This is a genomic window from Corynebacterium ulcerans (assembly GCF_900187135.1).
GTDB lineage: Bacteria > Actinomycetota > Actinomycetes > Mycobacteriales > Mycobacteriaceae > Corynebacterium > Corynebacterium ulcerans.
The window spans coordinates 461,370-692,055 of sequence record NZ_LT906443.1 but is presented as its reverse complement, the minus strand read 5'-3'; the positions used below and the strand labels follow the sequence as shown (position 1 = coordinate 692,055).

The 230,686-nt window shown below is 52.0% G+C and carries 203 protein-coding genes, 1 pseudogene and 1 riboswitch (1 of these 205 running past the window's edge); of the genes and pseudogenes, 151 read left to right on the top strand and 53 right to left on the bottom strand.

The window, feature by feature from the left end; all coding sequences use genetic code 11:
- Positions 1–16: 16 nt before the first annotated feature.
- Positions 17–2,041, bottom strand: coding sequence for a 2-oxoglutarate dehydrogenase, E2 component, dihydrolipoamide succinyltransferase (gene sucB / locus CKV68_RS03065; protein ID WP_095075570.1), 2,025 nt, complete (start codon positions 2,039–2,041; stop codon positions 17–19).
- Between the two features lie 127 nt (positions 2,042–2,168).
- On the opposite strand from sucB, the gene CKV68_RS03060 reads away from it, so the two are divergent.
- Complete coding sequence (locus CKV68_RS03060; RefSeq protein WP_095076218.1) at positions 2,169–2,564, top strand: oxidoreductase; 396 nt, start codon at positions 2,169–2,171, stop codon at positions 2,562–2,564.
- Positions 2,565–2,675: 111 nt separating this feature from the next.
- Here CKV68_RS03060 and CKV68_RS03055 read toward each other — a convergent pair whose 3' ends face one another.
- Positions 2,676–4,193 carry a leucyl aminopeptidase gene (locus CKV68_RS03055; RefSeq protein ID WP_095075569.1) on the bottom strand — a complete coding sequence of 506 codons (1,518 nt, stop codon included), beginning with the start codon at positions 4,191–4,193 and terminating at the stop codon, positions 2,676–2,678.
- Positions 4,194–4,301: 108 nt separating this feature from the next.
- Here CKV68_RS03055 and CKV68_RS03050 point away from each other — a divergent pair, with 108 nt between their 5' ends.
- Positions 4,302–5,402 (top strand): branched-chain amino acid aminotransferase, encoded by a 1,101-nt coding sequence (locus tag CKV68_RS03050; RefSeq protein WP_029974323.1) that lies wholly within the window; start codon positions 4,302–4,304, stop codon positions 5,400–5,402.
- A gap of 114 nt (positions 5,403–5,516) precedes the next feature.
- Here CKV68_RS03050 and CKV68_RS03045 read toward each other — a convergent pair whose 3' ends face one another.
- From CKV68_RS03045 to CKV68_RS03030, 4 genes are all read right to left on the bottom strand, one after another.
- A complete protein-coding gene (locus CKV68_RS03045) occupies positions 5,517–6,338 on the bottom strand; it encodes an adenosylcobinamide-GDP ribazoletransferase (protein ID WP_095075568.1) in 822 nt (273 codons plus the stop codon).
- Positions 6,339–6,434: 96 nt separating this feature from the next.
- Positions 6,435–7,499 (bottom strand): nicotinate-nucleotide--dimethylbenzimidazole phosphoribosyltransferase, encoded by a 1,065-nt coding sequence (cobT, locus tag CKV68_RS03040; RefSeq protein WP_014526029.1) that lies wholly within the window; start codon positions 7,497–7,499, stop codon positions 6,435–6,437.
- Positions 7,500–7,546: 47 nt separating this feature from the next.
- A complete protein-coding gene (locus tag CKV68_RS03035) occupies positions 7,547–8,101 on the bottom strand; it encodes a bifunctional adenosylcobinamide kinase/adenosylcobinamide-phosphate guanylyltransferase (RefSeq protein ID WP_014526028.1) in 555 nt (184 codons plus the stop codon).
- 4 nt (positions 8,102–8,105) lie between these two features.
- Entirely contained in the window at positions 8,106–8,837 is a 732-nt protein-coding gene (locus CKV68_RS03030) for a DUF3043 domain-containing protein (protein WP_038618935.1), read from the bottom strand.
- 469 nt (positions 8,838–9,306) lie between these two features.
- Here CKV68_RS03030 and CKV68_RS03025 point away from each other — a divergent pair, with 469 nt between their 5' ends.
- On the top strand, positions 9,307–9,654 hold the full coding sequence (locus CKV68_RS03025) for a HesB/IscA family protein (protein WP_013911900.1): 348 nt from the start codon (positions 9,307–9,309) through the stop codon (positions 9,652–9,654).
- Between the two features lie 233 nt (positions 9,655–9,887).
- On the opposite strand, the gene asnB is transcribed toward CKV68_RS03025, so the two are convergent.
- Positions 9,888–11,810 (bottom strand): asparagine synthase (glutamine-hydrolyzing), encoded by a 1,923-nt coding sequence (gene asnB, locus CKV68_RS03020; RefSeq protein ID WP_013911899.1) that lies wholly within the window; start codon positions 11,808–11,810, stop codon positions 9,888–9,890.
- 513 nt (positions 11,811–12,323) lie between these two features.
- Here asnB and ctaC point away from each other — a divergent pair.
- The 14 genes from ctaC (at position 12,324) to CKV68_RS02945 (ending at position 28,199) form a co-directional block, all read left to right on the top strand.
- Complete coding sequence (gene ctaC, locus CKV68_RS03015) at positions 12,324–13,409, top strand: aa3-type cytochrome oxidase subunit II (RefSeq protein ID WP_095075567.1); 1,086 nt, start codon at positions 12,324–12,326, stop codon at positions 13,407–13,409.
- A gap of 21 nt (positions 13,410–13,430) precedes the next feature.
- Entirely contained in the window at positions 13,431–13,862 is a 432-nt protein-coding gene (gene ctaF / locus CKV68_RS03010; RefSeq protein WP_013911897.1) for an aa3-type cytochrome oxidase subunit IV, read from the top strand.
- Between the two features lie 567 nt (positions 13,863–14,429).
- Positions 14,430–15,047 (top strand): aa3-type cytochrome oxidase subunit III, encoded by a 618-nt coding sequence (ctaE, locus tag CKV68_RS03005; protein ID WP_023636001.1) that lies wholly within the window; start codon positions 14,430–14,432, stop codon positions 15,045–15,047.
- Between the two features lie 88 nt (positions 15,048–15,135).
- On the top strand, positions 15,136–16,032 hold the full coding sequence (gene qcrC / locus CKV68_RS03000) for a cytochrome bc1 complex diheme cytochrome c subunit (protein ID WP_013911895.1): 897 nt from the start codon (positions 15,136–15,138) through the stop codon (positions 16,030–16,032).
- A complete protein-coding gene (qcrA, locus tag CKV68_RS02995) occupies positions 16,029–17,249 on the top strand; it encodes a cytochrome bc1 complex Rieske iron-sulfur subunit (protein WP_013911894.1) in 1,221 nt (406 codons plus the stop codon). Before qcrC ends, qcrA begins: the two co-directional genes overlap by 4 nt.
- On the top strand, positions 17,246–18,868 hold the full coding sequence (gene qcrB, locus CKV68_RS02990) for a cytochrome bc1 complex cytochrome b subunit (RefSeq protein WP_013911893.1): 1,623 nt from the start codon (positions 17,246–17,248) through the stop codon (positions 18,866–18,868). The genes qcrA and qcrB overlap by 4 nt, the downstream gene beginning before the upstream one ends.
- A gap of 762 nt (positions 18,869–19,630) precedes the next feature.
- Entirely contained in the window at positions 19,631–20,260 is a 630-nt protein-coding gene (locus CKV68_RS02980; protein ID WP_013911892.1) for a C40 family peptidase, read from the top strand.
- Between the two features lie 170 nt (positions 20,261–20,430).
- Positions 20,431–21,435 carry a C40 family peptidase gene (locus tag CKV68_RS02975; protein WP_049781502.1) on the top strand — a complete coding sequence of 335 codons (1,005 nt, stop codon included), beginning with the start codon at positions 20,431–20,433 and terminating at the stop codon, positions 21,433–21,435.
- An 82-nt stretch (positions 21,436–21,517) separates the two neighbouring features.
- Entirely contained in the window at positions 21,518–22,648 is a 1,131-nt protein-coding gene (locus tag CKV68_RS02970) for a glycosyltransferase family 4 protein (RefSeq protein WP_029974315.1), read from the top strand.
- A 123-nt stretch (positions 22,649–22,771) separates the two neighbouring features.
- On the top strand, positions 22,772–23,725 hold the full coding sequence (locus CKV68_RS02965; RefSeq protein ID WP_013911889.1) for an ROK family protein: 954 nt from the start codon (positions 22,772–22,774) through the stop codon (positions 23,723–23,725).
- 34 nt (positions 23,726–23,759) lie between these two features.
- Positions 23,760–24,488 (top strand): lysophospholipid acyltransferase family protein, encoded by a 729-nt coding sequence (locus tag CKV68_RS02960; protein ID WP_013911888.1) that lies wholly within the window; start codon positions 23,760–23,762, stop codon positions 24,486–24,488.
- A 228-nt stretch (positions 24,489–24,716) separates the two neighbouring features.
- Complete coding sequence (locus CKV68_RS02955; protein ID WP_095075565.1) at positions 24,717–26,039, top strand: acyltransferase family protein; 1,323 nt, start codon at positions 24,717–24,719, stop codon at positions 26,037–26,039.
- A gap of 141 nt (positions 26,040–26,180) precedes the next feature.
- Positions 26,181–26,684, top strand: a complete 504-nt coding sequence (locus CKV68_RS02950) for a polyadenylate-specific 3'-exoribonuclease AS (RefSeq protein WP_014526021.1) — start codon at positions 26,181–26,183, stop codon at positions 26,682–26,684.
- A gap of 126 nt (positions 26,685–26,810) precedes the next feature.
- On the top strand, positions 26,811–28,199 hold the full coding sequence (locus CKV68_RS02945) for a class II 3-deoxy-7-phosphoheptulonate synthase (protein WP_095075564.1): 1,389 nt from the start codon (positions 26,811–26,813) through the stop codon (positions 28,197–28,199).
- 109 nt (positions 28,200–28,308) lie between these two features.
- Here CKV68_RS02945 and pknB read toward each other — a convergent pair whose 3' ends face one another.
- Positions 28,309–30,588 (bottom strand): Stk1 family PASTA domain-containing Ser/Thr kinase, encoded by a 2,280-nt coding sequence (pknB, locus tag CKV68_RS02940; protein ID WP_167376957.1) that lies wholly within the window; start codon positions 30,586–30,588, stop codon positions 28,309–28,311.
- A gap of 90 nt (positions 30,589–30,678) precedes the next feature.
- On the opposite strand from pknB, the gene CKV68_RS02935 reads away from it, so the two are divergent.
- Entirely contained in the window at positions 30,679–31,047 is a 369-nt protein-coding gene (locus tag CKV68_RS02935) for an Rv2175c family DNA-binding protein (protein ID WP_032802843.1), read from the top strand.
- On the opposite strand, the gene CKV68_RS02930 is transcribed toward CKV68_RS02935, so the two are convergent.
- Complete coding sequence (locus CKV68_RS02930; RefSeq protein ID WP_014836608.1) at positions 31,044–32,519, bottom strand: alpha-(1->6)-mannopyranosyltransferase A; 1,476 nt, start codon at positions 32,517–32,519, stop codon at positions 31,044–31,046. The genes CKV68_RS02935 and CKV68_RS02930 overlap by 4 nt on opposite strands.
- 15 nt (positions 32,520–32,534) lie before the next feature.
- A complete protein-coding gene (locus tag CKV68_RS02925; protein WP_095075563.1) occupies positions 32,535–33,713 on the bottom strand; it encodes a polyprenyl synthetase family protein in 1,179 nt (392 codons plus the stop codon).
- A gap of 171 nt (positions 33,714–33,884) precedes the next feature.
- On the opposite strand from CKV68_RS02925, the gene CKV68_RS02920 reads away from it, so the two are divergent.
- On the top strand, positions 33,885–34,868 hold the full coding sequence (locus tag CKV68_RS02920; RefSeq protein ID WP_014526016.1) for a methylenetetrahydrofolate reductase: 984 nt from the start codon (positions 33,885–33,887) through the stop codon (positions 34,866–34,868).
- Here the strand turns inward: CKV68_RS02920 and CKV68_RS02915 are convergent.
- On the bottom strand, positions 34,865–35,473 hold the full coding sequence (locus CKV68_RS02915) for a GNAT family N-acetyltransferase (RefSeq protein WP_013911879.1): 609 nt from the start codon (positions 35,471–35,473) through the stop codon (positions 34,865–34,867). The two genes, CKV68_RS02920 and CKV68_RS02915, sit on opposite strands and share 4 nt — an antisense overlap.
- A gap of 190 nt (positions 35,474–35,663) precedes the next feature.
- On the opposite strand from CKV68_RS02915, the gene CKV68_RS02910 reads away from it, so the two are divergent.
- The 22 genes from CKV68_RS02910 (at position 35,664) to CKV68_RS02805 (ending at position 62,461) form a co-directional block, all read left to right on the top strand.
- Positions 35,664–36,086 (top strand): SAV_6107 family HEPN domain-containing protein, encoded by a 423-nt coding sequence (locus CKV68_RS02910; protein WP_023635988.1) that lies wholly within the window; start codon positions 35,664–35,666, stop codon positions 36,084–36,086.
- Positions 36,087–36,222: 136 nt separating this feature from the next.
- The gene (locus CKV68_RS02905) at positions 36,223–36,618 is read left to right on the top strand and encodes a DUF3040 domain-containing protein (RefSeq protein ID WP_014526015.1); all 396 of its coding nucleotides are present in this window, start codon (positions 36,223–36,225) and stop codon (positions 36,616–36,618) included.
- Positions 36,619–37,134: 516 nt separating this feature from the next.
- Entirely contained in the window at positions 37,135–37,566 is a 432-nt protein-coding gene (gene mraZ / locus CKV68_RS02900) for a division/cell wall cluster transcriptional repressor MraZ (protein WP_013911875.1), read from the top strand.
- Positions 37,567–37,749: 183 nt separating this feature from the next.
- On the top strand, positions 37,750–38,790 hold the full coding sequence (gene rsmH, locus CKV68_RS02895; RefSeq protein ID WP_029974306.1) for a 16S rRNA (cytosine(1402)-N(4))-methyltransferase RsmH: 1,041 nt from the start codon (positions 37,750–37,752) through the stop codon (positions 38,788–38,790).
- A gap of 15 nt (positions 38,791–38,805) precedes the next feature.
- Positions 38,806–39,513 carry a cell division protein FtsL gene (ftsL, locus tag CKV68_RS02890; RefSeq protein WP_014526013.1) on the top strand — a complete coding sequence of 236 codons (708 nt, stop codon included), beginning with the start codon at positions 38,806–38,808 and terminating at the stop codon, positions 39,511–39,513.
- A 33-nt stretch (positions 39,514–39,546) separates the two neighbouring features.
- Positions 39,547–41,574, top strand: a complete 2,028-nt coding sequence (locus tag CKV68_RS02885; protein ID WP_029974304.1) for a peptidoglycan D,D-transpeptidase FtsI family protein — start codon at positions 39,547–39,549, stop codon at positions 41,572–41,574.
- 90 nt (positions 41,575–41,664) lie between these two features.
- A complete protein-coding gene (locus tag CKV68_RS02880; RefSeq protein ID WP_095075562.1) occupies positions 41,665–43,176 on the top strand; it encodes a UDP-N-acetylmuramoyl-L-alanyl-D-glutamate--2,6-diaminopimelate ligase in 1,512 nt (503 codons plus the stop codon).
- A gap of 83 nt (positions 43,177–43,259) precedes the next feature.
- Complete coding sequence (locus CKV68_RS02875; protein WP_095075561.1) at positions 43,260–44,810, top strand: UDP-N-acetylmuramoyl-tripeptide--D-alanyl-D-alanine ligase; 1,551 nt, start codon at positions 43,260–43,262, stop codon at positions 44,808–44,810.
- Between the two features lie 3 nt (positions 44,811–44,813).
- Complete coding sequence (mraY, locus tag CKV68_RS02870; RefSeq protein WP_013911869.1) at positions 44,814–45,914, top strand: phospho-N-acetylmuramoyl-pentapeptide-transferase; 1,101 nt, start codon at positions 44,814–44,816, stop codon at positions 45,912–45,914.
- Between the two features lie 3 nt (positions 45,915–45,917).
- Positions 45,918–47,303 (top strand): UDP-N-acetylmuramoyl-L-alanine--D-glutamate ligase, encoded by a 1,386-nt coding sequence (gene murD, locus CKV68_RS02865; RefSeq protein ID WP_095075560.1) that lies wholly within the window; start codon positions 45,918–45,920, stop codon positions 47,301–47,303.
- A gap of 52 nt (positions 47,304–47,355) precedes the next feature.
- The gene (locus CKV68_RS02860) at positions 47,356–48,990 is read left to right on the top strand and encodes an FtsW/RodA/SpoVE family cell cycle protein (RefSeq protein ID WP_013911867.1); all 1,635 of its coding nucleotides are present in this window, start codon (positions 47,356–47,358) and stop codon (positions 48,988–48,990) included.
- On the top strand, positions 48,990–50,075 hold the full coding sequence (murG, locus tag CKV68_RS02855) for an undecaprenyldiphospho-muramoylpentapeptide beta-N-acetylglucosaminyltransferase (RefSeq protein WP_095075559.1): 1,086 nt from the start codon (positions 48,990–48,992) through the stop codon (positions 50,073–50,075). Before CKV68_RS02860 ends, murG begins: the two co-directional genes overlap by 1 nt.
- Positions 50,076–50,199: 124 nt before the next feature.
- On the top strand, positions 50,200–51,657 hold the full coding sequence (gene murC, locus CKV68_RS02850; RefSeq protein ID WP_095075558.1) for a UDP-N-acetylmuramate--L-alanine ligase: 1,458 nt from the start codon (positions 50,200–50,202) through the stop codon (positions 51,655–51,657).
- 15 nt (positions 51,658–51,672) lie between these two features.
- Entirely contained in the window at positions 51,673–52,329 is a 657-nt protein-coding gene (locus tag CKV68_RS02845) for a cell division protein FtsQ/DivIB (RefSeq protein ID WP_095075557.1), read from the top strand.
- Positions 52,330–52,645: 316 nt separating this feature from the next.
- The gene (ftsZ, locus tag CKV68_RS02840; protein WP_014836593.1) at positions 52,646–53,875 is read left to right on the top strand and encodes a cell division protein FtsZ; all 1,230 of its coding nucleotides are present in this window, start codon (positions 52,646–52,648) and stop codon (positions 53,873–53,875) included.
- 2 nt (positions 53,876–53,877) lie between these two features.
- Complete coding sequence (gene pgeF / locus CKV68_RS02835; RefSeq protein WP_095075556.1) at positions 53,878–54,597, top strand: peptidoglycan editing factor PgeF; 720 nt, start codon at positions 53,878–53,880, stop codon at positions 54,595–54,597.
- Positions 54,598–54,773: 176 nt separating this feature from the next.
- Positions 54,774–55,223: a cell division protein SepF gene (locus CKV68_RS02830; RefSeq protein WP_014526004.1), complete on the top strand. Its 450-nt coding sequence runs from the start codon at positions 54,774–54,776 to the stop codon at positions 55,221–55,223.
- 261 nt (positions 55,224–55,484) lie between these two features.
- Complete coding sequence (locus CKV68_RS02825) at positions 55,485–55,781, top strand: YggT family protein (protein ID WP_038622075.1); 297 nt, start codon at positions 55,485–55,487, stop codon at positions 55,779–55,781.
- Positions 55,782–56,089: 308 nt separating this feature from the next.
- Positions 56,090–57,106, top strand: a complete 1,017-nt coding sequence (locus tag CKV68_RS02820; protein ID WP_013911858.1) for a DivIVA domain-containing protein — start codon at positions 56,090–56,092, stop codon at positions 57,104–57,106.
- Between the two features lie 99 nt (positions 57,107–57,205).
- Positions 57,206–57,394 (top strand): hypothetical protein, encoded by a 189-nt coding sequence (locus tag CKV68_RS02815; RefSeq protein WP_013911857.1) that lies wholly within the window; start codon positions 57,206–57,208, stop codon positions 57,392–57,394.
- Between the two features lie 375 nt (positions 57,395–57,769).
- Positions 57,770–60,931, top strand: a complete 3,162-nt coding sequence (gene ileS, locus CKV68_RS02810; protein ID WP_095075555.1) for an isoleucine--tRNA ligase — start codon at positions 57,770–57,772, stop codon at positions 60,929–60,931.
- A gap of 135 nt (positions 60,932–61,066) precedes the next feature.
- Complete coding sequence (locus CKV68_RS02805; protein ID WP_029974289.1) at positions 61,067–62,461, top strand: DNA polymerase IV; 1,395 nt, start codon at positions 61,067–61,069, stop codon at positions 62,459–62,461.
- On the opposite strand, the gene CKV68_RS02800 is transcribed toward CKV68_RS02805, so the two are convergent.
- Entirely contained in the window at positions 62,458–63,399 is a 942-nt protein-coding gene (locus tag CKV68_RS02800; protein WP_014836588.1) for an asparaginase, read from the bottom strand. The two genes, CKV68_RS02805 and CKV68_RS02800, sit on opposite strands and share 4 nt — an antisense overlap.
- A gap of 388 nt (positions 63,400–63,787) precedes the next feature.
- Between CKV68_RS02800 and CKV68_RS02795 the strand changes: the two genes are divergently transcribed.
- Complete coding sequence (locus CKV68_RS02795) at positions 63,788–64,390, top strand: WKL family lipoprotein (protein ID WP_013911853.1); 603 nt, start codon at positions 63,788–63,790, stop codon at positions 64,388–64,390.
- Positions 64,391–64,482: 92 nt separating this feature from the next.
- Here CKV68_RS02795 and CKV68_RS02790 read toward each other — a convergent pair whose 3' ends face one another.
- Entirely contained in the window at positions 64,483–65,481 is a 999-nt protein-coding gene (locus CKV68_RS02790; RefSeq protein ID WP_095075554.1) for a hypothetical protein, read from the bottom strand.
- A 137-nt stretch (positions 65,482–65,618) separates the two neighbouring features.
- On the opposite strand from CKV68_RS02790, the gene lspA reads away from it, so the two are divergent.
- The 3 genes from lspA to CKV68_RS02775 all read left to right on the top strand — a co-directional run bounded on the left by lspA (position 65,619) and on the right by CKV68_RS02775 (position 67,638).
- The gene (gene lspA / locus CKV68_RS02785; protein WP_014526000.1) at positions 65,619–66,110 is read left to right on the top strand and encodes a signal peptidase II; all 492 of its coding nucleotides are present in this window, start codon (positions 65,619–65,621) and stop codon (positions 66,108–66,110) included.
- Entirely contained in the window at positions 66,103–67,026 is a 924-nt protein-coding gene (locus CKV68_RS02780; protein WP_013911850.1) for an RluA family pseudouridine synthase, read from the top strand. Before lspA ends, CKV68_RS02780 begins: the two co-directional genes overlap by 8 nt.
- A 72-nt stretch (positions 67,027–67,098) precedes the next feature.
- Complete coding sequence (locus tag CKV68_RS02775) at positions 67,099–67,638, top strand: hypothetical protein (RefSeq protein ID WP_095075552.1); 540 nt, start codon at positions 67,099–67,101, stop codon at positions 67,636–67,638.
- On the opposite strand, the gene rarD is transcribed toward CKV68_RS02775, so the two are convergent.
- On the bottom strand, positions 67,635–68,519 hold the full coding sequence (gene rarD / locus CKV68_RS02770) for an EamA family transporter RarD (RefSeq protein WP_095075551.1): 885 nt from the start codon (positions 68,517–68,519) through the stop codon (positions 67,635–67,637). The genes CKV68_RS02775 and rarD overlap by 4 nt on opposite strands.
- 194 nt (positions 68,520–68,713) lie before the next feature.
- On the opposite strand from rarD, the gene dnaE reads away from it, so the two are divergent.
- From dnaE to CKV68_RS02745, 5 genes are all read left to right on the top strand, one after another.
- Positions 68,714–72,274 (top strand): DNA polymerase III subunit alpha, encoded by a 3,561-nt coding sequence (gene dnaE, locus CKV68_RS02765; protein WP_013911847.1) that lies wholly within the window; start codon positions 68,714–68,716, stop codon positions 72,272–72,274.
- 104 nt (positions 72,275–72,378) lie between these two features.
- Entirely contained in the window at positions 72,379–73,683 is a 1,305-nt protein-coding gene (ilvA, locus tag CKV68_RS02760) for a threonine ammonia-lyase IlvA (protein ID WP_014836581.1), read from the top strand.
- A 60-nt stretch (positions 73,684–73,743) separates the two neighbouring features.
- Positions 73,744–74,379 (top strand): YigZ family protein, encoded by a 636-nt coding sequence (locus tag CKV68_RS02755; protein ID WP_014836580.1) that lies wholly within the window; start codon positions 73,744–73,746, stop codon positions 74,377–74,379.
- A gap of 37 nt (positions 74,380–74,416) precedes the next feature.
- Complete coding sequence (locus CKV68_RS02750; RefSeq protein WP_013911844.1) at positions 74,417–74,650, top strand: hypothetical protein; 234 nt, start codon at positions 74,417–74,419, stop codon at positions 74,648–74,650.
- Between the two features lie 43 nt (positions 74,651–74,693).
- Entirely contained in the window at positions 74,694–75,068 is a 375-nt protein-coding gene (locus tag CKV68_RS02745; RefSeq protein WP_013911843.1) for an RNA-binding S4 domain-containing protein, read from the top strand.
- Positions 75,069–75,134: 66 nt separating this feature from the next.
- On the opposite strand, the gene CKV68_RS11410 is transcribed toward CKV68_RS02745, so the two are convergent.
- The 6 genes from CKV68_RS11410 to CKV68_RS02720 all read right to left on the bottom strand — a co-directional run bounded on the left by CKV68_RS11410 (position 75,135) and on the right by CKV68_RS02720 (position 81,820).
- On the bottom strand, positions 75,135–75,260 hold the full coding sequence (locus CKV68_RS11410) for a hypothetical protein (protein WP_014836579.1): 126 nt from the start codon (positions 75,258–75,260) through the stop codon (positions 75,135–75,137).
- An 85-nt stretch (positions 75,261–75,345) separates the two neighbouring features.
- On the bottom strand, positions 75,346–76,389 hold the full coding sequence (locus CKV68_RS02740; RefSeq protein ID WP_095075550.1) for a GTP pyrophosphokinase: 1,044 nt from the start codon (positions 76,387–76,389) through the stop codon (positions 75,346–75,348).
- Positions 76,390–76,532: 143 nt separating this feature from the next.
- A complete protein-coding gene (locus CKV68_RS02735; RefSeq protein WP_095075549.1) occupies positions 76,533–77,168 on the bottom strand; it encodes a glycogen debranching protein in 636 nt (211 codons plus the stop codon).
- A gap of 147 nt (positions 77,169–77,315) precedes the next feature.
- Entirely contained in the window at positions 77,316–78,674 is a 1,359-nt protein-coding gene (locus CKV68_RS02730; RefSeq protein WP_038622051.1) for a 3'-5' exonuclease, read from the bottom strand.
- A gap of 304 nt (positions 78,675–78,978) precedes the next feature.
- On the bottom strand, positions 78,979–81,192 hold the full coding sequence (gene glgX, locus CKV68_RS02725; protein WP_014525992.1) for a glycogen debranching protein GlgX: 2,214 nt from the start codon (positions 81,190–81,192) through the stop codon (positions 78,979–78,981).
- 10 nt (positions 81,193–81,202) lie between these two features.
- Positions 81,203–81,820 carry a TetR family transcriptional regulator gene (locus tag CKV68_RS02720; RefSeq protein WP_013911838.1) on the bottom strand — a complete coding sequence of 206 codons (618 nt, stop codon included), beginning with the start codon at positions 81,818–81,820 and terminating at the stop codon, positions 81,203–81,205.
- 386 nt (positions 81,821–82,206) lie between these two features.
- Here CKV68_RS02720 and CKV68_RS02715 point away from each other — a divergent pair, with 386 nt between their 5' ends.
- Both CKV68_RS02715 and CKV68_RS02710 read left to right on the top strand, forming a co-directional pair.
- Positions 82,207–82,866: an Rv0361 family membrane protein gene (locus CKV68_RS02715; RefSeq protein ID WP_013911837.1), complete on the top strand. Its 660-nt coding sequence runs from the start codon at positions 82,207–82,209 to the stop codon at positions 82,864–82,866.
- Positions 82,867–82,977: 111 nt separating this feature from the next.
- Entirely contained in the window at positions 82,978–83,658 is a 681-nt protein-coding gene (locus CKV68_RS02710) for a hypothetical protein (protein WP_038622046.1), read from the top strand.
- A gap of 15 nt (positions 83,659–83,673) precedes the next feature.
- On the opposite strand, the gene CKV68_RS02705 is transcribed toward CKV68_RS02710, so the two are convergent.
- A complete protein-coding gene (locus CKV68_RS02705) occupies positions 83,674–84,678 on the bottom strand; it encodes a YbjN domain-containing protein (protein ID WP_013911835.1) in 1,005 nt (334 codons plus the stop codon).
- 388 nt (positions 84,679–85,066) lie between these two features.
- Between CKV68_RS02705 and hisD the strand changes: the two genes are divergently transcribed.
- The 14 genes from hisD (at position 85,067) to pyk (ending at position 98,097) form a co-directional block, all read left to right on the top strand.
- Positions 85,067–86,386 carry a histidinol dehydrogenase gene (gene hisD / locus CKV68_RS02700; protein WP_013911834.1) on the top strand — a complete coding sequence of 440 codons (1,320 nt, stop codon included), beginning with the start codon at positions 85,067–85,069 and terminating at the stop codon, positions 86,384–86,386.
- Between the two features lie 77 nt (positions 86,387–86,463).
- Positions 86,464–87,579, top strand: a complete 1,116-nt coding sequence (locus tag CKV68_RS02695) for a histidinol-phosphate transaminase (RefSeq protein WP_038622041.1) — start codon at positions 86,464–86,466, stop codon at positions 87,577–87,579.
- Between the two features lie 125 nt (positions 87,580–87,704).
- Positions 87,705–88,313, top strand: a complete 609-nt coding sequence (hisB, locus tag CKV68_RS02690; RefSeq protein WP_013911832.1) for an imidazoleglycerol-phosphate dehydratase HisB — start codon at positions 87,705–87,707, stop codon at positions 88,311–88,313.
- A gap of 17 nt (positions 88,314–88,330) precedes the next feature.
- Positions 88,331–88,519, top strand: coding sequence for a hypothetical protein (locus tag CKV68_RS02685; protein ID WP_048517520.1), 189 nt, complete (start codon positions 88,331–88,333; stop codon positions 88,517–88,519).
- A 311-nt stretch (positions 88,520–88,830) separates the two neighbouring features.
- The gene (locus CKV68_RS02680) at positions 88,831–90,135 is read left to right on the top strand and encodes an MFS transporter (protein ID WP_038622756.1); all 1,305 of its coding nucleotides are present in this window, start codon (positions 88,831–88,833) and stop codon (positions 90,133–90,135) included.
- Positions 90,136–90,156: 21 nt separating this feature from the next.
- Entirely contained in the window at positions 90,157–90,789 is a 633-nt protein-coding gene (gene hisH / locus CKV68_RS02675; protein ID WP_014525987.1) for an imidazole glycerol phosphate synthase subunit HisH, read from the top strand.
- Positions 90,790–90,906: 117 nt separating this feature from the next.
- The gene (priA, locus tag CKV68_RS02670) at positions 90,907–91,635 is read left to right on the top strand and encodes a bifunctional 1-(5-phosphoribosyl)-5-((5-phosphoribosylamino)methylideneamino)imidazole-4-carboxamide isomerase/phosphoribosylanthranilate isomerase PriA (RefSeq protein ID WP_013911828.1); all 729 of its coding nucleotides are present in this window, start codon (positions 90,907–90,909) and stop codon (positions 91,633–91,635) included.
- Positions 91,632–92,414 carry an inositol monophosphatase family protein gene (locus CKV68_RS02665; protein ID WP_038622039.1) on the top strand — a complete coding sequence of 261 codons (783 nt, stop codon included), beginning with the start codon at positions 91,632–91,634 and terminating at the stop codon, positions 92,412–92,414. Before priA ends, CKV68_RS02665 begins: the two co-directional genes overlap by 4 nt.
- A gap of 135 nt (positions 92,415–92,549) precedes the next feature.
- Entirely contained in the window at positions 92,550–93,344 is a 795-nt protein-coding gene (hisF, locus tag CKV68_RS02660) for an imidazole glycerol phosphate synthase subunit HisF (RefSeq protein ID WP_014525985.1), read from the top strand.
- Between the two features lie 79 nt (positions 93,345–93,423).
- Entirely contained in the window at positions 93,424–93,780 is a 357-nt protein-coding gene (hisI, locus tag CKV68_RS02655; RefSeq protein ID WP_013911825.1) for a phosphoribosyl-AMP cyclohydrolase, read from the top strand.
- 60 nt (positions 93,781–93,840) lie between these two features.
- Complete coding sequence (locus tag CKV68_RS02650; RefSeq protein WP_013911824.1) at positions 93,841–94,482, top strand: TIGR02234 family membrane protein; 642 nt, start codon at positions 93,841–93,843, stop codon at positions 94,480–94,482.
- 135 nt (positions 94,483–94,617) lie between these two features.
- Entirely contained in the window at positions 94,618–95,427 is an 810-nt protein-coding gene (gene trpC / locus CKV68_RS02645) for an indole-3-glycerol phosphate synthase TrpC (RefSeq protein WP_014525983.1), read from the top strand.
- A 156-nt stretch (positions 95,428–95,583) separates the two neighbouring features.
- Entirely contained in the window at positions 95,584–96,435 is an 852-nt protein-coding gene (gene lgt, locus CKV68_RS02640) for a prolipoprotein diacylglyceryl transferase (RefSeq protein ID WP_216606821.1), read from the top strand.
- A gap of 243 nt (positions 96,436–96,678) precedes the next feature.
- Positions 96,679–98,097: a pyruvate kinase gene (gene pyk, locus CKV68_RS02635; RefSeq protein WP_013911821.1), complete on the top strand. Its 1,419-nt coding sequence runs from the start codon at positions 96,679–96,681 to the stop codon at positions 98,095–98,097.
- 70 nt (positions 98,098–98,167) lie between these two features.
- Here pyk and CKV68_RS02630 read toward each other — a convergent pair whose 3' ends face one another.
- Both CKV68_RS02630 and CKV68_RS02625 read right to left on the bottom strand, forming a co-directional pair.
- Positions 98,168–98,743: a DM13 domain-containing protein gene (locus tag CKV68_RS02630; protein ID WP_013911820.1), complete on the bottom strand. Its 576-nt coding sequence runs from the start codon at positions 98,741–98,743 to the stop codon at positions 98,168–98,170.
- A gap of 234 nt (positions 98,744–98,977) precedes the next feature.
- Complete coding sequence (locus CKV68_RS02625; protein WP_095075548.1) at positions 98,978–101,386, bottom strand: glycogen/starch/alpha-glucan phosphorylase; 2,409 nt, start codon at positions 101,384–101,386, stop codon at positions 98,978–98,980.
- A 395-nt stretch (positions 101,387–101,781) separates the two neighbouring features.
- Between CKV68_RS02625 and CKV68_RS11475 the strand changes: the two genes are divergently transcribed.
- Positions 101,782–102,222 carry a DCC1-like thiol-disulfide oxidoreductase family protein gene (locus CKV68_RS11475; protein WP_095075547.1) on the top strand — a complete coding sequence of 147 codons (441 nt, stop codon included), beginning with the start codon at positions 101,782–101,784 and terminating at the stop codon, positions 102,220–102,222.
- On the opposite strand, the gene CKV68_RS02615 is transcribed toward CKV68_RS11475, so the two are convergent.
- Both CKV68_RS02615 and CKV68_RS02610 read right to left on the bottom strand, forming a co-directional pair.
- The gene (locus tag CKV68_RS02615; RefSeq protein ID WP_095075546.1) at positions 102,216–103,478 is read right to left on the bottom strand and encodes an amidohydrolase; all 1,263 of its coding nucleotides are present in this window, start codon (positions 103,476–103,478) and stop codon (positions 102,216–102,218) included. The two genes, CKV68_RS11475 and CKV68_RS02615, sit on opposite strands and share 7 nt — an antisense overlap.
- Positions 103,479–103,592: 114 nt before the next feature.
- Positions 103,593–104,930: a DUF4921 family protein gene (locus tag CKV68_RS02610; RefSeq protein WP_095075545.1), complete on the bottom strand. Its 1,338-nt coding sequence runs from the start codon at positions 104,928–104,930 to the stop codon at positions 103,593–103,595.
- A 31-nt stretch (positions 104,931–104,961) separates the two neighbouring features.
- On the opposite strand from CKV68_RS02610, the gene CKV68_RS02605 reads away from it, so the two are divergent.
- Complete coding sequence (locus CKV68_RS02605; protein WP_014525977.1) at positions 104,962–105,393, top strand: hypothetical protein; 432 nt, start codon at positions 104,962–104,964, stop codon at positions 105,391–105,393.
- On the opposite strand, the gene CKV68_RS02600 is transcribed toward CKV68_RS02605, so the two are convergent.
- Complete coding sequence (locus CKV68_RS02600) at positions 105,363–106,562, bottom strand: glycerate kinase (RefSeq protein ID WP_014525976.1); 1,200 nt, start codon at positions 106,560–106,562, stop codon at positions 105,363–105,365. The genes CKV68_RS02605 and CKV68_RS02600 overlap by 31 nt on opposite strands.
- Before the next feature lie 506 nt (positions 106,563–107,068).
- Between CKV68_RS02600 and gdhA the strand changes: the two genes are divergently transcribed.
- Together gdhA and ald are read left to right on the top strand one after the other, a co-directional pair.
- Entirely contained in the window at positions 107,069–108,415 is a 1,347-nt protein-coding gene (gene gdhA, locus CKV68_RS02595; protein WP_013911813.1) for an NADP-specific glutamate dehydrogenase, read from the top strand.
- Positions 108,416–108,637: 222 nt separating this feature from the next.
- Positions 108,638–109,750 carry an alanine dehydrogenase gene (gene ald, locus CKV68_RS02590; RefSeq protein WP_014525975.1) on the top strand — a complete coding sequence of 371 codons (1,113 nt, stop codon included), beginning with the start codon at positions 108,638–108,640 and terminating at the stop codon, positions 109,748–109,750.
- Between the two features lie 46 nt (positions 109,751–109,796).
- On the opposite strand, the gene CKV68_RS02585 is transcribed toward ald, so the two are convergent.
- Positions 109,797–110,363, bottom strand: coding sequence for a dihydrofolate reductase family protein (locus tag CKV68_RS02585; protein ID WP_014525974.1), 567 nt, complete (start codon positions 110,361–110,363; stop codon positions 109,797–109,799).
- A gap of 394 nt (positions 110,364–110,757) precedes the next feature.
- Between CKV68_RS02585 and CKV68_RS02580 the strand changes: the two genes are divergently transcribed.
- The 13 genes from CKV68_RS02580 to rpsP all read left to right on the top strand — a co-directional run bounded on the left by CKV68_RS02580 (position 110,758) and on the right by rpsP (position 130,552).
- Positions 110,758–111,492: a DivIVA domain-containing protein gene (locus CKV68_RS02580; RefSeq protein WP_013911810.1), complete on the top strand. Its 735-nt coding sequence runs from the start codon at positions 110,758–110,760 to the stop codon at positions 111,490–111,492.
- 59 nt (positions 111,493–111,551) lie between these two features.
- Positions 111,552–112,082 (top strand): YceD family protein, encoded by a 531-nt coding sequence (locus CKV68_RS02575; RefSeq protein WP_032802840.1) that lies wholly within the window; start codon positions 111,552–111,554, stop codon positions 112,080–112,082.
- Positions 112,079–112,828, top strand: coding sequence for a ribonuclease III (rnc, locus tag CKV68_RS02570; protein ID WP_014525972.1), 750 nt, complete (start codon positions 112,079–112,081; stop codon positions 112,826–112,828). Before CKV68_RS02575 ends, rnc begins: the two co-directional genes overlap by 4 nt.
- A 23-nt stretch (positions 112,829–112,851) precedes the next feature.
- Positions 112,852–113,709, top strand: a complete 858-nt coding sequence (gene mutM / locus CKV68_RS02565) for a bifunctional DNA-formamidopyrimidine glycosylase/DNA-(apurinic or apyrimidinic site) lyase (RefSeq protein WP_029974269.1) — start codon at positions 112,852–112,854, stop codon at positions 113,707–113,709.
- 271 nt (positions 113,710–113,980) lie between these two features.
- Positions 113,981–115,447 carry an alanine/glycine:cation symporter family protein gene (locus CKV68_RS02560; RefSeq protein WP_013911806.1) on the top strand — a complete coding sequence of 489 codons (1,467 nt, stop codon included), beginning with the start codon at positions 113,981–113,983 and terminating at the stop codon, positions 115,445–115,447.
- A gap of 170 nt (positions 115,448–115,617) precedes the next feature.
- Positions 115,618–115,935: an acylphosphatase gene (locus tag CKV68_RS02555; RefSeq protein ID WP_014525970.1), complete on the top strand. Its 318-nt coding sequence runs from the start codon at positions 115,618–115,620 to the stop codon at positions 115,933–115,935.
- 63 nt (positions 115,936–115,998) lie between these two features.
- On the top strand, positions 115,999–119,481 hold the full coding sequence (gene smc / locus CKV68_RS02550) for a chromosome segregation protein SMC (RefSeq protein WP_095075544.1): 3,483 nt from the start codon (positions 115,999–116,001) through the stop codon (positions 119,479–119,481).
- 217 nt (positions 119,482–119,698) lie between these two features.
- Positions 119,699–123,298 carry a hypothetical protein gene (locus CKV68_RS02545; RefSeq protein WP_029974263.1) on the top strand — a complete coding sequence of 1,200 codons (3,600 nt, stop codon included), beginning with the start codon at positions 119,699–119,701 and terminating at the stop codon, positions 123,296–123,298.
- A 166-nt stretch (positions 123,299–123,464) separates the two neighbouring features.
- Complete coding sequence (ftsY, locus tag CKV68_RS02540) at positions 123,465–125,123, top strand: signal recognition particle-docking protein FtsY (RefSeq protein ID WP_095075543.1); 1,659 nt, start codon at positions 123,465–123,467, stop codon at positions 125,121–125,123.
- A gap of 359 nt (positions 125,124–125,482) precedes the next feature.
- A complete protein-coding gene (locus tag CKV68_RS02535) occupies positions 125,483–125,821 on the top strand; it encodes a P-II family nitrogen regulator (protein WP_013911801.1) in 339 nt (112 codons plus the stop codon).
- A 72-nt stretch (positions 125,822–125,893) separates the two neighbouring features.
- A complete protein-coding gene (locus CKV68_RS02530) occupies positions 125,894–128,131 on the top strand; it encodes a [protein-PII] uridylyltransferase (RefSeq protein WP_080745483.1) in 2,238 nt (745 codons plus the stop codon).
- Between the two features lie 93 nt (positions 128,132–128,224).
- Positions 128,225–129,841 (top strand): signal recognition particle protein, encoded by a 1,617-nt coding sequence (gene ffh, locus CKV68_RS02525; protein ID WP_095075542.1) that lies wholly within the window; start codon positions 128,225–128,227, stop codon positions 129,839–129,841.
- 237 nt (positions 129,842–130,078) lie between these two features.
- On the top strand, positions 130,079–130,552 hold the full coding sequence (rpsP, locus tag CKV68_RS02520) for a 30S ribosomal protein S16 (protein WP_095075541.1): 474 nt from the start codon (positions 130,079–130,081) through the stop codon (positions 130,550–130,552).
- Between the two features lie 80 nt (positions 130,553–130,632).
- On the opposite strand, the gene CKV68_RS02515 is transcribed toward rpsP, so the two are convergent.
- Positions 130,633–131,031 carry a cupin domain-containing protein gene (locus tag CKV68_RS02515; protein WP_095075540.1) on the bottom strand — a complete coding sequence of 133 codons (399 nt, stop codon included), beginning with the start codon at positions 131,029–131,031 and terminating at the stop codon, positions 130,633–130,635.
- 187 nt (positions 131,032–131,218) lie between these two features.
- On the opposite strand from CKV68_RS02515, the gene rimM reads away from it, so the two are divergent.
- The 9 genes from rimM to CKV68_RS02470 all read left to right on the top strand — a co-directional run bounded on the left by rimM (position 131,219) and on the right by CKV68_RS02470 (position 140,071).
- Complete coding sequence (gene rimM / locus CKV68_RS02510; protein ID WP_029975728.1) at positions 131,219–131,722, top strand: ribosome maturation factor RimM; 504 nt, start codon at positions 131,219–131,221, stop codon at positions 131,720–131,722.
- A complete protein-coding gene (gene trmD, locus CKV68_RS02505) occupies positions 131,722–132,591 on the top strand; it encodes a tRNA (guanosine(37)-N1)-methyltransferase TrmD (protein WP_013911795.1) in 870 nt (289 codons plus the stop codon). The genes rimM and trmD overlap by 1 nt, the downstream gene beginning before the upstream one ends.
- 52 nt (positions 132,592–132,643) lie before the next feature.
- A complete protein-coding gene (locus tag CKV68_RS02500; RefSeq protein ID WP_095075539.1) occupies positions 132,644–133,021 on the top strand; it encodes a hypothetical protein in 378 nt (125 codons plus the stop codon).
- A gap of 83 nt (positions 133,022–133,104) precedes the next feature.
- Complete coding sequence (locus CKV68_RS02495) at positions 133,105–135,111, top strand: fructose-specific PTS transporter subunit EIIC (RefSeq protein WP_095075538.1); 2,007 nt, start codon at positions 133,105–133,107, stop codon at positions 135,109–135,111.
- Between the two features lie 62 nt (positions 135,112–135,173).
- Entirely contained in the window at positions 135,174–137,477 is a 2,304-nt protein-coding gene (locus tag CKV68_RS02490; protein ID WP_095075537.1) for a Tex family protein, read from the top strand.
- A 187-nt stretch (positions 137,478–137,664) separates the two neighbouring features.
- Positions 137,665–138,006, top strand: a complete 342-nt coding sequence (rplS, locus tag CKV68_RS02485) for a 50S ribosomal protein L19 (protein WP_013242177.1) — start codon at positions 137,665–137,667, stop codon at positions 138,004–138,006.
- A gap of 216 nt (positions 138,007–138,222) precedes the next feature.
- Positions 138,223–139,029: a signal peptidase I gene (lepB, locus tag CKV68_RS02480; protein ID WP_095075536.1), complete on the top strand. Its 807-nt coding sequence runs from the start codon at positions 138,223–138,225 to the stop codon at positions 139,027–139,029.
- 48 nt (positions 139,030–139,077) lie between these two features.
- On the top strand, positions 139,078–139,761 hold the full coding sequence (locus CKV68_RS02475) for a ribonuclease HII (protein WP_230847244.1): 684 nt from the start codon (positions 139,078–139,080) through the stop codon (positions 139,759–139,761).
- 4 nt (positions 139,762–139,765) lie between these two features.
- The gene (locus tag CKV68_RS02470) at positions 139,766–140,071 is read left to right on the top strand and encodes a DUF2469 domain-containing protein (RefSeq protein ID WP_013242174.1); all 306 of its coding nucleotides are present in this window, start codon (positions 139,766–139,768) and stop codon (positions 140,069–140,071) included.
- Positions 140,072–140,103: 32 nt separating this feature from the next.
- On the opposite strand, the pseudogene thiD reads toward CKV68_RS02470, so the two are convergent.
- The 7 genes and pseudogenes from thiD to thiC form a co-directional block, all read right to left on the bottom strand.
- A pseudogene (thiD, locus tag CKV68_RS02465) lies at positions 140,104–140,919 on the bottom strand (bifunctional hydroxymethylpyrimidine kinase/phosphomethylpyrimidine kinase); the annotation flags it as partial.
- Positions 140,920–140,921: 2 nt separating this feature from the next.
- Positions 140,922–142,064: a ThiF family adenylyltransferase gene (locus CKV68_RS02460; RefSeq protein ID WP_095075535.1), complete on the bottom strand. Its 1,143-nt coding sequence runs from the start codon at positions 142,062–142,064 to the stop codon at positions 140,922–140,924.
- Positions 142,065–142,853: a thiazole synthase gene (locus tag CKV68_RS02455; protein ID WP_054249552.1), complete on the bottom strand. Its 789-nt coding sequence runs from the start codon at positions 142,851–142,853 to the stop codon at positions 142,065–142,067.
- Positions 142,854–143,057, bottom strand: a complete 204-nt coding sequence (gene thiS, locus CKV68_RS02450; protein WP_013911786.1) for a sulfur carrier protein ThiS — start codon at positions 143,055–143,057, stop codon at positions 142,854–142,856. It abuts the gene before it with no gap.
- A 13-nt stretch (positions 143,058–143,070) separates the two neighbouring features.
- Positions 143,071–144,249, bottom strand: coding sequence for a glycine oxidase ThiO (thiO, locus tag CKV68_RS02445; RefSeq protein WP_095075534.1), 1,179 nt, complete (start codon positions 144,247–144,249; stop codon positions 143,071–143,073).
- Complete coding sequence (locus CKV68_RS02440) at positions 144,222–144,920, bottom strand: thiamine phosphate synthase (protein ID WP_014836545.1); 699 nt, start codon at positions 144,918–144,920, stop codon at positions 144,222–144,224. Before CKV68_RS02440 ends, thiO begins: the two co-directional genes overlap by 28 nt.
- The gene (gene thiC / locus CKV68_RS02435; protein WP_014525951.1) at positions 144,920–146,629 is read right to left on the bottom strand and encodes a phosphomethylpyrimidine synthase ThiC; all 1,710 of its coding nucleotides are present in this window, start codon (positions 146,627–146,629) and stop codon (positions 144,920–144,922) included. Before thiC ends, CKV68_RS02440 begins: the two co-directional genes overlap by 1 nt.
- Positions 146,626–146,740, bottom strand: a riboswitch (TPP riboswitch). (Overlaps the previous gene by 4 nt.)
- 361 nt (positions 146,741–147,101) lie before the next feature.
- Here thiC and CKV68_RS02430 point away from each other — a divergent pair.
- The 4 genes from CKV68_RS02430 to CKV68_RS02415 all read left to right on the top strand — a co-directional run bounded on the left by CKV68_RS02430 (position 147,102) and on the right by CKV68_RS02415 (position 151,405).
- Entirely contained in the window at positions 147,102–147,503 is a 402-nt protein-coding gene (locus CKV68_RS02430; protein WP_095075533.1) for a YraN family protein, read from the top strand.
- The gene (locus tag CKV68_RS02425; protein ID WP_095075532.1) at positions 147,490–149,040 is read left to right on the top strand and encodes a YifB family Mg chelatase-like AAA ATPase; all 1,551 of its coding nucleotides are present in this window, start codon (positions 147,490–147,492) and stop codon (positions 149,038–149,040) included. The genes CKV68_RS02430 and CKV68_RS02425 overlap by 14 nt, the downstream gene beginning before the upstream one ends.
- Positions 149,037–150,197 (top strand): DNA-processing protein DprA, encoded by a 1,161-nt coding sequence (dprA, locus tag CKV68_RS02420; protein WP_095075531.1) that lies wholly within the window; start codon positions 149,037–149,039, stop codon positions 150,195–150,197. The genes CKV68_RS02425 and dprA overlap by 4 nt, the downstream gene beginning before the upstream one ends.
- 326 nt (positions 150,198–150,523) lie before the next feature.
- Positions 150,524–151,405 (top strand): tyrosine recombinase XerC, encoded by an 882-nt coding sequence (locus CKV68_RS02415; RefSeq protein WP_095075530.1) that lies wholly within the window; start codon positions 150,524–150,526, stop codon positions 151,403–151,405.
- A 7-nt stretch (positions 151,406–151,412) separates the two neighbouring features.
- Here CKV68_RS02415 and CKV68_RS02410 read toward each other — a convergent pair whose 3' ends face one another.
- The gene (locus tag CKV68_RS02410) at positions 151,413–151,943 is read right to left on the bottom strand and encodes a M23 family metallopeptidase (RefSeq protein ID WP_095075529.1); all 531 of its coding nucleotides are present in this window, start codon (positions 151,941–151,943) and stop codon (positions 151,413–151,415) included.
- 370 nt (positions 151,944–152,313) lie between these two features.
- Here CKV68_RS02410 and rpsB point away from each other — a divergent pair, with 370 nt between their 5' ends.
- The 5 genes from rpsB to CKV68_RS02385 all read left to right on the top strand — a co-directional run bounded on the left by rpsB (position 152,314) and on the right by CKV68_RS02385 (position 157,151).
- Entirely contained in the window at positions 152,314–153,144 is an 831-nt protein-coding gene (gene rpsB, locus CKV68_RS02405; RefSeq protein WP_013242169.1) for a 30S ribosomal protein S2, read from the top strand.
- A 293-nt stretch (positions 153,145–153,437) separates the two neighbouring features.
- Entirely contained in the window at positions 153,438–154,265 is an 828-nt protein-coding gene (gene tsf, locus CKV68_RS02400) for a translation elongation factor Ts (RefSeq protein ID WP_013242168.1), read from the top strand.
- A gap of 404 nt (positions 154,266–154,669) precedes the next feature.
- On the top strand, positions 154,670–155,401 hold the full coding sequence (gene pyrH, locus CKV68_RS02395) for a UMP kinase (RefSeq protein WP_013911776.1): 732 nt from the start codon (positions 154,670–154,672) through the stop codon (positions 155,399–155,401).
- 130 nt (positions 155,402–155,531) lie between these two features.
- A complete protein-coding gene (gene frr, locus CKV68_RS02390) occupies positions 155,532–156,089 on the top strand; it encodes a ribosome recycling factor (protein WP_013242166.1) in 558 nt (185 codons plus the stop codon).
- Positions 156,090–156,272: 183 nt separating this feature from the next.
- The gene (locus CKV68_RS02385) at positions 156,273–157,151 is read left to right on the top strand and encodes a phosphatidate cytidylyltransferase (RefSeq protein ID WP_013911775.1); all 879 of its coding nucleotides are present in this window, start codon (positions 156,273–156,275) and stop codon (positions 157,149–157,151) included.
- 66 nt (positions 157,152–157,217) lie between these two features.
- Here the strand turns inward: CKV68_RS02385 and CKV68_RS02380 are convergent, their stop codons facing one another.
- Positions 157,218–157,646 (bottom strand): LapA family protein, encoded by a 429-nt coding sequence (locus tag CKV68_RS02380; RefSeq protein WP_013911774.1) that lies wholly within the window; start codon positions 157,644–157,646, stop codon positions 157,218–157,220.
- A gap of 280 nt (positions 157,647–157,926) precedes the next feature.
- Between CKV68_RS02380 and rlmN the strand changes: the two genes are divergently transcribed.
- Positions 157,927–158,979, top strand: coding sequence for a dual-specificity RNA methyltransferase RlmN (gene rlmN, locus CKV68_RS02375; RefSeq protein ID WP_032803003.1), 1,053 nt, complete (start codon positions 157,927–157,929; stop codon positions 158,977–158,979).
- A gap of 111 nt (positions 158,980–159,090) precedes the next feature.
- Here rlmN and CKV68_RS02370 read toward each other — a convergent pair whose 3' ends face one another.
- Complete coding sequence (locus CKV68_RS02370) at positions 159,091–159,516, bottom strand: DUF2631 domain-containing protein (RefSeq protein WP_013911772.1); 426 nt, start codon at positions 159,514–159,516, stop codon at positions 159,091–159,093.
- Positions 159,517–160,073: 557 nt separating this feature from the next.
- Here CKV68_RS02370 and dxr point away from each other — a divergent pair.
- The 6 genes from dxr (at position 160,074) to CKV68_RS02335 (ending at position 168,328) form a co-directional block, all read left to right on the top strand.
- The gene (gene dxr, locus CKV68_RS02360) at positions 160,074–161,240 is read left to right on the top strand and encodes a 1-deoxy-D-xylulose-5-phosphate reductoisomerase (protein WP_013911771.1); all 1,167 of its coding nucleotides are present in this window, start codon (positions 160,074–160,076) and stop codon (positions 161,238–161,240) included.
- Positions 161,241–161,294: 54 nt separating this feature from the next.
- Positions 161,295–162,509 carry a M50 family metallopeptidase gene (locus CKV68_RS02355; protein WP_095075526.1) on the top strand — a complete coding sequence of 405 codons (1,215 nt, stop codon included), beginning with the start codon at positions 161,295–161,297 and terminating at the stop codon, positions 162,507–162,509.
- 165 nt (positions 162,510–162,674) lie between these two features.
- Entirely contained in the window at positions 162,675–163,850 is a 1,176-nt protein-coding gene (gene ispG, locus CKV68_RS02350; RefSeq protein WP_013911769.1) for a flavodoxin-dependent (E)-4-hydroxy-3-methylbut-2-enyl-diphosphate synthase, read from the top strand.
- A 155-nt stretch (positions 163,851–164,005) separates the two neighbouring features.
- On the top strand, positions 164,006–165,847 hold the full coding sequence (locus tag CKV68_RS02345; protein WP_095075525.1) for a penicillin-binding transpeptidase domain-containing protein: 1,842 nt from the start codon (positions 164,006–164,008) through the stop codon (positions 165,845–165,847).
- 70 nt (positions 165,848–165,917) lie between these two features.
- Positions 165,918–166,811: a type I methionyl aminopeptidase gene (map, locus tag CKV68_RS02340; RefSeq protein ID WP_014525942.1), complete on the top strand. Its 894-nt coding sequence runs from the start codon at positions 165,918–165,920 to the stop codon at positions 166,809–166,811.
- Positions 166,812–166,873: 62 nt separating this feature from the next.
- On the top strand, positions 166,874–168,328 hold the full coding sequence (locus tag CKV68_RS02335; protein ID WP_095075524.1) for a cobyric acid synthase: 1,455 nt from the start codon (positions 166,874–166,876) through the stop codon (positions 168,326–168,328).
- An 8-nt stretch (positions 168,329–168,336) separates the two neighbouring features.
- On the opposite strand, the gene CKV68_RS02330 is transcribed toward CKV68_RS02335, so the two are convergent.
- The 3 genes from CKV68_RS02330 to CKV68_RS02320 form a co-directional block, all read right to left on the bottom strand.
- Positions 168,337–169,272, bottom strand: coding sequence for a hypothetical protein (locus tag CKV68_RS02330; RefSeq protein WP_095075523.1), 936 nt, complete (start codon positions 169,270–169,272; stop codon positions 168,337–168,339).
- A gap of 280 nt (positions 169,273–169,552) precedes the next feature.
- Positions 169,553–170,944, bottom strand: coding sequence for a mycothione reductase (gene mtr / locus CKV68_RS02325; protein ID WP_013911764.1), 1,392 nt, complete (start codon positions 170,942–170,944; stop codon positions 169,553–169,555).
- A gap of 325 nt (positions 170,945–171,269) precedes the next feature.
- Positions 171,270–172,262 (bottom strand): alpha/beta hydrolase, encoded by a 993-nt coding sequence (locus CKV68_RS02320; protein WP_029975473.1) that lies wholly within the window; start codon positions 172,260–172,262, stop codon positions 171,270–171,272.
- Positions 172,263–172,947: 685 nt separating this feature from the next.
- Here CKV68_RS02320 and mqo point away from each other — a divergent pair.
- From mqo to CKV68_RS02285, 7 genes are all read left to right on the top strand, one after another.
- Complete coding sequence (gene mqo / locus CKV68_RS02315) at positions 172,948–174,447, top strand: malate dehydrogenase (quinone) (RefSeq protein ID WP_014525938.1); 1,500 nt, start codon at positions 172,948–172,950, stop codon at positions 174,445–174,447.
- 113 nt (positions 174,448–174,560) lie between these two features.
- Positions 174,561–175,655, top strand: a complete 1,095-nt coding sequence (locus tag CKV68_RS02310) for an ATP-binding protein (RefSeq protein WP_095075522.1) — start codon at positions 174,561–174,563, stop codon at positions 175,653–175,655.
- Complete coding sequence (locus tag CKV68_RS02305) at positions 175,648–176,412, top strand: vWA domain-containing protein (protein WP_095075521.1); 765 nt, start codon at positions 175,648–175,650, stop codon at positions 176,410–176,412. Before CKV68_RS02310 ends, CKV68_RS02305 begins: the two co-directional genes overlap by 8 nt.
- Positions 176,413–176,508: 96 nt before the next feature.
- Entirely contained in the window at positions 176,509–177,129 is a 621-nt protein-coding gene (gene cobO, locus CKV68_RS02300; protein ID WP_013911758.1) for a cob(I)yrinic acid a,c-diamide adenosyltransferase, read from the top strand.
- A complete protein-coding gene (locus tag CKV68_RS02295) occupies positions 177,123–178,493 on the top strand; it encodes a cobyrinate a,c-diamide synthase (RefSeq protein ID WP_095075520.1) in 1,371 nt (456 codons plus the stop codon). The genes cobO and CKV68_RS02295 overlap by 7 nt, the downstream gene beginning before the upstream one ends.
- Positions 178,483–179,046: a methylated-DNA--[protein]-cysteine S-methyltransferase gene (locus tag CKV68_RS02290; protein ID WP_014836526.1), complete on the top strand. Its 564-nt coding sequence runs from the start codon at positions 178,483–178,485 to the stop codon at positions 179,044–179,046. The genes CKV68_RS02295 and CKV68_RS02290 overlap by 11 nt, the downstream gene beginning before the upstream one ends.
- 40 nt (positions 179,047–179,086) lie before the next feature.
- Entirely contained in the window at positions 179,087–180,202 is a 1,116-nt protein-coding gene (locus tag CKV68_RS02285) for a GTP-binding protein (RefSeq protein ID WP_095075519.1), read from the top strand.
- Between the two features lie 27 nt (positions 180,203–180,229).
- Here CKV68_RS02285 and CKV68_RS02280 read toward each other — a convergent pair whose 3' ends face one another.
- The gene (locus tag CKV68_RS02280; RefSeq protein WP_041479382.1) at positions 180,230–181,606 is read right to left on the bottom strand and encodes a protein adenylyltransferase SelO family protein; all 1,377 of its coding nucleotides are present in this window, start codon (positions 181,604–181,606) and stop codon (positions 180,230–180,232) included.
- Between the two features lie 94 nt (positions 181,607–181,700).
- Between CKV68_RS02280 and cobA the strand changes: the two genes are divergently transcribed.
- Positions 181,701–182,468 carry a uroporphyrinogen-III C-methyltransferase gene (gene cobA, locus CKV68_RS02275; RefSeq protein ID WP_014836523.1) on the top strand — a complete coding sequence of 256 codons (768 nt, stop codon included), beginning with the start codon at positions 181,701–181,703 and terminating at the stop codon, positions 182,466–182,468.
- Between the two features lie 68 nt (positions 182,469–182,536).
- Here the strand turns inward: cobA and yaaA are convergent, their stop codons facing one another.
- Positions 182,537–183,274 (bottom strand): peroxide stress protein YaaA, encoded by a 738-nt coding sequence (yaaA, locus tag CKV68_RS02270; protein WP_095076217.1) that lies wholly within the window; start codon positions 183,272–183,274, stop codon positions 182,537–182,539.
- A 32-nt stretch (positions 183,275–183,306) separates the two neighbouring features.
- Here yaaA and CKV68_RS02265 point away from each other — a divergent pair, with 32 nt between their 5' ends.
- The gene (locus tag CKV68_RS02265) at positions 183,307–185,064 is read left to right on the top strand and encodes a proline--tRNA ligase (protein WP_095075518.1); all 1,758 of its coding nucleotides are present in this window, start codon (positions 183,307–183,309) and stop codon (positions 185,062–185,064) included.
- 94 nt (positions 185,065–185,158) lie between these two features.
- On the opposite strand, the gene CKV68_RS02260 is transcribed toward CKV68_RS02265, so the two are convergent.
- Positions 185,159–186,073, bottom strand: coding sequence for a DUF4439 domain-containing protein (locus CKV68_RS02260; protein WP_029975480.1), 915 nt, complete (start codon positions 186,071–186,073; stop codon positions 185,159–185,161).
- Positions 186,074–186,131: 58 nt separating this feature from the next.
- On the opposite strand from CKV68_RS02260, the gene rimP reads away from it, so the two are divergent.
- From rimP to CKV68_RS02215, 9 genes are all read left to right on the top strand, one after another.
- Positions 186,132–186,686: a ribosome maturation factor RimP gene (rimP, locus tag CKV68_RS02255; protein WP_013911749.1), complete on the top strand. Its 555-nt coding sequence runs from the start codon at positions 186,132–186,134 to the stop codon at positions 186,684–186,686.
- A complete protein-coding gene (nusA, locus tag CKV68_RS02250; RefSeq protein WP_013911748.1) occupies positions 186,683–187,681 on the top strand; it encodes a transcription termination factor NusA in 999 nt (332 codons plus the stop codon). Before rimP ends, nusA begins: the two co-directional genes overlap by 4 nt.
- 275 nt (positions 187,682–187,956) lie before the next feature.
- Positions 187,957–188,331 (top strand): YlxR family protein, encoded by a 375-nt coding sequence (locus CKV68_RS02245; RefSeq protein WP_013911747.1) that lies wholly within the window; start codon positions 187,957–187,959, stop codon positions 188,329–188,331.
- 105 nt (positions 188,332–188,436) lie between these two features.
- Positions 188,437–191,376: a translation initiation factor IF-2 gene (gene infB, locus CKV68_RS02240; RefSeq protein WP_095075517.1), complete on the top strand. Its 2,940-nt coding sequence runs from the start codon at positions 188,437–188,439 to the stop codon at positions 191,374–191,376.
- Between the two features lie 229 nt (positions 191,377–191,605).
- Positions 191,606–192,043 carry a 30S ribosome-binding factor RbfA gene (gene rbfA / locus CKV68_RS02235; RefSeq protein WP_013911745.1) on the top strand — a complete coding sequence of 146 codons (438 nt, stop codon included), beginning with the start codon at positions 191,606–191,608 and terminating at the stop codon, positions 192,041–192,043.
- Complete coding sequence (locus CKV68_RS02230; RefSeq protein WP_095075516.1) at positions 192,036–193,028, top strand: DHH family phosphoesterase; 993 nt, start codon at positions 192,036–192,038, stop codon at positions 193,026–193,028. Before rbfA ends, CKV68_RS02230 begins: the two co-directional genes overlap by 8 nt.
- 94 nt (positions 193,029–193,122) lie before the next feature.
- Complete coding sequence (locus tag CKV68_RS02225) at positions 193,123–194,475, top strand: MATE family efflux transporter (protein WP_095075515.1); 1,353 nt, start codon at positions 193,123–193,125, stop codon at positions 194,473–194,475.
- Positions 194,476–194,545: 70 nt separating this feature from the next.
- Positions 194,546–195,421, top strand: coding sequence for a metallophosphoesterase family protein (locus CKV68_RS02220; protein ID WP_013911742.1), 876 nt, complete (start codon positions 194,546–194,548; stop codon positions 195,419–195,421).
- Positions 195,418–196,089 (top strand): 4'-phosphopantetheinyl transferase family protein, encoded by a 672-nt coding sequence (locus CKV68_RS02215; RefSeq protein WP_013911741.1) that lies wholly within the window; start codon positions 195,418–195,420, stop codon positions 196,087–196,089. The genes CKV68_RS02220 and CKV68_RS02215 overlap by 4 nt, the downstream gene beginning before the upstream one ends.
- A 24-nt stretch (positions 196,090–196,113) precedes the next feature.
- On the opposite strand, the gene truB is transcribed toward CKV68_RS02215, so the two are convergent.
- Positions 196,114–197,025 carry a tRNA pseudouridine(55) synthase TruB gene (gene truB, locus CKV68_RS02210; RefSeq protein ID WP_095075514.1) on the bottom strand — a complete coding sequence of 304 codons (912 nt, stop codon included), beginning with the start codon at positions 197,023–197,025 and terminating at the stop codon, positions 196,114–196,116.
- Positions 197,026–197,037: 12 nt separating this feature from the next.
- Here truB and CKV68_RS02205 point away from each other — a divergent pair, with 12 nt between their 5' ends.
- The 11 genes from CKV68_RS02205 (at position 197,038) to CKV68_RS02150 (ending at position 212,074) form a co-directional block, all read left to right on the top strand.
- Positions 197,038–198,036, top strand: coding sequence for a bifunctional riboflavin kinase/FAD synthetase (locus tag CKV68_RS02205; RefSeq protein WP_029975249.1), 999 nt, complete (start codon positions 197,038–197,040; stop codon positions 198,034–198,036).
- 17 nt (positions 198,037–198,053) lie between these two features.
- Entirely contained in the window at positions 198,054–199,019 is a 966-nt protein-coding gene (locus CKV68_RS02200) for a nucleoside hydrolase (RefSeq protein ID WP_014836515.1), read from the top strand.
- A 198-nt stretch (positions 199,020–199,217) separates the two neighbouring features.
- Positions 199,218–199,487: a 30S ribosomal protein S15 gene (rpsO, locus tag CKV68_RS02195; protein ID WP_013242127.1), complete on the top strand. Its 270-nt coding sequence runs from the start codon at positions 199,218–199,220 to the stop codon at positions 199,485–199,487.
- A gap of 139 nt (positions 199,488–199,626) precedes the next feature.
- The gene (locus CKV68_RS02190; protein ID WP_095075513.1) at positions 199,627–201,930 is read left to right on the top strand and encodes a polyribonucleotide nucleotidyltransferase; all 2,304 of its coding nucleotides are present in this window, start codon (positions 199,627–199,629) and stop codon (positions 201,928–201,930) included.
- A gap of 249 nt (positions 201,931–202,179) precedes the next feature.
- Positions 202,180–202,929, top strand: coding sequence for a 4-hydroxy-tetrahydrodipicolinate reductase (gene dapB, locus CKV68_RS02185; RefSeq protein WP_014525922.1), 750 nt, complete (start codon positions 202,180–202,182; stop codon positions 202,927–202,929).
- A complete protein-coding gene (thyX, locus tag CKV68_RS02180; RefSeq protein ID WP_095075512.1) occupies positions 202,929–203,687 on the top strand; it encodes an FAD-dependent thymidylate synthase in 759 nt (252 codons plus the stop codon). The genes dapB and thyX overlap by 1 nt, the downstream gene beginning before the upstream one ends.
- 133 nt (positions 203,688–203,820) lie before the next feature.
- Positions 203,821–204,726, top strand: coding sequence for a 4-hydroxy-tetrahydrodipicolinate synthase (gene dapA / locus CKV68_RS02175; protein WP_013911734.1), 906 nt, complete (start codon positions 203,821–203,823; stop codon positions 204,724–204,726).
- A 2-nt stretch (positions 204,727–204,728) separates the two neighbouring features.
- The gene (locus tag CKV68_RS02170) at positions 204,729–206,780 is read left to right on the top strand and encodes a ribonuclease J (protein WP_095075511.1); all 2,052 of its coding nucleotides are present in this window, start codon (positions 204,729–204,731) and stop codon (positions 206,778–206,780) included.
- 72 nt (positions 206,781–206,852) lie between these two features.
- Positions 206,853–207,515 carry a TIGR03085 family metal-binding protein gene (locus tag CKV68_RS02165; protein ID WP_095075510.1) on the top strand — a complete coding sequence of 221 codons (663 nt, stop codon included), beginning with the start codon at positions 206,853–206,855 and terminating at the stop codon, positions 207,513–207,515.
- Positions 207,516–207,590: 75 nt separating this feature from the next.
- A complete protein-coding gene (locus CKV68_RS02160) occupies positions 207,591–210,755 on the top strand; it encodes a DNA translocase FtsK (protein WP_095075509.1) in 3,165 nt (1,054 codons plus the stop codon).
- A gap of 299 nt (positions 210,756–211,054) precedes the next feature.
- Positions 211,055–212,074, top strand: coding sequence for a TerC family protein (locus CKV68_RS02150; protein WP_029975255.1), 1,020 nt, complete (start codon positions 211,055–211,057; stop codon positions 212,072–212,074).
- Positions 212,075–212,197: 123 nt separating this feature from the next.
- On the opposite strand, the gene CKV68_RS02145 is transcribed toward CKV68_RS02150, so the two are convergent.
- Positions 212,198–212,491, bottom strand: coding sequence for a YciI family protein (locus tag CKV68_RS02145; protein WP_095075508.1), 294 nt, complete (start codon positions 212,489–212,491; stop codon positions 212,198–212,200).
- Positions 212,492–212,602: 111 nt separating this feature from the next.
- Between CKV68_RS02145 and pgsA the strand changes: the two genes are divergently transcribed.
- The 4 genes from pgsA to CKV68_RS02125 all read left to right on the top strand — a co-directional run bounded on the left by pgsA (position 212,603) and on the right by CKV68_RS02125 (position 215,107).
- Positions 212,603–213,196 (top strand): CDP-diacylglycerol--glycerol-3-phosphate 3-phosphatidyltransferase, encoded by a 594-nt coding sequence (gene pgsA / locus CKV68_RS02140; RefSeq protein WP_038618746.1) that lies wholly within the window; start codon positions 212,603–212,605, stop codon positions 213,194–213,196.
- Positions 213,186–213,701 carry a CinA family protein gene (locus tag CKV68_RS02135; protein WP_029975257.1) on the top strand — a complete coding sequence of 172 codons (516 nt, stop codon included), beginning with the start codon at positions 213,186–213,188 and terminating at the stop codon, positions 213,699–213,701. Before pgsA ends, CKV68_RS02135 begins: the two co-directional genes overlap by 11 nt.
- Before the next feature lie 115 nt (positions 213,702–213,816).
- Positions 213,817–214,149 carry a helix-turn-helix domain-containing protein gene (locus CKV68_RS02130; RefSeq protein WP_013911726.1) on the top strand — a complete coding sequence of 111 codons (333 nt, stop codon included), beginning with the start codon at positions 213,817–213,819 and terminating at the stop codon, positions 214,147–214,149.
- Positions 214,150–214,270: 121 nt separating this feature from the next.
- Positions 214,271–215,107, top strand: coding sequence for a PspA/IM30 family protein (locus CKV68_RS02125; RefSeq protein WP_013911725.1), 837 nt, complete (start codon positions 214,271–214,273; stop codon positions 215,105–215,107).
- Between the two features lie 78 nt (positions 215,108–215,185).
- Here CKV68_RS02125 and CKV68_RS02120 read toward each other — a convergent pair whose 3' ends face one another.
- The 3 genes from CKV68_RS02120 to CKV68_RS02110 are packed head-to-tail and all read right to left on the bottom strand — an operon-like array spanning position 215,186 to position 217,093.
- On the bottom strand, positions 215,186–215,800 hold the full coding sequence (locus CKV68_RS02120; protein ID WP_095075507.1) for an energy-coupling factor transporter transmembrane component T family protein: 615 nt from the start codon (positions 215,798–215,800) through the stop codon (positions 215,186–215,188).
- Positions 215,797–216,489: an energy-coupling factor ABC transporter ATP-binding protein gene (locus CKV68_RS02115; RefSeq protein WP_095075506.1), complete on the bottom strand. Its 693-nt coding sequence runs from the start codon at positions 216,487–216,489 to the stop codon at positions 215,797–215,799. The genes CKV68_RS02120 and CKV68_RS02115 overlap by 4 nt, the downstream gene beginning before the upstream one ends.
- Positions 216,490–216,493: 4 nt before the next feature.
- Entirely contained in the window at positions 216,494–217,093 is a 600-nt protein-coding gene (locus CKV68_RS02110) for a biotin transporter BioY (protein WP_014525915.1), read from the bottom strand.
- Between the two features lie 77 nt (positions 217,094–217,170).
- On the opposite strand from CKV68_RS02110, the gene CKV68_RS02105 reads away from it, so the two are divergent.
- The 5 genes from CKV68_RS02105 to CKV68_RS02085 all read left to right on the top strand — a co-directional run bounded on the left by CKV68_RS02105 (position 217,171) and on the right by CKV68_RS02085 (position 221,728).
- Positions 217,171–217,383: a DUF3046 domain-containing protein gene (locus tag CKV68_RS02105; RefSeq protein WP_080742789.1), complete on the top strand. Its 213-nt coding sequence runs from the start codon at positions 217,171–217,173 to the stop codon at positions 217,381–217,383.
- A gap of 254 nt (positions 217,384–217,637) precedes the next feature.
- Positions 217,638–218,747, top strand: coding sequence for a recombinase RecA (gene recA / locus CKV68_RS02100; RefSeq protein ID WP_013911720.1), 1,110 nt, complete (start codon positions 217,638–217,640; stop codon positions 218,745–218,747).
- Complete coding sequence (recX, locus tag CKV68_RS02095) at positions 218,740–219,345, top strand: recombination regulator RecX (protein ID WP_014836504.1); 606 nt, start codon at positions 218,740–218,742, stop codon at positions 219,343–219,345. The genes recA and recX overlap by 8 nt, the downstream gene beginning before the upstream one ends.
- A gap of 104 nt (positions 219,346–219,449) precedes the next feature.
- On the top strand, positions 219,450–220,988 hold the full coding sequence (gene miaB / locus CKV68_RS02090; protein ID WP_095076215.1) for a tRNA (N6-isopentenyl adenosine(37)-C2)-methylthiotransferase MiaB: 1,539 nt from the start codon (positions 219,450–219,452) through the stop codon (positions 220,986–220,988).
- A 68-nt stretch (positions 220,989–221,056) separates the two neighbouring features.
- Positions 221,057–221,728 (top strand): Rv2732c family membrane protein, encoded by a 672-nt coding sequence (locus tag CKV68_RS02085; protein WP_095075505.1) that lies wholly within the window; start codon positions 221,057–221,059, stop codon positions 221,726–221,728.
- On the opposite strand, the gene CKV68_RS02080 is transcribed toward CKV68_RS02085, so the two are convergent.
- Both CKV68_RS02080 and CKV68_RS02075 read right to left on the bottom strand, forming a co-directional pair.
- Positions 221,725–222,879, bottom strand: a complete 1,155-nt coding sequence (locus CKV68_RS02080; RefSeq protein WP_095075504.1) for a GNAT family N-acetyltransferase — start codon at positions 222,877–222,879, stop codon at positions 221,725–221,727. The two genes, CKV68_RS02085 and CKV68_RS02080, sit on opposite strands and share 4 nt — an antisense overlap.
- 10 nt (positions 222,880–222,889) lie before the next feature.
- Positions 222,890–224,242, bottom strand: a complete 1,353-nt coding sequence (locus CKV68_RS02075) for a DUF349 domain-containing protein (protein WP_095075503.1) — start codon at positions 224,240–224,242, stop codon at positions 222,890–222,892.
- A 269-nt stretch (positions 224,243–224,511) separates the two neighbouring features.
- Between CKV68_RS02075 and CKV68_RS02070 the strand changes: the two genes are divergently transcribed.
- Genes CKV68_RS02070 through dapF form a run of 3 tightly spaced genes read left to right on the top strand, consistent with a single transcriptional unit; the run spans position 224,512 to position 227,083 of the window.
- On the top strand, positions 224,512–225,231 hold the full coding sequence (locus CKV68_RS02070) for a hypothetical protein (RefSeq protein WP_095075502.1): 720 nt from the start codon (positions 224,512–224,514) through the stop codon (positions 225,229–225,231).
- A gap of 26 nt (positions 225,232–225,257) precedes the next feature.
- The gene (gene miaA, locus CKV68_RS02065) at positions 225,258–226,193 is read left to right on the top strand and encodes a tRNA (adenosine(37)-N6)-dimethylallyltransferase MiaA (RefSeq protein WP_095076214.1); all 936 of its coding nucleotides are present in this window, start codon (positions 225,258–225,260) and stop codon (positions 226,191–226,193) included.
- Positions 226,194–226,219: 26 nt separating this feature from the next.
- A complete protein-coding gene (gene dapF, locus CKV68_RS02060; protein ID WP_197697116.1) occupies positions 226,220–227,083 on the top strand; it encodes a diaminopimelate epimerase in 864 nt (287 codons plus the stop codon).
- A 63-nt stretch (positions 227,084–227,146) separates the two neighbouring features.
- Here the strand turns inward: dapF and CKV68_RS02055 are convergent, their stop codons facing one another.
- Positions 227,147–227,671 carry a hypothetical protein gene (locus tag CKV68_RS02055; protein WP_013911711.1) on the bottom strand — a complete coding sequence of 175 codons (525 nt, stop codon included), beginning with the start codon at positions 227,669–227,671 and terminating at the stop codon, positions 227,147–227,149.
- A gap of 95 nt (positions 227,672–227,766) precedes the next feature.
- Complete coding sequence (locus CKV68_RS02050) at positions 227,767–228,522, bottom strand: hypothetical protein (RefSeq protein WP_013911710.1); 756 nt, start codon at positions 228,520–228,522, stop codon at positions 227,767–227,769.
- 253 nt (positions 228,523–228,775) lie between these two features.
- Between CKV68_RS02050 and hflX the strand changes: the two genes are divergently transcribed.
- Both hflX and CKV68_RS02040 read left to right on the top strand, forming a co-directional pair.
- Positions 228,776–230,398 carry a GTPase HflX gene (gene hflX, locus CKV68_RS02045; RefSeq protein ID WP_029975263.1) on the top strand — a complete coding sequence of 541 codons (1,623 nt, stop codon included), beginning with the start codon at positions 228,776–228,778 and terminating at the stop codon, positions 230,396–230,398.
- A gap of 80 nt (positions 230,399–230,478) precedes the next feature.
- A protein-coding gene (locus CKV68_RS02040) for a uracil-xanthine permease family protein (RefSeq protein WP_014525907.1) crosses the window boundary here: on the top strand, positions 230,479–230,686 show its 5' end (the start). 1,079 nt of this gene lie beyond the right edge of the window; the window shows 208 of its 1,287 coding nt (coding positions 1–208); it begins with the start codon at positions 230,479–230,481; the stop codon falls past the right edge of the window.

The following is a 230,686-nucleotide window of genomic DNA, read 5'->3' as shown; positions in this document are numbered from 1 at the left end:
GCTCTAGAGATTTATCCTAGAGGTTGAGGTCGTCCTGGAACTTAGCCTTTTCCAAACGATCCTTAATCGTTGCGGTGAAGCGACCTGCGTCAGCACCGTCTACGATCTGGTGGTCATAGGAGAACGGGATGTAGCACATCTGGCGAATCGCGATGGCGTCCGAACCGTTTTCAGTGATCACTACGGGGCGCTTCTGGATTGCAGCAGTACCCAAGATACCGACCTGTGGCGGAACCAAGATTGGTGTATCTGCCAGAGCACCTTCGGAGCCAATGTTGGTTACGGTGAAGGTTGCGCCGGAGAGATCATTTGGCTTCAGCTTGTTGTTACGAGCACGATCAGCCAGATCAGCAATAGCCTGGGCGATTTCTGGCAGCGTAAGCTCCTGAGCCTTGTGAATCACAGGAGTAAGCAGGCCACGCTCTGTGTCCACTGCGATCGCCACATTGACGTCAGAGTGGTAGGTGATTTCCTTGGTTGCAGCGTTGTAAGACGCGTTTACGTTCGGGTGTAGGACCAGAGCCTCGACCACGGCCTTAACAAAGAACGGCAGATAGGTCAGGTTAGCGCCATACTTTTCGATGAATGCCGGCTTATTTTCCTTGCGCAGCGTTGCAACGTTGGTCATATCGACCTCTTGAAGGTGCGTGAGCTGTGCAGAAATCTGCAGTGCCTCAACCATCTTCTTGGCCGTAATCTCACGGATGCGGTTGACCTTCTTGGTGGTGCCGATGAGCTCCGCCTTTGCAGGGTCAACGCTCTTGGTTGACCAGTTAGCGCGAGGATCCTTAGCCGCGGCAGCAGGAGCTGCTGCTGCAACTGGCTCAGATCCTTGGCCGGCTGCGGCAAGGACGTCCTGCTTACGGATGCGACCGCCAACACCAGTTCCTTCGATCTTATTGAGATCAACGCCATGCTTGTTGGCAAGCTTACGAACCAATGGGGTCACGTAAGGAACATTCTGGTTATTAACTGGCTTTGCAGCTTCCTTAGCAGGTGCTTCCTCAGCCTTGGGAGCTTCCTTGGCAGGTTCTTCTGCCTTGGGTGCTTCTTCCTTTGGCTCTTCCTTGGCAGGTTCTGCCTTGGCTTCTGGTTCGGAGCCTGGTTCGCCGATGCGGACGATAACTTCGCCGACATCAACGGTGTCGTCTTCGTTGAAGAGGATTTCTAGGATGGTGCCTGCCACTGGGGAAGGGACCTCGGTGTCAACCTTGTCGGTGGAAACCTCGAGCAATGGCTCGTCAACGTCGACGGTGTCGCCGACAGACTTGAGCCACTGGGTGATTGTTCCCTCAGTGACGGATTCGCCGAGTTCTGGCATGACCACGTCGGTGGAGGAGCCGGAGCCCTTGGGAGCTTCCTTGGATTCAGTTGTGGTTTCTTCTTCGGCTTGTGCCTCTGCCTTCGGCTCTTCCTTCTTCTCAGCGGAATCACTTGCTGCAGGAGCCTCGCCTTCCTCACCGATGATGGCGATAACCTCGCCGACATCAACGGTGTCGTCTTCGTCGAAGCGAACCTCCAACAGAACGCCCGCAACTGGGGAAGGAACCTCGGTGTCAACCTTGTCAGTGGAAACCTCGAGCAACGGCTCGTCAACGTCGACGGTGTCGCCGACAGACTTGAGCCACTGGGTGATTGTTCCCTCAGTGACGGATTCGCCGAGTTCTGGCATGACCACGTCGGTGGAGGAGCCGGAGCCCTTGGGAGCTTCCTTGGATTCAGTTGTGGTTTCTTCTTCGGCTTGTGCCTCTGCCTTCGGCTCTTCCTTCTTCTCAGCGGAATCACTTGCTGCAGGAGCCTCGCCTTCCTCACCGATGATGGCGATAACCTCGCCGACATCAACGGTGTCGTCTTCGTCGAAGCGAACCTCCAACAGAACGCCCGCAACTGGGGAAGGAACCTCGGTGTCAACCTTGTCAGTGGAAACCTCGAGCAACGGCTCGTCAACGTCGACGGTGTCGCCGACAGACTTGAGCCACTGAGTAATTGTTCCCTCAGTGACGGATTCGCCCAGCTCAGGCATTTCAACGGAGTGCGCCATAATGTTTAGACTCCTCGAAAGTCGTGTAGATCAAAAAGCTAATACCTAACGAGCGTACCGCCTAACCCAAACAGATGTGATGTTAAGGGGGAATTCTCTGTAGATTTTGCCCCTACAATTAACTTCTGTGTTCAATTTTTTCGGACGAAAGACCCCCAGATCTAACATCAAACCGCCTCGAGGACCGGGCGATACTGTTCGCGAAAAAGATTTGCTCTACCTTAAACAGTGGAGCGAGTCGCGCGCAGTGGTTGAGGGTTTCGTTGAGCCTGAAACCATCGTCAACGAGATGTCGATAGTGCTTGTGGATATCACGGGCGATTTCACTCGACGTAGGATTGGTGGCCCTAAAGGTATCGACGTCGTAGCAAAAGAATTAGGAATTCCCGTCTATGACGTAGAAGAGACCGGATATCCGCAAAGAATGCGGGAAAAAATCGAGCGTGACAGGATTTTACGTAAACGCGAAGAACAACGCCTCAGACGCGCACAGTTTGAAAAAGACAACGACACCAAGGCTTAGCCGTTTATAGCGTGTCGACGCCCCCTCTTGAGCCCAAGAATCCACTGTTCAAAGGAAGAAAAAACCGCTGACGGCCAGGCGACTGCCTCGACCATCAGCGGAATATGTGAGCTACTTTTCCTCGGAAATCTCTGTCAGAGCCGCTAGGAAGGTGCGCACTGGTACACCTGTTGCACGCTTGGGGGTATAGCCATACACCCCTGCGCTGTTGTATGCCGGGCCGGCAATGTCTACGTGGGCCCAGTCGATACCTTCTGCAACAAAATGACTGAGGTACCATCCGGCGGCTAGCATGCCGCCAGAGCGTGACTTGGTGATGTTGCGAATATCTGCAACGGGGGACTTAATTGCTTCGCCGAGTTCTTCTGGAAGTGGCATCGCCCAGGCCTGCTCGCCGACGGAACGACCGATTTCTGCGATGCGGTCACGGAAAGCATCAGAGCCCATGACACCAGCCGTGCGGTCGCCAAGAGCCACCAGTTGTGCGCCGGTGAGCGTCGCAGTATCGATCAGGTAGTCGGGTTTGTCCTCGCATGCCCTCGCGATGGCATCGGAAAGCACAAGACGGCCCTCTGCATCGGTGTTGAGTATCTCCGAGGTAATTCCGCCGTAATGGGTGATAACGTCGCCTGGTCGGTAAGCATCCCCGCTGGGCATATTTTCTGCGAGTGGGATCGTCGCTGTGATCTTCACCTTGAGGTCTAGGCGGGCTGCGCCGATGACGGTTGCCACGACTGCAGCGGAACCGCCCATGTCGGAGATCATGTCATCCATGCCAGCACCAGGCTTGAGCGAAATTCCACCGGTGTCAAAGGTGATTCCCTTTCCCACCAGCGCAACGCTCTTCTTGGCTTTCTTGGGATTCCAGGTGAGTCGTACAAGGCGCGGTTTGCGTGCGGAACCGTTGCCGACTGCAAGGATGCCTCCGAAGCCTAATTTTTCGAGTTTCTTTTCATCGAGGATCTCCACGTCGATGCCGTGGCCTTCTGCTTCCTTCTTGATGATCTCAGCGTAGGACTCGGGGTAGAGGTGAGAGGACGGTGCGTTGACCAAATCACGGGCGAACATAACGGATTCTGCTGTGATCTGCGCGGCCTGGAATTCTGTCTTGGCGGTTTTCTTATCACCCAGTGACAAGAAGGTAACCTTGCCTACCGGTTTCTTGGCGGCGACAGCTTCTGCGGACTCAGAACGGATGCCCTTGTAGTCATAAGCACCCAGCGCAAAACCTTCCACGGCTGCACGCAGGCCAAAAGCCCCGAGAGTCGTTGCTACGGAGTCCACTCCGACCAAGGAACGAGCTGCGGTGCCAGCGGCACGGCGCAGAGCCTCGTCATCGAGCTTGTCGTTGTCTCCAAGCCCGACACCGACGATGAAGTCCACTTCAATACCCTCGATAGAAGGGACGCGATGGACTTCTCCAGCCTTTCCGGTTGCACCAACAGCGCTAAAGAGCTCCCAGATTGCTACTTCTAAATCATCATCAAAAAGCCCGGTCGCAGCAAACTCCAGTCCATCCTCGCCGGCGAAGAGTGCAACTACAAGGGCAGTTGTGTCGTCGGGAAGCTTCTTGGCGAGCGCAAGTTCTGTCGCAGAGCCACGAGATGCAAGTGAAAACTGAGTGCTCAAAGTTTAGTACCTCCAAAAGTTGGTAACGAGGCCTTTAAGACCGCGTGGAAAACGTTATTTATCAGACTATCCAATTGAGCAGATCAATGTGGGGTGTACCTTTGGGTCATGACGTCTCTCAACTTCAGCATCCATAAAACCGAATCTCCGACTTCCGCCGAAGAACTTGCGGATATCCTTGCTAATCCAGGTTTTGGTAAGCACTTCACCGATCACATGGTGACCATTGATTGGGACGCCGATCAGGGGTGGCATGACGCACAGGTCGTTCCTTATGCGCCGCTTACTCTCGATCCTGCCACTAGCGTCTTGCATTACGGTCAGGCGATTTTTGAGGGCATCAAAGCGTACCGTCATGCCGATGGCACGATTAAGACCTTCAGGCCGGAGGCTAACGCTGTTCGATTCCAGCGTTCTGCAGAGCGCATGGCTATGCCAGAACTCCCCACGGAGGTGTTTGTTGAGTCGCTGCGTCAGCTCGTAGACATTGATCAGAACTGGGTACCAGCAGCCGGAGGCGAGGAAGCGTTGTACCTGCGCCCGTTTATGATCGCTACCGAGGCGACGCTCGGGGTGCATCCTTCTAGCTCGTATCGCTACGTGGTGATTGCTTCACCTGCTGGCGCGTATTTTTCGGGAGGCATTAAACCGGTATCGGTGTGGCTCTCCGAGGACTATGTTCGTGCGTGTCCCGGGGGCACGGGCGCTGCAAAGTTCGCGGGCAACTATGCGGCATCCTTGGTGGCCCAAGCTCAGGCTGCAGATAAAGGTTGTGACCAAGTGGTGTGGCTGGATGCTCACGAACATCGTTATATCGAGGAGATGGGCGGTATGAACCTCTTCTTTGTTATGGGTGAGGAATCCGCGCCCCACATCGTTACCCCCCAGCTCTCTGGCTCTCTTTTGCCGGGAATCACACGTGATTCCCTCCTACAGATCGCTCGTGACCTGGGATACACCACAGAAGAGCGTCTTATCTCTACGGAAGAATGGCAGGAAACGGCCACAAACGGCTCCATGCGAGAGGCTTTTGCTTGCGGCACTGCTGCGGTGATCACTCCCGTGGGCTTTGTTAAGTCAAACCATGGTGACTTTGAAGTCAACCATAATGTCGCTGGTGATATCACCATGAAGCTACGTGACATACTCACAGGCATTCAGCGTGGCACGGTGGACGACCCCCATGAGTGGATGCGCACCCTGATATAAATCGATGGACGCATAAGCCATAAGCCATAAGCCACGGTAGAGAAAAGCGTTGGCTTATGGCTTACGTATTTCCGTTAAAGAAAGCTGGGGATGCAAGAGGTCTCATGAAGGTACTTAGACGACGCATGTCCCGATAGCTAAGAGAACTGCTGACGCAGCTGTACAAGAGTGCATAATAAAGCCGGTGGTGTCTCCGTTCATCCCCTCAAAACGCCGACTGCAATGTCTGATCTCTAGCACAGCAATACCGATGCTGAGTAGGAGGGCGATGATGACAATTATGGCTATAGCGGGGGTTCCTACAAGCAGCGGGATGGACACGGAAGCCGTAAAAATAATGCTGAACCATACCGCTATCGTGGCGGTAGTAACTGTGCCGATCATCATGGCACCAAAACCAGTTGGTTGCATCGGCTTTAGAGAGGAATGCGCGCCAAAGATTGCGCATAGCCTGCCGATCATCGGTGCAAAGAAAATCATCCACCAATAATTTTGTTCGATGAGGGTGTCAAAGCTTGCGATCTGAAGCATGAGTGAGATAAAAGCAGCGCCCATCCCGATAAGCCCGGTGGTTGGGTCCGCAATAATTTCCCTAGCTCTCTCAGGAGGTGCGTAGCTACCCAAGGCATCGGCCACGTCTGCAAGTCCATCAAGGTGCATGAACCGGGTGAAAAGTTCCCAGAAGCAAACAATCACAACTGCGATCAAAAAAGGCGTGATGTGGAAGTAAACGCCCAGTCCCGCCAACACAGTGCCAAGCGTCCCGAGCAAAATACCGATGAGGGGGACTGAGGCCAACACCCGTCCACCGGTGACACGATCAAAGGCTGTGGCTCCCCGAACTGGCAGAATGGTGAGCCAGCTTAAGGCAGTGAGTGGGCCCTCGATAATCGCAGGACGATGTTCGCCTTCCACAAATCCGACTTTGCCCGACATCGTGAGAAACCAACTTTCTATGCGAGGGGGTGCACACTGAATACTTAGGCTGGCAGGAACCAATGACCACAGGCTTCAAGGGCCTTGAGCCGTGTACTAACCCATACGGTTGGTGGGAACAGCGTCTGCCCCGGAGACCCCAGCGCTGTCAAAATTAGCCATGTCATTCATAATGTCTGCGCTGATGCGAAGCAGCGGGAAAGCCGCAGCGGCTCCGGAACCTTCTCCTAGTCGCAGGCCCAAGGTCAGGAGTGGTTCAAGCCCTAAATAGTTAAGGGCAAAGCGATGCGCCGGCTCGGCCGAGAGATGTCCCGCTTGCATCCATCTTCTGGCACCGGGGGCAAGCTGTTCCGCAAGCATAGCTGCGGCGGTGACCACGACGCCGTCGAGAAGCACGGGTGTACGGCGTACAGCAGCCTGCGCGATGAAGGCACCCATAGCTACCAGCTCAGGCGAAGTAACTTTTTGCATCATGAGCAGCGGGGTATAGCGTAAGTCTCGGGCACGGAACATCGCATCGCGTACGGCCGAGACTTTTCTCTTCCAACCTTCATCATCAACGCCTGAGCCTCGGCCGGTGACTACCACGGGTTCTTGATTAGCTAATAGCCCGATGATCACGGCGGAAGGCGTGGTATTTCCAATGCCGAGGTCTCCTGCCATAAGAACGTCTGCGCCGGAATCGACTTCCTGATCCGCGATGCGCTTTCCTATCTCAATGGCGCGTATCAGCTGCTCTTGTGTCATCGCGTCCTCCCGGTCAATAGACCCGCAAGAACGTGACACCCTTTCATCGCCCCAAACATCGTGGTTTAAAGAAATATCGGCAACGCGTATGCCGATGCCAGAAGAATGCGCCACTGCGTTGATTCCGGCACCGCCATTGCGAATATTCTCCGCCATTTGGATTGACACTTCGATGGGGTAGGGGGAGACATTATTAGTGGCGACACCGTGGTCGCCAGCAAAGACCACTAAACGGGGGCGTACGATTTTTTTAGGAGGAACCTGCCCCTGGCAGGAGCTGAGCCATACTCCAAGATCTTCCAAGCGTGATAGCGAACCAGTTGGCTTAGTAAGCGTGAGCTGAAAAGCTCGTGCTTGATCCGCTATCTCGGAACTTGGGGCATCGATCTTGGGAAAGAAATCGGATGGCTGCATGTTGTTGCACTCCCATGTGTGTGGCTATCGCGATGTAGTACGTAACGTCAAAGAACGCTTTTTAACTGTAACGGTTGTCCGGCTATAACAAGGAACACTCGATCGCAGACATCCGCAATCATGTGATTAAGCGTCCCTATCTCATCACGGAATAACCTGGCTGAATGGTGCTCGGGGATAATCCCCATTCCCACCTCAGGAGTGACAAGAACCACGTCACGGTCAGTGGGGAAGACCCGGAGTAAATCTGCGAGACGCATTGATTCCAAAGAAGTGCTACCAGCAGGGGAATCCCAGGCGTTTTTAGTATCAATGAGGTGCGTAAGCCATGTGCCGAGGTCGTCGACAAGCAAAGAATGCTCTGTGTGCTGCCGCAGATATGCGGGGGAGAGAACCTCGCATAGGTCCGCGCGATCCTCTGTGACCCAGTACTCTGGGCGCCGCTGTATATGTTGAGAAATGCGGCGTTGGAAGTCCGCATCAAAGTTGTCATCACCATAGGGGCGAGCCGTTGCTACATAACGGCAAGAGCCCGCCCCCACAAGTGACTCCGCAAAAGCAGACTTGCCGGAACGGGCTCCTCCCAAAACCAAAGTACGCACAGAACTACGCCACCGTGTCACCGATGTTGACTTGTGGCTTTGGTGTGCGCCAGCGTCGCGGCTGAGTTACACGACCGTATGCATAAGCGCCGATAGCAAATCCTGATTCAGAGGTATCGGGGAAGCGCTCGCGTACCGCACGGGCTGTTTTTCTACCGAGCACGATAGCCTCGATGGCAAAGGCAGCGATGAAGATGAGTGCTACAAAGGACATCGCACTAGCGAATTCCGGCACCCATCGTCCGATAAAGAGAATGACAAGAAGAATTAGAGCAAGCGGCATAACAAAGTTGCCGATGTAGCGCTTGGAGTCTACGAGATCGCGGACATAGCGACGCTCTTCGCCGCGATCGCGCTGTAGGAGATAGCGCTCATCGCCACGGTCCATGGCAGCTTGAGCTTCTCGACGTCGCTGCTTGCCTTCTTCTGCGCGTTCGCGTTTATAGGCCTTCCATTCCTCCTTGGACATGGAAGCTTTGAGCTCTTTACGCTTTTTACGCGACTCTCCGTAACTTTCACGTGCGCCAAAGCGAGCCTCGAAGGTTCCTGGGTGAGACTGGGCCTGTTTGCGAGAAGGCGTCGCGTGGCCTTTTTTAGGTGTATAAGCCTTGGAACGATTCGCAGTACTACTGAGATCTGAATTATGAGAAGTCGAAGAGGCTGCTGTAGCTGCCGGTGCGGAAGTGTCAGTACTGGCAGAATCTTGAGAGGAGTCTTTGTTCCAAGGTAATTTCACGGTTACTAGGCTACAAGGTATCGCCATAAAAGTGGAACACAGAAGCGGCCATTGTGTGTAGGGCATCCATGAAGAGTTAAAAACCCCAGGTTTAGTGGTTATATCAGTGGCGATAGCAGTCCGCGCATTACCCAGAGAACGAATGCGGAGAGACCTTGACTTTATGAGGTTTAACGCTTGGGAATAAAGCATGAGGATGCTTGGTTCTTTTATAGGAGTCAGTCGGGTCGGGAAATAAACTCCATGCGGGCTTGACAGACTCAACCGCTCACAATAGAGGGTATAGTTGTCGGCTATAGCTTCTTGTAGAAGACGACATCCGCGGCTATGTACGTAAGGGAACCTGTTGTGGGTTCTGTTAGGGCTGCACAGTGCTTGCCGCATGGTGCGGATACTGTACGCATCTACACGAACACGAAAGAATGACACCGAGTAACCGCAGCGGCGGAGAACTCGAAAAGGAGACATGATGACTGCACCTACAACCTCCAACACCGGCGTTATCCTCAGCACAGCTGCAGCTGCCAAGGCCAAAGCGCTACTTGAGCAAGAGGGACGTACCGATTTGTCTCTGCGTATTGCAGTTCAACCTGGTGGCTGTGCAGGTCTGCGCTATCAGCTGTACTTCGATGATCGGGACCTAGACGGCGATAAGGTCGATGTTGTAGACGGCGTTCGCCTTGTCGTAGACAAGATGTCGGTCCCATATCTTGCCGGAGCAACCATTGATTTTGCCGACACCATTGAGTCGCAGGGCTTTACCATTGACAACCCCAACGCAGGCGGCTCCTGCGCTTGTGGAGACTCATTCAACTGATTTTTGGCATAATACCCCTTTTAGTGGGAGAAAAAGCCGACTATAAGAAATCCGTCAGCTCGTGGTGTGTTCACGATCTGACGGATTTCTTGCTTTGCTGGACGTATGTATTCGCATTCCACCGGGGCTAGGAAAGTGGAAAAGTCCAGGTAGAAATAAAAAATGGGCGGTGGGATTAGATGAACTACCGTCTAATCCCACCGCGGCGCGAGGGGCGCCCCACCATTCTACCGCTAGAGGTAGACCGGATAATCCTTTTTCTCGATTCCGGGATCGATTCGGTTCTCTATAAAGATTCCATGCCACACCATGAAGGCAAGCACAGTCCATAGCCTACGAGAATGATCGCTGGTTCCTGCACGATGCTCATTGAGCATGTCTAAGACGGCTTTCTTGTCAAAGATATGATCTGTGAGAGACTCCGTAATGGTGTCTTGAGCCCAGCCGAATAGTTCATCCCCGGCTAGCCAATGGCGCATAGGGACGGGGAAACCGAGCTTCTTACGGTGCAAGACATGTGGCGGGACGATCTGTTCCATTGCCTTGCGTAGTGCGTATTTAGTGGTGCCCTGCGTGACTTTCAAACTATGGGGGATAGTTTCAGCTACGGCAAACACTTCTTTATCCAAGAACGGGACTCGGAGTTCAAGGGAATGCGCCATATTGATTTTGTCGGCTTTAACCAAAATATCGCCGCGCATCCAGGTAAATAGATCAAGGTGCTGCATGCGAGCGACCGGATCCATGTGCTGGGACTGGGCGTAGATCGGGGCTGTTACTTCACGATGGTCCCATTCTTTCTTAGCCCAAGGTAGAACGCGCTGCATCTGCTCAAAGTTAAAGGAGCGGGCGTTGCCGTAGTAGCGTTCTTCCATCGGCATGGAACCACGTTCCAACAAGGACTTGCCGCGCATTCCCTCTGGGAAGACTTTTGCTAGTTGCCCTAACCCTCGACGCAGCGGAGTTGGGATTTTCTCAAAGGGGGCGAGAGACAATGGCTCTTTGTAAATCGTGTAGCCACCGAAAAGCTCGTCCGCTCCTTCGCCGGAGAGTACAACTTTGACGTGCTTCCTTGCTTCTTGAGCTACAAAGAAGAGCGGGACGAGGGAAGGATCTGCCACCGGGTCGTCCAAGTACCACATGATTTGTGGGATAGCGTTGGCGTATTCCTCTGGGGACACAATTTTGACAATGTGCTCCACGCCGATTGCGGCGGCAGATTCTGCGGCAACATCAACCTCTGAGTAGCCTTCTCGCTCAAAACCAGTGGTGAAGGTTAACAAATCAGGGTTATGGCGTTTTGCCAGCGTAGCTATCGCAGTGGAATCGATACCGCCGGAGAGGAAGGATCCGACGGTGACGTCGGCACGCATATGCTTTTCGACGCTGTCCTCTAACGCGCGAGCAATACGGTCAAAAAGATCCTGCTCTTTGCCCTTAGGAACTTCTTGGGCAGGGAATTGAGGACGGAAATAGCGAGTTTGTTTGAGCTTACCGCCGGGGACAAGTTCCCCGTAGCAACCCGATTCGAGTCGGCGGATATTCGCGTGAAGGCTCTCTGGCTCTGGTACGTACTGCAGGTCAACGTAGTGTTCGATAGCTCGCTGATCAAGGCTGAGATCTAGACCCAGGTCCTCGGCAGCCTCCAAAATACATTTCTTCTCTGAAGAGAAGATAGTGCCGGCGTCTGTGGTCGCGTAATACAGCGGCTTGATGCCGAATTGATCGCGGGCGAGGAAGAGCTTTTCTTCCTGGGAATCCCAAATGGCAAAGCCAAACATGCCGCGCAGGTGCTGAACGACGTCCGCACCCCAGTGGTGATAGCCGACGACGATGGTCTCGCCATCACCTGAAGTATTGAAGGTATAGCCGAGTTCTTGCAGCTCTGCTCTGAGCTCCACATAGTTGTAAATTTCGCCGTTAAACGTCATCGCATAACGATCGGCCTGGTCTTGTGGTCCCCATTGAAGTGGCTGATGGGAGTGCTCGAGGTCAATGATAGAAAGGCGATTGAACCCAAAGACGGCTTGCTCGTCATGCCACGTTCCGGCCTCGTCTGGCCCCCTGTGACGCATACACGGTAGCGATTTTTCGATGGCAGGGACATGCCTTTGGGCATCCCGTGTGCTCGTAAGCATGCCAAGAAGTCCGCACATAGTTCGCCGCTCCTCCTTATATATGAACAAAGTACTTAGCTGTCTAAGGGTACCCCGTTGGGGTTGTAGAAGGTATTGCGACTATCAGCTCTATGGAATGTGAGCGAAAACGCTCCTAATTCCCGGGGACGGGGACTAGGAGGCGTTCCGAATTTCTCTTATTTTTACGTGCTGGGGCTTAATGGAAAGTGGTTTTTTGGGGCACTAACGTGCTGTTTTCTTGGGGAGGGTATCCATAAGGTTGATTGTCGGTTTAGTTCCTGTGATTTGGGGCACTATATTCCGGCGTGATCTGTGCTACTGGGGTGGATTTTCCTAGGAAACCCGAAGGTTTGTGGAGAAAATACAGTGAGAAGAAGGGGGAGAGCGTACCGTGACATTCAGGAAAACAAAGAGGGGTGGACTATCCTGCACTAATAGGCGTGGGTTTTGGGCTGTCCTCAATCGGTATCTGATGTGTTACGGATGGTCTAAGACTCCAAGGAAATAAGTGCGACAGGAAGGCAAACGCGCGTGGAACAGCAGCAAAAGCGTGGCATTGGGCACAAAGCATTGCTTGGTGGCGCCATCGGCTTTGGTGGCCTTACCCTTGCGGGATGTGACGTAGATGCACCAGGCGGTGTTTTGGGTAAAGCTCTAGCCTTTGGTTGGCCAGAAGGCGTTACACCCGAAGCTACTTCGATGTATAACTTCTGGGTCTGGGTCTGGGTGGCTGCCTGGATCATCGGCTTCATCATGTGGGGTCTCTTTATCTATGGCATGTTTGCATGGAGTGCTAAGCGTGCAAAGAAAGCTGGTAAAGATGAGTTCCCTCGTCAGACGCAGTACAACATTCCGCTAGAACTAGTGCTCACGATTATCCCAATCGTGATCGTCATGGGTCTCTTCTTCTTCACCGTCCAGACCCAGGACAAGGTAACCGCGATGGATAAAGATCCTAAGGTCACCGTGGACGTTACTGCTTATCAGTGGAACTGGAAGTTTGGTTACTCAGATATCGCTGCTGAGCTTTCGCCCACTGGTGCTGAATACAAGGGTGTCGACGAAGCGCGCCAGGCTGCAGCCGAGGCAAGTAAAGTAGATCCTAACGGCAAGAACCCGATCAACGGAATGTCTAAGACTGATACGTCTTACCTTCACTTCAACAAGATTGAGACTCTGGGTACTTCTGAAGAGATCCCAGTTTTGGTTCTCCCAAGTGACACTGCAATTCAGTTTGACTTGGCTTCCGCTGACGTCTCTCACGCATTCTGGGTTCCAGAGTTCTTGTTCAAGCGAGACGTGTACAACCACCCCGAGCAGAACAAGCAGCAGCGTCGTTTCCAGATCGAAAAGATCGAAAAGACCGGTGCATTCGTAGGCCGTTGTGCGGAGATGTGTGGCACCTACCACGCAATGATGAACTTTGAGATTCGCGTAGTAACTCCAGAGAAGTTCAAGCAGTACATCTCGTTCCGTAATAGCAATCCACAGGCTACAAACTCTGATGCTCTCAAGAGCATTGGGGAGGAGCCCTACGCAACCACCACGCACCCGTTCAACTCTGAGCGCGCTACGCGTGATGGCGATAACTTTGATAAGACCAGCCCCGCTGCGTAGGAACAAGGAGAAGTAGAGAACATGAAAGCTACATCCAAGATCATGTATTCGATGGCAACCTTCCTTGCCGTCATGTCGGTGATCTATGTTTTTGCCACAATGTACGTTAGGGATTCTGGCAGCCACCCTGGTTTTGAATGGGCTGGTGGAGTGTCGCTGATTCTGGCGACGCTGCTCACTCTGATGTTGGGTGGGTACCTGCACTTTACTGAAAATCGCATCGACATTCTTCCCGAGGACTGGGAAGAAGCTGAAGTTGCGGATGCTGCTGGAACTCTCGGATTTTTTAGCCCTAGCTCCATCTGGCCTGCTGCTATGAGTGGTGCTGTTGCTGTTCTTGGCTTTGGCGTTATCTTCCTTCACTACTGGCTTATCGCAGTTGGTGCGGCATTGCTTATCTACACCACAACCATGCTGAACCTTCAGTACGGAATGCCAAAAGAGAAGCACTAACTTATGTAGCTACCTTCCACTCTGATCTCTGTCAGAGATGCACCTTTTCCTTAGATAAACCCGATTTCTACCGGTTGTTATGACGGTAGGAAGCGGGTTTATTTTTGTCTATCTGGATAGAGGTTGCTTAAAGAGGCTGTCGATGGTCGGAAAAGTTCCCATGCGGTTAAAAATAATTTTTGGGGGGCAAAAAGGGTTAAGCCGTCTAGTATTGCAGGTAAAAGCGCAGGTAGTCGGGGGTCATACTAAAGTTGCAACACCGGCAAATGCTCTCCTTTTGAGATGTGAAATATATCTCAGGTAAATGAAGAGGGAAATAAAACTGAAGAAAGCTGTAAAGAGGCTTGGGGGAGGCGGATGTGGGGAAAAATGAGCAACCGTCACGTTGCTACTGTGATGACCTGCGGAAACTTGGCGTCGTATGGAAAGGGGGTTTAGTTCCCGTTATTGCTAAGAAAAACTGTGGGGTGGGAAACAGAAAAATATTGCTATCTACAAGAAATGAGAGACTAAAAAAGGCGGGGGCAGAATGTGACTTGATCGGAAGAAACGACCATACTAATTACCGTGACGAGCGCAATAGGAAACAAAGATATGGCAGCACCGCAGCGTGTTGCGGCACTGAACCGGCCAAATATGGTCAGTGTCGGCACGATTGTGTTCCTGTCCCAGGAATTAATGTTCTTCGCCGGTTTGTTCGCGATGTACTTCACCTCGCGCGCAAATGGAATTGGTAATGGCTCTTGGAAAGAAGGGGCTGGACACCTCAATGTGCCGTACGCATTGGTGATCACCGCTATTTTGGTGTCTTCCTCTGTGACAGCTCAGTTTGGTGTGTTTGCAGCGGAACGCGGAGATGTTTTTGGTCTTCGTCGTTGGTTCTCTCTGACCATTGTGCTGGGAGCAATCTTCTTGCTCGGGCAGAGCTATGAGTATTACCACTTGATCGAGCATGGAATGACAATCCCGAGCAGTGTGTACGGTTCTGCGTTCTACATCACCACGGGCTTCCACGCAGCACACGTGCTTGCGGGTGTTTTGGCTTTTGTGGTTGTGTTGCTTCGCATTTCTAAGTCGAAGTTCACACCTGCACAGGCGACTGCTGCGATGGTGGTGTCCTATTACTGGCACTTCGTTGACGTGGTCTGGATCGGCCTGTTCATCACGATCTACTTCATTCAATAGGCAGTCTTGGTTCATATGACCACTCAACCCGGTTATGTGAATTGAGATAGCCCCTCACTTTCCATATTCGAGAACATTAAGGGAAATGATGGATACCACCCAGAACAAGACTGAAGCGGTAGAAGTACCCTCAGCTTCAGTCTCCAAGGCCAAGAAAGTTCGAGCTCGCCGCAAGGTGCGCCGGACTGCTGTTGGTGCTTTAGCACTAGCTGTTGGCCTTACCGGTACCGGACTTTTGGTTAATGCTGTGACACCTGATGCCCAGGTAGCCACAGCGCGCCAAGACGAGCAAGCAATGATTCAGGAAGGCAAGGACCTTTATGACGTTGCTTGTATTACCTGTCATGGTGCAAACCTCCAAGGTGTGAAAGATCGGGGTCCTTCGCTGATTGGCGTTGGCTCCGGTGCAACTTACTTCCAGGTTCATTCTGGACGTATGCCGATGCTGCGCAATGAGGCACAAGCCATGCGTAAAGCTCCACGCTACTCTGAGGCACAAACCCTAGCGCTGGCCGCATACGTTGAGGCTAATGGCGGCGGCCCTGGCATCGTCTATAACGAGGACGGCTCTGTCGCACTAGATACTCTTCGTGGTGCTAACTACAACGGAAAGATCGATCCAGCCGATGTCGCTCGCGGCTCGGATCTCTTCCGTTTGAATTGCGCTTCTTGCCATAACTTCACAGGGCGCGGTGGCGCGCTTTCTAGTGGTAAATACGCACCTGTTCTAGACCCTGCAAACGAGCAGGAAATCTACCAGGCAATGCTTACTGGTCCTCAGAACATGCCTAAGTTCTCGGATCGCCAGCTCTCCGCTGACGAGAAGAAAGACATTATTGCTTACATCAAGTCGGCTAAAGAAACACCTAGCCCTGGCGGTTGGAATTTGGGTGGCCTAGGACCAGTCTCTGAAGGCATGTTGATGTGGCTCGTTGGAATCGTGGTCTTGGTGGCCGCTGCTCTGTGGATTGGATCTCGCTCATGAGCAATAGCAATGAAAAGAAATACACAACGCAAGAACTAGAAGCGATGTCTAACGACGAACTAGCCCGTTTGGGTACAGAACTCGACGGCGTGACTGTTGCTTATCGTAAAGAGCGTTTTCCCGTTGAGGGTGATCCGGCGTCCAAGCGTGCTTCTATAAAGGTTGGCGTTTGGTTCGGTATCGGCATCGTTTCAGCCTTGGCATACTTGGCTATTTACTTGTTCTGGCCATGGCATTATAAAGGTCTCGGCGATGACGGATTGTGGACCTACACGCTGTACACGCCACTGCTTGGTTTGACCGCAGGTCTTGCCATTTTGGCATTGGGTTTCGGCGTGATCATCTACATCAAGAACATCATTCCTGCAGAGATCTCTGTGCAGCGCCGTCACGATGGCCCTTCGGAAGAAGTGGATCGTCGTACGATCACCGCGCTGCTGAATGATTCTTGGGAAACCTCCACCTTGGGTCGTCGTAAAGTTCTGAAGTCGATGCTCGGTGTCGGTGGACTCCTCACTGGTTTGGTTATCGTCGCTCCACTCGGCGGCATGGTGAAGAACCCGTGGAAGAAGGGCGAGCTAGGTATTCAGGGAGACGGAACCCTGTGGACCTCCGGTTGGACGTTGCATGAGAAAGGCGTGAAGCTTTACTTAGGACGCGACACCGGAACGACTGCTGAGAAGCACAGCACTTCCGTTGGCACGCATTACACAACGCACGGTGTTAGCCGCCTTGTTCGTATGCGCCCAGAAGATTTATCTGCTGCTGCAATGGAAACCGTTTTCCCGCTCCCAGAAGAGCTGGTTAACGATGGCGATAAATACAGCGCAGATGCTGACGTGTACACGGAGCAGATGCACTCGATTCACGGCCCTCGAAATGCAGTCATGCTTATTCGTCTCCGTGCTTCTGATGCTCAAAAAGTTATTGAGCGTGAAGGACAAGAAGAGTTCCACTACGGCGATTATTACGCCTACTCCAAGATCTGCACGCACATCGGTTGCCCAACGTCCCTCTATGAGGCTCAGACAAACCGCATCCTTTGCCCGTGCCACCAGTCGCAGTTCGATGCATTGCATTACGGTAAGCCAGTCTTTGGTCCTGCCGCCCGTGCTTTGCCGCAGCTGCCGATCACCGTTGACGAAGAGGGTTACCTCATTGCCGCAGGCAACTTTGTTGAACCTGTCGGCCCGGCATTCTGGGAGCGTCGTTCATGAGCAACAAACTAGCTGACATCGGCAATAATATTGACTCTCGATACACAGCTGCTGCTGGTATTCGTCGTCAGATTAATAAGGTATTCCCGACGCATTGGTCCTTCATGCTCGGCGAGATCGCTCTCTACAGCTTCGTTATTTTGTTGCTGACTGGCGTATACCTGACACTTTTCTTTGATCCTTCCATTACCAAGGTTATCTACGAAGGCGCGTACCTGCCTTTGAATGGCGTGGAAATGTCTCGTGCTTACGAGACTGCGTTGAACCTTTCCTTCGAGGTGCGTGGTGGTCTGTTTATTCGTCAGATGCACCACTGGGCTGCGCTAACCTTCATGGTCTCCATGACAGTGCACATGCTCCGTATCTTCTTCACTGGTGCGTTCCGTCGTCCTCGTGAAGCTAACTGGATCATCGGTTGCGTGCTTTTGTTCCTGGGCATGGCTGAAGGCTTCATGGGTTATTCCCTTCCTGATGATCTGCTTTCGGGCGTTGGTCTACGCATCATGTCTGCCATCATCCTGGCACTTCCGATCATCGGTACCTGGTTGCACTGGTTGATCTTCGGTGGAGACTTCCCATCTGATTTGATGCTTGATCGCTTCTATATTGCACACGTGCTCATCATCCCGGGCATCATCCTTGGCTTGATTGCAGCTCACCTTGCTTTGGTGTGGTACCAAAAGCACACCCAGTTCCCAGGTGCAGGCCGTACAGAAAATAACGTTGTCGGCGTTCGTATCCTCCCTGTCTTTATCCTGGAGACCACGTCCTTTGGTCTGATCACCTTCGGTTTCTTGGCACTCTTGGCTGGTCTGACCTCCATCAACGCTATTTGGAACCTGGGTCCCTATAACCCGTCACAGGTTTCAGCTGGATCGCAGCCTGATATTTACATGCTGTGGACTGACGGTGCTGCGCGTGTGATGCCTGCTTGGGAACTCTACTTTGGTAATTACACGATCCCTGGTGCTTTCTGGGTTGCTCTTCTCTGTGGTGTTCTTGTCGCGCTACTTGTGGCTTACCCGTTCATTGAGAAGAAGATCACTGGTGACGATGCTCATCACAACTTGCTGCAGCGCCCCCGCGATGTTCCAGTCCGTACGTCTCTTGGCGTGATGGCAATCGTCTTCTACTTCCTCCTAACACTCTCTGGCGGTAACGACCTGTTTGCGTATCACTTCCAGGTTTCTTTGAACGCCATGACATGGGTTGGTCGTATCGGCTTGATTGTCTTGCCTCCGCTGGCTTACTTCATCACATACAGAATCTGTCTCGGTTTGCAGCGTTCTGACCGTGAGGTTCTGGAACACGGTATTGAAACCGGCGTTATTAAGGTCATGCCTAACGGTGCCTTTGTTGAGGTACACCAGCCGCTTGGCCCGGTAGACGAGCATGGACACCCAATACCACTTCCATACGCTGGTGCAGCTGTTCCTAAGCAACTCAACCAGCTTGGTTTTGGTGGAAGTCCTGGCCGTGGTTCGTTCTTCACTCCAGACTCGGAGTCTATCGCGGCTAAATACGATGAAATTGAGCATGAGAATCATCGTGAAGAAGTTGAAATGTATGAGAATCTGCAGAAGCAGAATCGCATCAAAGATGGGGTAGAAAAAGACTAGCCCTAAAACGTTCTCGAATACGACAGTGGCCTTCCTGTTAATCAGGAAGGCCACTGTCGTCTTTGTGCGGGGACTCCTTATATATAAGGAGCAGACACAAAACAGACGCGGACAGGGGAGGGCTGCGGGAAACCTAGTCGGAGAACCATAGTGCACATGATGGAGTCTGTGTTTTAACGCCGCATTATTACGAGTTGTTAGATATTGGTGTGGTTTGAGTGGCTCCAGTGGTCCTCGATACCTTGTAGATGCTGTTACTTTTGAGGTTTTAGTTACGTAAGTGACGCTTTTTATGGAGCAAAAAGGGTGCAATGCTGCGTTTTTTCCGACAGAAAAAGCGACATTGTGGGGTCCGGGTAGGGGAAAAATTACAGAATGTGATCGGGATCATACCTATTTATATTTCGGCAATTGTGGCGAAAATGTGTTGAGCTTCGGGGGCTTGTTCACTTCCAAAGGAAGTTCTTATTAGTGCAGTTCGTCGGGGGGATTTTCGCTATTTAATGCTCACGATGACGTCTGACGGGGGTGGACTTATCTAAAATTAAGAAAAAGGGCCTTTTGTTAAGTAACGGTTTTATAACGTGTGGATTTTTGTTGATGGGTGGACATCGAGTGTTGCCGTTTCGTAACCTAATCGAGACATTTGAGTTGGTCCCGTGTGATGGGGCTGCACGTACTTGAAGATAGGGTCGCTTGCTTTCTTTGAAAAAGGAAGGCAGTCACTATGTGGCAGACCGATATGGATTTGGAGTTTCTTTCGTGGCTAAGCACCGTCGCAGCAATCAGAACACCGCACGTAATGCAGCAGCAGCTTCTGCTGTAGTGGTGGGCGCCACCGCAACTCTTACCGGACAGGCACATGCCGCTGAGGTTGTAGTTCCTAACACAGGAATCAAGTTTGAAGTTCAGGGAATTGAGAATGTACCTGGCATCGCAAACATTCCGGGCAGTGATCAGTGGATCCCTTCCCTGCAGGGGCAGGGCGGGAATGCTAACTACTCTGCATTGGTAAACGTTCCTACCGTCAGTTCTTCTCCGGCCACTTCTTCCGGCCAGGCTGTAGTTGACGCAGCACGCTCCAAGATTGGTTCTCCTTACGTATGGGGTGCTGCAGGTCCTAGCGCCTTTGACTGCTCGGGTTTGACCTCATGGGCATATGCGCAGATCGGTAAGTCTATCCCGCGCACTTCTTACGCTCAGGCTGCAGGCGGAACAAAGGTAGCTCGACAGGATCTTCAGCCTGGCGACATTATTGCTTTCTACTCTGGCGCTTCCCATGTTGGAATTTATACAGGTAACGGCACTGTTATTCACGCACTGACTGAAGGTACCCCTCTTTCTGAGTCACCTATCGACTACATGCCTTATTACAACGCAGTCCGGTATTAATTTGCTTGGCGATTGATAGTGAAGGTTCGGCATTAAATGCCGAACCTTCACTATTTTTCACTTTGCTTACGGTTATGCAGCGCAATGCTTGTTTTTTGCTGTGTGGGCTATATAGTTATTGTGTTCATCTAGCTAGATATTTGGGGAAAACAGTGAAAAAAACGCGCCGAATGCTTTTCGTTGCTCCTTTGCTGGTTATGGTTTCTATGGGCGGGGCTTTGGCACCTGCTGTTTCGGCGGATGACGTTGAATCACTCATCAGCTCGATGGAGGCTATTTCCCAAGATGCGAACGCTAAGAATGAGGCAGTGAAACAGCTGGAGCTTGATTTAACTGCAGGAGAAGAATCTTTGCGGAATCTTCAGTCTGACGTTGATCGTGCAACCCAGGAGGCGGATGAAGCGAAGTCTCAAGAAGATATTTATCGTAGTGAGATTAATCGTTTAGCAGCTTCAAAATATCGTGGTGCGGTTATTGACCCGTTGACTAACGCTGTCTCTGCAGAAAATCCCCAAAATGCTATTGACCGTGCTGCGTACATGTCGGTTCTCACTAGGAATGCGCAGGCGGCTTTAAGTCAGTTGTCTAAGGCAACGGAAAATTCAGCAGTCAAGCGAGGCTCTGTCACGCGAGCCATTGCTGAAGCGAAGTTTAGGCAGGCCGAGCTAGAAAGACAGCACGGGGTTTTGCTCAAAGAACAAGAAGAGCTCAAGACAAAGACGGAAGACTTGCGTAAGCAAGTGGAAAGTCTAAGCCGTGAAGATAGGCTGCGATGGGAAGCTAAAAATGGTCCCGTGGACTACTCTCTCGACGGAGTCGTCGGCTCCAATCCCGAGGGCATGGGAGCTTTGCAAGCAGCTATGACCAAGCTCGGCTCTCCTTATGGCTGGGGTGCGGTAGGACCATCGCAATTTGATTGCTCTGGATTGGTGTACTGGTCTTATCAGCAACAAGGTAAGTCGCTTCCGCGAACCTCCCAGGCGCAAATGGCTGGTGGAACTCCCGTTTCTCGTAGTGAGCTACAACCGGGAGACGTCGTTGGGTATTATCCGGGCGCCACTCACGTGGGAATCTACGCAGGAAACGGCATGCTCGTGCATGCGTCGGATTATGGCATTCCAGTTCAGGTTGTTCCTGTTGACTCCATGCCTTTTTATGGCGCTCGCCGTTACTAATATTGAACTGCACGTCTGATGGCAGAGCATGCCCGACGATCAATGATCGTTGGGCTCTCGCTATTCATGGGAGAATCAGAGTATGACCCGGATGCTCTTAGTTACTAATGATTTTCCGCCGACTCTTGGCGGCATCCAGTCGTATATCCGTGACTATTTGGATGAGCTGTTGCCACAAGATGTAGTCGTTTTTGCTTCTACGCAGGATGACGCTGCGGCTGCAGCCTATGATGAGTCTCTTCCTTATACGGTTTACCGCTGGCCTCACAAGATCATGCTTCCTACTCCTGCTACAGCTCGCCGAATGGCGGAAATCATAGAAAAGGAGCGGATAGACACCGTATGGTTTGGCGCGGCCGCCCCATTAGGCCTCCTTGGCAAAAGAGCTAAGAAAGCCGGGGCTCACCGGGTTATTGCTTCGACTCATGGGCATGAAGTGGGTTGGGCAATGTTGCCGATAGCACGTCAGTTATTAAGGCGGATTGGCCGATCCAGTGATGTAGTCACTTATATCTCCGAATTCACGCTTAGCCGTATCCGTGGGGCCTTTGGGCCTGGTGTTGAGTTTGCTCACCTTCCCTCTGGTGTAGATGTAGAGCGTTTTCACCCGGTGGAAAGTGACGTGAGAAGAAGTATCCGTGAGGAATTGGGATGGGATAAAGAGGAATTTGTTATCGCCTGTATTTCTCGGCTAGTCCCTAGGAAAGGGCAGGATCGGCTCATTGAGGCTCTTTCGGAAATAGATCAAGGAGATAAGCCAGTTCGATTAGTACTTGTAGGCGGGGGACCGTACGAAACTAAGTTGGTGGAACTAGCGGAAAAGCATGGGGTAGCAGACCGCGTTGCTTTTATGGGAAGGGTCTCTGAGGATCGTATGGTGGAGATTCTTCAGGCTTGTGATCTTTTTGCGATGCCATGCCGGACCAGGGGGCGAGGGCTCGATGTTGAGGGATTAGGAATTGTTTTCCTAGAGGCGCAAGCGTGTGGTGTTCCAGTTATCGCGGGGGACTCAGGTGGGGCACCGGAAACGATTGTTCCCGGAGGCGGTCTAGTTGTGGATGGGAACAATGTAGTGGCGGTGGCACGTGCAGTGAACTCTCTTATAGCGATGGGCGGACAGCGTCGACAAGCTATGGCAGACAGAGGGCGACAGCATGTGAAAGAACAATGGAGTTGGGAGATTATGGGACAGAGGCTGCGCGCATTGCTATAAGCGTAAATGTGATATTGGGTTGGTGGCTCGCTATACTTTGCTAGTTATGCTTTGTGCGGTTTCGTAGTGTGCTGCCGCATATAGCGCGTGTTTTCCAAAAGTCGAGGGCAATTGAGGCGAGATATGTCTGAAAGATCCGACGCAGTCACCGTGGGCTTTGATATTGGTGGAACTAACATGCGGGCGGCGGCGGTGACTTCGGATGGGCAGATTATTGACTCTATGTCGGTTCCTACGCCATCGACTCCTGAATTGCTCGAATCCGGAATCATCGAGCTGGTAGACGCTCTGAGACAGAAGCATGAGATTTCCGCAGTAGGGTTGGCGGTAGCTGGTTTTTTGGATCCTGATTGTGAAGTTGTTCGTTTTGCTCCGCATCTCCCGTGGAGAGATCGAGCTGTTCGCGCAGAGCTTTCAGAATCCCTAGGATTACCGGTTCGTCTCGAGCACGATGCAAATTCGGCAGCATGGGGAGAATATCGGTTTGGTGCCGCTCAGGGGGCAGATAACTGGGTTCTCTTTGCGGTAGGTACCGGAATTGGTGCAACTCTCATGCATCAAGGAGAGATTTATCGTGGAGCGTTTGGCACAGCGCCAGAATTTGGTCATCTCACTGTAGTCCCAGGGGGACGGGTATGCTCCTGCGGCAAACGTGGATGTCTAGAGCGGTATTGTTCAGGAACGGCTTTGGAAACTACTGCCCGTGAGATGATTGCAGCGGGTAAAGCAACCGATTCCGTGCTTATCGACGCTCTAGCTAACGGTTCCTTAAGCGGTAAACGCATTATGGCTGCAGCTGGTGATGGTGATCAGCTTGCTTGCGCCGTTGTAGAAGATTTCGCCCAATGGATGGGACGAGCTCTGTCCATAGTGGCAGATGTCCTTGATCCCGGACTTATCGTGATCGGTGGGGGAGTATCCACTGCAAGCGCACTCTACCTCGATACTGCTGTGGAGACGATGAGTACATCGATGGTGGGGGCAGGGTACCGCCCCCTTCCCAAAGTTTCGTGTGCGGAGCTAGGTGGAGATGCGGGTATGATCGGGGTATCTGATTTGGCTCGCCAATTGGTCTGATCGCCCTCGCTCTCTGATATTCAAGGAATCCCTTATGCACAACAAGTGGTACTGGACTCTCAAGCATATTCTGCTGGGTCCTCTCCTACGCCTGTATAACCGACCTGAGGTTGAAGGAGTAGACAAGATCCCATCATCGGGGGCGGCGATTTTAGCCTCGAGTCATCAGTCGGTCATGGATTCTTTTTATTTTCCTTTGGTGTGCCGCCGACAGATTACTTTTCCTGCAAAGAGCGAGTATTTTACTACTCCAGGATGCGTTGGGCGACTGCAAAAGTGGTTTTTTACTTCCGTAGGCCAGGTTCCTATTGATAGGAACTCTCCGACCGCTGCTGTAGAACTTATTAGTACTGCTCGCGAAATCTTGGGCCGAGGGGACGTATTTGGGATTTATCCCGAAGGTACGCGCTCGCCCGATGGACGGGTCTATAAGGGGCGGACAGGAATGGCCCGGATTGCGTTTACCACTAATGATCCAGTGATTCCCGTTGCCATGATCGGAAGCCGGGAAGCTAATCCGATCGGGTCATGGATACCGCGCCCGTATAAAGTTCGGATGAAAATAGGCGATCCGATTATCCCTTCTGAATTTGCCGCTAAGCGGGGACTGGATCCAGAATCGCATGAGGCCTACCGCGCACTCACGGATTATGTCATGCATGAGCTTTCGCGATTGAGCGGCCAACCGTATGTGGATATGTATGCAACAGACGTAAAGAAGTCTCTCGAAGAGGGCAAAGGGTATCCCGCAGGTGCGGAGTAAATTTGGTTGCCCTTAGTTTTCGTAGCTCTGGTGATCAACTAGGCTTATGGTCATTTCGCATGGCTATGTGCCTATATCCAGAGTTCGAGTATTCCGCAATAGTGAAATGGGCTCGTTGATAAGCAAAGCATAGGGCGGTCAATTCAAAGACAGTGCAGCCGGTTTTCCGGCGCTTTGCTTTGTATAGCAAGACAAACGAGTAAGGCAATAGCCTGCAGAGGGAGCATAATGGATCGGCGAGTAGTAAAGCCGCGTGTTTTTCGCTTTCCCTCTAGCGTTAGCTTCCTGAGAAAAAAGAAGATGCAGGAAGAAACCCGCAAGAATTTTACTCACAGAATGCGAGATACCCGATGCGAGCGTCCGGCATATAGTACTGGTGGTGCTGGCTTCTTAGCAGAAAAAACACACGAAGCAACAGGACCCCATCTTCCTGCACAGCTGCCTGTTCCTCCTGAGCCTCGGACGGCTGCAGCAACAACGCCATCCACCCCTCAGGGGAAACCGCGCATGGCGTGGCCTGATTTAGCTAAAGGGCTATCGATCATTGGAGTAGTTCTTCTCCACATTTGTTTGGCGGTTCCTGATGGTATGTACACGACCGCGGCTCACATAAATGAACTCATTGCCCCGCTTCGGATGCCGTTATTTTTTCTGGTGAGTGGTTTCTTTTCCGTCAAAGTATTTCGTTTTAACTTTGCAGAGTTATTTGTACATCGCCTGTGGTTCCTTTTAGTTCCCTACGTGCTATGGACTCCATTGGAGTTATTTGCCAAGAGGATAGAATTTTTTGTTTTTTGGGATGAGCCGCTTCCAGACCAAGATTTTTACGTGGAAGCTCTATGGACTTCTGAAAACATGTATTGGTTCTTGCATTCTCTGTTTTTCTTTACCATTGCGTTGTGGAGCACAAAGTTTCTGCATCCGTGGTTACGGTGGTCTATTCCGTTGGCCATTATTTTGGGAGCGCCCATAGCTCCAGAAACTCCCATGACAGAAAAAGTCGTGGCGTATCTTCCGTGCTTCTTGCTAGGTGCCTACGCTCGACCGCTCATCGAACGTTATGCAGAGAATGCCCTTAAACCTATAGAGCTTGCAGTGGCTTGCGGGACGTTGCTGCTCAGCCGTGAAATATCGCGTTTTTCGGTGTCGGAGGTCTGGGAACTCTCCCTGCTTACGCTTACGCATTTATTGTATTTACCTGCCGCCATAGCATCTGCGGTCTTGCTCTCTAAGATTTCGTTATTAAGTGAAGGCCTACAGTGGATTGGCCGTCATACCTTGGTTATTTATTTGAGCCATCCCATTGTTTTGACGCTACTTTTTGGTTATTTCTTCCGATATCGTGAGGAAGGAATTGAATTGTATAGCGACACGCTCTTGGGATCTTCTGGGGTGTGGATTTTGCTGTGTATTGGTTTTACGATTGCCGGAGCCGCAGCGATGGAGCTTTTGTCGCATGTTCCGCTCATTGGGCGTTCAATTGCTCCCCATGGCTTGGTTCCCCGTCGGGTGGTCGTCGAAAAGCAAGCACCTGTATCTGCTAACTCTTAAGTTAGGGGGCGATGCATGTCCGTTGCGTGACGGTTTATTACTGTGGTGATTAATTGACAGATAATGTGTGCTGGGTTTTTTCTATACCTTTGACGCGCACGACAAGAAACCGTTGATTTTATCGTAGTGAGGCAAGGTCGGATGAGGTATTTTTATGACACCGAGTTCATTGAAGACGGCCGCAGTATCGAACTTGTCTCGATCGGCATTGTCGCTGAGGACGGGCGAGAGTACTACGCAGTGTCCACTGATGCTGACCACTCTAAAGCTGGGAAATGGGTTCGGGAGAATGTGTTAAACAAACTGCCAAATCCGTCGAGCGAGTTATGGAAAACTAACGCACAGATCCGTGAGGAGATTGTAGAGTTTCTTTTATCCGCAGACTCTCATCCGGAACTGTGGGCGTGGGTAGGAGCATACGATCACGTGGTACTTGCCCAGCTCTGGGGTGACATGACGGGGCTACCGCGAAAGATCCCCCGTTTTACTCATGAGCTTAAACAATATTGGGAATTTGCCGGGCAGCCTGTATTGCCTAAAGCGCCCGACGGAAATCATGACGCTCTCGTCGACGCACGGCATAACCTGCAGAAATTCAAGGTGTGTGCGATGCGTTTGCCGATCGATAAAAAGAATCGAGCATAAAACGTCCTGTTTTGGGCTTGTTTTCCGGTCTCGGTGAGGCACTATTTCTGCATAAAATGTTCAAGGGTAGAATTTTATGTTCCTCCGACGCACTGGTTTTTGTGGTGACGTGCTAAACATAAGAGTGTGAGTTGGACAGTAGACATTCCCAAAGACGTTTTGCCAGACCTTCCACCGTTGCCGGATGGATTGCAGCAGCGATTTGAAGACGTTATCGCTCGTGATGCAAAGCAGCAGCCAATTTGGGACACGAAAACCGCCGAGAATGTTCGCAAGATCCTCGAGTCGGTGCCTCCTATCGTGGTTGCCCCGGAGGTTCGTGAGCTAAAAAAGTTGCTTGCCGACGTTGCCAATGGCAAGGCCTTTTTACTCCAAGGCGGGGACTGTGCTGAGACTTTTGAGTCCAACACGGAGCCTCATATTCGTGCCAACATTAAGACACTTCTGCAGATGGCAGTGGTGCTTACTTACGGCGCTTCCACTCCGGTCATCAAGATGGCTCGTATCGCAGGACAATACGCTAAACCCCGTTCCTCTAACCTCGATGAAAACGGCTTGCCCAACTACCGTGGGGACATCGTGAACGGTGTGGAAGCGACCGAGGAAGCCCGCAAGCATGATCCCGCACGCATGATCCGTGCATATGCTAACTCCTCTGCTGCCATGAATTTAGTTCGTGCATTAACGTCATCGGGCACCGCTGATTTGCATCGATTGACAGGCTGGAATAGGCAGTTTGTTGCCAGTTCTCCTGCTGGAGCACGCTATGAGGCGCTGGCTCAGGAAATCGAGCGAGGATTGCGGTTTATGAACGCCTGTGGCGTTACTGACAACACGTTGCATTCTGCAGATATTTTTTGTTCCCACGAGGCTCTGGTCGTGGACTACGAGCGGGCTCTGTTGCGCTTGGCAAAAAATGAGGACGGAGAAACAGAGCTCTATGATCTGTCTGCGCATCAGCTCTGGATTGGCGAGCGCACACGGGGAATCGAAGATTTCCACGTTAACTTCGCAGCAATGATCGCCAACCCTATAGGCATCAAGATCGGTCCTACTTGTACTCCCGAAGAAGCCGTAGCGTATGCAGACAAGCTAGATCCGAATTTTGAAGCGGGCCGTCTCACCATGGTTGCCCGCATGGGTCATGATAAAGTTCGTTCTGTCTTGCCAGGCATTGTCCGAGCTGTCGAGGACTCCGGACACAAAGTGATTTGGCAGTCGGACCCGATGCACGGGAACACCTTTACTTCTTCCAATAGCTATAAGACTCGCCACTTTGACAAGGTGATTGATGAGGTTCAGGGCTTTTTTGAAGTCCATCGTGCGTTAGGTACACACCCAGGTGGCATTCACATTGAACTTACTGGTGAAAATGTCACTGAATGCCTTGGCGGAGCAGAAGATATCACGGATGTGGATCTTCCGGGACGGTACGAGTCTGCTTGTGATCCACGCCTTAACACTCAGCAATCGCTGGAGCTGTCCTTCCTAGTCGCTGAGATGTTGCGAAACTAGGTGAGTGCTTTTATGCACGTGCCACGCCTACACAGCTGATAGGTATAGGCAACGCCTCGTATTCTTGGTTAGCAAACGAGCCCAAGAATACGAGGCGTTGTGTTCTCTGTTAAGAACCTATTGTTCGTAGTCTGATCTCAGCCCCGGGAGTCTCTCGTCCTCCTGTGGGGGATTGCCAGTAGACGCGAGATGACGGCTTTTTAGCTCCAGTGCCCTTGACCGTAAATCCGGCCTCTTCAAGAATCTTCTTGGCTTCGGAATACTTTTTGCCCACGACGGAAGGAACATTGACCTCACCGGCGAGTACTAGGTCTACGCTGGTACGCGCGGGATCAATGAGGCTTCCGGAAGGCGGCATGATGGAGGTAATTTCGTCCGCAGAGTTGCCGGATTCTGCATCCGATCGGGTGACACTGTTTACTCTGATTCCGGCAGCAGCGAGCTCGCTGGTGGCCTCTTGCTTAGATTTCCCGCGCACGTCAGGGATTTCCACAGCCGTGGAGATCCGGAGGGTGACAGTGGTGCCACGAGGCAGAGTAGTGCCGGCTTCCGGTAGCGTACCGATGGCATCTCCGCCGCGTATCTCTGAGTTAAACTCCTCGGTGATATTCACTTTGAGGCCAAGCTTTTCCAGCTGCTCACGTGCTGATTCCTCAGACATTTCCGCGACATGAGGAACATTGACCGGGGCGGGGCCTCGGGATAGCGCAACGGCTACTTCTGAACCCACGCGGACTGTCGTTCCTGGTTCTGGTTTTAAAGAAACAACTTTCCCTTCAGGAACGTCATCAGAATATTCTGGCGGTGCCTCTGAATAAGATAAGGAGCGCTCCTCTAAAAGCGCACGGACTTCCGCAGTATCGTGGCTGCTGGGGATAGAAGGTACGGTGGGCTTTCCTTGGGAAACTAAGAGAGTAATCTCGTTGCCTTTTACCGCTCTATGACCGACCTCAGGGATGGCTCCCGCGACCAAATCGGCTGGAATATCATCGCTATAGACGGGGGAGGTGGTTGTGCTAAAACCCGCATCCTGCGCCAGCGCAGTTGCTTCTATTTGGCTCATTCCGAGTACCTGAGGAACTTCTCCGTATCGTCCAGAGCCAAACCACCAACCACCGATTGCCACGGATGCCGTCACAACGAGAACAAGGACAAGCCAAATAATAAAACTTGTCTTTGACCTGTTAGTTATTGGACGTTCTACTGGAGGCTCTTCTACTGGTCCTGGAGGAATAGTTTCAGGAGCTGCAGGAGCGGCTGCAGCATAGGGATCGGGCGCAATGCTGGGAGCAGGGGGTGTAGCGTCGATTAATCCTTCGTGGGGAAAGATCTGAGTTTCTGTAGCTGACTCTGTTGCAGGGAAGACGGATGTCTCATGTGTAGTCGAATACTGCGAGTGGGGGAATAGTCCGTGCCCCGGAGCATCGTCGATAAGCTCGGTTGCATCCCTAGGAATATCTGTGGTGAGCAGATCGGTAGCACTGAGTGCGCCGTTGATGTTTTCGGAGGCACGGTGGGCTGCCGCATTAGCGGGAACGGGAACTTTGAAAGCCGGAAGTTGGAGTTCGGCTGCAACGTCGTCTAATGCCGTGAGAAATTCGTCAGCATCGGTAAAACGATCGTGAGGGCTTAACGTGGTTGCTGAGGCCACGAGGGCGTCGAAAAGCGGGGGAATGCCGTCAATAACATCGCTTGGCGCGGGGACAGTACGGTCGAGACGTGAGTAGGCATGGGCGATTTGTGTATCGCCGCTAAAAGGCGTGGTGCCGGTGAGCAACTCATAAAGCAGAATGCCAGCCGAATATACGTCGCTGGCGGGGCCAATATCATCACCAGACACTTGTTCAGGGGATAAGTAGGAGACTGTACCAATAATATTGGCAGAGGTCGCTTGGCTTGCCGACGCAGCACGCACAAGCCCAAAGTCCGCAAGCTTTACCTGATGGTCGCTATTGATAAGGACGTTGTCGGGCTTTATATCCCGGTGCACCATTCCTGCGTTATGCGCAACGGACAAACCCGTAAGCACAGAGTGCATAACGGCTGCCGCTGCGTGAGGAGGCATGGGGCCGCGTTCTGCAAGCAGCTCACGCAGTGTGCCCCCTGTTATTAACTCCATGATCAGAAAGACTTGATCGCCGTCGGAGGAGAAATCGTATACTCCCACTAAACATGGGTGGGAAAGCTGCGCCATAGAACGTGCTTCGCGCTGGAAGCGTTGGCGAAATATAGGATCGTCGATATACCGAGCGTCCATTACTTTTGCAGCAACATGGCGCTCTAAACGCAGATCTAAACAGCGATAAACTGTGGACATACCACCGCGCGCGATGGGGGCCTCAATACGGTACCGGTTCTCCAGAACATCGCCTACTATCAACTCTGCCATGATAAACAGTATGGACGACTTGTACCTGCCTTTGCTAACTCGCCGCACTATTTATCGCGCAGTTCTAGCAGACAAGCTAGATTAACAAGGGTGAGTAACAACAACGTGTCACGTAGCGCCTTGCCAGACAATGAGCCCCTTCTTACTGTCCCCGATTATGCGGAGCGTTTGGGACTTCCTGTAACCAGAGTTTTTGATCTTCTCGGTGAGCATAAACTCATCTGTGTTTATGACGATGGTGTGCGCAAGATCCCCGAAGCTTTCCTCTCTGTGAAAGGAACCACCAATAAGTTTGTTCCTGGGGTCATTGCGTTGCTTTCCGACGGTGGCTTTACCGACGAGGAGATCTTCCAGTACCTCTTCACCGAGGATGATACTTTGCCAGGACGGCCTGTCGACGCCCTCCACGGACACCTTGCCCGCGAAGTCATGCGTCGCGCACAAGCAGCGGCATTTTAGACGCCCGTAGTACTCAGGGCGTTGTCGTTGACGGAGGCCTCAAAAATTGAGCGGGTCATCCACCAGCCTGCGATCACCGTGGCTACCATCCACACCGGATTGTAAAGCTGGTGGTTTCCGCTTCCTGTGAATGCCATCGCTACGACGATAGAACCTCCCACGGTTATTTTCTTTAACCACAGCGGTGGCGTGAATGTACCGATGAGGGAAAGTACACTCGCGTAGTACCAAGGGAGGGTCACAGCGTTGAAAAAGAACGCGACCGCATATGCAGCGGCTGTGCCACGGATGGCATCGCGGTAGCTTTTTCGGAACACCCACCAGCAGATCACAAGCCCTAGCGCCATGAGAACCATGGAGACTACGCGTAGCACACCCACGACAGCGTTGAAGGGGAACGGGTCAATCCACAAGCTTCCCACGCTAGAAATTATGGTGGCTATGAGGGAAGGAAAAGCGAGTGGGTTAATAACTTTGGTGTTGCCGCTCAGTGCTGCAATCCAGCCCCAGGAAGCCCCTGAAGCCCAGGTTACTGCAGCTAAGACAGCGAGAGTCTCGATAGCGCCGACGATTCCCGCTGCGAGGAAAACACGTGTTTTTGTTTTCCATGAACCCGGAACATGCGCAACCGCTATCCATACAACGAAGGGGAGCGCGAGAGCCGCAGTAGCTTTCAACGACATAGCGACTGCGATGATTGCAATAGCGTAGAGGTAATGTGCTACCGATTTACGCAGTGCTAGCACTAAGCCGATGCTGACTAGGCCCACCATGATTGACTCATTGTGCATGCCTCCGATGAGATGAAAAACCATCACTGGGTTAGCCACGCCCAACCATTGCGCCATTGCAGGATTACTGCCCAGGGCGAGGGCTATTTTAGGAATAGCCCACATGATCCCCATAAAACCGAGGATGGACAGTGCTTTAAAACAAAAAATCCCGTAAGCAATGTGGTTTCCGCATAGTCGCACTATGCCTTCACTAATCCATAAATGGAGTGGACCATACGGAGTGGTGGTGTTTCGCCAATCGTGCGAGACTTCGTACAGAATAGGGCTGGGATTGGCGGATGCACCTTGGGTGTAAGCATCGAAACCGTCGCGAAGCAGCGTGCCTTGCATCAAATAGGAATAGATGTCCCGAGACATGATGGGGGCGGCGAGCGCAAGGGGGATAATCCACAAAGTCAGCGTTCGGGTTACATCCTGAACGGTCGCATGGCCCGCGACGACTCGTCGTCCGAGTAAGAACCATGCTACGACAAATAACGCAGAGCCGATCCACAGCGTGATATTAGAAAAGCCAGCCCCATGGCCATAAGACAAAAATTCCAGGTTAAGGATATCTAACAACCCGCCGCGGTTTCGGATGGCGCCGCCACCAAAAGAACCTAGAGTGATTAAAATCGTGGCTATCAAGCCTGTTCGGACCGGGGAAAGCGAATAGAGCTTTGTTAACACAAGAGTCATCGTTGTCACGCAGAATTACATTGAGCGGGCTGTGGCTTTATTGGCCAAAGATACGAGTATGTTGCGTGCATCGTCGCTGATATCTGCGGTGCAAAGGTGAGAAATTCCCCGTTCTGCGAGTTCATCAATGCGTTTTTCCACGCCGGCTTCTGCGCCAGTTTGACGAATAGTATCGGCTAAACGCGCAATATCGTGTGGCTCGGTAACCGTTCCCACGCCTTTCCGAATGGATTCCACGGCATCTGCGTTATCCGCGGCGTGAGCAAGCTCAAGGGCTTTGGCAACTAGAACAGTGCGCTTGCCCTCGCGCAGGTCGTCACCTGCTGGTTTCCCCGTGACTGCGGGGTTACCAAATACACCGAGTAGGTCGTCGCGAAGCTGGTATGCCACGCCGATGTCTCTTCCGTAATCACGAAGCGCACGTACGATTTTTTCATCGGCACCGGCTATAGCAGCACCGATGTGCAACGGACGCTCAATTGTGTAGGCCGCAGTTTTAAAGCGATTGACGTTTTCTGCAAGTTCGATGCTTTCGCTTCCCGCAGACTCTAGGAAGACATCAAGGAGCTGACCGCCGATAACTTCTGTGCGCATACCACGCCAGGCATTAGAAGTCCGGGCGATAGCTGCATCGCTTAGTCCAGAAGTCCTAAACATATCGTCTGCCCAGGCAAAGGCAAGATCACCAAGCAAGATCGCAATCGACTCGCCGAAGTGCGCAGAGTCGCCATTCCAAGAGTTATCTCTATGACGAGCCTCCGCAGTTCGGTGAACAGTTGGTTGTCCTCGACGAGAATCGGAGGCGTCGATGATGTCATCGTGGATTAAAGCGCAGGCCTGGATGAGCTCGAGAGAGCTAATCGACGCTAATACGGCTTCCGGATCTTCCGCACCTTCGAGTCCGTTGCCGGCTAAAAAACCAGCCCATGCATAGCTAGGGCGAATCCGCTTGCCGCCGCCTAAGACAAAATCTTCCAGATAAGTCACTGCGCGAGATACCGGCTCACCAATGACGGAGATTTTGCGGGAGCGTCCTTGGAAAAATTCGCGCAGTTTTTGTTCCACAGCCGGTTCGATTTCGGAGAAAGCTAAGGAACGTGCATCGAATTGAGGGGGCGTAGTGGAACGAGACACTGTAGCGGGATCCTTTTCTCTTACAGGAGATGCGGTGTGCGCGTCTCGGGAGTGGTGCATATCGCTCAAGCCTATATCTAAGTGGCGCGTTTGCTGGAGTGCCACTGGAAAAGTCCAGAACAGGGGATATCCGAACGTACCCCTCACCTTGTACACAAAGAGTGAATAAAACAGGTCGATGCACCCTCGAAACGCGAAGATTTTGTTTCTCACCCTTTAAGATACCGAGTCATGTCTGCTTCGCATATCCCCGCTGCCTATCAGCGTTCCATCACTGAGGTACTTAAGATGCCTAGTCCTGGCCGGGTCCCATTTTCTGTGGAGTTTATGCCACCCAGGGATGCAGCGGCGGAACAAAGACTATGGAAAGCGGCCGAAGCGTTCCATGATTTAGGAACGGCTTTTGTCTCCGTAACCTACGGAGCCGGTGGGTCGAGTAGAGAACGCACGATGCGCGTAGCTCATAAGTTATCCAAACATCCACTGACAACGCTCGTTCACTTAACCCTAGTGGAGCACACAGAAGCCGAGTTAGTAGAGATCCTGGATGATTATGCTGCGCATGGTCTGTCCAACCTTCTTGCCCTTAGGGGTGATCCTCCCGGAACTAACCCCATGGCGGAGTGGGTTGCCACTCCCGGAGGGTTGGAATATGCCAGTGAACTTATCGAACTCACCAAGAAAAACCCGAAAACATCACATTTTCACGTGGGCATTGCGAGTTTCCCAGAAGGGCACTATCGAGCACCGACGTTGGAAGCTGATACAGAGTTCACGTTGCAGAAATTGCGCGCCGGGGCTGAGTTTTCCATCACTCAGATGTTCTTTGACATCGACCATTTTCTTCGGCTCCGCGATCGCTTAGCCAAAGCGGACCCTGAGCATGGTTGTAAACCTATTATTCCTGGCCTTATGCCTATAACAAGTATTCGGTCTGTGCGGCGACAGATGGAGCTAGCCGGAGCTTCTTTACCGCGGGAACTGGAAAAACAGCTTTTCGACGCTGCCAAGGGGGATGAAAAGTCCCATAAAGAAGACATACGTAAAGTCGGGATCGACGTGACAACTCAGATAGCGGAGAAACTTATTGCTGAGGGCGTGCCTGACATTCACTTTATGACGATGAACTATGTGCGGGCTACTCAAGAAGTTCTCCATAACTTAGGCATGGCCCCTGCTTGGGGAACCGATCATGGGCATGACGCAGTGCGTTAACTGATGTCGAGCACTGCGCGATCTTTGTCGAGCTCTGCCTGGAGGATGGCAAAAGCTCTGGAGTCGCCTTGAAAATAAAAGTCGCGTAGTAAGTCGTAGAAACCGTGGCGTCGATAAAGCGAAAAAGCGGCGTTTGACTCGTTGGGTACTTCCGGCGTGGAGAGCAAAACTGTTGTTGACTGCACGTTGTTGAGTAGTGACGAGAGTAACTTATGGCCGATGCCCTGGCCTTGCGCCGTGGGGGAAACGTGGATCTCAGCGAGCTCAAAATAGTGCTCGGGCATGGAAGCATTCATTCCTAAGGATGTCGCTTTGGCATTTCTAAGCCCTCGGCGAATTTGTCGATTCCACCAGTGTTCGCGTCTACCCAGAAATCCATACGCGACTCCGGCTATGCCATCGCCATACGTATAGGAATGACTCTCATCTGATTCGACTGCGCACACGGCAGTGAATCCGGATTCCATCACGGCTCGTCTCCATACGGAGATTCTGGAATGGCGGAGAGTCGGGCTATATCCCATTGCATCGATATAAAGATCGACAAAGTCGGGGCAGTGGAATGCAAAAGCTGTACTCGAAAGACTCTGGATGGAAATGGACACAATGCTATGGAATCACTTTTTTGATGTAAAAGTGAGGAGTTTTCGGGAAAAGTCGGCAAACGCACTCTAGTTTCAATCGAACACCAGTGCTATAATATGAGATGGGTGTTAGGTACGGTGGATAGTATTTTCCCAGTTTGAACGTAAAGGACTATGGCCTGCGGATATTGGTGGGAAAGGGGAAGAGATCATGTCGAATGTTGTATCGGCTACTACGCGTTTTGTGCAGCGTGCAGGGGGAGCTCAGCGACTGCTTGACGGGGCATATATTCACCTGGCGCAGGCCGGTGAGCTATCCCATCGGGGCGACATGTGCTCTGCGTTGGAATATGCATATCGTGCAGCGTTGAGGGCTGCGGGGGCGCGAGTTGCTATGTCTCCGATAGCCGCCCGCAAACGTAAACCAACGAGCGCAATTGAGCAATTGCGCTTGGTGGGGAAGGCGGAAAACGTGTGGGCGGACAAGATCGCTAGTTATTCACGATTACGTTCCCGGATCTCTACGGGTTTGGAAACGGAAGTTTCGGCACAAACTGTCCGGGGGCTTATATCTATCGTTTCAGATTTTCTGCATGACATCGAGTGTGTTCAGGGTGACTCTATGGCGGCTTGACCTGCTCTTTTTTGATATCTTCCTGTGTGGTTTTGAATTAGCTGGGAAAAACCTAATCTAGAGGGAACTTTCCTACTAGTGTTGGCGTTAGCATAAGTAGCCAGTTAAAAAGCAAAACGTCCCTTGGGAGGTCGAAGTGTCACTTTCAGAGCAGGAGCAGCGTGCGCTGCGAGAGATTGAACGCTCTTTATTGGCGGAAGACCCCAAGTTTGGCGCTTCTGTAAGGGATGCGGGCTTGGTGCCTTCCGGCGGAATGGTCACTCTTCGGGGAATCGCGATCATTGTTATTGGATTGGTAATGCTCATTGGGGGTGTTGCGCTGAGTCAACAGACACTATTGTTCGTACTTCTTGCTATTGCTGGCTTTATTGTGATGCTTGGCGGTGCGATATGGATGCTTCGTGCCCCTTCTGGTGTGAAGACCTCGTCTTTCGGCGCAACGCGCTCCTCAGGGAAGTCGAATCGCAGCTCACGTTCCGACGGAATTGGTAATCGAATGGAAGAAAACTTCCGCCGTCGATTTGAACAATAGTTTTTAAAGAAAGTCGGTCACCCGAGGGTGGCCGACTTTTTTGTGTTTATGGCTCATGATTTGTGGTTTACGCGTCGATTCCAGAGTTCCCCACTTTCCCCCACCTTTGTGGATATCGCTGTCACTGCTCATGGGAATGTCATGAAGGGTCTGAGCGGCTGGCGGCGCTGACGTGTCTTCTGGGGTTGGGTGAAATGTTAGTATTTTGCCTTGTCGTGGTGATTATTCGGTGGTTTCTCTCATGCGCCCCTTCTTTCTTGATAATGCCTTGTGATTGGTGAAAAGGGGGAAACTGGTGTGATTATTGGGTGTTTTGTGAAAAATTCTCCACTTCTATATCCGCTGGTAGAAGTTGATATTTTCACGTTTTCCGAGGTGAAAATATAGTGACGCCTGTTATTGGTGGGGGAAAGTGGGGTAAGGTGGTGTGCAGTGAAGGGGTAGCGGTTGTTCTGCTACCTCGGAACTGGCAAAGACGTTGAGGCTTGCGTTATCGGGAAGGCAGGTGCCTAGCCAATGTTTCTTGGCACCTATACGCCGAAACTTGACGACAAAGGCCGTCTGACGCTTCCTGCAAAATTTCGAGATGAGCTTGCTGGTGGCCTGATGGTTACCAAAGGGCAGGATCATTCGCTATCGGTCTATCCGCGTGAAGAGTTTGCAGCTCGTGCGCGTAAGGCCGCCGCGATTTCTAGGACAAATCCTGAGGCGCGTGCGTTTATTCGAAATCTAGCTGCGAGTGCTGATGAACAACGTCCGGATGGGCAAGGTCGCATTACCCTCTCAGCTGCGCATAGGGACTATGCAGGGCTTACAAAGCAATGCGTAGTAATCGGCTCCGTGGATTTCTTGGAGATTTGGGATGCCGAGGCGTGGGAGGCGTACCAGTCGGAAACTGAAGCCGCATTCTCCTCTGCCGAGGGCGACTTCTTAGGTGGTCTGTTATAGGACAGATAACTACATATCGTATGGCGTGCGGAGTGTACGTACGAACTCTGCTCGAAGTGAAACTCTGGTGTACTTCCCCGATATCAGAGTGGGTTCTTCGTGCAGGGCTCTGTGTACACCCCGCTTTTAATTAACGTGCCGCTGAAGGGCGACGCATAGTTCTACTGAAAGGGGGACTTCATAGTGACCAGTGGTAGAGATTCTGCGTGGAACTACGATATTCGTGATAATCACGGGCACGTCCCTGTGCTCAGAGAACGCATGGCGGAGTTGATCGCTGCTCCGGTGACCGCGATGGGAACATCTGCAGTCATCGTTGACGGGACTCTTGGCGCTGGCGGGCATTCCGCCTTTTTCCTGGAAACCTTCCCGGAAGCCTGCGTTATTGGGCTGGACCGTGATCTTCATTCGCTGGCTAATGCGCGGGAAAGACTATCGGTGTATGGCGATCGTTTTCTGGGGATACATACCCGCTTTGACCATTTCCTTCCCAAACTGCAGCAGAACGCGGAAGAAGGCAATGAGATTGCACAGAAAGCAATACACCACGGTATCAGCGGAGCACTGTTTGATCTTGGCGTTTCCTCAATGCAACTTGACCAAGCAGAGCGTGGATTTGCATATCGAGTAGATGCGCCGCTTGATATGCGGATGGATGATTCCAAGGGGATCACTGCGGCGGACGTTCTCAACACATATTCGCATGGTGATTTAGCCAGAATCTTAAAAATCTACGGCGAGGAGCGCTTTGCCGGAAAGATCGCGAGCGCAGTGGTAAAAGAACGCGAAAAAGCGCCTTTTACTCACTCTGGACGGCTAGTAGAACTGCTTTACGCTACTATCCCCGCTGCTACTCGACGAACCGGCGGGCATCCAGCCAAAAGAACATTCCAAGCTCTGCGTATTGAAGTCAACAAGGAGCTGGAATCAATAGAGAATGTTCTTCCCGTGATAACAGGGCACCTGGCTAAAGGTGGCCGAGCGGTCTTCATGTCCTATCAGTCTTTGGAGGACAAGATCGTTAAACGCTACTTCGTGGATATTAGTACTTCTAAATCTCCGCCAGGACTTCCTGTGGATCTCCCCGGGATGGAAGCGGGATTCAAAGTAGTGACGCGAGGCGCAGAAAAGGCAAACGAACAAGAAATCGCAGAGAATCCTCGAGCCGCATCGGTCAGAGTCCGAGCGATTGAGGCACTTAAAGAACCAACCACAGCCAATTAGCACCTGGAGCAATAGATGACGATGACGGAAGGCACACGCCGAGAGTCAAGCTACCGGTCCCGCGACTTAAGCTCCGGAACCGCTACTGCGTTGCTAGATTCTCCAAGCAGGACTGCACGCCCCAGCTATCATGCGCCGTCAAGGTCTCGGCGCCGGTTCCAACATGCGCCAGGTTCTCAGCAGGTTATCTCTTATCGGGGACGACGCGTTGAGCGCCCCAAAGTAGATAAAGGGCGAGTGCGTTTTGTTGCCGGCATTTTGTTGCTGATGATCGCAGGAGTTGCTGTGACGCTAGTCTTGTCAGGCTTGTCCACCAAGCAGACCTTCGCTATCCAGCAGTTACAGAGCCAAGAAACTACCCTGAAGAATCAGATTGAGACCCTCAACCGGGATGTAGAAAACGCGTCTTCTTCTGCAGAGATCGCGCGCAAAGCTAGCGCCATGGGACTTGTAGTCCCTGATGCTGCAGGAGTTCTTGCGCATGATGACCATGGGAATCCAGTGGTTCAGCGGGAAGCTAATGATGCAACGCACCCTCTCGTGGACATCAACGGTGACAAGATTTCTCCTTCTGCTTCAAGCGATCCTGCCAAAACGAATGAAGTAGCAGGTAGCCTTAATGCTGTTCCACAATCCGGTCCCGCAGTGAGCGCTAATACGGGTACGAATACTGGTGCCAATGGCTCTACGGTTGCTCCTTATGCAGCAACCGCAGGTCGGTAGAGGAAGCTTCACCAGGTTAGGTGGCAATAGCGAGTGAATCGATCTAATTCGGATAATTTCCCGAGGAGACAAGAATGGGCTTCTCGGGATACTTCGCGTCGCCGCAACGATAGTTTTAGGTATCGGCGTGAACAAGATCTCGGTCTTAAAAGGACCGTTAACACAAATGCGGTCACCGTGGATAGGGATAAGCAGTTACTTTTCCGACTTCGCGGAGTGATGGCGCTTGCCATTATCATGATCGTTCTCTTGGTTGCGCGTTTAGCGTGGGTGCAACTGGTGTGGGGCCCAGAGCTTTCACATCGAGCAGAAGCGCAGCGTTCTCGTACGTATATAGACAGTGCGCGGCGTGGCGAAATCTTAGACCGCGCGGGCAACCGTATCGCTTATACGATGCAGGCTCGTTCTTTGACTGCTTCTCCTAAATTATTGCGAAAAGAATTGCGCTATACGGCACAGCTTAAACTGCAAAATAGTGGTGAGTATTCCAAGCTCGACAGCAGTGCTAGAGAGAAGCGTATCGACGAAGTCGTGGATGACATTCTGAACGATTATGCCGATCAGATTCCCACCATTATCAGTGACGCGAGCGCTACGACGTCGGAAGTAAAATCCGATCAGATTCTAAAGAAGCTGAAGGCTGATACTAATTACGAGGTTCTCGTGCGCAACGTGGACCCCGATATCGCCGAGGAGATCTCTCAGAATTTCCATGGCATCGCCGCAGATATGCAGCAGATTAGGCAATACCCCAACGGGGCTGTTGCAGAGAATGTGGTGGGAAAGATCAGCCAAGATGGTCAAGGGCAGTTTGGGTTTGAGGCAGCTAATGATTCTCTGCTCTCTGGCATTGATGGACAAAAAACGCTTGATGTTTCTGCTAACGGTCAGATCATCCCAGGTACAACTCGCGATGAGGTTCCAGCTACGGACGGGGCTTCCGTTACGTTGACGCTAGACCTGAACTTGCAAGCCTATGTGCAGCAACAGCTGGAACAAGCTGTAGCTAACTCGGGTGCTAAATCTGCTTCTGCAGTGGTCTTGGATTCTGAAACCGGCAAGATCATGTCGATGGCTAACTCCGGGACAATAAATCCAAATGGAGATATTGAAAAGCAGCTCAAAAACGGAAAAGTCTTTGACAATACTGCGGTGTCTGCTCCTTTTGAGCCGGGTTCAGTTGCCAAGATCATCACTGCTGCCGGCGTGATAGAGGACGGAAAGACCACACCTGACGAGGTGCTTCAAGTTCCTGGAAGTATCAAGATGTCTGGCGTGACGGTCAAAGACGCCTGGGACCACGGAACAGTTGGATATACCACCACAGGAGTGTTTGGAAAATCATCCAACGTAGGCACCTTGATGCTGGCGCAGCGGCTTGGCGAAGAACGTTTTAACGATCTCCTTCATAAGTTTGGTGTGGGGCATACGACGGGCGTGGAGCTGCCTTCAGAATCCGCTGGGCTTTTGCCAGATATTTCGCAGTGGTCCGGTGGAACCTTTGCCAACCTTCCCATCGGCCAAGGCATGTCCTTGACTCTGCTGCAGATGGCAGGAATCTACCAAGCAATGGCAAATAAAGGCGAGCGCATTGAGCCGCGAATCGTGGAAAAAGTCGTTGATTCTACGGGAGCTGAAATAGCTCAGCCGGAGCCGAACAAGACGCGAGTGGTGTCAGCGGATACCGCGCGAACGGTCGTGGACATGTTTAGGTCTGTTATCCAGAAAGATCCCACAGGCGTCCAATCGGGTACCGGAGTTGGCGCAGGCGTGGAAGGTTATCAAATATCGGGTAAGACCGGCACCGCGCAGCAAGTTGATCCCAATACTGGTGCATACTCAAACTCCAATTATTGGATTACGTTTGCGGGCATAGCCCCGGCGGATAATCCTCGCTATGTGATCGCGTTGATGCTTGATAAGCCATTGCGTGGTGTTCACGGCGAGGGTGGGCAGTCGGCGGCTCCTTTGTTCCACGATATTGCGTCGTGGTTGCTTGATCGCGATAACGTCCCTCTGTCACGACCAATGGAAGGCCAATTAGTTCTACAGGCTCATTAGTTTTGTGAATATTCGGCTAAAGCAGGGATTCATGAAAGACTTATCGTTTGTCGTTAAATGCGTTAGTGATCTTGGTAGGGAAGGAAGCGTATGAGCGGAAAAGAGCGTGCCTTGGTAACGCTGGGTTCTCTGGCAGCGTTAACAGGTGGTGAACTCCACGGTGACAAGGACATCGTCATTGAGGACATCAGTCTTGATTCCCAGGAGCTTCCTCAAGGAGGGCTCTTTGCTGCGCTTCCGGGGACCCGCAGCCACGGCGCTGTGTATGCTCAAGGAACTCAAGCAGCTGCGATTTTGACGGATGCTGCTGGTGCGGCGATTTTGCACGAGAGCGGTGATACCCGCCCGCGTCTGTTAGTCGAGAACGTCCGGGACATTCTTGGTGCAGTCAGCGCTGAGATCTACGGGCATCCTTCAGAGTCACTACAGGTCATTGGGATTACTGGCACCAGTGGTAAAACTACAACGAGCTATATGCTTGAAGCTGGTCTGATTAATGCTGGAAAATCAGTTGGGCTCATCGGCACTACCGGGACTCGGATCAATGGGGTGAAGATCCCGACAAAACTCACCACTCCTGAAGCCCCGATGCTACAAAAGCTATTTGCTCAGATGCTTGACCAGGGCGTAACCCATGTGGTGATGGAGGTATCCAGCCACGCTTTGTCCCTGGGGCGGGTATCGGCTACGCATTTCGCTGCAGCTGGTTTTACCAACCTCTCCCAAGATCATCTGGACTTCCATCCGACGATGGAAGAATACTTTGAGGCGAAAGCAGTGCTGTTTGATCCAGCCTCTGCCGTACATACAAATAAGGCAGTTGTGTGTATAGATGACCCATGGGGTCTGCAGATGCTAGAACGAAGTGGCGCGGATGCCCTATCAGTGTCTACGAGTGCGGAAAAACAAGCAGATTTTGCTGTCTCGGAACTTACTGTGGACGCCGCTGGTGGTCAGCGTTTTGTGGTGACACATAAGGATCGGAATATTGACGTTGATCTGCCTATTCCAGGGGCCTTTAACGTAGCTAATGCAGCACTTGCAGTAGGTTTGGCCAGCAGCATAGGTATCGACCTTGATCGCTTTGTTGCAGGGCTCACTGCGGTAAGTGTTCCTGGGCGTATGGAGCGGGTTAATCGAGGCCAAGATTTCTTGGCGATCGTAGATTATGCGCACAAACCTGCGGCAGTGGCTGCGGTATTGGACGCGGTTCGTCGTCAAGCAGCTGGGCGCGTGGCCATAGTAGTGGGCGCTGGTGGCGATCGAGACAAAGGTAAGCGCTCAATCATGGGGGAGGAATCCGCGCGCAGAGCTGATTTAGTGATCGTTACTGACGATAATCCGCGTTCGGAAGATCCTGCGCTGATTCGGGAAGCCGTTCTGCGTGGTGCTCGTGAAGCCGCGACGACTGCGGAAATCCGTGAGATCGGGGATCGTCGAGAAGCTATAAAGCAAGCTGTGGCGTGGGCAAGGCCCACTGATGCCGTCATTATCGCGGGCAAAGGCCACGAGGTAGGACAGCTCATCCAGGGAATAAATCATCACTTTGATGACCGAGAAGAGCTGGCCGCCGCGCTCGAAGAGATACGAAATAATAGCTAGCGTGCGAACTCACACTGCTGACGGTCTAACCTGTGGCAGGCGTGAATCAGAGAGCTGAAGTATATGGGATTGAAGGGAAAACAATGATTGAGTTGTCTTTGGGGACAATCGCCGAGGTCGTCGGCGGGAGTCTTACCTCGGGCACCGATCCGACGACGCTGGTGACAGGATCTGTTGAGTTCGATTCGCGCAAAGTTACTACGGGTGGGCTGTTTGTTGCGATCAATGGGGCGCGTGTCGACGGCCACGATTACGCCGCTAAAGCGGTCACGGATGGCGCCGTGGGCTGCCTTTTATCTCGTCCAGTTATGGACGGGGGGCAACCTGTTCCTGGCATTATTGTCCCGCCAATCCCGGAACACGAGCGGAAGCGCGATAGCTATGCCACAGAAAACGATGCCGATGGGTCAGTGGCAGCGGTATTACGGGCTTTAAGTCTGATAGCTCGCCACGTTATAGACGTTCTTACCAAGGAAGGCCTCGTAGTAGTCGGGGTGACGGGTTCTGCAGGCAAAACGTCCACTAAAGATATGATGGCGACGATCTTCTCTGCGGTGGGAAGCACCGTTGCCCCTCCGGGATCATTTAACAATGAAATCGGGCATCCTTACACTGCACTGAAGTGCGATACAGAGACCCGATTCCTTATCTCGGAAATGTCGGCGCGGGGGATAGGCCATATCGCGCATCTAGCTGCAATTGCGCCTCCCAAGATTGGCGTGGAACTCAACGTGGGCACCGCGCATGTTGGGGAGTTCGGTTCTCAATCTGTTATCGCTCAAGCGAAGAGCGAGCTGGTCGAGGCGTTACCAGAAAGCGGTAAGGCTGTTCTTAATGCAGACGATCCGCTGGTTATACGCATGGCGTCGCAAACGAGCGCGCATGTGATCTCTTATTCTGCAGTGACCACAGAAGCCACCGTGCATGCAACGGATATCAGCTTTGATCACAACGCATGTGCAAGCTTTACAATGCATATTCACGATGAGAAGGCGCACCACGTTTCTCTCCGAGTAGCAGGGGAACATCAGGTATCTAATGCACTTGCTGCTGCAGCAGCAGCACATGCTGCGGGGATCGATTCTGAAACGATTGCGTGTTCTTTGAACAAACATGTGGGCGTTTCCGCGCATAGAATGTCGATCATTTCTTGCCCCAGAAATATCACGGTGATTGATGACGCCTATAACGCGAACAATGAATCTATGCGTGCCGGATTATCCGCGCTCGTACACACTGCTCGGTCCCGAGGAAGTAATGGTTGGGCAGTGCTTGGACCAATGGGTGAGCTTGGACAAGAATCACAAACAGTCCATGCAACACTTGGCGCTGAGCTTAAAAACATAGGCGTACATGGGATTATCGCAGTAGGGGAGAATCCTGACAGTCGCGCCTTAGCCGTTGCGGCGGAGAAGACGGGTATAACTACTCTGGTTGTTCGCACTAACCCAGAAGCCGCGCGTATGCTTGCTCCTTTGTTGCATACGGATGACGTGGTGCTAGTTAAAGCTTCCAATGCCTTTGCCCTTTGGGAGGTAGCAGATGAGCTGGCAGATGTGTTATCCGAACAAAAGCTAATAAAGAAACCCCACGTGAACGACCAACATGAAGAACGAAATACAGCAGGTGAATAGCAAGTGACTCAAATTCTTATCTCCGGAGCCATTGGATTGTTGGTCTCCATCTTTGTCACACCCGTGTTGATTCGTCGTTTTAGTGCGGAAGGACTGGGGCAGGAAATCCGTGAGGATGGCCCGAAATCTCATTTGCGTAAACGCGGCACACCGACAATGGGTGGTATCGCTATCTTGGTGGGAATCACAGTTGCTTACTTAGTGACTGCGATTTACGGAGAAATCAGTGGGCAAGGTGGTTTCACGGTTTCTGGGGCTCTGGTGCTCGGTTTGACTCTAGCGCTCGGAGGACTTGGGTTCGCAGATGACTTTATTAAGCTGTATAAAGGGCGAAATTTAGGCTTGAACAAAACCGCCAAGCTCGTGGGTCAGTTGGCTATAGCCCTTATTTTTGGCGGTCTGATTTTGAGGTTCCCGGATGAAAACGGCCTTACCCCAGGATCCACGCATTTAAGTTTCTTACGTGATCTCGACACCGTGGATCTGGCCGTTGGCCCTACTGTTGTGGGAATCGCGATCTTCTTGATCTTCATTTACATCCTGATTTCCGCCTGGTCGAATGCTGTGAACCTCACTGATGGACTCGACGGCTTAGCAGCCGGTTCGACGGCTATTGTGATGGGAACGTACACCCTGATTACTTTCTGGCAGTTCCGCAATGCGTGCACTGCTGGTGCAGAACCTGGGTGCTATGACGTACGAGATCCTTTGGACTTGGCTATTTTGGCAGCCGCAGGTTTGGGTGCATGCTTGGGCTTCCTGTGGTGGAATGCTGCGCCGGCAAAGATCTTTATGGGAGACACCGGATCCTTAGCGCTCGGCGGCCTTGTCGCTGGTTTGTCAGTAGCTTCTCGTACCGAGCTTCTTATGGTGATCGTTGGCGCTCTGTTTGTTCTTGAGGCCGCATCGGTTGTTATCCAGGTAGTTGGGTTCCGGACTAAAGGAATCAGAATTTTCCGTATGGCGCCGTTCCATCATCACTTTGAAAATGGTGGGTGGGCTGAGACTACTGTTGTGATTCGTTTTTGGCTCATCGCCGCTCTTGCCGCTTTGATTGGCGCATCGGTGTTCTACGGTGAGTGGCTCTCGTTGGTGGGAGTCTAAGAAATGAAGAGACTTCCTCAAGAACTTCAGGGGCGGGTTCTCGTTGCTGGTGCTGGTGTATCGGGACTGGGAATCGCAGCCCTGCTAAAGAGTCTGGATGTGGATGTGGTTGTTACCGACTCGCGTCCAGAAGCTCTGGAAAACATCCACATGCAGACCGGTGCTGAGGTTTGTATAGACGCAAATATACAGGTTGAAGACTTTACGTCTGTGATCACCTCGCCTGGTTGGAAGCCAGACACGCCCTTATTGGTGCGCGCTCAATACCTAGGGATTGAGGTCTTAGGTGATGTGGAACTGGCATATCGCCTTGACCGCGCAGAAGTGTTTGGGAAACCACGCCAATGGCTTGTAGTAACCGGAACAAACGGGAAAACTACTACCACTGCAATGCTAGAAGCAATCATGAAACGCGCCGGCGTCAAGGCACACGCGGTGGGCAACATAGGGGTTTCAGTAGCAGAAGCGCTGAGCAGTGCTGAGCGTATCGACGTTTTCGTGGCTGAGCTTTCCAGCTTTCAGTTGCATTGGTCGGAGCAACTTATTCCTGATGTGGGGATCTTGTTAAACCTTGCAGACGACCACATTGACTGGCACGGGAGCTTTGACAGTTATGCTGCTGCCAAAGCGAAGGTTCTGCGTGCCCCCATCGCTATTGCTGGAGTGGATAACGAACACGTAGCACGGCTTCTGAGTACTACGCAGACGCAAAAACTAATCGAGTTCACTGCAGCTGATCCATGCGCAGGCCAGCTGGGAGTGCGCAATAAGATGATTGTGGATTGCGCTTTTGCAGATTCACTTGAGCTTGTATCCGCTGAAGGTATTGAGCCGCCCGGACCAGCGGGGGTTTATGATGCTCTTGCTGCTGCGGCAGCGGCCCGAGCTATGGGAGTTTCTGCAGACACGATTGCGGCAGCACTCGCGGACTTCCACGTAGCGGGGCATCGCGGTCAGGTTGTGGGGAATGCGCGCGGCATTGTGGCCATTGATAATTCAAAGGCCACAAATCCTCATGCAGCAGGCACCGCACTGGCCGGACACGAGTCGATCGTCTGGGTTGCTGGAGGGCAGCTCAAGGGGGCAGAGATACGAGACCTTGTTCTTGAGCATTCCCCACGACTGAAAGCGGTAGCCTTGCTTGGCATCGATGCTCCAATTATCGCAGAAACAGTGCGAGAGCTTGCTCCACATGCCGCTATTATGGTGACGGAGAATCAGGAACCCCGTGAGGCGATGAATGATGTTGTTGCATGGTCCGTGGCACACGCCGCACCAGGCGATGCGATCATCCTTGCTCCTGCGGCGGCAAGCCTGGATATGTATAGCGGAATGGGACAACGCGGAGATATCTTTGCTGAGGCCATAGCGCGAGAACTTCACGATTAATCACTAAGGTGAGTTCCATAACCATCACGACAACCAGCGGCTAAGGGCAGTAATGACAAGCACCACAGCACCACAACGAAACACTGGATCTCCGCTTCGGATGATCGGTGATCGGATTAGCGCGCTGTTCCAGCGGCCGCTTGCCAACTACTACATTATTTTGTCGATAGTCGGGTTGCTCGTCCTTTCTGGAGTCTTGATGGTAGTCGCCAGCTCGATGACGTGGTCTTTGGTGGAAGGCAGCGGCGTCTGGGGTTCTGCTCTCAAGCAGATGGTGATGGTCGTGATTGGCCTGGCCAGCATGTGGTTGATGCTGTGGTTGCCCCCAGGCGTGGTGCGAAGATTTTCCACTTTAGCCATGGCCTTTACGGTTGTCCTCTTAGTCGTGGTTCTTATACCTGGATTTGGTACAGGACGAGAAGAAGTGGGTTCACAATCGTGGATTGTTCTGGGGCCGTTGCGGCTGCAGCCCTCAGAGGTCGCTCGTGTCATGATCGCGGTGTGGGGAGCGCACTTTTTTTCTCGCCCGAAATTTAAACCGACGGGTCAATGGAACGACTACATCGTTTACTCACTGTTCTCAGGAGTGGTCGCCGTTCTCATCGCGGCCGAAGGTGATTTGGGAATGACGGTTACCTTTTCTTCTGTGGTGATCGCGATGCTGTTTTTCGCGGGCGTTAAAAAGACCTACATGTTGACCGCGGCAGCAGTTATTGTTCTTGGTGCATTGGGCATGGTGGTCGGAACAAGTTTCCGCAATGACCGTTTCACTGTCTATTTTGATGCACTGCTAGGACACTTTGAAGACACCGCTGATAAGGCCTACCAGTCCTATCAAGGCTTCCTTTCGCTTTCCGACGGTTCCCTCACCGGCGTAGGAATCGGGCAGTCGCGTGCCAAATGGTTCTACTTACCAGAAGCGCGTAATGACTTTGTTTTTGCCATTCTCGGAGAAGAATGGGGTTTTGTTGGCGGAACAATTACCATCGTGCTCTTTGCCTTCCTACTCTTCTTTGGGATGCGCACGGCTGCAAAAAACTCCAATCGCTTCCTAGCGCTTGCCGCCGCGACGCTGGCGACAGGTGTATCTGCACAGGCCTTTGTCAACATTGGATACGTGATTGGCTTGCTCCCCGTGACCGGCATCCAGCTACCGATGATCTCCGCTGGCGGAACTTCAGCGATTATTACTTTGGCCTCTATGGGCCTTTTGGCCAACTGCGCACGGCATGAGCCGGAGGCAATCTCAGCTATGCAATCGTATGGGCGTCCTCCCATTGACCGCCTCCTGGGGCTAAGAGAACCAAACGTGGAAGGTCTTTCCCTTAAAACCCCCATTTTTGGGCGTTCTGTTGATAAAACCCGTCTCGCAGAGCGACGCATGCCGCCGCCAGCGCCCAAGCCGCAGCAGGCTTCTTCACCTGTGTCCCGTGGCCCCCGGAGAGAATCACCTCATCGTAGCTCTTACGTGGTGGGGGAACAACGCAATACGCGAGGCAATCAAAGTCGTGATTGGCGGGACAATAGGGCAAGAAACACCGATACGCGTTACTCTTCTGGATCCACAGAACGCGGAAATAGGTGGGCGTCGGAAAGCAATGATTACGGCACTGGTAGCGTCGGAGACCGTAGGCGGGACAGATGGTCCTCGCAGAACAACAAAGACGATAGGCGTAGGAGACGGTAATGCAATCCCCACACGTAGTAGTAGCAGGTGGCGGAACCGCGGGACACATCGAACCGGCGATGGCGGTCGCAGAGGAATTACGAGGTCGTGGAGCTAACGTAATTGCGTTGGGGACATCCAGAGGATTGGAACAGACGATCGTTCCTGCACGCGGGTTTGATCTTAAACTTATTGATCCTGTCCCTGTGCCTCGCAAGATTAACGCAGATTTGTTTAAACTTCCGTTCAGATTACTGCGTACCGTAAAACAGACCCGTGACGTACTCAAAGCTCACGACGCTTCTGTGCTTATCGGGTTTGGCGGATATGTTTCTGCTCCCGGATACCTTGCGGCTAAGACATTAGGGATCCCGTATATCGTGCATGAGGCCAATGCACGCTCGGGAATGGCCAATAAACTGGGCGTGCGGATGGGCGGACTTGGGCTCAACGCAGTAGCCGGCTCAGGCATGCCTGGTCGAGTAGTCGGGATTCCAATCCGCAATACGCTAAAAGTTAACTCTGAGGCCCGAGAGCGCGGACTACGAACATGGGGGCTAGATCCTGCCCGGAAGACCGTTTTGGTTACTGGCGGTTCGCAGGGAGCTGCTTCTATTAACCGAGCTGTGGCAGGAGGAATTGATTCTTTGCTTTCGCAGGGATACCAGGTTTTGCACTCTTATGGAGCAAAAAACGATGTCCCTTGCGCGCGTGAGCACTATGTTCCAGTGCCCTATATCGAGGATATGGCGGCAGCGTACTCGGTCTCTGATCTCATTGTCTGCCGTGCCGGGGCAATGACCGTCGCAGAAAACACTGCTGCTGGAATTCCAGCGATATACGTCCCCTTGCCCCATGGCAACGGGGAACAAGGATTGAACGCGGCAGACATCGTTGCTGCAGGTGGGGCCATTCTCATCGATGATGAGTCCTTTGACGGTGATGCATGTGCTACTAGCGTCGGAAAAATCCTGAGCGAGCCTGAGATATATCGCACGATGAAAGAAGCAGTAGCTCACTCGCAGGCTGGCAACGCGGCTGCGATCATTGCCGATATTGTGTATCACATTGTTAAAGACCACGATGCGGAGCATCTGCCCGCGTAGCTTGTTAGTCTGCGCCTACCTTCTGAGGTAGGCGCAGTGTGGGTACTACCACCACCCACTCTTATGATCATTTTGTGTAAAAACGCTGGAAACATCAGCTTTTGTAATTCCCCACGGAGGATAAATGACCACTTCGGATTCTGCCATCGACCTTAGCCGGGTTCATCTCATCGGTATCGGTGGCGCTGGAATGTCTGGCGTTGCACGAATTTTGTTATCGCGAGGTGCAACAGTCTCGGGATCTGACGTGAAAGATTCACGACCTGTCCTGGCACTTCGCTCTATGGGTGCACACGTTGCCGTTGGACATGCTGCAGAAAACCTCACCATTGCGGGAGAAGAGCCGACAGCGGTGGTCACGTCATTTGCAGCAATCCCGCAGGATAACCCGGAATTAGTTGCAGCTCGTGAGCGCGGTATTCCTGTTATCCGTCGCTCCGACCTCCTAGGAGAACTAATGGAGGGCAGCACTCAAGTTTTGATTGCCGGAACACATGGAAAAACATCCACCACGTCTATGGCCGTAGTAGCAATGCAAGCAGCGGGTATGGATCCAAGCTTTGCTATTGGTGGACAGCTTAATAAGGCTGGAACGAATGCCCACCAAGGTACAGGAGATGCCTTTGTCGCAGAGGCCGATGAATCTGACGCCTCATTGCTGCGTTATAAGCCGAATGTAGCGGTAATTACTAACATTGAGCCGGATCACCTTGACTTTTTTAAGTCTGAGGAAGCCTATTTTGAGGTGTTTGAGAAGTTCGCTGAGCGTTTGGTACCTGGTGGCTCCTTAGTCGTGTGTCTGGACGACCCTCACACCGCCATGTTGGGGCAAAAAGCCCACGAGGAGCACAGCGACATCAAAGTCGTTGGATATGGCACGTCAGCTGCTGCAGCGGACTATCCAGATATCGCAAAAACAGTGGTGAAATCCTTCGAGATTACTCATTCTGGCACGGTGGCAACCATCAGTGTTCAGGGCAAAGAAGTAGAGGTTGTCCTGCGGACACCCGGCCAGCATATGGTTCTTAACGCAGCGGCTGCATTGACCGCAGGTGTGATCGCTGGTGGGGAGCTAACCAAGTTAGCTGCCGGAATCAGCGATTTTAGCGGTGTGCGTCGCCGTTTTGAATATCATGGCACTGTTGCAGAGGGAGACTTTGCAGGCATTGAGCTTTACGACGACTACGCGCATCACCCCACCGAGGTGACTGCCGTCTTAACCGCTGCACGTGCCAAGCTGCAAGCTCGTGGTCAGGGGCGCCTCATCGTTGTCTTCCAGCCTCACCTATACTCCCGAACAATGAATTTTGTGGATGAGTTTGCTACGGCTTTGTCTTTGGCAGACGAGGCTATTGTCCTGGACATCTACGGAGCACGGGAGAAACCAGTGGAAGGTGTGGATTCCAGAATCATCACAGAGAAAATGACTGTTCCTGCGCATTTTGAACCTGATTTCTCGCATGTTCCCGACGCTGTCGCGGACGTTGCTGCCCCGGGTGATCTTGTGATTACGATGGGGGCGGGCAGCGTTACAATCCTGGCGCCGGAAATCCTTACGCGCTTGCGATCAGAAACAACATAGGAATTTCGTGGAGTTATGAAAAAGAAAACGATCTTGGGAAGCATAGGAGTACTTGTTGCGGTAGCTCTTGTTGCAGCTGTCCTTTTTATTGTTCCTGTGATCAAAGTTTCAGGTTTTGAAGTAGAAGGAAACATTCACACTCCACAAGAAGAAATTGTATCTGCGACAGATATTGCGATTGGAAGTAATCTGTTGCGGATTGATGCCACTAAAGCGGCTACTGCCGTTTCACGATTGCCATGGGTGTCCTCTGCCTCAGTTGATAGGTCGTTTCCCCAATCTGTGAAGGTAAAAGTAACTGAGCATAATGCTGTGCTCTTTACTGAGCGTTCTGATGGAGATCACCTTTTTGATGGAAAGGGACGGGCATTTGTTATTGATGTGCACCCTCCCGAAGCTATTCAGGTTACTGGACAAGACGACGATGCTTCTTCCGCGTATGCGGCGGTAGGAGCCATGGTGGAAGGACTTTCTCCTGAGATTCGTACTCAGATTGAGTCTGTTGATGCTCCTAGTGCGTATGAGCTGAAAATCCAGCTTAAGGACGGGCGCAGTGTCTACTGGGGATCGTCGGAAAACGTAAAGGATAAAGCAGTGGCATTAAAAAATGCCCTCACCCGCCCAGAACAGAGTTTAGACGTGAGTGGTGCACCCCTTATTGCAGTGAAATAAAATTTCTTAAAATGGAGTGTTCTCTTTTACCGGAGGACACTCCTTTTTTTGTTGTGATCGCGTATAGCTGAAAACCAGTACTTTTCCGGGCTGAGCAGGCAAGTACAAGCCTTCGCGGAAGCATCAGAACTTCCTGTTTCCGCACGTCAAACCCTAAAGTTGAGGTTGAGACTAGAGACACGCCGCCGTAAATGTCCGACAAAAAACCTCGAAAGTAGTTGATGATGTATTGCAGTGCAGCATCGCGATTTGGTCGTTTCCCTTGTGGTGCTGAATGAATGAAGTAAAAATACTCAATGTGAAAGGCGAGTCGCTCATGACTTCCCCAGATAATTACCTCGCCGTAATCAAGGTTGTTGGCGTCGGCGGTGGCGGTGTAAACGCTGTTAACCGCATGATCGAGGAAGGTCTTAAGGGCGTCGAATTTATTGCTGTCAATACCGATTCTCAAGCGTTGATGTTCTCCGATGCGGACGTCAAACTCGATATTGGACGTGAGGCTACCCGTGGTCTTGGTGCTGGAGCTAATCCAGAAGTTGGACGTACCTCTGCGGAAGACCACAAAAATGAGATTGAAGAAACCCTCAAGGGTGCAGACATGGTGTTTGTGACAGCGGGAGAAGGGGGCGGAACTGGCACTGGTGCAGCTCCGGTTGTTGCAAGTATTGCTAAAAAAATGGGTGCCCTGACCGTTGGCGTCGTTACTCGTCCTTTTAAATTTGAGGGGCCGCGTCGTACACGCCAGGCAGTCGAAGGGATCGATGCGCTGCGGGAAGTCTGCGACACTCTTATTGTGATCCCGAATGATCGCTTGCTGCAGCTAGGCGACACAAGCCTCACCATGATGGAGGCTTTCCGTGCTGCAGACCAGGTGCTGCACAATGGAGTCGAAGGAATTACTAACCTCATTACTATCCCCGGCATGATCAACGTCGACTTTGCCGACGTTCGTTCAGTTATGGCTGACGCTGGATCTGCGCTTATGGGTGTGGGATCGGCTCGCGGAGACAATCGCGTGCTCACAGCGGCTGAAGAAGCTATTAATTCTCCATTGCTCGAGTCCACCATGGAAGGCGCTAAGGGCGTTTTGCTTTCTATTGCTGGCGGCTCGGATCTTGGTCTCCAAGAGGTCAATGACGCAGCTTCTATGGTGCAGGAGAAAGCTGATGAAGACGTCAACCTGATTTTTGGAACGATCTTTGACGATAATTTGGGTGATGAGGTTAGAGTCACAGTTATTGCTACAGGTTTTGATGGTGCAAAAAACGCAGTGGAAACCCCTGCTCCCAAAGTGGAAGCCGCACCCGAATCTGCCGTAACGCCGACTCCTGCTCCTGAGCGAGCTTCCACATCGATCTTTGGTGAGGAATCCGATTCTTCAGCTCGTCACTTGCGCACAGAAGAGCCAGCACCTCGTGGTAGCGCAGGCGGTAGTGACGGGCTGTTTACCTCAAGCGATGAACGTCGGACAGACTACCGTAATGATTATCGGGATCGCCGTGATGAGCGTGGCGGAGATCTCGATGTTCCCGACTTCCTTCGCTAAACATGAGTAAAGGAAACGACCGCCCCGTCCGCAAGGTGTTTACCACCAGAGCGGGCGGGGTCTCCCTTCCCCCATATGATTCTTTTAATTTGGGAGATCATGTGGGGGACGCGTTGGCTGATGTGACTTCTAATAGAAACCGTTTGGCTCGAGTTGTTGGGCTGGAATCTCACGATATTGTCTGGATGGAACAGATCCATTCAGTCAACGTTACGGTGGTTACTCAACCGCAAGGGTCGGCAGTAGAAGCTACTGATGCGCTTGTGACTACTACGCGTGGGCTTGCTTTGGCGGTTTTGGCAGCTGATTGTGTTCCTGTGTTGCTGTCAGATACAGAAGCTGGGGTGGTGGCAGCAGTTCATGCAGGCAGAATGGGAGCTCGAAATGGAATTGTTCGTAGAACGATTGACGCCATGGCTGACTTAGGTGCTACTCCTCGCAACGTTCATGCACTTTTGGGGCCAGCTGCCTCCGGGCGACACTACGAGGTTCCCGCAGGAATGGCCGCGGATGTAGAACGCCATCTGCCTGGCGCTCTAGTGAAAACCAACAAAGGAACATCAGGATTAGATCTTCGTAGAGGACTGGCACGACAGTTGTTGCAGCTAGGGGTAAAAGCTATAGACATTGATCCTCGCTGCACGATTGAAGATAAACAACTTTTCTCCTATCGTCGCGAAGGCAAAACGGGGCGGCATGCAGGGCTTGTGTGGCTTCCTTAATATGAGTAATGAAGTAGGCAATTTTCTCCACAAAATTAAATTAGCTTGGAAAAATGCTGTGTCGCAGCGACATCGAGCCACTATAAGCAAGTAGCTTTAGGTGCTAGCATCAGCTTTTGGACATCGCAAAAGCGGAGTACCACATAGCACACCGCATACGATGAAAGGGACACTTTATGTCGATAATGAAGAAGACCAAAGATTTCTTCGGGCTTTCTGGGGTGGAAGGCGATCCGTACCTTGCGGATGAGGCCTACTATGAGGAGCCACGTTACGAGGGAAGCGCAGCATACCAGCCACAGCGCTACCGTGAGCCTGCATATCAGGATGTGCACGCCTATGACCACGTTTCCCGTCGTGCTTCGTCGAATATTGTTCCTGTAACCATCAATAGCTACTCGGATGCTGCAACCAAAATTGGTGAGCCTTTCCGCGATGGTGATTCCGTTGTCTTTGATATCAACCGTTTGGGACTGGACGAAGGTAAGCGAATTGTTGATTTCGCTGCTGGCCTCTGTTTCGCTCTCCGCGGCCAAATGAAGAAGATCAGCCACATGGTATTTGCGATTGTTCCCGAGGGTGCAGATGTGACCACTGCAGATTTGGAGAGAGCCGCTCGCGTATAAGGCCTTTCGTCAAGGTCTAGAAGAAACTTTTCTTAACCCCTTGACGTTATTAAGGATGGATAATGTCCCAACCGACCTTAATAACGTCAAGGGGTTTTGCGTACCTTTTGGAAGAAAGGATATTGGTGTCAAGTGGACAGGATAATTCACAATCTCCGTGATTATTCGCTGGTCAACTTGTCTTAGGACGCACCATTATGAATAAATACTAGGAAGTTAGATGAAGATAGATAAATTTTTGCAAGACGGAAGGTCATATCATTGCACACTCTGTTAAACATTCTGATTTTGGTTGTTCAGATTTATACGTGGATCTTAATCGGCCGAATCTTGGTGGAAATGATCGTGAGCTTCTCTCGTAATTTTCAGGCGCCACAATTCATGGTCGTTATTTTCGAGGTTTTGTTTAAGTTGACTGATCCACCCGTGCGTCTTTTGCGCCGCTGGATTCCGCCACTGAAGCTCGGAAATGTTGCGCTCGATGTATCTATTTTGGTACTTTTTTTCGCGCTTTCGTTTATCAGAATTCTGCTCAGCATCGCCCTTTATTCGGTATAAGTTACTAATGGTTTATAGTTCGGGTGCCCCTGAACGAGGGCGAAGAGGCTTCTTTTCTGCTTGGTCGCCCGATTTCTTTCAATTTTGTTGAAAAAAACACCAAAAAATAGGAAAACGAGAGCTGTTTTAGCCTGTATTGGGCTGCATAAGTGCCTATACGGGTTATCATGGGGGAGGTATTGCGTATAAACGTTTGGTCATCTTCTTGACGTTTGAGTGTGCAAGTAAGTTAATGTGAATTGTTACCCCCCCCGCGAACAAGGAATTAGGTTCTTGGACGCAGAAGAAATCTCGAAGGGAAGAGCTCCATGCCGCTGACTCCAGCCGATGTGCACAACGTCGCTTTCAGTAAGCCTCCAATCGGCAAGCGAGGCTACAACGAGGACGAGGTCGATCAGTTCTTGGATCTGGTAGAAGACACCCTCGCTGAGATTCAGGAAGAGAACGAGGATCTGCGTCAGCAGATAGAGGAACTAAAGGCGGAAGCTAAACAGGGCGGAATATCCAAGCCTGCTATGGCCTCTGCCTCTTTTGCTAAGCCCTCTGTTGATGAGGCTGCGATTCGTCGTGAGATCGAATCCAAGCTCAAAGCTGAATACGATGCCAAGCTAGCCGACGCGCGCAAGTACTCCGATAAGTCCTCGACCGATATGGCTGCTTTGCGTTCTGAGCTGGAAGCTGCAAAGGCTGATGCGAAGAAGGCTAATGAGGAGGCCGCCAAGGCTAAGGCTGCTGCGGCGAACTCCAAGCTGGACATTTCAAAGACCGCTTTTGCTGCGGCAGGTGCTGGCGCTGGACTTGCTACTGCAGAAACCCACATGCAGGCAGCTAAGGTGCTTGGCCTAGCTCAGGAGATGGCGGATCGCCTTACCTCTGAGGCTCAAAACGACTCCAAATCCATGCTGGACGAGGCTCGTAGCGCTTCTGAGCGCCAAATTCAGGATGCGGATGTTCGTGCGCGGGCAACGCTTGCCGACGCTCGCGCTAAGGCCGACAAGCAGCTTGCAGAGGCTGATTCTCGTTCCCGTGCTTTGATCGAGGATGCTCAGAAGAAATCCGAGCAAACTCTTAGTGAGGCAAACTCTCGTGCTGAGGCACAGGTGCGCCAAGCTGAAGACAAGGCAAACGCGCTCCAGGCGGATGCGGAACGCAAGCATACAGAGATCATGGCGACTGTCCAGCAGCAGCAGTCTGCGCTGGAGAAACGAATCTCTGAGCTTCGCACCTTCGAGCGTGAATACCGTACTCGACTCAAGACTCTGCTGCAGAGCCAGCTGGAAGAACTTGAGAGCCGTGGCACCACCGCGCCCGATGAGAAGCGTTAAGGCTTTTCGCGATAGACGCATATGTTCACGTGGCCCCTAGCTTAATGAGCTGGAGGGCCACGATTTCTCTATCAGTACGTGTTCCAAGGAGCCTTGAATATGTTGATCGCTGCCATTGTGCTTTCGATCGCAGGATTTGTATTTCTCGTTTTATCGCTTAGCAGCACTGGCGAGATTTGGGAATGGCTCTTGTTTGGAACTGTCGTTTTAGGCTTGATCTTGCTGTTTGTAGATATGGTTAAAAAACGACGTACGCGAAGCTCTGGTGGTAAACATTCCGCACGATAACGCGAAGGCCTAGACCTGCAAGACTCTATCGGTCATGTAAAAACATTCTGTGAACTTTTACTGACCTGGTATGGGAATAGTGGGTAGTGAGTTCGTGTGCCTGATTTTATGAGGTATAGTAATCGGCTACAAGGCACTGATCCGGCAATCACCGGGGAGCCTCCGGAAGAAAAGCGATACGCAGATACAAAGCGTAATCCGCCGATTACGGTGGTTTTATGATCGGCTTTATGGTTGCGAATGCTGAGTAGAACCGGACGGGTAGGACCGTCATCTCCTTCACAATGAAGCGGGAGCCTGTGGGCTCCAAGCAGGGTGGTACCGCGCTATAGATAGCGTCCCTGCGGCAGCGAATGCGATAGTGAAGGAGATTTTATGTCGAATCCGGTAGGCGGCGTGTACCCCAAGGTGGACATGTCTGGTGGTTCAAATCGTTTCCCAGACATGGAACGTGAAGTTCTCAATTTTTGGTCTTCAGATAACACATTCCAGGCTTCTTTAGAGCAGCGTTCTGGTTCTCCAGAGTATGTATTTTATGATGGCCCTCCCTTTGCTAACGGCCTTCCTCACTATGGTCACCTGCTGACGGGCTATGTCAAAGACATCGTTCCGCGTTATCAGACCATGAAGGGCAAACTCGTCGGGCGTGTTTTTGGTTGGGACTGTCATGGACTTCCCGCTGAGCTTGAGGCAGAAAAACAGCTAGGCATCAAGGACAAAGGCGAAATTGAGTCGATGGGTCTTGAGGCCTTTAACGACTATTGTGCGAAGTCTGTTTTGGAATACACCCAGGAATGGAAAGATTACGTAACTCGACAGGCACGCTGGGTCGACTTTGATAACGGCTATAAAACCATGGATCTAGATTTCATGGAGTCTGTTATGTGGGCGTTCAAGGAGCTCTATGACAAAGGTTTGATCTATCAAGGGTTCCGAGTCTTGCCCTATTCATGGGCTGAGCACACCCCGCTGTCCAATCAGGAAACGCGTTTGGACGATTCCTACAAGATGCGACAAGATCCGACTCTTACGGTGACTTTCCCCATCACAGGGGTCGTCGATGGAGCGTCAGCAGATACCTCGCTCGTTGGTGCTTATGCGCTCGCATGGACCACGACGCCTTGGACATTGCCCTCCAACTTGGCTCTCGCTGTTAACCCGGGCGTGAACTACGTTGAGGTGAAAGTAGGCGAGGACGGTGCCGATTCTATCCGTGGCCAGCGCGTTCTTCTGGCAGAGGCTCTTATGGGAGCTTATGCCAAGGAGCTTGGAGAACAGCATGAGGTATTGGCGGTTCATCCGGGTACGGACCTCGTGGGTCTAAAGTATCAGCCGATCTTTGATTACTTTGCGGATACGGACAACGCTTTCCAGATTCTTGCCGCAGAATATGTGACCACAGAAGACGGCACCGGAATTGTTCACCAGGCACCTGCATTTGGTGAAGACGATATGAACACCTGCAAAGCCAACGGTATCCCCACGGTGATCCCGGTGGATATGGACGGAAAGTTTACGTCGCTAGCCCCTGAGTATGAGGGTCTTTTGGTTTTTGATGCCAACAAGAACATCATCGCTGACCTCAAGGCAGCGTCCAGGGTTGTGCGCCACCAGACGATTGAACACTCTTATCCGCATTCGTGGCGTTCCGGAGAACCTCTTATCTACATGGCGTTGCCGTCATGGTTTGTGGAGGTGACTAAGTTCCGTGACCGTATGGTTGAGCTGAACAAGGACATCGAGTGGATGCCTGCTCACATCCGGGATGGTCAGTTTGGCAAGTGGCTTGAAGGCGCTCGCGATTGGAATATCTCACGTAACCGCTACTGGGGTTCGCCTATCCCGGTGTGGGTTTCTGATGATGAAAACTATCCGCGTATGGATGTTTATGGTTCTTTGGACGAGCTGGAACGCGATTTTGGTGTGCGTCCCACTTCGTTGCACCGCCCGTTTATCGACGAGCTGACGCGTCCTAACCCGGATGATCCAACAGGAAAATCGATGATGCGTCGTGTGCCTGAGGTTTTGGATTGCTGGTTTGAATCGGGCTCTATGCCTTTTGCCCAGAAGCATTATCCGTTTGAGAACAAAGAGTGGTTTGATAGCCATTCCCCGGCAGACTTCATCGTGGAGTACTCGGGCCAGACTCGTGGTTGGTTCTACACGCTGCACGTGTTGGCTACCGCGCTCTTTGATCGTCCTGCCTTTAAAAAGGTCGTGGCGCATGGCATCGTCCTTGGCGATGACGGAACAAAGATGTCCAAGTCTCGCCAGAATTACCCCAATGTGAACGAGGTCTTTGATCGCGATGGCTCTGACGCTATGCGTTGGTTCCTCATGAGCTCGCCGATCCTGCGCGGCGGTAACTTAATAGTCACCGAGCAAGGCATCCGCGAGGGCGTACGCCAGGCGCTTTTGCCGATGTGGAACGCCTACTCCTTCTTGCAGCTGTATTCGTCGAAACCTGCCGAGTGGTCTGTCGATTCCACAGATGTTTTGGACAAGTACATCTTGGCAAAGCTTCACGACGTCGTCCGCGGCGTCGGCGAAGCCCTCGATAACACCGATATTGCGCAAGCGTGCGATGAGGTTCGCTGGTTCTGCGATGCTTTGACCAACTGGTATGTGCGTCGTTCGCGCGAGCGCTTCTGGGCGGGTGACGATCAGCACCCAGAGGCCTTCAACACTTTGTTTACGGTGTTGGAGACCTTGACCCGCGTCACTGCACCGTTGTTGCCAATGGCATCTGAGGTGATCTGGCGTGGGCTTACTGGTGAGCGTTCAGTGCACTTGGCAGATTTCCCCAAGGCAGAGGACTTCCCAGCAGATGCTGACCTTGTCCGTGCGATGGATGAGATCCGTGGCGTATGTTCTGCTACTAGCTCGGTGCGCAAGGCCCACAAGCTGCGTAACCGCCTCCCGCTTCCTCAGGTGACGGTTGCGTTACCCGATTCGCAGCGCTTGGAGCCGTTTACGTCGATCATTCGTGATGAGGTCAACGTAAAGAACGTCGTGCTTACCTCTGACGTCGATGCCGTTGGACGTTTTGATGTGGTGGTCAATGCCAAGGTCGCAGGACCGCGTCTGGGTAAAGATGTGCAGCGAGTAATCAAAGCCGTGAAATCTGGTAATTACGAGCGCTCTGGTGACGTCGTTGTTGCGGATGGTATCGAGCTGAAGGCTGATGAATTCACTGAGCGCCTAGTAGCTGCGGATCCAGAGTCGACGGCCCAGATAGATGGGGTCGAGGGTCTGGTTGTGCTAGATATGACTGTGGACGAGGCCCTGGAAGCGGAAGGCTGGGCTGCGGATGTCATCCGTGGTTTGCAGGACGCTCGTAAGGCTTCGAACTTTGAAGTCTCGGATCGCATCACCGTGGAGCTCTTTGTTCCTGAGGAGAAGAAAGAGTGGGCTGATCGCCATTCGGCACTTATCGCTGGCGAAGTGCTAGCTACTGCTTTCACCGTAACCGTTGGTGGAGAAGGTGCGCATAAGGTCATAGAAGCTGTGACCGCAGATGTCGCAAAAACTCAGTAACACCAGAACATAAGAAAATATCCCGGACACAGAACACCCTTCGTGTCCGGGATATTTCTCGTGGTGGTGTCCACAGCGCTTACTTATGTTTTGTAGATTCGACACGCACGTTCTATCGAACTAATGTTTGTATGTATGAGGCGTTGGGTACTGCACATAGATATGGATGCTTTTTTCGCATCTTGTGAGCAGTTGACGCGACCAACGCTGCGCGATAGACCAGTTCTTGTAGGAGGGGTGTCGGGCAGGGGAGTCGTTGCTGGGGCTTCTTATGAGGCTCGGGCACTGGGGGCTCATTCCGCGATGCCGATGTACCAAGCAAAAAGACTTGTTGGTTTCCGTGGCGTTATTGTTGCCCCGCGTTTTGAGGTCTACCGGGCGGCTTCACACCGGGTTTTTGAGATTTTGCATTCTATGGGCGGGCTAGTGGAGCAGGTTTCTGTGGACGAGGGCTTTATGGAGCCGGAAGAACTCCAGGGAGCAACGTCCGCAGAAGTCAGGGAGTGGGCGCATGAGTTGCGCCGGATAATACGGCACGATGTTGGGCTTCCAGCCTCTGTGGGGGCGGGATGCGGAAAACAATTTGCCAAGATAGGTTCGGACCAAGCTAAACCAGATGGCGTTTTTGTCGTTCCACCAGAAAAACATGAAGAGATGATTCTTCCCTTACCTGTAGGGGAATTGTGGGGTGTAGGACCGGTAACTCGTACAAAACTCAAACAGCTAGGCGTGGAAACAATCGGGGACTTAGCCGCAATGACGCAGCGGGAGGTGGATATTAGCTTGGGAACAACGGTCGGCCGAGCACTGTGGATGATGGCACGGGGCATAGATGATCGTCCAGTAGCGCCACGAGCTGAGTCTAAGCAAATATCGGCAGAGCACACGTACCCGAAAGATCTCATCAATGTTCCTCAGGTTGATGATGCGCTGCGCCGTGCCACGGATGATGCTCACAGGAGATTGCTGAACGACGGACGTGGCGCTCGGACAGTAACGGTGAAACTCCGTATGGCGGACTTCCACATAGAATCGAGATCAGCCACCTTGCCATATGCTACGGATGACCACGATACGTTTCTAGCAACGGCAATGAGGCTGGTGCGCTATCCGGATGAACTGGGTCCGATACGTCTTGTGGGCGTTAGTCTCTCTGGACTTGAAATGGCTCGTCAAGACGTGTTGTTTCCGGAGATCGACAGGGAGATTGTCCAGCGTGATTCTGACTTTGAAGTGGGAGTATCCGGGGCAGTGTCCACAGAAAATGCTGATCATCAGTCAGCTGGTCTAGAGGATGCTCAGCAAGACGATCTTGTAGAAGAATCCCCACGGTGGCGGGCAACCCAAGACGTTTGGCACCCTGAGCTGGGACACGGTTGGATCCAAGGGATTGGGCACGGAAAAGTGACCGTAAGGTTTGAAACACGTACTACAGGGATCGGCAAAGTGAGAACTTTTGATATTGGGGATTCCGAGTTGCAGCCCGCCGATCCTGTAGCAAGCCTTGATTGGGATATAGCGGATTTTTAAAAAAGAGTTGCAGGGTGCACACCTGTAGCCACGGCAATGGCGAGCAATACGCGCGCCTGGCCAGCCCGGAAATACGTTGAGCTGATTGCTCCTTTTGCTGCGAGGGTTGCTCCTCCGCCAGCCCCGCCGTAAGCGCCGAAGACCTCACCGCGTGGAACTCGAGTTGTTATCACAACGGGTATTCCGGCGTCGAGGGCAGCTCCGAGTGCCACTCCCATTTCTGTACCCACATTTCCTGCACCCATTGCCTCAACCACTAACCCTTGGCTCCCGGCATTTATCGCGGCGTCGACAAGCGTGGCTGGCGCGCCGGGGAAGGCGGGGATGATGTCGATGCGGACGTCGGAAAGCTGTGCAGGCTGGACCGGATCTGCGCGCAATGGCTCTTCGGGGCCATTGGTAGCAAAGGCGAGAGCATCGGAGGTATGCCATTTCATGCAACCGCGCGCTGGGAGTACCGCGTGACCAAAGACAACCAAAACTCCGATGTCGCGAGCGGACGTGTCGCACGCCACCATAATTGCTTCGAAAAGATTGCCTTGCCCGTCAGATTCGGGGTGGTCAAAAGGAAGCTGGGCACCAGTGAGAACGATAGGGTTCGGGCTGGTGTGGAATGTGTCCAGAGCTATGGCTGTTTCCTCCATAGAGTCTGTACCGTGGGTAACCACCACGCCAATAACATTGGGTTCTGCCAGGGCCTTATGCGATTCAGAGACTATGACGTCTACATCTGCAAACGTCATCGATGCGGAATCGAGACGATGAAGCTCGCGCACCTCGATCTCTAGTTTTCCGCTGAAACGAGGCGCGATATCTTTGATCAATTCTTCGCCAGAAACCGTGGGGATAAGCGCGCCATTAGGGTCCATCGTGCAGGAGATAGTTCCTCCTGTGGTGAGAACGACAACTTTTCCAAGTTCTTCATGAGCTGAGGTCATGTGCTTAAGACTGCCATATCGCAGAAGGTGGCTGTGCTCACATGAGCATGTTGACGTGAGTTTTTTTTCAATGGACGCTAGCATTCATGAGATACAACCCTTGTTCGCTATGCGCGCAGGGGAGCCAGGAGAGCATGCTTTGTGACGCATGTGGTTCGCATTAAGCGGCTGCGTGGCTTCGCTCAGGATGTAATTCTGGTGACTTTGTGCAGGTCCCCGCACATGATGGACCGGTGACGGGCAGTAGCTTCTGCCTACCGTAGCCGATTCCGCTATAGTGCAGGGTTCATGCCCGAGTGGATACGATCGGAAGCTCTGTGACCGCAGAATGCAAACGATTGTGGCTTGGCGTGAGTGCCTAAACGGCGAACCGAACCTAGGAGTATTTGTGAAGCTAAAGAAGATCGTGGCAGTTACCCTCGCAGCAAGCGCGGGCCTTGCCCTTTCCGCTTGTTCCAGCGACGACAAGGGCTCGTCGAGTAGCTCGTCTGCGTCCAAGAGCACCTCATCTGCAGCCTCAGAGGCTGCGCCAGCAGAACTTCCTTCTGCTGAGGATCTCAACGCTATTCTGGCCGTGGCAACAGATCCCAATGCGCCAGTAGAAGAAAAAGTTAAAACCGTTCAAGGCGGAGAGACCGCACCTGAGCTGTTCCAAACCATGACAGCATCCAAACAGGAATCCGGAGCTGACTTCCACGTGGTTCCTCCGATTCTCCCCGGCTATACTCCTAACTCGGTGCTGGCTACGGTGAACTTCACACTGCCTGGTAAAGAAGCACAACCAGCAGAGAACGTGGAGTTCATCTACGACAACGGTATGTGGAAACTTTCCCAGTCATGGGCTTGTACTTTGATCACCAACACCGTGGCTCCAGAGCAAGTTCCTCCTATGTGCCATGACGCTGCAGCGCAACCGCCTGCGCCAGAGGCACCTGCACCCGCACCAGAAGCACCAGCGCCAGAAGCTCCAGCGCCTGCGCCAGCACAATAAAAAAACTGCGCGACGCTGAATAATAAAGAACAATGCCGTCACCTTTCATCGGAATAGTGATGGCATTGTTCTTTTTGCTCCCCTTCTACATATCAGTGAGCGGGAGAGAACTCTAGAGCGCTTGTGGAGTCTTGGATTATACGAAGGTCTGAATTCTGTTGCCCGTAGACTACCCGAGTGGTTAGGGCTAGCGTGCCAAGGGGGAGTGGATTCTTTAGATCGACGGTAAGACGGCCTTTGCTGGTTGTGTGAGAACTGAGGACCTCGAGAGACGTGCCGTTGTGCTCAAGTGCTCCTAGCACTGGGCGTTGTTGAACATCCACATCGAGCACAACGGAATCTTCCTGAGCTTGTACCAAGGTAAAACGCATCGTTTGCAACAGTGCGGACTGGCCGTTGACGCGCGAGTCAACCGTCCAGACAGCGCCTTCGCCAATTTCTTCCGTGGGGAAAATAACGGGTAAGGATGCAAGCTTGAGCAGAAAAGGCTCGGCGATGGCGCGCCCAGCGTCGGTTGCATCGACAGGTGCTGCAATGTTGATGGAAGATACCTGACCAGATTTTTTAGCAAACCAGCCAAGACGGAAGCCCTTTGTAGTGTTTACGTCTTTTGCGGCTTCAAGATCGTCATACTTTGGGTCTGTAAAAGTCACTGATACTGAACGTGTTCCGTTATCGTTTTCTACTGCTGCTTGAACCGGAGAACTTAAGCTCTGGACTTCTCCGCCAGAAGGAGCTGTGGTGTCAAACGTTCCGTGCTTACGGGCTTCTTGGTGGAAACCATCGGAGATTTTCACTGCAATTTTTTGAGGATTATCGCGAGAAGTCTGTATGTCTTGGTACTCGTAAATTTTTCTCTCCGAATTACCGGGATTAAGGATAGTAATCCTCGGGGCATCTACTTCTAGGCCGATTGCGCGTTCAACTGGGGGGATATCAGGAGATTTCTCATTACTGCATGCCACAAGGGTGACGCTGGCTAAGAGACAAGAGAAGAAAACAGCTAATGGGCGCTTGATCGTGTGCCTGTTTTGCGGCTGATCGGAAGAGAATACGCTGACAACGGGGGGAGTATTTTGGTGATCAAACACATGTCCACTGTACAGATCGTGTGTGTTCAGTTGGAACTTTCACCGGTGGATTTGCCAAGATAGAAGGCGTGAATCGAACAGACAGGAGACAGCGGGGCCCGATAGGTACCGATAATCAACGTACATTCATCGTTACGATGGCTGCCATCATCATCGGTATTGCGACGGTGGATCAGGCGTCTAAAGCGGCAGTATTGCATTTCCTTGGCGACGGACAGCCATTGAAACTCATTGGTGATTGGTTCCGTTTCCGCCTCCTGTTCAACCCAGGCGCAGCGTTTTCTTTAGGTGAAAATGCGACGTGGCTTTTTACCTGTATTCAACTTATCTTTGTTGTCGGGATCGCTTGGTATGCGCCAAAAATCCGCGATGGCTGGACTGCCGTGGCTTTGGCAATGATCGCCGGGGGCGCACTGGGCAACCTTATTGACCGCTTATTCCGCGAGCCAGCGTTTTTTGTAGGTCACGTTGTAGATTTCATCTCCGTTGGAGACTTCGCGGTTTTCAACGTGGCTGATAGCGCCATAACGTGCGGCGTGGCTGTTTTCTTTGTAGCGATCTTGTTAGAGAGTAAACGAGAAGCACAGTCACTCCAACGCAACGAGGACGAGGTGATTGACAATGCGTGAGCATCGTTCGCTCCCCGTTCCTGAAGGGTTGGCAGGTATGCGTATCGACGCAGCCCTGTCCAAACTTCTTGGCATCTCGCGCACGGTCGCTGCAGATCTAGCTACAGCTGGTGACGTACTTGTCGATGCCACCCCCGTGGGAAAATCGGACCGCATTGCCGAGGGACAGTGGTTGGATGTGACGCTGCCGGAGACAAAGGATCTTACTCCTCGTGAAGAACTCGTCGAGGGGATGGATATCCTATATTCCGATGATGATCTGATCGCAGTTAACAAACCGGTAGGAGTGGCAGCGCATCCTACACTCGGGTGGGAAGGCCCTACTGTTATCGGTGGTCTAGCAGCCGCAGGCTTTAGAATTTCTACCTCGGGCCCTCCTGAACGCAAGGGGATAGTCCAGCGTCTCGACGTCGGCACGTCTGGTGTCATGGTGATCGCTGCCTCTGAGCGTGGTTATTCAGTTCTTAAGCGAGCCTTCAAAGAGCGCACGGTGTCTAAGACCTATCACGCGTTAGTTCAGGGACACATGGATCCTTTCACAGGAACTATCGATGCCCCGATCGGCAGGCATCCGTCGGCAGGCTGGCGTTTTGCTGTGACCAGCGACGGAAAACATGCGGTGACGCATTATGAGACTCTGGAGGCTTTTGCGGAAGCTTCACTGCTCAAGATCCATTTGGAGACCGGACGTACGCATCAAATTCGTGTGCACATGTCTGCGCTGCATCACCCATGTTGTGGCGACCCCATGTACGGGAGTGACCCCAAGCTTTCGGAGAGACTAGGTCTTGTGAGGCAATGGCTTCATGCAGTGTCGCTCGGCTTTCATCACCCTGCTGATGGTCGATGGATGGAAATAACCTCGCCATATTCTGATGACCTACAGCACGCTCTTGATGTATTGCGGGAAGATTAGCGGCTACGTGCTGTAATCACGCATGTCTCAGAGGAGCAGTCATAGTGCTCATGTGCGCGTTAAAATTGTGCAATGGACCAAGTGGATAAAGGCCGGATGGTTATCGCGCTTGTGAGTATTGCTGCGCTCATGGCTGTTATTGCGATTCTGGGGCAGTCGGATAAGACCAGCAAACCGATGAACATTAACGGCGATCAGTTGGGGATGGAAAATTCTGAGAGTCTTGACCACTATGTCTCTCGGTCACGGGAATCGTTGTCTGATTTTGAGGGAAAAGCATTTGCTCTAGTGACTTTCCGCGGGCATTTCAGCGTAGCAGAAATAGGTTCTGTACTGGACAAATCGGGTATCGAGAGGGTTAATGCAGTGGTTACTGGTGGTGCCACAGCCATCGACCTTCCTGAGCCGGCGCAGGGGGCTAACCGTGCTTCAGTGCTCACACAGCAGATTGTCATGCGGGGTGCGGACGAGGGCGATATTCGTTCGGTCGTCGTGTATGACAGCGTGAAGCCGTTGCAGAAACTACAAGAAGAATCGAAGGTCTTGGCCGTTGAGGCTTTGCCTCCTGATGCTGCTTGGGGGCGTATCGGGATTCGCCCTGTGAACCTTTAGGTCTGGGTAGTGGTCGGCGTCGAGAGCTTTTTAGTTTTCCTTCGCCATAATGCGAGATCTGTGAGGTAGATAGCTACCGAAATCCAAATGATTACAAACCCCACCCATCGGATGGTGTCTAGTTGTTCGTTGACCACAAACACCGCCCACAGCATTTGGAACGTAGGGGTCATATACTGCAGCATGCCAATGGTGGAAAGCGGAATCAGCTTTGCCGCAATGCCAAAAAGCAACAATGGAACCGCGGTAACTAATCCAGCGCTGATGAGCAAAGTTGAATGTACTGGCCCGTGGGAAAGGAAAGTGCCGGTTCCTGTCGATTCAAGATAGCCAACATATGCCAGTGCTACTGGCATAAGAATGAGAGTTTCTGCTGTTAGTGATGCTGAAGGTGACAAAGATAGTCCCTTTTTTACTAGCCCGTAGAACCCAAAGGATGCTGCCAAAAGCAAAGAGATAACGGGAACGTGTCCTCCCACGATGCTGAGTAAAAGAACGGCGATGGTAGCAATTATTACGCTCAGAGTTTGAAGCTTTCTTAGACGTTCCGCTAAGAAGACGACGCCGAGGAGAACACTTACTAATGGGTTAATAAAATACCCGAGGGCTGCGTCGGCGACGTGCTGGGAATTGACGGCGATGACATAAATCAGCCAGTTAGCGGCGATGAGTACTGCCGCAAGCGCAACGCGTGACCACGTGGATACACGTGCGTTGCGTAATTCGCGCCATTTTTTGGTAACTGTGATGACAATGCCCATGACAACTCCGGTCCAGATGATACGGTGGGCGATAATTTCCACAGGGGCCGCGGGGAGAAGCAGTGGGAAGTACGCGGGGAAGAGTCCCCACAAGAGATACGCCAAGAAGCCATAGAGCATGGAGGAATCCTAACCTTTCTTATTGGCTGGACGCACTCGATAGCGCCGATAGCGGACCCAGTTGAGGGTTGGGAAGCGAAACCGGAACACCGCTATTGAAATTAAAATTCAATAGCGAATGTGGTGTGGCCCCTAAAATATCCCCTGAACTGGCATGAGGCGATTTAAATAACAAGGCGCTACACTGACTGGCTATGGCCAAGAAATCCTCTTTCGTACATCTGCACAATCACACTGAGTATTCGATGCTTGACGGCATGGCGAAAGTGGATATGCTTGCCGACGAAGTCGTGAGGCAGGGTATGCCAGCTGTGGGAATGACAGACCACGGCAATATGTTCGGATCGGATGCCTTTTACCGAACTATGAAGAAAGCCGGAGTAAAACCAATTATTGGTATCGAGGCGTATATGGCTCCGGATTCTCGATTCAATAAAACAAGGGTTCGGTGGGGCGAGCCGCATCAGAAGTCCGATGATGTCTCAGCCTCCGGCGCGTATCTGCACCAAACTATGCTGGCGGAAAACGCCGAAGGCCTCCGCAATCTCTTCTATCTGTCGTCGATGGCATCGTATGAAGGGCAGCTGGGTAAGTGGCCACGCATGGACGCAGATCTGATAGCCGAGCACGCCTCTGGCATTATCGCAACCACAGGCTGTCCCTCCGGAGACGTGCAGACTCGTTTGCGCCTAGGGCAATTCGATCAGGCGCTTGAGGCCGCCGCCATGTGGCAGGACATTTATGGCAAAGAAAATTATTTTTTGGAGCTCATGGACCATGGTCTGGAGATTGAGAATAGGGTTCGTTCGGAGCTGCTAGAAATCGGACGGAAACTTGATCTTCCACCGTTGGTGACCAACGACTGCCACTATGTTTTGGAGTCTCAGGCGCAGGCGCATGAGGCCATGTTGTGCGTGCAGACCGGAAAGACGTTGAGCGATCCCGACCGATTCAAGTTTGACGGGTCTGGCTATTACATCAAGACTGCAGAGCAGATGCGGGAGATGTGGGACTCTCTTGTGCCTGAGGCCTGTGACAACACTTTGTGGATTGCAGAGAGAGTCCAAGATTACGGGGAGATTTGGGAGGAGCATACCCACGACCGTATGCCCATCGCAGACGTTCCAGAGGGGCATACGCCGACGTCTTGGTTGCGTCATGAGGTTCTGGAAGGCCTACGCGTTCGCTTTAACGGCGGAGAGGTTCCGCAATCTTATATTGATCGTGCGGAATACGAGATTTCAGTGATTGATATGAAGGGTTACCCTTCCTACTTCCTCATCGTTGCCGAGCTGATCAAGCATGCTCGATCCATCGGTATCCGAGTGGGGCCCGGTCGTGGTTCTGCTGCAGGCGCTTTGGTGGCATATGCGTTGACCATTACCAATATTGATCCGATGGAGCATGACCTCCTGTTTGAGAGGTTCTTGAACCCGGAGCGACCTTCCGCACCCGATATCGATATCGACTTCGATGATCGTCGTCGCGGCGAAATGATCCGTTACGCTGCGGATCGCTGGGGAGAAGACAAGATCGCTCAGGTGATCACCTTTGGAACGGTGAAAACCAAACAGGCGCTCAAAGACTCGGCTCGTGTGCAGTACGGTCAGCCTGGTTATCAGATCGCTGATCGCATTACTAAAGAGCTTCCTCCCGCGATTATGGCTAAGGACATTCCGCTATCCGGGATTATGGATCCCGAGCATCCCCGGTACGGGGAAGCTGGGGAAGTCCGAAACCTCATCGAGACAGACCCCGACGTTAAAAAAATCTATGACACTGCTCGTGGACTAGAAGGCGTAGTGCGCCAAGCGGGTGTCCATGCTTGTGCTGTGATTATGGCCAGCGTGCCGTTGTTGGAGCATATTCCGATGTGGAAGCGTGCTGCAGATGGGGCGCTCATTACAGGATGGCCGTATCCTGCCTGTGAGGCTATTGGTCTGCTGAAGATGGACTTCTTGGGGCTGCGTAACCTTACTGTTATCGGTGACTGCATCGAGAACATCAAGATTAACCGGAAAGAGACAATTGATCTTGAGGAACTAGCCACGGATGACCCCAAGGTGTATGAACTGCTGTCCAGTGGCGATACGCTCGGTGTTTTCCAGCTCGACTCGGGCGGCATGCAAGAACTACTCAAACGAATGCAGCCCACGGGCTTCCACGACATCGTGGCGTCTTTGGCTCTGTATCGTCCAGGACCCATGGGTGTGAATGCGCACTGGGATTATGCTGACCGCAAGAATGGCCGTAAACCCATTGAACCCATTCACCCTGAGCTTGACGAGCCGCTGCGCGAGATTCTTGATGAGACTTATGGCCTCATCGTTTATCAAGAGCAGATCATGCGTATTTCCCAAAAAGTAGCTAATTACACAGCTGGTGAAGCCGATGGGTTCCGTAAAGCGATGGGCAAGAAGCAGCCTGAAGTATTGGCTAAGCAATACGACAAATTCTTAGAGGGAATGCTATCCAATGGGTATTCCAAGGACGCTGTGGATGCACTGTGGGGCACCATTGAACCCTTCGCATCCTACGCGTTCAATAAATCCCACGCCGCAGGGTATGGCCTGGTTTCTTATTGGACTGCGTATCTGAAAGCCAACTACACGGCTGAGTACATGGCGGCGCTACTGACCTCTGTTGCGGATAAAAAAGACAAGTCTGCCATTTATCTATCTAACTGTAGGCACCTGGGCATATCGGTGCTCTCACCGGACGTTAACGAGTCTCGTTTGAACTTCCTGCCAGTAGGAAACGATATCCGCTTTGGTTTGGGAGCTGTGCGTAACGTTGGAGAGGACGTAGTTAATTCGATCGTTAAAGCGCGTCAGGAAAAAGGCAACTTCTCGGATTTTTCGGATTATCTGGACAAAATCGATACCGTTGCGTGCAATAAACGCGTGACAGAATCGTTGATCAAGGCTGGTGCTTTTGATTCCTTGGGGCACCCGAGGAAAGGCTTGTTGCTGATCCACGAGGATGCAGTTGATTCCGTCATTAGCACTAAAAAAGCGGCGGACAAAGGGCAATTTGACCTCTTTGCCGGGTTCGGTGGCGATGACGACTCAATGAGCAACGCTTTTGCCGTGCAGATTCCAGAAGCGCAATGGGATAGAAAGCACCAGCTCGCCCTAGAACGAGAGATGCTTGGACTGTATGTTTCTGGGCATCCGCTTGATGGATACGAGGAAGCACTAGAAGCTCAGACAGATACACCGCTGACAACGATCCTTGCCGGGGAGCTGCGCAACGGTGCAGAGGTACAAATCGGCGGCATTATTTCGAGCGTTGATCGTCGTTACTCTAAAAAAGATGGCTCTCCGTGGGCGATCGTAACCATTGAGGATCACCATGGTGCCCAGGTAGACCTGCTGGTGTTTAACAAGATCTATGCGATAGTTGGACCCCAGATCGTAGAAGACAACATCATCCTGGCCAAGGCGCACATCTCAATCCGTGATGATCGTATGTCCCTTTTCTGCGATGATCTCAAAGTGCCTGATCTCGGCCCTGGCAATGGTGCTGGGCTTCCTCTCCGATTGACCATGCGTACAGAGCAATGCACCATGGCAAACATTGCACGTCTAAAAGACGTACTGGCTAATAACAAGGGCGATTCTGATGTGTACCTCAACATCGTCCATGGTGATGAGGCCACTGTGATGATTCTTGGGGAGCATTTACGAGTTAATCGCACAGCAAGCTTAATGGGCGATCTGAAGGCCACGATGGGGCCGGGAATCCTTGGATAAAAGAACGATGATTGGGGTGAAAGCCAGGAGAACATGGCTTGCGTGCACCCCAATTGTTATCTCAATTAAAAATCGCTTGAGATAACCGTCTAAACTGTGTCCTCATGACTACATCGGACAAGAAGCAGATCGCAAACAGTGCTAGCCATGAGGTTCATGCAGCCGATATTCAGATGGCACAAGCGCGAATTTCTGCTTCTATTGCTCCGACTCCGTTGCAGTATTGCCCACGTCTGTCCCAAGCCACAGGTGCGGAGGTATACCTTAAGCGGGAGGATCTCCAAGATGTCCGGTCGTATAAGATTCGGGGAGCGGTGAATGCAATCTCGCAGCTTTCCGACGCCCAGCGCGCGGCAGGAATCGTGGCGGCGTCGGCAGGCAATCACGCGCAGGGAGTAGCATTTGCTTGCCGGACGATGGGGATCAAGGGCCGTATCTATGTCCCCGCAGCAACGCCTAAACAAAAGCGCGACCGTATTCTGGTTCATGGCGGAGAATCAGTGGAGCTCGTGGTTACCGGAGCTAACTTCGATGAAGCCGCTGCAGCTGCTCGCGCTTATTCAGGTGAAACCGGGGCAACAATGGTGGAGCCCTTTGATAATCGAGACACCGTGATAGGTCAAGGAACCGTGGCAGCGGAAGTCCTTGCCCAGCTGACAAGCCTTGGTAAATCGCTTGACTCTATAGTGGTCCCAGTCGGTGGGGGCGGACTTCTTTCTGGAATACTGAGCTATGTTGCGGATATGGCGCCTCGTACTGCTGTGGTCGGAGTAGAACCAGAACACGCCGCGTCGATGGCCGCGGCGCTAGAAAATGAGGGGCCTGTGTCCCTGGAAACAGTGGATCCGTTTGTCGATGGTGCCGCGGTGAAACGCATCGGTGATCTTAACTATCAGATCATCGAGGCAAATCTTGGGAGGTTGCATCCCCTGCATGTAAACGAGGGGGCTGTGTGCACGGAGATGTTGGACCTCTATCAAAACGAGGGAATCATTGCAGAACCTGCCGGGGCCTTATCTGTGACGGCCTTAAAACACCTGAATTTTCCTAAAGGTCAGGTAGTAGTATGCGTGATTTCTGGAGGCAATAACGATGTTTTGCGTTATAGCGAGATCATGGAGCGCTCTCTGGTACACCGTGGGTTGAAACACTATTTCCTAGTGAATTTCCCGCAGGAGCCTGGTCAATTGCGATCTTTCCTCAGCGATATTCTGGGGCCAGATGATGACATCACGCTGTTTGAATATTTGAAGCGGAATAACCGTGAGACTGGCACTGCGCTGGTCGGTCTGCAGCTGGGACACGCGAGCGATCTCAAAGGTCTCTTGGAACGGATGGATTCTTCTCGGATCGAGTGCCGTCGGCTTGAGCCTGGCACCGCAGAATATGGATACTTGGTGAGTTTGTAAAACGCCCTAGCTTCGGGTCAGTATGTCGCGATCGATAATAAGAGTTGAGAGGCAGCTTTGATGTACATTCGGCCGGTGGATCGTCAGGAATTCTCCACTGAGATTGACATTAAGCGGTCTCGATTCATCACTTTTATTCGACGGGTTGTTTCTGAAGAGGAAGCACGAGATTTTATTGCTGACGTAAAAAAGCGATTTCCCGATGCACGCCACCACTGCAGCGCGTATATCTATCATGTCGAGGGAGCTAATCCCGTAGAGCGCTCAAGCGATGACGGCGAACCATCAGGGACTGCGGGAACCCCCATGCTTGATGTACTGCGGGGGAGTGGAATCCTTGATATTGCTGCGGTGGTTGTGAGGTATTTCGGTGGCACAAAGCTAGGCGCCGGAGGCTTGGTTCATGCTTATTCTGGTGCTGTATCTGACTGCTTGCCCCAGGTGACAACTGTGCAACGCCATAAGCAAGAGCTTTATTCTGTTGATTTCAACCACGCGGATGCCGGACGTCTTGAAGCTGAGCTACGCGCGCGACACGTGACAGTCGTAGACACTCAGTATTCCCACCGCGTGACATTCACATTAGCTGTGGAGCCTGGCCAGCGGGAATTCCTTGAGAACTTGCTGGCCTCGTTGACACAGGGCGGAGCGCGGCTTTGCGACGCTGGCATCGCATGGATTGAACGCCCGAATTAGTGGGCTATTTCGCTGAACCTTTGTAGAATCTTAAAACATGACTATGCAACCTCGTCCTTATAACTCGATTGAACAACGTAAACAAGATGTGCGTAAGTACACCCGTAATGCTGCAGTAAGCGTTGTCGGCGGTGTTGCTGGTGGTCTCGCGCTTTTTGTCCTTACGTCCTCTACGTTTCTTTTAATCGTGGGACTCATCGTCGCAGTAGTTGGCGGCTGGACCAACTGGTCTAAGGTACAAAAGATCGTGAATCATAAGGACAACTACTAAACAATCTCCGTAGGCATCCGCAGACTAAGGACAGGACAAGCACGTGAGCGACGGCAAGCCAGTGCGTATCGACGCATGGGTGTGGGCAGTACGGCTGATAAAAACTCGGTCTCTTGCCTCTGAGGCTTGTAAAGCTGGCCACATCAAGCTCAACGGATCTGCAGTAAAACCATCACAGTCGGTGGTGCCGGGGGATCGTGTTCGAGTGTGGGTAGATCATCGTGAATACGATGTTGAGGTCAAAGAGTTGATTCGTAAACGGGTGGGGGCGGCTCTTGCCCGCAACTGCTATGTGGATCATTCTCCGCCACCTCCACCCAAAGAAATTCTTATGTCGATGCCTCGGCGCGATCGGGGCGCGGGGCGTCCCACCAAGAAAGAACGGCGTGAAATCGACCGTTTGCAAGGGCGCATATAATGTGTGCTCAATAACGTAGAAGGGGTGTTGAAAAACTATGTTTCCAACACCCCTTCTACTCACTAACTAGAATCCCCAGTTAGGAAGCGGGAAATTGATCCCCAGTGGGCGGAAGAAATCGGCGATCGATAACGCCCAAACGGAAATAAAATCTGCGAGAAGCGGAAAATGGGTAATGATCGATGTGCCCATGAGGAAAACTCCTAAGGTTCCATTGTTGCGGCTGTCTATAAAGCAGCATTGTACATAAGCCAGCCTACGTGCCTGAGCACTCATGTCAACTATGAGGTGCAAGCTCAGTCTTGCTGCGAGGTTCTGTTTTATCCAGGATATTTGCTGTCTGCATTGCGTGGAGTCGCTTGCGTAAGCGGGGCCCGCGTTGGCGCGGGTATTTCCCGCTCTTTCCAGTCGCATTAATATGCTCATCGTGGTATCTGCGTAGCAGCAGGTCGTCGATGATTCGCACCTGACCAGGTTGGAATTGATAGTTTAATGCGCGTCGTACAGCGTCTATATCGGCGTCATTGAGAAGATCTCGTAGCTTTGTCGCAGTAGTAATACCGTGAGCAAAAAGCAATTCTTCCAGCCATCGGTAGTCTTCGATGCGCGATTGCGGGAAGCGGTTTCCTACCAGCATGGCGATGACACCGGGTAAAGTCTCAGCGCTTAATTCAACATCAAGGTCAGTGCTGTGATGGTGGCCCGGATCCTGGATAGCGGCGATTTGATCAAATTGTTGGTCAGCCAGTTCAATGAGCCCAGCTGCAAGGGTGAAGGCCCTATCCACTTGAGGATCTAAACCGCCAGACCGCTTGTAGCGAACATCATGCTCGAATTCTGCCCATGCATGTTGCAGTACTGTCCGGATTTGGACTTCAAAAACAAAGCCGTGGTAGCTAGCAAGATCTTCGATTCTATGGTCGACTTCCAAAATCAGGTGATGAGAACCATAACCAAAGCTGCCAGAGACTTTTGTTTGTGCAGCCTTATCCACGGATCGGAGTACGATGAAGACGTCCGCGAGGGCTTCAATAATTTGGGGGATCTCAGTCGAATGAAGTGTGGTGATCCGGACACCGATCACATCGTGGATATCGACCCAAGGGTCTGGATAGATAAGGTGACCGTTGGGCTTTTTCTTGCGTGCTTTTGTTCGCAATGACTGCCATTCTTTAAGGCGAACACTCACGCGATCGTAGGTAAGGCCGGCGTCTGCAAGCACTTCTTCAAAAGCTTCCCGAAAGTCTGCTTCCGCGTGCGGGTGCTGATCAGTGAACTCTCGGTATCGCGCACTGAGTTTTGAGATGAACTTGTTAGGCATGCGTTACGAGTTCCTTCCTCTGGTCTCATGTGAGGCGATAATGCGTGGCAGATTATGCAGGCGGTGTAGTGGCCGGCGATTTACCTTAGCAGGTAGCTAGATCCCTTGGTTTTATAACATCACATTCTGTTTTGAAATCGCAGCTAAGCCGTAAAGTGGTTGATGTGTGCAGGAAAGCCTGAAGAATATAAGACCCCGCCTTGTTCCAGAGGGTGCTCAAAAGTAGTGAGCCATGTTGCAAGCTTTGGGCACTTTTGGCTGAAAGGTACTGCAATCAGAATCTTGGACGTGGGGCAGAAGAAGACGGGCTCTTCGTTGAATTGCGTGCTGATGTATTGATGAATCAGAGTAAAAGTGCGAGGGTGCGCCAGCCAACTAGAAGCTGGCCCTTTACCAGCAGCTATGTGAAGTCCCACGGTCGGTTGCTGCACGAGTCGAGATAGCTCTCGCGTGTGAATCGCTATGCCGCGTGGTGTGCGGGCTGTTTCCATGAGATTGGTAGCAGCATCATTCCATAGTTGTCGGGTTGTTTTTCCCAACGAGTGCAATGATCCCTGTCGCAGCAGCTGACCGTTGCATCTTAAACTCGCAGATAACCCGGAGGATAACGCGATAACGGCAGGAGCCCGATCGAAATATGGGCTAAACATCTCATACGACAAGGTCTCTGAATTGTTAGGACTCCGAGTTAAGTGCAGCGAGACAGTGCGAACCGGAACATTCGAGAAGCTAGATGGAAGATGCAGTTTTTGCGGTTTCGAAACCATACTCGTTGTCATAAGACCCCCTGACACACAGAATGTATACCGTAGACATAAGCCCGATATTTTTAAGCGCTTTGTGTGATTCGACGTAATACGCAGGGGGAGTGGTTCCCTATACCTTATGGCGTACCCCTAGATGGAAGGGGGTAAACAAGACAACGTCTAGAACGGGGGTTGTTCGTCTGCGACGTCTAATCCGAGCTGAGCAAAGAGATCCTCAGCCGTCCAGATTTGAATATTTTGTCCTTTGGCTATGAGCTCTTCAGCGCGTTTTTGCTTGGATGTTTTAGAAGCCCAAGGGCCACAGACAAGAATGGTCGTTTTCTTGGTCACGTTTTTGCCGATTGTTCCTCCTTGTTCAGCGATGCCATCCCAGAGTTTTCCTTTATCAAAAGGCTCGAAATCGCCAGTGAGCGTGACATTTTGTTGGAAGAGTCTGCCGTGGGGATCTGCATCTGAATTGGCTTCGGGTATCACCTCAGGCGTTGCAGCTTTTGCCCATGGCGCAGCTGCCTTTCGTGGCTGAGAACCAGTAGCTTTTGCAGGAGCTTGTACTTTCTCCAGTGGTGGTGGAGTTGCGGCGGTTGCGGCTGCGGATTCTACGAGAGAAGAAGGCTTTTTCTTAAGCACCGGATACACGCGTTGAGCAGAGAGCTGGCCTTGAGAGAAACCAAGGGCCGCGCACACGTCGGCAAAGCTCCCTTGAACATCAGCTTTTTGCACGAGATTTATGATAATTCCCGCGCAAGCAGCTGCGTCTGCAGTGGCATTATGATGATTGGTTAAATCCACATTGAGATGCTTGGCGACGGTAGGAAGCTTGTGATTGGGCGTACCTAAATTAGCCGCACGCGATAGCGCAAGTGAGCACCCAAAAGAAACAGTGGGCAGAGCCACGTTATCCGCCTGGGCAGCACGGAAAAACGCCGTCATATCAAACTGTGCGTTATGCGCTGCGAGAGGAAGATCTCCCGTAAAGCTGAGCATTTCAGCAAAACACTCAGAAAAAGGCTGGGCTGTTGCGACATCATCTGGGCGGATACCGTGGATAGCGATATTCGCTGATGCAAAATGATTGATCGCCGCAGGCGGTTGACAGAGCCATTCACGCTTATCCGTGATGACTCCATCTTTGACCTTGACCACACCAATCTGGCAGATCGACCCCCAATCGTCGTTGGCTGTTTCTACATCGACAGCAGCGAAATCTAGACCTGGGACTGCTCGGTGTGCCGGGGCTTGACCATTGAGCGCGGCGGTGACGGCAGTTATGAGGGCTTGTTGTTCGTCGGCTTGGTTAGGACTGAACTCTACTCGTAGCGAATGGGAATCAGAGCTAATGCTCACTATCCCGCAGTCGTATCCGTCGGAAAGCTTTATGGACGATACGGAATCGATGTTAGTTAAGGGGATAACTTTAGGCTCTGCGGCTAATGCGGTCTGCAACAACGATGGTTTGATGGCGACCTGGTCGATATCGACGAGGACAGTAGCACCGTGCGCGTGAATCGCATCTGCCATGGTGATAAAACTCCTTTAATACGAGTGCTTTCAAACCTCAGTTATGCGTTTGCTTGTGCAAACCTACTGGCCGATGTTCTTGCATGAAGATAACCTCCGGCGACTATGCCAGCAACCTCACCTATGTGTACGTGAGGGCTTTCCCTGGAAGCTTAGCGGGTGAGAGAAACTTTGGGCCAACATGCTTGTAAAAAGGCAAGATACGTAAACACTAAGGACTGTGCCTCACCTACTTTCGTAAATATAAAGAAGAGAGACACAGTCCTAGAAAAGCTAGAAAGAATTGAGCTTTTAAGAGTGATTTTTATGTTCGGGAATAGTCATCGACATGTGGGTCAAGTACTTTATCTCCATCATGCGGGGGCAGAACTTCGAGTTGCCGGAAGAGCATGGTGGAACGAGCCGGAACAATGACGGTTTCTCCAACGCAGGCAATTTTCTCTGCGTAGGGATAACCACTGTCTTCTGTCGTATCAACGATGAGTTTCCAACTGTGCCCAAACTGTTCTGCAGGAATAGTGAATTCTATATCCTCATGGTGGGCGTTAAACATGAGTAGAAACGAGTCATCTTCAATCTTTTGCCCACGATCGTCCGGTTCTTTAATGGCCATGCCATTGAGATAGACCATGAGGGATTTTCCAAAAGCGAATCCCCAGTCTTCTTGTCCCATGAGCTGGCCTGTGGGAACGAGCCATGCGATATCACGATCATGAACATCCGCACCGAGAGGACCACCAGCGAGGAATCTACGACGGCGGAATACCGGGTGATTATTTCTAATACGGATCAATCGCCGCGTGAACTCTAGAAGTTCCTTATGCTCAGTAGCCAAATCCCAGTTCATCCAAGCCAATTCGTTGTCTTGGCAGTAGACATTGTTATTTCCCTTTTGCGTGCGCCCCATCTCATCGCCGTGCGCGATCATGGGAGTGCCTTGGCTGAGCAACAAAGTGGTGAGGAAATTACGGCGTTGGCGAGCTCGCAGATTGAGAACCTCAGGATCGTCTGTGTCTCCTTCAACTCCGCAGTTCCATGAACGGTTATGACTCTCTCCATCCCGTCCGTCTTCGCCGTTAGCGTCATTATGCTTTTCGTTGTAGCTCACGAGGTCATTGAGTGTGAATCCATCATGAGCAGTGACAAAGTTGATTGATGCAGTAGGACGACGCCCATTGTTGGCATAAAGATCGGAAGAACCGGTCAAACGTGACGCGAACTCGCCGAGCGTGGAAGGTTCACCTCGCCAGAAATCTCGGACAGTATCGCGATACTTTCCGTTCCATTCAGTCCACAACGGTGGGAAATTGCCCACTTGGTAGCCGCCTTCGCCGACATCCCATGGTTCAGCGATAAGTTTGACTTGAGATACCACAGGATCCTGCTGCACAAGATCGAAGAAGGTAGCAAGGCGGTCGACGTCGTGAAGCTCACGGGCAAGCGTGGAGGCAAGATCGAATCGGAAACCATCAACATGCATCTCTGTGACCCAATAACGCAGCGAATCCATAATCATCTGCAGCGGGTGAGGGTCGCGTACGTTCAGGGAGTTTCCGGTCCCCGTGTAGTCCATATAGTGCGCTTTATCGCCGTCAACGAGTCTGTAGTAAGCCTCATTGTCGATACCACGGAACGCAATGGTCGGTCCCATGTGATTGCCTTCAGCGGTGTGGTTATAAACCACATCCAAAATGACTTCAATCCCTGCCTCATGGAAGGCGCGCACCATACCTTTGAACTCGGACACTGCACCGCCTGGTTCCTCCGCTGCGGCATAGTCCTGTTGGGGAGCAAAGAAGCCGAACGTGTTGTAGCCCCAATAGTTGCGTAAGCCAAGGTCGCGGAGACGATCGTCTTGCAAGAACTGGTGCACAGGCATGAGCTCGATGGCGGTGATACCCAGGTCTTTGAGATAACTAATAATCGCAGGATGCGCGAGTCCTGCGTAGGTTCCGCGAAGTGCCTCCGGCACGTCTGGATGTTGCATTGTCATGCCTTTGACATGGGCCTCATAAATTACGGTCTCGTTATAAGGCGTTCGAGGTGCTCGGTCTGCGCCCCAGTCAAAGAATGGGTTGACTACCACGGACTTCATCGTGTGTTCGAGGCTGTCCTCGGTGTTTCGTCCGAGTGGATCATCGGGATGAGTTACGTCATAACTGAACAACGATGGATGTCCATCAAATTCACCAACAAAAGCGCAAGCATAAGGATCAACGAGCAGTTTGCTGGGGTCGCATCGCTTGCCATTGGGGGGATCATAGGGACCATGAACGCGGAATCCATAACGCTGACCAGGTTTGACTCCGGGGAGATAGCAGTGCCAGATGTGAGCGTCGACTTCATCGAGAGTGACACGTTCTTCATGTCCGTCTGCGTCGATAAGACAAAGCTCTATCTTTTCAGCAACATCCGAAAAGATAGCAAAGTTTGTGCCTGCGCCATCGTATTTCGAGCCGAGAGGGTAGCTCTGGCCCGGCCAGATTTCCCGGTGGGTCGAAGGAAGAGAGTCAGTCATGCCACTGACTTTAGCTGGTACATTGCTCCAAACCCGCCATAATGAGCCGTAATCCTTCAGTGAATTGTATGGCATAGGACTGCGGTTGTTGTTCTAGATCGCACCGACCCTCAGGTGTGTGATTATCTAAATTGTGCAGTTTTTCCTGGTCATGTAGGGAATTGTTCGGAGAATTGTTGGAGTCACAGCGTAGAGCTGCTCTTTGTAAAGCCGATTGCTCAATAACTGTGGAGCCTAAAATAAAGTGCAGTAATGTTGTAGCGCCGAGTTCGGAGTGCTTATGTTCGCCAAACGATTGCCTGATGCGTTGCTCCACCTCATTGCGTAGAACGCTGTCAGTAAGGGCGGCACTGAGAAGTTCTGCACCGTCGCGATGCTCAAGCATAACTTCACGTACCTTGTGAGCAACGTCGGTAGGCGTTGACTCCCTGTCAGAAAGGAAGAGCGGGGTGAGCAAGCGTCGTGCGGTGGCGTCGATAAGCGCTTGTTTGTTCTTAAAATGCCAGTAGAGAGCACCAGGGGCTACCCCGAGTTTTTTAGCTAATCGACGCATCGTCATGTCCGCAAGACCGTAGGTATCAAGTATCTCAAGGCTTGCGGTGATGATGAGGTCTTTACTCAATTGCACACCACTACAGTAGCGGTCGAAGAGGGCTAATAGGTACCTGACGCGATACAATCATGGGTAACGCATTTATAATTTTGGTCGATTACCCTTAAAGAAAATAAAGAAAAGTTCTTGTCCGACAGTGCCAGGAATTTTAAAAGCAATGATGATTTTTGGGTAACGTCGTCGGTATTGAACCTGGCAAGCACAGCGCCTGCTGATACTGGGATAGGTGTAACTAGTGGGTTACGGATGTTCCTATAAAACTGGTTGCTAACCTTGCTAAGGTCGTACTAAGTTCTTTATGTTCTGGACCTGTCGCAGATATCCCGTCTGTGATTGCTTTCAAAGAGCGCCGCTGAGTAATCAAGCGGTGGCGTTTATCGCTTTATAGGAGATCTACAACTGTGCTTAACCGAATTCACGTCAACCGCGCTAAAAAGATTGCGATCGCCGTGGCGGCATCGAGCGCGCTCGTTTTGACGGCGTGCGGTGACGAGGGAGACTCTAAGGAGAATAAAACCACCTCGGCTACGACTTCTAGCTCACGTGCTACCACAGCTTCCGAGACTTCTGAAGCGGCTGCAGCGCCTTCTACGGAAGAACCTGCGCCAGAATCTCCTACCCCTGCTCCTCAGGGCAATAACACACCTCCTGCCGCGCTCAATGAAGCAATGCCTGAGCTAACGTACAACGATGTCCCTCCAATTGACGGCGGTGCGCCTGCAACTGATGGGGATCGCCAGGCTATTGAGAACTTGGTGCGTGGAATCAACGGGGCGAAGACCATCCGTGATTACATCGGCTATGTGCCCGCACACACATGCCAGCGTGTGATCAACGAACAAGGCGGCCCGGCTGCTTTTGATCTTTCACAGTTCCCGGATGTTCCGCTTGACGATTTTGAGGAATACCGCAAGGCAAAGCCATCCATTGACAATGTCGATTCCGTTCAGGTGAATGGCAACATTGCTTCTGCTAGCGTGACGGCTACGGCAAACGGTGACACAAATACGGCTACCCAGCGCTTTGAGCGAGAGAATGGCGAGTGGAAGTTCTGCCGCTAAGAACGAACAGCTCCAAGGATGAGCCAGTCACTGACTGGCTCTGAACAACAAAGTTGGCGCTGTTGGAATGAAATATTGGGCTACTGCACGTTTGGGCGGTAGCCTTTTGCTATGCCTAAGCAAGATTCTGGATCTTTTATTCCTACACCAGGTGCGCTCTCGTATGATGCAGAAGATACTGTCACTAGGTCAGAGACTGATCAGGAGCGCACGGTGGCTCAAGGGACTTCGCTTCAGCGGGCAAAGCTCACATGGAAAGTCTCGGAGAACACAGGCAATTTCTCGGCGGTAGTGATAGCTATCGTATGTATTTATGCAGGTTTGGGTGCCCTGTGGCCGGTGATACGGCCTCGATACGATGCCACCTTGGTGGAAGGTGGAGGTCTACAGCTACTGCCAGGGGAAAATATTGAGTTTATTTCCTTTGCGCAGTTCGTAGGGATTACCACTGTGGTAGCTGTCGTACTAGCAGTGTCTCTCCTCAAACTCATGCCACAGGGGCGCGGTGTGGCACTGTTGTTATGGTTTGGCGTGTGGATTTTTATAGGTGGGGGAGTGTTTTTGTTTGTGGGAGATTTTGTCTCAGGGGCGATTTCGGATGTAGCTCGAGCAAAAGAACTCACAATAGGAGAGAACATCTCTTTTATTCCGCCGTTATCTCCCGGTATCGCGGCGCGTCTAGCGCCGGTTTTCGTGGGAATGGCCGTGTATTGGTGTCGTTTGTACATCAACATTGATGAGACCGACAATGAGCAAGAGAGACTCGAAGACGCAGCGGAAATAAAAGCGTAAGTAAAACTTTGCAGCTTAAAGGTGCTCTGGCCCGGGAGGGACGTCGTAAAGCCCAAATCCGGGGCTTTTTAGTGTTCGGACACACATGAAAATAGCAGAGAAAGCCTGTTCAAGATGAACTGCGAGCTGCGTATCGTTGAGACCTCCGCCAACATCAACAGTCGCTTCCACCCGGATACTTAATGAATCATGGGCGGTGGTGGAGACAAACGCTTTAGACTCTGTGTTTTCCTCGTTCCATCTGTTGCACAGCATGAATACGCGGCTGAATTCGCGTTCGGAGCTGAGCCCTGAGTCCCATACTCCCCAGCAAAGAATTGTGGGACCGGATTCTAGAGAACAACCGAACTCAATATCGGCGTGCCATTCGCCTGTAGGCAAAAGCGCGCGCTCATTCCATGTACTCGATACCTCGGACATGATCGGGGTGATTCTTTCCATAGTCACCGTGGAAGGAGTATCAAAAAGTGAGGCAGTGTCTGAGCTCACCTCGATGTCCTCGAATGGGGATTGAGGAGGCTCGGCTGATGATGATAATTCCGGGAATTTTTCCAAGAACCAATTGACGGCCAAGAGAGTCGCGTCGCAGGCAAGCTCTAAAAACTCTGCGAGTTGTAGATCTGTGGCTCCGATAGCAGCTGAATTGGCTGAGCGAAATGCCAACTGCAGATGCGAATCAGGAGAATAGCTAATGCGTGCAATGGGACTGACTCTTTCGTTGTTCCATAACGTTACGGCAGCAGCTACCTCATTAAAATAGTGCAAGGGGAGTGCACCAGAAGCCTTTGCATCGACGATGATGACGGGGTCAGAACCTCCCCGTAAGCTCACAAAATCACTGTGTTCAGGCCACGGAATTTCGAGAATGTCGCCGTTGATAGCGGGGATGGAATGGAGCGTGTAACCAAGTTTATTGAGTACATGGGATACGCGGGGCATCGTGACCGGTTTAATGCGGTCTTTGTTAAAATCTGGCCGCTCGGGAGAATGCGAGCCCTCTGAGGTGCTGTGATTGTTCACTCAAGGGCTCCTTCCTACTGCTTATGATGTGCGAGTGTGCTGTTGTCATTCTCACGGCGAGGACACAGCATCTTATAGATACTTGGAAAAGAGTAGTCCTCGGGTCGGTCATAAGTAAAAGCTAGGAGGGGTTTTGCTGTGGAACAGCTGGCTTAGGGTTGACGTGGGGAGGGGTAACACTAGCTCCATTTTCGGGGGAAGAGTCTATGAGAAGCTACCTACTCATGCTTGAATGGCTCTAAGGCGATAACCGGAACATAATTCCGTTTCTCGCATATAATGTGAAAAACGTGTGCTGGATGAAGTTTTCGCATGGAATCACTGTGGAAACATTGCATTTTTAAACGCATACGGAAAAAAGACGTTCCCCACGGAAGTGTGAGCAACAATGCTGAGCTTGATCGATCTACGCGGACATACCCCTACTACGAGTGAACTCCGTCGTACTCTCCCGCGCGGAGGTACCGATGTTAACTCCGTTGCGCATATTGTTGAGCCGCTTCTGCATAAGATTCACGAGCACGGTGCTCAAGCCGCCCTTGATTTTGGCGAAAAATTTGATCACGTGAGGCCGAAGAGCGTGCGCGTCCCGCAGGATGTGATTGACGCTGCATTGGATTCTTTAACTCCCGAGGTAAAGCAGGCACTTGATGAGGCTATTGCCCGAGTCCGCAAAGTCCATGCTGATCAAAAGCCACAGGAACACGCGACACACCTTGCTGCTGGAGCCACAGTCACTGAAGTATTCCTGCCTGTGGAACGCGTGGGACTGTATGTTCCAGGTGGAAACGCGGTGTATCCCTCAAGCGTTGTTATGAACGTGGTGCCAGCTCAGGAAGCCGGAGTCACGTCTTTGGTGGTGGCATCGCCACCGCAAGCTCACTGTGGTGGCTGGCCACACCCGACGATTCTTGCAGCTGCAAAACTGCTAGGAGTCTCGGAAGTCTGGGCGGTAGGGGGAGCACAAGCGGTAGGACTTTTAGCTTACGGCGATGACGCTGAAGGTTTGGAGCCTGTGGATATGATCACCGGGCCCGGAAATATCTTTGTTACTGCGGCAAAACGCATGGTCAATGGCGTAGTAGGTATTGACTCAGAAGCGGGTCCAACTGAAATCGCGATCGTAGCGGATGGAAGCGCTAACCCAGTATGGATTGCCTATGACCTTATTAGCCAGGCAGAACATGATGTTTTAGCAGCCTCAGTGTTGATAACGGACTCGGAAGACCTCGCAGAACGCGTTAATGCTGAGATAAAGGCACGCTTTGAGATTACACGCAACTCAGATCGGGTTGCCCAAGCTCTCCAAGGGAAGCAATCGGGCATCGTGCTTGTCGACGATCTCGCGACCGCGCTGACTGTCGCCGATGCTTATGCTGCGGAGCACTTGGAGATCCACACGGAAAATGCCCAGGAGGATGCTCGCAAGATACGCAACGCAGGCGCTATCTTTGTCGGGGGTTTCTCACCGGTTCCGCTTGGCGATTATGCCGCAGGCTCTAACCATGTTCTTCCGACATCTGGGAGTGCGCGTTATAGCTCGGGACTTTCCACACATACTTTCCTCCGCGCGGTGAACCTCATTGAATATGATGAGGCCGCGCTAAAAGACATCTCGGATACGATTGTTGCTCTTGCCGACGCAGAGGAGCTTCCTGCGCACGGAGAGGCTATTCGTTCCAGGTTTGAGGACCTCACCGCAGAGTGAATCTGATCTCTAGCCTAAGCCTTTGATAACCAACAAAGCCCTTATTGCCCTAACACATGAGAGAAGCACCTGAATATATGTCAGAGATTAGTTTGGACGATCTTCCGCTCCGTCCTGAGTTACGTGGCCAATCAGCATACGGGGCGCCGCAATTGGGAGTAGATGTACGGCTTAACACCAACGAGAATCCGTACTCTCCTTCTGACGCTCTGATCGAGGAACTGGCGCATGCGGTGGCGGAACAAGCGCGCTCTCTTAATAGATACCCTGAACGCGATTCCGTAGAGCTCAGGATTGCGCTGGCTCAATACGTGACTGAGCGCACCGGTACAGAGGTTTCTTATAAAAACGTGTGGGCGGCGAATGGTTCCAACGAAGTATTGCAGCAACTTCTGCAGGCTTTCGGTGGCCCAGGACGCACAGCATTAGGATTCCAGCCGAGTTACTCTATGCACCCCATCCTGGCAGAAGGGACTCATACTGCTTTTGTTTCGTGCCCGCGTGGAGCGGATTTTCGTATTGATATAGATGCTGCTCTTGAGGCTATCGCTGAGCACTCGCCCGAGATCATCTTTGTGACTACACCTAATAATCCCACGGGTGATGTCACGTCGATTGACGATATTCGTCGTATCGCAGACGCTGCCCCAGGAATTGTCATTGTGGACGAGGCATATGCAGAGTTTTCGGATGCTCCTAGCACTACAACTTTAATTGCGGAATATCCGGATACCATTGTGGTCTCTCGAACGATGAGCAAGGCGTTTGATTTCGCGGGTGGGCGACTCGGCTATTTTGTAGCTTCACCTGCATTCATAGAAGCCGTGATGCTGGTTCGCTTGCCTTACCATTTATCGTCGCTTTCCCAGACTGCGGCATTGGTGGCATTGAAGCATAGCAAAGACACCCTTGCGACGGTGGACATATTGGTGCGAGAACGACAGCGTGTTCAGGATGCCTTGATTGCATGTGGTTTTGATGTAGTGCCGAGCCACGCTAATTTCCTATTTTTCGGGGCTTTTAAAGACCAGCACACTGCATGGCAGGAGTTTTTAGATGGCGATGTTCTCATCCGGGACGTGGGAGTTCCTGGTTATCTACGCGTCACTATAGGCCTTCCCTCGGAAAACGATGCTTTCATCCAAGCTGCGCGTCGGGTCGCCCATACTCATGGAATTAGTCCTATGGCGTAGCAAGCTACAAAGCACTTGAATTATTGTATTCCCAGTACGATCGGTATGAGACTGAAGATTTAGCGTAGCTATTTAGTACAGATAGGGACGCGTTCCCTTTTTCTAAAACGGATAAGGATATTGAGATGGCGACAACCCCTAGAGTTGGAACGGTGACTCGTACCACGAGCGAATCACATATCACTGTCACCATTAACCTTGACGGGACCGGGCAGGTCGAGGTGAACACAGGGGTGCCTTTTTTGGACCATATGCTTACAGCATTCGGTGTGCATGGCGCTTTTGATTTAACTGTTTCCGCTACAGGCGATACTCACATAGACGCGCATCACACGGTTGAAGACACTGCGATTGTCCTGGGGCAAGCCCTACTCGCAGCTGTGGGCGATAAGCGCGGGATCCGTCGTTTTGGGTCTTTCCAACTGCCCATGGATGAGACTCTGTGCGAGGCAATAGTAGATTTTTCAGGACGCCCTTACTTCGTCATGAACGGAGAGCCCGATTACATGGCGCATTCCGTTATCGGAGGGCACTATCCCACGGTCATTAACCAGCACTTCTTTGAATCCTTAGCGCTCAATGCTGCCATTACCTTGCATGTGAATTGCCGTTATGGTCGTGATCCCCACCATATAACGGAGGCAGAATTCAAAGCCGTAGCCCGGGCGATTCGGCATGCTACGGAGCCTGATTCTCGTTTGACAGGGATTCCGTCTACTAAAGGGGCCTTGTAGTAGTGGAACATTCAGATATGTATCTTGCCGCAGGCACTACGGGAGACTATTTAGTGTCCTACATACTGTTTCTGATCGGCGGACTGTTGGTTGGAGGCGTCTGGTCGGCGTATAAAGCAGAAAACATTTTGTTAGCCGTGGCTTTGGGCGCATGTGCGTTAGTATCCATCGGTGGCGGAATCGCATGGGCCGTGAGTTTGTATTGATTCAGTGAATACACACAGCGCGGACAAACGGTGAGTGCAGACTTAGCCAATAGGCGTTAGTTTCTCACCGTTATTTGTTTGCGCTAAAACCATGGCCCGGTGTATCTCAACAAGAAAAGTGGTCCACAATGGAGGATGCACGTGGGTGCTTATCTTTTATTGAACGGGAGGGATTGAGCATAGTCGGAGATAAAAAATCAAGCATGAGAAATAGGGAAAGTACGGTAGCGATGGAAGAACCACCGGCGCTAGAGCAAAGCGTCGATCAATCGATCCTTAAAATTACAGGTTTCTTACCTACAACCGTAGCTGTGGCCGCAGCTTTTGCGGCTTTTTCGCTGATGCTCCCCGTGATTCCGCTGGCGGTTATCGCAGGCGGTGGATCAGACACGTTGGCAGGGGCCAGTACAGCTGTGTTCATGGCAGTTACTGTGTTGACCCAATTGTGCACAAATGCGGCATTATTGCGCTTTGGATACCGCAAAGTGATGGTGCTTGCTGCGTTGCTTCTCGGTGTTCCTGCTCTTTGGTATGTCATAGCGATGGATCCCGTGTCAGTGCTCGTGGTTGCCGGTGTGCGTGGTGTGGGATTTGGTTCTTTGTGCGTTGCCCAATATGCGTTGGTGGGACAACTAGTACCAGCAGGAAAACTCGGGAAAGCTTCTGGGGTTCTTGGTTTGTTTGTGGGGGCTTCCCAGATGGTGTGCCTTCCATTGGGATTGTTGCTTATCGACGCCGGAGTCGGCTTTAATGCCGTATTTGTTGCGGGCGGACTCGCAGCTCTTATCGCGGGCATCATGGCTTTTGCGATTCCAAACTTAGATCCTGCGCAACCTGCTGCGGCTGAAGTATGGACTGAAGAAGACGATGCCCGAGAGCTGGCTAAAAACCGTCGAAACACAATGGCGAATACAGCCCGCAATCAGATAGTTAAAGTAGCTAAACGCACGGTACCCGCGAGGACCCGTCGGCAGATTCGTAAGCGCATTCATCGTAGACCTCGCACTAAGGGGCTAGTAGTCACCGTAGTACCTGCGGTTGCTCTAGCCAGTGTGTCTATGGGGTACGGTGCGGTGTCGAGCTTTCTACCCGCATCAGTAAGAGAAACGGATCCAATCTACGGTGCGACGATTGCAGGGATCATGCTATCCGTTGTCGGTGGTGCACAGATGATTTTCCGATATATATCGGGGACTCTCGCCGATAGACTCCAAAGACCTGGTGCCATGATGATCCCTGGCTTATTTTTGTCTTCTATAGGACTGGTCGGCATCGTAGTCGTGCTCACACAAGGATGGTCTGCGTTATGGCTTATCTTTACTGCTCTGTTCTTTGGGGCAGGATTCGGATTAGTGCAAAACGAGGCGCTTTTGGAAATGTTCCTCCGCGTGCCTCGCGGGAAAATAGCTCAAGCGTCGACCGTCTGGAATGCCTCGTTTGATACCGGTACGGGTATTGGCTCCATTATCTTGGGTGTCGTGGCTACCTCACATGGGTATAGCGCGGCCTTTGCAGGCGGCGCTGTCTTAGTAAGCATTGGTTTAGCCACTGAATTAGGGGATCGTATCCTCCGAAAAAGGGGTAAGCGTCAGGCACTTGCACAAGCAGCAGCTTAGCTCACATTAGTATGGTGAACCATGAAGAAAGTGGCGCTGCTTGATTATGGTTCAGGGAATCTTCGCTCAGCTCAACGGGCTCTTGAACGTGTAGGGGCGGAGGTTACCGTAACCAGTAATCCGGAGGTAGTCCTCAACGCTGATGGTCTTTTGGTACCAGGCGTGGGTGCTTTTGCCGCCTGTATGAAAGGGCTGCGAGAAGTCCAGGGGGACCGCATGATTGGACAACGCTTAGCCGGTGGGCGCCCGGTCATGGGAATTTGTGTAGGAATGCAGATCATGTTTGAGCACGGTATTGAGCACGGCATCCAAGCGCGAGGCTGCGGTGAGTGGCCGGGGACCGTCGAAAAGCTTCAAGCGAAAGTGTTGCCGCATATGGGATGGAATACCGTGGATACAGAAAGCGAAAGCGAGCTTTTTGCCGGGTTGGATAGCTCCACTCGTTTTTATTTTGTGCATTCCTATGGCGTGAGAAATTGGGAATTTGAAGGGGATGGTTTAACGCAGGCGCCATTGGTCACGTGGGCGAGCCACGACGAGGATCGATTTGTGGCAGCCGTAGAAAACGGCCCACTATGGGCCACCCAGTTTCATCCAGAGAAGTCTGGTGATGCCGGTGCTCATGTGTTAGAGAACTGGTTAGCCACCCTCTAAATCTTTGTGTTCCTGAGAAGCGTAGGACACCAGGCGAATGTACTCGATCGAGGGGGGAGGTTCGTTTTGAGATCAACGTTGGTGTGAATTACATCCTCGTGGCTAAACTTGGCGTTTATGACTTTCACACTCCTCCCCGCAGTCGACGTTGTCAACGGACAAGCTGTTCGCTTGGATCAAGGCGAAGCCGGAACAGAGAAGTCATATGGGTCGCCTGTTCATTCAGCCCTTAAATGGCAAGAACAAGGCGCACAATGGCTTCACTTTGTAGACCTTGACGCAGCATTTAACCGGGGAACAAACCATGAGTTGATGGCAGAAGTAGTGGGAACACTAGACATCAAGGTGGAACTGACCGGTGGAATTCGTGACGATGAGTCATTAAAGCGAGCACTCAACACAGGCGCAGCTCGGGTAAATATTGGAACAGCTGCACTTGAGAATCCAGAATGGATTGAAAAAGTCCTCGGGGAATACGGTGACCGGATTGCAGTCGATATTGCAGTACGCAACATCGACGGAGAATGGAGGACCCGCGGTAACGGCTGGGTTTCCGACGGCGGGGATGTGTGGGAAGTACTTGAGCGTCTTGACTCCCAAGGCTGCACGCGGTTTGTAGTAACGGATGTGTCAAAAGACGGAACCCTAACAGGGCCGAACGTTGAACTATTGCGCGATGTCTCTGCCGCTACAGAGGGAAAGATTGTTGCTTCTGGCGGAATTTCTACTATCGCAGATCTCCTGGAACTCGCTCGATATGAAGACGAAGGAATCGATTCAGCGATTATTGGAAAAGCTCTCTACGAGGGACGTTTTACTCTCCGCGAGGCTCTGGCTGCTCTATGAGTGATGTGCGTGAGTTATACCATGTCGCCGAGGCAATCCTTGATGACGCGGAGAGAATATTTATTCATGGCCTAGGCTCAGATCCTGCTTTGTTAAAAGAAAAAGGGGACTTTGCCACAGAATATGACATTCGAATTGAACAGTATCTACGGAAAACCTTGACCCAGATGACTGGGATCCAGGTTTACGGAGAAGAATGCGGCGGAGACCAGGGCACTCCCATGTGGGTCGTGGATCCCATCGATGGTACTGCTAATTACGCTGCCGGAAACCCGATGTGTTCGATTCTTATTAGCCTCGTGGTGGATTTTCAACCAGTCCTTGGTCTCACCAGCGTTCCCATAACGGGACAGCGCTTTGGAGCGTTTGATGGATCGCCCCTGTATATCAACGGCCGGCCACAGCTTCCTTTGGAGGATGACCCTCGGGCAGCTGCACATTTGGGCTTTTCTTCTATCTCCTCGCCCGTGCAATCGAGTTTCCCCACGGAAGTGCGACAGGGCTTGCTAGGGGTATTAGCAGAAACGTATTTGCGCCCACGCATTACAGGTTCCGTCGGAATCGACTTAGCGTATTCCGCCGCAGGAATTTTTGATGCAGCATTGTCCCTGAGTCCCAACATATGGGACAACGCCGCTGGCGTCATGCTGGTTCGTGCGGCTGGGGGAAAGGTGACGGACCTTCATGGCGAGGAGTGGACACCAGAATCACAAGGCGTAGTCGCAGGTTCTGCACGTTCGCATGCTTTGTTGCTACGAGCAATCGATAAGTTCCGTTAAAGCAAGCAGTAACTGCTTGGTCTAGAGCGCACGCCAGATGGGGGATACGCGTAGCCAGCTATGGGAAAAGTGCGGGAGAAGTGCGATAGTCTCCATAAAATACACACGCGGACTACGGACGCAAAGGAGTCACTAATGCCGGTAGCAGTACGAGTTATCCCTTGCCTAGACGTTGATAATGGGCGCGTAGTCAAGGGCGTGAACTTTGCAGGATTGAAAGACGCAGGAGATCCTGTTGAACTTGCGGCACGGTATGACGCAGAAGGCGCCGATGAATTAACTTTCCTGGATGTTTCTGCTTCCAAGGATGGTCGTGGAACGATGCTCGACGTGGTCAAGAAAACCGCGGATCAAGTTTTTATTCCACTCACCGTGGGCGGCGGGGTGCGAAGTGTTGAGGACGTGGACCAGCTTTTACGCGCAGGTGCGGACAAAGTAAGCATCAATACATCTGCCATTGCTCGCCCTGAGCTGATTCGTGAGCTCTCTCAGCGGTTCGGGGCGCAATGTATTGTCCTTAGCGTTGACGCGCGCCGTGTCCCAGAAGGTGGAACTCCGCAACCCTCTGGCTTTGAAGTAACAACACATGGCGGCAGTAAATCCGCTGGTATTGATGCCGTACAGTGGGCGCGCCAAGGGCAGGAGCTAGGTGCTGGAGAAATACTTTTAAACTCAATGGATGGCGATGGAACAAAGCAAGGCTTTGACATTGAGCTTTTAACCCTTGTGCGTGACGCGGTGAGCATTCCCGTGATTGCTTCGGGAGGAGCTGGCGCAGCCGAACATTTTCCACCCGCTGTCGCTGTAGGCGCAGATGCAGTGTTGGCGGCGTCCATCTTTCATTTTGGAGAAGTAACAATTCCTGAAGTAAAAGAAGCGATTGCGGGGGCTGGTTTCCAGGTTCGTGAATGTTCCACCCCACCCAAGTAGTTACAAGATTCCTTATTTTGCGATTGAAAAAGCATTGTCCATGGTCAACCGCAAAGACTAACACTGAGGACAACCAACGATGAATATTGCAGACCCCAGTACTTTTGAGCTTGAAGAATCCATATTCCGGCGTGTGAGTTTTAATGAAGCTGGGCTCATACCCGCAGTTGTCCAGTCGACCACTGGAGAAGTCTTAATGATGGCGTGGATGGATTCTCATGCGTTGGCGTACACTCTTGCCACACGTCAGGGAACGTATTTTTCCCGATCCCGCCAAGAGTATTGGATCAAGGGGCTTACCTCGGGTAACACCCAGGAAGTGAAAGAGCTTAGGCTTGACTGCGATGGAGACACCATCCTTATGACGGTAGAACAACACGGTGGTGCATGTCATACCGGAGATCGAACCTGTTTTGATGCAGACAAGCTGTTATAAGTTTATGCGCGCTATAACGTGCTAAGACAGCATCCTAAACCAAAGAGAGGTTGAACCAACATGGCGATTAAGCCCATGCAATCGAGTGCCCTTATCGGACTTGGAGCATTAGCTGTTTGGGGCGCATCACGCATGCCATGGTTGGGTGTGGAAGCGTACGACGATAAATCGGGAAGCAAATCCCTCGACGTGAGTGGTGGCATGTGGAGCACAGAGACTACTGCAGTAGCTCTTGTGCTTCTCGCTGCGTGTATAGCAAGTTTTGCTTTGCGACGCGTCGGGCGTCGATTGGTAGGCATAGTTGCAGGACTCGCGGCGGCTGGGGGAGCATGGTCCCCCATACACCTTTTGACAACAGATCCAGATCGGGAACGTGTCTTGAGTCTGTTGACCTCGGAATCGGCGTCAGGGCATCAAAAAGATGGTGCTGCGCTTACCGGATGGGCAGAAATTACGAATCTTACAACGCATACTTCCGCTGCGGCTTTAGCAATCATCGGGTGTGCCCTCGCATTATTCGGGGGACTGGTGCTTGCGATGAACCCTGGAAAAGATTCTGCGAAGAAGAATCGGTATGAGCGCAAACAAGAGCGTTCGCAGAAGATACGTAAGGATCTGGAAGATGCTCCTGATTCGGGCAGAGTCTTGTGGGATGCTATTGATGCCGATATAGATCCCACAACAGATAAAGGCCGTGGATAGGTTTATTCAGGTTGAGAGAAACTCTAGAGAAATATGCACTATAGTTCATAGCCCCTAGAAAAAGGGCGATTTTCACAAGTGAAGGTTGTTCCAGTAGCCTAAAAAACGATCATTCTAAAGATAATGGGACGGGTTATGGCATCAGTCTTCGAAGAGATTATTGCGGGCGTCATTGAAGATGTAGCTGCGCGAGAATCAGTGGTGTCGTTTAAAGAGATCAAAGCCCGTTCGCGTGCCTGCGAGCCACCTCGTGATGCAATTGCAGCGCTTCTTAGTAGTGGTTGTGGTGTGATTGCGGAGATTAAACGAGCAGCTCCTGACCGGGGAGTTCTCGCAGAGATCAATTCTCCTGTTGCCCTGGCAAAAGAACTTGTTGCTGGTGGTGCTAGTTTGATCGCGTGCCAGACAGAACGTCGAAGGTTTCACGGCTCGTTATCCGAGATGGCTGAGATCCGTCAAGCAGTATCGGTACCAGTGATGTGTCGAGACTTCATCGTGGATCCCTATCAAATCCATGAAGCACGCTGTTATGGGGCAGATATGGTGCCGTTGCGTGTAGCGGCTTTAGACCAAGCCAGAATGATTGCGCTTATAGATAGAATCGAATCTCTTGGGATGGCTGCTCTGGTAGAAGTTCGGGACACCGAAGAAGCATCTCGTGCTGTTGCAGCGGGCGCAAAAATCATAGGAGTCAATGCTCGAGATTTCTCTACGATGACGCTCAACCGCTTAGCTTTTGCAGAAATTGCTCCAGGGCTTCCTACAGATGTGATTAGAGTCGCCTTGTCCGGCGTACGGAACGCTCGCGAACTTTTGGATTACGCAGCGTCTGGAGCGGACGCCGTGGTGGTGGGAGAAAAGATTGTTACTGCCGCAGATCCATGCGAAGCGACGCGTTCGTTGGTGGCGGCGGGCCAGCATCCATCGTGCCCGTCTCGGGGATAAAGGGGACGGAGCAGCTAACAATTGGCCTTACACAGTTGGGTTATAGAGCGGAATACGGCAAACTAAGGAAGTTCCGTTACTAATGACGACTGGAGTTTATTCAAGGTGACTGTGAGTAATTTGGCGTATCTGCCATCCCCGCCTCAGGGCGTATGGATGCTAGCCGGGATTCCCATTCGTGCGTATGCGCTATGCATTATTACTGGGTTCATTATCGCTGTATGGATAGGCTCCAAGAGATACGTTAAGCGTGGGGGAAATCCAGACGTGGTGATCGATGCTGCTATCGTGGCGATGATCTCCGGCGTGATAGGCGGCCGTCTTTACCATGTAATAACAGACCACCAGAAGTATTTCTGTGATGACTGCAATCCGGTGGATGCCTTCAAGATCACTAACGGCGGTCTTGGTATTTGGGGTGCTGTCTTCCTAGGGACAGTCTGCGTTTATTTTTATCTCAAGGCGAAGCATGTTCCTTTTGCACCTTTTGCCGATGCGATGGCACCAGGGATTGTTTTAGCGCAAGGAATTGGCAGGTTAGGCAACTGGTTTAACCAAGAGCTGTATGGGGCAGAAACGTCTGTGCCATGGGCGTTAGAAATTTATTATCGTGTGGATGCTGAAGGAAAATTTGCTCCACTTACTGGACATTCGACTGGCGAGATTATTGCTACTGTCCATCCGACGTTCCTTTATGAGCTGATCTGGAATGTCTCGGTCTTCTTGTTCTTGCTCTGGGCAGATAAGAAATTCACGCTGAGCCATGGCCGGGTGTTCGCTTTGTATGTTGCCGGGTATACCTTAGGGCGATTCTTCATTGAAACCATGCGAGTAGATGAAGCAACGCATCTTTTCGGATTACGCATCAACGTTATCGTTTCCGCTGTAGTCTTTATTGCTTCAGTAGTTGTTTTTTATGTGCTGTCGCAGAAAGCTCGAAAAACAAGGGAAGAAGCTGCGGTAGTAGGGGCTGATTCGCAGGATTCTCCCATAGAACACAGTTCTTAATCTGCGGATTTTCTAGGGAGCGGTCGGATATTCCGGCTGCTCCCTTCCGTATATCGTGGATTCTTTGTCTTTGTGATAGAAATCGCGAAAATTTTTCAGATTGACCCAACTTGCCCGAATAGGCCCGATAATGTCTGTTTTCTATGGTTTTAGTGGAAGCTGGGGGCCAGCGAGATGAAAAAATGTGGGTACGGAGACAGAAGTTGCTAGCAGGATGCACTATTCGGGATTAGGGTTTAGGTTATGGAACGTCGCACAAAGATTGTTTGTACTCTTGGCCCAGCAGTGGCCAGTGAAGATGGAATCCTGCGCTTAGTCCAGGATGGCATGAACGTCGCCCGAATGAATATGTCACATGGTGACCACTCGGACCACGAGAAAAACTATAAGTGGGTGCGTGAAGCAACCGATAAAACCGGAAAAGCAGTGGGTATCCTCGCGGACCTGCAAGGGCCAAAAATTCGCCTTGGTCGCTTCGTCGAGGGTGCAACTGTTTGGGCAAACGGAGAGATTGTCCGCATTACTGTTGATGATGTTGAAGGAACACACGATCGTGTTTCTACGACGTATAAGAACCTAGCTAAAGACGCTAAACCGGGTGATCGCTTGCTTGTCGACGACGGCAAGGTAGCACTACGCTGCGTAGACGTCGAAGGCAACGATGTTATCTGCGAAGTCATTGAAGGTGGCCCTGTTTCTAATAACAAGGGAGTCTCCCTTCCTGGAATGGATATTTCTGTTCCTGCGCTGTCGGAGAAAGACATCGAGGATCTACGCTTTGCAATAAACCTCGGTGTTGACATTATCGCTTTGTCCTTTGTCCGCTCGCCAGCGGATGTGGAGCTCGTCCATGCAATTATGGACGAAGAAGGACGTCGCTGTCCCGTTATCGCTAAGTTGGAAAAGCCTGAGGCAATGGATGCCTTGGAGTCGATCGTCTTGGCGTTCGACGGCATTATGATTGCGCGTGGTGACCTGGGCGTGGAGTGCCCGCTTGAGCAGGTTCCGCTCTTCCAGAAGCGCGCAATTCAGATCGCTCGGGAAAACGCAAAGCCAGTCATCGTGGCTACGCAGATGCTTGATTCCATGATCGAAAATATGCGCCCGACTCGTGCTGAGGCTTCAGACGTGGCCAACGCCGTTCTTGACGGCGCAGATGCCGTGATGCTTTCCGGTGAAACTTCTGTGGGTGTTGACCCTCATAACGTTGTTCGCACTATGTCTCGCATCGTCTCTTATGCTGAGACCGACGGAAAGGTGCCTGATCTTGCGCATATCCCGCGTACTAAGCGTGGCGTGATTTCTTATTCTGCGCGAGACATTGCCGAGCGCCTTAATGCCAAGGCTCTGGTCGCTTTTACCTCCTCGGGAGATACAGCTAAGCGCGTTGCTCGTTTGCACTCGCATTTGCCGCTATTGGTCTTTACTCCAAACCAAGCGGTTCGTTCTCAGTTGGCGCTGACCTGGGGAGTGGAGACATTCTTGACTCCTGAGGTTAAAGACACCGACGATATGATGAAGCAGATTGATGATCAGCTTTTAGGTATGGACGCTTATCATCGCGATGACATGATTGTGCTTGTTGCTGGTACCCCTCCGGGAATTCCTGGTAACACCAACATGATCCATGTGCATTTGTTGGGTGAAGAAACACACGTATAAGCACTGATGAGTGACAATAAGGGAAGCAGTTCGTTAACGAACTGCTTCCCTTATTTCAGTAGCGGACTAATTAGGAGAGTTCAGCCGCACCGAAGGATACATTGAAAGCTTCGCACCACAGGGTTACGGACTTCCAATCGGAGAAGTTGATGTTGTCGGGCAGGGTGTATACCTGGTTGCCTTGGTTGCCCTTGATGGGAGCAACGTCAAAGTGCTCGTGATCCTTGGCTACAAACCAGCCAGCCTGGCCTTCAACAACAGGGCCCTTACTCAGCCACACGTGAACATCGGGGCCGTTAGAAGTGGAGAGGTTGCTCAGTACGAGCTTCTTTTTGCCGTCAGAATCGACGATCAGGTCAACCTTGCCGCTTGTCTGGTGCTCGTGGGAAATGAAAGTACCCTGGCGGTGCTGAGCGGCATTTTCTGCCATCATCTTGTCGGTGCGTTCCATGGCATCGCCGGAAGACGGGGTGGTTTGCGTAGAGCTCTGGGAGGAGAGTGCTGCAGGAAGCTGGTCTTCGACTTTCTTGTCAATGAAGAGCAACCACGGTTTGAAGACAAAAAGTGCTACAGCGAGGATCACAACGAGTACTGCAGCGATGATAGAAATCTTTTTCCGGCTCATCTGGAATCGTTTTGCGGTCATGAGTCAATCTTTCTCTGCGAGGTCGTGGCTGTCACTTTTACTTGGTTGACAGCGGGTCTACATTTGCTATTACGGAACGTTAAGCCTTTATGGATTGAAACGTGATACAAAACACAAAGTTTCCGCTCGTGGGTATTAGTTCCTGAGAAAGATAGCGCGTTTATCTGATAGGAAACTGAATAAGTCACGAGACCTAAAAAGGTATCGTGACTTATCGAAGAAATCAAATAATGGTTACGCGATGGCGGTTGGCTCGATGTCCCACACTTCCTGCGCGTAATCGGAAATGGTGCGGTCGGAGGAGAAACGCCCTGATTCGCAGATATTTATCCAACATTTACGGGCCCATGCCAATTGATCGTTGACATAGTCCGCTGCCATAGCGTCGCGAGTCTCGCGGTACGCAGAGAAATCGCCTAGAACGTAGTAAACGTCGGGAGTTTCCCAGCCGTTTCCGTCGAGAAGCGATCCTCTGAGATCGTGGAACCAGCCGGAATTATCGTCGTTGAGGGTGCCGTCGATAAGCGCGTCGAGTGCTCGCTTGAGTCCTGGGACCATCTCGTAGGTGCCCATGGGGTTGTAGCGCGCTTTGAGCTCGGGGAGTTCCTCGTTCTTGGCGCCAAAGATGTAGGCGTTATCGTCTCCTACGGAATCAAGAATCTCAACATTGGCACCGTCAAGAGTCCCTAGCGTGAGCGCACCATTCATCATGAACTTCATGTTTGATGTGCCCGAAGCCTCTTTACCAGCCGTAGAGATCTGCTCCGATACATCGGAAGCCGGGATGATGTGCTCGGCGGGGGAGACATTGTAATTTTCCACAAAAACGACCTTGATGAGCTTGGAAACCTCTGGGTCGTTGTTTACTAGATCCGCAATAGCATTGATGAGCTTGATAATGGCTTTAGCTCGGATATAGCCCGGTGCTGCCTTTGCTCCGAAGATGAAGGTGCGCGGAGGAACGTGGGTCTCACCGTCTTCTTTGATACGGAAGTAAAGGTCGATGATGTAGATAGCGTTGAGGAGCTGGCGCTTGTACTCGTGGAGGCGCTTGATCTGGGTATCAAAGATCGACTCGGGGTCAGTCTCAATGCCTTGGCGGTCCTTGAGCCAGGTAGCGAAATCTCGCTTGTTAGCGGCCTTGATCTCCAGGAGCTCCTTCATAATCTCTTCATCATCGGCGTAAGAGCTAAGTTTTTTCAGCTCAGAAAGATCGGTGACCCATGCGTCTGAACCCGACAGACGCGTCAGGAGCTCGGAAAGACGTGGGTTGCACATCTTTAGCCAGCGGCGTGGGGTAACACCATTGGTTTTGTTGTTGAACTTTTCCGGCCACAGAGCATGCCATTCTTTGAGAGTATCTGCCTTGATGATCTCAGTGTGCAGGGCAGCTACGCCATTGATCGAGAATGCCGCGTAGCAGGCGATCCATGCCATATGCACGTTGCCGTCATGAACAGGGGAAAGGTAATTAATTTGGCCCTCATCAAGGCCACGTTGTGCCATATCCTCGCGGAATCGACGATCGATCTCTGCGGTGATTTCCCAGACGCGATAGAACAGCTGCTGGAAAATGGAAACGTTCCACTGCTCGAGAGCCTCTGCGAGAACCGTATGGTTGGTGTATGCAAAGGTGCCTTGGACCACCTTCCAAGCGTCATCCCATGAAAGGCCGTGTTCGTCGAGAAGCAAGCGCATTAGCTCGGGGATAGCCAGCACAGGGTGCGTATCGTTGAGCTGAATGCTGTTGTACTTATGGAATCCGCGGACGTCATCGCCATGGTGCTTGACATAGTTATCAAGCATTTGCTGCAAGGAAGCAGACACAAAGAAGTATTGCTGACGCACACGCAGAACTTTTCCGGCATACGTTGTGTCGTTAGGGTAGAGCACGCGGCAGATATCCATGACGCGCTCTCGCTCGACGATGGCGTCGGTAAAGCGCTGGGAATTGAAAGCGTCATAGTCGAACTCTTCGAGCGGCTCGGACTTCCACAGGCGTAGCGTTCCCACGTTATCTGTGCCATAACCCGTGATAGGCATGTCATAAGGGGTGGCGCGTACAACCATGTCGTCGAAAGTGACGATGCGCTGCTGGTCATCGCGACGAATCGTAAATGGATAGCCGTCTTCTCGCCATGCGTCAGGATGCTCAGTTTGGAATCCGTTGTCAAAGGTCTGGCGGAAAAGCCCATAGCGATAGAGCAAGCCATATCCAGTAACCGGCAAGTTCTGTGTGGCACAGGAATCGAGGAAGCACGCAGCGAGGCGACCCAGGCCGCCGTTGCCCAAAGCTGCATCGTTTTCAGCTTCTAACACATCGGAGAGTTCGTGCCCTTGTAGGCGCACAGCTTCCTTTGCATCTTCCTCAAGACCGAGGTTGGTGAGGTTGTTGAGCAAGGCGCGTCCCATGAGGAACTCCGCGGAAAAGTAATGCTGTTGGCGGGTCGCAGAATACGTTTCTACGGTTTTTGCCCAGTTATCGGCAAGCTGCTCCATGACGGAGTTGGATAGGCCGAACCAGAATTTTCTGTCGGTTGCTGCCTGCGGAGAGGATCCGGAAGCACTACGGACGTGTCCACCGATGTTGTCAGCAAAAGCTGCAATGTCTTCAGTGCGCTCGTGTGAACGGTGTTTGTTCATTAAAGAACTCCTGACCTTTGAAAAAGATTGCTGCACATTTTCTTTGCGCAATTCACCTTCCATATCCTATATGTGGATGGGCATCGCCACATGTAATACCAAGGCAGACACATTGCCTACGAAGTCCGCATACATCGATAACAGGGGAAATAGCTATACGACGCCCCTGTACGATCTCATAATCGCTCTGCGTTATGCCCGGTGATGTGGATTTATGTGAGATAAAACGTGCAGTAGGGATGCTTCTTAACATGATCTGACACATAGCGAGGAGTGCCCGCTGACGCTAGAAAAGCAATGCAAAATCCCCACCAAGTAGGGCAATTGATGTGCTTCGGATGTACTGCGAGAGAGCATACAACGCGCACTGTATCAGCGTGGGTTTGTTGTGAGGGATGCGTGCTGCGTTACCACTAGGTAAAACTAAAAGCTCTAGAGTGTGCACAAATGAAGGGCGTGAGGCAGTGAGGCTGGAATTTTATTTTGATCGTGACTGTGGTTTTTGCGAGGTAAGCGCAGGTGTTTTGGCGCGGCTATGTCCGAGCGTACGCATAATTCCAGCTGCGCCAGATTCGTCTCCGGGTTCCTCTTACGTGGGGAAAAACATTAGTCATTCGGCAGTAGCCCGGGTTAACAATTCTTGGTCTCAAGGCGCAAACGCTATAGCGAGCATTCTAGAAAGCGGGGGAAGCAACGCTGGACTTAGGTGCGTAGGAAGAGCGTTGAAAACCCCCGTGGTCGCACCTTTTGCTGGAGTCGTCTACAGATTAATAGCAATAAACAGACACCGGCTTGGACCACTTATTGGCGCAGAGGCCTGCCGGTTGAACTACTGATGCCCCAGATAGGTAAGTACCGCTGTGACTGTGGCATGAGTTGCGGACGTAACTGTGGGCGCATAGTCAGGTAGGAAAGAACCCATGTGATTGACCGGAATATCCGATTCGATGGTCCCTCGCTGCTCCGCGTCTTCCCATTGGTCGCGTGGAGTGGCTCCCACGGTCCAGAAGAGATATGGGGAGTTGAATGCCATGGGGATGTTGGAAAAATCCTCCGACGCTGTCCATTGGCTTGCTGTGCGAGAATCTGCTCCAAATACGTGATCAAAATTAGCTCGTACGCGTGCGAACACATGCGGGTCGTTTTCTGTGAGTGGGCCGTGGGCGAAATAACGGAAAGTAGGAGGAACCGTTATCCCAGATGCCGCGCATTCCGCCTGCACTACGCGTTCAATAGCCGCATAAAGTTTGCGTCGGACCTCGTTGCTGTACATGCGGCAGTTCAGCACAATCCGCGCATTTCCTGGAATCGTATTGTTGGAATGTCCAGACTCCAAGGTTCCCACAGAGATGATCGCAAAGTCTTGAGGCGCAATCTCACGGCCCACGATGCCTTGAAGTCGAATAACTATCATGGCCGCGATATATGTGGGATCAATAGAATTGTGCGGCATCGAACCATGTGCGCTTTTCCCTTCGATGCGTATTTCTATGGAATCGCATGCTGCGAGAACTGCGCCTGGTTTGGACATAACAACGCCAGCAGGACCTGGCACGATGTGCTGTGCAAAACAGACATCAGGACGCGGAATTTTTTCTACCAGACCGTCTGCGACCATGGCTTCAGCTCCAGCCCCATTTTCTTCGGAAGGCTGAAAAAGCGCGATGAATGTGCCTGCCCACTGTGAACGGTGAGCGTCGAGAAGCGCGCAAGCTCCTAGCAACGCGGTCGTATGCATGTCGTGTCCGCAAGCATGCATGACCGGAACCGGTGACTCCCCGGATGTGTCTATGCGACGTGAAGCAAAACTTACACCTGTGGTTTCTTTCACCGGAAGCGCATCAAAATCGGCGCGGGCAAGGACGCACGGGCCTTCGCCGTTGCTAAAGATCGCTACAACCCCATGCCCACCGATCGAGGGGCGGATAGTGCAGTCGAATTCAGCAAGCTTCTCTTGGATTTTTGCGGAGGTTTCTTGCTCCCACCCAGAGAGCTCGGGGTGGGCGTGCATCCACCGGTAAAAATCCTTTTGCCAGCTGAGGTCGGTTGTAGAGGAAGCCAAAAATTCAGCGATATCCATGCACTCCACCATAAAGAAAGCGGCCCGAGCGTTAGCAAACGTCCCCCCGGTTCTTGTAGCCCGATGTGGTGCGGTACTGGATATCGCCTGGAAAACATTGTGCGGGACTGCCTGGTGAAGGCATATTTAATGCAGAACAGGATTGTATTTCAAACTATTGCGCTGCACTGTGCATTCCGTAGCAATCCGAATATTAGGGGAGACGCGGCCTTGGTCGCGGAGACTATAAAGGGCATGCACAATCCGGTCTCGAACATCCCACGGAGAAAGCGTATTAAGGTAGATTTTTGTTCCGCCTTCAAAGCCTGCGAGTGTGGACACACGCCACTTGATCATGATCCGCCATGGCATGGGGATATCCACGTCGGCGGGTTTATGATGCCATTCTTCATTGCAAGGCACTTGAGGGCCTGCCCCGGCATGGCACGCGTGAACCAGGTCGCTCATGGCTCGGATTTCTTCCGGTGATTGTAGCCAGGGTTCAGAGACAGCTGATTTGGAGAACACTTCAAGGGTGGGAAAACGGTGACCAAAACCTGCAAAACATATGGCATGGTCGTTTTCTGCAATAACGAGGTTGTGCATGGCAGCGAAATCGACGGCCCATTCGTTGTACATGTTGGGATTTTGTCGCAACTTTTGTACTTCTATTTCGGAGTGCACGCCGCGTTCGTCGACAGCGACTAATTGCTTGTGCAAGTGGTCAAAAGAAGCGCCGGCGGGTTTGAGCCAGTTTTGAAAAACCGCAACGTAGGGTGCGTAACGATTGCGGGCGTAGAGATCACGAAGTGAATCTATGGTGAAGCGTATAAAAGCTTCGTGTTCCCCATATGTGAGGGTCCCAGCAGACGCCAGTTGATCGCTGCTCGTAGCGTTATCGGTGTAGTGGCGGCGGGCTATGATTACGTCGTGTCCACCACCGAAGAATGCGGGAGCGTCTTTTAAAAGCTCGCTTTCAGAGTGATCCCTGCTATTGCCAGCCGCTTTACGCTTGGCTTTTGCAATATCTAGTACGTGTTTCTTGCCCAACTCTGATGCTAGATAGTGTTCCATGCGAGCTTGGGTTTCCGTGTCTAAACAATATCCGTAGTTATCGTGCCAGTAGTCGTAGGAGACGATCTCAAATAGGTTGGGGACTCGGCGGAAGTCTGCCGTCGTAGCATGGAGTTCCGTAGCGTTCACGCCACGCAGAATCTCCCACTCGGACGTTCCCTCGGCAGAGCTTAAGACCATTCGTGATTTTTCCGGAGGGGTTTCTATTTGACGGTCTGAACAAAACGCACAGGTGGAAACATGGTCTTGGGGAGTGAGATCGTGGATGCCTACTGGTAGGTGGGCCAGGGGACGGTTGCCACGCCCCGGGACCGTCCATACTTGCGTTCCGGAGAAAGGGTTTACCTGTTTGATTGTTCCGTCTGCCATGGTCACGATCGGGGTGGGTCGCGAATACATCTGCGCGTTCATAGCTCTTTAGAATATTAGCTACTCTGGCACTATGCCTACGATTCAGTTTGATTGCCTGATAGATAGTGAAAATGCAGCGTCTATGACCAAGCGCGTGCGCAAACTCAATGAGCTTCTTATTCGCGACGGCAAGATTGTTTCGGCGGACGTCACGCACGATCCGCATCCTCCTGTTGAGCCATTATTGGAAGATCAGCTGCGGCAAATCTTGCGGGAACAAAGGGACAGTGAATCGGAATATGACGAGGATGACGTGGTGGAAGCATCGGAAGATGATGTGACCGTTCAGCGGTTCTCTATCGATGTAAGCGGGGTAGACGGCTCGCTCAATGAGCTAGCGATGACGTATTCGCGTCTTTTTACCCCGCCTGCGGACCTTCCACGTGACACGCTGGCGCTCCACGATGAGCAGGCCTTTGAACAGCTCGCTCCCTATCCGTGGTCGCTTGAAATTCTGAGGTAAGACCTCAGCACTGCGCTGCCGGCGCGGGTGAGTTGCTCTTGAGTGGAAGCGACCTCGTTGAGAGGCGCGAGCTGGATGGGAAGTGCTCCTTGTGGTACGTCGTCAGCGAATTTACCAGCGACGATAACGGGTAGGGTGTTGTCTCCCTTGAAGGAGAGGACTGTTCCTACCACTTTTCCCTTGGTTGACTGGGAATCGAAAGCTCCTTCGCCGGTGATAAGGATGTCCGCGTGTTGTGCTAAAGATTCAAGACCGAGCGACTGGGCAACGACGTGAGCTCCGGGAAGGATACGCACATGATCAGCATTTCCGTGGACTATCCCCGATAGCCATGTGATGCCTACTGCCAGTGCTCCCGCTGCTCCCATGCTCACGGTAGTGGGGTCGACGCCAGAGACTTCACAAAGCCGTGCGATACCTGCATCAAGTTGGGCGATTTCGCTCTCAGAAGCTCCTTTTTGAGGGCCAAATTGAGCGGCTGCGCCGTGAGGGCCGATAGCCGGTGCGGTGACGTCGCTTAATAGCACCCAGTCCATTGCGGCAGCTGGGATGTTGAGCTGAGCTGTGTCGAGGGAATCTATGTTGATAAGAGCTGCGCCTCCTTGCTTGAGTGCTAAGCCGTTCTTATCCATGGGGGTGGCTCCTAGTGCTACTAGGATTCCAGTGCCTCCATCAGTCGTTGCGGTGCCTCCGAGTCCTAGGACGATGCGTGTTGCCCCACGTGTTTGTGCATCGGCTATGAGTACGCCGGTTCCGTAGGTGTCTGCAAAAGTAGGGTTGAGGCGGTCTGCTACTGCTGCGAGTCCACTTGCTGCGGCGACGTCGATGTATGCGGTGTGTGATGCGGAATCAAATGTGTAGGTGGCCTCGGTGAGTCGTCCGATGGCATCAGTAGTGGGGAGCGTGATCTCTTCACCGCTAAATACGGAGGACGTGCCTTCTCCGCCGTCTGCCATGGGGGCAAGCGTGATAGTGACTGATTCTGGAGGAATGCTAAGGCGCTGGAGTTCTTGGTTGATTCCATCGCTGATATAGCGGGCCGCTTCTGTGGCTGTAGCGGTTCCTTTAAAAGAATCGGGAGCGATCACAATATTGAGGGGTTGGCGTGGCCCTTGTTGTAGATCTGCAAGGTCACATGGCAGCACATTCTCCACGGTCACTTCGCGCATCCTTTCTCCAATGGTTCGCAGGCTGCTTTTATGGCAGAAGCAGCTCTGTTTACGCTGGTTTGGCCCGCACGTGGTGTTTGCGGGCGGTCGGTTTCTTAGCCTACAGGGCTGTTTTGAGGAGATTGGTGCGGAGCTAGGTTGTTAGAAGCTTGTCGACGCCACACCGCATGGAAACTTATCTATCAAAGAGTAGATAATCGGCAGAAAAAGAGCGGGTTTTCTGTGGAGTGATAGATATTTCTAGCGCTCGTAGAAAATTTTTTTCCGATGGGGATATTGTTCTGTTATTGCAGCTAGGATGCTGTATTTTAATTTTTTACACCGGCTGGAAGTGGTATCGCTGTGCTATTTTCGATAGTTCGATAGGTGAATTTAGGTAATTCAGTGTAAAGTCACAATCGCCGGCTTGAGTGCTGGCCCGCATTCAATCTTTTGCTAGGTTGCGTCCGTGTATACGCAGGCGTTGTGTGGGGTTCTGGAAGTAAGTTCCTAGGAGGTAGGAAAACATGTCAACGATTGACGAGCGCGTGCAGGGTTACTATGACGCACTACTAAAGCGTAATCCTGCGGAGCCTGAGTTTCACCAGGCTGTGGCAGAAGTTCTTGACTCCCTGAAAACTGTTCTGGAGAAGGACCCTCACTACGCTGATTACGGCCTTATTCAACGACTCTGCGAACCGGAGCGTCAGTTGATGTTCCGTGTTCCGTGGGTAGATGACCAGGGTGTGGTGCAAGTCAATCGTGGCTTCCGCGTACAGTTCAACTCTGCAATTGGTCCGTATAAGGGCGGTCTGCGTTTTCACCCATCGGTCAACTTGGGCATTATCAAGTTCTTGGGCTTTGAACAGATTTTCAAGAACTCCCTCACCGGGCTTCCTATCGGTGGCGGCAAGGGTGGATCGGACTTTGACCCTAAAGGCAAGTCTGATGCTGAAATCATGCGCTTCTGTCAGTCCTTTATGACTGAGCTGCACCGTCATATTGGAGAGTACCGCGATGTGCCCGCCGGCGATATCGGAGTTGGTGGACGTGAAATCGGATTCCTCTTCGGGCAGTATCGTCGACTTGCTAACCAACATGAATCGGGTGTGCTTACCGGAAAAGGACTTACCTGGGGCGGCTCGTTGGTTCGTACGGAAGCCACCGGTTACGGCCTTGTTTATTTCACCAGTGAAATGCTGGCGCATCATGGTGACTCTTTTGAAGGTAAAAAAGTCATTGTCTCGGGCTCTGGCAACGTAGCAATCTATGCTATCGAGAAGGTCCAGGAGCTTGGCGGAACCGTTATTGCTTTCTCTGATTCCTCGGGCTGGGTTGAGACTCCCAACGGTGTGGACGTCGCAAAGCTCAAGGACATCAAGGAGGTTCGTCGTGAGCGTGCCACTGTGTATGTGGATGAAGTAGAAGGTGCAATTTATCACGAAGACGGATCCATCTGGGACCTTACTTGTGATGTGGCTTTGCCTTGTGCAACCCAAAACGAACTTGATGGTGACCATGCCAAGAAGCTCGCAGAAAATGGTTGTAAATATGTTGCAGAAGGTGCCAACATGCCATCGACTGCAGAGGCTATCGAGGTTTACCGTGAAAAGGGCATTCACTTTGGCCCAGGCAAGGCTGCCAACGCTGGTGGCGTAGCCACATCGGCCCTGGAGATGCAGCAGAATGCTTCTCGTGATTCCTGGAGCTTTGAATATGCGGATGAACGTCTACGGGAAATCATGCGTGGAATTTTCCAGAATTGTGAGCGCACTGCTCGTGAATATGGGCATGAGGGTGACTATGTGATTGGCGCTAACATTGCCGGCTTTAAGAAGGTTGCCGATGCGATGCTTGCTCAAGGCGTGATCTAAAACTCATCATCGTCTCTTAACGTGAAATTGCTGTCTCTACAGCGGTTTCACGTTTTTCTTTTGCTTAAAGTGCTGAGTGCGTTGGAAATATGAGAGGTTGTTGCACGTCAATATCTTTAAAAGTAGTGACGTCAGCCACAAATAACCCTACACTGGGGGCACAATGGTCCTCACAGGTCCTTACATTGGTTCGCACAATGGTCCCAGAGAAAGGAACAGATCATGCTTATCGGCTGCCCGACTGAGATTAAAAACAATGAATCTCGTGTTGCACTGACTCCCGCTGGCGTAGTTGAACTCGTAAAACGTGGGCATGATGTGCTGGTTCAAACTGGCGCAGGAATTGCTTCTGGTATTGAAGACTCTGCGTACGTAAAAGCTGGCGCTCGGATTGCAAGTGATGCCGCAGAAGCATGGTCGGCGGACGTAGTGATCAAAGTAAAAGAGCCACTTTCTGAGGAATATGGTTACTTTAAACAAGGGCAGATTCTGTTTACTTACCTGCATTTGGCTGCTGACCCTGAAGCTGCCAAAGCACTTATGGAAGCCGGGGTGACTGCTATAGCGTATGAGACAGTTACTGGTGACCAAGGACTGCCGCTCCTAGCCCCCATGAGCGAGGTTGCGGGACGTCTTGCTGCCCAGGTAGGGGCGTATCATCTTATGCGTACGCAACATGGAGCAGGGGTTTTGTTGTCTGGTGTGCCGGGGACCGCGCCGGGCAAAGTGACCATCATTGGCGGCGGGGTTGTAGGGGAGTCTGCCGCTCGAATCGCTGTGGGATTGGGCGCTCAAGTGACGCTTCTCGACGTCAACCTGGATCGGCTCCGTGATCTCTCAGCGCAGTACGGTCCTCGTCTTATCACTATGGCAAGCAATGCTTATAACATTGCGCATGCAGTTGCGGATGCTGACCTGGTGATCGGTTCTGTCTTGATTCCTGGTGCTGCCGCGCCAAAACTTGTTACTCATGAGCACGTGCTGTCCATGCGCGAGGGGGCTGTACTCGTGGATATAGCTATTGACCAGGGTGGCTGTTTTGCTGATTCGCATCCCACAACACACGACGACCCAACGTTTATTGTTGATGGGAAAGTCTTCTACTGTGTAACAAACATGCCTGGTGCAGTGCCAGTGACCTCTACCGCTGCACTGACTAATGCGACACTTCCTTTCCTGCTTTCTCTTGCGGATAAGGGCTGGCGCAAGGCCATGGCTGATGATCCGCACTTTGCGGCAGGGCTTAATACTGCGGAAGGAAAACTAACCAACGCGGCGGTGGGAGAAGCACTAGGGCTGGAGTCTGTAACTCCAGACTCTCTCTTGTCCTCATGAGTGTGGGAGAGGGGTAGGCTCTCCCACTTACATATGCAGCGTGGTTTTATACAGCTTCTGAGCGTGGACCGTATGTGGCTACAACATTTCCTTTGGATGTTGTGGACGCTGAAATGAGCTGTAGCCGGGTGAGTGGGAGACCTTCAAAAAGCGTGGGGCCGGTACCAACGATCACCGGATGCATAATGAGCGTGATTTCATCCACGATGCCAGCCTCCACGCACTGGCGGACTATGGAGAGCGAACCTTGGATTGCAATATCGCGTCCAGGCTGTTCCTTGAGGTTGCGAATGTAGGTGATGAGCTCATCGTCGATAAGCCGTGCATTGGACCACGTAATGTCTTGAGTCTGCAATGATGTGCTGGCCACATGCTTTGGTGTGGAATTAATAAAGTCAGCGAAGCCGGCGTCAGGCCCTTCGGTAACAGCAGGCCAATAGGCTGACCATTCGTTGTAGCTGTTACGTCCAAGAATCGCGTCGTCGATACGTCCGATGCTTTCGGTCATGAGCTGTGCTAATTCCTGGTCAAAAGCATCGAATTGGAATGTGTCGGGTCGGGTGGCGCGACCATCGACAGAATAGAAAAGTGTTGTCACAAGTTTACGGGTCATGGGGGTCCTTTATGGAGATAGGGGGATTGCACGCGGTTACGTGAAAGATGTTTCATTCCAGTTTTCTAGGTGAGGGTCGATTATTGTCTGAGACACTCAGTGTTGAGAAAAGAAAGCTGTATTGAAAAAGTCGTGCAGGGGTCCTGATGATAAGGCTTGAAAGCGCGTGCTAAGTACAAAAGATTGTACACAATAAGAAAAGTGTCGATTAGTGTTGGAGTGCTTTTAAAGCATGCTCACATGTGAATATTGCCCTCTTTTGTGGCGTAAAAGTACCTCTGTGACGATATTTTTGGGGGAGACTTATAAGTAAAAGCCCAGTTCCCATGGGTTGGAGGAAATAATTTAGCGCTAAGAATGGAAAAGGCTGTGTGCTGGGAAGTACCCTTGAGGCATGTATCGCGTATTCGAATGCCTTGATGAACTTGTCCAGACTGTAGAGCAGGCATATGGCGTTCCAATGACGTCTAACTGCATGGTTCCTCGTAATGAGATGCTGGCGCTTCTCGACGACCTACGCAATGCGTTGCCGGTTGAAGTTGATGATGCGCAAGATGTTCTCGACCAACGTGATGAAATTATTCGTGGTGCTGAGGAACGAGCACACGAAACGGTTTCTTCAGCGGATCGTGAGGCCACAAGCATTATGGAACGTGCTCGTCAAGAGTCGGACACAATGCTTACGGACGCAGAAAACCGTGCCCATGCCACAGTGGCTAAAGCGCAAGACGACGCTGATCACATGGTTAACAGTGCGCGTCGAGAAGCCGATGACACTGTTAACCGGGCGCAGAATGAAGCCGAACGCATCGTCGCAAGTGGTAACGAGCAGTACCAACGCAGTGTGGATGAGGGGCTGGCGGAACAGCATAGGCTGGTTAGTGAAGCTGAAGTGGTGCGTCGTGCGAACGAAGAGGCTCATCGAGTTGTTGACGCGGCTCATGCTGACTCGAACCGTCTGCGCCAAGAATGCGATGCATTTGTGGAGAACAAATTGTCCGAGTTTGAAGATTCGCTCTCCGCAACACTTCGTACTATCTCTCGTGATCGTGCGGCTTTGCGTAGAGGTGCAGGAGCCTCTGGCGGTGCAACGACCATGCCGTCAGCACGCGGCGGATACGAGGGCTAGGGTCTTTTCACGGTACGCAAATACTCGCTAGCAGTGCTAGCGAGTACACTTAAGGGACGATGATGAACGATTCTTCTCCTTTTATTTTTAACGTGTCCTCGCTGTTGCGGGGCTCCGCTATGCCTGAAACCTTTACACAGACCGGACCTAGTCCTGTTCGCATTGGTCCCGCAATGATTGGGATTCCAGAAGGCGGCCCGGTCCAAGTTGATGCAACTCTTGTTCCGCTGGGAGATGCCGTTATGGCAGAAGCTACCATTCGTGCGGAGCTGAAGGGGGAATGCGCACGCTGCTTGAAGCTGCTCACTCCGGACGCAGAATTTCATGTACGTGAAGTTTTCGCGGCAACGGATGATTTCATCCAAGGGGAGGACAATGAGGGGGAGGATGATGTGTCAAAGATTGTTGGCGACTCGATAGATCTCCTCCAAGTTGTTATCGATGAAGCCGGTATGAACTTACCGTTTAACCCGGTATGCGAAACCGGCTGCGATGATTCCGAATCCGATGTTCCAGCACCTGATGGCGTGTCCGGGGAAGAACAGGATCGAACTGATCCGCGCTGGGCTGGATTGGAGAAATTCCTGTGAGTAGAAAAAAGCAGCGTGCAACCGGGTTTGACGCTTTGCAGGAAGCCTTCGACCGTATTAATTATGCGTCGTTGATTGAGGCTTTAGGGATTGATATCCCTGAAAACCTGTTAATGCTGGCACTGACGCACCGTTCTTTTGCTAATGAAAACGGTAGCCTTCCTAATAACGAGCGCCTAGAGTTCCTTGGCGATGCCGTTTTGGGATTATCCGTTGCCGGTAAATTGTATGAACAGTACCCATCGAGAGCGGAAAGCGATATTTCCAAGATGCGCGCGAGCATCGTAAGCCGTTATGGTCTTGCTGATATTGCGCGTGAGATTAAGCTCGGTAGCTTCATTTTGCTAGGCAAAGGGGAGCTGATGACTAATGGTAGGGACAAGGAATCGATTCTTGCAGATACCACTGAAGCGCTCTTGGGAGCAATCTACTTAGCACACGGGTTTGAAGCTGCTCGAGCCACAGTTTTACGACTTTTCCAAAAGAAGATTGATACTGCTAGTGCAGTCGGCATGCACCAAGACTGGAAAACCACCCTTCAGGAGCGTGCTGCTGAGCGTAAACTTCCGGTACCGGTATATGAAGCTTCTTCTACGGGACCAGAGCATAGCCAGACTTTTACTGCTGTAGTGACCGTAGGTACTACCGCTTTGGGAGAGGGCGTAGGGCCAAACAAGAAGCTTGCAGAGCAGGCGGCAGCGCATAAAGCGGTTGTCTTTCTTCAAGAAAACCCCACGTTTTCTTAAATCCTTAAAATGGGGATCGTGTAGTGCCTGAGTTGCCAGAGGTAGAGGTTGTTCGTCGAGGCCTGGAATGCCACGCTGTTGGGAAGACTTTGACGTCGATAACAGTCTCTCATCCGCGTGCTGTCCGCTATACAGAAGGTGGCGCACAGGAGATTGAGGCGCGGCTACGCGGGCGGTCGCTTTCCTCGGTGCATCGGCGTGGGAAGTTTTTGTGGTTCATTTTAGATGACTCCTGCGCGCTCATGGTGCACCTGGGCATGAGTGGGCAGATGCTTATTAAGCATGCCAACGCTCACTCGCATCCCCATACCCGGATTCGTTGTTCCCTGAGCGATGAAGAGGCACGAGGGGAATTATGGTTTGTAGATCAGCGCACGTTTGGCTACTGGCGACTTGCTGAGTTGACCTATGCCCATAATCGATTAGTTCCCGAACCAATGGCCCATATAGCGGCCGATCTATTGGAACCCGCGCAAGATCTTATGGCAACAGTGCGATTGATAAAATCCAAGCATGTAGAGATTAAAAAACTGCTTCTTAATCAAGAAATCGTTGCGGGAATCGGCAATATATATGCAGATGAAATGCTGTGGTCTGCGCAAATACATCCTAGGCAGAAAGCACATCGGCTTTCCCTGAGCGCGATTCACTCGCTTCTGCGCGAGGGACAAATAGTGATGAATAAAGCCCTATTGCAGGGTGGAACGAGTTTTGATTCGCTATACGTCAATGTAAATGGGGAGTCTGGCTATTTTGACGTTTCTTTGCATGCGTATGGGCAAGAAGGAAGACCTTGCGGGCGCTGCGGTTGTGCGGTGATGCGGGAAAAATTCTCCAACAGATCAAGTCACTTTTGTCCACAATGTCAGCGGTTGCAGTAACTACTCTCATAAACAGCGCAATATTTTTGGTTGGTTAGCCGAAAATATGGAGTTTATTTGAAGGGAAACAGGGGATCGTGGGGAACTTAGCTCATTCTTACCGAATGTGAAAATTCGTAGTGGGTTAGCGAGAAAAACGGTATTTTCCAAGGAGAATACCGTGGCTATCTCTTATTTCTTTATTAACTTCATGGGGAATGGGGGTTAAGGATGCCGTGCCTCACACGTTAGGATTACGTGAGATTAAGTCACTGCCGGTACGATTCGCCACATGGAAAGTGTGCAGACGTTTGTCACTGACGTCATCAATGACAATTACTGGAAGATCATCCCCTTCCTTCTCATTGCCGCAGGAGTCTACTTCGCTGTTCGTACACTGGTCGTTCAGATTCGAATGATTCCAGATATGTTCCGAGCAGTTGCGGAAAAACAAGACACACCTGAGTCCCGCACAGATGAACAAGGTATTTCTGCGTTCAAAGCTTTCACCATCTCTGCCGCTTCCCGCGTAGGAACCGGAAACGTCGCCGGAGTTGCCGTAGCAATCACGCTGGGCGGCCCCGGCGCCGTTTTTTGGATGTGGATGATCGCGCTTCTAGGCGGTGCAACTGCCTTTGTGGAATCGACTCTGGCGCAACTGTGGAAGACAAAGACTGCAGATGGCACGTACCGCGGTGGCCCGGCGTATTACATGACCCGAGGTATGAATGCGCGGTGGCTGGCAGTTATCTTTGGCGTAGCCATCACGGTTACTTACGGGTTTGTCTACAACTCGATCCAGGCAAACTCTATCGTCGAGGCGACTGGCGCTTCTTTCGACTCGTCAACGATGACTTTTAAAGTCATCGTGGGGTTGATCCTAGCGGCTGTGACTGGCGTGATTATCTTTGGTGGCGTTCACAGGATTGCAAACTTTACCCAGATAATCGTTCCAGTTATGGCATTGGCTTATCTGGCTATCGGTATCCTTGTTTTGCTGCTCAACATGGAAAAAATCCCTGGGATGTTTGCCAGCATCTTGGAACATGCTTTGGGATTCAAAGAGATCGCAGGTGCCACAGTGGGCGCTGCGTTTATGAACGGTATGCGTCGTGGCTTGTTCTCTAACGAGGCCGGTCAAGGTTCCGCGCCGAACGCTGCAGGAACAGCCAACGTCTCCCACCCGGTGAAGCAGGGCCTGGTGCAGACACTGGGCGTGTATTTTGACACGATTTTGGTGTGTTCAATTACCGCTTTCATTATTTTGCTGAGCAACCCGACTTTTGGCGACAACGTTCAAGGCGCTACCTTGACGCAGTCGGCTCTCGCCGGCGAGGTCGGTGCATGGGGCACACACTTTGTCACCGTTATCCTGTTCTTCCTCGCATTTTCCTCGGTGATTGGTAATACCTTCTTGGCACAGTCCAACATTGAGTACTTCACAAACTCCAAAGTTGTGATGACTACTTTCCGCATCATCGTGATGGCGTGTGTGTTCGGCGGAGCCATCGGCCCGCTGCCGTTGGTTTGGGCTTTGGGTGATACCTTTGCTGCGACAATGGTCGTGATCAACTTGATTGCTATTGTTCCGCTGGGCGGAGTTGCTGTGAAGCTGTTGAAGAATTACAACCAGCAAAAAGCAAAAGGCCTTGATCCTGTTTTCCACCGCGATATGCTCCCCGAGCTGAAAAATGTAGAGTGCTGGGATGGCTCAGATCCGGTTACTCGACGCGATCATCAGATCGTGCGCGAAGTGTAATTACGGAGAACATCAGAAAACCCTCTGCTATGCGGGAGCTTGTCAAAGAGAGCCCCGAATAAAGCGGAGGGTTCTTCCGTTTTAGGAGTAAAAATAGTGTCAGGAAGCGTCGACACGCTTATAAAGGGACTTGGGTAGGGTAGTGGAAACTCATCATGAAAGGTCGATACATGGACAACTGTGAACCTAAGGGAGCAACGAAACAACCTGAGCAGGTTCGGCTTACCGCCTGGGTTCATGGACATGTACAAGGGGTGGGTTTTAGATGGTGGACATATACCCAAGCGATGGAGCGTGGATTAGCCGGTTCTGCCACGAATCTTGTGGATGGTCGGGTATGCGTTGTTGCAGAAGGCGACGCTGAATCCTGTCAAAGTCTGTTGAATATTCTTCAAGCTCCTGATGTAGATGGCAGGCCTGGAACCGTATCTACGGTGGTGGAACTTTGGTCTGAACCCAAAGGTGTGCGCGGTTTTATCACCCGCTAAAAACACACGTGTTTGCTGGCTTGTCGAGAATTCTCTGCATGATGTTTTGCTAGACTGCCTTGGGTGTATTTGAAGTCGCTTACGCTGAGGGGATTTAAGTCCTTTGCCTCTGCGACGACCCTAAAATTCGAGCCAGGAATTTGCGCTGTAGTCGGCCCGAATGGGTCCGGAAAATCCAATGTTGTGGATGCACTCGCTTGGGTGATGGGGGAACAGGGCGCAAAGAATCTGCGTGGCGGCAAGATGGAAGACGTCATTTTTGCGGGGGCAGGGGAGCGCAAACCACTCGGCCGGGCGGAAGTGACGCTCACCATCGACAACAGCGATGGCGCTTTACCTATTGAATATCGTGAAGTTTCTGTCACCCGCCGTATGTTCCGTGATGGAGCTAGCGAATACGAAATTAACGGCAGCCGGGCCCGCCTTATGGACATCCAAGAGCTGCTTTCTGATTCCGGCATTGGTCGGGAAATGCACGTTATTGTTGGGCAGGGAAGACTTGCACAAATACTTGAATCGCGTCCTGAAGACCGCCGGGCGTTCATCGAAGAGGCTGCGGGGGTACTCAAACATCGGCGGCGAAAAGAAAAAGCACAACGCAAGCTCGTCGGCATGCAAGCAAATCTGGATCGCCTTAATGACCTCACAACGGAGCTGCGTCGGCAACTTAAGCCACTGGCGCGCCAAGCCGAAGCCGCGCAACGTGCCGCTACCGTCCAAGCAGACGTAAGGGACTCTAGATTACGGCTTGCGGGGCACCGCGTCGTGGAATTACAAGAAGAGCTTAATTCCGCGGAATCCCAGGCGCGGGTGCTAGTGGAAAAAGTTGAGCTCGTCACCGAGCAACTTGAAGAAGCGATTGCGCAGCAAACGGAGATAGACGACCTCCTAGCGGAGGCAACCCCGCGCGCAGAAAGCGCACAGCACCTATGGTTTGAGCTTTCTGCTTTGGCGGAGCGGGTAGCCGCGACTCAGAGAATTGCTTCCGACCGTGCCTCTTCCATCCAAGAAGTCGCATATTCTGGCCCAGATCCAGATATTTTAGAGAACAAAGCCGTACGTGCAGATAACGAATACCAGGAACTGGCGGAGGCTGCAGAAATCGCGCGGGAGCGTTTAGAAGCCATTCAAGAAGAGGCAGAGCAGCGTGAGGAGGCTTCTCGCGAGGCGGAACAGGAACACCTGGCGCAGGTTCGGGCTATCGCTGATAAACGTGAAGGCGTAGTCCGTCTTCTCGCTTCGGAAGAATCTCAACGAAAGCAGGTTGAGTCAGCGCAAGCTGAGGTTTCGCGCTTAGCGGAAACAACCCAGGCGTCTTCTCAACGTCAGCGTGAGCTGATAAATGAGAAAAACGCAATAGACGAATCCGTAGCCCAATTACATGCGGAGATGGCTCCGCTTAGCGAGCTCCATACGCAGGCAACGACGGAAGCTGAAACCTCCGAGAAGAGGCTTGAGCAACTCCGCGTACAGCGTGGCTCCATAGACAAATTAGTGTCTCGGTTGGAATCGCGTATCGAGACTTTAACAGCAACCATGCAGGTAGTAACCTTAGAAAAAGCTCCCTCTGGGCTGGAGGAATGCACGCCTCTTGGGTCCAAGGTCCGTCCGCGACCGGGTACAGAGAAAGCAGTTTCTGCAGCTCTAGGACGCTTTACTGAGGCATTAGCAGCTGTGGCTTTTGACACAGGATCTGTGAATGATCTTGATATTGATTCGGTTGCTCGAACCATTGTGGTCACTAGCGCGGGGTCCGATGGTTGGCGTATGGATGCTGACCTGCCCTCTGATGCATCATGGCTACTAGACCACGTAGACATAGACAGCGATGTCCGTGGCGCTATCACGCGAGTGCTTGCCGACGCAGTATGGGTGCCAAACCTAGAAGCGGGACGAGCCCTCATAGAACAAGATCCACGGCTGCGTGCTGTGACTTCTGAGGGAACCATGCTGGGGCAAGGGTGGATTGAGCTAGGCTCTGGCGGCTATAGCTCAGTGGAAGCTGCGTCTCATATAGAAACTGCTCAGGCTGAGCTTGATATAGCCCATGCTCAGTTAGAAGAATTATCTGGAACTTTGGAAGGCGCCCATCATACTGCTGCAGAAGCCCGCGTTGCGGCCGCCCGCGCAACGGCGGCTCTAAGAGATCATCAGCATCGAATTTCTGAAGCTGAACGAGACAGCTCCAGGTTGCAGCAGCAGTGCGATGCTCACCAAAAACAGCATCAACAAGCTCTTGAACAATGCACAAAAGCTGAAGCACGAATGAATCAGCTTCAGGAAGAATGGGAGGAGATAAAAAATCGTCTGGATAGGGTGTCAGACAATGACATCCCAGAAGAACCCTCCAGCGTCGCCCGGGATGAAGCTGCTTCCGCCTTGGCGCAGATTAAAGCGATGGAGATGGAAGCACGCCTGAATTTGAGGACAGCCGAGGAACGAGCGGAAAATGCTCAGGGGAAGGGCGAGGGGCTGCGTCGACAAGCTCATTACGAGCGTCAAGCAAAAATCCGCCATGAGCAAGCAATGGAACGCCGGATAAAACAGTCTCGTCTGGCGGCTACCGTTGCCGAGGGGGCGGACACCCTTGCCCAACGGGTATCCATGGCATTAGAGAAAGCAGCCACGGAGAAGAACTCAGCTATCGCAGAACGTACTCGCCTGGCTGCCCAGGCTGCTAACGCAAAAGATACGGTCAATGCGCTGCAAAATCAGCTCAACCGACTGAGCGATACGGCTCATGCCTCAGAAATCGCCCAAAGTCAGTCCCAAGTGCGGCTAGAGGAAGCCCAAGAAAAATTAGTCGAGCAACTTGGAGTCCCGATACAGGATTTGTTGCGTGACTACGCGCCGGGAGCTGACTTTGATGTAGCTGCGGAACGCGCACGCCTGAAGCAAGCGGAAAAAGACCTCAGTGCGCTTGGCAAGGTGAATCCTTTGGCTTTGGAGGAATTCAAGGCGCTAGAAGAACGCTATGAGTTTCTGTCTACCCAGCTTGCCGATGTTGAACAGGCACGGCAAGACCTCGGAGGCGTGATCGAGGACGTCGACGCGAAAATCTTGCAACTTTTTACCGACGCATGGCGTGACGTAGAGGCAGAGTTTCCGAAGGTGTTTGCAACTTTGTTCCCAGGCGGGGAAGGCCGTCTTATCCTGACTGAGCCCGACGACATGTTGGCTACAGGAATTGAAGTGGAAGCTCGTCCGCCAGGAAAGAAAGTAAAGCGGTTGTCTTTGCTCTCTGGCGGTGAGAAATCGCTGACTGCGCTGGCAATGTTGGTTGCTATTTTCCGCGCTCGGCCCAGCCCGTTTTACGTAATGGATGAGGTGGAAGCGGCACTTGATGACGTTAACCTTCGTCGCTTGATCGCCCTGTTTGAAGAGCTACGGAAAGACTCTCAGCTCATCGTTATTACGCACCAGAAACCGACGATGGATGTAGCCAACGTGCTTTATGGTGTAACGATGCGTGGCGACGGTGTAACGCGTGTGATCTCTCAGCGCATGAGCCCAGGCGTAATAACTGTTGAGCACGACGATTCTTGATAGAACAAACCACAAGACAGAGTTTGAGAAAACGCTCACAGAATTAGCACGGGCTGCCCATATTCTTTGGCATCGTTAACCGGATTGTAGCGCTGAAATTTATGAGTATTCAGCGTGCTGTGGCAGTTAGGCATTGAGCCTTTGTGCAGGGTATCCTCGAATCTTTGTCACATCTTTGTATCTACTTTGCATCTAAAACTTTTAAGAAAGAGGACACATGAGCGAGTCAGTTCATCCGATCGCAGACCTTACGGATTCACTGCTAGGTTGGGCTTCGCAAACAGAATTGGAACTCGCTCAGCGGCTTCAAGCTGAGACGCTTGTGATCAACGTTGATTTGCGTGACGATGAACTTGAAAGAATTGAACGGCTTTACGGTATCTTTCTTACCCGTCAGCTTGTCGCCGGAGCAGATCTGAAGGCCCTGTTAGGGGTGAGCCCGGCGTTGACCATCACAACTTTGGTGGGTCGGGCGCGTCGCGTTGTAGATACCGATAATTTTATTGCTGAGTACCTGGGCGGATTGGGATTGTCTCCAGAGTCGCAGACAGTAGTCGGTGGGGTGGACGTTGCACAGGTGCTTGCCGAGGTAGCGCCAGCGGCTTTTGTATCCCTTGATTTGTATGCGGCGCCTGTCGGAGATTTCACTGAGCTCGTTCAACTATTGTGCGTTCATGCTGGCATTGTGAACAACGAAGTCCCCGCGCTTCTAGAGCTTTTCGACGCCCACGAGGTGACCACTGCAGCTGAAGTCGCAGAAATAATCGTTGCAGCTGCAGAGCCACGGTTGTTTGCCCATGCACTTGCGGTAGCACCGGTAGAAGCCACCAGAGTGTTGGCTGGTATTACCGCATTGCGGGACTTTGCTCTCGAGCACCCGCATTCCTGGTTTGACCGATCCTACGCACGTTGTGAACCACAGCTTCCCGCACCTATTGCTGCAGCTGTGCGCGCAGAACTGCGTGAGCGCCCGGTGGGTACTTTGGATCGTGAGTCTGCAGTGGGCGTGGCAAACCGTGAGCTACGTCCGCGAATTTTGCTTGATGTTTCTCGTCGAAAGGTATGCTTGCGCCTCCCTGAGCAGCGCGTACCTACGTTGGAAGATGGAAGCTTTGGAGAGGTCAACTGGCGCGTTAGCATCGATGGAACCACAAAGGTCTATCGCACAGGATGCGCGTGGGGAGACGTCTCTGGGCTATCGCAGCAGCTGGATGTCACCATTTCTCACCCCGTTCGCGAGGTTACCGTTCAGGACGTAACCAACGGGATTACGTGGAACGTGCCGGTGGTGGATAACGACGACCCGACTGTGATCTTTACATCGCGCGGCACCAACGTGACGGATAAAGTTTCCCTCCATCACCATAATCTTCTCGTCTTGGCTCCAGCTGACGCCACCTTGATGGATGTGGTTAGCGATCATGAGATCTATGAGTCTGATTCCTTTACCGTAGAAGGCTGGGAGGGTTGGCTGTGCCACGATTTAGACGTCAACACCGTGGCTTCTATTGCTACCGTGGCTCCGGGCACGAACCCGAGCATGGATCGAGTACGTAGCGTTGATCCTCGTCAACGCGTCCTTTTCCGGTCTCCTGACCATGCGATTGATTATTTGAGCAGCTCCGGCGGGCTTCCTATTCATGCCGAGTCACTCGTCGCAGAATTTCCTCCCACTCCATCGGGGCAAACAGAAACCTGGTACCTGACTATTTCCTCGTTTGGTGGCGTCGGTTCCGCAGGCGAAGAGGTCGCACCGCCGGAGCCTTTGGAAGTCCCTGCTGAGGGCGGAGCTTTTGCCGTTTTCGATCCTGAGCTTTACGACGCCCCCTGGGTAGGCGAATACCTCGTGCGTCTGCGTGGTCCTCGCAATGAAAGCTTTAGGCACGAATACGCGATCGTCGAGGGTGCACACGCGAATATCAACGTCATTGGTGCGTGCCGTTCCTTCCGTATTCCTTCTGGTGGTGGATTATCGGAAACAGTCCTCACACTGCGTTCAAGCGATAAAGAATTTATCGTTGAGCCATCTGAGGTTGTGGTGCGAGCACTAGAACCAGCCGCTAATGTGATCGTGTCCACGGAGGAAGGCGATCAGCTTCCTCTTCGCTTTAGCCCACCAAGCCTTGCTTTTGAGTTTCCGCTTCTTACTGAACCTCCGATGTGGCGCGCAAGTCGTTTGACTCTCCGCCCGCGTGATATCGATATGCGCGGCATCCTGCGCATCCGCGGTCGTGGAGAGCTCGGCGATCCCAAGATCACTGTGCGCAACCACCATGGCGCACCAGTGAAAACCGCACGCTTGCGTAGCAACGACGGTGGTCTCACCTACGTCACGCCCATGGCGACGATCGCTAGCTCCACCAATGTGTTGCCTTCCGGGCGAGTGGACTTTGAATGGACGGATCCCGTAAGCGATCGACGTGTTTCTGTTGCACTGGCAGATATACATTCTTCTGATGCAGAGGAACTGTCTTTGGTCGATGAGACCATTCTGGTTACAGGTGGCGGGGAACGTCCTTTGGGAGTCTGGGTATGGCCTGCCACAGCACCGTGGGCTCCAGCGCGTGCACTTCCTGTTGTCGAAGGATCCGTGAAGCTTCCAAGCTCACTTGTGAACGCCGGAAATCTTATCGTTCAGGTACACACAGTTGATCGTTTTATGACTCTCATAGCTCCCGTGTCACCAGGGGACAATGCGGTGATTCTTGAGCAACCTGGACACTTTGAGGGAACCGATCCCGCGCTTGGGGCGTTATCGGCATTCCTGGCTGGGGAAACTGAGGAAGTGCCGGCGTCGGAAAGCATCATGCCAGTGCTCTGGGACATGGTGACCACGGGTGTGGCTTCGGGAGAATCTGCTAAGTCTGTGCGTAAGGTGTTCAGCAGCAATCCAAGTGCTGCGCTGACAGGACTATCAGAATCACTTGTTCCCGCAGGTAAGCAGCCTGGTCGCGTGGTGGAAAGTGGCTTGGTGCGAGCACGGTTTGAGGCAGGAGTGGGCACTCATCACAGAGCGCCATGGATTGGCGTGCTAGAACTGTTGGGCTCCTTGGATTCCATGACAGGCGCAGACGGAAAACCGCTGGAACCAGTCGCGGCGGAGCCGGCTTCTGCGGCTGATGAAGATTTGGTCGCAGCCGTACTCGGCGGAGAGACCCCCGCAAAGGCTGATACGGGTCGAAAGAAAATCAGTGATGGTGTGGCCGCAAAACGAGAGATCCTTGCCAATATCAAAGACATTGCCGGCGATAACGTTGTGAGCATCCTGAAGACCGGACGTGACACGACGCTGGATACAGCGTGTATTGACAAATCCACAGTAGCGATTGCAGGTATGGCTAAAGCTCAGCAAGCAGCGCTGTTGGAGATGTTCTTCTCTCGCTCACAAATCGTTCCTGGATCGCTCATGGATGACGGGACGCGTTTGCTTGCGGTCTTTGAGACCTTTAACAAACGCACCGAACTGCGCGAGCTCTTGAGCAATGAAGGACTCATTAAAGCAGCAGTGACGTTACTTCGTACTCTGCGCAGCACGAACAAGGTTCTCTATTCAATGGCGAGGATTCGCTTTGACAAGCTTGATGGAGTGGACACCGATGCACATGAAAATTTGTGGGCACTTACACCGGTAGTCTCCCTGGTGCTGGCTTTGGCCGCTCGCATGCATGCTCATGGGCTGGTGTCTTCCAATAAAACGCTCGATGCAGCAACACCGGGTTGGGCAAAGCTTGCCGACGTCGTACCGGATCTTGTCACCGGCGACTTGATCGCGGCAGATGCCATTATCCTGGCGCTGGCGAAACCAGGTATCGCTTAAAAGCCGGACTTAAGCACATAGCTTGACCAAAGCCCGTAAAACGTGGTTGGAACTTACGTTTTACGGGCTTTTGCGTTGCTGCTTAGGGCGTTGTGAGGGGATAAGAAAGGCTACAGAGATGTAAAACCCGCAAGAATTTGCAACTATTAGAGGTATGTCAACTCCTGTGTTAATCGGCATCCTTATTGTCGTCCTTGCGCTCATCGTGGTTATTGCTGTTGGCCTTAGCCGAAAACGATCCAAAACCATTAGTTTTGATCGTGGTGATGAGAGCGAACCAAAACAACTTACACAGCAAGAACGTTCCGGAAACTATCAAGCTCAAGGCGGTTTTAACTTCTCCGCTGGACAGGCCTCTGCTTCTCCCGAAGAAAAACTGCCAGTTGTTTCTGCCTCCTCTGAGTCAGCGCAGGAAGCGCCGATAGAGACGGTAGCGCCGCTAGATCTGTCGGAAGAACCACTAGCAGCACAGGAAACAGAAAAACCTGATGTTCACCTCAATGAGTCAGAGCTGGTTGATCCAGTCTCTGACTCGGAACTGCCGGTGGCTCATCACGCGGAATCTGAATCAGATGCAGCCTCTGCGGCTGAAGCTGCCGCCGAGGCCCAAGAACGATTTGAGCAGCAGAAAGAAGCAGAAGAGCAAGCCAAGCATGTCGAAGAAAACTTTGTGGAGCTTGATGAATTCCATGAAGAACCCGTCGAGGACACAGCACAAGACTCTGCTACCCATGACGAAGATAAAAAGGAAGAGACGAAACTAGAAGAAGGCGCGTATGAAGCTGCAGCCGCAGCAAGCGTCGCAGCATCTGGTGCAGAAAAGGCCTTAGAAGAGGCTGCAGATGCGCCTGCGGATAGTGCTGCGGAAACAGAAGCGGTTCAGGCTGAGCCTCAAGACGATATCGCTCCAGCAAGCGGACGTATCGGGCGGCTACGAGGTCGTTTGTCACGATCCCAGAATGTCTTTGGAAAATCTGTCTTGGGCATGCTTTCTGCGGGTGAGCTTGATGAAGACGCGTGGGAAGATATTGAAGCGCAGTTAATCCAGGCTGATCTAGGTGTAACTATCACGATGAAGGTGGTAGAAGACTTACGCGAAATGATTGCCGAGCGGGGAGTGGCTAGTGAGGCCGATGCACGCGCGATGCTAAAAGAATGCCTGATCCGTGCGTGCAAGCCGGAGCTTGATCGCTCGATTAAAGCGATGCCTTATGAAGGTAAACCTGCTGTGGTGCTGGTAGTAGGAGTAAACGGCACTGGTAAGACCACAACAACAGGCAAGCTCGCACGTGTGCTGGTAGCTATGGGGCATTCGGTGGTTCTAGGTGCTGCAGATACCTTCCGCGCAGCGGCGGCTGATCAGCTTGAAACGTGGGGTCGACGAGTTGGAGCACGGACAGTGCGTGGGGCTGAAGGTGCTGATCCAGCCTCAGTTGCCTTTGATGCGGTTGCTGAGGGAGTAAAAGCTGGTGCCGACGTGGTGCTTGTAGATACCGCAGGCCGCCTCCATAACTCCAGTAACCTGATGGATCAGCTGGGGAAAGTCAAGCGTGTTGTGGAAAAGAAAGCTGTGGTTGATGAGGTCCTCCTTGTCCTGGATGCCACCACAGGACAGAACGGGCTTACACAGGCGAGAACTTTCCGTGAGGTTGTGAATATTACGGGCGTAGTTCTCACCAAACTAGACGGAACAGCCAAGGGCGGTATTGTTTTCCAAGTCCAGGAGGATCTGGGGGTTCCCGTCAAATTGGTCGGGCTAGGAGAAGGCGCCGATGACCTGGCACCTTTTGAAGTAGAAGGCTTTGTTGACGCGTTGCTTGGTTAAGAAAGCAAGCTAAAAGTCCCTTATGCGATGGGTGATACACCAATACTCATTGTGTAAGGGGCTTTTGCTGTAGGACGTATAAATCCGGATTCTCTCCTCGGAAACGCCACACACAAGAGTGAGAACAATAACCGGAACTGCCACGCTGATTACTTGTTTCTCATTCACTGTTACATCGAGCTACTACAGGGAAAACGCCCAGGTTGGCCAGTACAAAAAGCATGGAATGCTCCAGTCTGACTACACTAGAAACTCGAAAGATTAATATCGCTAAGGCTAAGGGCGAGGTGGCGTAGAACAACGCGGAATCGTCGTTACGCTTTGGTTGCAGGTGTGTTGATGAATGAGGAGATCTCTCAATGAAGCTCGTTACTGCCATTGTTAAGCCTTTTACGCTGACAGACATTAAAGATGCTCTGGGGCAGGTGGGTGTGCACGGCATGACGGTCACAGAGACCCAAGGCTTTGGCCAGCAAAAAGGCCATACGGAAGTTTATCGTGGCGCTGAGTACGCGGTGGATTTTGTGCCAAAGGTCAAGATTGAAATCGTTATTGATGATGAGCTTCTAGACGACGTCGTACGCGCCGTTGTTGATTCGGCGCACACCGGAAAAATCGGAGACGGCAAGGTCTGGGTCACCCCTGTTGACGATCTTATTCGTGTTCGTACAGGTGAGCGCGGTTCTGACGCAATCTAAATGCAGCTGCCTACTCTGCAGCTGATGGGTTCGCCCATTAGACCGAAGATATAGCTCCGTTAAGGATAGATTGTGACGCATTCTGTGACCGACCCATGCGACAAAACAGCGCACGTAACAGCTGTAGCTCAATCAATTGAGAACGGTGGGTCGCAACGGGCGCTAGAAATTCGGGAACAGGCGTATCGGCGTGCGCAGGCGTTGGTGAAAAAGCTTCATATCCCCGAAGGCTCCGCGCTTGCCACGACAGGTTCCTTTGCCAGAGAAGAAATGACTTCAAAATCGGACCTGGATTTAATTCTTCTTCACCCAGCAGGATTAAATCTCGATGGTCTTGCAGACTTGTGGTACCCCATTTGGGACGCAAAAATGCGGCTTGACTATGCAGTCCGTACCCCGCAGGAATGCGCCAGCATGGTCTCAGATGATTCAACGGCTGCGCTGGCATTGCTTGATGTTAGGCACGTCAGTGGAGATCCAGAGCTTACTGAGCAAACTCGGCGGTTGACCCTAGAAACCTGGCGTAGGGAACTAAACAAAAACTTTAATGCGGTTTCCGATACTGCCATTGCCCGTTGGCGTCGCTCTGGTTCGGTTGTTGCAATGACACATCCCGATCTCAAACACGGGCGCGGCGGTCTCAGAGACATCGAGTTGATACGAGCGCTTGCATTAGGGCATCTCTGTGACGTGCCTCCTCTTGATTCTCAACGCAGGTTGCTTCTCGACGTCCGCACCCTCTTGCATCAACACGCAGGGCGCGCTCGAGACGTCTTGGACCCAGAATTCGCTGCAGACATTGCGCTCGATTTAGGGTTTGATGACAGATACGAGCTTTCCCGAGCCCTAGCTCACGCTGCTCGGACTATCAATGATGCCACCAACCATGCGCTGAGCACCGCTCGAAATGCTCTTCCTCGGCGTAATCACGTAAGACGCGCTGTACGCCGACCTATCGATGTTGACGTGGTTGCCGTTGATGATGAAATTTCCTTGTCTCGCAATCCAAATCTCAAGGACCCTGCCTTAGTTCTCCGAGTCGCAGCTGCAAGCGCGCGCACCGGTATGCCCATCAGCGATTCCGTATGGCCTCGGCTGGAGAATCTTCCTGAGCTACCAGTTCCATGGCCTGTGGGAGCAGCTGGTGACTTCTTTGAGCTTTTGAGCTCATCAGTTCATAGCCCGCGGATTATCCAACAGCTTGACGATCATGGATTTTGGGAGAAAATGATCCCTCAATGGGGACATATCAGGGGACGGATGCCGCGTGAAGCAGTCCATATCCACACAATTGACCAACACAGCCTCGTTGTCACGGCCAATTGCGCAGCACGAAGTGTCAGCGTGGCTCGTCCGGATCTCCTGTTTCTTTCTGCGCTCTTCCACGACATTGGTAAAGGATACGGCAGGCCTCATGAAATCGTTGGCGCGGAATTTGTCGTAGAGATGGGGCGCAAGCTTCGGTTGAATGAGCAAGATCTGAGCGTGGTCGAGACTCTCGTCGTAGAGCACACAAGGATTTCGCAGATTGTCGGCCGTCTTGATCCAACAAGCGATGAAGCCGTAACAATGCTTTTAGACGCTGTCAATTATGATCTTCTCACCCTCAACCTCTTAGAGTCCCTGGTGGAGGCGGATGCTGAAGGCACCGCGCCGGGCGTATGGAGTGCAGTACTGAAACTTGGCACCCAAGCATTATGCAGTCGCGCTCGTGCTCGACTTACCTCGTTGACTCCCGAACCGCCAGAATTTGATATTCCGCTGGATATTGGTTTGGTTCCTAAAATTTCCAACAGTTCTGAACGTAATGTCCTGAACACCGGTGCGACTATGAGCCCTGGTAGGGAAAGCGGCAATGCCACCGTGTATTGGAAAGGCCGGTACATGCGGGAAAGCGTCAGGGTCTTGGCGCTGATTGCGGCTAAAGGGTGGAATATTGAGTCGGCACGCTTCAAGATGAACGGCGCTGACGAGGACAAACACGTGATTGCGGAGCTCCAAGTGCATAACACTGTGGGGACGGGATTTGATCCATGTGAGTTCGTACAGGCATATAAGTCGGGGGTGTACTCGTCCCTGCCAAGTATTAAAAAGAGTATGTCTGCGACATTTTGGGTGGGCAATATTCTAGAGGTCAGGACAGCTGATCGTAGAGGTGGTTTGGGTGCTGTATTAGGTGTCTTGCCTGATGTTTTGTGGCTGACTATGAGTAACCCGGGTGCGACAATGATCATGCAATGTGAGCTTGCCGAGGGATTTGACCGTGCCAAAGTTGAGCGTGACGTGACCAAGGTACTCACCAACGGTTAACATAGGAACGTTAATCTTCAAGTCCACGCGAGATTTTCCCAGCGGTGTAATTAAAGGTGCGCAGGGAAGGTCCATAAAGGGAGTGTGCGTTTCGTGTTTGAATCTCTGTCTGACCGGCTAGGCAATGCCCTGTCAGGCCTACGGTCAAAGGGCAAAGTCACCGAGGCTGACATCAATGCTGTCGCGCGTGAAATCCGATTGGCACTGTTGGAAGCCGATGTTTCCCTGCCAGTGGTTCGCGGATTCATAGCGCGAATTAAAGATCGTGCACTAGGGGTTGAAGTATCTAAGGCTCTTAACCCGGCTGAACAAGTTATCAAGATTGTCAATGAGGAATTGACCGGGATTCTTGGTGGGGAAACTCGTCGCCTGAATTTGGCTAAAAACCCTCCTACGGTGATCATGCTGGCGGGCCTTCAGGGTGCTGGTAAGACCACTCTTGCTGGAAAGCTGGCTAAGCACCTTCAATCCCAAGGTCATACTCCTATGTTGGTGGCATGTGACCTGCAGCGCCCGGGCGCTGTCCAACAGCTGCAGATTGTTGGTGAGCGAGCAGGCGTTCCCACCTTTGCTCCAGACCCAGGAACATCCATCGACTCCAACGAGCATGAGATGGGCACTTCTCATGGCGATCCAGTAGGCGTGGCTCGCCAGGGCATCGAAGAAGCAAAGCGTAGTCAGCATGACGTGGTTATCGTCGATACTGCGGGTCGTTTGGGTATTGATGAGGCCCTGATGACTCAGGCGCGGAATATTCGTGATGCGATTAACCCTGATGAAGTTCTTTTTGTTATCGATTCCATGATCGGTCAGGACGCCGTGAATACGGCTGAAGCCTTCCGCGACGGCGTTGATTTCACAGGTGTCGTACTGACCAAGTTGGATGGTGACGCCCGTGGTGGTGCTGCACTTTCTATCCGTGAAGTCACCGGCAAACCCATCATGTTCGCCTCCACCGGTGAAAAGCTGGAGGATTTTGACGTCTTCCATCCTGAGCGTATGTCCAGCAGGATCCTCGGTATGGGCGATGTGCTTACTCTCATCGAGCAAGCAGCAAAGAACCTCGATCAAGAGCAAGCCATGGAAACCGCCCAGAAGCTGGGTTCCGGCGAGCTTACCTTGGAGGACTTCCTCAATCAGATGTTGATGGTGCGGCGGATGGGCCCGCTTGGGAACATCTTGAAGATGCTGCCTGGTGGTAAGCAGATGTCGCAGATGGCGGATATGGTTGATGAGAAGCAGCTAGACCGCATCCAAGCCATTATCCGTGGTATGACTCCGGCAGAACGTGAAGATCCTAAGATCTTGAATGCTTCACGACGCAAACGTATCGCTAATGGTTCTGGCGTAGCCGTTTCTGAGGTGAATCAACTCGTAGAGCGCTTCTTTGAAGCGAAGAAGATGATGAGCAAAATGGCCGGGCAATTGGGCATGGGTGGCGGTGGACGTAGCGCAACCAAGAAAAAACCCAAGGGTCGTAAAGGCAAAAACGGTAAGCGTAAACCGGCGAAAAACCGTAGTGGCGCTATGAATGGCGGCATGCCGGGTATGCCAGGTATGCCAAGCATGGCTGAACTGCAAAAAATGCAAGAGCAAATGGGTGGAGCTGGCGGCTTTGGCGGCATGCCGAATCTTCCGGGGATGCCTAAGATGCCTAAAGGCATGGAAAACATTGATCTGAACAACCTTGACTTTGGCGGTAAGAAATAAGCAGATGCTTTCCCTTGGCTAGTCCACTATAGAAAAATTGGAATGGCCAAGGGGAGTGCTGTATTGTGTCTAGAGTTGTCTCAATTGTGAGGGAACGCTACAAGACATTCCTGCGTCATACCGTCACCGTCTACGGTCGGCCGGTCTGAGTCACCGCAGGTAAATCAAGGGATGAACCGGTTCAATGCATTGGCAAAGAACGCCTGTACTTCCCAGTGACCCAAGAAGGAGCCTTTCATGGCTGTTAAAATCAAGCTGCAGCGTATGGGCAAGATCCGTACCCCGCACTACCGCGTTGTTATTGCAGATGCTCGCACTCGTCGTGACGGCAAGGTTATCGAGAACATCGGTACCTACGAGCCAAAGCAGAACCCTTCCGTTATCAAGATCGATTCTGAGCGTGCACAGTACTGGTTGGGCGTTGGCGCACAGCCAACCGAGCCTGTTCTTGCACTGCTTAAGGTGACTGGCGATTGGCAGAAGTACAAGGGCCTTGAGGGTGCTGAGGGCACCCTTCAGGTTGCAGAGCCTAAGCCTTCCAAGCTGGAGCTGTTCAACCAGGCACTGGCAGAGGCTAACGAGGGCCCTACCGCTGAGGCTATCACCGAGAAGAAGCGCAAGGCTAAGGAAGATGCAGCTGCTAAGGCTGCCGCTGAGGCTGAGAAAGCCGAGAAGGATGAAGAGGCTGCCGAAGAAGCTGCTGCAGAGTAATTCTGTTTAGTTTTCAAGCACATAAACCGCTTAAGAAGGACGTTGTCCACTTAAGCGGTTTTTGCTTTGTGCGCTGAAACTTAGCTCTTTCCCGTCAGCATGGTTAACAACAAGATTGCTTCGGAAGCAGAATCGGAAGGGGAACTCACTTTGTGGATAACCCGTTGCGGTAGATGGAGAACCTTCCCTGGAGTAAGCCGTACCGTTTTATCAGGGCATTCTACGTCGAGAGAACCTTGCAAACACTGGATGGTAACGGGATGCGCCGCCTTGTGGTCGTTGAGAACCTGTCCGGGAGCAAAAGTGAAAACGATAATATTGGCGCCTTCAGCTTGGAGTAGCCTGGTCACGGTCGGGACTTTACGCTGAGGATCAGCAGCCGGAGCCTCACGTAAAACATCGAGGCTAGTTGCGCTTTCTGTATCCCACGTGTGGTGGGCTTCTCCGAAACTATGAGGGGTATTGGTGGGGACATTCATGATCTTGCTCCTACCAGGCTAGAGGGATAGTTAAGGCAAGGATAGCTCTGCTTTTTACTCGTGCACCAGAGAACATCTGCGCTATGTGGCTAGGAAGGGATATAGGTGGGCGTCGATAAGCATGCAAGAAAAGCGGCAACAGATGACAGCGGAAGCAACAGGAAGGGTAGCTGTTAAAGTATTGTCCATGGAATTAATGATTGGGCGAGTAGTTAAATCTCACGGAATCAAGGGGGAAGTCGCCGTTGAGGTAACCACCGACGAACCAGATATTCGTTTTGCGGTGGGGGAAGTGCTCAATGGTAGGCAGGGGAAAAAAGAACATCGCTTGACCATAGCCACTGGGCGGGTGCACCAAGGCCGTCTGCTCATTAAATTTGAAGAAATCCCTGATCGCACAGCAGCCGATAGCTTGAGGGGGACTCAGTTCTTCGCGGCGCCGCTAGAAAACGATGATGACGAGGAAGGCTTCTACGATCATGAGCTTGAGGGGTTAGAAGTACTCCAAGACGGCAAAAAGATCGGGGAGATAACGGGCGTGATGCATGGCCCTGCCGGAGAAATCCTGGAAGTTGAACTCACTGGAGGCAAACAAGTACTTGTTCCCTTTGTTCACGCTATCGTTCCCGAGGTAGACCTAGAAGAAGGAACGTGCACGATTACTCCTCCCGATGGACTTTTGGAGCTGTAATGACTGCGCGAAAACTTCGGCTTGATGTCATTACCATCTTCCCGGAATACTTAGACCCGCTTCGCCATGCCTTGCTGGGTAAAGCGATCGAAAAAGATATTCTGAGCGTCGGCATACATGATCTACGGCAATGGGCGACCGACGCGCATAAGTCTGTCGACGATTCTCCGTTTGGTGGGGGACCTGGCATGGTCATGAAGCCAACCGTGTGGGGACCTGCACTCGATGACGTAGCCCAGGGAACCGGCCTCGCCTCAGCCGCAAAATCTCTGGAATCCGCACTTCCGCATCTGGATAAACCCCGCCATGATGACGTCGAGGGTGTAGAACAGACTGGATATCAGCGCGAGGATGAGGACTCCTCATTGCCGTTACTTATTGTGCCAACACCGGCGGGGAAGCCTTTCACTCAAAAAGACGCGCAAGAATGGTCAAATGAAGAGCACATCGTTTTTGCCTGCGGAAGGTATGAGGGCATTGACCAACGCGTTATCGATGATGCTGCTCACCGCTATCGCGTGCGCGAAGTCTCGATCGGAGATTACGTGCTTATCGGTGGGGAAGTCGCCGTCTTGGTTATAGCGGAAGCTATTGTTCGGTTGATTCCGGGAGTCTTAGGAAATAAACGAAGCCACGAGGAAGATTCTTTTTCCGATGGTTTGTTGGAAGGTCCCAGTTACACCAAGCCTCGCGTGTGGCGTGACCTAGAGGTTCCAGATGTTCTTTTCTCTGGTAATCACGCAAAAGTAGATCGTTGGCGTCGAGAAAAATCACTGGAGCGCACTCAACGGGTTCGGCCAGAACTACTTGAGGCTTGTGACCTGGATAAAAAAGATCGTGAGTTCTTAGCGCAGTTGATACAAGAGTGAGAAGAAAGTGATTGGTCGGGAATGATTGCCTTCGTGCGCTGTTGCTAAGGATATGAAAAGAAAAATATCCACTGACCTTAATGCACTGATTATTCCTGGCCAGCGAGACAACATACATGCGGCGCTGCGTGATGGCCTGAGCAGCCACGGCTATGAGGTTACGAGCATTGTGATTGATCCGATCGACCTCACCTGCGAGCCGGATAATATGTTGGTGACTCAGTATGCACAGGTTAAAGGTCACCCGCCCAGTGTTGAGCAGCTTTATCGTATTGTGCTCACTGGATATTCGACGCTTGACCTACGAGCCGCCACAAAAGTCGTGGTGGGGCTGCTGCCGCATGATATCTATTGGTATGGAACCTCGGTGGAAGGGCACATCGATACCGCAACGGCTGCGGCGTGTGCCTGGCAGCCAGACGCGGACTAACCGATCCTATTGAGTGAGAAGCCGAGGAGTATCTTGCAGACCACATAATAGGGATGTCCTACCGCTGAGTCACTTTCGCTCTTATGATCGGACATATGAGTGAAACAGTACATCAGGTTCCTTTTGTGCTTGCGATTACCGCATGTCCGACTGGAATCGCTCACACGTACATGGCGGCGGAGCGTCTCACTGAGGCAGCACATGCCGAGGGCATAGAACTCAAGATAGAGACGCACGGTTCTATTGGTGTTGAAGGCACCTTCAGCGATCAAGATATTGAGCGTGCCGATGCCGTCCTCATCGCAGCCGACACAACAATCGACACAGCGCGTTTTGTGAATAAACCCTTGGTAAACGTATCGGTTGCGCACGCCATTCGTGAGCCGAATGCGCTATTACAACGGGTGGTGAATACAGCTAAAACCAGCGATGTCACGGGACCAACTACACCAGAGGAAGCATCGTCCCTCGAAGGCTCCCACCAGCCGAGGACAGAGGCTAAGGGAGCCGCGGGAAGAGTCATGTATGCCGCGTTGATGAACGGCGTGTCTCACATGATCCCCTTTGTGGTGACCGGCGGTCTCCTGCTCGCTATTGCTTTATCCATAGGAGGACAACCGACTGCAGAAGGGCTCAAGATACCCGAAGGTTCATTCTGGGATACCGTACAGCAGCTTGGTGTATTGGCATTTAGCCTGATGGTTCCTGTGTTATCTGCATACATAGCTCAGGCAATCGCTGATCGCCCAGGTCTCGCACCCGGATTTATCACCGGGTTGGTAGCGACTACCGGGTCTTTGTACAACTCAGAAGCAGGGGCTGGGTTCATAGGCGGTATTGTTACCGGTTTTCTTTCCGGTTATGTGGCATTGGGAATCCGCAAGATACCCGTGCACAAATACGTGGCGCCTATTTGGCCGATTATTGTGATTCCGATTCTTACCACGGTGATCGTTGGCCTTTTGTTTATTTACGTTTTGGGACACCCAATTGCGGCGCTCTTTGAAGCACTCACGGGATACCTTGCCTCGATGCAGGGGGAATCTGTCTTGGTTCTCGGAGCAATCCTTGGGGCGATGATAGCCTTTGACATGGGAGGACCTTTTAATAAGACTGCCTTCCTTTTCTCCGGAGGACTTATTGCAGCAGGTAACGCTCTACCCATGGGTATGATCGCTGCTGCAATCGCAGTTCCGCCTTTGGGGGTTGGCGTGGCCACGCTTATGCGCCGCAGCCTATTTTCTAAGCCTGAACGCGATGCCGGTATTGCGTCTGTGTTCATGGGCTTTTTCGGTATTACAGAGGGAGCTATCCCGCTAGCCGCGGCCCGCCCGTTGCAGATTATTCCTGCGAACGTGATCGGAGGGGCAGTGGCTGCTGCATTAGCAGGGTCGCTAGGAGTTAAGGACCATGTCATGCACGGCGGTCCTATCGTTGCGGTGTTGGGCGCAGTAGATAACGTGGGCGGCTACTTCTTAGCTTTGGCAGCTGGTGTGGCTGTCACGTGTGCGTTGGCTTTGATCTTTGTCGGATTCAGTGTCAAAAGAACATCCATGGCGGCCTTGACCCCCAAGGCACCTCTTCAAGAAAACACAGAGGAAGCGGCAGCGTCTGTTAAACCGAATGAACCAATCATTATGGATGAATTGGTGTACTCGGGTCCAATGAAGGATCGCGAGGAAGCTATTCGGCGTCTAGTGGATAAAGGCGTTGTTGCCGGGCGGATCTCGGATGCGCGCGCTGTAGTAGACGCATCGCTTAATAGAGAACGGTTGGCGTCGACAAGCGTAGGCTACGGTGTCGCTATACCGCATTCGCGCAGCACCGGAACCCATGCTGCGATGGTAGGGCTTGCTCGTTTGGATGCTCCGATCGAGTGGACAGACGGGGAGGAAACAGATCTCGTATTCCTCATCTGTGTTCCCTCTGATGCCGGAAAACAACACTTGAAGATTCTTTCCCGCCTTGCGCGTGCGATCATGAAAGAGGACTTTAGAACTCAGCTGCGGCAAGCACCCCAGTCTGAACTTGCAGATGTGGTGCGGAAAGTCGCAGAACCTGCAGAATCGACCGCTGCAGGTGCGTCTTAAGGCAGAGACCCCGCCTACCCGTTTCTGGGTGACACAAAGGGAAACTCGCTACAATCGTGTGAATGATTTCCGCGAAGATCGCTCAGGAGCTAGGAGTTAAGGAAAGCAATGTCGCTTCCGCTCTCGCACTCCTCGCAGAAGGCAATACAGTTCCCTTTATCGCTCGGTACCGTAAGGAAGCCACAGGCGGGCTCGACGACTCGCAGCTGCGTGCCATTGAAGAACGCGCGACCTATCTTAAGGAGCTGGAGGACCGGAAGCAGACGATTCTCGCCGCGATTGAAGAGCAAGGAAAGCTCGATCAAACGCTGAAAACGTTGATCCTGGAATGCGATACAAAAGCCCGCTTGGAAGATTTATATCTTCCCTACAAAAAACGGCGCAAGACTAAAGCGGATATCGCGCGTGAAGCCGGACTGGAGCAACTGCTGGATAAGCTTATCGACGCGCCCCATGTGAGCCCAGAGCAGCTTGCCCAGAGCTTTGTCACAGAGGGATTTGAAGACGCCAAGAAAGCCCTTGAAGGTGCACGCGCAATCCTTATTGATCGTTTTGCCCTGGACGCGGACCTGGTCGGAGAAGTCCGCGAGCGGATGTTTACCACGGGTTCCATGCTGGCCAGTTCCGTGGAAGGCAAAGAGCAAGAGGGTGCAAAGTACAAAGATTATTTTGAGTTTTCAGAACCTTTTACATCGTTGCCTAGCCATCGAATCCTGGCGCTCTTTCGTGGGGAAAAAGAAGGGGTGCTGCATCTAGACCTTGATGCCGGTGACGAGTCGATGTATGAAGGCATGATTGCAGAGCGCTTTAACCTTGATACTTCTTCTCAATGGCTTACGTCTGCTGTGAGGTGGGGATGGAAGACCAAATTGGTTATCTCCTCGGGTCTCGATGTCCGTATGCGTTTGAAAGAACGGGCAGAAGAAGGTGCTCTTGAGGTCTTTGCCCGGAACCTCAAGGATGTTCTTCTTGCTGCTCCCGCAGGTCAACGTGCGACTCTCGGCCTCGACCCCGGATATCGTAATGGAGTGAAGTGCGCCGTTGTAGATCGCACTGGCAAAGTATTAGACACTCTTATCGTCTATCCACACCAACCACAAAATAAGTGGTCGGACGCTGTCCAAGAATTAGCGTCTGCATGTGCCACGCATGGCGTAGACCTTATGGCTGTGGGCAATGGCACAGCCTCCCGTGAGACAGAGAAACTCGCAGGAGAAGTTGCAGATTTGATCAAAAAGGCCGGCGGAAAACGTCCTACCCCAGTCGTAGTATCAGAGTCCGGGGCATCGGTGTATTCAGCATCAGAGCTGGCGGCGAAAGAATTTCCCACCATGGATGTTTCCTTGCGTGGCGCAGTCTCTATTGCACGCCGATTGCAGGATCCACTCGCAGAACTGGTCAAGATTGACCCGAAAGCGATTGGAGTTGGCCAGTATCAACACGATGTAAACCAGACTGCCTTGGCTAAAACCCTTGATGCCGTGGTAGAAGATGCAGTGAATGCCGTGGGTGTAGATCTCAACACGGCTTCAGTTCCGCTGCTTGCCAGGGTAGCTGGAATCAGCCCGACCATTGCAGAAAACATCGTGCACTACCGGGATGAACACGGTAGTTTTGCCTCACGAGCTTCGCTGAAGAAAGTTCCACGTTTAGGCCCCAAAGCCTTTGAGCAGTGCGCTGGTTTCTTAAGGATTAACGGTGCGCCTGACCCCTTGGACTCCTCTGCTGTGCATCCTGAGGCTTACCCAGTGGTACGGCGAATCGCGGAGAAAACAGGGCTTAGCGTTGACGGGCTTATCGGAAACACGTCGGTGCTCAAGTCGCTGCGCCCCCAGGACTTTGCAGACGAACATTTTGGTGTCCCCACCGTGACCGACATCCTCGCGGAGTTGGACAAACCGGGGCGCGACCCCCGACCGGAATTTGCCACGGCCACGTTTAAAGAAGGCGTAGAGAAAATCTCCGACTTGATCCCGGGGATGATCCTAGAGGGAACCGTGACAAACGTGGCAGCCTTTGGTGCATTCGTGGATGTGGGAGTGCACCAAGACGGCCTAGTGCATGTTTCTGCCTTGGCAGATACTTTTGTCTCTAATCCCCACGACGTTGTACGTTCTGGGCAGGTAGTCAAAGTGAAGGTGATGGAGGTTGATCCAGAGCGCAAACGCATTAGCCTCTCCATGAAGCTTTCCGACGAGCCCGGCGCTAGCACCGCTAAACCGGCCTCACGCAACACAAACACCGCGAAAGATAAGCGTTCTTCGCGTGGAAACAGCACGCGTAATGCGTCGCAAAGGCGCAGCTCATCGCAATCGTCAGCAGGTGGAGCGATGGCAGAAGCTTTGCGACGCGCCGGGCTCAAATAACAGACGCATATTGACAACTGTGGGGAGAAGTTGTTCCCGGCGCGCAAGCATGGCATAATCTCCACCGTTGTCTGTCTCTTTTGTGAGACAGCTGCTTTTCATGTCTTGGGCATGAACCAGTCGAGCGCCCCGACCATAGGGGAGAGCCGCTAGGTTCCTCTGTCTTTTAAAAGTAAGGATTGGTTTTATGAACCTTCTTGACAAAGTCGATGCAGCATCATTGCGCAACGACATCCCAGCTTTCCGTCCCGGCGATACCCTTGACGTTCACGTAAAGGTTATCGAGGGCAACAAGACCCGTACCCAGTTGTTCAAGGGTGTTGTTATTCGTCGTCAGGGCTCTGGCGTTCGTGAGACCTTCACTGTCCGCAAGGTTTCCTTCGGCATCGGTGTTGAGCGTACCTTCCCGGTACACACTCCAAACATCGAGAAGATTGAGGTTGTTACTCGCGGCGCTGTTCGTCGTGCGAAGCTTTACTACCTGCGTGACCTGCGCGGCAAAGCAGCTAAGATCAAGGAAAAGCGCTAATATTCGGCGCCTTAGGCCTCTGACCTGCATGAATTTTATGCGGTTGGAGGCTTTTCTTTTTGCCTTGGCGTGAAGAAGAATAGGTTTTCGAGGCCAGGGTATGAGTAACGAAAGTGTGTGAAAGTAAATCTGCAGCCTCGATATGTGACTTAAATATGAGGTAATAAAACATTTGCCTACGCGAGGTTTACCTTAACGCTGCTAACATCATTCGTTGTGACTGATCAGAGTAATGGATTCAACGTGGCGGACCGTGATTTTAAACCACAGGCTCGTACTGATGCGACGGATAGAGACGCAAAGGCTAATTCTGCTGAAGGTAAGAAACCGTTGCCCTGGTTTATAGAGATACCACTTGTTGTCGTGGTGACTCTATTAGTTATTACGATGCTGCAAACCTTCGTGGGGCGCGTCTATATGATTCCCAGCCAATCGATGGAACCAACGCTGCACGGATGCGCTGGCTGCACAGGCGATCGCATTTTTGTAGACAAAGTGAGCTATCACTTCAGCGATCCAAAACCTGGTGACGTTATCGTCTTTGAAGGAACGGATTCCTGGAATTCTTCTTTTGTTTCGCAAAGATCCCAGAACTCACTGGTGCGTGGATTGCAGAACGTCGGAGCCTTTGTTGGGCTCGTTGCTCCAGACGAGAATGACCTAGTGAAGCGAATCATTGCGACCGGGGGACAGACCGTGCAATGTTTGGAAGGCGATGAGGGCATTAAAGTCAACGGAAAAGTAATTGATTCTTCATATATTCAGAATCCTCCTGCTTATCCGGTAGATCCTGCGACTGGATCTGATGCCTGCGGCGGCTTCTACTTTGGTCCTGTCACTGTTCCCGCAGACAGTTATTTCATGATGGGAGATAACCGGACAAACTCGATGGATTCTCGCTATCACATCGGCGACCAGTACCAGGGCACCATCCCGCGCGATCATATTAAGGGCAAAGTTCAGTTTAAGATCTTCCCGTTTAATAGGATCGGCAGCGTAGAAGATTACGACATCCAAGGGTAGGGAACTAGGTTGATTCCTAAGGGACAAGAGGCTTGCCCAAGCCTTCCCTTGCCCGCGTCCCAGGGGATTAAAATTCGTAAGCTCAAATATCTTCGGACATTTGAGGGAACGCTAGAAAAATGGGGTTTGGGTCCGGTTGCCGGGATAGATGAAGCAGGCCGCGGTTCTTGTTGCGGCCCAATTACTATTGCCGCGTGCATTTTGCCCCCTCGGCCGATCGCAGCGCTAGCTACGCTGACTGACTCTAAGAAGCTTTCTCCTCGAATGAGGGAAGAGCTTTATCCTCTTATCAAAAAACACGCTGTAGCCTGGTCGATCTTGCATATTCCGGCATCGGAAATTGATGCATACGGTATTCAGCACGCCAACATTTCTGGCATGCGAAGGGCTGTCGCTCTGCTCTCGGAGAAGCCGGGCTATGCGCTTATCGACGCCATGCGGGTACCCGGCCTTCCATGTCCATCTCTGCCCGTTATCGGTGGGGATGCGGCTGCGCGCTGTATTGCGGCTGCTAGCGTTTTGGCTAAGCAGTCTCGTGATGAGCTGATGATTGATTTGGATAAGGAGTATCCGGGATACGGATTGGGGGATCACAAAGGATATGGGACCAAGTCTCACATAGATGCGGTGCGCCGCCACGGGGGAACACCGGAGCATCGTTATAGTTATGCCAATGTGAGGGCTGCACATGAGGAATGGGCTGCCGAGAATAAAGCAGTAATCGGGAGGTAAAGCGATGGGTGCAGAAGAACTCGACAACTATGAGGCTGAGGTAGAGCTGTCACTGTATCGCGAGTACCGGGACGTGGTTAGCCAGTTCTCTTATGTTGTAGAGACAGAGCGGCGATTCTACCTTGCCAATGCGGTGGAGTTAATCCCTCATACGCAGGGTTCTGATGTTTATTATGAAGTCAGAATGTCTGATGCCTGGGTATGGGATATGTACCGTTCCGCGAGGTTCGTGCGTTACGTCAGGGTCATTACGTATAAAGACGTAAACATCGAAGAGCTAGATAAACCCGATTTTGTCATGCCCGATTAATCGAGCGCCCTAACCTATGCGCATGCACCATGCTTGCGTGCGCGATAACCATGATCAATGGGGCCATGACCATGCCCTACGTGTAGGGCGCTGCCGTGTGCGATGGCCTCATGAAGCCACGCTGTTGACCATTCCAATGCGGTGACCAGATCCTCGCCAAGGCCGAGTCGGGTAGCTAATGCTGATGATAAAGAACAGCCAGTGCCATGCGTATTTGTGGTCTTTATCCGGCTATTGGGTATTCGGTGAAAGAGTCCAGATGGGAAAACTACCGCGTTGTCAGCGTGATCCTGCTGAAGATGACCACCTTTAACAACGATGGCAACTCCATGTTCACAAGCCCAATTCTGTGCGTCGATGATTGCTTGATCCAGATCAGTACGAAGCGGAGTGCCACAGAGTACCGCTAGTTCTGGCAGATTCGGGGTTACTACTGTGGCATGCGGTGCAAGCTCTTGGAGTGCTTTTTCAGCTTGAGGATCAAGTAGACGATGTCCACTGGTACTAATCATTACAGGATCCAGAACTATAGGTATATCGCGGGTTGTTGGTAGTGAAGTTAGCCATTGAGCAACCGTAGCGATAACACCAGAATCACCTAGCATCCCGATCTTGATAGCGTCGATAGCAACATCATCACTTACTGCGTTGAGCTGCGAGTGAAGAAAATCGGTTGGTGGGGTATGTACATTCCGTACACCTCGAGTATTTTGTGCCACGAGAGCTGTGATCACGCACATTCCGTAGCCGCCAGCAGCGGCCACCGTTTTTAGGTCTGCTTGAATGCCTGCTCCGCCGGTGGGATCTGTTCCAGCGATAGAAAGAACTCTGGGAATAAAAGTATCCATGATTATGCACTTTCTTTTCTCTTATTATTTCCGCCTGGCAGGCTGAGCAGTGTAATAGACGCTTGTACAGCAAGATCGTTGTATTGTGCGATGAATTGTTGGGACCGTTGCCCGGAAGCACACGCAACAACAATTGTGCGTTGAGATTGGGTCTGTGCCGCGTCTAAGAGAGCTGTTCGTGCGCAGTCTTCCGAGACGATGCTGCTGAGCGGGACCATATGGGGAGAATAGTGTGGGGGGAAAGGATCCAGCAGGACCTCGTGCAGCTCGCGAATATCTAAGAGCGCAGCCTCGCCAGCTAGGACACGTTGGAGGAGCAAGGAATTTTCCTTAGCCGTAGATTCCTTTGAAAACTCGCATGATGCAGCTGCCGCATAGTCACTGAGGCTAGTCGTGAGACCCCTTTGAGGATCTGCTACGGCTTGTATTTGGCGTATGGTGGCCGGGATAGCATCGTAGCTAAGAATCTTGCCGACCGTTCGATCCAAACCTGACAGCCATGCAAGGGCCGTAGTGGACATGAGACCGCCGACTACCGATGTTGTCACTCCTAAGACACCGGCTGTTGCACACGTTGGAACGGCATCGGCAGGTAGTTGGTAGGGGAACACATCGCGTAGGCCCACTCCACGTTTGCAGGGTCCGGAATGCCACAATGCAACATCACCATGGAATCCTAGTACTGTGCCCCATACCAGTGGAGTTCCTACTATTTCTGCAGCATCTGCGACGAGATATTTGCTAGAAAAAGTATCGGAGCCATCGAGCACTATATCCGCCCCTGCTACTAATTCACAGGCGTTGCGGGCTGTGAGAGTTTCGTTCCGGGCTTCTATGACGATGCCAGGCTGCAACGCCTGTGCTCGTCGTGCAGCTACCTCCACCTTGGGCAGGCCGCACTCGTCTGCTGAGAAGAGTATTTGTCGATGGATGTTGGTTATATCGACCGTGTCTTGATCAATCAAGGTCATTTTTCCAACTCCGGCTGCGGCTAATTGCTGCACAATAGGACATCCAAGTCCACCGATTCCTACTACCAGAACATGCGCATTATGGAGTGCCTCTTGCTGCGACAACCCGAATCCGGGAAGCAACATCTGACGCGAAACCCGGTGTAGTTCTGATAGCGGAAGTGACGTTTCCATTTAGAGCACCTGCTCGGGCCAGGACACAAAACCTGTGGATGTGGAGGAAGCCTTTGCATGTTCACGCCGTGGTATCCGTCCAGCTTTACGTGCATAGCCACCAGCTTCGACAGCCAACCGCATCGCGTGCGCCATTAGGACCGGATCTTGGCAACGATTAACTGCGCTAGCTAGGAGTACTCCGTCGCACCCAAGTTCGCATGCGAAAGTTGCATCCGATGCGGTGCCCACGCCGGCGTCGATAAGCACTGGCACGTGCGCACGAGAACAGATCAGCTCGATATTATGAGGGTTGAGAATACCCAGCCCTGTCCCTATCGGTGATCCCAAAGGCATGATTGCTGCTGCACCAGAATCTTCTAAACGCTGAGCTGCAACCGGATCATCGCTGGTATAAACCAGCACGGTAAAATCTTCAGACACGAGTTGCTCGCAGGCACTTAGGGTCTCCACCACGTCGGGAAGCAAGGTATGCTCGTCTGCAATAATTTCGAGCTTGACCCATGATGTTTCTAGTGCTTCCCGAGCCAGACGTGCCGTGATTACCGCATCCCTTGCAGTACGACACCCTGCGGTGTTGGGAAGCGGATCAATATTGAGCCGACTAAGCAATTGAAAGATAGTCTCTCCATTATGCCCACTGGTAGATGCGCTATATCGGCGCATAGCCACTGTTGTTAATTCAGTTCCGGAGGCAACTAATGCCTGTTCCAATATTTCTTGGGAACTTGCCCCTCCCGTACCCATGATGAGATGAGAAGAATATTCTTTGTCAGCGATAGTAAGCACTTAACCTCCTTGAATCGCAGTGAGTATGTCTACGCGATCGCTTGGATGTAGACGACGCAGCCACTGTGAGCGCGGGATCACTGTGCCCTCAATGGCAACGGCAATACCTGCGTCTTGATGTCCTGGGGCAACAATTTCTGCCACTAGTTCAGATACAGTGCGTGCGGTGACTTCCTGCATTCTTCCGTTTAGTTCTATACGCATAAGCATGAGTCCTTTAAACATTCACTAGATGTCGTAATGGACAACACTCACGGATATCTGCGCTCAATGGTTGTCCTAAAACAAGTTCTCGACTCACCCGAGCACCCAAAGCCGCCAATAAGATTCCATGTCGGAAATACCCAGTGGACATAACTACATGGTCGTTGACACGCCCTAAATAAGGAAGATCATCAGGTGTACCTGGGCGTGCGCCCGCCGTTGCCTCAAGAAAATCGCAGTCTTCCAAACCTGGTGCTATGCGGATTGCGTCTCTCAAAAGATCGTAAACACCGCCGAGATGAGGTGCTGGTCGAGAGTCTTCTCTCGTTGTGGCCCCTAGTGCGATCGTTCCATCATCGCGCGGAATGATATAAATCGGGCGGCCTTCTACAAAACCTCGGATCACCTTACGCATGAAAGGTCGGAGGTACGTGGGTACACGCAGCCTCACGATATCCCCATACACAGGCCGCAACTTAAGCGGTGATGATTCCTGGGTTGCACAAGGATGCCAGCCTGAAAGTGTGCTTGCTCCGAGACCATTAGCTACCACTACCTGGTCGGCAGGAAAAGTAGAGCCGGTTGTATGAACATGTACGGGAGCGCCGTCTTTGGCAGGTTCACTTATGCGTAGGTGCGTTGCTGTTAAAGGATGGAATGTCACACCAAGATTAATCGCGGCGTCATAGAGTGCGGCAGCAAAAACTCGAGGAGCAATTTGGTGATCGCCGGGGATAGAAACGACCCCTGCCAGATGCGGGTGCAGCGCGGGCTCAATCTGGCGGGCTTTGCTTAGTGGCAGTTGTTCTACATTCATGCCATAAGCATGTTGGTAGTGCATCACATTGCGCAGATGCTGAGCGTCGGCGCGGTCTGCGGCAACAACGAGCGTGCCATCCTCACGATATCCTAGGGGAAGAGACGTGTGCTCGGTAACGGTCTTTATCAGTTCTGGATACCATTGGGCCGAAGTCTGCATCAGCGGGAACAGCGAATCCTGCTGATAAATCATTTCTGCAGTGGGCGCGAGCATTCCACCCGCATGGTAGGTGGCGCCACTCATCGGGGCAGGATCTACAACATTAATATCGAGTTGCTGTTTTGCTTGGTGCGATGCCAATTCTACTGCGGTAGCCAATCCTAGGATGCCTGCGCCAAGAATCACTATGCGCATGAGCTGTCCTTTGCCCATTGGCTAGCTCCACGATCAAATTCTCTGAGAACCTTAGAAGCAAAGTCGGTAGGATCTGCTGCTTCCATAAATCCACGTACTACAGCTAGCCCGGACACACCTTGGGCAGCAAGGGGCGCTGCATCGTTAAGGGTAATACCACCGATGGCTACCAGAGGTACTGCGGAACGGGCAACAAGCTCTGCGTAGGAATCTAACCCTAGAGGAGCTCGTCCAGAGTCTTTCGTCGGGGTCTCGCGGAAAGGACCACACCCGATATAGTCAATGTATTCGGCCTGTGTGTTTGCTTTTTCGACGAGTTCGAGGGACCCCGTAGTCAGACCGATGATAGCTTCCGGCCCAAGAAGTTTCCGGCAAATGTGTGGGCTGAGATCGTCTTGTCCTACATGAACACCTGCGATCGGAATGTTCTGAGAACGTAAAGCAATAGCCACGTCTAGACGATCGTCGATAAGCACCCGCGTGAATGGATTGATCGTGGCTACTGCACACGCAACTTCGCTGGAAAGCTTATACAGGTCACGAGCGCTGATTGGCTTAGAACGTATCTGAATAATTCCAGCGCCGCCAGCCGCGGCCGCCACTGCGATGTGGACAATATGACGGGGGTCGGGTGAATGCCCTGTAACAAAGTAGCACCGTAGATCCACTGGGGGCGTGGTTTTACGCACTAGTCTAGGGCCCTTCCCGCGTCTGGAAAGTTTTGCGAGCAACCTTGAGGTATATCTGTCGAGGGGATTCCTAGATCTGTGGGGAACGCGGAGCGTATGTCTTGTGATATGCGCATGGAGCAAAACTTGGGACCGCACATGGAACAAAAATGGGCGGTTTTAGCAGGCTCTGCGGGGAGAGTTTCATCGTGGTAGTCCATTGCTGTGACCGGGTCCAAAGACAACGCGAACTGATCATGCCAACGAAATTCAAAACGAGCCTTGCTCATGGCATCATCCCAAGCTCTGGCGCCAGGATGTCCTTTGGCCACGTCAGCTGCGTGAGCTGCGAGTTTATACGTTATAACACCAGTTTTTACGTCGTCGCGGTTGGGCAGCCCCAGGTGTTCTTTAGGCGTGACATAACACAGCATGGCTGTGCCACCCATTGCTATGGTAGCTGCGCCAATTGCGGAAGTAATATGGTCGTAACCAGGAGCAATGTCCGTGACAAGCGGTCCAAGCGTATAAAACGGTGCATCGTGGCACCATTCTCGCTCATGCTCATTGTTAACCTGAATCATATTCAAAGGCACATGGCCAGGTCCTTCCACCATGACCTGCACATCATATTTCCAGGCGCGTTTAGTGAGCTCACCGATAGTTTTAAGCTCTGCGAATTGTGCTGCATCGTTAGCATCGGCCAAACTACCTGGCCTGAGGCCATCGCCTAAGGAGAAAGCGACGTCATAACGCGCGAAAATCTCACATAGATTGTCAAAATTTTCGTAGAGGAAAGACTCTTTGCCATGTGCGAGACACCAGCCCGCCATGATAGACCCGCCACGACTGACAATGCCGGTGACCCGTTGGCTGGTTAACGGAATATGTTTGTACAAAACCCCAGCATGGATGGTCATGTAATCCACGCCTTGCTCGCATTGTTCGATGACCGTATCTCTAAAAATCTCCCAGGTGAGGTTTTCAGCTACACCATTGACTTTTTCCAATGCTTGGTAAATAGGAACCGTGCCAATAGGAACAGGAGAGTTACGGATGATCCATTCACGGGTGGTGTGTATATCATTTCCGGTGGATAAGTCCATCACTGTGTCTGCACCCCATCGGGTTGCCCACCGCAGTTTAGAAACTTCTTCTTGAACTGAAGACGTGACAGCAGAATTACCAATATTAGCGTTGATTTTGGTTAAAAACTTCCGGCCAATAATCATGGGTTCTGACTCAGGATGGTTGACGTTATTGGGGATAATGGCACGTCCTCGGGCAACCTCGCTACGCACAAGTTCTGGGTCACAGTGCTCGCGTAGCGCAACAAACTCCATTTCTTTAGTAATGATTCCTGCCCGTGCGTAGGCCATTTGCGTAATTCGCTTTCCGGGAAGACCTTGGCGAGGAGCACGCTTTTCTCCCTGCCACTCATAGAGTGCTGAACCTCGCTTTTGTGCCGCTTGTCCGTCGTCGGCCAAACACGGAGTGCGTCCTTGATACTTTTGTGTGTCTTCTCGCTGTTCAATCCACTCTTCACGCAGAGCCGGCAGCCCTTTTACTGGGTCACATTCTGGACCGCGCGTGCGGTAAATGCGGAAAGGCTCATTGGGGCCGGTGGGGGAATCGTCTAATGCGACTTCAGTTTCAGGAACAGCCAGGCCATTGCGGAGAATGGGGGAATAAGAGTGCTTGAAATGGTTTTCTTCAGGGGTAACCGACATTGGCTATATCTCGCTTCCTACGCTGGTGCTAACCAGACAGGTTCGAACGGTGCGAACACGGTGACAGTGCTCTTCTCAGCCCGATTCCATCGGGCACCCGTGGGGATAGATGTACGAGCCAGCATAACTATGTTCGGCTTACGCACGGAACAGATATGGAAAAATTTCACTATTCAGGGGGTATGGAATAGTACGCACTAAGTTAAGCAGCAGTTGCTGTGGTTGCGATTTCGGCGTTGTGCCGTGAAGTTTGCTGGGGATCGAGCACAAAAGCGGAAAGAACGCAAGAGCATGTGACTGTTGTGATGAGTCTGTGGATAACGCGTGTATGTAACTAGACCTTATCCACATATCAAGAGCTTTTACCTGGTAGCTACTGAAAAAATACGGATTTTATCGCATGATCAACTGCACAACCGAGGCAGCGTAAAGCCTTGATCGACAGTGCAACCTAAGACAATAGGAAATAAAGATGAAAGCCACTTTTAGTCATGCGCCTACCCCTGTACAGCGTCCACAACATCGTGTAACAGGGGAGGAAGGCGAAAAGATTGCTGCACAGTGGTATCAAGCCAAGGGCTACGTGGTAGTGGATCGCAATGCGCAGTTTCCAACAGGAGAACTTGATTTGGTGCTTGAAGCTCCGGACGGGAGCTTTGTTTTTGTTGAAGTAAAAACTCGTACCACACCTCTTTATGGAGTAGAGGAGGCTATTACAGCTAAGAAACTCAGAAAAATGCGCAAGGCAGCATATTTATGGTTACAGGATAAAAGATGGTTGAACATTCGATTCGATGCGATTGTTATCTGTATCGCCAGAGATTCTTCTGTACAGATTACCTGTTATGAAGGGATTGATCGTGGCGCTTGCTAGAACTCTTTCCGCAGCGATCATGGGAGTGACAGGTTACGTTGTTACCGTAGAAGTAAACATAGGCCCAGGGCTTCCCGGAACGTATGTGGTGGGGCTTGCGGATGCTGCGATTGCTGAAGCACGAGACCGCATGAAAACAGCCGTGCAGAATTCAGGACTCGCGTGGCCTAAAACAAAAGTGATCGTTAGTTTGTCTCCAGCTTCGTTGAGAAAATCTGGTTCACAGGTCGATGTAGCTATGTGCATGGGCATCTTGTGCGCAGCAGATATGCGGTTGTCAGCGTTACGACGACTTGAGTCCACGATGCTACTTGGAGAAGTGGCATTAGACGGTGGTATCAGAGCTGTCCCCGGTGTAGTGCCAGCGCTGATCGCTGCGCGGGACCAAGGGATTAAAACAGCTGTTATACCAGCTAAAAACGCTGAAGAAGCGAAAGCGATAACCTGCATCTCAGATATTAAAGTCCTGGTCGCTCCTACTATTTGTGCAGTCCTTGAATGGCTAAGAGGCGCGGATAATCTGCGGGAAGTGGGGGAGAGCAGTGCTCATGGAGAAAGAAAGGCGTGTGCGATCGCGAATGGGAAAGATTTAGCAGACGTGGTTGGGCAGCCTGAGGCTAAACGTGCTGCGGAGATAGCGGCAGCGGGCGGACATAATTTGTTTATGATCGGCCCACCTGGGAGCGGAAAATCGATGATAGCGGAACGAATTCCTACGATCCTTCCCCGGCCCACCTCTGAAGAGTTGTTAGAAGCGATGGCAATACATTCAGTTGTTGGAAAAACATTTCGGAGTCTTGCCACACATGCTCCTTTTATTGCTCCGCACCACTCTGTGAGTCGGGCTGCGCTTTTGGGTGGTGGTGCCGGGAACCCGCGACCTGGGGCTGTGAGTTTTGCCCATACGGGCGTTCTTTTTCTTGATGAAGTAAGTGAAATTCCAGCTCGGGTATTGGACTGCCTCCGCACTCCTATGGAAGAAGGAGGCGTGCGACTTGTGCGAGCGCAACAAGAAATACGATTTCCTGCAAGATTTCAGCTTGTTTTGGCAGCTAATCCCTGTCGCTGTGCAGTAGAAGATCCTGCTCAGTGCAGGTGTACTTCCATGGTAAGGAGGAATTACCTTAACAATGTATCGGGTCCGTTGCGGGACCGGATCGATATTATTGTTCGCACTCAGTCAAAGGGACCGTTGCTGTCTGATGGATACGAGGAATCCAGTTCCACGATTGCTCAGCGGGTATCGGCGGCCCGAGATCGTGCGAGGTTTCGGTGGCAAAAAGCGGGGTACGGTGTTCAAACAAACGCAGCGATGAATCCACACGTGTTGCGTCGAGAATTTCCCGCGGATTCTGCGGGAATGGCACTCCTTACGGCGTATCTTGGCAACGGCAGTATAAGTCATCGAGGGGCGGACAGAGCCTTAAAAATGGCGTGGACACTCAGTGACTTAGATGGTGCAGCTAGTCCGGATCTGGGACATGTAGCACAAGCATTGGAACTACGCGATGCTCAATCATTGGGGGTCTTGGCATGAACGACCGATTGAAAGCATGGGCGTATTTATCGCGAGTGCTTGAAGGGCCGAATCGAGAGCTTCAGCGGTTGTTGAGAAAAGGGATTGACCCAGAGCGAATAGCCTACGCGTTAAAGAATCGTGAACCCTGGCTTGGTACGGCGCTTTTGAGGTCAACACAGGCTCGCTATTTGCATGATAACGCACAAGAAGATCTGAAGCGGATTTCAGATCTTGGTGGTCGGCTTATTACTGCAGAGGATGATGAATGGCCTCGGCATCTTTTTGAGAGTGCCTTTAGCTTTGCAGAATCTGGAAAGAGCGATCACAACCGTTCATATCAGGAAGATGCGGTGATGCCGCATGCGTTGTGGGTTGTGGGAAGAAACGTGTCGGAATGCACACAGCAGTCAGTTTCGGTGGTGGGAACGCGCGCAGCGAGTACATATGGGAGGGAAGCGACGAAGCTTCTGGTGGCTGGCTTAGTGGATCATCAGTATTCGATTATCTCCGGTGGTGCTCTGGGTATAGATACACAGGCGCATACAGAAGCGCTTAATAGATCCGGAACTACAGTCGTGGTAGCGGCTAGGGGGTTGGACAAGGCATATCCATCGAGCAACGCTGGGTTGTTTCGTTCCGTTATGCAAAAAGGATGCATGGTGAGTGAATATGCACCAGGCCTGTCGCCGCATCGCCACCGCTTTCTTACGCGTAACAGATTGGTAGCAGCTCTATCTCTGGGGACAGTTGCCGTAGAAGCTGCGTGGCGATCAGGTGCATTAAATACGCTGAGTTGGGCAAGTGCTTTAGGGCGCGTGGCCATGGCTGTGCCAGGCCCGATTACTACAGTTGGCTCTCTCGGATGTCATGAACGGATACGGAACCATGAGGCGGAACTAATCTGTAGCGCAGATGAGATCCGTGCCTTGATCTCTAGAATCGGTGAGGTCGACGTTAATGAGCAATATGAGATATCGTTCGCCCCTAATTCCGTGCAGAAGTTAACCCGGAATGAACTTCGAATTTATGACTCACTAGGTTCAGAAACCGAGGCGACAGAAATTATTGCTCGACGTGCTGGTGTCTCTATTGGCTTAGCCGTCCACTTATTGCTTGAGCTATCAAACAAGGGGATGGTGCGAAGAGAAGGTGCCGGTTGGCGACGCAACGTGTAATTTTTAATGACAAGTAGATGGAGTGCCGGTGGAAGTAAGCCATCGCCGTGAATAATTATCAACCTTTTTATTGTGAAGGGGTTGCATATTTTGTACATGCGGCTTAAAGTTAGTCAGGCAAGCCTAATTTAATCTCTGATCGGGTTCGGGCTGGTTCTTGATCGGAGATGCCGAGGCTGAAGGCTTTTTAGTGATCGTGATGCGGTCTTTTAACGCCAGACGTCTTCGCGCTATGGTTATGCACTATGGGTGAGTCAGATTCAAGAGCGGAGCTGCCGGAAACGGTAGTCTCCGCTCTTGTCTATGTGGGGAGAGGCTAGAACGCAATGGTCCAGATGGTGGCTCTGATAGACGATTTTATTGAGCACTTGGAACTCGTATCGGGTAGATCTCCCGCCACACTTAAAGGCTATCGCAGTGACCTTCATACTTTCGCTGGCCGGAAACCTGAGCTGAAGGATTTTACCCTGGACAACTTACGGGACTGGTTGGGGGAGGCAGTGGCGGAAGGGAAATCGCGTGCCACCCTTGCGCGCCGGGTGGCGGCTGCTAGGGCGATGAGTTCGTGGTTGCTCAAGCAAGGATATATTGAGACTGATGTGGCTGCTCGACTGATTGCTCCAAAGGTAGGGCAGCATTTGCCTAAAGTGCTGGCTGCGGGGCAAGCGGAGTCCGTGGTTGAACATCCGGCGTCGAAAAGCGAAGCGGAATTTGTGCGAGATCGAGCGGTTCTTGAGCTGTTGTATGCAACGGGGATTCGGGTATCGGAGTTATGCGGTATCGACCTTGAAGATATTGACTGGCAGCGAAAAACGGTAAAAGTACTGGGTAAAGGAGACAAGCAGCGAGTCGTTCCTTTTGGTCGGGCTGCGCACGACGCACTGGCTCAGTGGATAGAACTTGGACGGCCGGCTATGTATAAGGATAAATCTGAAGTGGCGCTGTTCTTGGGGGTTCGAGGGGGGCGGCTGGATCCGCGCCAAGTTCGGAGGCTTGTCGACGCAGCAGGTAAGGAAGCCGGAATCGCAGGATTGGGGCCCCACTCGGTGCGCCATACCGCTGCCACTCACATGCTTGATGGCGGCGCCGATCTGCGAATTGTTCAAGAATTACTTGGTCATTCGTCGTTGAGCACTACACAAATTTATACACATGTGAGTTCCCAGCGCCTCAAAGAAGCGTTTAAGCAATCGCATCCGAGGGCATGAGATTGGTTTAGTTAGGCAGTGGCTTGAGTCGGATAACGGGGGCGTCGAGAAGCGATAAGGGATTTAGATAGTCATAGTTGCCCGTAAAAGCGCCCCAGTGGAGCCCGGGATCGCCATTGGAGCTGGGTGCTAATTGTCCGATAACGTCCCCTACCTGGACATGGTCGCCTTTTCTTAAGGATGTGAACACCGGCTGGTAGGTAGTTCGTATTCCATCGGGGTGGTCGATAGATAGTGTGGGGGTTCCGGCTACGGTCCCAGAGAACGCGACTATTCCAGTTTCAGCAGCAAGTACGTTTGCTCCTATCTCTAACTCGAGGTCTACGCCGCGATGGCCGGGAAGCCAGTTGTGTTCGGGTTTTTTAAAGCCTTTGAGGACTTTTCTCGCAGACCGGTTTCCGGAAGTCGGGTCTCTATAGCTGTGTGCGACGGGAGAAGCCGAGAAGGTTGCAGTAAGGGTAGCGAAAAGAATGGTCAGTTTGACTAAAAAGGTTTTATTTTTTGCTGCAGTGCGGGTGTCTAATCGGGAAAACGTCATGGATCTGATGTTTTCCGATGTTGTTTTGAAAAACAGAATAGGGAAAGCGTGAATTGTGGAATCTGGGGCGAAAGAAGCCTTTTGTTGCTTATGGGGACGCGGGGATCGTTGTATATGTGGATAGGCGGAATATCCATTTTGTTTCCGGGAAAGAGTCAGTCTAAACTAGCTCGCTAGCAGTGTGTCCTGAGTTTGGCGTACTGACTACGCGCAGTTCTGGCGTCACTTTGCGGTGACAGCGAAACAACGTGGTCCCATGCTTCTTGCTTTAAAGAAGCTCCGGGTGTTGCTTTTCGTTTCAGTTCTGCTAGGACACGGGGAAAACCCGTGAAAATATGACAACCACGATTTTTAGAGAAAGGAAGCACTCATGGCAGTTGTAACCATGCGAGAGCTTCTCGACGCTGGTGTCCACTTCGGTCACCAGACCCGCCGTTGGAACCCGAAGATGCGTCGTTTCATCTTCACCGACCGTAACGGCATCTACATCATTGACTTGCAGCAGACCCTGACCTTCATCAACGAGGCTTACGAGTTTGTTAAAGAGACCGTTGCTCACGGCGGCACCATCCTTTATGTTGGTACCAAGAAGCAGGCTCAGGAGTCTGTGAAGAACGAAGCTGAGCGCGTTGGTATGCCTTACGTGAACCACCGCTGGCTCGGCGGTATGCTGACCAACTTCCAGACTGTCTCCAAGCGTCTGCACCGCATGAAAGAACTGCAGGCTATGGATGCTGCAGAGAACGGCTACGATGGCCGTACCAAGAAGGAAGTTCTCATGCTTACCCGTGAGCGCACCAAGCTTGAGCGCGTTCTTGGCGGTATTGCAGACATGAACAAGATTCCTTCTGCAATGTGGGTCATTGACACCAACAAGGAGCACATTGCTGTTTCTGAGGCTCACAAGCTGAACATCCCTGTTGTTGCAATCCTTGACACCAACTGTGATCCGGATGTTGTTAACTTCCCGGTCCCAGGTAACGATGATGCTATCCGCTCCATCGACGTCCTGACCCGTGTTATCTCCAGCGCTGTTATTGAAGGTAAGAAGGCTCGTGAAGAGCGCGCTCTTGCTGCAGCAAAGGAAGCTGCCGGTGACGCAAACAAGACTGAGGTTGCCGCCAAAGTAGAAGCAACTGAAGAAGTTGCAGCAAAGGTTGAGGCACCTGCAGAGGTCGCAGCTGAGGCTGAGGCTAAGTAAAACTTCTTTTGCACCCACCGCTTTGGCGGTGGGTGGCATAGCTGCGAGCCCCCAGCTCCAGAGCAAGGAAGCCAAAATAATTGAAGTTGGCTTTTGAGGCTCGGGGTGGGGGCTCCTTGTGGTTTTATCTTTCCTTATTTGCGAAGCATTTGGGAAAGAGCCACTGAGACTTGAGGCCTTAGGGTCATTGTGATGAAAAGTGTGACGTCTTTCTGCATAAAGTGCGAGAGTCAGATACGCTAAACATCGAAAATCTTCAGAATTTTTCCTACATGAGGAGGATCGCCCCGATAATGGCGAACTACACTGCTGCAGACGTAAAGAAGCTCCGCGAGATCACCGGTTCCGGCATGCTTGACTGCAAGAAGGCTTTGGAAGAGACCAATGGCGATTTTGACAAAGCTGTTGAGGTTCTTCGTATTAAGGGTGCTAAGGACGTCGGAAAGCGTGCTGAGCGCAACGCTACCGAGGGCCTGATTGCTGTTTCCGGCAACACCATGGTCGAGATCAACTCTGAGACCGACTTTGTTGCTAAGAACGCTGAGTTCAAGGAGTTTGCTCAGAAGGTTGCAGACGCTGCTGCTGCTGTGAAGGCTAACTCTGCTGAAGAACTTGCTGCTGCTGACGTTGACGGAAAGTCTGCTGCTGACGCTATCCAGGAGCTCTCCGCAAAGATCGGTGAGAAGCTGGAACTTCGTCGCGCAGCGACCTTGGAAGCTGAGAACCTCTCTGTTTACTTGCACCAGCGTTCTGCTGACCTTCCCCCAGCTGTGGGCGTTATGGTTGCATACACCGGTGAAGGCGATGCCGCTAAGCAGGCTGCACATGCCGCTGCTATGCAGGTTGCTGCACTGAAGGCTGCATACCTGACCCGTGAGGACGTGCCTGCTGAGGTTGTGGAGAAGGAACGCTCCATTGCTGAGCAGATCACTCGTGAAGAAGGAAAGCCTGAGCAGGCTATCCCGAAGATCGTTGAGGGCCGTCTCAATGGTTTCTACAAGGATGTCTGCCTTGTAGAGCAGGCTTCTGTTGCAGATAGCAAGAAGACTGTTAAGCAGGTCATGGATGAGGCTGGCGTTACCCTGACCGGTTTCGTTCGTTACGAGGTCGGCCAGCACTAGTCGACTGCTAGGTTTTGCCTAGTTTGTAGAAAGGCTCCTCCTAACGCGGACTACTTCTAGAATCGGACTGAGTTATCAGATCCCACTTTAGAAGTAACGCGTAGGAGGAGCCTTTGTGCTTTTAACGAGGCTTGGCGTATGCCTGCTGCAGATGCAAGGCCTATTCGGAGTGGGATGCTTTGTTGGAAGGTATATGCGGGTAGAATTCTTTTCGATTCGTATTCCGTTGTGTCGTGCCTTTGACTAAGGGACTGAAGCAGCGCAGGCTTTACGCGGGGATGGGCGGTTTATTATGCCCTAATAACCTATGTAAATGTCTTGAAATGCGGACTATCGTGCCAAAAAGAGAGCAAAATATGGCTCGGGCTACGTCAAGTGCCTGAGAGTCGGAGAGGTTTACTGCAATGGCTGAAGGTGCCACCAACTCGCGGACCGGATACAAACGAGTGATGCTGAAGCTTGGCGGTGAAATGTTTGGCGGTGGTTCCGTTGGTATCGACCCCGATGTTGTACAAAATGTTGCTCGTCAAATCGCTAGTGTTGCTCGGAATGGTGCAGAAATAGCCGTTGTTATTGGTGGCGGAAACTTCTTCCGTGGTGCACAGCTTCAGCAGCGTGGTCTAGATCGTAACCGTTCCGACTACATGGGAATGCTCGGAACTGTCATGAACTGCCTAGCTTTGCAAGATTTCCTTGAACAAGAGGGTATCGACTGCCGTGTACAGACTGCCATCAACATGGCACAGGTAGCGGAGCCATACCTGCCTCTTCGTGCCAAGCGTCATCTAGAAAAAGGGCGTGTGGTTATCTTTGGAGCAGGGATGGGTATGCCGTATTTCTCTACAGATACGACGGCAGCGCAACGCGCTCTGGAGATCGATTGTGAAGTACTTCTCATGGCAAAGGCCGTGGATGGTGTATACAGCGATGATCCCCGCACCAATCCTGAAGCAGAGCTATTCAACGACATCACTCCTCGTGAAGTAATTGAAAAAGGCTTGAAAGTCGCAGATGCGACGGCCTTTAGTCTGTGCATGGACAATGATATGCCGATTTTGGTGTTCAATCTTCTTACAGAAGGCAATATCGCGCGTGCGGTGGCGGGGGACCAAATCGGAACCTTGGTCAAGTCCTGATAGATTAAGTACCTATTGAACTACCGAGTTTTTCCGAAATAGAAATACTTGTGGAAATGGGCATCTGCGTTGGTTCTCATAACCCATGCGACGCTTCATCACACGTGGTCTTTTACAAAGAGGGATTTTTATGATCGACGATATTTTGCTCGAATCTGAAGAGCACATGGGCACGACAGTCGAAAGGACGAGGGACGACCTCGTTAATATCCGTACTGGTCGTGCAAACCCAGCAATGTTCAACGGAGTCATCGCCGATTATTACGGCGTTCCGACACCGATCACGCAGATGGCAACAATTTCTGTGCCTGAAGCTCGTATGCTTTTGATCAAGCCTTATGAGATGTCGATGATGGGTGAAATCGAAAACGCTATTCGGAATTCAGACCTCGGCGTAAATCCCACAAACGATGGACAGGTCCTGCGCGTCACAGTTCCTCAGCTCACTGAGGAACGTCGTAAAGAGATGGTGAAAGTTGCCAAATCTAAGGGCGAAGACGGAAAGATCGCGATCCGTAACGTCCGCCGCAAGGGCATGGATCAGCTGAAAAAGATCCAGAAAGATGGCGATGCTGGTGAAGACGAAGTTCAAGCAGCCGAAAAGGAATTAGACAAGATCACCGCCAAGTACGTGGCTCAGGTTGATGAGGTTGTTTCTAAAAAAGAAGCAGAGTTAATGGAGGTCTAGGACTCCTCAGCCCGCGGCGTGATGAGGACATTAGTTACGCCGAGGAAAATCCTTATGTAGAGGGCATTCGCTATACGCGTGTGCCCTCCGCGTCTTGTTGACTTTAAGGATTGAAACCTTACATTGAGCGATAAGCATGACGCTTATGCTTCACCGATTCACTCCCTCGGAGGACCTGCCAAAATGAATGATGCCATTAAAGGATTTGAGCATCTTCCAAAGCCTAAAAATTCTGCTGGGCGAGATCTCAAAGCTGCCATTAGCATTGGTGCGGGTCTGGGAGGGGTGGTTTTATTAGCCATCTTTGTAATTCCGCATGCTTGGTACCCATTAGTCGCGCTTGCGATAGCTCTTGCTACTGCTGAGGTACACGCAAGGTTGAGCGAAGCAGGTTATTTAGTACAACGGTGGGTTCTTATCATCGGTGGACAGGTCATGCTGTGGCTTAGTTGGCCCTTTGGCACGCGGGGTCTTGTGGCTGGTTTTGTGGCTGCTGTATTGGTGACCATGTTCAGCAGACTTTTCCATCATGGTCCGCATATGCCGCCGAAAAATTATTTACGAGATACTGCAATGGCGATCTTCGTATTGACCTGGGTACCGCTTTTTGGCAGTTTTGCGGCTATGCTTTCGCAGTTCCAAAACGATGTGGCTCCTGGAGCGTATTTCATCGTAACCTTTATGCTGTGCGTGGTCGCTTCCGATGTTGGTGGCTATGTGGCTGGCGTGATGTTTGGAGCCCACCCGATGGCTCCCGCAGTGAGTCCAAAGAAATCATGGGAAGGTTTCGCAGGCTCAGTTATTTTCGGAATGACTGTTGGCGTGCTGAGCGTATATTTCCTCCTGGATTACACCTGGTGGTGGGGCTTGATTCTGGGATTCGGACTGGTTATCTGTGCAACTTTGGGCGATCTTGTAGAGTCACAATTCAAACGAGAATTAGGCATCAAAGATATGTCCTCTATGCTGCCGGGGCACGGAGGTCTTATGGATAGACTCGACGGAATGCTGCCTTCTGCGATGGTTACGTGGTTGGTTTTGAGCTTTATCTCTTCCGTTTAGGTTGATGTGCTTTAAAAGGAAAGACGGGGCGCTGCTCATAATGAGCAGCGCCCCGTCTTTTTAGGACTACTGATGCTTGGTAATCTGACGTCGCAGTTGGAACATTCGTACTCCACCGACTAGGGCCATAATCAATGCCCCGGTAATGGATGCGAGGAGGAAACCAACGCCTACCGGAACGGAAAATTCCCATACAAACATGTGGAGAGCTACTTTTTCTTGATTCTGCAAAATAAATATAAGCAGAAGGATCAGCAATAGGGCACCGATGATGAGGGCAACCCAGGTTCCTCCAGCGAATGTCTTTTTCACTGTTTGTTTGTTAGCTGGGGCAGAAGAGTTCCCAATGGTGTCTTGCGTTGGAACGCTTAGTTCTGTAGAAGTACGGAGTGCTTCATCGGATTCATTGCTTGAACCTGAGGCGACAGAGGGGAATGGCATATCAGAGCCAGGCTCAGGTGAAGAAGAATCATGGAAGGCATCTTTGTTACGCATGCTTCCTATTCAACGTGATGAGGGTCCTGATATCCAATAAGAGGCGATAACAATGCGGATACAATTTTCTTGATAACGGACTGCAGCGCGTCAGAGAGGGGGTTGTTACGATGCCGTTCCATATTTTAAGGCGTGACGTGACATGATGGTACTGATGACTACGCCCAATGACCCCACTCAGCCTGTTGAAAGCCCTGTAGAAGCAGCCGCACCAAGCGCTCCGGGGACCCGGAGCACTTCGACGCCGGTGAAACTGAATTTTTCCCAGCCACGCAGGAGTATGCCACCGAAGCATTTCGCGGATTATTCGGTGGAAGAACGCATTAGTGCGTTGAACGAATTGGGGCTACCTAAGTTTCGGGCAAATCAGATTGCTCGGCACTATTATGGTCGCCTTGAAGCAGATCCTCGCACGATGACAGATTTGCCTGCGGCTGCACGCGTGAAAGTCCAAGAGAAGCTATTCCCAACCCTGATGACGCCGGTTCGTGCTATCGAAACGGATGCAGGGGAAACTCAAAAGACGCTGTGGAAACTCCATGATGGGACTTTGCTTGAATCGGTTTTAATGCGATACCCCAACCGTGCGACGTTGTGCATTTCTTCTCAAGCAGGTTGCGGTATGGCATGTCCGTTCTGCGCTACCGGACAAGGCGGATTGGATCGTAACCTGTCTACTGCAGAGATCGTGGACCAAGTGCGTGCGGCATCGGCGACGATGACTGCTGAAGGCGGTCGGTTATCCAATATCGTTTTTATGGGTATGGGCGAGCCATTGGCTAACTATAAGCGAGTAGTATCTGCGGTTCGCCAGATTACCTCTCCCGTTCCTGAGGGCTTTGGTATCTCGCAGCGTAATGTGACTGTCTCTACAGTGGGGTTGGCACCAGCGATAAGAAAACTTGCAGAGGAAGATCTCTCAGTCACCCTCGCTGTTTCCCTGCATACCCCAGACGATGAACTACGGGACACGCTGGTTCCTACCAACAATCGTTGGGAAGTTGCAGAGGTATTGGATGCCGCACGATATTATGCTGATCGCTCGGGCCGGCGCGTGTCTATTGAATACGCCCTTATTCGTGATGTCAACGATCAACCATGGCGCGCAGACATGCTCGGAAAAAAGTTGCATAAAGCTTTAGGCTCGCTTGTTCACGTGAATCTCATACCGCTGAATCCCACGCCTGGTTCTGAATGGGACGCCTCGCCGAAGGATCGTCAAGATGAGTTTGTCCGACGCGTCATCGCTCAGGGAGTGCCATGTACTGTTCGAGACACCCGCGGACAAGAGATCGCAGCAGCGTGTGGTCAGTTGGCAGCAGAAGAACGTTGATTTTGCGCTAAGACCAGGGGAGGGGCGTCGACAAGCTTTCTTTCCCCTGTATAAAACAAAACGATCCTGCCTTGTTGTCTTAAGGGCAGGATCGTTTTGTTAGTAAGTCTTTTAAGCTTCTGGGATGGAGCGCAGGTGACGAACACGCTCAGGCTCGATGTTGAGAGCGCGTAGCTGGGAGTCGCTGAGTTTTGCGTACTCGCCGGTGCAGGTTGCCTGCTCGTAGGTCCAGTCCTTCTCTTTGTAGCCGAGTGGCTGGTTGTGCGCGGTAAGGGTGCGCACCTGCGTGCCTTGAGGCTTAACCAGTAAGTAGATCAGGCCGGCCGCAATCACAATTGCGAATGTAAACAAGAAGATGGTTTCTACGTGTCCCTGGTGATTACCAAAGTTGTAGCCGAGGAGGAAGATTACTGAAATCCAACCCGAAATCTGGATTGCTCGCATTCCAATGCTGTGCCAACCCCAAGCAGCAGAAGGCTCGTCCAAAGTGGACACGCCATGATGAATCTCAGGGGCGATTTCGTGGGAACCAGCCACGTTGTTCTCCTTGTCTCAAAGCACTGCGTCATCTCGGCAAGCTCTATTGAGCTTAAGTGGGTGTTGCAGAGTGGGTACACGTAAAGATTTACCGCTTATTTTTGCACATTCCACTGGCTAAAGCGATTTTGTCGGAGGATTTTGGATACGGAGAAGTTGCGGAGAAGTAGCGCACAAAGCCTGTAGTAAGACATGACCGGGGCACTAGGCATCGAGCCATGATTATTTTAGATATTTCTTCGTCCAAAAGTTGGTGCCCATTAGGGGGTGATGTGATGAAAAATATCGATGTTTGCAACCCCACCTTTTTGGTGCCTGTACCACTGATTTTGGTAAAAAACGGCCGGACTGTAGTGATGGCTCTGTGCGTTTTACAGTCCGCGATAAAGACGAAACTGATTACAGGGAGGAACTTTAACGCCCTCGGGTACCGCCGCGACAAGCTTTTGGTAAGCCTCGGGTACAAGAGCTGGTTACGAGGAGAGATTAAACAGAAAAGACGATAAACGAATAGAAAGGGATAAACACAGATTCTAAAATGCTGCGATAATGGCTGAGTGAGCAAGCGAATTTTAATTTTAGGCAGCACTGGTTCTATCGGCACTCAAGCCCTCGACGTTATTGAAGCGAATCCGGAGCGGTTTCAGGTCGTTGGAATTGCGGCAGGGGGGCGTGATCCACGCACCGTGATAGCGCAGGCAAAGGCTTTGGACCTCCCGCCCCACGCCGTTGCCGTCGCTGATCCCCAGGCGGCGCACACTGTCTCTGTTGCTCTTGGCGGTCAGGTTCTGGGTGGGGAAGATGCCGCTGAAAAGCTTGTTCAAAGCATTGAAGCTGACACTGTTTTGAATGGCTTGGTGGGATCGCTGGGGCTCTCGGCAACACTAGCCACCATTGAGAGCGGGGAAACTCTTGCATTAGCTAATAAAGAATCGTTGGTGGCTGGCGGGAGATTCGTTACTAATAAGGCGCGTCCCGGACAGATTGTCCCTGTGGATTCCGAACACTCAGCGATGGCGCAGTGCTTACGTTCTGGTACGCGCTCCGAGGTTGCGCGGTTTGTCCTGACGGCTTCAGGCGGGCCGTTTCGGGGATGGACTAGGCAGCAGATGTGGGATGTGACTCCGCAACAAGCAGCAGCCCATCCCACATGGTCGATGGGGCAAATGAATACATTGAATTCGGCGACCTTGATAAATAAGGGGTTGGAATTAATAGAGGCAACATTGCTTTTCGACGTTCCTGCGGACCGCATTGACGTTACGGTACATCCACAGTCAATCGTGCATTCCATGATTACTTTTTCGGATGGTGCGACTATCGCCCAAGCGTCTCCGCCTTCTATGAAGCTGCCAATTTCTCATGCTCTGGATTGGCCTGCACGTGTTCCGGGTGCGCAGCCTAGTCTTGATTTTTCTTCTGCAAGTTCTTGGGATTTTATGCCGGTGGACGATCAAGCTTTTCCTGCTATTCGCCTCGCGCGTGAAGTCGCACTCGCTGGGGGAACCTATCCGGCTGTCTATAACGCTGCTAATGAAGAAGCCGCTGCAGCTTTTCTCGGTGGAAGGATTCGCTTCCCGCATATCGTGGATACTGTTGAAGAAATTGTTCAGCATGCATCTGATTTTGCAGGAGAACCACATTCTGTCGATGAGATTTTGGCACATGAGAAAGAAGCCCGACGCCGTGCAAATCTATTTGTGGATAAACTAGCTCAGAAATAGTTGAGAGTATTCGTTGCTATACTCAGCTTTTCTTCAAATAAGGAGTTTTAGTTAGTGCTGTCTTATTTTATTGGTGTTGTCGCGTTTGCAGTCGGTATTGCTGTCACCATCGCATTGCATGAGTGGGGACACTATACTGCGGCACGGGCATGCGGGATGCGGGTTCGCCGTTACTTTATTGGCTTTGGTCCTAGGATTTTTTCCTTTAAGCGAGGTCACACGGAGTACGGCTTTAAAGCTGTGCCCTTGGGCGGATTCTGCGATATCGCGGGGATGACCAACCAAGATCCGGTAACACCAGAAGAAGCTCCGCACTCAATGATGCATAAGCCCTGGTGGCAACGCATAATAGTGTTGCTCGGCGGCATTTTGATGAATATCTTGGTGGCTTTGATTGTTCTGTACGGGGTCGCGATTACTGCGGGGTTGCCCAATAATCATGTGGATACCACCGCCACAGTGGGAGAGACCTCATGCGTAGCCCCTAAGCAGATTGATGCTGCAACATTAGCTCCCTGCAGTGGTGCTGGTCCGGCGGCCGAGGCTGGTTTGAAACAAGGCGACAGGATTGTTGCTATTGATGGACAAGCCATGCGCTCATTTGTCACGGTCAGAGAATATGTCCAGGATAAAGCGGGAAAGACCATAGCCGTTACCGTGGATCGAGACGGATCGCAGCTCACGCTTAATGTTCCGGTGGCACGTGCTTTGCGGTTAAACGCCAAGGGTGAAGAAGTCTCCGTCGGCGCGATCGGTGTATCAAGTGCACCTTTGAAAGATGTAGTTCTCCAGTACAACGCAATTTCGGCGGTGGGAGGAACGCTGAGCTATGCCGGTGATCTTCTTGGGGCTACGGTTAAAGGTCTTGCCTCGTTCCCTGCGAAAATACCAGGTGTTGCGGCCTCGATCCTTGGAGGACAGCGCGACCAAGAGAGCCCGGTCAGCGTTGTTGGTGCCTCGCGCATTGGCGGCGAGTTGGCACAGAAGTCCCTGTGGAGCATGTTCTTCTTGATGCTGGCTAGCTTGAACCTTTTCCTCGCGCTGTTTAACCTGATCCCGCTTCCACCGCTTGATGGCGGGCACATTGCGGTCGTGATCTATGAGAAGCTTCGCGACGCCCTCCGCAAGGCTCGCGGCCTAGAACCTGCAGGTCCAGCAGATTACGCTAAGCTCATTCCATTAACCGTTGGCGTCGCCGCGCTCCTCATGGGTGTAGGAGCCCTGGTGATCATCGCTGATGTGGTTAATCCAATCAAACTATTCGGATGATACGACCACGTTGGCTTCGGCTGGATGAGATTTATGAAAACCGTGAGAAGCCATCTGATAGCGCTTATGCACCGTGCTGGATGAGCACGGTGCTAGAATTTGGATTCATCTGATTTATCCCATTGCGATGGGGATAGCCCCATTTCTGTACAAGGAGCATGCTTAGTGTCAACCATCACTGGACAACCGATTGGTCTTGGCCTTCCGGATGCGCCGCCACCAGTATTGGCTCCGCGGCGTAAGACACGCCAGATCATGGTTGGAAACGTAGGGGTCGGATCTGACTACCCTGTATCTGTCCAATCGATGACAACGACTAAAACGCATGATGTCAATGCGACTCTTCAACAAATTGCGCAGCTGACAGCCAGCGGCTGCGACATCATCCGCGTGGCGTGTCCTAAGACTGTCGATGCTGAGGCACTGCCGATTATTGCTAAAAAGTCTCCCATTCCTGTGATTGCGGATATTCATTTCCAACCGAAGTACATCTTTGCCGCTATCGATGCTGGATGCGCCGCAGTGCGTGTGAATCCAGGAAATATCAAAGAATTTGATGGGCGGGTAAAAGAAGTAGCTAAGGCCGCCGGCGACGCAGGGATTCCCATCCGCATTGGTGTCAACGCTGGTTCCTTAGATAAACGTCTTTTGGAAAAATATGGCAAAGCCACCCCGGAAGCCCTCGTAGAATCCGCGCTATGGGAAGCCGGATTGTTTGAGGACTGTGGCTTTGGTGATATCGCAATTTCCGTAAAACACAATGACCCCGTGGTGATGGTTGAGGCTTACCGTCAGCTAGCTGCTCAGAGTGATTACCCGCTGCACCTTGGTGTGACAGAGGCAGGCCCTGCTTTCCAGGGCACAATTAAGTCTGCTGTGGCTTTTGGTGCGCTTCTATCGGAAGGTATTGGCGACACTATCCGGGTCTCGTTGTCAGCAGATCCCGTGGAAGAAATTAAGGTGGGCGATCAAATTTTGCAGTCGCTCAACCTGCGCGAACGTGGCTTGGAAATCGTTTCATGTCCTTCCTGTGGGCGCGCACAAGTTGACGTGTACACCTTGGCAGAGGAAGTCACCGCGGCATTGGACGGAATGGACATTCCGCTACGCGTTGCCGTTATGGGATGCGTAGTCAACGGCCCTGGAGAAGCCCGCGATGCGGACTTGGGTGTTGCTTCCGGCAATGGCAAAGGCCAGATCTTTGTTCGAGGCGAGGTAATCAAGACCGTCCCTGAGTCACAGATCGTGGAGACCTTGATCGAAGAAGCGATGCGTTTGGCAGAAGCTGAAGGGCTAGAAATCAAGGAAGGTGCTGGCCCACAGGTGAAAGTAACCCGTTAAAAACGACAAAACTCCCCGTCGTCATACGCCTGGAAAGTGAGGTATACGACTACGGGGAGTTTTCTCATGTGGTTTTAGAGGACATCGTAGTTTTCCACTACAAACATAGTGGTGTCGCAGATAAAGTGTGCTCACTAAATGTTAGCCTTACGCCCATGAGCATGCCCACTAATTCAACTCTGAAAACTATGGTCTCACTGGGGATCTCAGTGTGTTTGTTTTCTGGAACATTGGTGGCATGCACGCCCAAGCCTGCATTAGCAGATCCAACTGCCAAAGCGTTCCTGGCGGACCTCGCAGACTCCAACTTCAGTGCTGCAGGTGCTCGCACTGATAACTCCGAAAAAGTAAGTTCGGTCCTGGAATCCTCGTGGAAAGGTCTTCAAGCAGAAAGATTACGTGCAGAGATCACGTCGGTGGATACAAAAGACACAATTGCGACGGCTAAATACACCATGACATGGGATTTACCGCGTGATAGGACTTTTAGCTATGAAACATCTATGACGCTTAATCGAATAAACGGAGAATGGAAAATCCGTTGGCAGCCCTCTGCTTTGCACCCTCGTCTAGGCGCGAATCAGCACCTGGAGTTGCGGGCGATTAATGCTGAACGCGCGAGCGTGGTTTCTTCCGACGGTGCGGAAATTTTGGTGCCGGGGATTAAATACCGTCTGCTTATCGACGCCACCAGCGTGACAGATAAAGATACGGTTGCACGCACAGTTGCGGCCCACTTGCAGTCAGCGCGAAGCCATGACGAAACAATCCCTGAGATCAAAGCCAATGAGCTTGCAGACAATCTCAAGGCAGCAAAAGGGCGCTACTCGGTTGCGTTGCTGAGTCAGCAAACGGGAGAGGCCCTGCAAGGGCAGCTTATTGGTATTAATGGGGTGACGCTGAATAAAGAAGCGGCGTTGGTTAATAAAGACCCGCGTTTTGCCCCAGACATCATCAAGCGAGTTTCAAATATTGTTGATAGCCAGCTGGAAGGCGACAATGGCTGGACTGTGTCCTCGGTGACGGCTGACGGTGCGGCCTTGGAAAATATTGAATATCACGCCCCAAAGGTAGCTCCCGCAGTCAAAATCAGCATTGATCAAAAAGTGCAGCAGGCCGCAGAATCTGCCGTGAATTTGCGAAAAGACATGAAGACTATGATCGTTGCGATTCGTCCTTCTAGCGGGGAGATTCTAGCCGTTGCACAGACCCCCAAAGCAGATGAGGAGGGCGATCTTGCTCTCAACGGTCAATTCCCTCCGGGATCGACGTTTAAGGTGGTCACGGCTTCTGCCGGTATACAAGACCAAGGGCTAAATTCTGGAAGCATCGTTCCGTGCCCAGGAACGATGAATATCTACGGGCGAACGGTGACTAACTATAATGCTTTTTCGTTGGGAAATGTCCCTTTACAAAAAGCCTTCGCACGATCGTGCAACACTACTTTTGCTAATATCTCTGAAAAATTAGCGCAGGGGCATCTGAAACACATCGGAAGCCAATTTGGAATTGGTGTGGATTATGACATTCCTGGTTTGAATACTCTCACTGGTTCGATCCCAGAAGGAGAGACCCCGCTTGATCGCACCGAGGCTGGGTATGGACAGGGAAAGGTTTTGGTCTCTCCGTTTGGCATGGCATTGATGTCTGCTACCGCTGCGGCCGGAAAAACGCCGACTCCCACGTTGATCTCCGGGCGAGAAACAAAAATGGATAAGCATCCTGAGGCACTGCGGCCGGAGACTATTGATCAACTTCGTTCCTTAATGGGGGCAGTGACCAAGCCAGGTGGAACTGCTGCTGGTATGAGTGCCGGCGGGGAGATCTTTGGAAAGACTGGTGAAGCAGAAATTAATGGAGGCTCTCATGCCTGGTTCACAGGGTATCGAGGAGACCTAGCCTTTGCCACCCTCGTTGTCTTGGGTGGCGGTTCTGAGGCCTCCGTCGCAATAACCGATAATTTTCTGAGGAATCTCGATGAGCTTAACGCTCATTGATCAGGCTGGAAGGGTCAAGATTGTGGGGTAATGGGAGGCGTCGGCAAGCTTAAGCGCTGAAAGGGATAGCATGGGAAACATGTCTTATAATCGTAAACCCCTTGTTCCCGGAAAACAGAGTCCTACGCGTGAGGTTCCAGCGCACATCGATCGTCCTGAATATGTGTGGAAAGATACTGTTCAAGAGGCTATTGGAGAGCCTTTTGTCCAGACTCCTGAAACAATTGAAGCTATGCGCGAGGCCTCCAAGATCGCGGCTAATGCTCTACACGTGGCGGGGGCTGCTGTAGCCCCAGGGGTGACTACCGATGAGCTTGATCGCATTGCACATGAGTATATGTGCGATCATGGCGCCTACCCGTCCTGCTTGGGGTACCGCCATTTTCCTAAATCGGTGTGTGTGAGCCTTAATGAGATCGTCTGCCATGGAATCCCGGATTCCACAGTCATTCAAGATGGCGACATCGTTAATATTGACGTCACCGCATACAAAAATGGGGTGCATGGCGATACCAACGCAACGTTCCTTGCTGGCAACGTGTCAGAAGAACATCGATTGCTTGTCGAACGCACCAAAGAAGCAACGCTTCGCGGGATTCGCGCTGCAAAACCTGGCCGTGAGATCAACGTGATCGGCAGAGTCATCGAGTCTTATGCTAAACGATTTGGTTATAACGTGGTTACTGATTTCACAGGACACGGGATCGGAACCACTTTCCATAATGGGCTTGTAGTTTTGCACTATGATTCTGATGTTTACCAGGACGTATTAGAACCCGGCATGACGCTAACGGTGGAACCCATGCTTAATCTGGGAGGCCTCGATTATCGTATTTGGGAGGACGATTGGACTGTACAAAACACCGATTTCAAGTTCAGTGCGCAGTTCGAACACACTTTAGTTATTACTGAAGATGGTAATGAGATTCTTACTGTCCCGGATGCTGATCTGGAAGTTCACTAGTTTCCCATAACAGTTATTCTGAGTGCTGTCTTGCTTATCGGTTGTTACCTTTTGGGGTTTATATGAAGTCGTTTCTCATCGCTGGTTGCACATCGGATGCCGGAAAATCTGTAGTGGTGGCTGGCCTGTGTCGCGCTTTTGCACGGCGTGGTATTAAAGTGGCTCCATTTAAAGCCCAGAACATGTCTAATAACTCGGCGGTGACACCCGATGGTGGCGAGATAGGTCGGGCTCAGGCACTGCAAGCGTTTGCGTGTGGGCTTGTCCCCAGCACGGCTTTCAATCCTATTTTGTTAAAACCAGGCTCAGATCGGACCTCACAGCTTGTGGTGAATGGCAAAGCCACCGGCAACGTGAGTGCTCGCAGTTATATTGAGCATCGCACTCATCTCAAAGCCGTAGCTGCAGAAGCGCTTCATGCTTTGCAGTCCGAGTATGAGGTGGTGATTTGTGAGGGAGCAGGATCGCCTGCGGAGACAAACCTCAGGGATACGGACGTCGCAAATTTTGGGTTGGCCGAGGCCTGCGATCTTCCGGTGTATCTGGTGGGGGATATAGATCGTGGAGGCGTCCTAGCTCATTTTTTTGGCACTCATCAGATCGTGTCCGAGCAGGATCGTGCGAGGATCGCAGGGTTTGTTGTTAATAAATTCCGGGGAGATCAAACGATCCTCGAACCAGGGCTGGCTGATCTAGAGAAACGACTCGGGGTTCCTACCGTTGCTGTTTTACCCTTTATCGAGGGACTGTGGATAGACGCGGAAGATTCGCTCCAATCCCACATAGGAGCTACAGTTGGGCCCACTGCTCCAGCTCTTGGCACACAGCGTTTACGGGTAGCGGCGGTGCGGCTTCCCCGTGTGTCCAACGCTACCGACGTAGAAGCTTTGGCATGCGAACCTGGGGTGACTGTTACATGGACTGTTGATCCTGACCAAGTACATGAGGCAGACCTGGTAGTACTTCCTGGTTCCAAAGCAACGGTGAGCGATCTGGAGTGGTTAAAGCGCACCGGTATCGCAGAAGCTATGAAAGAACGCGCCAACCGAGGGGCTCCAATTGTGGGAATCTGTGGTGGCTTTCAAATGATGTGCGCAAGCATTGATGACCCAGTGGAGTCAGGAACGCAACAGCCAGTAGCAGGCTTGGGGATCTTTGATATTGATATAGCTTTCCATCCAGAGAAGACCTTGATACGGCACGATCATGGGGGCTATGAAGTTCATCATGGCCGAGTCGTACGCTCTACCGAGGATCCGTGGATAGGGGAGGAAGGCGCGGTTAGGGGCGCAAGCTTTGGCACGCATAGGCACGGATATCTCGAATCGGATCCTGCACGTAGAGAATTTCTACAACGCATCATCAAGCTGTCTGGACGAAGAGGTTTTGTTCTTGATCCTCGAACGTCCTTTCAAAGCGAGCGCGAGAGACAGCTCGATCTGCTAGCAGATAGCATCGAGGCTCATTGGGACATTGATGCTTTAATCCGTGATCTTTCTAGTGGCGTTGTTTCATGAGGTACTAGTTATGCAGCTCGGATTTCTTGGTGGGAGTCTGCGGTTTCGTCCGTAGTTACTCCGCGAGATGCTGAAACATTCACAGTGGGAAGGTATGCGGCAGTTTTGTTTTCTACTCGAACAGAATGACTAGGCAACAGCATGGCCGACATGATGCTAAGAAGGCAGCAACCAGCATAACTTAGCGTGAGGACATTCGCGTTGAGTGCTATCCCGGTGACGATGTGTATGCAGAAAAGAAGCTGTATTACACCTAAAACGGCTGCTGCGGTAACCAACAAGAGAACGGAAACATTACGTAAAGACGTGCGTAAGAGCCACACTATCGACGCAATAAGAGCCGTCATGGTAAACAACACCAACGTCAAGGATAAGAACGCTGGGTGTTCGGAGGACGTAGAAAATTTTCCAGAAATAGAAAGCCATGCGTTGATCAGCGGCAAGAGCACTACGACTGTTGAGACCCAGCGTAATCGGGGCGGGAAGAAAAATAGGCTGCCGATAAAGATTGCTAACCCAGCGGAAGGCATTGCGATGGTGACCAAGATGATGTTGAGGTGCGCATACAAGGCACTAGGAAAAACGCGGGAAAAAGCGATCAACATTCCTGTTGTCAAAATGACAAAGCTGGGGACAGCGATAAGAAAAGAAGACAGGAAGCGCTGTGTTTTTCTGGAAAATGAGTGCCTTATTGTGCGGGGAACACCTGGGGCATTGACGAGGGCAACAAGCGCAGCAGCAGCCCCCGTTGCCATGCTCATGGCCAATACGATTGCTGTGATACGGCTATCGCGCATGGTTGCAGAAGCGAGCGTAGCTAGAGCAATACAAATGGCAGTGGACATGCTGACGACGGCACACCGAAGCCTACGAACTTGAACAGTAGACCAGCGCGACGGAGTCTGATTGTGCAGAATAGCGGCCTTTCGGTCGTATAAGCTCATATACCCTCGTGATCCATTGGTATTTCGGTATGACATTCCTTAATGAAAATGGCGCTAAGACCATGCTTCCATTGAGCCGCAGAAAGATGAAAGACTGCATCGGAAGATGAAAACGTCGACAAGCTTTCTGTGGAGTGTGTCTCATAGATTACGCTTTTGAGCTGAAATGTGGGCGAGCGCACGCCGAGGGCGAATGCAAAATATGGGAGAAAACAATAAAAGTCGCACGTGACCAAAGCGGTAGCACCTGCGACTTTTAGATTAATCCTCTGCGGAAATTCTAAGAGAAATCAAGACCTAGGAGAGCATTTTCCGTTAATTCCGGAAGCGCTGGGTGGATCCAGTACTGCTTGGTAGCAACGTCACGGACGTCGAGCTTAAAAGCCATAACAGTAATGAGCTGTTGTACCAGTGTAGAAGCCTGGGGTCCGATAAAGTGCGCCCCTAGTAGTAGCCCGGTGTCTTTGTCTGCGATGAGTTTTACAAAGTGCTCGGTATCTTCCATCGCCCAACCATAGGCAACATCGCCATAGTTCTGGACCTTGACTGTGATGTTGTATCCGGCAGCGTGAGCTTCATCTTCTGTTAAACCAACTGTGCCGATCTGCGGATGAGTAAAGACCGCGGCAGGAACATTCTCATGAGGCATAGGCTGGAGATCTTCTGGATGAAGGAGATTGTGTTTTACTGCCCGCATTTCAGCATTGGCCACGTGCTTAAGTAGGTATGGGGAAGACACATCGCCCAAAGCCCAGACATCGGGAGCTGTTGTACGTCCGTACTGATCAACCTTGATGCGGCGCCCATCCATTTCTACGCCAGCTTTGTCCAGATCCATGAGGTCGCCATTGGGGATTCGGCCGGTGGCTACCAGGAAGACCTCGCCTTGTGCGGTGGATCCATCGTCCAGGGTGAGGGTAACCACGCCATCGTTTTCCGTGATGGAATCGATGGTGCGTCCTAGCCTGCAATCTAGTTTTTCCTTGGTGATCTCAGTAAAGCGATCAGAAATATCGGAATCGAGCTGGCGTAGGAGCTTCTCGGACCGGTTTACCACGGTAACTTTTACGCCGAGAGCGTCAAAGACATGGGCAAACTCCATAGCGATGTAGCCGCCGCCCATAACCACCATGGATTCAGGGAGAGACTCTAAGCGCATGATGTTCTCGTTGGTGTAATAGCGCACACCTGAATCAATGACTTTTTGATCGATAAACGGGCGAGAACCGGTAGCGATGACAATACGATCACCAGAAATGATAGCTTCTTCAGAGCCCTGACCGGTGCGTATGGTTTTGGGGGCTATGAATGACGCATGCTGGTCGTAGACATCGATGTTGGGGGTCTTGGGGCCGCGCCGATATTCTTCGCCAGAGGCAGATATAGGATCGATGCGGTCGCGGAAAACTCGGTTGACAATAGATGGCCAATCCACATCGGATACCTCGGCTGAGATGCCGTAGCGTTCAGACTCGCGTACCGCTAAAGCGATCTCAGAAGCGTACACAAACATTTTGGTTGGTATGCAGCCAACATTGAGGCATGTTCCACCAAAGGCGCCTTTTTCTACTATCGCAATGGACTTATCGTGAAACTCGGGGCCCGGAATGGAATTTCCAGATCCCGTTCCGATAACGATCAAGTCGTAGTGTTTGTGGGCCTGCTCGCTCAAGGAATACTCGCTTTCTTTAAAAGTGGCGCATGGAATGATGCACTAAGGACTGGCTATCTCTACTAGAGGTAGCGTAATTGGCAAATGCAAAAGGTAAAAGAGGTTATTCTTTTTACCTTTGTCATGTGCGTGAGTCTTAAAGTTCAACGGAACATAGCGGCAGCACATTCCATCAGACATGAGAAATAGTAATGAAAAACCTTTAATATTCCATATATTGCGTCCGGAGTGCTGGTGTGTGGAAGGGGAAATCATGCCCAGACCTGCGGGGACCTGTGTGAACGAAGCTGGGGGTGATGCTCTGACTTTTATTGTTGTGAGCAGTTTAGGCGTTCTTGGGATCTAGCCATCGGTCGCATGTTTGGAATACATGGGCAAGTGCGGCATGGTTGGACAAGAAAACATCATGTTTTGCTCCTGGAATAGCCTGAACTGTGACGTGCTCAGAAAGGTATGGCCCCCACTGGTTAACGTGTTCTACGTTGATGACCGCATCGGCATGGGCGGCCAGCGGCAATGTCGATGCCGAGGAATCCGAGCTTAAGCACAGCAGTGGGACACCACAATCTATACGGCCCCGGTGAACAAGGCGTTGTGCTTTGTCGATGGCCGAGACCCAGCCGACAAATTTTTTATGACCTCCCAAAGGCTTCCATTGAAGGTTGTAATCCCATTCACCTTCGCCATGGACATGCAAACTTTTTCCGTAGACAGAAGATGATTTTGTTTTCAGTGCGGCGCGCGGTCGGATTTTAGCGGCCACGGTGATAAGTGGGCGGGTAATGCGAACTATAGGCGCAGGAACCATCATGCTTAGCCAAGGGCTATTTAAAATGGCGCCGGGGAACTTAGCGTGGGTGAGGGGATCGGATATGCGTAGATAATTAAGCCAGTGACATGCGATAAGTCCACCTGTTGAGTGTGCGATGGGGACGATTGTGGGATGTGTTTGTAATAGGGCCTGTGCGGCAATATCAAGTTCCTGAAAGTAGATACTGAGGCGGGATGCGTAATGCCATGTCTGGCCTTCGCGATGTGACCTTCCGCATTTTCGTAGGTCTAATGCGTATACCGCAAAGCCCTGGTTATGAAAATGCTCTGCGACATGGCGATGAAAAAAATAGTCTGTCATGCCGTGTACAAAGAGCAGAGCTGGACGTTGGTTGTATTGGTCTATGGCTTCTTCATTGGGAAGATGGCGTACAAGACTGCCAAAAATCTCGCCTTCACTGCCTTCTGACCTGGGATCGTTGCCGAGGCTAAAAGTGGCGCATTGGTAATCGCGTCCGAGTATGTCTGTCTTCCAGTGAAGCTTCATGTCTATGACTCTAGATCGGACACTGCTTCGGATGGGGGAATAAAGAGTGCAACATTACAAAGTGGAGGGTCGTATGTGGGGGCTTACATATAGCTTAAGTGCTTTATTTCTTGCGTTTGCTGCACTTTAGGTCTGGGGGTAGGCGCACTCTTTGTTGGAATTCTGGTGCGTTTTGTTGCGGAGGACAGGCCTGTAGGGTTTGCATGAGGGGTACTTGTATTTTTGCTAAAGGAAAGCTGTTGGGAAACAGACCTGCCCATTTGTTTTTTGTGGATATGGCAGCAATCCTGTTTATCGTGGATGGGTGTGCAAGATAGGGGTATTCGGGGGTGGGTAAATACTGTTTTGCAGGTGTATTTCATTGATGGTTGCTCTCTTTTTCTTACCCCCAGTAGATCAGGCGTAAGCTGTTTTCTAGTGAACTGAAGAAATTCGGTCGGGCTGATTTTTGGGCTGGCTATGTAAGCCGTTGGGCGGTGGATTTTATCGTTACTGTCTTCGGCTTTGGGTGACCATGAGGGATAGCATTCCGATGGTTGCTTGATGCAGATGCTGATATTCTGTGTCGCATCGAAAGCTCAGTTTCTCATGGTGTTGCAAGGCACTGTGATTATGAGTCGTGCTGTTTTCTAGTTCATGAACAATCCGGGAAATACGGAAACGTAAAACTCAAGGAAGATTGAATATGGCAGATTCCATCAACGCGCAACGGGTCACGGACGAAGTAGACGTTGCCCTGATCGGCGGCGGCATCATGAGTGCCACCCTTGGCGCTATGCTCCGCACACTTGAACCTAGCTGGTCTCAGGTCCTCTTTGAGCGTCTCGATGCACCTGCTCAAGAGTCATCCTCGCCGTGGAACAACGCAGGGACAGGGCATTCGGCTCTGTGCGAGCTGAATTACACGCCGGAAGTTAACGGGCGTATTGAAATCAATAAAGCTCTGGGCGTAAATGAGAAGTTCCAAGTTTCTCGCCAGTTCTGGTCTTATCAAATTAACCAAGGGGTTCTGCCGAATCCTCGTGAGTGGATTAACCCTGTACCTCACGTTTCCTTTGCTCGTGGTGAAGCGCAGGTTAACTATTTGAAAAAGCGTTACGACGCTCTAGCTAACCACCCGCTGTTCCCCAATATGCAGTACACGGATGACCGTAGTGTGTTCAATGACATGCTGCCGTTGATGGCTGATGGACGTAGCGAATTTGAGAAGGTTGCGATTTCCTGGACTGATGCTGGCACGGACATTAACTATGGATCGCAGACTCGCCAGTTCCTCAAAGCGGCCGAGGCTAATGGCACCAATATCCGTTATGGCCACGAGGTTAAAGATATTACTCGTGATGGCGGTAAGTGGAAGATTAAAGTTAAAAACGTTCACACCGGTGATATTCAAGTTATTCGTGCAAACTTTGTCTTTGTTGGCGCTGGTGGAATGGCACTCCCGCTGCTCCAAAAATCTGGCATTCCGGAAATACGTGGGTGGGGCGGTTTCCCCGTATCCGGTCAGTGGCTGCGCTGTACCAACCAAGAAGTCATAGAACAGCATTCGGCGAAAGTTTATGGCAAAGCATCTATCGGCGCGCCCCCGATGTCGGTGCCTCACTTGGATACTCGCGTCATCGATGGAGAAAAAGGTCTGCTGTTTGGCCCTTATGCGGGATGGACGCCAAAATTCTTAAAGAAGGGCTCGTACTTCGACCTCGTTAAGTCGATCCGTCCCACAAACCTGATGTCTTATCTAGGCGTTGGAGCGCAGGAATTTGGCCTGACTAAGTACCTCATCACTGAGGTGCTTAAGGATCAATCAGCTCGGATGGAGTCTCTGCGCGAGTACATGCCTAATGCGCGCGATGAAGACTGGGAACTGATTACAGCCGGTCAGCGTGTGCAGGCTATCGAGCCCGTTGTGGGTCCGCGATTCTCCTCTTTGGCTTTTGGTACTTCCCTTATTAACTCCGCTGACGGATCTATCGCCGGCATCCTTGGTGCGTCGCCAGGTGCCTCTATTGCACCAGCCGCGATGTTGGAACTGCTTGAGCGTTGCTTTGGTCAGCGTATGGTTGAATGGGGCGACAAGATTAAGGAAATGATTCCTTCCTACGGGATTAAGCTTGCTACGGATAAGCGACTATTTGAAGAGATTTGGGATTATACCCAGACCACTCTGCAGCTTGATCAAGACTAAGTAGTCAGTTTTTTGGTGTTGAAGAGACCCTGACCTTGAAACGATTCCTAGTGGTGCTTTAATGAAAAAGGCACTGCTAGGTTTTGTTATTTTCTAGGAGATATAGAAGCACTATGGGCACTGGTGGACGTACGTTGTATCCGTTTTCGGCAGTTGTGGGGCAGGATCGACTAAGACTTGCACTCATCCTGTGTGCGATTTCTCCGCGCATTGGTGGCGTGGTCATCCGTGGGGAAAAGGGAACAGCCAAGACAACCATGGTGCGAGCTTTTGCCAGTTTGCTGGGGGATGCTCCATTAGTTGATCTTCCCATCGGAGCCACGGAAGATCGAGTTGTGGGCTCCCTTGACATGGAAACGATCTTGACCACGGGCAAGGCTCACTATAATCCCGGTTTGCTGAGCCAGGCAGACGGTGGAGTGCTGTACGTCGATGAGGTAAATCTGCTTGCGGATCACCTGGTTGATTCGCTCTTAGACGCCGCAGCGACAGGGCAGGTTACAGTCGAACGGGACGGTATTTCGCATTCTTCTCCTGCCAATTTTGTGCTTGTGGGAACCATGAATCCAGAGGAAGGGGAGCTGCGTCCGCAGCTTCTTGATCGTTTTGGTTTGGCCGTCGATGTCGTGGCCTCCAAAGATGTTGAGGTTCGTGCAGAGATCATGCGGCGTCGGCTCGCATTTGAATCGACTCCACAATCTTTTGTTCAATCATGGGCCCATGAGGACGCATCAACAGCGCAGCTGATCCATGAGGCGAAACAACGAGTGCAGCAGCTACAGCTTTCCGACGTTAACCTCAGCCGGATTGCACACCTTTGTGCGGCATTTGATGTTGATGGTATGAGGGCTGATTTGGTTATTGCTCGGACTGCGCTAGCCCATGCTGCCTGGCGCGGGGCCTCGACGGTGGAAGATGAGGATATTCGCATAGCTGCAGAGTTGGCTTTGCCGCATCGTCGCCGCAGAGACCCATTCGATGAACCCGGCTTAGATCAGGATCAGCTGGATCAAGAAATGGATAATGCTCAGAAACAGCACCCAGATGAGGAAGGCAACGCGGAAAGCGACTCGGAAGGACCTCAGGACGAGGCAAATCAGAATGAAGTAGAAGAAAAATCCTCGGAAGAACAGGCGGAACAGCCCACCAGTGATGGTCAGGAGGAACGCGCTACTACTGGCGCTCCCTTTCGCTCCGCGGGTGTTTAAACGCAAAGGCATAGGCGAACAAGGAATACCGGGTCGGCGCTCGAAGGCGTATTCCTCGCATGGGGCAGACGTTCGCCCATTGAGTACTGGTCATGGCTTAAATCTTGTGGGGACCATTTTTGCGGCGGCCGATCGAGGAGCTCGAGTAGAAGGAAAGATGATTGACTTCCGGCCAGAGGATTTGAGGGGGTCCTTAAGACGGGGAACGGAGTCAAACCTCATCATTTTTGTCGTTGATGCTTCGGGATCTATGTCTGCTCGGGATCGCCTGGCTTCAGTTACCGGTGCGGTTCTATCGATGCTTCGGGATGCGTATCAGCGCCGGGACAAAGTGGCCGTGGTGTCCGTGCGCGGCACAGCCCCCGAGCTGGTGCTGCCTCCTACTGGCTCAATTGATGTTGCAGTGCGTCGTTTGCATAACGTAGTGACGGGTGGCCGGACTCCGTTGGGTGAGGGGCTTTTGCTTGCCCATGATGTGATTCGTCGTGAGCATGTGAAAGAACCTGGTCGCCGTGCCCTTCTCGTCGTGTTGTCAGATGGCCGTGCCACTGGAGCTTCTGGTCTGGCTGGATCGAGAGCAGCAGCTCGCCTCATCGCCCGCAATGGTTTAGCTGGTTCGGTGGTGATCGATTGTGAGAAACCTGGACGCGTACGCCTTGGTCTGGCACAGGAGCTGGCAGCCCATCTTGAAGGCATATGTATTCAGCTCAAAGAAGTGAATGCAGATTCCGTAGCCGGAGTGATCGACGCGGTGTGATCGAGATACGTGGGAAAAGCGCGTGAGATGACAGCCTAGACAAGTAGAATCGATGTGTCTTCCGATATCGATTCAAGCAACGAAGGAGATCTTCTTATGCCTCAAGGGAAAGTAGATCCTGCGTCCATACCCGATGATGGTTTAACTACACGCCAGCGCCGGATGCTTCCTGTTACCGCCGTTCATACCGGGCAAGGTAAAGGAAAGTCGACGGCCGCCTTCGGGATGGCTATGCGCGCTTGGAACCAGGGGATGAATATAGGCGTTTTCCAGTTTGTTAAGTCCGCTAAGTGGAAAGTCGGCGAAGAAGCCGTCTTTAGGCAACTGGGGAAGCTGCATGAAGATTCTGGCGTAGGCGGAGTCGTCGAATGGCACAAAATGGGGGAGGGATGGTCGTGGACAAAGAAGCAGGGGTCTGATGACGACCATGCCCGTGATGCTCGCGATGGTTGGGAGGAGATTAAACGTCGGATAGCTGCACAAGAGCATGATTTTTATGTTCTTGATGAGTTCACATATCCCATCAAATGGGGATGGATTGATGCAGATGACGTTGTAGAGACTCTGAAGAACCGTCCTGGCACGCAGCATATTGTAATAACTGGGCGTGATGCGGATCCGAAGCTCGTCGAGGTGGCCGATCTTGTTACTGAGATGACAAAAATAAAGCATCCGATGGATGTAGGACGTAAAGGTCAAAAAGGCATCGAATGGTAACTGCAGTACCCGGGGTTGTGATTGCTGCAACCTCGTCCGGATCGGGTAAAACAACCATTGCTACGGGACTGATGGCTGCGTTGGCTCAGCGCATGGTAGTCGCGCCGTTTAAAGTCGGACCCGATTATATTGACACGGGTTACCACGGGATGGCCGCAGGTCGGGTGGGCAGAAACCTAGATTCTGTCATGTGCGGCCGATCTGCTTTGGGCCCTCTCTATGCACATGGTGCGCAAGGAGCAGACATTGCGGTGGTGGAAGGGGTTATGGGGCTTTTCGACGGCCGCATAACCGAAGGCTCAAATACTGCGGATGCTCGCGCACAAGGATCTACCGCAGAAATTGCTGCGGAACTGGGCCTTCCCGTCATTTTGGTTGTTGATGTTCGCGGAATGAGTCAGTCTGTGGGGGCTGTGGTCCACGGATTTGCCACTGCCGATGATGCCGTCCGGGTGGCTGGCGTGATTTTGAATAAAGTTGGTACTGACCGGCACGCTGCGGTGTGCCGGGAATCGGTAGAAGCTGTGGGTGTTCCAGTTTTGGGCGCAATTCCCCGGGTCGATGATGCTGAGGTTCCCTCGCGACATCTGGGTCTGGTCACATCTACGGAGCTTCTTCAAGCTCGTTCTGTTGTTGCAGAGATGGCCGCAATGGTGGAACAACATGTTGATCTTGATGCTGTGATTTCTCTTGCGCGCTGCACATTTACGGGAGCTGCCTGGGACCCCATGGTCGCAGTGGGAGATCGTGTCGGTGGGTTCCGCAGTCCACGAATCGCGTTAGCAGGTGGGCCTGCTTTTTCCTTTACCTATGCGGAGCACGTAGAGCTTTTGGAGGCCGCGGGGGCGGAGGTTCTTGCTTTTGATCCTCTGATTGATGATCTGCCAGATTGCGATGGGCTCATCATTCCGGGAGGTTTTCCGGAGGAATATTGTGAAGTACTAGCAAAGAGGAAAGATCTACAGCGCAGTATCGTAAGCCGCATTGAACAAGGCATGCCAGTTCATGCGGAGTGTGCGGGGCTTTTGTGGCTTCTAGATACTCTGGACGGGCACCGGATGCTCGGAGTTATTTCTGCTCAAGCAGCGATGGGGCGCCGCCTCACGCTGGGGTATCGGGAGGCCGTAGCACTGTGTGATTCTGTGATGTACCGGGCTGGAGAGCGCGTCACTGGACATGAATTCCACCATACGGCGCTGGTCAAAGCTGACGCTTCAGGTTGGGAGTCAGCATGGGGGTGGCGCACCTGGGATGGCGTGGCGGCGCGTGAAGGATTTGTACGCGGTAATGTCCATGCCAGTTATCTCCACGTTCATCCAGCGTCCGTACCACGGGCAGTAAGAAGGTTTGTCGATGCATGCTAGTGAAAAACCACAGGCGTTGACCCTAACAACACCTGACGGACCCTTGAGCATCATAGGACACGATGGTTTTGTGTTGGCTAGTGGCTGGACTGAAGATAGTGCAGCGCTGGCCTCTCTAGTGCACAAGGAGTTTGCGCTGGGGGCCGGAGGGCAGGGAATTGATCATGTAGGGCTTGATGATGCACATCCCGTGTTACGTGATGCGAGCGCGGCAGTCTCTGCTTATTACGCAGGGGACCTAGATGCGATAAAGCAGATTCCCGTCAAGCAACGTTCGGGGCCTTTCCGTATGCGAGCGTGGGATGTTTTGCGGGAGGTCCAGCCTGGGGAGACTCTTACATACACCGAGTACGCGATTCGATGTGGCAATGAAAAAGCGGCGCGAGCTGCCGCTAGTGCGTGTGCTATGAATGCTGCTGCATTATTTGTACCTTGCCATCGTATTGTGCGCAGTGACGGGACCCTCGGCGGTTTCCGCTATGGCATCACGATAAAAGAGAGTCTCTTGAAACGAGAGTCCCGCATCGTCTCGAACGAGGATCCGGCACAGTAGTAGTTTGCGGAACCTAGATGAAAAAGGTATTCATTAGTGAATGTCTTTCTCATCTACTCCAGTCACAGTGTTATCCGGTTTTCTCGGCTCGGGGAAAACCACCCTTCTCAATGACCTACTGGGAAATCGTGAAGGTCGCAAAATTGCGGTGATCGTTAACGATTTCTCTGAAATAAACATCGACGCAGCCCTCATCGCAGGGGAAGGGCATCTGGAACGCGGTGAAGACCGATTCATCGAGCTCACCAACGGTTGTATTTGCTGTACCCTGCGCGATGATCTTGTGGAATCAGTGGGATCGCTCGCCAGATCGGGAGACTACGACCACATCGTGATCGAATCAACGGGCATATCGGAACCCATGCCCGTGGCAGCTACATTTGAATGGGAATGGGAAGACGGAACCCGCTTGGCGGATGTTGCTCCGATTGACACGATGGCAACGCTTGTCGACGCCACCCAGTTCCTGGACTACATGTCCAAAAGGACCTACCTGGTAGATCGCGACTTGGGAGCTACCCCAGAAGACGATCGCACAATCGCTGATCTCCTGGTAGACCAGGTAGAATTCGCGGATCGTATCTATGTGACCAAAGCCGATCTGGTCCCTGCAGAACGCTACGAGGCGACCGTGGCCTTGGTGCACAGAATGAACCCGCGCGCGAGCGTCGAAAAGCTTATCGACGGCCGCGTCATTCCAGAAAAAGGCGAGCCACGATCGGCAATTTCTGATTTGTTGGGAGCCATGGCCTACGACGAAGCCACAGCTCGGACGTATCAGGGGTACATGGATGAACTGACTAACCCTCATACTCCTGAGACGGAAGAATATGGGATTAGCTCTGTGGTTTTTCGTGGCGACAGGCCTTTTGACCGCGAGCGGTTGATCCAAGCGCTGCATTCAATTTCTGGCCTCGTGCGCTCCAAGGGGCATTGTTGGGTCTCGGATCGGATCGATATGGTTCAGGTGTGGCACCAAGCGGGACCTGACCTACGTATCGTCCCTGCGGGCTATTGGCAGCAAGCAGGCATGGAACCGAGTAATGAGATCGTGCTTATCGGAGTGCATTTTGATCGCGAGGATGCGGTGCGCAAACTCAGCCAGGCGATGCTCAATGATACGGAGACAATGCTGCTCCTGGCTCAGCGGACTTAGATTGAAGGACCCGGTATCATCGGTGCGCTACGTGCCGCAGTAGGTGATATAAGGAGCCGCGTCTTGAGGAGCAGGTTGCTCAAGATCTTCGCTGTCATCGATGCGGTCAAAAGGTGCAGTCGTGGCTGCAAAGAGACGTTGGAAACGTGAGAGATCCCCGCGCTCAGCGTGCAACAAGGCTTCCTCTACGAGATGATTCCTGGGGATATACACCGGATTGTGCGGGGGTACAGCTCCGCACAGGTCACGAGCAGTGCACCAGTCGTTTGCCCAGGGGAATTTTTGTTGTGTCGTACCATCGCTCAAGCTTCGTAGGAAAGTCGTGAGATCCGCGGTATGACGGGTCAGCAACTCTGGCAAAGTATCGAGAAGGTCTTCTGCACCAGAGCTATGGGGGTCTACTCCTACTGCCTGAGCCATTTCCTCCAACCAAGCAGTGCGGTAATAGGAAGCGAAACTATCGATTTCTTCCCTCGCCGCATCCATTCCGATAAAGGGAAGGAGTGTCTCAGCCATCCGAGCAAGATTCCATCCGGCGATGGCTGGTTGTTGTCCATAGGCGTAGCGTCCGCCTTGATCAATGCTAGAAAACACTGTTTGGGGATTGAACGTATCCATAAAGGCACAAGGGCCAAAATCGATACTGTAACCACTCAGCGTGGTGTTATCCGTATTCATCACCCCATGGACAAACCCGAATCGCATCCACTGGGCTACTAAGTGTGCCTGTGACAGGACAGCCTGATGCAAAAGTTCTCGAGCGTTTTCCAATTCATTGTCGCTAGGTTGAGTTAAGATCCGATGGCTTGCATAGCGCACAGTATCGCGAAGAATCTCAGGGCCATTGAGAGCCGCATACTGTAGTGTTCCTACCCGCATATGATTGGGGGCGACCCGAACCAGAATGGCTCCCGGTTGCGGACGACCCCTCATCACGGTTTCGCCAGTAGTGAGAACAGCTAATGATCTGCTGCTAGGAACACCGAGTGCATGGAGAGACTCGGAAATAAGATACTCGCGCAGCATAGGGCCGAGGACCGCTCGGCCGTCGCCCCCTCTAGAAAAATCTGTTGGACCAGAACCCTTAAGGTGCACGTCGTAAAGCAAAGGCGCACCAGATGTCTCCCGACAGAGAGCGCGATCCGCACGTAGTTCTCCGACGAGCAACGCCCGACCGTCACCGAGCAACGGGACAAAGTTGCCAAACTGATGCCCGGAATACGCCTGCGCATGTCCCTTGGCATGGAGAAGATCGTAGATATTTTCTCGCGTGATCCCCAGTGCTGCTCCCACTTCATCATTAAAAACAACTAGCTGAGGATCGAGACACGTGCTGGGATGATGGGCAACCGCAAGGCCGGGGAGTTGTTCTGCAAAGGTATGGAGAAACGTGGGATGCGACATAGGTACTACCGTAGCGCGGATTTCCACCTGTGATCTTTCCTTTATAGGGAACCCAAATAGGACTAAGCGCACTCACTGTTTAAACTTGTTTTTCATGACTTCCCAGCAGAATCAATGGCAGGCCCCAGTCGCACTCATCGGAGGTGGCCCAGGAGCATGGGACCTGATTACTGTCAGGGGGATGCGTCGACTACAAACAGCGGACGTAATTTTGGCGGATCACTTAGGACCGGCATCGGAGCTGGATAAGCTTTGCGACGTCACCACGAAAGAAATCATCGACGTATCTAAGCTCCCATACGGTAGGCAAGTAGCCCAGTCGAAAATCAACGAGCTACTTATCCATCACGCACAGTTAGGAAAAAGAGTCGCTCGACTTAAAGGCGGCGACCCGTACATCTTTGGCCGAGGCTTTGAAGAATTGCAGGCTTGTGCAGAACAAGGGATTTCCTGTGAAGTCATTCCCGGAGTAACAAGCGCCGTTTCCGTACCAGCGCTTGCCGGTATCCCCATCACCCAGCGAGGGCTTGTACACAGCTTTACCGTGGTCTCCGGACACGTGCCACCGCAACACCCGGAGTCCCTTAACAATTGGAGTGCGCTAGCACAAACGCAAGGCACCCTGAGCGTGATTATGGGAGTGAAAAACGCACCCGCCATTGCCGATGCGCTTATCGAGGGAGGCCGGCCAGCTTCAACCCCAGTGGTGATAATCCAAGAAGGAGCGACGGAACAACAGCGCTCCTATAAATGCACGCTGGGAACTCTGGCTAACACCATGCGCACGCAGGAGATTAAGCCACCCGCCGTATACGTCATCGGAGAAGTCGCTGGATTAGACGCACAACCAGCACATACGTAAAACACGCAGACATGAAAAGACGAGGGGGGCGCTTCACATTGAGGTGCCCCCCTCGTGTATGTGCCAGATCAGTTACGAACCTCAAAAGTCAACTCTGTTATCCCGGTCTGCTCTATTGCTAAACCAGCTTTTTGTGCGACCTTTTGTACCTCCTCAATAGAGGAAGGGGACGCATCACTGAGCGCCAACACTCGCGCTAACTCACCCTTGTAATGCTTATTAAAATGGCTGATGACTTTTCGTACCCCATTGGGTTGCACTGACTCCACGCGCACCGTAGTCGCGCCGGGAACTTTCCCCAACTGCTGATAGGTGCCAGAGCGTAGATCCACGATAAAATCGTCAGCATTACTTAACGCTGTGGTAATTGCTGAGCCCCAGCGTTTTTTCATCGTTGGGATTGTTCCATCTGCGTTGGGGACTTTACTAGATCCAGATAGCCTGTATCGCGGGATGGGATCTGAAGCTCCGACGACGCCAAACAACGCTGAGCCTATAGCAAGGCGCGACCATGCTGAGCGCGGAAGAGTTGGCGCGTCGAGGGCGTCGTAAAGCACACCGGTATAGCGCAGTATCGCTGGCATTGTTGGTGCATGAAGCAGCTGTGTATTAGCTGCAACTTCCTCCCGGAGTTTCTCGCTTAATTTCAACATTGTTAGGGCTTGGTCTGGGGATAGTGAGCTCAGATCCTTAGAGATGGATTTCCTTATTGGGTTCAGCGAGGGGAAGGATAAAGCGTCCATATTGAGTGGCGCATCATCACCGCCGATGGCCTTAGTCTCTGAAGGAGGTAACACAATGAGCATGTCCATAACCCTAGCGGGTATATTTCTTACTCATGATCACACGTCTTTCCACGCTCTTCCTGCGCACCCTGCGCGAAGATCCCGCAGATGCTGAAGTTCCTAGCCACAAGCTGCTAGTTCGTGCCGGATACATTCGCAGAGCTGCACCAGGTGTTTACACGTGGCTGCCCTTAGGGTTGCGCACACTCAAAAAGATCGAAAATATTGTGCGCGAGGAGATGGACGGAATTGGAGCTCAAGAGCTGCTTTTCCCAGCGTTGTTGCCCCGCGAGCCCTACCAGACAACTAACCGGTGGACTGAATACGGCGATTCGCTTTTCCGCCTCAAAGATCGCAAGGGTGCAGACTACCTTTTGGGTCCCACCCATGAGGAGATGTTTGCCGGAGCAGTGAAAGACATGTACTCGTCGTACAAGGATTTCCCTGTCATCCTCTACCAAATCCAAACCAAGTACCGGGATGAAGAACGCCCACGCGCTGGCATTCTTCGTGGCCGTGAATTTGTGATGAAGGACTCCTACTCCTTCGACATGACAGATGAGGGACTCGAGTCGTCGTATCAGCGTCACCGTGGTGCATACCAGCGCATCCTTGACCGCCTAGGCGTTGAGTATGCGATTTGCTCTGCGACTTCTGGCGCGATGGGTGGTTCTGCTTCTGAAGAATTCCTGGCGATCAGTGAAAACGGCGAGGACACCTTTGTGCGCGCTACGCAGGGCGACTACGCCGCTAACGTGGAAGCCGTGATCACTCAGCCCGGCGTCGAACGCTCCCTTGAAGGGCTGCCCGAAGCTATGGAGTACGACACCCCTGCTGCTGAAACCATCGAGTCTTTAGTGGCATGGGCACAAGCCGCTGGGGTTACGGTTGAAGGCCGTGAAGTCGTTGCCTCAGATACTCTGAAATGCATCGTTGTGAAAATTACAGAACCTGGTGCTGAGGATCATGAGCTTGCCGGCATTCTGCTTCCAGGAGACTGCGAAGTAGACATGAAACGCCTGGAAGCCTCTCTCGAGCCTGCAGCTGTGGAACTCGCTACCGAAGCAGACTTCAAGGCGAATCCCTTCCTGGTGAAAGGTTACGTTGGCCCTCGCGCATTGATCGCACATGACGTTAAGCTCTTTGCCGATCCTCGCGTGGTCACCGGAACCTCATGGATTACTGGCGCAGATGCTGATCAGCGCCATGTAGTTAACCTTACGGTGGGTCGCGACTTTGAGGTGGAGAACTATATCGAGGCCGCCGAAGTTCGCGAGGGCGATCCGGCACCAGAAGGCCAAGGCACGCTTACCTTGGCCCGCGGTATAGAGGTTGGACATATTTTCCAACTTGGACGTAAATATACCGAGGCCTTTGACGTGCAGATTCTTGATGAAAACGGCAAGCGGGCGATCCCGACCATGGGCTCTTATGGCATCGGTGTCTCACGGCTCATGGCGGTGCTTGCTGAACAACGTCATGATGAGAAGGGTCTCAATTGGCCCATTGAGGTTGCACCTTTTGCAGTTCATGTGGTCGTAGCAAACAAAGATGCCGCAGCCATTGAGGCAGGGGATGCCTTGGTATCCGAGCTCGACGCAGCGGGCATCGAAGTGCTTTTCGACGACCGCCCGAAGGTAAGCCCCGGCGTGAAATTCAAGGATGCGGAGCTGCTAGGGATGCCTTATGTAGTAGTCCTGGGCAGGTCTTTCAAGGAAGGAAAAGTTGAGCTGCGTGTCCGTGGCACAGAAGCCGTGGAAATTCCAGCGGCTGAAGCTACTGCGCGGATTATTGAGATGGTGGGTGCCTAAGAGCGCCCTAAGGGGCTAGAAGTCTTTGTGGTCTAGCCTCTCCTAAAGATTGCGTGCCCCGCTGTGAATGTCACTGGCGGGGCACGCAATCTTTTTATCGGGCAGGTAGTACGTTGGCTGGAGCTGTGGGCGCGCCAACTGCTGTCTGGGCGGCAAAAGCTAGTGCTAGTTCTTTCCAGGAAGTGGTTTTAGCCGTAGCAGCCGTAGCGATCCAATAATCCGTGGTGTCTTTGCGTAGAGCCTCAATGTAGTCAGCAGTACTTTGAGCATCAAAAGGCTGTTGGTACTTTTTCAACTCATAAGCAGACTCAGGTTTGGGAAAATTCCCAGTGGGTGCGAGGCTACTTTGTAGAATGCTGATGCGATTTTGGTGGGCATCAATGGAGTCGTTGACGGCTTGCTTGAGAAGGCCACTAGCGGATGCAGTGGCAACGCCCAGACCATAAACAATGGAATATTCCCAGGCGAGTGCGTCTCGTGCCGCATCTGCGTCGACTTTAACGTCGGAAGACTTAAGCTTTTTGTTCACCGAGGGGTCGAACAGTGCGCCCCCTGTAGTCGGTGCCGCTGCTCCTGCCGAAACGAGATCAACGAGTTGATTGGCAGCGAGCAACATAGATCCCTCTGGGAGCTCTCCAGCACTAGACACGATTTCTTGAGCAGCAATTGTAGCTGCATCTGCGGGATTGCTGTTGTTATCAACATCAAGGTGCGCTTTTTCTATGGCGGAATCTAGAGCCGAGTCGTCACAAGAAGAGGGGAGAGTACCGTCATTTTTGTGTCCGCATACACGTTGGATCTCCGTACGGAGTTCGGCAAGGTCGGCGCGTCGAAGCGCGGCATAGGGGGAGTCACTACTATCAAATGTTTTTGCCTCTGCGGAGGCTCGCGCTGCTAGGCGCGTCAGTGTGGTGTCTGGCGTGGGATGCGGAGTAAGGCTGCATGCGCTAAGCATGCCGCCGGAAACCACTACGGCCAATAAGAATCGAGATGCTGCAGAACGAGTCACAAAAGGAAAGTGTACTTCCATACTCGAATGCTTTTGTGCGTCGGCTACGATAACGGGCATGGCATTTCCCTCTACCGAAGTCTTAACCGAGCTCATTACGCCGATCGCAGCGGCACATAATATGGATCTTGAACACGTTCGAGTGAACCGCGCAGGTAAAAAAACTCTTGTCGCAGTGTCCTTGGATTCCGACAACCGGCCGGATTTGGATCAGCTGGAAGTAGTATCCACAGCCATCTCTGAGCTTTTCGACGCTCAAGAAGCTTCTGGTGCCCTAAGCTTTGGGCCGGGATACACTCTGGAGGTTGGTACCCCTGGAGTGGACGCGCCCCTTACTAAGCCACGCCAATGGCGGAGAAATCGTCACCGCTTGGTCGCCCTTGACGTTGAAGGAAAGAAATCAATCGAGCGGATTGGGGCAGTAAATGATGATGAAACGCGAGTGATCGTGGTCAAGCGGCAGGGGAAGAAAATCTCGATCCGTTCGATTGAATTGGGAGAAAATACTCAAGCAGTGGTAGAAATTGAGTTCGCGAAGCCCGCAGAAGCGGAGCTTGAGTTCACGCAACTAGATTTTGATGCCGCCTTGGCTTTGGAAGAGGAAAACAAGTGAATATTGATATCCACGCACTTAAGCTCATTGAGTCCGAGCGAAAAGTTCCTGTAGAGGAATTGATCGAGACGATCGCTCGTGCGCTTCTTTTTTCCTATCGCGAGTTTAAAGACACCAACGTTGAAGAAAACACCCGTGCTCGCGTGGACATTAGTGCTACAACAGGCCTTGTCTCTGTCATTGTTTCTGAGCTGGATGAAGAAGGCAACGTTGTTTCTGAATACGACGACACCCCTGCTAACTTCGGTCGTGTCGGCGCGCAAGCGGTTCGCGATGCAATCAAAAAGCGTTTGCGTGAGGCAGAAACCTGGAAAGCCTATGACGCGTATAGCGAGTACGAAGGGCGCGTAGTTTCTGGCATCGTTCAGGCAGACGCATATGCAAACGAGCGGGGAATTATCGTTGTGCACCTGGGAACTGAGGCTGAAGGGCAGGACGGCATCCTCATTCCTGCCGAGCAAATTCCTGGCGAAAAACTCGTCCATGGCAACCGCGTAAAGTGCTATGTCGTGGGAGTGAACCGTACCCCGCGTAACCTTCAGATTAATTTGTCTCGTACGCACCCTGAACTGGTGCGCAGGCTCTTTGAACTGGAGATCCCTGAAGTCGCTGATGGGTCGGTAGAGATTATCAGCATTGCACGCGAGGCCGGACACCGTTCTAAGGTGGCTGTTCGCGCGAATATTAAGGGTCTGAATGCCAAAGGCGCTTGCATCGGTCCTCGTGGCCAGCGTGTGAACAACATCATGAACGAGCTGGGTGGGGAAAAGATCGACATCATTGATTTTGATGAAGATCCGGCAAAGTACGTAGGTAACGCCCTTGCACCGTCCAAGGTTGTGCACGTAGAGATCACTGATCTTGAGGCTCAAGCGGCTAAGGTTACGGTGCCTGATTACCAGCTTTCCTTGGCTATTGGCAAAGAGGGACAAAATGCTCGGTTGGCTGCACGCCTAACGGGTTGGAAGATCGATATCCGTTCTGACGCTAGCTAATCCTTTGCACATTGCCCCTTGAACTGCAGTAGATGATGAATCTACACGGCAGTAAGAGGGGCATTTTTATTTTTGCGGTCTGAAAATATGTCGAGTTCACTTCCCGATAAAGAGTGAAAAGTGGAATTATTTGGTGTTTGACGTTTCCAACTTCATCTTTGTGGAGAATATGGCGTACACTACTTAACGGCCCATCTGCAGCTTGTGCGATGGACGCTAGAGCAGCGTTGAGCACAAGCACATGACATATGAGATGTGAAGCGAAAAGGAGACGGATGCCAGCGGCTTTGTATGGCGACTCCCCCCGAGGAGATCTTTCTAAGCCTACGCGGACGCGTATCCGTACCTGCATCGCTACCAAAAAATCACAACCCGCTGATCAACTTCTTCGCGTTGTTTTACGCAAGAAAGATGATGTAGCAGGGGAATCACATCATTCTGTTTATTCGGTGATTGCTGATCCACGTAGGCGTCTGCAAGGGCGCGGAGCATGGATCACGCCTACCATCGATGCACTGGAGCTAGCTGAAAAGCGCCGAGCATTTGCTCGTGCGTTAAGGGTGTCTGCGGAAGTAGACACAGGTCATGTACGAGAGTACCTAGCAGCGCTTGGCGCTGGACCCGACATTACAAGGAAGACCGAACACTGATGAGCATACGATGAAGCATCAGCGATGAACGTCAAAGTAACTTAGGTAGGAAGTCAACGTAAGCCCTCCGGGGTCAAGGCTTCCTTCCGTAACTCAAGGAGAGAAGTGCCCGGAAAGCTACGTGTACATGAGCTAGCTAAACAGCTCGGTGTAACAAGCAAGGAACTACTTGCCACTCTGAAAGAACAAGGCGAGTTTGTAAAAACCGCGTCTTCTACCATCGAACCTCCGGTGATTAAGAAGATGAAGCAGCATTATGCTGCGCAAGACCCAACCACTGCTCAGGGATCTGCAAAGACTACCCCTGAGGCTGTAAAAGCTGCGTCAACGTCGGCTAAGCCTGCGGCTCCAAAGCCTGCAGCACCCAAGCCGGCCTCTGCGAAGCCAGCCGCTCCAAAACCTGCTGCCGCAAAGCCTGCAGCACCCAAGCCGGCCTCTGCGAAGCCAGCCGCTCCAAAACCTGCTGCCGCAAAGCCTGCAGCACCCAAGCCGGCTTCCGCGAAGCCAGCCGCTCCAAAACCTGCTGTTAAGCCTGTACCTAAGCCAGGTTTCAGCGCTTCCCAGTCCGATACACCTAAAACTCCGGGTTCTGCTCCTAAGCCAGGTGCAGGAGCGTCTCCTTCTGCTATGCCTCGTCCTCAGGCGCGCCCAGGCGGAAATGCGCCAAAACCGGGTGGACGTGCTCCTCGCGTAGCCAACAACCCGTTCTCCAGCGGTGAGCGCCCAGCGCCTCGTCCTGGTGGCGGCAACCGCCCTGGAAATGGCCCACGCCCAGGTGGCGCTCCGCGTCCGGGTGCAGGTCGTGGTGCCCAAGGCGGCAACAACGCTGAGCGTCAGCCTCGCCCAGGCGGTCGCGGCGGTCAGCAGCGTCAACAAGGCGGTAACCGACCGCAGCAAGGTGCTGGTCAGGAGCGTCAGGGCGGCGGACGTCGTCCAAGTCCCGCAATGATGCCTTCACATCCTAACCCAGGGCAGATGCCTTCTCGGAGCGCCGGTGGCCGTAATGGCGGCCGCGGCGGTGCGGGTGCCCAAGGCGGAAACCGTGGACCCGGAGGCGCAGGCTTTGGCGGCGGTCGCCCAGGTGGCGGTGGAGCTGCCGGTGGTCGCGGCGGACGTCGTGGCGGTACCGCTGGTGCATTCGGACGCCCAGGTGGTGCTCCACGCAAGGGACGTAAGTCGAAGCGTCAGAAGCGTAATGAATACGAGGCAATGCAGGCACCAAACGTCATTGGTGGCGTTCGCCTGCCAGACGGTGGAGGCGCGACGATTCGTCTTGCCCGAGGTGCTTCGCTTTCCGACTTCGCTGAGAAGATTAATGCAGATGCTGCGGCTCTCGTCCAGGCACTCTTTAATCTTGGCGAGATGGTAACGGCAACCGCATCTGTGAGCGAGGAGACATTGCAGCTCCTCGGCGAAGAGATGAACTACAAAGTTGATGTTGTCTCTCCTGAAGATGAGGACCGCGAGCTTCTTGAGTCCTTCGACCTACAGTTTGGTGAGGACGAAGGAACTGAAGAGGATCTAGAGAAGCGTCCTCCTGTGGTGACCGTTATGGGTCACGTTGACCACGGTAAGACCCGCCTGTTGGACTCGATTCGTAAGTCCAACGTTGGTTCCGGTGAGGCAGGCGGCATTACGCAGGGCATTGGTGCTTACCAGGTCGCTGTTAACGTCGACGGCACCGATCGTAAGATCACCTTCCTTGATACCCCGGGTCACGAGGCCTTCACCGCTATGCGTGCTCGTGGTGCTAAGTCCACGGATATCGCTGTGCTGGTCGTCGCTGCTGACGACGGAGTTATGCCTCAGACCGTTGAGGCCATCAACCACGCTAAAGCAGCAGACGTACCGATCGTGGTCGCAGTGAACAAGATCGATAAGCCAGGCGCGTCCCCGGATAAGATCCGTGGACAGCTCACCGAGTACGGCCTTGTTCCTGAGGAGTACGGCGGAGACACCATGTTCGTTGATATTTCTGCAAAGCAGAACATCAATATTGATGGATTACTGGAGGCTGTTCTTCTTACTGCAGATGCGTCTCTAGATCTGCGTGCTAACCCTGACATGGATGCGCAAGGTGTGGCCATCGAGGCTCACCTGGATCGTGGCCGAGGCCCAGTGGCTACAGTCATCGTCCAGCGCGGTACGTTGCGTGTTGGCGACTCTGTTGTCGCAGGTGATGCTTATGGCCGTGTTCGTCGCATGGTCGATGAGTACGGGCATGACGTTGAAGAAGCAGGACCTTCCCGTCCTGTTCAGATGCAGGGCCTCAATGGTGTCCCAGGAGCTGGCGATAACCTCCTAGTCGTGGAAGACGATCGCGTTGCTCGTCAGATTGCTAACCAGCGCAATGCGCGCAAGCGTAACGCTCTGGCTGCAAAGACCCGCAAGCGCGTTTCTCTTGAGGATCTGGATGCAGTTCTTAAGGAACACAGCACCCTCAACCTCATCCTCAAGGGCGACAATGCTGGTTCCGTAGAAGCTTTGGAAGAAGCATTGCTCAAGATTGAGGTCGACGACGAAGTTCAGCTGAACATCATCGACCGTGGCGTTGGTGCTGTTACGCAGACAAACGTCTCCTTGGCTGCTGCTTCTGACGCCGTGATCATTGCCTTCAACGTTCGTGCTGAGGGTAAGGCAACGGAAGAAGCTAACGCTGAAGGCGTGGATGTTCGTTACTACACCGTCATCTACCGTGCGATCGAAGAAGTTGAGCAGGCACTGAAGGGCATGCTCAAGCCGATCTACGAAGAGCGTGAAGTGGGACGTGCAGAGATTCGTGCAATCTTCAAGGCTTCTGCAGTTGGCCTGATCGCAGGCTGCATGGTGGAGAGCGGAAAGGTGCGTCGTAACGCTACGATTCGTCTGCTTCGCGACGGCGCCGTAGTGGCAGACAAAGCGACTATTGAATCGCTACGTCGTGAGAAAGACGATGCCACCGAGGTCTCCGCAGGCTACGAGTGCGGTATGGTCTTGTCCTACCCGGATATCCAGGTTGGCGATATCATCGAGGTATTTGAGCAGGTAGAGGTTCCACGTTCTTAACAGTGGCTGCTTAAACCGATAACTACTAGAAAGCGGCGCCGACTCTCATAACTAATGTTGAGAGTCGGCGCCGTTTTCTCTTCTGTGTTTATCGTGCAGATCAGACAAAGAAGTCTGCTGTGGATAATACGGGGTAAGTTTCCGCTTTGATAAAGCAGGTAAGATAATTGCGTTAGCCGACACATGGCTGCAATTTATAAAATAAAACAGATGAAAAAGAGGTTGAACAATGGTTGATCACGCGCGTGCCGCCAGGATGGCTAAGCGTATCCAGACGATTGTGGCTACAGCCATTGAACGAGAAATTAAGGACTACCGGTTAGAGTACGTCACTGTTACAGATACCCGGGTTACAGGTGACCTGCATGATGCAACTGTGTACTACACAGTGCGGGGACGTTCTCTTGAAGACACCCCAGATGTAGAGGGTGCGGCTGAGGCTCTCCACCGTGCGCGAGGCCAGCTACGAAAGATCGTGGGAGACCAGTTAAGCGTGCGTTTTACCCCAACGTTATCTTTCGAGCTAGATACAGTTCCAGAGTCTTCGGCGCATATGGAAGATCTGCTGGCGCGTGCTAAAGCACGCGATGCAGAGCTTGCTGAACTGAAAAAGAACGCAAAACCAGCGGGGGAAGAAAATCCCTATAAAATGGACGTCGATGAATAAAACCCGTGTTCAGACATCGTCGGACAAATCATTGGATTGGTCAGCTGCTGAAAGAATCATCAGCAAAGCTAAAAGAGTGTGCGTCGTAGGGCATATCAATCCTGACCCGGATGCTATCGGGAGTGTTTGTGCGACGATGCTTGCTTTAGAGCAGCTGTCTAAGGAAGTTATCGGAGTCATCGGTCAGTGCACTCCCTTAGAGCGTTCTTTGCTGGATATCCCCAGAGCCACAGACATCCTCACGGTGGATAGGCTTCCTGAGTGCGATGCAATTATTGCAGTGGACTGCGGTGCCGTGGGGCGGCTGGGGGCCCTTCAGCCACAAGTTATGCGCGACATTAGTCGTGTTATTCTGATAGACCATCACAGCACAAATCGCGGTTTTGCAGGGGTTAACCTGATTGATCATCAGGCGGAATCAACAACTAGTATTTTGCGCGATTGGTTTCAGCACCTGAAAATTACGCTGACTAAAGACATCGCATATGGTCTTTACGCTGGGTTAGTGTCGGATACGGGTGGCTTTAGATGGGGACGCCCAGAAATGCATGCCCTGGCTCAAGAGCTTGTTGATACAGGCCTTGAGATACGGGCCATTGGGCAGCAGCTTTTTAGCAGTGATTCTGTGGCAGACCTCGCGATGATCGGTACGATACTTTCTCGTCTTCAGGTGGTGTATGTCAACAACATATCGGTTGTTGTGGCTATCGCACGGTACGACGATGTTCAGGGGCATTCGGCTCAGTCTGTAGAAAAAATTGCGGATCTGATCCGTGGTTCAGACGGCACGGATATAGCCGTGGTCTTCAAAGAATACAAAAGAGGGGAATGGGCGGTTTCGCTTCGCTCGGAAGATCTCGATATTTCCGTTGTGGCCCGTACCTTAGGCGGCGGTGGGCACATAAGATCATCAGGCTACGTTACTTTTGGAACAGTAGATCACGTAGTAGCAGAACTTAAGGCAGCGGTTCAGCGGACCTGCTGAGAGAGACCGTGAGAAACAATATAAGGCTTACCGTTGTCGTGGTAAAAGCCTGTACAACGCACATTCTCTAGGAGAAGACTCGGGGAGAAAGAGTATGTCTGTGGGAAGATCGCAAGAAGAGACCGCAGAGATTAGTCCAGCAACGATTCTTCGCTTGGCACTTCCTGCACTGGGAGTGCTGATAGCTACGCCGCTTTACCTTCTTTTTGACACCGCAATAGTGGGCAGACTGGGTGCTGCATCCTTGGCCGCGCTTGGTGCAGGAACCACAATATATGCCCAAGTAACTACGCAATTAACGTTTTTATCCTATGGGACAACGGCGCGCTCAGCTCGACTTTTTGGGGCGGGTAAAAAGAAGGAAGCTGTGGCTGAAGGAGTGCAGGCTACATGGCTTGCTCTCTTCGTCGGGTTCATCTTGGCGCTTGTTGTTTTTATGGGGGCTCCGACGTTCACATTCTGGCTTAGCGGCTCTTATGACGTATCCGACGCAGCCACGAGTTGGCTCAGAATAACAGCTGTAGGTATCCCGCTGGTCCTTGTTGTAATGGCTGGAAACGGGTGGTTAAGAGGGGTGCAAAATACCCGTTTACCATTGCTTTTTACGCTTTCGGGTGTTGTTCCCGGGATGATGTTAGTGCCAATTTTGGTTAACCAGTACGGTCTGGTGGGCTCAGCATGGGCGAATATCGTTGGGATTACTATTACTTCTTCGTTGTTTATCTTGTGCCTTTTTCGGGCGCATGAGGGCACTATTCGTCCTAATTGGACCATCATGCGTTCGCAGTTATCCCTCGGTAGGGATCTGATTTTGCGATCGTTATCATTTCAGATTTCTTTTGTATCAGCGGCAGCTGTAGCTGGGCGTTTTGGTGCGGAATCTTTAGCAGCTCATCAGGTGCTGCTCCAACTGTGGAGTTTTCTCACGCTCATCCTAGACTCGCTGGCTATTGCGGGGCAGACGCTAACAGGGGCTGCGCTTGGTGCACACAATGTTGCTCGAGCGCGTCGTGTAGGACACATATCCGTGCTGTATTCCACCATGTTTAGCGTGGTGCTTGCTGTGATATTCGCTGGTGGTTTCCACGTGATACCAGGAATTTTTACATCGGATGCGGGAGTTCTTCAAGAAATAAGTGGACCGTGGTGGCAGCTGGTCTTCATGATCGTTATAGGTGGCGTCGTGTTTGGCTTTGACGGAGTATTCTTAGGTGCAGCTGACGCCGCATATTTGCGGACCGTATCTTTGTTGTCAGTGCTCGTAGGATTTTTACCTGGCGTATGGTTGGCTTTGCTCTTCGACGCGGGGCTGGTAGGTGTTTGGTGGGGTCTAGTTTCCTTTATTTCTATTCGAATGGTCGTGGGAATATGGCGCTTTTACTCGATGAAGTGGGCATATAGTAAAGATTCAGAAGACGGGAATATTCCGACTCCGGAGAGTCGATGAGCCAATCTCTGCTAACAATTGCAATAATTAGTCTTACGTTTGAAACAACCTAGGTGCGCAAGGAGGCCACATGGCACAGACCCTATGGGCTGTTGCGGACCTTCATGCAGCAGTTCGAGCTAATGGAGAACATATTGATTCTCTTAAGCCCAAGGACCCCTCCGATTGGCTGATTGTTGCCGGAGATGTTGCAGAACGTACTAGCGTTGTCGTGGAAGTCCTGCATAAGCTACGTAAGCAATTCGCCTGCGTTATTTGGGTCCCAGGAAACCATGAGTTGTTCTGTAGGAAAACAGATACGCATCAGGGACGCGCGAAATACGATGAGCTTGTGCGTGCGTGTCGGAAGATTGATGTTCTGACGCCGGAAGACCCTTTCCCGGTTTTCGGCGGTGTGACCATCGTGCCTTTGTTTACGCTTTATGATTACTCTTTCCGCCCGAGTGGAATGAGTATTGAACAGGCTGTTGAGGCTGCTCATGAAAAGCAAATTGTGCTTACGGACCAGTTTGCTATCGCACCATTCGTGGATATTCGCGCATGGTGCTGGGACCGTTTGGCATATTCAGTTAATCGGTTAAGCAGGGTAAACGGACCTACGATTCTGATCAATCATTGGCCCCTTTCCCAAGAACCTGTGGATAGGATGCAGATCCCAGAGATCGGGTTATGGTGCGGAACTCGGCACACTATGTCATGGGGAAGCCGATACAGCGCACAAGCAGTGATCTATGGGCATCTGCATCTTCCTGGAATAATGCGTATTGATGGTGTGCCACATGTGGAGGTTTCTCTGGGATATCCCCGGCAGTGGCAGCAAAACATAGAGTCACGTCCCTGGCCTTTTCCTATCATGCATATCGATGATGCCGGAAAAGCGACCATGGGCCCGGGGCTTGAGCCGGATGCACCTATATCACAGCGTGTGAACAAGGGGGAGTCGTGAACAACGAGATCCAGCTTGATCAGTCGCTCTTCCCAGAAGCTGCACGTTATGTGTCTCTTACCACCGATCCCGGAATCATAGACTTGGGCAAGTTTAATGAGCTGCATCCGTTGGAACGGGCTCTTGTCGCACACGCTGTCCCGCTCCGCAAAGCGGAATTCGGAGATGCGCGGTGGTGTGCTCACCAAGCCCTTGCTAAGTTACAACGCGACACGGGTGAACCAATTCTGCGTGGTGAGCGAGGTATGCCGCTATGGCCAGCTTCTGTTAGTGGATCCTTGACCCACACTGATGGTTTTAGGGCCGCAGTTGTTGCTCCTCGGCTGCTTATCAGGTCGATGGGAATCGATGCGGAAGTCGCCGAGCCGCTTCCAGAGGGCGTCATCGGTTCGATCGCTCGAGAAGGCGAACTCGAACAGCTTGAACGTCTGCGTAGCAATGGTATCTCGTGCGCAGATCGGGTTTTGTTCTGTGCAAAAGAAGCTACCTACAAAGTGTGGTTTCCGTTGACACACCGGTGGTTAGGCTTTGAACAAGCAGAAATAGACATTAGAGACGATGGATCTTTTGTGTCTTATCTGCTTGTTCGTCCCACTCCCGTTCCTTTTATAGAAGGGCGCTGGATGGTGAAAAACGGTTACGTAATAGCGGTAACCTCAGTTGTATAAAAGGCTGCCAAAAGTTTGGCGCGACTAGGAGAGCGTGTTGGGACGCGCGACGAAAACGGAAGAAAGCCGCTTGCCTTTTTCCTTGATAAGCGCGATGGCGTGGCCATTGGGTGCTACCGCTGCGTGAACCTCTGTTAAACCGCGTGGTTGGAGCCATTTTCCCATAGAAAGATCTGTGGCTTCAGATTCTGTGATCTCTAATGTGGGGTAGCACCGAGTTAAGGATTCATCCAAAGAAAGACTGAGTTTGGGGGTGGTTGCGAGATCGTCGAGAGTAATGGCGTCGGAAAGGGTGAAGGGGCCCACGGATAGGCGTCGTAAAGCTGTGAGATGGCCACCCACATGGAGGGCTTCTCCTAGATCGCGAGCGAGAGACCGGATATACGTGCCCGATGAACACGTGACCTCTACATCGATGTCAATGAATTCCGGTGATAAAGCGCGCGAAATATCGAGGACATCGAACCGGTAAATAGTGACCGGACGTGCGGGTATCTCTACTTCTTGCCCCTCACGCACCATTTGGTGGGCCCGCTTCCCGTTGATTTTGATTGCGCTGACTGATGCTGGGCGTTGCATGATATGTCCAGTGAGCTTAGCTATCTCAGCAGCTATCTCATCGTCGGTGATCGCGGATACCGTGGAGGTATCGGCAGCAAAAACTGCTTCTCCCTCTTTATCGTCGGTGGTGGTGGACATCCCAAGTCTGATAGTTGCTCGGTAGGACTTGGTCGATGCAACCATATGGGCAAGAAATTTTGTCCCTCTTTCGATTCCCACAACAAGAACACCGGTAGCCATGGGGTCGAGGGTGCCCGCGTGGCCAACCCGTTTAGTGCCAAAGATACGGCGCAAGCGCCCAACTACGTCATGCGAGGTCATGCCAGCGGGTTTATCGACGACTACGAGTCCAGAAGTGGAGAGGGGATCAATCATAGTTAGCAGTCTATGGCTAAACTGTCCAGAGTGGATATCTGGCATCATATTGAAGACATTCCGGCGGATCTAGACGCCTCGGTCATCACCATTGGCGTTTTCGACGGTGTCCATCGTGGACATCGGACACTGATCAGCGCTGCAACGCAACGAGCGCGGGCACTTGGTGTTCCGAGCATCCTGGTTACGTTTAACCCGCATCCTTTGGCGGTACTGCGGCCGGAAAAGATGCCTCCACTTTTGGGGACAGTTACCCAACGTGCGAATCTCGTAGAAAATCTTGGCGTTGACCACATGTTTGCCATGAATTTTACTGCCAACCTCTCGCACCTATCTCCGGAAGAATTCTTTGTCTCTATTATTAAAGACAAGCTCAAGGCCAAGGTCGTAGTGGTGGGGGAGAACTTTACCTTTGGTTATAAAGCATCCGGTACCACGGAGACTTTGAAGGCATTGGGGGAAAAATACGGCATTGATATTCGTGTGCTGGAATTGCTGGCAGAAGACCAGACCGTGGTTTCTTCTTCTGTAATACGTAAAGCTCTTGCAGAAGGAGACGTACGCCGAGCTAATTGGGGATTAGGGCGGGAATTTTCAGTTAGCGGAGACGTGGTGCGAGGGGCTGGTCGGGGCGGAAAAGAACTTGGGTATCCGACTGCCAATCTGTACTTCCCGGACTCTATTGCGCTGCCAGAAGACGGCGTGTATGCAGGGTGGCTGCAGATCACCTCTGCAGCGCCCATCGACGGGGATATGGTTGCAGGAGTGCGGTACCCGGCGGCTATTTCGGTAGGCCATAATCCCACGTTCGGCGATCAGCGTCGTAGCGTTGAATCTTTTGTTCTTAATCGTCGTGCTGATTTGTACGGACATTCCGTCACCGTTGAATTCGTGGACCGTATTCGCGGGATGGTGAAGTTTAACGGTATGGAAGAACTACTGGAAGCAATAGCGCAAGACGTGGAGACTACTCGCGAAATTTTAAGAGTTGACGAACCTCGTAAACCCTAAACTAAGGAAGACAGAGAATGGCAAAGAAGGTAATCCTCGACCTGGACACTGGCATCGATGATGCGTTGGCACTGGCCTATGCTCTAGGTTCTCCGGAGCTAGATCTCATTGGTGTCACTGCGACGTATGGCAACGTTCTTGTCGACGATGGAGCGCGCAACGACCTTGCGCTCCTGGAACTGTTTGGACGTCCCGATATTCCGGTTTTTGTCGGCGAGCCACACGCTCGGGCCAAAGATGAGTTTTCCGTTTTAGAAATTTCTGAGTTTATCCACGGAAAAAATGGCATTGGTGAGGCGAAGATACAGCAGCCTCAATCCTGCGTGAGTGATAAAACAGCAGTTGATTTCCTTATTGAATCGGTGGCTACTTATGGCGATGACTTGGTCATTATCCCAACGGGAGCTATGACTAATATCGCCGCGGCAATGGATAAGGACCCAGATTTTGCAGCTAACGCTCATATCGTTTTCATGGGAGGCGCGCTTACGGTTCCTGGGAATGTGAGCACTTGGGCCGAGGCAAATATCAACCAAGACCCAGAAGCCGCAGACATGATGGTCCGAGAATGCGCTGATGTGACGATGATTGGCCTTGACGTAACACTCCAAACGTTGTTGACGTATGAGGAGACTGCTATGTGGAGGGCGCTAAACACCGAGGCCGCAACGGTGCTTGCCGACGCCACCGATTACTACATTCGCGCCTATGACGCGATAGCGCCTCATCTTGGCGGTTGTGGGTTGCATGACCCTCTGGCCGTTGCAGTAGCTGTGGATCCCAGCCTAGTCACTGCTCTTCCTCTGAACCTTAAAGTGGATACCGAGGGGCCTACGAGGGGACGGACAATCGGTAATGAGGTCAAACTGGGAGATCCACACAAGAATGCTCGGGTGGCGGTGGCTGTTGACGTAGAGCGCTTCCTCAAAGAATTTATGGAACGCATTACGCGCGTACTAGTAGGAAACGCAATCGGTAGATAAAATAAACGGGGAAAAGCTACGGCTAGGCGGGGAAACTCGAAAAATCTCTTTGTTTCTTTCTTTTCTGTGGTAGTGTTCCTTCCGTTCTCTTCACTGCGGTCCACAGCAGTGATAGGAATGGTTTGATAATGAGAAACCTGGTTTCCTCTTATCAAGTCATATTTATGTGGACTGAAATAACTACTGAGGAGTTTTCTCATGGCTTTGAGCAATGAGCAGAAGAAGTCCATCTTGGCTGAGTACGGTCTGCACGAGACCGACACCGGTTCCCCTGAGGCACAGGTTGCGCTGCTTTCCGCACGCATCAACCAGCTGACCGAGCACCTGAAGTTCCACAAGCACGATCACCACTCTCGTCGTGGTCTGCTACTTCTGGTTGGTCGTCGCAAGGGCCTCTTGAAGTACCTCGCAGACAACAACGTTGATCGCTACCGTGATCTGATTGCTCGTCTGGGCTTGCGTCGATAAGCTTTTCGACGTGACCAGCACCCCGTGGTTTTAGGTAAAACTTAAGCCGCGGGGTTTCGCTGTGCTTAAGATGTGAAAACGTGTTAAAATCCTGCCGTTGCATTAGAAGCAAAACCTTTTTTGGAAACACGCGGCACCGATGACCGTTGTGAGAAGGAATATCCACGAGGAGACCTGCACTTTGAGCAAGGCAAAAAACATCGAATTCAACGTAGATGAAGAATTCGGTATTACCGAAGCGATCGCCACCATTGACAACGGCGACTTCGGAACCCGTACCATTCGCTTTGAAACTGGCCAGTTGGCCAAGCAAGCCGATGGCTCTGTCACCACTTACTTGGATGATGAGACGATGCTGTTGGCTACCACGACGGCTTCCAACCAGCCGCGTGAAGGATTCGACTTCTTCCCACTGACGGTGGACGTCGAGGAGCGCATGTACGCAGCGGGCCGCATTCCGGGTTCGTTTTTCCGTCGCGAGGGCCGCCCCTCCACTGAGGCAATTTTGGCTTGCCGCCTGATCGACCGTCCGCTACGTCCGACTTTTGTTAAGGGACTGCGCAACGAGGTCCAGGTCGTTATCACCGTCTTGTCCATGAACCCAGAAGACTACTATGACGTTGTTGCGATCAACGGTGCGTCAGCTGCTACCCAGCTTTCCGGTCTGCCGGTATCGGGTGCTGTAGGCGGAGTTCGCATGGCTCTTATCGCGGATGAAGCACATCCCAAGGGCCAGTGGATTGCGTTCCCGACCCATGAGCAGCACGAGAAGGCTCTTTTTGAACTCGTCGTTGCAGGACGCCTTGTCGCTAAGAAACAGGGACGCAAGACTGTCGAAGACGTTGCCATCATGATGGTAGAAGCGGGTGCGACTGAGAACGTCGTAGAAAAGATCAAAGATGGCGCTCCTGCGCCGACAGAAGAGATCGTTGCACAAGGCCTAGAAGCAGCTAAGCCTTTCATCGAGGTTTTGTGCCGAGCACAGGCTGGCCTGGCAGAACGTGCAGCGAAAGAAACTCAAGAATTCCCACTTTTCCTACCTTATTCGGACGTTATTTACGATGCCGTGGAAAAGAAGGTTTCTAAGAAACTGCGTCAGCTGTTGACTATTAAGTCAAAGCAAGAGCGTGACGACGCCACGAACGACTACATGGAGTCGATCGAGGGCGAGTTGCTCGCAAAATTCGGTTCTGAGGATGAAGCTGCCGCATCGAAGGCTATCCGCGCTGCTTATAACGCCGTGATGAAGAAGCTCGTGCGCCATATGATTCTCACCGAGCACTTCCGCATTGATGGTCGTGGAGTCACCGATATTCGTGATCTTGGGGTAGAGGTAGAGCTCATTCCTCGTGCACACGGTTCGGCTCTATTTGAGCGCGGTGAGACACAGATCTTGGGCGTGACCACGCTAGACATGCTCAAGATGGAGCAGCAGATTGATTCGTTGTCACCCACATCGTCCAAGCGCTACATCCACCACTACAACTTCCCGCCGTATTCCACCGGAGAAACTGGCCGTGTGGGGTCCCCGAAGCGCCGCGAGATCGGGCATGGAGCGCTTGCAGAGCGCGCCCTTATGCCAGTGATTCCTTCCCGCGAGGAGTTCCCTTACACCATCCGTCAGGTTTCGGAAGCCCTCGGATCTAACGGCTCTACCTCCATGGGGTCAGTGTGTGCATCAACACTCTCGCTGTACAACGCGGGTGTTCCGCTGAAGGCCCCCGTGGCTGGTATTGCTATGGGTCTGGTGTCTGATGAAGTTGACGGAGAAACCCGTTATGTTGCTTTGACAGACATCCTTGGCGCTGAGGATGCTTTCGGTGACATGGACTTCAAGGTTGCTGGAACCCGTGACTTTGTGACGGCCCTGCAGCTGGACACCAAGCTTGATGGCATTCCTTCCAAGGTTCTCGCGTCTGCGCTTGCTCAGGCTTATGAGGCTCGCGAAGCAATTCTGGACACTATGGCTGAGGTCATTGAGAGCCCAGACGCGATGAGCGATTATGCTCCGCGCATCACGACTGTCACCGTTCCAGTCAGCAAGATCGGTGAGGTTATTGGGCCTAAGGGCAAGACGATCAACTCGATCACCGAGGAGACCGGGGCAAACATCTCCATCGAGGAAGACGGAACTGTGTATGTTTCCGCGACCTCAGGTGCTGCCGCTGAAGCAGCGATCGAAAAGATCAATGCTATCGCTAATCCGCAGTTGCCCAAGGTTGGCGAGAGGTTCCTCGGAACCATCGTTAAGACCACTGCCTTTGGTGCATTTGTTTCTCTTGTGCCTGGTCGTGACGGCCTCATCCACATCTCTAAGCTCGGCAACGGTAAGCGCATAGAGAAGGTAGAAGACGTAGTCAACGTTGGTGACAAAGTCGAGGTGGAGATCCTCGACATAGACAACCGCGGCAAGATTTCCTTGGCACCAGTGAAGGAAGACTAGTCTGCGAACCAAGGTTAAGGTGGGATCGTTCTAGGCGCTTTCTGCCTTATCCTTACTTCTGCTCCCCAGCGATAGGCATCGCTACTGTGTATATGGTGATGGGATTTTATGATCTCGTCGATAAGCTTATACACCGTCGCGATACCACGGTGGGGAGCATTTGTGCATCTTCACAAGTCTATTTTGTAGGCTACAAAAGCAGAATCTCTTAATCTTTTGACCCAACCACAAAGGAAAAGGAACAGTGACATGGCCATTAAAGTAGGAGTCCTCGGGGCACGTGGGCGCGTTGGTCAAGCCGTAGTAGCGGGTGTAAACGAATCCAAAGATCTTGAGCTTGTTGCTGAGGTCGACCGTGATGATGACCTGAATGTTCTTGTTGATAACGGAGCAGAAGTAATCGTTGATTTCACCACTCCTGATTCTGTCATGGGCAACTTAGATTTCTGCATCAACCACGGTATTTCCTGCGTCGTGGGGACCACAGGTTTTACAGCAGAGCGACTCGCTCAAGTGGAAGAATGGGCGGAGAAAAATCCTTCGGTGGGTGTGCTGATTGCTCCCAACTTTGCTATCTCAGCTGTATTAACCATGGTTTTTGCCCGCCAAGCAGCTAAGTTCTTCGAATCTGCTGAAGTTGTTGAGTATCATCACCCCAACAAGCTGGATGCCCCCTCAGGAACCGCTATTCACACAGCACAAGGCATAGCCGAGGCTCGTAAGGAAGCGGGACTTGGTGCGCAGCCCGATGCAACAAAAGATTCGCTTGAAGGGGCCCGCGGAGCTGATGTCGACGGAGTGCCGGTGCACGCTGTGCGCATGACTGGCATGGTTGCACATGAGGAAGTTATTTTTGGCGCACAGGGGCAGTCCTTGACTATTCGCCAGGATTCTTACGACCGCACATCTTTTGTTCCTGGAGTTTTAGTAGGCGTGCGGAAGATCCATGAGCATCCTGGTCTTAGCGTTGGCCTAGATAAGTACCTCGATATCTCATAATGGCTGTAGAAACTTATCTCGACGTGCAATTGGTAGCCTGCACGACGTTTACTCCTCCTACTGGTATCACGTGGTCTTGTGATCCTGCCGCTAAAGATTCTGAAGCGCTGGTGGAGTTTGCGGGACGCGCATGCTACGAGACTTTTGACAAACCAAATGCGAGAACTGCTCAAAATGATGCCTACCTCCGGCACATTATGGAGGTAGGGCATATGGCGCTTTTAGAACATGCTACGGCTTCTTTATATATCCGTGGTTTGTCTCGATCAGCGGCGCATGAGTTGATGCGGCACCGACATTTTTCTTGCTCGCAGCTCTCACAGAGATTTGTCCATCACGAGGATTCTCACGTAATCATCCCGCCGTTGATCGCGGAAGACCCTGAATTACGACGACTTTTTCTCCACGCAGTAGATGAGTCGCGCTTTGCTTTTACTGAGGTTTTGTCTGCGCTGGAAGAAAAATTGGTTCAAGAGCCGAACGCGCTTCTCCGGAAGAAACAAGCGCGCCAAGCAGCACGCGCGATACTTCCTAACGCCACAGAGTCGCGACTACTAGTCACCGGAAATTTCAGAACATGGCGTCACTTTATAGGGATGAGAGCTACCGAGCATGCTGACGTAGAAATTCGGGCGTTGGCAATCCGCTGCTTGCATCTGTTGAGAGAACAGTCGCCGGTATTGTTCGGTGACTTTGAGGAGTCCACGCTTGCCGACGGCTCCTGCATGGCAACTAGCCCGTACGTCACAGATTTTTAACGAAATTTTTGCTGTGGAGAATATGAAAGCCGGAAGAGAAAGTAACTCTCAACGAGGGTGACTTGACCCGACACGCGGGGGAATCCTTGCCCGATGTCAACTTCCGGCTCATTTGCGGGTAACCTTAGGGCACATGAGCACAGGTTTGACAGCGAATACGGGTAGCGACTACTTCGGTACCGTCGCCGTAGCGATGGTGACACCGTTTGATGCCACGGGGAAACTCGACGTTTCTGCAGGGCGGAAGCTTTCCGCACACTTGGCTGACAACGGGATCGACACGCTGGTACTCGCCGGAACCACCGGTGAGTCTCCAACTACAACGCTGCAAGAAAAAATTGACCTGCTCAAGGCCGTTAAGTCGGAGGTTGGCGACCGCGTTAAGATTATCGCGGGCGCTGGAACAAACAATACTTCGGCTTCGGTTGATATGGCTCGAGCGTCTGCTGAAGCTGGCGCCGATGCACTTCTGGTAGTGACCCCTTACTATTCAAAACCTAGTCAAGAGGGAATCTATCAGCATTTTCGAACAGTCGCGCAAGCCACTGACTTGCCAATCTGCGCTTATGATATTCCGCCACGTTCGGTTGTTCCTATTCAGCCGGATACTCTGCGTCGTCTTGCTGAGATCCCTACGATCAAGGGCGTTAAAGACGCAAAAGGTGATATCGCTGCTGCTACACCTCTCATAGAAGAAACAGGACTTGCCTGGTACTCAGGCGATGACCCACTTAATCTCCCGTGGTTGTCCGTAGGAGCGGTGGGTTTTATTTCCGTGATTGGTCACTTGGCACCAAAGGAATTGCGCGAACTGCATACAAGTTTTAATAACGGCGATCTTGCGCGTGCGCGTGAGATTAACGCAAAACTTTCATCATTAGTCGCTGCTCAAGGGCGTTTGGGTGGCGTAAGCCTCGCAAAAGCCGGATTGCGGCTACAAGGTATTGAGGTCGGAGACCCGCGACTGCCTATTGTCGCACCAAGTGAAGAAGAGCTTGAGCGTCTCCGACACGACATGAATAAATCTGGAGTTCTATAAATATGACTGAACCACGTAACCGTTCTCGAAAGGTTACTCGTAAAGCTGGTCCGCCGGAGACTACTGAGGCACCAGCTTTCCAAGCCCCTGACGCATCTGTAGAGGTATCTGCTAAAGCTGAGGCGGAGAAGAAAACTTCAGGCGAAGGTTCTTCCAATCAAGATGCTAGCTCTAAGGGCAATCGTGGCCGCTCCAACTCGGGACGAGCTGGAAACGGAACACGCAATGGTCGTTCACGCCGTGGCGGCAATCCTCAGAATAATAAGAGCAACCGAGGCCGTCGTAACGTGGTTAAATCCATGCAAGGTGCGGATCTGACCGAGCGTCTTCCAGAGCCCCCCAAGGCTCCTAAGAATGGGCTACGCATCTACGCTCTTGGTGGCATTTCTGAAATTGGTCGTAATATGACCGTTTTTGAGTACAACAACAAAATGTTGTTGGTTGACTGCGGTGTTCTTTTCCCCTCGTCTGGTGAACCAGGCGTGGATTTGATCTTGCCTGATTTTGGTCCTATCGAAGACAAACTAGACAAGGTCGAGGCGCTCGTTGTTACTCACGGGCATGAGGACCACATTGGAGCTATTCCGTGGTTGCTGAAGTTGCGTCCAGACCTACCTATCTACGCTTCTAAATTTACGTTGGCTCTTATCGCTGCAAAGTGTCGTGAGCACCGTCAGCGTCCTAAGCTGATCGAGGTAAATGAGAAGTCGGATATTAACCGTGGACCTTTTAATATTCGTTTCTGGGCAGTTAACCACTCGATCCCGGATTGCTTAGGTCTTGCCATTAAGACTGGCGCAGGTTTGGTCATCCATACCGGTGACATCAAGCTCGACCAGACCCCAACAGACGGGCGTCCTACCGATCTTCCTGCACTGTCTCGCTTTGGTGATGAGGGCGTTGACCTCATGCTCTGTGACTCCACCAATGCAACTACGCCGGGCGTTTCGGGATCCGAAGCCGATATTGCGCCAACTCTGAAGCGCCTTGTCGGTGACGCAAAACAACGCGTTATCCTAGCGTCGTTTGCTTCCAACGTCTACCGCGTTCAGGCTGCAGTCGATGCAGCAGTAGCCTCGGGTCGTAAGGTTGCATTCAACGGACGTTCCATGATTCGAAACATGGAAATCGCGGAAAAGATGGGTTACCTGAAGGCTCCTCGCGGAACCATTGTCAGCATGGATGATGCTGCAAAGATGGCGCCGCACAAGGTTATGCTCATCACCACGGGCACGCAGGGTGAGCCCATGGCTGCTTTGTCGCGCATGGCGCGACGTGAGCATCGCCAGATCACGGTTCGCGATGGCGATCTGATTATTCTTTCTTCGTCCTTGGTACCTGGTAACGAGGAAGCTGTGTTCGGCGTTATTAATATGCTGGCGCAGATTGGTGCGACCGTTGTGACGAGCCGCGATGCCAAGGTCCATACCTCCGGTCACGGCTACTCCGGTGAGCTTTTGTTCCTCTACAACGCTGCTCGTCCAGTGAACGCTATGCCGGTGCACGGAGAGTGGCGCCACTTGCGGGCCAACAAGGAACTGGCAATCTCCACTGGCGTGGAGCGCGATCGTGTAGTTCTTGCACAAAATGGTGTTGTCGTGGACCTCGTTGACGGACGAGCTCGGGTGGTCGGGCAAATCCAGATCGGTAACCTCTACGTGGATGGTGTCACCATGGGTGATATTGACGCGGGGGTTCTGGAGGAGCGTACTTCCCTAGGTGAAGGCGGTCTGATCGCAATCACAGCCGTGATTGATAACCGGACCGGAAGGTTGTTAGAGCGTCCTACTGTTCAGGCCAAGGGCTTCTCTGAAGATGCTGTTGCCATGATGCCTGAAGTCACCGAGTTGGTAGAAAACACCATGACTGACTTGGCTGGGGAAGGGGAGAATGACCCCTACCGCATGGTTCAGCAACTGCGTCGTCGTGTCTCTCGTTTCGTAGAGCAAAAGTGGCGTCGTAAGCCAATGATTATGCCTACCGTTATCCCGACGACTCAGACTCAGGTGGAAGCGGACGAAGAGGAGATTCGCGCAACGCGCGAAAGCCTATAAAAACAGCAGTAAAAGCGGGCAGCACTGGAAAGACGTGATGGTGCTGCCCGCTTTGCCTTTCCTATCCGAGATATGCTGGGACTTATGTTATTTGTAGAGCAGGAACGCTTGGCATTAGCAGAGCTATTACTAGAAAAAGGGGCAAAGGCGCCCACGCTGTGCGAAGGATGGAACGCTGAGGACTTGGCGGTTCATCTCTACGTCAGGCAGCGTTATCCGTTGGCTACTGCAGGAATGTTTGTGCCGGCACTGTCCCCATTGCTCGAACGTCGCACACAACAAACTGCATCTATGCCTTTTGCTGAGGTTGTGAAAAAATGGGCGGAAGAAAAACGGGGATTCTCGCGCTGTAAAACTCTGGACTTTTTCCTGAACACGGCGGAACATTTTGTTCATCATGAAGATCTGCGTCGGGGAGCGTCGCTAGGAGAGAATTCTCTTGTGGCTGGGGTGCAGCCGCGTAGCTTGAGTGACGTGGCGGAGAAAGATTTGTTGCGAGTTCTGCGTCTTGTGGCACCCAAGCTGCTACGACAATCATCGGTTCCTGTGGTGCTAGAACCTGATCGTTATCCTCGGATTGTTGCTGCGGATTCACGGGGAGTGGCCTCTTCTGGCAGTGCCGTAACCCATATCAGAGGCCAGGTAGGAGAGCTAGTGTTGTGGGCTTTCGGCCGTGACGTCGTGGATATTGAACTCTATGGAGACGCAAGAAAAATTGTCAGGTCAGGCCTATAGGCTGGACTTAAATAAAAGGCAGTTTGCAGTGTTGCGAATGTGATGAATGTGACGTGAGCGTCTAAGCTTGGCTACATGACTGTCAGAAGCAATTCCCGATCTGCCGGATCCTCGGCGCACCAGAAACGCTCGCGAGGATCTTCGAATAGATCCGCGCCACGAGTTACAGGTGGGTCAACGGGCCCGAACAGTCGTACTAAAAGGAGTGCTTCTTCTGTGAATCATCCTGCACAGTCTGCGCGTCGTGCTGCAGATACCTCTGAGGAGAGGACTGGCAGTGCTTTCCGTGCTGTTGGTGGTGGATTGGCGTCTCTCTTTGGCGCTACGGCGCGAGGAGTTGGATCTCTTACTCGAGTTGTCGGAGGAATCGGAAAAAACCGAGACGACGAGGCGGAAGATTTCTTTGATGATGACACGGAGACTAAGTCTCGTCGCAAGCGTTCCGCTGTCCGTAGCTCTGAGGATGACGGTGTTGAGGATGAAACTGATTACGAAGGTGGGCGAATAGCCGAGCAACGCGCCGACTCTATTGGCCTTATTCTCATCGCTTTAGCTGTGGTTTTAGGCGCCTCTGTGTGGTTTAACATCGCAGGCCCTATTGGCGAGGGAATTTCTGCAGGTGTGCATTTCCTCATTGGATCGGGGGCTTTGATTTTACCGATTCTTCTGGTCGCAGGGGCTATTGCCTTGATGCTAGGGCATTTTCCTTCTATCGATTCGCGAGGACGCATCGTTGGCGGAACGATCCTGATCGCTGTGTCCATGCTTGGACTGGTGCATCTTTTTGGCGGTAATCCTTCTGACTGGCCGGGGCGTGCTGCTGCAGGCGGGGCGGTGGGGGCTTACACCGGAGGGATCTTAGCCAAAGGATTTTCTTCCTATTTAGCCATTCCGCTTTTGGTCATCATCATTGTTTATGGGGCTCAAAAGATCACAGATATCACGACACGGGAGCTTGTCGACGCCCTCCGCGAGTTTATACATCAACATCGTGGGGCCGAGGCAGATGAGGAGTATTCAGATGATCTCTACTCGGATGTCGATGAAGAACTAGAAGCACGTGCGGAAGGGGATCTGCCTCGCAGGGGAGTGGCGGCAGGTAGGGCGGCCTCGTCTCGTAGCAGCTCGTGGGCTGAGAATGCAGTGCCTTCTCGCGGTAGGTCTGGAATTGATTCACGGATCAACAAAAAACCATCAACTCCTTTGGATGCTTATCCATTAGAAGAAAAAGACGTAGAAACTGGTTTATTCGAGGTTCCAGCAAATGCACCTCAGAAGCGTCGTTCCGCTGCGGTGAAGCGAAATGACGAAGCACGTTTGCCTAGAGACATCTCTGATACCGATGAGCTTCCGATCATTACGGATAAGACTGAGGTAGTGGAAAGACGTCCTTCGGGCAGCGGGAATGGTGCCCAGCAGGTAGCAGGGATCGTCTCGGGAGCTGTCGGCGGTGCAGTTTCAGGAGCTGTCGGCGGTGCAGTTTCAGGAGCAATGGCCGGCAATATTTCTGCTGCTGGGCAAGCGGTGACGGCTGCTGCAGCAGCTGCTGATGTAGTTGCGGCAGGGCGTAAGGCTGTGCAGGAAGCTGTGTCGGCGCGCGCGCAGCAACCGGTGGCGTCGACAAGCCATCAGGGAGTCGAAGATGCTTCTGCAGGGACTATTGATCGCGTAGTAGATGACTATGAGCTTCCTAGTACTGAGCTCCTTATCCCTGGACAACAGCCCAAAACTCGTTCGGCTGCCAATGATCGGATGATTGAAGCGATCACCGATGTCTTTGCGGAGTTTAAAGTAGACGCGCACGTAACGGGATTCTCGCGAGGCCCAACAGTAACCCGTTATGAGGTTGAACTGGGGCCGGGCGTGAAGGTATCCAAGATTACAAACCTCCAATCAAACTTGGCGTACGCGGTTGCGACGGACAACGTGCGTCTTCTGACGCCGATTCCGGGTAAATCGGCCGTGGGTATTGAGGTCCCTAACACCGACCGCGAGATGGTTCGACTAGGAGACGTGTTGAATGCGCCTGAGGTTCTGGCGGACACCGATCCGATGCTCATTGGCCTGGGTAAAGACATTGAGGGAGACTTTGTCGCGCACTCGGTGCAAAAGATGCCTCACTTGTTGGTGGCGGGTTCTACTGGATCCGGTAAATCGGCGTTTGTGAATTCGCTCCTGGTGTCCCTGCTCACCCGAGCAACCCCTGAAGACATACGACTGATTCTGGTTGATCCAAAGATGGTGGAGCTTACGCCTTATGAGGGGATTCCACACCTGATCACTCCTATTATTACTCAGCCCAAAAAGGCAGCAGCTGCGCTTCAATGGCTGGTGGAGGAGATGGAGCAGCGGTACATGGACATGAAGTCTGCACGTGTGCGACACATTAAAGACTTCAACCGCAAGATTAACGCCGGCGAAATTCAAGCTCCGATGGGATCGCAACGTGAATATCATGCATATCCCTACATTGTGTGTGTTGTCGACGAGCTCGCAGACCTGATGATGACTGCGCCTAAGGAGATTGAGGATTCGATCGTCCGAATTACGCAAAAGGCGCGAGCAGCGGGAATCCACTTGGTCCTGGCTACGCAGCGTCCCTCCGTTGACGTTGTGACCGGTCTAATTAAGACAAACGTGCCGTCCCGGTTAGCGTTTGCCACTTCTTCTTTGACCGACTCACGAGTGATTTTGGATCAGGGCGGGGCAGAAAAACTTATCGGCATGGGCGATGGGTTGTTTATTCCGCAGGGAGGAAGACCTCAGCGTATTCAAGGTGCTTTTGTTACAGATGAGGAAATCCAGTCTGTCGTCGACGCCGCAAAAGCTCAGGGACAGCCTAATTACACCGAGGGTGTGACTACGGATAAGGCAGCCGAAGCTAAGAAAGACATTGATTCCGATATCGGAAATGACTTGGAAGATCTACTTCAGGCTGCTGAATTGGTCATTACTTCTCAGCTGGGTTCTACCTCGATGCTGCAGCGTAAGCTACGCATCGGGTTTGCCAAAGCCGGCCGATTGATGGACCTGATGGAATCTCGGGAGATCGTGGGCCCATCTGAGGGATCGAAAGCACGAGAAGTTTTGGTGAGGCCAGAAGAACTCGAAACAACTCTGTGGATGCTTAAAGGTGCAAAACCTGAAGACGCACCTAAAGAGATTGATTCGGATGGTGGTGCTGATACATCGTCTACAACAACACAAGCAACATATAACCCTACTGGTAACGCTTTTTAGTCCTATTCCTGGGCAATGCCCTGTAGCTATACAGAGGGACTAGGGCTGAAATGAGAGATGGTCGGTCTAGGTGGGCAAAATGCTTGTGATCGACTACACTCGGGCACCGTGCATGGAGGGGAGTACCCCACCCACAGCATTGATCGTCAACACGGCAATCTTCATAGATTCCCGGTCGTGCTGGCTCCTGCAGGAGCTTCTGGCAAAAACAGCTAAAAGTTCTAGGAGTGGGGGAGACCTCCGGTTCATCCGCTGACCGAATGAGACCGGAGGTGTCTTTTTCCTTGGAAGTAAACATGATGGTATGGATCATCACTTTTGTGGTGATCTCAGGTTTTTTTGTTTTTGATTTTTATTCCCATGTCAAAACCCCACACGAGCCCACACTCAAAGAATCTGCAGGATGGTCTTTATTTTATGTGGCCCTAGCGTGCGCTTTTGGTGTCTTTCTTTGGTTTGTTTGGGGTGAGCCTGGTAACCCACATCAACATGGGATTGAGTTCTTCACGGGGTACGTTACAGAGAAGGCTCTGAGCGTTGATAACCTGTTTGTCTTCGCATTGATCATGGGGACTTTTAAGATTCCCCGTAAGTATCAACAAAAAGTGCTGCTTATTGGTATAGCTCTAGCGCTGATCTTTAGGCTGATTTTTATTTTACTTGGCGCTGCTGTCATTCACGCCTGGTCCGATGTGTTTTATATCTTCGGTATTTTCTTGCTGTACACCGCGATCAAGCTTATTTATGACGAGGTGACTGATCAGCCTGAGACCGACCCCAATGATATGCGGATAATCAAATGGCTGCGCAAAGTAGTTCGCGTTACCCCTACTTATGAAAAGGATCATCTGTATATCCACCAAAAAGGTAAATTCGCGCTAACGCCGCTATTTATTGCTCTGGTGGCCATCGGCATGATCGACCTCATGTTTGCGTTTGACTCGATTCCTGCGATCTATGGCATCACTCAAGAACCATATATCGTCTTCACCACGAATGCGTTTGCTTTATTGGGCTTGCGGCAGATGTACTTCTTGCTTGATGGTTTGCTTGAGCGTTTGGTCTACCTACCTTATGGATTGGGCATCATCCTCGGCTTTATCGGAGTGAAACTAGTCCTACATGCCCTACATGAGAACAATCTTCCCTTTATCAATAGCGGTAACAACGTTCCAGTTCCCGAAATTGGTACGGTGTGGTCGCTTGTGTCCATCGTAGGAATATTGGCAGTGACGGTGCTTGCTTCTGTGATTAAATCCAAGCGTGATGACACTCAGGGAGTAGTGCGCACCAAAGCTGTGTATGACACTGATGAATAAAAACTAGCTACTTGCGAGTGGCGGAAAGCCACGAAGAAAAGACTCTGTCGCACACATAGGGAGTAATTCCTCTATGCGTGCGACAGAGTCTTTTACGCACCAACAGTGAATTTTATAGCCGATTTAGTCCTCAAAGATATTGATCACGGGGTTCCACGTGTGAGCTGTGCGTGCCGTGAGGGCACCCTCTGCGTAGAAAGGATCGCGGTCCATGATCGCTGTAGCGTCGTCAAGCGTGCTTGGTTTGGGCAGGCGTACAACGAGTAGTGCGCCGCCATCGCCGTCGACAAAAGGACCAGTGCCGATGACTGTTCCTTCCTCTTTGAGCTTGCTGCAAAATTCGCGATGACGTGGGCGTATTTCTGCGATTGCGGGGTTGTTGGGGTCGTAGCTGTACAGGAAAGCAAAGGTGTTCATGTTTTAGATTGTATCGTCAGAAACCTAAGCATCACTGCGGGTTGATTGAGAATTCTCAGTTGGCTAATCGTGTGGTGCAGCAAATGATTAACGCAGAGGCGGGTATGGTGAGTGATTGTGAATGAGGAACGCACTGTCAACACACCGGAACATAAGCCTTCTAATTTTAATGTTCCTAACGTCCTGACTAGTCTGCGCATCATTGTCATCCCATTATTTGCGTGGCTTGTTATTTCAGGTGATGGTCAGCATGCCTCGTGGATGTGGTGGAGCCTAGGCGTCTTTGTCGCGCTCATGATTACGGACAAGCTGGACGGCGATATAGCGCGAGCGAAAAACTTGGTCACTGACTTTGGCAAGATTGCGGATCCGATTGCAGACAAAGCACTGATGATCACGGCGCTTGTATGTCTGAATGTTGTGGGACTCGTGGGGTGGTGGGTCACGGCCATTATTGTGGTTCGCGAACTCGGCATCACGTTCTGGCGTATGGGTGAACTGCGCAAAGGAAACGTGGTTCCAGCCAGCAAGGGCGGGAAGATTAAGACCACCCTCCAATCTTTAGCGGTAGCACTGTATCTGGTACCTCTGTCTGGAGTTTTTTCAGTTGTTCAGTTCCTTGTGATGCTAGCCGCCGTGGCGGTTACTGTTATTACCGGTGTGCAATATCTTATCGATGCGCGCCGATTGAACCATGAACGATAACGCGGAGGGCGCACGGCAGGTTATCGCCGCATTGAGACGTCGAGGCGAGACCCTCGCTGCGTGCGAATCGCTTACAGCTGGTTTGTACATGGCATCGCTTGCCGACGTTCCAGGAGCCAGCGCAGTGCTCACAGGCGGCTTTGTTACCTATGCTACGAACTTGAAGCACGATTTAGCCGGGGTGGATCAATCAATACTTGATGAGTTCGGTCCCGTTTCTTCCGAATGCGCCGTGGCTATGGCACAAGGGGTTCGCATCCGATGTGGTGCTTCTTGGGGGGTCTCTTTAACTGGTGTTGCCGGACCGGACCAGCAGGCAGGTCATCCGGTGGGTGAGGTGTGGATTGGTATTGCTTCCCCCACAGGGCACGTCAGCGCGCATCGTGCAGGAGCTCTTAGAGGTTCCGAGACAGCAGACGCGCTTCTTTCGGGCACACGGCTTCACATTCGTTCTGCAGCTGTACGATGCGCTCATGAACTTATGATGCAGTTTTTGACAGTGTAAGGTTTGTCTAACACTGTGCTCTACTACTGCTCTATATTGAGTAGAGTTGACGCAAGTTTGGGAATTTCTATGGGAAGTGGGAACAAAAGGGCGGCTTAAGCCGTTTGAACTAACGATGATGAACTATACCGCTGTCTTAGATAATCCAGTTTCGGCTTCTGCCACTGGGCGGTCTGCTCGTGCACCAGAGCCGCTTCTGCGCCAAGCATTGGGAGCTGCGCTGCGTGCTTTCCGCGCAGACAAAGGTATTACGCTGCGCGAACTTGCGGAAGCGTCGAGAGTATCTCCGGGATATTTATCGGAGTTAGAACGGGGCCGGAAAGAAGTTTCTTCGGAGCTTCTGGCTTCTGTTTGTCATGCGTTGGGGGCGACTGTGGCTGATGTCCTTATTGAGGCTGCAGGCTCCATGGCCGTGCGATCGGCTGAAGCCGACCTAGCTCGCGTATAAGTAAAACCAATTTTATCCCCGACCTGTGGTGAACATGGTCTGATAGCTCGAACCTGAGCTAGGATTATTAAGCGCGTGCATAACGCGAACAAAACTATTGAAATGAAAGGCCTAACGCACGATGGCTAACCCATTTTCCAAGGGATGGAAATACCTGATGGCTCTCTTTGATTCTAAGATCGAAGAGAATGCTGACCCGAAGGTTCAGATTCAGCAGGCTATCGAGGATGCTCAACGCCAGCATCAGGAGCTATCGCAGCAGGCAGCAGCAGTTATCGGTAATCAGCGCCAGCTGGAGATGCAGCTCAACCGTCGTTTGGCTGAGATCGAGAAGCTTCAATCTAACACTCGTCAGGCTATTCAGCTTGCAGATAAAGCACGCGCTGAAGGTAATACTCAGAAGGCGACAGAGTATGAAAATGCTGCGGAGGCCTTTGCTGCACAGCTGGTTACTGCAGAGCAGGGCGTAGAGGACACCAAGCAGCTGCACGATCAGTCGCTTCAGCAAGCTGAGGCAGCTAAGAAAGCAGTTGAACGCAACTCCATGGCATTGCAACAGAAGGTTGCAGAGCGCACCAAGCTTCTTAGCCAGCTAGAGCAGGCGAAGATGCAGGAGAAGGTTGCGGAGTCGATTCAGTCGATGAATTCCATCTCTAACCGCAATACTCCTAATCTTGATCAGGTTCGTGAAAAGATTGAGCGTCGATACGCTAATGCTTTGGGGACTGCGGAACTCGCTCAGAACTCCGTGCAAGGGCGTATGGCTGAGATCGAGCAGGCAGGCGTGCAGCTTGCAGGTCATTCACGCTTGGAGCAGATTCGTGCAGAAATGGCAGGCGGCCAGCTCACTTCTGGTAATAGCGCTCAGCAACGCTCAATTGAGTCATCGCAGGCAACACCGAGCGCTACCGATGATGCTGTAGCGCAGAAGATGCGAGAGCTTCGCGGGGAAGCGTAAAACCGCGGATCAATCGTTATAAGAAGGCACAAATCCCAGTTGTCGGGGTTTGTGCCTTTTGTTGTGCTAAGAGAGTGTTTAATCGCCGGCACCCCGCGCCATAAGTGCATCCGCTATGCTGCGAGCTCGACGAATAGAGCGGATCATCACAGGTGTTCCTAGGGCCATAAGAGAAAAAGCGGCACCACGCGCTTTCCTAGCGTCTAACACTTCATAGACAGTCGTGAGCATGAGTGGGATGAGCCGAAGCGTTAAAGAAAGCGCCAAAGTAATGGTTTCTACAGGAACTCCATACCGTTCCGTGGGAGCTAATAGGCGTTGCACCGTCTCCATCATTGATTCCAACGGGGTAGTCAATGTGAGAAGCATTGCGAGCATGAGCGAGGCGAAAATGGATAAGACAAGGGCCGATGCGTACGGCAGTCCTTTTTGCCACCACTGAAATGCTCCAAGGAACAACAATATAAGTCCTGGGGGCCACAATTGTCCCCACGCAATACGGGGAGGAATTTTTGCCAAACCGTACAGAGTCGTAGAAAAGAAGACGCAGAACAAGGCGACAATCGGCTGCTTTACTAGAGCCGTTGTAGCTATGACAAAAATTATGAGGAAGCAAAACTTTACGCTCGGAGGAATTCTATGGATAACGCTTTCGCCTGGAACATAGACTCCTAAAGGAACATTACGCATCATAATGGATTGTTTTCCATAAGGGAGACATATTGTGCGATCACGGACTCGGGTGGTCCATCGAACAAGATTTTTTGGTCATGAACACACAGGACTCGATCGAAATTGCTTAAAAGATCAAGATCATGGGTTACTACAATAACCTGCTGCTCTAGGCCCTCGATGATGGTCTTGATATGAGCGCGGTTACGCATATCTAAAAGCGTGGTTGGCTCATCCATGATCACGATTTCAGGTTCTATGACCAGGACAGAAGCCAACGCGAGTAGCTGTTTTTGCCCGCCTGAGAGCAAATGAGGCGAGTGCTCCGCGTGTGATTCAAGGCCAAAACGAGCTAGTACGGTTGCGATGCGTTTGCGTCGTGTTTCTTTGTCTAGTTTGAGGCGGCGTAGAGAGAACGCAATGTCATCTTTAACTGTTGGCATAATAATTTGGTTCTCTGCATCAGAGAACACAAAACCTACTTTACGGCGAACCATTTTACCTTGCGTTGCGACGTCCAGGCCGTCTACTACTACGGTTCCTGAAGAAGGATCGCTTAGCCCATTAATAAGCCTCACCAAGGTAGATTTTCCGCCGCCGTTAGCGCCGATAATGCCCACGCGATGTTCCTTAAGCGACAGACTTACGGAATCGAGGACGGGAAGGTCTTCATAAGCCACGGAGACATTGTCAAAAATGATGCTTGGCATGAGCCTAACCTGCGGAAGCTGCAGTGCGGCGAGTGCCGCGAATATCTGGGAAGGCTGCGTGCACGCCTAATGCAATGACAACAGCTATGACGAGTTTTACTGCGTCAGGGCCAACAAAGGGAATATTAACTGCTGCTGCCTTGGCAAAATCGAGGCCGGCTCTAAGCATAAGTCCAAATGTTCCGCAGGTGTATTGGACTAAGAGTGCGACAAAAGCTGCGAGGGCAAAGAAAACCGTGGTTAATGGCTTGGATTTCTTTGGGGCAAGGTACGCAATGGTTCCTGCGACCAAAGGGGATAGTAGGTAACCAACAAGGTAACCTACTGAAGGACCTGATAATGCGGCCAAGGTAGTGCGCCCACCTGCTAGTACAGGAAGGCCGATCAATCCGAGCGCAAGGAAGAGAGCTGTGGCAAGGAAGCCTCTGCGTCCGCCTAAGATAAGGCCGGCCAAAATGATGACTGCATTTTGCATAACGATAGGGACACCGGCAGCACCTACCGGAATGGAAACAAAAGCAAAAACAATGATAAGAGCCGCAAAGACTGCGATATAAGCGAGATCAAGTAGTCGATTGCGCTGAGAAGAAGTGTTCACGTTCATAAACAGTAGTGGTTAACGCTGTTCAATTCACTATCGGGGCTGCGCTTTGCGTGGGATGATCGCCTACGATGGCCACTATGCGATTAACAGAGTTTCACCAGTTGGTAGTTGATGAATTCGGTAGCACTCGCGGACCGTGGTTGCTCCATTCTCATGTTCTGGCAGCGTTGGGCGACACTCCGGATCGCTTAATTGAGCATGGGGTAGAGCCGAGAGCAGTGTGGTGGGCTTTGTGTGAAGACTTTTCGGTTCCTGAAAGTCGACGGCTGGGGTTGGATAATCCGAAGTAAAAGTTGCTCAGGACTATGTAAAAGTCTGCGGAGATCAGTTTGCCTGTCGAACATCTGTTTGTGTATTCTCGTGGGAGATTAATGCGATGTTGGCAGTGGTCGTTAGGATTCATGCTTAGTTGAGTCGAGCTCACCAATCGGGGGTGGAATTCCCCGGTTATACACTGATGAGGGATCCACAATGCCCTGATCATTCGTCAAAAAGATGAGCCAGATTAATTTGAGTGTTCCTCAATGAGAAAAGAAGGATAAAAATGGCAGCTAAGAAAAGTTCGAAGTCTCAGCCGGCAACAGGGGATAATCGGCAAAAAGCGCTCGACGCGGCCTTGGCTATGATCGAGAAAGACTTTGGTAAAGGCGCAGTAATGCGCCTTGGCGACGACAATCGGCCTCCGATCAGCGCTATTTCTTCTGGAAACACTGCAATCGACGTTGCCCTTGGCATTGGTGGCTTCCCCAAGGGACGCATCGTCGAAGTATATGGACCAGAGTCCTCGGGTAAAACGACTGTGGCTCTGCACGCCATAGCGCAAGCGCAGCGTGCTGGGGGGATTGCCGCGTTTATCGACGCCGAACACGCCTTGGACCCAGATTATGCGCGCAAGCTCGGTGTAGATACAGACGCACTGTTGGTATCTCAGCCAGATACCGGTGAACAGGCTCTGGAAATTGCAGACATGCTTGTTCGCTCAGGTGCCATAGACATCATTGTTATTGACTCCGTGGCTGCCCTTACTCCCAAAGCGGAAATCGAAGGAGAAATGGGAGATAGCCATGTTGGCTTGCAGGCACGTTTGATGAGCCAGGCTTTGCGTAAGATGACAGGCGCTCTCTATAACTCGGGAACGACCGCTATCTTTATCAACCAGCTGCGCGAAAAAATTGGCGTGATGTTTGGTTCACCTGAGACAACTACGGGTGGTAAAGCGCTGAAGTTCTATGCCTCAGTTCGGTGCGATGTTCGCCGTATCCAAACGCTTAAGGATGGACAGGATGCCATTGGCAACCGAACCCGACTAAAAGTGGTAAAGAATAAGGTCTCGCCCCCATTCAAAATTGCAGAGTTTGACATCATGTATGGCGAAGGAATCTCTAGGGAATCCTCCATCATCGATTTGGGTGTAGACAACGGGATCATCAAAAAATCGGGCTCGTGGTTTACCTATGATGGCGATCAGCTCGGGCAGGGCAAAGAAAAAGTCCGTCTGTACTTAAAACAGACCCCTGAGCTAGCGGACGAAATCGAAGAGAAGATCTTCCGGGCACTGCAGATTGGAAAGTACGCTAATCAAAATGACGCGCTTACTGACGATCCAGTAGATATGGTCCCTAATATCGACTTTGATGACGAGGACAATGGCTAAGATTGATCCAGGTCTAAGCAAAGAAGACAAGCTCAAGCGCCTTTCGCGGGCGCTTGAGCGCTATCACGAGGAAGGCAGCGAACTTTTTGATAAAAAGTTCGAAGAAGCCAAAGCCCCAGTGAAACACCGCGCGCTTCTGTTGCTCAACCAACGTCAGCGCTCACGCCACGAGCTTAAACAACGGTTGCTTTCTTTAGATTTTGAAGAAGACGTTGTGGATTCGGTGCTGGAAGACTTTGAACATGCAAAGCTGCTCGACGACCAAACGTTTGCCAATGAATGGGTGCGGCAACGACATGTAGCACGTGGAAAATCTCGTGCTGCGCTTAACCATGAGCTTAAAGAAAAAGGCGTGGGCAGACAGCAGCGTGAGGAAGCGTTGAGCCAGGTTTCTGAAGACGATGAAGAAAACGTGGCGAGCGCTTTAGCTTGGAAAAAGGCTCGGTCGATTAAAAAGATACCCGAAACGCGAAACGACTATGACAAGGCACTAAGAAGAATCGTAGGTGTACTTGCACGTAGAGGCTTTGGGCAATCTCAGTCGCTTCACATCGCACGTTCTGCATTAGAACAGCGGTTGGACGAACTTAAAGAATGAAAGCCAAGAAACAGCATCCTAAAAATGCAGGTGATTCGGTTATGGCTTTTATCCCTTGCCCACTACAATGGCGTGACGTGTCATTGTCAACAAAAGATGTGCAGATGAAGAACGAAAAGTCCGAGAAAACAACTGTGGGCGCGGGTAAGACGTATGAGGTGCGAACCTTCGGTTGCCAAATGAACGTCCATGATTCTGAAAGGCTTTCCGGACTTCTTGAAGACGCCGGATACTCACCCGTAACAGCTGGTGATGAACCAGATCTGGTGGTCTTTAACACCTGTGCCGTCCGAGAAAACGCTGATATGCGTCTTTATGGAACCTTGGGGCAATTACGCGCAACCAAAGTGGAACGCCCTGGGATGCAGATCGCGGTAGGTGGTTGTCTCGCGCAAAAAGACAAAGACACTGTTGTGAAAAAAGCACCTTGGGTGGACGTAGTTTTTGGCACTCATAACATTGGTTCCTTGCCAGCGCTGCTTGATCGTGCGGAGCATAACAACCGTGCGCAGGTAGAAATCGTGGATTCCTTGGAACAATTCCCCTCCGTCCTTCCTGCAAAACGAGAGTCTGCCTATGCAGGATGGGTATCAGTGTCCGTCGGATGCAACAATACGTGCACGTTCTGTATCGTGCCCTCATTGCGCGGTAAAGAGGTCGACCGCCGTCCCGGCGACATTCTGGCAGAGGTACAAGCACTCGTGGAACAGGGCGTATCTGAGGTAACGCTGCTTGGGCAAAACGTTAATGCTTATGGAGTCAATTTCGCTGATGCTTCGATTGAACGTGACCGTTCTGCTTTTTCTAAGCTTCTGAGGGCCTGTGGCGATATCGAGGGGCTCGAACGACTGCGTTTTACCAGCCCGCACCCGGCAGAATTTACTAGCGACGTCATTGATGCCATGGCTGAGACTCCTAATATTTGCCCGCAGCTGCACATGCCGCTTCAATCCGGCTCTGACAAAGTCTTGAAAGAGATGCGTCGCTCGTATCGATCAAAGAAATTCCTGGCGATTTTGGATGAGGTAAGGGCGAAGCTACCTCATGCCTCGATAACCACAGACATCATCGTTGGCTTCCCTGGTGAGACTGAAGAAGATTTTCAGGCAACCCTCGACGTGGTAGAAAAAGCTCGTTTTACCAGTGCTTACACCTTCCAATACAGCCCTCGCCCGGGGACACCTGCGGCAGAGTATGACAATCAGATACCAAAAGAAGTGGTGCAGGAACGCTACGAGCGTCTCCTAGAGCTGCAAGAGCGAGTGTCTCTCGAAGAAAACCAGAAGCTTATTGGCACAGAGGTTGAGCTTTTGGTGCAGGCTGAAGGCGGACGGAAGAACAATAAGACAAACCGGCTTACGGGCCGTGCTCGTGACGGCAGGCTGGTTCATTTTTCGCCGGAAGGCGTCACGGATGGAGAAATCCGTCCAGGCGACATTATTCTCACAACGGTCACCAGTGCTGCGCCGCACTTCTTAATCGCAGACTCTGGTGTTATCTCGCATCGTCGTACAAAAGCCGGCGATATGAGCGCTGCTGGAAAAGTGCCTACAACTGCGCCTGTTGGCGTTGGGCTAGGATTGCCTTCAATAGGTGCGCCAACTGCACAGAAGTCCGCGTCACAAGACGCTTGCGGCTGCTAAGGCAAGGAATTACATCTGTTTGCGCACTGTGCGCAGCATTATTGAGTCGTTAATAGGAGAAGGCAGTAGTGTCTGAAGCAAAACAAGAGCCAGTTTCTGCTAGCCAGTTAGCACATGAAGAGAAGACCGTTTCTCGTCGTGTATCAACAGACGGTGCGCGTGCCGGCATGCTTGTGGCTCTTGTTCTTTTTCTTGTTGGACTTGCGCTACCTCATACAGGTGGAATTCGCGGGGCACAGTTACTCATCCCTGGAGACTACGGCTCAGTCAAGGTGGCGGAGCACATCTTTGTTTATGTGGGAACGCTGTCCGTCGTTGTGCTTAATGGGGTAACGCTGCTATCCCGACGTACTTTAGCTGCCAATTTATGCTATCTACTTGGTGGAATCTCTTTGCTGGTTTCCTTGTTCTGCTTATGGATGAGGTTACAAAGTAAAGCGTTTCAAGGACAGACCGGCATCGGAATCGGCTTGTTATTGGAAGTAGCAGCCACGATTATTTTGGTTTTCTTTTTAAGCTTAATTATCTTTGCGCGGAGTGATGAACAAGCAAAGATTGCTCAGGCCCGGGCAGAACATGAAAATCTCGATGAGGTCGGCTATGCGCAACGATCTCTGCGCATAGCCGAACAGGCGAGTATGCCGAAAGAGAACCCATTATTTATCGATGATCGGCGTCGATTAGCTGCAGCGAAGCACAAGAAGAATCAGGAACGCGGAGCTGACAAAGACAACCGCTAAAACCAGTCACTGGTTAAGCTAGTTTTTTTCTCCCATGCACGTATTGAAGCTACACGCGTAAACCCAAGCTGGTTATTAACGGTTTGCATGGCAGCGTTGTATGTGGCCATTTCGGTATAAATGCGCTTGATATGAGGCCATCGACGAAGGGCTTCGGTGATACAGAGCGTTTTGATCAGCGTGCCCAGATTTTTTCCTCTATATTCGCGTAGAACAAGAGTAAAGCTTTGCTCGGCGACAGAAGGAGATGCGTCGGCGCGTCGAGAAGCTTCGCTGAAGGCAATGGCTTTTCCTTGGTGTACAAGCACGGTAGAAACTACTTGGTTGCCGCGACGGCGAGTTGTTTCAGCTGTTTGTTCTAGCCGTTCCCTAGTCCAGGGGCGCGGCTTCCTACTCAATGTGCCTACCGGTATGTCGTAGGCCGCTTGGTTGAATAGAGACAGGAGGCTGTCGACGATATCGTGCGGTGGCGTGTGATCGTAGTAGGTGAGGGATTCAAAACCTTCAGGAATCGCTATGGGATAGTCCTGAGCGGGTACATATCCTTGGATCTCATCCAGACCTTGGATAAAGCCTTGATCATGAATGACTGACTCTAGGAAGAGACTATAAGGAGTCGGCTCCGCAGGCATGAGCTTCCATAGCTGGATGATGGGGCGGCTTAGTTGTTCTGCAAGCGAGGGGAGAGATTCCAACAAGAATCGGATGCACTCGCGTGCCTCGTCGCTTGGCTGTTCTGCAGGCAGGGGCTGAAGCTCCGCATCCAGGATGATGTCGCACGCGATTGAAGAGAGATTTGACTGTAGTGGCACGTCGATTTCTAGATATCCAACTGGATAGCCAAGAGTATTTTCCTCTGACCCAGGTACTGGATGATCGGTGCAAGGAAGCATCTCTAAACCTAGCTCACCTGTCGGATATATCGACGTGTGATGCTCTTCTTGGACAGCAACAACAATAATTGTTCGTTGAGCAGGAGAACCGTGAAGTTGCTGGATAACAGAGGCAACGGTGGAGGACGTGGAGTTATCCCCACTGATGTCTTGTGTAGCTAAATTAGAAGAAAAAGTAAACGACCGAAGCAGATCGCTCGGCTCGATACGAGACAAGTCGGCGTGCTCCGGTCGTTCGATTTGATAAAGCTTCAGCATCTAGCCAATTCTAGCGGTTTTCTACCGCATTGAGTGCTGCATTGGCCCATTCTTGCCACTGCTGCGCCTGTTCACGCAATTGCGCAGCCTTCTTGGAGTTGCCCTTAGCCTCAGCCTCTGCAGCTTGTGCATTAAACTCTTCGACTTTGGCGGTGAACTGGGAAGCACGCGCCTGCGCCTCTGGGTCAGTACGGCGCCACTGAGCATCAGCGGCATCTTCCACCTTGCGTTCAAGCTTGGAGATTTTATCTTCGAATTCGCGTACCCGGTCACGTGGCACGTAACCGATTTCTTCCCATTTCTCTTGCAACTCGCGTAGCTTTTTACGTGCTGCGTCGAGATCCTTGGAAGGATCGATGAGCTGCGAGTATTCCGCAAGGAGAGCATCCTTTGCGTCGGCATTAGCGCTGAACTCGCGATCTCGTTCTTCATTGACCGCATGGCGCGCGTTGAAGAAGTAATCTTGAGCTTCTTTGAAAGCACTCCACAGCTTGTCGTCTACTTCACGGGGAGCCCGTCCGGCGGTCTTCCAGGAGGTCATAAGATCCCTGAATGTCTTAGCCGTGTCATTCCAGTCAGTGGAGTGCTTAATCTCGTTGGCTTTGGCTACGAGTTCTTCCTTCACCTTGCGCGCTGCTGCCCGGCCCCGGTCCAACTCCGCAAAGTGAGAACCGCGACGACGATTAAAAGAGTCACGAGCACGTGAATAGCGCTTCCAAAGCTCATCGTCTGTTTTACGGTCAATTCCCTTGATACTCTTCCACTCATCGAGTATCTCGCGGATACGGTCGCCGGCCGCTTTCCAGTCTGTAGAGTTTTCGGCTAGGTCTTCTGCTTCGGCTGCGAGTTCTTCCTTGCGGGCGATTGCTTTGATGCGGTGCTGTTGCTTTTCCTCGCGTGCTTTTTCGCCGGCGTCGTCTGCGCCGTTGATGATGCTGCCCAAACGTCGCTCAAGAGATTCGATATCGCCAATAAACGCTGCGGTAGGCAGAGTCTCCAGGATTTCTGCTGCCTTGCGCTTGATGTGGTCTGCGTCGCCAGGATGCGTATTAAGCCGTGCTTCTAGCAAAGCGACTTCCGTAGCGGCATCGTCGAAGCGAGCCCCGTAGTGGGCGAGGCCTTCAGCCGGGGTACCCGCTTGCCAGGAACCGATCTCTCGGTCGGCGCCTTTGTAGGTGACAAAGACAGTGCCGTCTTCTTCCACGCGGCCCCATTTACTGGGGTCGTTCTGCGGCGCAACCGGAACCGCAGGTGCTGAATGCACCGCATGTGCACCAGGGCGTGGCCCCGGCACAGCTCCTGGTCGAGGACCGGGACGAGGACCTGGGGTGGGGCCTGGCTTGGGGGAAGTGTTAGAGCTCATAACGCTAGTCCGTCTTTCTATTCATCGTGCCGCGCGTCGCGGCTGCCGAAGCTTTAACAGAAGCACAAGGAGAGGAATCTGCTATTCCGAGTATGCCTTATGTTTCACTTCAATAAACTTACAGGTTTCGTAATGACACTGCCGCAAAAACAAGCGTGACATTCTCGGCAACTGAGCGCATGCAGGTTGGTTCTCTTACGACCCACGTTTAGGCTTAGCTCTGGAAGCGTTGCAAGCATATGCAACGTGGAAGGTAGAGGGAGGCAGTTGTGGTGAGTATTGATACGGATACCACGGTAGAAAGTCGTGGAAAATGTGAAACGAAACCGTGGGCCGTGTTGATTATTCCGAGCAGTCCGGCGCTTGTCTCAGAGTTATCTCCTGATGCTGCTTCAAGTGTGTTGCGCGAGTGTGCGCGTTACATGATTGAAGGCTTGTCTCCTACGTCGATAGACATTGTTGGCACATGCGATACCAACTTCCGCACAAACATAGAAGGCAGTTTCAAAGCGTGGGGTGCCCCCCAGGTGAATGTGGGGAAGGGGTTTTATCTTCCTGAACTTATCGCTCGTTATGTTGCGGGTCCTTTTATAGAGGATAACCCGAGGGTGGACGTGTCAGAGATCAGGCCGCGTCTGGAGAAACCACGCGGTGGAACACTCACGATTGTTGTGGTTGATGGTTCCGCAGGCTTAACTGAACGGGCGCCGCTTGCTTTGCTTGATGCGGGGGAAGAAACCCACCAGCTCATGGAGAAGTTGTTGGCAGGAGGACCTCATGCTCTCCATGATGGCGCGGAAAAAGAGAAATTTAACGCGCTGCTTACCCCAGAAAACGGTGGGGTTGTACATCCAGACTTGTGGCATGAACTCAGTGAGCTGGAGGTGGAAGAGACGTTTTTGGCTTTGTCTGATTCGTCTTTGGGAGTCGGGAGATTTGTCGCAGTATGGAAGGGCACAGCAGCGGGTAGGAGAAGCACGTGTCAATAGCGTTTACACAGCACAGAGAAAATGGCATGCACAAGGAAAAACCGGATCATCAGGCTGTAGACGGAATACGCCCCATCGCCGTCGTTGGACCTACGGCATCGGGGAAGTCAGCTCTTGGTATTGCTCTAGCGCATGAGCTAGACGGAGAGATAGTCAATGTTGACTCGATGCAACTTTATCGAGGCATGGATATTGGCACAGCTAAACTTTCTCTTTCTGAGCGCGAAGGGATCCCTCACCATCAGCTTGATGTTTGGGAGGTCACGGAGACTGCATCGGTAGCAAGGTTTCAACAAGACGCAGTACGCGATGTGGAAGACATCATGGCACGTGGGAAAACCCCCATTCTGGTGGGGGGATCGATGCTGTATGTGCAAGCGCTTGTCGACGCCTGGCAATTTCCCCCCACTGATAAGAAAGTGCGGGCTCAATGGGAAGAAAAACTGGCTGAAATCGGTATTGACGCGTTGCATCGCGAACTTGCACTACGTGATCCCGCTGCGGCGGAGATTATTGAAGACAAAGATCCTCGCAGGACAGTTCGGGCGTTGGAAGTTATTGAGCTTACTGGTCAGCCATTTCAAGCCAGCCAGCCGCCCAAAAATGGCACTCCTCGTTGGGGGACACGAATTCTAGGCCTACGTACCCACAGTGATTGGCTTAACCCTCGTATTGAGTTACGCACTCGTCTCATGTTCGAACACGGTTTTGTCGCAGAGGTTGAATCGTTGTTAGACAAAGGATTGGTGGCTGATTCGACGGCAGGGCGGGCGATCGGATACGCGCAGGTTTTACAGGGAATGGCAGGCGATTTGACCTGGGATGAGGTAGTGGATCGGACGATCACGGGGACTCGCAGATATGTGCGCAGGCAAAGAAGCTGGTTTAACCGTGATCCCCGTATCTCCTGGATTGATGCTGCTGAAGACACTCCGACGCAAGCGCTATCATTGCTAACGTGACTGTGACACATGAATTACCTCAGCAGATCTCGTTTGCTAAAGGCCATGGGACTGAAAATGACTTTGTAATTATCGAGGATCTTGACGCGAAGCTGCCGTTGACGCCTCAGCTCATAAGCGCCATGTGCGATCGTAGGGCGGGCGTGGGTGCAGACGGTGTTTTACGCGTCGCTCGTGTTGGAGCCTTGCTGGCTTCCGGTGTGCTTACCCAAGCTCCGGAAGGGCTAGACCCATCTGACTATTTTATGGACTATTACAACGCGGATGGCTCTGCTGCAGAGATGTGCGGTAATGGAACACGCGTGTTTGCCCATTGGCTGAGATCACGAGCTTTAGTCGATACAGATGACTTTAGTATTGGCACTCGCGCAGGGGTTCGTACCGTTTCGGTCCACTCCTTTAGCGCAACGGATGCTGACGTTAGCGTTGATATGGGACCAGCCGAAGTCACCGGTGTCTCAACGTGTCATATCGGTACGGCTTCATACGCAGGCATGGGAGTGGATATGGGGAATCCGCATCTCGCCTGCGTGGTTCCAGGGTTGACTCCGCAAGCCTTGTCAGAGGTTGATCTGGTACAGCCTGTTGTTGACAGTGAGTTTTTCCCAGAGGGAGTCAACGTAGAGCTGCTTACGGAACTCGATCAACAATCGCAGATCCATATGCGTGTGTATGAGCGTGGCGTGGGAGAGACCCGCAGTTGCGGCACCGGTACCGTCGCTGCGGCGCGCTCGGCGCTAGCTGATGCTGGGCTTGTCGACGGCCACGTGGTGGTACACATACCTGGTGGCAGCGTCAGCGTGACAATCCAAGGAGACACTTCTGTTTTGCGGGGCCCCTCAAAAATCGTTGCGTGGGGTCAACTGGATACCCGCGGTTTAAGCGCATAAACCCGTTAAGTAAACGCCCGCACCAAGATATACCGGTGCGGGCGTTTACTGATAGAGCTGAGACTAATTCTCGCTCAATCGTTTCGCAGCGCGTCGTGCAGCAATCCACGATTCCTCAAAATCAGAGGCACGGCGGTCGGTAACCTCAAGGATTTTCTCTAGTTGCCCGATGGTCAATGCCTTAGTGAGGTGTCCATCGGCGCGAGTCAGGAATCGGCGCGAGGTCTTTCGAAGATAATGGAAAGCCTCAATATCCGGATCACTGCTTTCTGGGTCGAGAAGCGCAGGACGATAGAGGGTGCGATCCGCGATCGACTCCATGTCCGTGCCTGTCTCAAACTTGTCATACTGCGTGAGAATATCTTGTATATCCTCAAGCGTGAGCCGGATGGAAGCACGGAGAGAATCTACTTCCCGAGTATTGGGACGATGCTGAGTCATAAAGGTTGTTGCACCGATAATGATGATAGAGAGCATCACTCCGGGAAACTTGAGCCATATAACGAGGCAGACGCAAGCAAAAGAGATCGCGATGTAAGGCCAGAGTGGCCTACGTCCTGCGTCGCTAATTCCAGCGAATTCCGGCATTATTTATCGTTCCTTTGGCGTCAAGTTGCTGCGCGATTATGAGATGATATGACCTAAACCTAGGTAAGGGGCGGGCAAAGAAATAATCGGGGAGATCAGTGTCCACCACAGCCGCAGCCACCAGAGCCGCATCCGCCGCCGGAACCACATCCACCTGATTCTGGAACGGACACGGATCCCACCAGTACGGCTTTACCGGAGATGACGGAGTCACGTTCTGGAAGAGACGCTGCGTCGGGCAAACAGACGTCAAAGGGGAAAGGTCCATCGACGGTCGCATGGATAAACCGTGAACCTGTGAGGGTATTCGTTCTGTACTCGGCTGACAAGACACGGACGTTAAAAGTTGCAAAAGCGTCAGGGGCGGCAGTGCCGTTGCCAGACATCACTGTTAGAGCGCCTTCGCTGACTACCGTTCCCAGGATTTCGGGGGAGGCCTGCTCAAAGTCTGCGATAGTCGGATACGTGATCACGTCGAAAGCGAGGGCGGATAAACCCAGCTGTTGCCAGCGCTGCTCGGGTTCGTCGACAAGCAAAGGACCTTGCGCAAGATTGCAGGCCACTGTCGTGACTTCTTGTCCGTTGTAATCAACAATTTCGCACAATGCGAGGACGTCATTCACCATGGAGATATGTGCGAATGATTGAGTAACGGAGTCAAAGCCAGCAAAAGTTGCAAACGGTTCAACAGCGAGAATGTTAATTTGTGCGCCGGAGTCGTCTGCATACTGAATAAGCTGTCCACCACGGACTTCGCCGGTCACGGCAAGTTTATCGGTGGCGATGGCTGCTTCAACGGCATCCTGCCACTTGTCAAAGGTCATACCTATGCTCAAGAGATCAGTGCTCATAGCGTCTGATTGTATCCCTTTGTGACCCCATTGATGGCATTGGAACTATTTCTTAGGAGTTCTTCTCACTCACGGAGGCTGGCGCTGCGTGACGACGAGACATAGGCGGGCACGGCTAGATGTCCTTAGTATGTCGCAGAAAAATCATGTGAGGTTGGCTTGTTTACTACGTTTTTGCTGCGTTCGCTAACAAAGATCATCGGTGCGAAGTACTAGTGTTGGACTATTCAACATGCGACAATGATCGGTAACGATGACTAAAAATAATGAAACCCCAATTCACGACCAGATCCTTAACTCTGCTCATCCCTCGGAGCAGCTAGGAACCGTGCATGATGACCTTCTTGACCAAGCATTCAAGGATCATCGACCTGTAGCGCCGTATGAAGATTCCGGAGTAGATCAATCTGGGTTGCTTAGTCCCCGCCACGCGGATGGGGCAGTGTCCTCGCCTGGCATGTCGGAGAACAAACAGCCTACTGTTGGTGAGCTTGATCTAGAAGCCCGATCCAGCCTGCGTAGCCTCACTCGAGGCTCAAGTATTCATGCGACAGACCAAGATGACGGCTATGACGTTGAGTACCGAAAATTACGCCTAGAACGCGTGATTCTTGTTGGTGTGTGGACACAAGGAACTACGGCAGAAGTAGAAGCCACTATGCAAGAACTTGCAGCTCTGGCTGAGACAGCAGGGTCAGAGGTCGTGGACATGCTCTATCAAAAGCGTGATAAGCCGGACCCTGGAACCTATATCGGCTCCGGTAAAGTAGCAGAGCTTAAAGACATCGTGATGTCTACCGGTGTGGATACTGTGGTGTGCGATGGTGAGCTCTCACCAGGACAGATGATTGCGCTGGAAAAAGCCTTAGACGTTAAGGTCATTGACCGGACGATGCTGATCCTTGATATCTTTGCCCAGCACGCTAAGAGCAAAGAGGGCAAAGCTCAAGTCTCATTGGCGCAAATGGAATACCTTATTACTCGCGTGCGCGGTTGGGGTGGGGCTTTGTCTCGGCAGGCGGGCGGTCGAGCAGGTTCCAATGGTGGCGTAGGCCTGCGTGGCCCCGGTGAAACAAAGATCGAGGCGGATCGCCGTCGTCTTCGTTCAGACATGGCTAAATTGCGTAAAGAAATCGCTGGTATGAAAACAGCGAGAGACGTGAAACGCTCGCAGCGCCGCGACTCTACGATTCCTCAGATCGCGATTGCTGGATATACCAACGCTGGAAAATCATCCCTTATTAATGCTCTTACTGGCGCGGGCGTGCTTGTGGAGGACGCACTGTTTGCGACCCTGGATCCGACCACCAGGCGCGCTGAGCTTGCCGATGGCCGATCGGTGGTCTTCACCGACACCGTGGGTTTTGTCCGTCACTTGCCTACTCAGCTAGTGGAAGCCTTCCGATCTACGCTTGAAGAAGTCGTGGGAGCAGATCTTGTTCTCCACGTTGTCGATGGTTCTGATCCCTTCCCGTTGGAACAGATCAAAGCTGTTAACGGAGTTATATCTGACATCGTGCGAGAGCTAAAGGTAGAAGCGCCACCAGAGATAATCGTGGTCAATAAGATTGATCAGGCAGATCCGTTGATCCTTGCAGAATTGCGCCACGCGTTGGATGACGTGGTGTTTGTGTCTGCACAAGAAGGCGATGGGATTCCTGAGCTGGAAGCTCGTATCGAGCTTTTCCTCAACACTCTGGACGCACATGTTCATCTGCTGATTCCCTTTACCCGGGGGGACATTGTGTCGCGACTCCACAAATTTGGAACGGTTTTATCTGAGGAGTATCACGCGGAAGGCACGCTTATCGACGTCCGCCTGCCGCATTCTTTGGCATCAGAACTAGGGGAGTACCAGGTAACTTCCACCTCATAATCCGAGGTGGGGGCGAAAAATGTACATGGTGCCCCCACGTTCTTGGAGAAAAGCCCCTTCGGGGGTGATAATAAAAGCTCGTGAGCAAAACTTCCTGGGGATGGACCCTTCACGGCGACGGTAAGACGATTGCCCCTGGTGCCGTAGTAGCACCAGAAGAACGATTGAGCTGGGGTCGGACCGTAGGTATCGGCATGCAGCACGTAATCGCAATGTTCGGTGCAACGTTGCTGGTGCCCACCCTGACTGGTTTCCCTGTGAATACCACCTTGCTCTTCTCTGGAATTA

Bases quoted from the DNA above. Each gene is read 5' to 3' on its own strand.
- CKV68_RS02805 (WP_029974289.1), top strand. From the start codon at position 61,067: ATGAGGCGTTGGGTACTGCACATAGATATGGATGCTTTTTTCGCATCT.
- CKV68_RS02735 (WP_095075549.1), bottom strand. From the start codon at position 77,168: ATGACAACGAGTATGGTTTCGAAACCGCAAAAACTGCATCTTCCATCT.
- CKV68_RS02965 (WP_013911889.1), top strand. From the start codon at position 22,772: ATGTCTGAAAGATCCGACGCAGTCACCGTGGGCTTTGATATTGGTGGA.
- CKV68_RS02555 (WP_014525970.1), top strand. From the start codon at position 115,618: ATGGACAACTGTGAACCTAAGGGAGCAACGAAACAACCTGAGCAGGTT.
- mraZ (WP_013911875.1), top strand. From the start codon at position 37,135: ATGTTTCTTGGCACCTATACGCCGAAACTTGACGACAAAGGCCGTCTG.
- hisH (WP_014525987.1), top strand. From the start codon at position 90,157: ATGAAGAAAGTGGCGCTGCTTGATTATGGTTCAGGGAATCTTCGCTCA.
- rarD (WP_095075551.1), bottom strand. From the start codon at position 68,519: ATGCTCTATGGCTTCTTGGCGTATCTCTTGTGGGGACTCTTCCCCGCG.
- hisD (WP_013911834.1), top strand. From the start codon at position 85,067: ATGCTGAGCTTGATCGATCTACGCGGACATACCCCTACTACGAGTGAA.
- recA (WP_013911720.1), top strand. From the start codon at position 217,638: ATGGCAGCTAAGAAAAGTTCGAAGTCTCAGCCGGCAACAGGGGATAAT.
- hflX (WP_029975263.1), top strand. From the start codon at position 228,776: ATGACTAAAAATAATGAAACCCCAATTCACGACCAGATCCTTAACTCT.
- CKV68_RS02170 (WP_095075511.1), top strand. From the start codon at position 204,729: ATGACTGAACCACGTAACCGTTCTCGAAAGGTTACTCGTAAAGCTGGT.
- CKV68_RS02625 (WP_095075548.1), bottom strand. From the start codon at position 101,386: ATGAACAAACACCGTTCACACGAGCGCACTGAAGACATTGCAGCTTTT.
- CKV68_RS02430 (WP_095075533.1), top strand. From the start codon at position 147,102: ATGAAAGCCACTTTTAGTCATGCGCCTACCCCTGTACAGCGTCCACAA.
- CKV68_RS02875 (WP_095075561.1), top strand. From the start codon at position 43,260: ATGATTGAGTTGTCTTTGGGGACAATCGCCGAGGTCGTCGGCGGGAGT.
- lspA (WP_014526000.1), top strand. From the start codon at position 65,619: ATGGCTGCCATCATCATCGGTATTGCGACGGTGGATCAGGCGTCTAAA.
- CKV68_RS02925 (WP_095075563.1), bottom strand. From the start codon at position 33,713: ATGCACCACTCCCGAGACGCGCACACCGCATCTCCTGTAAGAGAAAAG.
- CKV68_RS02955 (WP_095075565.1), top strand. From the start codon at position 24,717: ATGGATCGGCGAGTAGTAAAGCCGCGTGTTTTTCGCTTTCCCTCTAGC.
- CKV68_RS02800 (WP_014836588.1), bottom strand. From the start codon at position 63,399: ATGACCTCAGCTCATGAAGAACTTGGAAAAGTTGTCGTTCTCACCACA.
- cobO (WP_013911758.1), top strand. From the start codon at position 176,509: ATGCCTCAAGGGAAAGTAGATCCTGCGTCCATACCCGATGATGGTTTA.
- thiC (WP_014525951.1), bottom strand. From the start codon at position 146,629: ATGTCGGTTACCCCTGAAGAAAACCATTTCAAGCACTCTTATTCCCCC.
- pgeF (WP_095075556.1), top strand. From the start codon at position 53,878: ATGAGTAAAGGAAACGACCGCCCCGTCCGCAAGGTGTTTACCACCAGA.
- CKV68_RS02960 (WP_013911888.1), top strand. From the start codon at position 23,760: ATGCACAACAAGTGGTACTGGACTCTCAAGCATATTCTGCTGGGTCCT.
- CKV68_RS02615 (WP_095075546.1), bottom strand. From the start codon at position 103,478: ATGGTGGAGTGCATGGATATCGCTGAATTTTTGGCTTCCTCTACAACC.
- lgt (WP_216606821.1), top strand. From the start codon at position 95,584: ATGCTAGCCGGGATTCCCATTCGTGCGTATGCGCTATGCATTATTACT.
- CKV68_RS02755 (WP_014836580.1), top strand. From the start codon at position 73,744: ATGTACATTCGGCCGGTGGATCGTCAGGAATTCTCCACTGAGATTGAC.
- CKV68_RS02225 (WP_095075515.1), top strand. From the start codon at position 193,123: ATGTCTGTGGGAAGATCGCAAGAAGAGACCGCAGAGATTAGTCCAGCA.
- cobT (WP_014526029.1), bottom strand. From the start codon at position 7,499: ATGCAGCCATCCGATTTCTTTCCCAAGATCGATGCCCCAAGTTCCGAG.
- truB (WP_095075514.1), bottom strand. From the start codon at position 197,025: ATGATTGATCCCCTCTCCACTTCTGGACTCGTAGTCGTCGATAAACCC.
- frr (WP_013242166.1), top strand. From the start codon at position 155,532: ATGATCGACGATATTTTGCTCGAATCTGAAGAGCACATGGGCACGACA.
- CKV68_RS02575 (WP_032802840.1), top strand. From the start codon at position 111,552: ATGATGAACGATTCTTCTCCTTTTATTTTTAACGTGTCCTCGCTGTTG.
- CKV68_RS02345 (WP_095075525.1), top strand. From the start codon at position 164,006: ATGAGCATGCCCACTAATTCAACTCTGAAAACTATGGTCTCACTGGGG.
- CKV68_RS02975 (WP_049781502.1), top strand. From the start codon at position 20,431: ATGCTTTTCGTTGCTCCTTTGCTGGTTATGGTTTCTATGGGCGGGGCT.
- CKV68_RS02910 (WP_023635988.1), top strand. From the start codon at position 35,664: ATGTCGAATGTTGTATCGGCTACTACGCGTTTTGTGCAGCGTGCAGGG.
- CKV68_RS02630 (WP_013911820.1), bottom strand. From the start codon at position 98,743: ATGACCGCAAAACGATTCCAGATGAGCCGGAAAAAGATTTCTATCATC.
- CKV68_RS02730 (WP_038622051.1), bottom strand. From the start codon at position 78,674: ATGGCAGATGCGATTCACGCGCACGGTGCTACTGTCCTCGTCGATATC.
- rimM (WP_029975728.1), top strand. From the start codon at position 131,219: ATGGAATTAATGATTGGGCGAGTAGTTAAATCTCACGGAATCAAGGGG.
- CKV68_RS02750 (WP_013911844.1), top strand. From the start codon at position 74,417: ATGACTATGCAACCTCGTCCTTATAACTCGATTGAACAACGTAAACAA.
- CKV68_RS02970 (WP_029974315.1), top strand. From the start codon at position 21,518: ATGACCCGGATGCTCTTAGTTACTAATGATTTTCCGCCGACTCTTGGC.
- CKV68_RS02385 (WP_013911775.1), top strand. From the start codon at position 156,273: ATGAATGATGCCATTAAAGGATTTGAGCATCTTCCAAAGCCTAAAAAT.
- CKV68_RS02230 (WP_095075516.1), top strand. From the start codon at position 192,036: ATGAATAAAACCCGTGTTCAGACATCGTCGGACAAATCATTGGATTGG.
- CKV68_RS02205 (WP_029975249.1), top strand. From the start codon at position 197,038: ATGGCTAAACTGTCCAGAGTGGATATCTGGCATCATATTGAAGACATT.
- CKV68_RS02055 (WP_013911711.1), bottom strand. From the start codon at position 227,671: ATGCCGGAATTCGCTGGAATTAGCGACGCAGGACGTAGGCCACTCTGG.
- CKV68_RS02295 (WP_095075520.1), top strand. From the start codon at position 177,123: ATGGTAACTGCAGTACCCGGGGTTGTGATTGCTGCAACCTCGTCCGGA.
- glgX (WP_014525992.1), bottom strand. From the start codon at position 81,192: ATGACTGACTCTCTTCCTTCGACCCACCGGGAAATCTGGCCGGGCCAG.
- hisI (WP_013911825.1), top strand. From the start codon at position 93,424: ATGAATATTGCAGACCCCAGTACTTTTGAGCTTGAAGAATCCATATTC.
- murC (WP_095075558.1), top strand. From the start codon at position 50,200: ATGACCACTTCGGATTCTGCCATCGACCTTAGCCGGGTTCATCTCATC.
- CKV68_RS02310 (WP_095075522.1), top strand. From the start codon at position 174,561: ATGGGCACTGGTGGACGTACGTTGTATCCGTTTTCGGCAGTTGTGGGG.
- CKV68_RS03045 (WP_095075568.1), bottom strand. From the start codon at position 6,338: ATGTCGGGCAAAGTCGGATTTGTGGAAGGCGAACATCGTCCTGCGATT.
- CKV68_RS02075 (WP_095075503.1), bottom strand. From the start codon at position 224,242: ATGAGCTCTAACACTTCCCCCAAGCCAGGCCCCACCCCAGGTCCTCGT.
- CKV68_RS02920 (WP_014526016.1), top strand. From the start codon at position 33,885: ATGTCTGCTTCGCATATCCCCGCTGCCTATCAGCGTTCCATCACTGAG.
- CKV68_RS02145 (WP_095075508.1), bottom strand. From the start codon at position 212,491: ATGAACACCTTTGCTTTCCTGTACAGCTACGACCCCAACAACCCCGCA.
- CKV68_RS02460 (WP_095075535.1), bottom strand. From the start codon at position 142,064: ATGGAAACGTCACTTCCGCTATCAGAACTACACCGGGTTTCGCGTCAG.
- CKV68_RS02265 (WP_095075518.1), top strand. From the start codon at position 183,307: ATGATCACACGTCTTTCCACGCTCTTCCTGCGCACCCTGCGCGAAGAT.
- CKV68_RS03025 (WP_013911900.1), top strand. From the start codon at position 9,307: ATGACTGCACCTACAACCTCCAACACCGGCGTTATCCTCAGCACAGCT.
- CKV68_RS02380 (WP_013911774.1), bottom strand. From the start codon at position 157,646: ATGCGTAACAAAGATGCCTTCCATGATTCTTCTTCACCTGAGCCTGGC.
- CKV68_RS02165 (WP_095075510.1), top strand. From the start codon at position 206,853: ATGCTGGGACTTATGTTATTTGTAGAGCAGGAACGCTTGGCATTAGCA.
- ftsZ (WP_014836593.1), top strand. From the start codon at position 52,646: ATGACTTCCCCAGATAATTACCTCGCCGTAATCAAGGTTGTTGGCGTC.
- CKV68_RS02585 (WP_014525974.1), bottom strand. From the start codon at position 110,363: ATGACCCGTAAACTTGTGACAACACTTTTCTATTCTGTCGATGGTCGC.
- mqo (WP_014525938.1), top strand. From the start codon at position 172,948: ATGGCAGATTCCATCAACGCGCAACGGGTCACGGACGAAGTAGACGTT.
- CKV68_RS02610 (WP_095075545.1), bottom strand. From the start codon at position 104,930: ATGAACGCGCAGATGTATTCGCGACCCACCCCGATCGTGACCATGGCA.
- CKV68_RS02415 (WP_095075530.1), top strand. From the start codon at position 150,524: ATGGTCCAGATGGTGGCTCTGATAGACGATTTTATTGAGCACTTGGAA.
- rpsB (WP_013242169.1), top strand. From the start codon at position 152,314: ATGGCAGTTGTAACCATGCGAGAGCTTCTCGACGCTGGTGTCCACTTC.
- CKV68_RS02490 (WP_095075537.1), top strand. From the start codon at position 135,174: ATGATTTCCGCGAAGATCGCTCAGGAGCTAGGAGTTAAGGAAAGCAAT.
- CKV68_RS02710 (WP_038622046.1), top strand. From the start codon at position 82,978: ATGCCTAAGCAAGATTCTGGATCTTTTATTCCTACACCAGGTGCGCTC.
- CKV68_RS02535 (WP_013911801.1), top strand. From the start codon at position 125,483: ATGAAGCTCGTTACTGCCATTGTTAAGCCTTTTACGCTGACAGACATT.
- qcrA (WP_013911894.1), top strand. From the start codon at position 16,029: ATGAGCAATAGCAATGAAAAGAAATACACAACGCAAGAACTAGAAGCG.
- pyk (WP_013911821.1), top strand. From the start codon at position 96,679: ATGGAACGTCGCACAAAGATTGTTTGTACTCTTGGCCCAGCAGTGGCC.
- rpsO (WP_013242127.1), top strand. From the start codon at position 199,218: ATGGCTTTGAGCAATGAGCAGAAGAAGTCCATCTTGGCTGAGTACGGT.
- rplS (WP_013242177.1), top strand. From the start codon at position 137,665: ATGAACCTTCTTGACAAAGTCGATGCAGCATCATTGCGCAACGACATC.
- dnaE (WP_013911847.1), top strand. From the start codon at position 68,714: ATGGCCAAGAAATCCTCTTTCGTACATCTGCACAATCACACTGAGTAT.
- CKV68_RS02290 (WP_014836526.1), top strand. From the start codon at position 178,483: ATGCATGCTAGTGAAAAACCACAGGCGTTGACCCTAACAACACCTGAC.
- hisF (WP_014525985.1), top strand. From the start codon at position 92,550: ATGCCGGTAGCAGTACGAGTTATCCCTTGCCTAGACGTTGATAATGGG.
- CKV68_RS02130 (WP_013911726.1), top strand. From the start codon at position 213,817: ATGATGAACTATACCGCTGTCTTAGATAATCCAGTTTCGGCTTCTGCC.
- CKV68_RS02135 (WP_029975257.1), top strand. From the start codon at position 213,186: ATGAACGATAACGCGGAGGGCGCACGGCAGGTTATCGCCGCATTGAGA.
- CKV68_RS02815 (WP_013911857.1), top strand. From the start codon at position 57,206: ATGTTGATCGCTGCCATTGTGCTTTCGATCGCAGGATTTGTATTTCTC.
- CKV68_RS02200 (WP_014836515.1), top strand. From the start codon at position 198,054: ATGGCAAAGAAGGTAATCCTCGACCTGGACACTGGCATCGATGATGCG.
- CKV68_RS02320 (WP_029975473.1), bottom strand. From the start codon at position 172,262: ATGAAGCTTCACTGGAAGACAGACATACTCGGACGCGATTACCAATGC.
- CKV68_RS02105 (WP_080742789.1), top strand. From the start codon at position 217,171: ATGCGATTAACAGAGTTTCACCAGTTGGTAGTTGATGAATTCGGTAGC.
- ileS (WP_095075555.1), top strand. From the start codon at position 57,770: ATGTCGAATCCGGTAGGCGGCGTGTACCCCAAGGTGGACATGTCTGGT.
- dprA (WP_095075531.1), top strand. From the start codon at position 149,037: ATGAACGACCGATTGAAAGCATGGGCGTATTTATCGCGAGTGCTTGAA.
- CKV68_RS11475 (WP_095075547.1), top strand. From the start codon at position 101,782: ATGCGTGCTGCGTTACCACTAGGTAAAACTAAAAGCTCTAGAGTGTGC.
- rbfA (WP_013911745.1), top strand. From the start codon at position 191,606: ATGGTTGATCACGCGCGTGCCGCCAGGATGGCTAAGCGTATCCAGACG.
- map (WP_014525942.1), top strand. From the start codon at position 165,918: ATGGGAAACATGTCTTATAATCGTAAACCCCTTGTTCCCGGAAAACAG.
- CKV68_RS02125 (WP_013911725.1), top strand. From the start codon at position 214,271: ATGGCTAACCCATTTTCCAAGGGATGGAAATACCTGATGGCTCTCTTT.
- priA (WP_013911828.1), top strand. From the start codon at position 90,907: ATGACTTTCACACTCCTCCCCGCAGTCGACGTTGTCAACGGACAAGCT.
- ilvA (WP_014836581.1), top strand. From the start codon at position 72,379: ATGACTACATCGGACAAGAAGCAGATCGCAAACAGTGCTAGCCATGAG.
- thyX (WP_095075512.1), top strand. From the start codon at position 202,929: ATGGCTGTAGAAACTTATCTCGACGTGCAATTGGTAGCCTGCACGACG.
- recX (WP_014836504.1), top strand. From the start codon at position 218,740: ATGGCTAAGATTGATCCAGGTCTAAGCAAAGAAGACAAGCTCAAGCGC.
- CKV68_RS02600 (WP_014525976.1), bottom strand. From the start codon at position 106,562: ATGCGCGAAGTGACCGTGGAGAATGTGCTGCCATGTGACCTTGCAGAT.
- CKV68_RS02665 (WP_038622039.1), top strand. From the start codon at position 91,632: ATGAGTGATGTGCGTGAGTTATACCATGTCGCCGAGGCAATCCTTGAT.
- CKV68_RS02110 (WP_014525915.1), bottom strand. From the start codon at position 217,093: ATGAACGTGAACACTTCTTCTCAGCGCAATCGACTACTTGATCTCGCT.
- CKV68_RS02050 (WP_013911710.1), bottom strand. From the start codon at position 228,522: ATGAGCACTGATCTCTTGAGCATAGGTATGACCTTTGACAAGTGGCAG.
- rpsP (WP_095075541.1), top strand. From the start codon at position 130,079: ATGGCTGTTAAAATCAAGCTGCAGCGTATGGGCAAGATCCGTACCCCG.
- miaA (WP_095076214.1), top strand. From the start codon at position 225,258: ATGCACAAGGAAAAACCGGATCATCAGGCTGTAGACGGAATACGCCCC.
- CKV68_RS02220 (WP_013911742.1), top strand. From the start codon at position 194,546: ATGGCACAGACCCTATGGGCTGTTGCGGACCTTCATGCAGCAGTTCGA.
- CKV68_RS02495 (WP_095075538.1), top strand. From the start codon at position 133,105: ATGATCGGACATATGAGTGAAACAGTACATCAGGTTCCTTTTGTGCTT.
- pknB (WP_167376957.1), bottom strand. From the start codon at position 30,588: ATGGCAGAGTTGATAGTAGGCGATGTTCTGGAGAACCGGTACCGTATT.
- CKV68_RS02080 (WP_095075504.1), bottom strand. From the start codon at position 222,879: ATGCTGAAGCTTTATCAAATCGAACGACCGGAGCACGCCGACTTGTCT.
- CKV68_RS11410 (WP_014836579.1), bottom strand. From the start codon at position 75,260: ATGGGCACATCGATCATTACCCATTTTCCGCTTCTCGCAGATTTTATT.
- trpC (WP_014525983.1), top strand. From the start codon at position 94,618: ATGGCATCAGTCTTCGAAGAGATTATTGCGGGCGTCATTGAAGATGTA.
- CKV68_RS02860 (WP_013911867.1), top strand. From the start codon at position 47,356: ATGACAAGCACCACAGCACCACAACGAAACACTGGATCTCCGCTTCGG.
- murG (WP_095075559.1), top strand. From the start codon at position 48,990: ATGCAATCCCCACACGTAGTAGTAGCAGGTGGCGGAACCGCGGGACAC.
- qcrC (WP_013911895.1), top strand. From the start codon at position 15,136: ATGGATACCACCCAGAACAAGACTGAAGCGGTAGAAGTACCCTCAGCT.
- sucB (WP_095075570.1), bottom strand. From the start codon at position 2,041: ATGGCGCACTCCGTTGAAATGCCTGAGCTGGGCGAATCCGTCACTGAG.
- ctaF (WP_013911897.1), top strand. From the start codon at position 13,431: ATGAAAGCTACATCCAAGATCATGTATTCGATGGCAACCTTCCTTGCC.
- miaB (WP_095076215.1), top strand. From the start codon at position 219,450: ATGAAGAACGAAAAGTCCGAGAAAACAACTGTGGGCGCGGGTAAGACG.
- CKV68_RS02120 (WP_095075507.1), bottom strand. From the start codon at position 215,800: ATGATGCGTAATGTTCCTTTAGGAGTCTATGTTCCAGGCGAAAGCGTT.
- ald (WP_014525975.1), top strand. From the start codon at position 108,638: ATGCTTATCGGCTGCCCGACTGAGATTAAAAACAATGAATCTCGTGTT.
- CKV68_RS02280 (WP_041479382.1), bottom strand. From the start codon at position 181,606: ATGTCGCATCCCACGTTTCTCCATACCTTTGCAGAACAACTCCCCGGC.
- CKV68_RS02580 (WP_013911810.1), top strand. From the start codon at position 110,758: ATGTATCGCGTATTCGAATGCCTTGATGAACTTGTCCAGACTGTAGAG.
- asnB (WP_013911899.1), bottom strand. From the start codon at position 11,810: ATGTGCGGACTTCTTGGCATGCTTACGAGCACACGGGATGCCCAAAGG.
- rimP (WP_013911749.1), top strand. From the start codon at position 186,132: ATGGCATTTCCCTCTACCGAAGTCTTAACCGAGCTCATTACGCCGATC.
- CKV68_RS02245 (WP_013911747.1), top strand. From the start codon at position 187,957: ATGCCAGCGGCTTTGTATGGCGACTCCCCCCGAGGAGATCTTTCTAAG.
- CKV68_RS02685 (WP_048517520.1), top strand. From the start codon at position 88,331: ATGTATCTTGCCGCAGGCACTACGGGAGACTATTTAGTGTCCTACATA.
- thiS (WP_013911786.1), bottom strand. From the start codon at position 143,057: ATGCGTATAGAACTAAACGGAAGAATGCAGGAAGTCACCGCACGCACT.
- CKV68_RS02545 (WP_029974263.1), top strand. From the start codon at position 119,699: ATGAGCGAGTCAGTTCATCCGATCGCAGACCTTACGGATTCACTGCTA.
- thiO (WP_095075534.1), bottom strand. From the start codon at position 144,249: ATGGGCAAAGGACAGCTCATGCGCATAGTGATTCTTGGCGCAGGCATC.
- hisB (WP_013911832.1), top strand. From the start codon at position 87,705: ATGGCGACAACCCCTAGAGTTGGAACGGTGACTCGTACCACGAGCGAA.
- dapB (WP_014525922.1), top strand. From the start codon at position 202,180: ATGGCCATTAAAGTAGGAGTCCTCGGGGCACGTGGGCGCGTTGGTCAA.
- CKV68_RS02285 (WP_095075519.1), top strand. From the start codon at position 179,087: ATGTCTTTCTCATCTACTCCAGTCACAGTGTTATCCGGTTTTCTCGGC.
- trmD (WP_013911795.1), top strand. From the start codon at position 131,722: ATGACTGCGCGAAAACTTCGGCTTGATGTCATTACCATCTTCCCGGAA.
- tsf (WP_013242168.1), top strand. From the start codon at position 153,438: ATGGCGAACTACACTGCTGCAGACGTAAAGAAGCTCCGCGAGATCACC.
- CKV68_RS02605 (WP_014525977.1), top strand. From the start codon at position 104,962: ATGCCTACGATTCAGTTTGATTGCCTGATAGATAGTGAAAATGCAGCG.
- CKV68_RS02695 (WP_038622041.1), top strand. From the start codon at position 86,464: ATGTCAGAGATTAGTTTGGACGATCTTCCGCTCCGTCCTGAGTTACGT.
- cobA (WP_014836523.1), top strand. From the start codon at position 181,701: ATGACTTCCCAGCAGAATCAATGGCAGGCCCCAGTCGCACTCATCGGA.
- CKV68_RS02115 (WP_095075506.1), bottom strand. From the start codon at position 216,489: ATGCCAAGCATCATTTTTGACAATGTCTCCGTGGCTTATGAAGACCTT.
- CKV68_RS02880 (WP_095075562.1), top strand. From the start codon at position 41,665: ATGAGCGGAAAAGAGCGTGCCTTGGTAACGCTGGGTTCTCTGGCAGCG.
- CKV68_RS02845 (WP_095075557.1), top strand. From the start codon at position 51,673: ATGAAAAAGAAAACGATCTTGGGAAGCATAGGAGTACTTGTTGCGGTA.
- CKV68_RS02775 (WP_095075552.1), top strand. From the start codon at position 67,099: ATGGACCAAGTGGATAAAGGCCGGATGGTTATCGCGCTTGTGAGTATT.
- CKV68_RS02500 (WP_095075539.1), top strand. From the start codon at position 132,644: ATGAAAAGAAAAATATCCACTGACCTTAATGCACTGATTATTCCTGGC.
- pyrH (WP_013911776.1), top strand. From the start codon at position 154,670: ATGGCTGAAGGTGCCACCAACTCGCGGACCGGATACAAACGAGTGATG.
- CKV68_RS02470 (WP_013242174.1), top strand. From the start codon at position 139,766: ATGGGTGCAGAAGAACTCGACAACTATGAGGCTGAGGTAGAGCTGTCA.
- CKV68_RS02650 (WP_013911824.1), top strand. From the start codon at position 93,841: ATGGCGATTAAGCCCATGCAATCGAGTGCCCTTATCGGACTTGGAGCA.
- ftsL (WP_014526013.1), top strand. From the start codon at position 38,806: ATGACGATGACGGAAGGCACACGCCGAGAGTCAAGCTACCGGTCCCGC.
- CKV68_RS02160 (WP_095075509.1), top strand. From the start codon at position 207,591: ATGACTGTCAGAAGCAATTCCCGATCTGCCGGATCCTCGGCGCACCAG.
- CKV68_RS02930 (WP_014836608.1), bottom strand. From the start codon at position 32,519: ATGACTCTTGTGTTAACAAAGCTCTATTCGCTTTCCCCGGTCCGAACA.
- murD (WP_095075560.1), top strand. From the start codon at position 45,918: ATGAAGAGACTTCCTCAAGAACTTCAGGGGCGGGTTCTCGTTGCTGGT.
- CKV68_RS02950 (WP_014526021.1), top strand. From the start codon at position 26,181: ATGAGGTATTTTTATGACACCGAGTTCATTGAAGACGGCCGCAGTATC.
- CKV68_RS03050 (WP_029974323.1), top strand. From the start codon at position 4,302: ATGACGTCTCTCAACTTCAGCATCCATAAAACCGAATCTCCGACTTCC.
- gdhA (WP_013911813.1), top strand. From the start codon at position 107,069: ATGTCAACGATTGACGAGCGCGTGCAGGGTTACTATGACGCACTACTA.
- CKV68_RS02330 (WP_095075523.1), bottom strand. From the start codon at position 169,272: ATGAGCTTATACGACCGAAAGGCCGCTATTCTGCACAATCAGACTCCG.
- CKV68_RS02740 (WP_095075550.1), bottom strand. From the start codon at position 76,389: ATGCCTAACAAGTTCATCTCAAAACTCAGTGCGCGATACCGAGAGTTC.
- CKV68_RS02560 (WP_013911806.1), top strand. From the start codon at position 113,981: ATGGAAAGTGTGCAGACGTTTGTCACTGACGTCATCAATGACAATTAC.
- CKV68_RS02150 (WP_029975255.1), top strand. From the start codon at position 211,055: ATGGTATGGATCATCACTTTTGTGGTGATCTCAGGTTTTTTTGTTTTT.
- CKV68_RS02335 (WP_095075524.1), top strand. From the start codon at position 166,874: ATGAAGTCGTTTCTCATCGCTGGTTGCACATCGGATGCCGGAAAATCT.
- rlmN (WP_032803003.1), top strand. From the start codon at position 157,927: ATGCCACCGAAGCATTTCGCGGATTATTCGGTGGAAGAACGCATTAGT.
- CKV68_RS02515 (WP_095075540.1), bottom strand. From the start codon at position 131,031: ATGAATGTCCCCACCAATACCCCTCATAGTTTCGGAGAAGCCCACCAC.
- qcrB (WP_013911893.1), top strand. From the start codon at position 17,246: ATGAGCAACAAACTAGCTGACATCGGCAATAATATTGACTCTCGATAC.
- CKV68_RS02830 (WP_014526004.1), top strand. From the start codon at position 54,774: ATGTCGATAATGAAGAAGACCAAAGATTTCTTCGGGCTTTCTGGGGTG.
- CKV68_RS02780 (WP_013911850.1), top strand. From the start codon at position 66,103: ATGCGTGAGCATCGTTCGCTCCCCGTTCCTGAAGGGTTGGCAGGTATG.
- yaaA (WP_095076217.1), bottom strand. From the start codon at position 183,274: ATGCTCATTGTGTTACCTCCTTCAGAGACTAAGGCCATCGGCGGTGAT.
- CKV68_RS02190 (WP_095075513.1), top strand. From the start codon at position 199,627: ATGACCGTTGTGAGAAGGAATATCCACGAGGAGACCTGCACTTTGAGC.
- CKV68_RS02410 (WP_095075529.1), bottom strand. From the start codon at position 151,943: ATGACGTTTTCCCGATTAGACACCCGCACTGCAGCAAAAAATAAAACC.
- dapA (WP_013911734.1), top strand. From the start codon at position 203,821: ATGAGCACAGGTTTGACAGCGAATACGGGTAGCGACTACTTCGGTACC.
- CKV68_RS02820 (WP_013911858.1), top strand. From the start codon at position 56,090: ATGCCGCTGACTCCAGCCGATGTGCACAACGTCGCTTTCAGTAAGCCT.